We start from the raw sequence: 191530 nt of genomic DNA, 5'->3' as shown, positions 1-191530 counted from the left end.
AGGGTCGTAGGCATGCGCTATGACCTTGTCATCTTCGACAACGACGGTGTGCTCGTCGACAGCGAGCCCATTTCCAACCGGCTCCTCGCCGCGTACCTCACCGAGCTGGGGCATCCGACGACATACGAGGACTCAATCAGGGACTACATGGGCTCGGCGATGCACCGGATCCATGACCTGGTGCGGGAGCGGACCGGGCAGCTGCTGCCCGAGGACTTCGACGATGTCTTTCATACGCGTGTGTTCGCCGCGTTCGAGCGGGAGTTGAAGGCGGTGGTCGGTGTCGTGGACGTGCTCGAGAAGCTTGTGGGGGAGGAGGTGCCGTATTGCGTGGCCTCGTCCGGGAGTCATGAGCGGATTCGGGTGGGGCATCGGACGACGGGGCTGGAGCGGTTCTTCGAGGACGGGCGGATCTTCAGTTCGCAGGACGTGGGGCGGGGGAAGCCGGCGCCGGATCTGTTTCTGTACGCGGCCGAGCGGATGGGGGTGGCGCCGGAGCGGTGTGTGGTCGTCGAGGACAGCCCGCTGGGGGTGCGGGCCGCGGTGGCGGCGGGGATGGATGTGTACGGGTTCACCGCGATGACGCCTGCGGCGAAGCTGGCCGGGGCCACTCGACTCTTCGCCGACATGGGGGAGTTGGTCGACCTGCTCGTGTCTCCCGGTGAGCGCGGCATCGACTGAACTTGAACTGAACTTGAGGGAAATTCACCTTTGGCTGGATCTACCCACCAGTACGCCGGGGCCTTACGCTCGCCGCCATGACTGATGTGCTGCGGCGCGGTAGGGCCTCGTTGGCGTTCAGCTTCTTCGCCCAGGGCGTCGCCTTTGCGCTGCTCGTGACCCGGATTCCGGCCATCCAGGACCGGTACGGGGTCTCCGACGCGCTGCTGCCCGCGTTCCTCGCCGCGGTGCCGATCCTCGCGGGCGTCGGGAGTGTGGCGACCGAGCGGCTGGTGAGGCGGATACCGCCGAGCCGGTTGCTGCGGTGGTCCCAGCCCGTGGTGCTCCTGGCGCTGCTCGGAGTCGGGGCGGGGGAGCGGATGGTCGAGCTGGGTGTCGCGCTCGCCGCGTTCGGGTTGGCCGTGGGTGCGCTCGACGCCTCGATGAACATGCTCGGGGTGAGTCTGCAGCGGTCGTACGGGCGAAGCATCATGCTCAGCTTTCATGCGGTGTACAGCCTGGGCGGGATCATGGGGGCCTCGCTGGCCTGGGTGGGGGCGCACTGGGAGCTGGCGCTGTTCGTGTCGTATCTGCCGGTCGTCGTGGTGTTGTTGCCGGCCGTGCTGGTGGGGAGTCGGTGGTACGTCGATGGGGGGCGTGGGGGCGATGTCGTAGCGGAGGGAGCGGGTGGGAGTGGGCCTGTTGCCTTCACGATGCTGTTGCCGCTGTGTCTGGTGATGACCTTCGCCTATATCGGGGACTCGACCGTCTCCAACTGGAGCGCGAAGTATCTGCAGGACGTGCTGGGGAGTTCGGAGCAACTGGCGACCGTGCCTTACAACGTGTACATGGTGACCACGTTGCTCGGGCGGGCCATCGGGGACTTCGGGGTGCGGCGGTTCGGGGCTGTCGCGGTCGTGCGGATGGGGGCGCTGGTGGCGGCCGTCGGGTTCGCGGTGGTGGCCGGGGCGCCGGGGGCGTGGGTGGGGATGCTGGGATTCACGCTGCTCGGGCTGGGGTTGTGTGTGCTGGTGCCGCAGACGTTCGCGGCGGCCGGGCGGCTCGCTGCTGAGAAGTACGGGCCGGGGGGTTCGGATGCGGCCATTGCGCGGCTCAATGTGTTCAATTACGTGGGGTTTTTGATTGGTTCGCCCCTGGTGGGTGCGCTCGGTGATGCGTGGAACTATCGCGGGGCCATGCTTGTGCCGATGGTGTTGGTGCTGGTGACGCTTGTGTACGCCCGGTCGTTCGCCACTCAACCGGACCGATACGGTGACGGGCATGAGCGGCCGCGCACAGCTGATGTGGGACGAGGCAGTAACGGGCTATGACTTCGGGCGGGACCATCCGATGGATCCCGTCCGCTTGTCCCTGACCAGGAAGCTTGTCGATGCCTTCGGGCTGGACAAGGACGTGGACGTCGTCGCGGCGCAGCCGGCCGGGGAGTCGACGTTGCGGCTGGTGCATCGCGAGGACTACATCGAGGCCGTGAAGGCGGCCTCGGCGGATCCTGGGGCGGCGGACCAGTCGTACGGGCTCGGGACCCTGGATGATCCCGCGTTCGCGGGGATGCACGAGGTGTCGGCGCTCATCGCCGGGCAGTCGGTGGGGGCGGCGGAGGCCGTGTGGCGGGGCGAGGCGTTGCACGCGGTGAACTTCGCGGGTGGGCTGCACCATGCGATGCCGGGGGGCGCGTCGGGTTTCTGTATCTACAACGATGCCTCGCTGGCCATTGCCCGGTTGTTGGAGCTGGGGGCTGAGCGGGTCGCGTACATCGATGTGGATGTGCATCACGGGGACGGGGTGCAGGCGGCGTTCTGGGAGGACCCGCGGGTGCTGACGATTTCGTTGCACGAGCATCCGCGGACGTTGTTTCCGCAGACCGGGTGGCCGGAGGAGACCGGGGGCGAGTCCGCGGAGGGGACGGCTGTGAATGTCGCGTTGCCGGCTGGGACCGGTGATGCGGGGTGGGTGCGGGCGTTTCATGCCGTTGTGCCGGAGCTGATCGCTGATTTCCGGCCGCAGGTGTTGGTGACCCAGCACGGGGCTGACACGCACTTCGAGGATCCCCTCGCTCATCTCGCCGTGTCGTTGGACGCGCAGCGGGCCGTGCAGATGGCCTGTCACGACCTGGCGCATGAGTACGCCGACGGTAGGTGGGTTGCCCTGGGTGGGGGTGGATACGCCGTGGTGGAGGTCGTGCCGCGGTCGTGGACGCATCTGGTGGGTATTGCGGCGGGGCGGCCGATCGAACCCGAGACGATGATTCCTGAGGGGTGGCGGCAGGAGGTGTTCGCGCGTACGCGGCAGTTGGGGCCGGCTCGGATGACGGATGGGCGGTGGCCTGTTTCGTGGGGTGGCTGGGAGGCGGGGTACGACCCTGCGGACCGGTTGGATCAGGCGGTGCTGGCGACTCGGCGGGCGGTGTTTCCGTTGCGGGGGTTGTTGGCGTAGGTGGGGGGTGTGGGCGTCTGGGGTTTTCGCCCCCGCCGCCCCTACCCGTCCCATCCCCCAGGGGCGCTGCCCCTTCGACCCCGTTCCCTGGGGGCCTGCGGCCCCCAGACCCCCGCTGTCGGCCCTGAAGGGGCCTCGTCCTCAAACGCCGGACGGGCTGAGATTGCCGGGACCGGCGCCGGGAAGTGACCGTCGCCGGGTATGGGCAGTGACCGCCGCCCGGTGTGCGGCCCCAAGCGGGTGGGTGGGGCTCGGGATGGTGTCGTCTCGTTCTCGTATTAGCCGAACAGTGGCCGTATTAGTCCAACGGCGCGGTGTTTCCCCGTTCCCGCACCGCCGTTCCGTTCCGTCCGTCACCATCGCTCACGTGTTGAGTACCGGAGCCCTTCGCGCGCATCTCCTGGCCGCTCGGCTTGCCGGGATGGTGGCCACCTCTCGGGAGGAGAGTCTCAGGAGTTATCGGCTCTTCGCGGCTCGTGATCCTCGGGTGCTCATCGGGCTCGATCCGGTGCGGAACTGGGGGCAGCGGGATCTGATCGCGTTGATGGCGGACAGGTGTGGGGTTTCGGCCGATCCTGCATGTGTTTCGGGCCTTGACGTGATCGATCCGGAGCTGACTTTGACCGCTCTGGATGCCTTCGCCGACCGGCTCGGTGCTGCCGCCCAGCGTGGCGTGCCCGTGCTGCTGGGGACGGGGCACCCGCATCGACTGCTCGGCTTCTACGCCGCCTTGGCCGACGCGTTGTCGGCGGCGGGATGTGCCGTCCTCACCCCGGCGCATGGTCGCTGTGTCGACATAACGACCCGGTTCGGCCTACGCACGTACAACCTCGACTACGTACGAGGAGTCGCGTTGGTGCGGGAAGCCGGCGCTCCGAGCACCGGGCGTGAGACCGGCGCACACACGCACTCGCCGCTCCCGGTTCGTACCGCGCTCGCCGCTGCCGCGGAGGCCGGCGGGCCGTTGCCGGAGCTGGTGATCGGGGACCACGGTTGGGTCTGCGGGGCAGGTCAGCTGGGGTTTGAGGCCATTGGTCTTGCCGATACGAATGACCCCGCGCTCTTTGTGGGTCAGGCCGAGGGGGTCGTGTCCGCCGTCGTTCCACTTGATGACGCTGTGCGGTCTGATTACTACCGGCCGCTTACCCAGTACGTACTCAATCGAGCGTGTCTGTCCCAGTAGGCCGCCGATGGGTGCACCTCTTCCCCACTCGCATCACCCGCCCCTACATTGGGGAGTGAGCACGCAGCGACGAAGAGTCACCGGAAGGGGAAGCCGGTGGCCGTCGAGTGCGGAAGGTTCAGGTGTGTCATGGCTGCAGCTGGCGAGAGGCCTCTGAACGAGGTTCAGTTCCTTACCGTGGCGGAAGTCGCCTCGGTGATGCGAGTGTCGAAGATGACCGTGTACCGGCTGGTGCACAGCGGTCATCTGCCCGCGATCCGGGTGGGGCGGTCCTTCCGTGTCCCCGAGCAAGCGGTTCACGAGTACCTCCGCGAGAGTTATGTGGGGGTGGAAACCGCCTGACGGCAGTGGGCGAGGGGGATCCTCAGGGCTGTTCAGGAATCCCCTTCGCCCCCTCGATTACGACCTCAGCGCTCGGGCGGGTAGGCTAGCCCCTCGTAGGTCGTGTGGGCCCATGGCGCCCAAACACCGAGTGATGAGAAGTGAGCGAGGGTAGTCGTGGGCTCTGTTATCAAGAAGCGGCGCAAGCGGATGGCCAAGAAGAAGCACCGCAAGCTGCTCAAGCGCACGCGCGTTCAGCGTCGCAACAAGAAGTGAGCGGCGCCGCGTAAAGCGGCGGCGTGTTTGTGGCCCCCCACCGCACCTGGTGGGGGGCCACATCTGTATCGAGGCGCTGTGCGACGGGTCGGGCCCTGTGCGTATGCCCGGACGGACGCTTGACCCGTCTGGTCGTACGCACGGAAATCTCGTCACTTCATGCATTGGGCGGTCATCACAGCGCAACGTCAACCCGCTAAGTTGGCCGCAGACGGGGAACTCGGCAGGGTACGAGTGCGGGAAGGAAGGCGCTGATCTTGGGCAAGGTCGTGCTCGTCACCGGAGTGGCCCGTCAACTGGGGGGCCGTTTCGTACGACGGATCCAGCGGGACCCACAGGTGGACCGGGTGGTCGCCGTGGACGCGGTCCCGCCCGAGCATCATCTGGGCGGTGCCGACTTCATCCAGGCCGACATCCGGCAGCCCACCATCGCGCGGGTGCTGGCCGAGAGCGGCGCCGACACCGTCGTACACATGGACGTGACCGGAACCGCGCTCGGCAGCGGCAGCCGGACCGTGGTCAAGGAGACCAACGTCATCGGGACGATGCAGCTGCTCGGCGCCTGCCAGAAGTCCCCCACCGTGAAGCGGCTCGTGGTCAAGTCCAGTACGAATGTCTACGGCTCCGCGCCTCGCGACCCGGCCGTGTTCACCGAGACCACCCCGCCCAAGTCGCTGCCCAGCGGCGGCTTCGCCAAGGACACGGTGGAGGTCGAGGGGTATGTGCGCGGGTTCGCGCGGCGGCGGCCGGATGTCGCCGTGTGTGTGCTGCGGTTCGCCAACATCCTCGGGCCGAGCGCCGACACCCCCCTCGCCTCGTACTTCTCGCTGCCCGTTCTGCCGACCGTCTTCGGGTACGACCCGCGGCTGCAGTTCGTGCACGAGGACGACGTGATCGAGGTGCTGCGCATCGCCTCGCACGAGCCGGAGCGGGGCACGCTCAACAGCGGCACCTTCAACATCGCCGGCGACGGCGTCCTGCTGCTCTCGCAGTGCTCCCGGCGGCTGGGCCGACCCACCGTGCCCCTGCTGCTGCCCGCGGTCACCTGGGCGGGTTCCCTGGTGCGTACGCTGGGCATGTCGGACTTCTCACCGGAGCAGATCCGGCTGCTCACCCATGGCCGGGTCGTGTCGACGGTCCAGATGCGAGAGACGCTCGGATTCAAGCCGAAGTTCACGACGGCGGAGACCTTCGCGGAGTTCGCGCGCAGCCGCGGGCCCGGTCTGCTGCCGCCGGAGGCCCTTGCGGGGGCCGTCGACCGGATCGCCGCGCTGCCCGTCCTGGGCGGCGGTCACCCCCCGACGCAGAGCGCCAACTGAGGAGCGCATCAACGATGGCGGACGCCAAGGTCATTCCGTTCGACGACGACCGGTCCCGTGGGAGCGCCGTGCAGCGGCCGCCGCGGCGCCGGAGCGCGGGGAGCCGGCGCAAGAGCGGTGAATCCGCGCTGGTACGCGAGGTCCAGCCCCTCCCCGGACGGGCCTTCGCGCAGGATGATGTTCCCGTGACACGTGAGGAACAGCCGCCCCAGCGGCCCCAGGACGACGACGGCGGCCTGGAGCGGCGCATCGCGAGCGGCCTGTCCTTCCTGCGCCGCCGCCTCACCGGGGACTACGAGGTCGACGACTTCGGCTACGACGAGGAGCTCACCGACCAGGTCCTCATGTCCCTGCTGCGCCCGGTGTACGAGAAGTACTTCCGGGTCGAGGTGAAGGGTGTCGAGAACATCCCGACCGAGGGCGGCGCGCTGATCGTCGCCAACCACTCGGGCACGCTCCCGCTGGACGGCCTGATGATGCAGGTCGCCGTCCACGACCACCACCCGACGGGCCGGCACCTTCGCCTCCTCGCCGCCGACCTGGTCTTCATGCTGCCGGTGGTCAACGAACTCGCCCGCAAGCTCGGCCACACCCTGGCCTGCGCCGAGGACGCCGAGCGGCTGCTGGGGCAGGGCGAGTTGGTCGGCGTGATGCCGGAGGGCTTCAAGGGCATCGGCAAGCCCTTCAGCGAGCGTTACAAGCTCCAGCGCTTCGGCCGCGGCGGCTTCGTCTCCACGGCCCTGCGCCAGGGGGCCCCGATCATCCCCTGCTCGATCGTCGGAGCCGAGGAGATCTACCCGATGATCGGCAACGCGAAGACCCTCGCCCGCCTCCTGGGCTTCCCGTACTTCCCGCTCACGCCGACCTTCCCGTGGCTGGGCCCGCTCGGCGCGATCCCGCTGCCGACGAAGTGGACGATCCAGTTCGGCGAGCCGATTCCCACGGACGGCTATCCGCCGGAGGCCGCCGAGGACCCGATGCTGATGTTCAACCTGACCGACCAGGTCAGGGAGCAGATCCAGCACACGCTGTACAAGTTGTTGGTGCAGCGGCGGTCGGTCTTCTTCTGACAGAAGAAACGTTTGTATGAGTCGTACGACGAAGGGGGCGCCCTCTCAGGAGGGGCGCCCCCTTCGTCGTACGACTTGCTTCGCAGCGGCTAGTTCGCGCCCTCGCCGTCGATGCTCAGGCCGGGCAGGAGACCCGGGAGCAGGGGCGGAAGGGTGACGGCGGGCTCGGTGCTCGGGGTCGACGTGGACGGTGATGTACCGGTGCCGCTGGTGTCCTTCGGCGGGTCGAGCAGGCCGCCGGTGCTTCCGCCGAGCAGGCCCTCGCTCTCGCTGCCGGAGCCCTCGGCCGACTTGCTGGGGCTGCTGCTCCGGCTGCCGTCGGAGGAGCCGTGCCCGGTGCTGGGGCGGGCCGAGCGGTCGGAGCCGGACGTGCCGGTGGAGGTCGAGCCGGAACCGCCACGTCCCTTGCCGTCGCCGCCCTTCGCCGGGGCCTGCGGGAGGAGGGACTGCAGCGGGGCGACCTCTTCGTCTATGGCGTCGAACACCGACGACACCTGGTCACTGACGTCCCCGAGCTGAAGGGGAAGCCGCGCGCGAAGGGCGCCCCACACCTCGCGCTGGGAGCGCGAGAAGGCGGAGAGGGCCTGGATGGGGCCCAGGGACTTCGGGTCGCGCTGGTAGGCCTCGCGCAGCAGTCGATGACCCTCCGAGGCGTCGTGCCGCATGCCGGACAGGGCGCGGCGGATCTCGGCGACCGACTCGTGGTCGAGATGTCCGCCACGGCCGCGCTCCATCAGCCGTCTGGCCTCGCTCAGCCGGGTGGAGGCCTGGTCGAGATAGGTTCGCCCGCGCTCATCATCGCTGTCGGCCAGGATGTTGAGCTTGAAGTCCTCGATGCCGCGCTTGAGGCCGTAGAGGGAGTCCCCGGGCAGCGCCTCGGAACTGGCGGCGGCGACTCCGCCGAAGGCTCCCGCGGCGACACCGACGCTGAGCCCGCCCGCGGTGAGGCCCTTGGCCAGTCGCGAACGCGGCCGCAACTTCCCCAGCGGGGACGCCCGGTGAGCGCCCTGTGCCCGGTCCGAACGCTGCTCGGGCAGGGCGGGACCCGCCTCGCCGGCCGCGGTGCCCTCCTGGAGCATGGCCTCCATCGCGGCCACGAGCTGGGCCCGCTGGACGACCTTGACCTCGGGGTCGAATGTGGGCTTGGGCAGCTCGCCGAGACTCGCGGTGAGGGCCAACAGGCGCCCCTGCTCGGTCTGTTCCGCAGCAGCCGCTTCAGGTGCCGATCCATCGGGCTGCTCGGCCTGCTCGGCCGCCGAGCCCTGGTCGGTCAACTCCTCCAGGGCCTGGGCGAAGGCGTTCGCCCGCCGGTGTGCCGATACGTTCGCGATCACTGGCGGCACCTCCTCTCGTGATGACGGTCGACTCCCCAGGGGGTCCTGAGGGTTGCACGCCCTGACCGAATCCACACGATCGAGTGATCGAAGTCGGTCAGGGAGTGACCACAGGGAGCCTGCATCCCGCACAACGAGTGGCGCGGCACTTGGGTTACGGACTGCGGATGAACGGACCGCGAAGTCAACAGAGTGTCACCGATGGCGAGTTGGTGGTTGCGGAGCGTGCTGATGCGAGGAGGGCGGGGTTGGTCAGCGCGCGTCGTCCGGGAGGAGCCGGGCGAGGGTGCGGACGGCCCGGTACTGGAGGGTCTTGATGGCGCCCTCGTTCTTGCCCATGACGCGGGCCGTCTCGGCGACGGAGAGGCCCTGGAGGAAACGGAGGGTGACGCACTCCTGCTGCTGCGGGTTGAGCCGCCGTACGGCGTCGAGCAGGGCGGCGTTGGAGAGGGATTCGAGGACGGAGTCCTCGGGGGACCGCTCGACCTCGTTGGCGTCGAGCATCTCGCCGGTGGTCACCTCCAGCCGGAAGCGGCTGGACTTGAAGTGGTCGGCGACGAGGTTGCGGGCGATGGTGACGAGCCAGGCGCCGAAGTCCCGGCCCTGCCAGGTGAAGGTGCCGATGCGTCGGAGGGCCCGCAGAAAGGTCTCGCTCGTGAGGTCCTCGGCGGTGGCCTTACCTCCCACGCGGTAGTAGATGTATCGGTAGACGGTGTCGCTGTACTGGTCGTAGAGGCGTCCGAACGCGTCGGCCTCGCCGGCCTGTGCGCGTTCCACAAGATCCATCATTCGAGCGCTGTCGCTGTCCGCGGCCGGCCGCCGAGCGGTCGCCGCACCGGCCGAGCGCCCCCGTCTGCTGACGGTGGCGCTGCCGTCGGCGAGCGCGTAGCACGGGCCTACGGGCGCGGTGGTAACGGCGAGGGCGGGGACGGCGTACGCGGTGGGGACGAAGCCGCGCAACAGGTCTTGGACCGTTGCGCGCAGCGTAGCCAGGCCCGAGGCGTCAACCCCGACGTGTGGGTACACGGGACTCCCAGAGGCAGAGCTTCCATCACGTGCAGTGCGGGACCGTTCACCCGTCGTAGCGACGGAGGGGTACCGGTTTGCGTCTGAGGAGAATAACGCTTCGTGCAGGCACTGCTACGCCCAGTTGCTCAAATCACCGATTGCGTCTCTTCTGTAACCCTTTGGCGGCGGTTCAAGTGCCGCAGAGTGATCGCTTGTTGATCGAATGCGTCCGGGTTCGGGCTGACTCCAGCGCGTGTTGTGGTCGTGTGCAGCCAAGGGGACTGGACAGGGGGTTGTGCGGGTATGGGGTGCGGATTGGCTGTTCGGCCCGGGCGTGGTCTCGCCCCCGCCGCCCCTACCCGTCCCACCTCCAGGGGCTCCGCCCCTTCGACCCCGCCAGGGGGCTGCCGCCCCCTGGACCCCCGCTTCGGCCCTGAAGGGGCCTCGTCCTCAAACGCCGGACGGGCTGACCAATGCCGACCGGCGTCGATGGGGCGCGTACCCCCGCGGCGCCGCAGTCGCGTACGGCGGGAAGGGGACGTGTCGGAGGGTGTCCGCCCGCAGTGGCCGGCGTCAACACGCGGTAGCTCTTGGCCTAAGGGGGCCGCCGGTCCGAGGACGGACACCCCCCGGCGCGGCCCCGACCCGCAAACGCACCGCAGGCGCTACGCGTACCCCCACCGGACCCGCGCAGGCCGCCGCAGGCGTCGCATTACTACTACCTACTGCCTCTACTACCGCCGGCGGCGGTGCAGGGCGATCGCCGCGGCCGTCCCGCCGGCCACCGCCCCCACCCCGGCAGCCGCCGGGATGCCGACCTTCGCTGCCTTTCGGCCCGTGCGGTAGTCGCGTAGGCGCCAGTCCAGCTTGCGGGCGTGTTTGCGGAGCTTGGTGTCGGGGTTGATGGCGTAGGGGTGGCCGACGAGGGAGAGCATCGGGATGTCGTTGTGGGAGTCGCTGTAGGCGGCGCAGCGGGCCAGGTCCAGGCCCTCCGCGGCGGCCAGGGCGCGGACTGCCTCCGCTTTTGCCGGGCCGTGGAGTGGCTCGCCCACCAGCTTGCCCGTGTAGACGCCGTCCACCGACTCCGCGACCGTGCCGAGGGCACCGGTGAGGCCGAGGCGGCGGGCGATCACCTGGGCGATCTCCACGGGGGCGGCCGTCACCAGCCACACCTTCTGGCCCGCGTCCAGGTGCGCCTGCGCCAGCGCCCGCGTGCCCGGCCAGATGCGCTCGGCCATGTACTCGTCGTAGATCTCCTCGCCGATCGACATCAGTTCGGCGACCCGATGGCCCTTGACGATGGAGAGCGCGGAGTCCCGGGCGTCCTGCATGTGCTCCGGGTCCTCGACGCCCGCCAGCCTGAACCACGCCTGCTGCCAGGCGAACTTGGCCAGGTCGCGCGTCTCGAAGAACTTCCGCTTGTACAGGCCCCGGCCGAAGTGGAAGAGGGCGGCACCTTGCATCACGGTGTTGTCCAGGTCGAAGAACGCGGCGGCCTTCTCGTCGCCGAGTACCGGGAACTCCGGTTCCTCGTCGGAGACCGGAGGGGAGACCTCCGTCGCGTCCTGCGAGGACTTGCGCGCTGCCTCCGCCGAGGCCTCGCCAGCCAACACGCTCCGCGCGGTGGCGGAGCGCCTACGGGGAGTGAGCCATCCAAGAGCGGCCATGACCGTGAGCATAGCCAGTTTGTTCGGTGTAACCGGAGTCGAGAGGTTTGAAGGCTGTGAACTCTCCGCGACCGCGCCGTTAAAGAACCGGGGTCAAAGAACCGGGAAGGCCAGGTTCGCCCGGCTGTTCCGCCGGGACCCCGCCCGGCGCACGGCGCGCGAGAATGGCTGGCATGAGCCCCTTCTTCCGTCGCGGCGCGGCCAAGTCCCCCGAGGACCGGCTGGTCACGCTCATCCGCAAGCCCGGCTGTCATCTGTGTGATGACGCACAGATCGTCATCGAGAAGGTGTGTGGTGATCTCGGGGTCCCCTGGGAGGAGAAGGACATCACCCAGGACCCCCAACTCCACGACCGGTACTGGGAACAGATCCCCGTCGTCCTGGTCGACGGAGCCCAGCACACCTTCTGGCGCGTGAACGAGGACCGCCTCCGCAAAGCACTGACCGAGTAGTCCAACTCGTCGGGAAACTGGCTTAGGATCGACGGCGACTTGGTCTCGGGGGCGGGGATCGTTGAGGAGAGTGTGCGGTTTTGCCCCCAGGAGCAGAGGAACGGTGGTGCGTATGCGCCGGTTCCATACCCGTGCGCCAGGCGCGCGTGAGCCCGGTCACGTTGGGCGGGCAAATCGGACACCATCTTTGTGCACGCGTTCACAAAGACATAGCCTGCTTTCGACGGGGCGGTCTGGGTACGTGTGACCGCCTGCAGCCCCGCTCTACCCGCAGGAGCACCGTGGCAACTGGCCGAACACACCGACCGGCGACCCGTAGCCGAGGGATTCCCGAGGCCACCGTCGCCCGGCTTCCGCTGTACCTCCGAGCCCTCACGGCGCTGTCGGAGCGCTCGGTGCCCACGGTCTCCTCAGAGGAGCTCGCGGCCGCCGCGGGGGTCAACTCCGCGAAGCTGCGCAAGGACTTCTCCTACCTCGGGTCGTACGGCACCCGGGGCGTCGGCTACGACGTCGAGTATCTCGTCTATCAGATCTCCCGTGAGCTGGGGCTCACCCAGGACTGGCCGGTTGTCATCGTCGGTATCGGCAACCTCGGTGCCGCGCTCGCCAACTACGGCGGGTTCGCCTCCCGTGGCTTCCGGGTCGCGGCCCTCATCGACGCCGACGCGGCCATGGCCGGAAAGCCCGTCGCCGGCATTCCCGTGCAGCACACCGACGACCTTGAGAAGATCATCAAGGACAACGGGGTCTCCATCGGTGTCATCGCCACCCCGGCGGGTGCCGCCCAGCAGGTCTGCGACCGGCTCGTGGCCGCCGGGGTCACCTCCATCCTGAACTTCGCGCCGACCGTGCTGTCCGTCCCCGACGGCGTCGACGTGCGCAAGGTCGACCTCTCCATCGAACTGCAGATCCTCGCCTTCCACGAGCAGCGCAAGGCCGGCGAGGAGGCCGCCTCCGACGGTGCCGGACCGGCCGCCGTCACCCGCGAGGAGTCCGCCCGATCCGCCGACCAGGGGCCCGACGGGGACGTACCCGCCGTGATGCCGGCATGAGTCTCCTCGTCGTAGGGCTGAGCCACCGCAGCGCCCCGGTCAGCGTGCTGGAGCGCGCGGCGCTGAGCGCGGACGCCCAGATCAAGCTGCTGCAGGACACGGTCGCCGCCGAGCCGGCCGCCGAGGCCGCCGTGCTGGCCACCTGCAACCGCATCGAGCTGTACGCCGACGTGGACAAGTTCCACGCCGGTGTCGCCGAGCTGTCCACGCTGCTCGCCCAGCACAGCGGGGTGGGGCTGGAGGAGCTCACTCCCTATCTCTACGTCCACTACGAGGACCGGGCCGTCCACCACCTGTTCTCGGTGGCCTGCGGGCTCGACTCGATGGTCGTGGGTGAGGGACAGATCCTCGGGCAGATCAAGGACTCCCTGGCCAAGGCGCAGGAGCTGCACAGCGCCGGGCGGCTGCTGAACGATCTGTTCCAGCAGGCCCTGCGGGTCGGCAAGCGCGCCCACTCCGAGACCGGCATCGACCGCGCCGGACAGTCCCTGGTCACCTTCGGCTTGGAGCAGCTGGCCGTCGGGACGGACGCCCCGGCCTGGGCCCACGGAAAGAAGGCCCTGGTCATCGGCGCCGGGTCGATGTCCTCCCTGGCCGCCGCCACGCTCGCGCGGGCCGGTGTCGCCGAGATCGTCGTCGCCAACCGCACCTTCGACCGCGCCGAGCGCCTCGCCCAGATCCTGGCCGAAGCCGATGAGACGGACGTGTCCGCCCGCGCGGTACCGATGGAGTCGGTGCCGGTCGAGCTGACACGTGCCGATGTCGTCGTCTCCTGCACCGGAGCGACCGGGCTCGTCCTCACGGCCGAGGAGGTCGCGGCGGCGGTCGAGGGCCGTACCGGCCGCCCGGCCGCCCTCGGGGAGGCGGCGGGCAGCGGCCGTACGACGGCCCAGGCCCCGGCCGACAGGACGCGAGCCGACGCCACCGACGTACGGCAGACCCCGCTGCCGCCCACCAGCGTCGGCACCGAGGACAACTGCCCGCTGGACCTGACCGCCGTGCAGGGAGGCTTCTCCGTCATGGGGGAGGCCGCCGTCGCCGGTATGGACGCGGCCACGCTGGAGCAGCACGCGGCCTGGGCGGCGGGCAGTGCCGTCGACCGCCGGGAGGCCGCCCGGCGCAGCCCCGACGCCGACGCCGAGCTGATCACCGCGCTGGCCGCGACCGTGGCCACGGTGGGCCGTATCCCGGAGCGCCGCAAGCCCGAGCCGGCCGTCGAGACGCCCCGGCCCGCGCCGGTGCTCTCCCTGCTCGACCTGGCCATGCCGCGGGACATCGACGCGGCCGTGCACCGGCTGGCCGGGGTGCGGCTGGTGGACATCGAGTCGCTGGCGGAAGCTTCCGCCGACGCCCCGATGGCGGCCGACGTCGACCAGGTCCGCCGTATCGTCTCCGACGAGGTCGCGGCCTTCGGGGCGGCGCAGCGGGCCGCGCACATCACGCCGACCGTCGTCGCGCTGCGCACGATGGCCGCCGATGTCGTGGCGAGCGAGATCGCCCGGCTGGAGGGCCGCCTGCCGGGCCTCGACGACAAGCACCGCAGCGAGATCACGCAGACCGTGCGGCGTGTGGTCGACAAGCTGCTGCACGCGCCGACCGTCCGGGTCAAGCAGCTCGCGGCCGAGCCCGGCGGCGCCGGGTACGCGGACGCGCTGCGCACCCTGTTCGACCTCGACCAGGAGACGGTGGCCTCCGTCTCCCGGGCCGAGGACAGCACCGAGAAGAACCGAGGCCCACGATGACTCAGCAGCCACTACGGCTCGGCACCCGGCGCAGCAAGCTCGCCATGTCCCAGTCCGGGCAGGTCGCGGAGGCGGTGCGCCAGGTGACCGGGCGGCCCGTCGAGCTCGTCGAGATCACCACGTACGGCGATGTCTCCCGTGAGGCCCTCGCGCAGATCGGCGGCACGGGTGTGTTCGTGACCGCCCTGCGGGACGCGCTGATCCGGGGCGAGGTCGACTTCGCGGTGCACTCCCTGAAGGACCTGCCCACCACGCAGCCCGCGGAACTGGTCCTGGCGGCCGTTCCCCAGCGTGAGGACCCGCGCGATGTGATCGTCGCGCGGGACGCGCTGAAGTTCACCGACCTGCCGCGCGGGGCGCGCATCGGCACGGGTTCGCCGCGCCGGATGGCGCAGCTGAACGCGTACGCGCGCAGCCACGGGCTGGACATCGAGACCGTGCCGATCCGCGGGAACGTCGATACGCGGATCGGGTACGTGCGCGATGGCGAGCTGGATGCGGTGGTGCTGGCCGCGGCCGGGCTGAACCGCATCGGCCGCATCGACGAAGTGACCGACTTCCTGTCGGTCGACACCGTTTTGCCCGCCCCCGGCCAGGGGGCCCTGGCGATCGAGTGCACCGCGGACAACGCGGACCTGATCGCCGCGCTCGGAGAGCTCGACGACCCGTTCACGCGGGTCGCCGTGACTGCCGAGCGGTCACTGCTCGCCGCCCTGGAGGCCGGTTGCAGCGCCCCTGTGGGCGCGTTGGCCGACCTGTTGGCCGACGGGCAGATTGTCAAGGAAATGCGCCTGCGCGGCGTCGTCGGCACGACCGACGGCACCCGCACGGTGCAGCTGTCCACCACCGGTCCCGTGCCCGAGACGCACGACCAAGCGCTGGCGCTCGGTCGCGAACTCGCCACCGAGATGCTTGCCCAGGGCGCGGCCGGTCTGATGGGGGAGCGAGCACATTGAGCCCCACCACCCTTTCCGCCGGCCTCGAACACGGGCACGTCACCTTCCTCGGTGCCGGACCCGGAGATCCGGGACTGCTGACCCTGCGCGCCGTCGAGGCGCTGGCGAACGCGGACGTCCTCGTCGCCGAGCACGAGGTGCTCGACGTCGTACGGACGCACGCGCGGCCCGGCGTCGCGGTCGTGAACACGGAAGCCGGTCCTTCGCCGGACTCGCTTCCGGGCACGGGCGCGCCGCACCCGACGCTCGTTGACAGCACGTCAAAAAGCGCTGGGCTACCCGCGGTGCGGGATGCCGCACATCTTGTCATGGAGGCCGCGCGGGGCGGCAGGCGGGTCGTGCGTGCGGTGTCCGGGGACCCCGGGCTCGACGCGTACGCCGCCGAGGAGATGCTGGCGTGCGCCGCGGCGGGTGTGCCGTTCGAGGTCGTGCCGGGTGTGGCCGCGGCCGTGGGCGTGCCCGCGTATGCCGGGGTGCCGCTGCGGGACGCGCAGGGCACGGACGTGCGGTTCGTGGACGCGCGGACGGCTTCGGACCGCTGCTGGACCGAGGTCGGCGCGTCGGACGGGACCGTGGTCGTGTCGACGACGCTGGACTCCGTCGCCGCGGCCGCCGGTGAGCTGGTGTCCGCGGGCCGTAAGCCCGACACACCGCTGACGGTCACGGTCGCCGGTACGACCACCCGGCAGCGGACGTGGACCGCGACCCTGGGGACCATCGCCCAGACCCTGAAGCAGGCCAAGGTGCTGCCGTCGCCGGAGGGCGGCCGGCCGGTGATAGCCGTGGTCGGTGAGCGTTCCGCCCCTGCCCAGCGTGATCAGCTGGCGTGGTTCGAGTCCAAGCCGTTGTTCGGCTGGAAGGTGCTCGTGCCGCGGACCAAGGAGCAGGCGGCCTCGCTCTCCGACCAACTGCGGTCCTACGGTGCCGTGCCGCACGAGGTGCCGACGATCGCCGTGGAGCCGCCGCGCACACCGCAGCAGATGGAGCGGGCGGTCAAGGGCCTGGTGACGGGCCGCTACGAGTGGATCGCCTTCACCTCGGTGAACGCCGTCAAGGCGGTGCGGGAGAAGTTCGAGGAGTACGGGCTCGACGCCCGGGCCTTCGCGGGGATCAAGGTCGCCGCGGTGGGGGAGCAGACGGCGAAGGCGCTGATCGCGTTCGGTGTGAAGCCGGACCTGGTGCCGAGCGGGGAGCAGTCGGCGGCGGGTCTGCTGGAGGACTGGCCGCCCTACGACCCGGTGTTCGACCCCATCGACCGGGTGTTCCTGCCGCGGGCCGACATCGCCACGGAGACGCTGGTCGCCGGGCTGATCGAGCTCGGGTGGGAGGTCGACGACGTCACCGCCTACCGGACCGTGCGGGCGTCGCCGCCGCCGGCGGAGACGCGGGAGGCGATCAAGGGCGGTGGCTTCGACGCCGTGCTCTTCACGTCGTCGTCCACCGTGCGCAACCTGGTGGGTATCGCGGGCAAGCCGCACAACGTGACCGTGATCGCGTGCATCGGTCCCGCGACCGCCAAGACCGCCGAGGAGCACGGTCTGCGGGTGGACGTCATGGCGCCGGAGCCGTCCGTGCTCAAGCTGGCGGAGGCGCTGGCCGACTTCGGGCTGCGGCGGAGAGCCGCGGCTCTGGAGGCGGGGGATCCGGTTACTCGGCCGAGTGAGCGCAGGCCGGGGGCTCGGCGGCGTCGGGCGACCTGAGCACTGCCTGAGCGCGATGTGACGCGTGATCTGATGCGCGATCTGATGTGAAAGAGGGCCCGGCCCCCGGTGATCCGGGGCCGGGCCCTCTTTTTTCCTTCTCTCAGCCGGCAGGCGCCGACGACCAGGCCGGCCAGGAGGGCGCCGCCGAGGGAGTAGCGGACGCCGTTGTCCGGGGCGCCGGACGATCCAAACGACAGGGCCTAGGCGCCCAGGGGCACGGTGTGGCCGAAGCGGAGGAGGTTGGCCGGGTCGTAGGTCGACTTGTCGTGGCGCAGGCGGTCGTAGACCTCCGGGGTCCAGGCTCGGGCGCGGTCGGACTCGTCGCCCGGGGTGCCGTGGACGTTGACCATGGTGCGGCCCGTGCTGTAGGGGGCCATGGCCCGGTGCAGGGACGCCGTGGCCCGCTCTATGGCCTCGGCGGCCGGCGGGGCGGCCAGGACGCCCACTGTTTCGAGGAAGTAGTTGGCGTCCCGGGCGCAGATGGCGTCCTCCAGGCGGGCGGGGCGGGACAGGGCGCCGCCCAGGTGGCGGATCTCCACCAGCAGCAGGGGGCAGTCGGGGACCTCGGGGCCGACCTCGTCCAGGAACGCGCGGACGGCGTCGGGCGGCAGGTCGCGCATCAGGGCGCACGACTCGCGGCCCGGGAGCGGGTCCTGCGGCTCCATGTGGATGCGGTCCAGGGCCGCATACGGCATCTCCTCCACCGTGTCGACCGCCACCGGTGCCGCCGACCGGATCGGGGCCAGCAGGCGCTCTCCCTCGGCCGGGTCCCCGGGCCAGGCGATCGCGACGCGGGCCCAGAAGCCGCCGCGCAGGGGTTCGGGGATCTCCGGGATGGGCGGCAGCCGCAGCACGGTGAAGGCGCTGCACATCTCGTCCGGCACCGTCCGGGTCCAGTCGGCCCAGGCACGCAGCAGGGCCTCGGTGTGCTCGCCGGGGCAGTACACGCCGCCGCCGAGGATCGTGGACAGCGGGAGCAGCTCGCAGACCATGGACGTCACCACGCCCACGTTGCCCTTGCCGCCGCGCAGCGCCCAGAACAGCTCCGGCTCGTGTTCGGCGTCCGTCTCGCGCAGCGTCCCGTCGGGCGTGACCACCTGGAAGGAACGGACCAGGTCGGCCGCGTAGCCGTAGGCCCGCCCCAGGACGGGGAGTCCGCCGCCCAGCGTGTAGCCGACCGCGCCCCCGTCCGTGGACGTACCGGCGAGCGCGGCGAGGCCGTGCGGTGCCGCCGCGTCCAGGACATGCCGCCATCTCGCGCCGGCCGCGATGGTCGCGAGGCGTTCCTGCGGGCTGATCCGTACGTCGGTCATACGGGTCGTGCTGATCAGCAGGCCGTGGTCGATGGGGAAGTTCGCGCCGTGGCCGGTCGACTGGACCGCGACCGGGGTGCCGGTGGCCGACGCCCAGCGCAGGGCGGTCACGATGTCGTCGACGCCCGTCGCGCCCACCACCACGTCGGGGGTGTGCAAGGCGGCCAGGTTGAAGCCGGTGACCTCGTCGGCGTAGCCGTCCGCGCCGGGGCGCAGGACCGGGCCGTGGATCTCGGAGAGGGCGAAGAGGTCGGGGGTGTTGAGGTGATGGCTGGCGGTCATCGCGTCCTCCGCGGTGCGGGTACGGAGGGACGGCGGCGGCGAGGCGGGGAGGGCGGGGCCGTCGGGGTCCTTGCTCGGGGGATGTGGCGGGCGTTTCGGGCCCTTCACACCAGGATGGACCGGGCGGGTGGGGGTGTCATGCGGGCCACCGCGGCCGTACGGCCGTCCCGACGCCTCGTCGGCAAAGGTGCTGCCGGGGCGGGCGTAGCGTAGGTGGCATGACGACGTACGGATCCTTCCCCGGCACACGGCCGCGGCGTCTGCGGACCAGCCCCGCCATGCGGCGCATGGTCGCCGAGACCAGGCTGCACCCCGCCGACTTCATCCTCCCGGCCTTCGTGCGCGAGGGCGTCAGCGAGCCGGTGCCGATCGCCGCCATGCCGGGCGTGGTCCAGCACACGCGGGACAGCCTGAAGAAGGCGGCGCTGGAGGCCGTGCAGGCCGGTGTCTCCGGGATCATGCTCTTCGGGGTGCCCGAGGAGTCGAAGAAGGACGCCCTCGGCACGCCGGGGACCGATCCGGACGGGATCCTGCAGGTCGCCATCCGCGACGTGCGGGCCGAGGTCGGGGACGACCTGCTCGTCATGTCCGACCTGTGCCTCGACGAGACCGTCGACCACGGGCACTGCGGGGTGCTGGACGCGGAAGGGCGCGTCGACAACGACGCGACGCTGGAGCGGTACGCCGAGATGGCGCAGGTGCAGGCCGACGCCGGCGCCCATGTCGTGGGGCCCAGCGGGATGATGGACGGGCAGATCGGGGTCATCCGGGACGCGCTCGACCAGATCGGCCGGGAGGACGTCGCCATCCTCGCCTACACCGCCAAGTACGCCTCCGCCTTCTACGGGCCCTTCCGGGAGGCCGTGGCCTCGTCGTTGCAGGGCGACCGGAAGACCTACCAGCAGGACCCCGCCAACTTCCGGGAGTCCATGCGCGAGCTGGCCCTCGACCTGGAGGAGGGCGCCGACATGGTGATGGTCAAGCCGGCCGGGCCCTACCTCGACATTCTGGCGCGGGTCGCCGACGCGGTGGACGTGCCGGTCGCGGCCTACCAGATCTCCGGCGAGTACTCGATGGTCGAGGCCGCCGCCGAGAAGGGCTGGATCGACCGGGACCGGGCGATCCTGGAGACCCTGACGGGCATCAAGCGGGCCGGTGCGCGCAACATCCTCACCTACTGGGCGACGGAGGCGGCGCAGAAGCTGGGCCGGCAGTAACGCCCGCAGTAACGGGCGTACGAGGTCCCGGTCACGGTCGTTCGGACGCCGGTGGTGTGGCGGGGGCCGTGGCGGTGGGGCTGGTCGGTGTGGACGGGCCCTCGTCGCGCAGGCCCTTGCCGTCCTCGCAGGCGGTGAGGGTGAGCGTGGCGACCGCCACCAGCGTGGCGGCGAGCAACGCGGGCGCCGGCCGCAGACCGCTGACAGTCCCGCGCCTTTTCGGGGCGCTGCCGCGCGGCGGAGTCTGCCCGACCTGCTCAGTGGGGTGTGCGGACGCGGACATGGTGCGGCCCTCTCCGTGTGTGGGGGTTCGAGGTCGGGCCTCAGCCTGCGCGATCATCCGTCCCGGCCGCCACCTTCGACCGCGAATTCGGGACGCCCGAGCGATGGGACGACCGCTGACCTGCGGGGACGCCGTCCCCCGAAGGTTCGCTGTGGGACGCCGGCCGCGGTGAACTCCGGCGTCGGGCACCCTCAAAGTCGCCTCGGGAGCCAGGTCGTTGACCTCGGCATCGGGACGGGCGCGGCAAGGCCCGGCGGCCGGTCCGTATCGCGAAAAGCTGCTTGTAGACGGCACGTAGTTCTCTAGGCTGCCCGGCACGAGCCGTCGCGCTCGTCGCCGCAGTCGAAGGAGCCGTGTCATGACCGTCATCGAGCCCGCGCCCCACCACGCCCGAGCCGCCGTGCCCCCGCTGGCGGCGCGGACCAGGTCGGTCGGCGGCTCACCGGTACGGGACATCCTGGCCGTCACCGCCCGCCCCGAGGTCATCAACTTCGCGGGCGGGCTGCCGGCACCGGAGCTGTTCGACCGGGAGGGGATCGCCGCCGCCTTCCGCGACGTACTCGCCGAGACGCCGGCGCAGGCGCTGCAGTACTCCGTCACGGAGGGCGAGCCGGGTCTGCGCAGGGGGCTCGCCGCACGCATGGCGGCGCACGGCCTCGCGACGGACGCCGACGACCTCCTCGTCACCACCGGCTCCCAGCAGGGCCTGTCGCTCCTGGCCACCGCGCTGCTGGAGCCCGGCGACACGGTCCTCGTCGAAGACCCCTGCTATCTGGCGGCACTTCAGGCCTTCGGCCTCGCGGGAGCACGGGTCGTGGCCGTGCCGGGCGACGCGGACGGCGTGGATCCGCAGGCGCTGGAGGACCTGGTGGCACGGGAGCGGCCGAAGCTCCTCTACACCGTGCCCACCTTCCAGAACCCGACCGGCAGAACCCTGCCCGCCGAGCGCAGGGCGGCCGTCGCGCGGGTCGCCGCCCGGACCGGCGTGTGGATCGTCGAGGACGACCCGTACGGCGAACTCCGGTACGAGGGCGAACGCGTGCCCTGGATCGCCTCGTACCCCGGCGCGGAGGACCGTACGGCGCTGCTCGGCTCCTTCTCCAAGGTGATGGCACCGGGGATCCGGCTGGGCTGGCTGCGCGCGCCGGCTGCCCTGCGCCGCGCCTGCGTGGTCGCCAAACAGGCCGCCGACCTGCACACCCCGACCGTCAACCAGCTCGCCGCCGCCCGCTACCTGACCGGCCTCGACGCACACGTGGCCCGCGTCAGGGACGTCTACCGCGAACGCCGCGACGCCATGCTGGCGGGCCTGCCCGCGGCCCTTCCGCAGGGCTCGGCCTGGAACCGCCCCGAGGGCGGCATGTTCCTCTGGGCCCGCCTGCCGAAGGCGTACGACACGACGGCCCTGCTCCCGAAGGTGGTCCGGCACGACGTGGCCTACGTCCCCGGCGCCCCCTTCTACGCCGGTGAACCCGACCACTCGACCCTGCGCCTGTGCTTCGTGACGCAGACGCCCGAGGAGACCGGGGAGGGGCTCAGCAGGCTGGCGGAGGGACTGCGGGGGTGAGACCGGCCGGCGGAGGGACTGAGGGGGTGAGACCGGCCGGCGGCGCTGCATCGTGGGAGGGGGGGCTCACCTGGTCACCCTGCCGTCGAAGCACTCCTCCCCCTTGTCGCCCGCCGCGGGCCGGAAGCAGGCCCGTACGACGGTTCCGGGGGGCGCCGCGGTCATGGGGGTGTAGACGTAGGCCTCCGCGTCCACGTCGTCGTGGACCTTCGCGCTGCGGACGCGGCCGGCACGGCCGTCCGCCGTCATTTCGATCCGGTCGCCGACGCGCGTCCCCCACATCCGGGCCCAGCTCGTCCCGCACTCCTTGCTGTAACGCAGCTCCATCCAGGCACCGGAGGCGGTGCGGTGGGTGGCCAGGGTCGCGGGGGCGGCGGCGCACTTCATGTGCATCGGGCTCTTCCCCTCGCAGACCGCTCCCCGGCAGCCCGGACCGGTCGCCGACGCGGGCGGGGACAGCGACGACCGCGGTTCGCCGTCCCGGTGCGGCAGCAGCAGGGCCACCGCCGCCACGCCCCCGACGACCACGGCACACACCGACGCGAGCACCGCCACGACCGTCGCACCGCGGTGAACGGCACCCTCGTCCGGGGCGCTGCCGTCGGGCGCGGCCTCCTGCGGCGACGGTGACGGAGGAGGCGGAGGCGGAGGAGGGGGTGCGAGCGGGGCCGGGGCCGGGGAGCGCGGTCCCTCCTTCGCCCGCCCGCTCCACTGCGCCTCCGCGATCTCCCACAGGGCCAGACAGCGCCCCTCCGGCTCTCCGGCGAGGCGGCACAGCTCCTGCACCGCGTCGCGCGGTGGGAGCGTCCGGCCGCCCAGGTAGCGGTCCCAGGACGACTTGCTGAACGCGGTCTTCGCCGCGAGGCCGGCCAGGCTCAGCCCGGTGCGCCCCTTCAACTCCCGTAGCGTGGCCGCCAGTCGGGCCCGTTCCGGCGACGGCGCCGTCATCGCCGTAGGGCCTTCCAGGTGTGCGGTCCGATGACGCCGTCCACGACCAGCCCCGCCCGCTGCTGCGCCTGCCTGACCGCGCGTTCCGTCATCGGACCGAAGATGCCGTCGATGCCGCCCGGCGAGATGCCCGCCCGGCGCAGCAGACACTGTGCCTCGGCCACCTCCGGTCCCGCGTGGCCGTTGGCCAGGACGGCGTCCTGGGTGCGGCTGATGCCCGCGAACCAGCGGTCGTCGATCCGCTCGACACGGCAGGTGTACGCGGGCGCCGACCGTGGGGCCGACGCGGATGCCGAGGTGGCGGACGCGGCGACGGAAGCCGCCGGCCGGCCTGCCTCGCCGTCGCTCAGCCGTACGACGAGGAGGGCCGCCGTGGAGACGGCCAGCACCAGCGCCACGGCCCCGGCCACCAGCGCGACATGCGGCGGACGCCGGGGCGACCGCGTCCGGGGGGCGGCCTCGGCGCAGAGCATCTCCGGTTCCGCCGACGCCACTTGTGCCGCGGGCGCCCGCGCCTCGGCCGCGTCCGCCCGCCTGTTCCCCCACGCCTCCGCGGCCACCTCGTGCAGCGCCAGCAACCGGGTCGGATCCTCACCCCCGATCCGGGCCAGTGCCTCGACGGCCTCCCGGGGCGGCAGCGACCGGCCCCCCAGATACCGCTCCCACGACTTCGCGCTGTACCCCGTCCGCGCCGCCAGCTGACGCAGGCTCAGCCCGCTGTGATCCTTCAGGCGGCGCAGCCGCACCACCAACTGACGCACGCGCGGATCCAGTTCCGCGGGCAGCACTGCCCAACGCGACATGTTCCCCCCACTCGCGTTCATGGTCCGGGCGGGTGGTCCGTGGTCGGCGGTCCCCGCGCCCCGTCGCATTCTGCATCAGCATCCACGGACTCAAGCGGAAGCCGGTTCCCGCACCGGTACGGAATCGGCCAACGCCCGCCCCGGGCGTCCCGCCGTGACGTCCCGGCAGAGGGTGTTCTCGCAGGTCAGTGGGTGGGACGTCCCGCGATGACGTCACTTCCGCGGCAATCGTGGCGGGCGGTGCCGCCCGCACCGCAGTCTCGTTGCCGAGCCGGTCGGCACGGCCGGTTCAACCATGGCACGCATCGGAGGGGAAACAATGCGAGCTCTGACGAAGACAGTCGTCAGCGTCACCGCGGCCGTCGGGATCGCCGCCGGGAGCCTGGCGGTCGGGGGCACCGCCTTCGCGGACTCCGCACAGACCACGAAGCCGGCGGTGAGCGCCCAGGACATCTCCGTCCTCGCGGTGAACAACCTCGGCCTGAGCAGCCAGCAGGCCAAGAACACCCAGTGCTTCCTCCGGACGGCGCCCGCCCGCTACACCGGCGCCATCGACGGACTGCTGGGCACCAACAGCTGGAAGGCGATGCAGCGCTGGCTCGCGGAGTACTGGGACTACAACGACGACATCGACGGAATCGTCGGCCGCAACACGATCATGGCGCTCCAGCGGATGCTGAGGCACGGCTGGGACTACAACGACGACATCGACGGGATCGCCGGAACGAACACCAAGGCCGCCTTCAAGCGGTTCGCCAACGAGATGAGCGTCTTCTACCCCTGCTGAGCCGGACCGTCGCCCGGTGAGCCGAAGACCGCGGCCCGTCCTTCCACGGGGGAAGGACGGGCCGCACTCGTTCGTCCCGCAAGCGCCTCAGAGCCGCTCGGGCGTCCGGATGCCCAGCAGGGCCATGCCCTGGTGCAGGGTCCGCGCCGTCACCTCGCACAGGAACAGACGGTTCTCCACCTGCTCGGGCGTCTCGGCCTTCAGCACCGGGCACTTGTCGTAGAACGACGTGTACAGCGACGCCAGCTGATACAGGTACGCCGCCATCTTGTGCGGGGCGTACTCCGTCGCCGCCTCGGCCACCGCCTCCGCGAACGCGTCCACGTGCAGACCCAGGGCCCGCTCCGCCGCGTGCAGCTCCAGCTCCGGGTGCGCGGCCGGGCGTACGTCGCCGGCCTTGCGCAGGATCGACCGGATACGGGCGTACGCGTACTGGAGGTAGACCGACGTGTCGCCGTTCAGCGACACCATCTGGTCCAGGTCGAACTTGTAGTCCCGGTTCGCCGACGTCGACAGGTCCGCGTACTTCACCGCGCCGATGCCGACCTGGGCACCCCGCTCGGCGATCTCCTCCTCGGACAGGTCCTGCGCCTTCTCCCGTACGACGGCGGAGGCGCGGTCGATCGCCTCGTCCAGCAGGTCCACCAGCCGCACGGTCTCGCCCTCACGGGTCTTGAACGGCTTGCCGTCCTTGCCGAGGACCGTGCCGAAGGCCAGCTGGACCGCCTTCACGTCGTCGTTGAGCCAGCCGGCCCGCCGCGCGGTCTCGAAGACCATCCGGAAGTGCAGCGACTGACGGGCGTCGACCACGTACAGCAGGGTGTTCGCCTTCAGGTTGAAGACGCGGTCCCGGATCGCCGACAGGTCGGTCGCCGCATAGCCGTAGCCGCCGTCCGACTTCTGCACGATCAGCGGGACCGGGTTGCCGTCCGGGCCCTTGATGTCGTCGAAGAAGACACAGAGGGCGCCCTCGGAGCGGACCGCGACGCCCGACTCCTCCAGCAGGCGGCAGGTCTCCGCGAGCATGTCGTTGTAGCCGGACTCGCCGACGATGTCGGGGTCGCGGATCTCCATGTCCAGCTTCTCGAAGACGGAGAAGAAGTAGATCTTCGACTCGTCCACGAACTTCTGCCACATGGCGAGGGTGTGCGGATCGCCCGCCTGCAGGTCGACCACCCGGCGCCGGGCCCGCGTCTTGAACTCCTCGTCGGAGTCGAACAGCTTGCGCGCGGCCTTGTAGAGGCGGTCGAGATTCGACATCGCCTCCTCGCCGGAGACCTCGGACTCCTTGTGGTCCAGCTCGTGCGGGTGCTCGTCCAGGTACTGGATGAGCATGCCGAACTGGGTGCCCCAGTCGCCGATGTGGTGCCGGCGCACGACCGTCTCGCCGGTGAACTCCAGGAGCTGGACCACCGAGTCGCCGATCACCGCGGAGCGCAGGTGGCCGACGTGCATCTCCTTCGCCACGTTCGGCTGGGCGTAGTCGATCACGGTGGTGCCGGGGGTCTCGGCCTGCGGGACGCCCAGGCGGCCGTCCGTGTCCGCGGCCCGCGCGGCGAGGTTCTCGGTGATCGCCCGGTCGGTGACCGTGATGTTCAGGAAGCCGGGTCCGGAGACCTCGATGTCCTTGATCACATCGCCGGTGACCACCTGGGAGACGACCTGCGTCGCCAGCTCGCGGGGGTTCGCCTTGGCCTTCTTCGCGAGCGCCAGGATGCCGTTGGCCTGGAAGTCCGCCCGGTCGCTACGTCGCAGCAGCGGGTCCGAGTCGGCGGCCTCCGGCAGGGCAGCCGAGAGGGCGGACGCGAGGCGCTGGTTGACGTGAGCGGTGAGGGACGTGACCGAGGCCATAGGAATGGGTGCCGTTCTCCTCGTGGGGATGGATAGACCCGGTCAGTATCCCATGGGGGGTAAAGCGGTTTTTGCGGAGAGCTCGGGGTGCGGCTCTGAAAAGGCGTTTTCGCCGTTGCCGTCGGAGCTGGGACAATGGGGGCGCCAGCCGTTGACCGTACCGGCTGCCTCAGGAGAAAGAAGGACGTGCCGATCGTGGCTCAGAGCACCGAGACCACCGACTGGGTCTCCCGTTTCGCGGATGAGGTCATCGAGGAGTCGGAGCGTCGGGCCCCGGGCAAACCGGTCGTCGTCGCGTCCGGACTCTCCCCCTCCGGGCCCATCCACCTCGGCAACCTGCGCGAGGTCATGACACCGCACCTCGTCGCCGACGAGATCCGGCGGCGCGGCCACCAGGTCCGGCATCTGATCTCCTGGGACGACTACGACCGCTACCGCAAGGTGCCGGCCGGCGTCGCCGGGGTCGACGAGACCTGGGCCGAGCACATCGGCAAGCCGCTGACCTCGGTGCCCGCGCCGAAGGGCTCCGCGTACCCGAACTGGGCCGAGCACTTCAAGGCGGCGATGATCGAGTCGCTCGCCGAGCTGGGCGTGGAGTTCGACGGGATCAGCCAGACCGCGCAGTACACCTCGGGCGTGTACCGGGAGCAGATCCTGCACGCCATGAAGCACCGGCACGAGATCGACGCCGTTCTCGCGCAGTACCGCACCAAGCCGAAGGCCGGCGCCAAGAAGTCGCAGAAGCCCGTCGACGAGGCCGAGCTGGAGGCCGCCGAGGGCTCCGGCGCGGCGAGCGAGGACGACGGCAGCTACGGCTCCGCCGGGTACTTCCCGTACAAGCCCTACTGCGGCAACTGCGAGAAGGACCTCACCACCGTCACCTCGTACATCGACGACACCACCGAGCTGTCGTACACCTGCAACGCGTGCGGCTTCGCCGAGACCGTCCGGCTGGGCGAGTTCAACCGCGGCAAGCTGGTCTGGAAGGTCGACTGGCCCATGCGGTGGGCGTACGAGGGCGTCGTCTTCGAGCCCAGCGGTGTCGACCACTCGTCGCCGGGGTCCAGCTTCCAGGTGGGCGGGCAGATCGTCGGGATCTTCGGCGGCAAGCAGCCCATCGGGCCCATGTACGCCTTCGTCGGCATCAGCGGCATGGCCAAGATGTCGTCCTCGCGCGGTGGCGTGCCCACCCCGGCCGACGCGCTGAAGATCATGGAGCCGCAGCTCCTGCGCTGGCTGTACGCCCGCCGCAAGCCCAACCAGTCCTTCAAGATCGCCTTCGACCAGGAGATCCAGCGGCTCTACGACGAGTGGGACAAGCTGGACGCCAAGGTCGCCGACGGGTCGGCTCTTCCCGCCGACGTCGCCGCGCACTCCCGTGCCGTGCGGACGGCCGGCGGTGAGCTGCCGCGCACATCCCGGCCGCTGCCGTACCGGACGCTCGCCTCCGTCGCCGACATCACCGCCGGGCACCAGGACCAGGCGCTGCGGATCCTGTCCGAGCTGGACCCGGAGAACCCGCTGGGGGCGCTGGACGAGGCGCGTCCCCGGTACGACAAGGCCGAGGCGTGGATCAACACGCACGTGCCCGCCGACCAGCGGACCATCGTGCGCGACGAGCCCGACGCCGAGCTGCTGAAGTCCCTGGACGAGGCGTCCCAGCAGTCGCTGCGGCTGCTCCTCGACGGGCTGGAGTCGCACTGGTCGCTGGACGGGCTGACCCACCTCGTGTACGGCGTGCCCAAGGTGCAGGCCGGGTTCTCCGCGGACGCCACGCCCAAGGAGCTGCCCGCCGAGATCAAGACCGCCCAGCGGTCCTTCTTCGCGCTGCTGTACCACCTGCTGGTGGGGCGCGACACCGGGCCGCGCCTGCCCACGCTGCTGCTGGCGGTGGGGCAGGACCGGGTGCGGCGCCTGCTGGGCGAGTAGGCGCAACCGAGCCGTAAGAGAAGGGGGCCCTCCGGTGGAGGGCCCCTTCTTCATGTCAGGCGATGTGGTCCTCTTCCAGTTCCGCCGAGTGGCGCTTCTGGAAGCGTTCCACGAGGGTCTTCAGCGCGCCGGGGCTCAGCGACGTGCCGTACGTCGCCTGGATGTTGTCGCCGAGGACGCGGGGCGTGGGGTAGCTGCCGTCGATCGACTGACGGAAGACCTGGTAGTACTCCTCCTCCGTCGGCTCCGGGGGCTCCGGGGGGCCGCCGCCCTCACCGAGCCGGCGGGTGCGGTTGCCGGTCACCGGGATGGGGAAGGTGCCGGTCTCCTCCGGAGCGGGTTCCTGAGCGGGGGGCTCCTGATCGTACTGGTCCTGGTACTGCTCGGCCCGGAGCTGCTCCTGGTACCAGTCCTCGTAGTGTTCCTGGGGGTCGTACGAGGGGTTGTAGCCGCCGTGGTACTCGACCTGCTGCGGGTGGCGGGCGTGGAGCCAGGGGCTGTCGTCCGGCTGGGGCGCCTCGTCGGGCTGCCCGGCGCCGGGGTCGCCGTACAGCTCGCGGCGCTGCTCGGCGGGAGGTGCCGCGCGCTGCGGGACGGGCGTCGCCCAGGCGGCTCGACTGCCCGCGGCTACGGGGGCCGCATCAGCCGCCTCGGCCGGCGGCGCCGTGTCCAGTGCCTGCTTCGGTGCCGGAGGCAGCAGGGCCGGCTCTATCCCCGCCGCCGCCAGACCCGCCGGAGCGGTCTGCGCCAGGGGAACGCCGTAGCGCGCCAGACGCAGCGGCATCAGCGACTCCACCGGCGCCTTCCTGCGCCACGCACGGCCGAAGCGGGAACGCAGGCGGGCCTGGTACACCAGCCGCTCCTGCTCCAGCTTGATGACCTGCTCGTACGAGCGCAGCTCCCACAGCTTCATCCGGCGCCACAGCAGGAACGTGGGCAGCGGGGAGAGGAGCCAGCGGGTCAGGCGGACGCCCTCCATGTGCTTGTCGGCCGTGATGTCCGCGATCCGGCCGATCGCGTGGCGGGCCGCCTCCACCGCCACCACGAACAGGACCGGGATCACCGCGTGCATGCCCACACCCAGCGGGTCCGGCCAGGCCGCGGCGCCGTTGAAGGCGATCGTCGCCGCCGTCAGCAGCCAGGCCGTCTGACGCAGCAGCGGGAACGGGATACGGATCCACGTCAGCAGCAGATCCAGGGCCAGCAGTACGCAGATACCCGCGTCGATGCCGATCGGGAAGACGTAACTGAAGTTCCCGAAGCCCTTCTTGACGGCCAGCTCGCGGACGGCCGCGTACGAACCGGCGAAGCCGATGCCGGCGATGATCACGGCGCCGAACACGACCACGCCGATGAGAACGCGGTGCATCCGAGTCAGCTGCGGTGGCCCGGCCACTCGTACTCCCCTCCCCTTGCCTGTTGTTGCGCGCAACAGGGTGGCACATCCGTGCGGCGAACGGATTGCCGGTGTGGTCCGAGCCCGGTCCCCGAGGGGAGCCGGGCTCGGTCAGAGAGGGGGCCTGAGCTGCGAGTTGTGACTCAGCGGCGAGGCAGGTGTGACGGTCAGCTCTTCTTCGACGCTGACTTGGACGGGGAGCTGGACGCCTTCGAGGCGCTCGCCGAGGGAGCCTTCGTGGCCGACTTGGACGGAGTGCTGCTCGGCGTGCCCACCGCGCCGCTGCCGTTCTCCGCCGTCACCGCGGCCACCGCCTCCTTGACCGCCTTCTGCGCGAGCTTGTTCAGGGTGTCCGCGCTCGGCGTCTTCTCACCGGCCAGACCGGCGCCGTTGTAGTCGAGGGTGACGACGACGTTCTCGATCCGGGCCACGACCGTCTCCTGCTTGAAGGAGCCCTCCTTCTTCTTCAGGTCGTAGCGCACCGCCGTCGCCTCGTCACCCACCCCGGCGACCGGCTCCGACTTGGTGTTCTTCGCACCGGACACCGACCGGGCGGCCTGCAGCTGCGACTGGTAGTACTCCTGCGCCAGCTCCTCACCCGAGCCGCGTGTGACGTCCGAGTCGAAGCGCAGCAGGGAGACGTTGAGCCAGCGGAACTGCGAACCCTTCACGCCGTTGTTGTCCAGGCTGCTCCAGGAGCAGGAGCCACGCGTCGACGCGTCGTCCGACGAACCCTCCTTGCCGGACTTCGCCTTCGGGACCAGGTCCTCCAGCGTCTTCTTCGCCAGCACCTTGCACGGCTTGGGCAGCGACTTGTACACCGCCGCCTGCACCGTCGGCGACGGGCTGGCGGACGCCGACGCCGAGGCCGAGGCCTTCGCGCTGCTGTCGGCCGCCGCCGCGTCGTCCGAACCGGAGTCCGAGGAACAGCCCGCGGCGATCAGCATCACGGGGACGGCTGCCGCGCAGACAAGGACGCGGTGAAGGCCCTTCACCCGCTGCTCGCGCTGATCACGCCGGTCACGCTGCTGTCGCTCTGCTGCTCGCTGCATGGTTCCTTCACTCATGACTGACACTCGTGGTTCCTGCGGTCGGATCGGGGTCCGAGGGGCCACGGTACGCGGTGAAGAAGCTGTGTGGTCTCGTTTCGGTTACGTCGCACCCGGGTGTACGGGTGTGGTCCGGGGGCGCTACTCCGCCAGCGCGTCCGCCAGTTGCGCGGCCAGTTTCCGGGCCCTGTCCTGCATTTCCTCGCTGTCGGGGACCGTGCCGACGGTCGCCGGCTGCTCCTCGTACTCGATCCTCACGATCACGTTGGACGTGCGGAACACCACAGTCACCCTGCGCTGCTGCGCCGTCGAACCGGAGCCGCCGAGCTCGTCGTCGAGGAAGGCCTCGTCGCCGAGGTCGTCGAGGACGCGGGGCTGCAGCTCGGCCGGGGTCGCGCCGGCGGGGGAGGCGGACGCGGACGGGGAGGAGGACGAGGAGGAGGGGGCCGTGACCGGCGAGGCCGAGGCCGATGCGGACGGGGAGCCGCTCGGGGTGGCGGACGGGGTGTCCGCGCCCTCCTCGCCGCTGCCGGTGGTGCCGGAACTCGTCGGCTCGGGAAGGTCGGCAGCCTCCTGCTGGACCGCGAAGAGCCGCTCCGCCTCACTGTCGTCGCTGACCGCGCTGTCGTAGGACACCACGCGCTCGAAGTCGACGAAGAGATGGTCGGTGGCCTCGGCCGACTCGACCTTCCAACGGCAGCCGACCTTGCGGTCGGTGTCGTACGTCAGCGTCGGCGTGCCCTCGTACGCCTTCTCGCGCTGCTCCTCGTCCGGGAGCTCCTTGACGCCCGGCAGCAGCGAGTCGAGCGTCTCCTCACCGACCGCACCACACGGTTCGGGCAGCGTGCGGTACCGGCCGGGCTCGGCCACCGCGGTCGCCGTACCCGCGTCCCCCGGGTTGGAGTCGTCGGTCGCGCCGCCGCTGTCGGAGCTGCCCGTGCAGCCGGCCAGCAGCGCCGCGAGGAGCGCGGCGACGCCGGATACGTACGCCTTCCGCTGCACGGTCAGGCTCCTCTCGACGGTGGTGGGGTCGGTCCGCTGCCGGTCTTTCAGTGTCCCCGCTGGTTATTCGCTTGCCGCGCGGGGGCGCGCCCTGGAGACAATGTGTATCGCACGCACTGCCGTGGACGCCGGTCCGTTGTCCTTTTCATTGACCTTGGCGCCGGTTTTGCGATCTAAGTCTTTTGTTTGTTTTCCGGGGGATTGAGGACGTTATGTCGTACGTGGAGATGCCGGGCGCGAAGGTTCCCATCCGTATGTGGACCGACCCGGCGACGGTGGAGGACGTGGCCCTGCAGCAGCTGCGGAACGTCGCCACGCTGCCTTGGATCAAGGGCCTCGCCGTGATGCCGGACGTGCATTACGGGAAGGGGGCGACGGTCGGGTCCGTCATCGCGATGCAGGGGGCCGTGTGTCCTGCCGCGGTGGGCGTGGACATCGGGTGCGGGATGTCGGCGGTGAAGACGTCGCTGACGGCCAATGATCTGCCGGGGGATCTGTCGCGGCTGCGGTCGAAGATCGAGCAGGCCATTCCGGTGGGGCGGGGGATGCATGACGACCCCGTGGACCCGGGGCGGCTGCACGGGTTCGCCACCGCGGGGTGGGACGACTTCTGGGGGCGGTTCGACGGGATCGCGGACGCGGTCAAGTTCCGTCAGGAGCGGGCCGGAAAGCAGATGGGAACGCTGGGAAGCGGAAACCACTTTGTCGAGGTCTGCACGGATACGACCGGTTCTGTCTGGCTGATGCTGCACTCCGGTTCCCGCAACATCGGCAAGGAGCTGGCCGAGCACCACATCGGCGTGGCCCAGAAGCTCCCGCACAACCAGGGCCTGGTCGACCGTGACCTCGCCGTCTTCGTGGCGGACACGCCGCAGATGGCGGCGTACCGCAACGACCTGTTCTGGGCGCAGGAGTACGCCAAGTACAACCGCACGATCATGATGGCGCTCCTGAAGGACGTGATCCGCAAGGAGTTCAAGAAGGCGAAGCCGACCTTCGAGCCCGAGATCAGCGCGCACCACAACTACGTGGCCGAGGAGCGCTACGACGGTATGGACCTGCTCGTGACCCGCAAGGGCGCGATCCGGGCCGGCTCCGGCGAGTACGGGATCATCCCGGGCTCCATGGGCACGGGTTCGTTCATCGTGAAGGGCCTCGGGAACGCCAAGTCCTTCAACTCCGCCTCGCACGGCGCCGGTCGGCGGATGAGCCGGAACGCGGCGAAGCGGCGGTTCTCGACGAAGGACCTGGAGGAGCAGACCCGGGGCGTGGAGTGCCGTAAGGACTCCGGTGTCGTGGACGAGATCCCGGGCGCCTACAAGCCGATCGAGCAGGTCATCGACCAGCAGCGGGACCTCGTGGAGGTAGTGGCGAAGCTGAAGCAGGTCGTCTGTGTGAAGGGCTGACGCGCGAGGCGTCATCCTTCCAGCAGCGTGGCCCGGAGCGCCTTGCTCAGCGGCCGTGGGTCGAGGGACAGCGCCTCGGAGACATAGCCCTCGATCGAGCCGTAACGGTCCGTCAGAGCCGCGAGGAACAGGCGCATGACCGCTTCGGGTGCCCTGCCGAAGCCCGGCCAGGTGGGGGCGCGGCCGTTGTTGCGGGCCTTCCAGTCGGCGAGGAGGGCCGGGGCGGCGCGGTCCGTGAGGGTGAAGTCCTCGATGATCGTGGCCTCCGGCACCCTGAGCAGGCCGAGGACCAGGGCCGCCAGCAGGCCCGTGCGGTCCTTGCCCGAGGCGCAGTGGAAGGCCAGGGGGGTGTCCGACTCCGCCGCCTTGGCCACCAGTTCCAGTGCGCCGCGGATCTCCCGCGTGCCGTCCCGGGCCATCTCCAGGTAGCGCTCGGCCAGGTAGGGGCCGAGCTCAACGTCGGGGGCCAGGGCGGCCTGGTTGTAGGGGCGGTGCTCGATGCTGAGGTTGTGGTACGTGAAGGACGGGTGGTCCGGGACGCGGCCCTGGCCCTCGATCTCCCACGGGTAGCGCAGGTCGATGACCGTGCGGATGCCCAGGGAGAGGAAGCGGGACCAGTCCGGCGTGTCCTGCGTCAGCTTGCCCAGGGAGTCCGTGCGGTACAGGCGGCCGGGGCGGACGCGGTGGCCCTCCGCCGTCGTCCAGCCGCCCAGGTCGCGGAAGTTGTGCAGCGCCTCGAAACGTATGTGTCTGTCCACAGGGAGTGACCATAGGCGGTAACTCCCTTGCGGGCCCGGGGTTTTACTTCGGTGCGTGGGTCACCGCGTAGATCATCACGAACGCCACGATGTGGATGCCGAAGAGGAAGTAGCCGAGCCACCACCACATCTGGCGTTCGTCGTGCGGGTCCTTGTCGCCGCGCGTCACTGCAGCTCCCGGTGGACCTTCGTGTTGGACGCCTGGGCGCGCGGGCGCACGACCAGCAGGTCGATGTTGACGTGGCTGGGACGGGTGACCGCCCAGGTGATGGTGTCGGCGACGTCGTCGGCGGTGAGGGGCTCGGCCACCCCCGCGTAGACCTTCTCCGCCTTCTCCTGGTCGCCGGAGAAGCGGGTCAGGGCGAACTCGTCCGTCTTGACCATGCCCGGCGCGATCTCGATGACCCGGACCGGGCGGCCGACGATCTCCAGGCGCAGGGTCTCGGCGAGGACGTGGGCGCCGTGCTTGGCGGCGACGTAGCCCGCGCCGCCCTCGTAGGTGGCGTGGCCCGCCGTCGACGACACGACCACGATCGTGCCGTCGCCGCTCGCCTCCAGCTTGGGGAGCAGGGCCTGGGTGAGGTTCAGCGTGCCGATGACGTTCGTCTCGTACATCGTGCGCCAGTCGGCCGGGTCGCCGGTGGCCACCGGGTCGGCGCCGAGCGCGCCGCCCGCGTTGTTGACCAGGACCCCGATGGTCCGGAAGGCCGTGGCGAACTCGTCGACCGCGGCGCGGTCGGTGACGTCGAGCTGGTAGGCCGCCGCGGAGTGGCCGGCGGCGTTGATCTCCTCGGCCAGTGCCTCGATGCGGTCCTTGCGGCGGGCGGTCAGGACGACCCGGTAACCGGCCGCGGCGAGCTGCCGTGCCGTGGCGGCGCCGATACCGCTGCTCGCACCGGTGACGACGGCGATGCGGGAGGCGGCGGACGGGGCTGCGGTGGGCATGGGGTGCTCCTCGGACGTGGCGGTGCGTGGTCGGGCGCAAAGCTGTCCGGCCAGGATAGGCGGGCGGTGGGACAATGAGTTCGGTGATCCTCTGTTCTGGAGGTGGATCATGGGACAGGCACGTGAGGTCATGGACCGGCTCACGGACGCGCTGACCGCGCACCCCGATCTGAACGTCATAGGCGAGCTGTACGCCGAGGACGCGGTCGCCGTCACCCCCGACGAGGGGGAGATCCGCGGGCGCGACAACATCGTGGCGTACTGGCGGGAGATGACGGAGGCGGTTCCGGACGCCAGGTTCGAATCGCTGCACTCGTACGAGGTCGGTGACACGGCCATCGACGAAGGGATCTTCAGCGGGCGGAACACGGGGCCGCTGCATCTGCCCACCGGGGAGACCATCCCCGGGACGCAGAAGGAGATCAGGATCCGTGGGGTGGACATCGCCACCGTGCGGGACGGCCGGATCGTGGACTACAGGCTCTACTTCGACGAGATGGAGTTCCTGGGGCAGTTGGGGCTGCTGCCGCCTTCGTGAGGGCGGGCGCCCCGCTCAGTCGCCGCGCGGCGCGTACATGATCACCGCCATGCCGGCGAGGCAGATCAGCGCGCCCGTGACGTCCCAGCGGTCCGGGCGGTAGCCGTCCGCGACCATGCCCCAGGCCAGCGAACCGGCGACGAAGACACCGCCGTACGCGGCGAGGATGCGGCCGAACTCGGCGTCCGGCTGGAGTGTGGCGACGAAGCCGTAGGCGCCGAGGGCCATGACGCCCGCTCCGATCCACAGCCAGCCGCGGTGTTCGCGGACGCCCTGCCAGACCAGCCAGGCGCCGCCGATCTCGAAGAGCGCGGCGACGGCGAACAGGGCGGCGGAACGCAGGATGAGCATGCGGGCAGCTTCGCATGCCCGGGGTTCGGGCCTACGCGTCACCTGTTGGACGGCGCCTGTCGCCCGCCCCGCGTGGGATACATCCGTACGACCACGACGGCCACCGTGGAGTGAGGAGCGGGCGTATGCGCAGGGTTCCCAGGGTCCACAGGGTGCTCGCGGGCTGCGGTGCGGCCGTGGTGGCGGTCGGGGCGGCGGCTCCGGGCGCCTCGGCGGCGGGGGGCCCGGAGGCCGACCTCGCCTATCACGGCTCCGCGGCGCTGTCCGGCGGCCGGGTCGACCTGCTGCTCACGCCGCACAACCACGGGGCGAGCGCCGTGCCGGACTCGACGCTACGGCTGCGCTGGTCGGAGCCGCTGGCGGACCGGCAGGTGCTGCCGGAGGGGTGTGCGCGGGCGGCGGAGCGGACGGTGACGTGCCGGGTGGGGGCGCTGGAGGCGGACCGGGCCGGGGAGCCGGTCGGGCTTCAGGTACGGCTGCGGGGGGTGCCGTCCGAGGTGCTGCTGGAGCTCGACACGGTGGCGGGCGGTGGGGTGGAGGGCGGCGGCCGGGGGGACGGTCGGCAGCGGGTGCTCGTGCTGGACACGGGGGACACGTACTACTTCTGAGTTCCGGCCCTGCTTCTGAGTCCCTCTCTTCCGAGTCGCGTTCCTGCTTCCGATTCCCGTTCCCATGGCCGACGCCGGCCGTCGGCGTTCTCGGCGTCACGTCACCCCCTGCGCATACGCCGTGGGCGGTACCCCCACCGTCGCCGTGAAGTCCCGTACCAGGTGGGCCTGGTCGGCGTAGCCGAGGTCGGCTGCGAGGAGGGCCCAGTCGACGTCGCGGCGGGTGCCGGCGAGCTCCAGGGCCTCGTGGATGCGGTAGCGGAGGATGACCCACTTCGGGCTGACGCCGACGTATGCCGAGAAGAGCCGTTGCAGTGCCCGCACCGACAGGCCCGCGTCGCGGGCGAAGTCGCCGACGCGGCGCACGGTGCGGTCGGCGCGGATGCGCTGGACGAGGTCCATGGCGAGGTCGGCCTGCGGGTCGGGGACGCAGGGCTGGGAGAGGAGGAAGGTGTCGAGGGCGGCCACGCGGGCGTCGTCGGCGGCAGGGCTCACGACGGATCGGGCGGTGTCCGCGGTGGCCCGCGGGAAGACGTCCTGGGCGGGGAGGACACGGCCGGTCCAGTGGGACGCCGGTGCCTGCGGGGCGTACGGCCGGAAGCCGCCCGGCCGGAACTTCACCCCGCACACCCGGCCCCGTCCGGTCAGCTTCCTGGTGTACAGGCCGAGCGCGATGCCGGTGACCTCGCCGTAGGGCGGCACTGTCTCCTCGTCGGCCCCGTCCCACTGGAAGGTCAGGTTGACCGAGGGGTGCGGGACGATGTGGGAGGCGTAGGGCGCGGGCAGGTCCCAGTCGATGAGCCAGTACCACTCGACGTAGCGGCGCAGCGGCTCGGCGGGCTCGTGGCGGCGGAACCGGACGCGGCTGAGCAGCCCGGACGGGTCGACGATCCCGCGGGTGTCGTGGCGGGGTGCCTCCATGGCCGGATCGTATGTCGCGTTTCTTCAAGAAGGGCAGCCCCCGGCGTCCCTACGGTCGGGGTATGGAGACCAAGCACAGTGCAGTGAAGAGCCACACCCTGGGTGATCTTCTGGCCGTGGCGCGCGAGCGGGCGGTGCCGGTGGTGCGGGGCATCCCCGACGAGGCGCTCGCCGCTCCCACGCCGTGCGCCGACTACGACGTGAAGGCCCTGGTCAACCACCTCTTCCAGGTGGTCGTGGAGTTCCAGAAGCTGGCCGCCAAGGGGGAGTCGGACTTCTCCTCGACGCCCGACCGGGTCGGCGCGGGCCCGGACTGGCGTGAGCGGTTCGCGGACGAGACGGCGAGGCTCGTGGCGGCCTGGTCCGCGCCGGGCGCGGAGGAGGGCACGGCGGGGGCGTGGCAGATGCCCGCGCGGCTCGTCGGCTCGATGGCGCTGCTCGATCTGACGGTGCATGTGTGGGACCTGGCCCGGGCCACGGGGCAGCGGTACCGGCCGGACGAGGGGGCGGAGCCGGTGCTGGAGCAGCTCGCCGGCACGGTCGCCGAGCTGGCGCCGACGGCTCGGGCGACGGGGGTGTTCGGGGAACCGGTGCAGGTGGGCGAGGGCGCGTCGGCGTGGGAGAGGCTGTTGGCGCAGACCGGCAGGGATCCGTACTGGGGCCGTGCCGGAGGTGACGAAGTAGCGGAATAGTGCTGGGGTGTTCGCCGTTCTTCCGGTATAGTTGAATGCTAAACAACATGGAAGGTGGCGACCATGCAGTTCGGGATCTTCAGCGTCGGCGACATCACGCCGGACCCCACCACGGGGCGTGCGCCGACCGAGCGTGAGCGCATCAAGGCCATGGTCGCCATGGCGCTGAAGGCCGAGGAGGCCGGCCTCGACGTCTTCGCGACCGGCGAGCACCACAACCCGCCGTTCGTGTCGTCGTCGCCGACCACGATGCTCGGCTGGATCGCGGCCCGCACCGAGCGGCTGATCCTCTCCACCGCCACCACGCTGATCACCACCAACGACCCGGTGAAGATCGCCGAGGACTACGCGATGCTCCAGCACCTGGCCGACGGCCGGGTCGACCTGATGATGGGCCGCGGCAACACCGGCCCCGTCTACCCCTGGTTCGGCCAGGACATCCGCCAGGGCATCAACCTCGCCATCGAGAACTACGCCCTGCTGCACCGGCTGTGGCGCGAGGACGTCGTCGACTGGGAGGGCAAGTTCCGCACCCCGCTCCAGGGCTTCACCTCCACGCCCCGCCCGCTGGACGGCGTACCGCCGTTCGTCTGGCACGGCTCGATCCGCTCCCCGGAGATCGCCGAGCAGGCCGCGTACTACGGCGACGGCTTCTTCCACAACAACATCTTCTGGCCGGCCGACCACACCAAGCGGATGGTCGAGCTGTACCGGACCCGGTACGCGCACTACGGCCACGGCACCGCCGAGCAGGCCATCGTCGGGCTGGGCGGCCACGTCTTCATGCGCCGCAACTCCCAGGAGGCGGTGCGCGAGTTCCGGCCGTACTTCGACGTCGCGCCGGTGTACGGGCACGGGCCCTCGCTGGAGGACTTCATGGAGCAGACCCCGCTGACCGTCGGATCCCCGCAGCAGGTCATCGAGAAGACGCTGTCCTTCCGTGAGTACGCCGGTGACTACCAGCGCCAGCTGTTCCTGGTCGACCACGCCGGGCTGCCGCTGAAGACCGTGCTGGAGCAGATCGACCTGCTCGGCGAGGAGGTCGTCCCGGTGCTGCGCAAGGAGTTCGCGAACGGCCGTCCGGCCCAGGTGCCGCAGGCGCCGACGCACCAGTCCCTGCTCGCCGAGAGGAACGGGAAGAAGGTGACCGCCGCATGAAGCGCTCGTCGTCTTGTCCGCGGGGCTGAGCGTCCCGTCCTCCACCCGCCTGCCGGGTGACCGGCCGGCGGCCGCGGTCGGACGGGAGACCGCGGTGGACGTGGAGGTCGGGGAGGTCGGGGAGGTCGTGGAGCTGCGCGAGCTCGCCGTGGAGATCGCGCGGGGTGTACGCCGCCTTTCCAGGAGCGGCCGGCGGCGCTGCGCCGCGCTGGGTGAGAGGCCAGTAAGAAGGGGGCCCGGTGAGCCGCTCGTCACGTCGTAGGACTGCGAAGGCAGGCAGTATGAATGCGTGCCCCAGACTGTTCTCCTCGCCGAAGACGACCGCGCCATCCGCAACGCCCTGGAGCGCGCGCTGACCCTGGAGGGTTACCAGGTCACCGCGGTCGCCGACGGCGTCGAGGCGCTCGCGCAGGCCCATCGCACGCCGCCGGACGTGCTCGTGCTCGACGTGATGATGCCCGGCATCGACGGGCTGCAGGTCTGCCGGGTGCTGCGCGCCGAGGGCGACCGCACCCCGATCCTGATGCTGACCGCGCTCGTGGAGACCCAGGACCGGATCGCCGGCCTGGACGCCGGCGCCGACGACTACGTGGTGAAGCCCTTCGACGTCGAGGAGGTCTTCGCCCGGCTGCGCGCCCTGCTGCGCCGCACCAGCGAGACGCAGGGCGCCCCCGCCGACGTACCGAAGCAGGCCCCCGCGACGACGCGCGACCGGCTGATCGAGGCGGCCGGGCTGCGCATGGACCCGCAGGCGCGGCGGGCCTGGCGAGGCGCGCGCGAGCTGGAGCTGACGCGGACCGAGTTCGAGCTGCTGGAGCTGCTGGTCCGCAACGCCGGCATCGTCCTCGACCACTCCACCATCTACGACCGGATCTGGGGCTACGACTTCGGCCCCGGCTCCAAGAACCTCGCCGTCTACGTCGGCTATCTGCGCCGCAAGCTCGACGAGCCGGACGCGCCGCAGCTGATCCACACGGTGCGCGGGGTGGGTTACGTACTGCGGGAGGACTGAGTGGGCCCGGCCCGCCGTCGGCTCCGGCGGCTGCTGACCGGACGGCTGCTGACCGGACGACGGCGGACCGGACTCGTCTCGCTGCGCACCACCTTCGCCGTGTCCTTCGCGGCCGTCACCGCCGTGGTCACCGTCCTGGTCGGACTCCTGTCGTACACCGCCGCCGCCCGGCTGGTGCGGGTGGACCAGGAGTCGGTGTTCGGCGAGGTCGTACAGGATCTGCGGGGCGAGGTGCGGCAGCGGCCGATGACGCCGGAGGACTTCTCCTCCTCCGCGCCCGGGCACGATCTCGTACGGCCCGCCCGTACCGATGTGCAGGTGCTGGGCCCGAACGGCGCGGTCGTCGACCCGGGCCGTCCGGGGCTGCCGGTCACGGCCGCCGACCGGCGCATCGCGGCCGACGGGACCGCCGGACGCATGGTCCAGCACAAGGACGTCGACGTCGGCAGCGACGTCTACCGCGTCGCGACCGTCGCGCTCGGCGGCGGGCGCGGTGCCGTGCAGGTCGCGCAGGAGTTCAGCGACACCGAGGACCTGCTGCGGGCGCTGCAGCAGCGGACCCTGCTGCTGATGGCGGCGGTGGTGACGCTGGCGGGGCTGTTCGGCTGGTGGCTGGCCCGGCGCATCACCCGCCGCCTGGTCGTCCTCACCTCCGCCGCCGAGGACGTCGCCCGCACCCGGCGGCTCGGCATCCAGGTGCCGGTCACCGGCTACGACGAGGTCGGCCGCCTGGGCCGCGCCTTCGACCGCATGCTGGGCCGGCTGGCCCAGTCGGAGGAGGACCAGCGGCGCCTGGTGCAGGACGCGGGCCACGAACTGCGCACCCCGCTGACCTCCCTGCGGACGAACATCTCCCTGCTGCGCCGCATCGACGAGCTGCCGCCCGCCACCCGCGACGAACTCGTGGCCGACCTCGGCCAGGAGGCGCGCGAACTGACCGACCTGGTCAACGAGCTGGTCGACCTGGCGGCCGGGCAGTCCGACACCGAGCCGACCCAGCGGGTGGACCTGGCCGACATCGCCGAGGAGGTCGCTGGGCTCGCCCGGCGGCGTACCGGGCGGCGGATCGAGGTCCGCGCGAGCGGCGACACGTCGGCGGACGGACGGCCGGGGATGCTGCAGCGCGCGGTGACCAACCTCGTCGAGAACGCGGCCAAGTTCGACCGTGACGGCACGGCACCGATCGAGATCAACATCGCCGGCCCCGCTCGTCCGGGGACGGTGCGCGTCGAGGTCCTCGACCGGGGGCCGGGTATCGCCGAGGACGACCTGATCCGGGTCTTCGACCGCTTCTACCGCGCCGCCGACGCACGGTCGCTGCCGGGATCGGGCCTGGGGCTGTCGATCGTCCGGGAGGTGGCGCTGGCGCACGGGGGCGCGCCGTTCGCCTTCCGGCGGGACGGGGGAGGGGCCGTCATCGGATTCACGGTCGGGCGTTCCGCCTGAGCCACTCTGTCTGAGCCGCGGCGCCTGAGCCGCTCCGTCTGAGCCACTCCGCCTGATCCCCTCCGCCTGGGCTGCTTCGCCCGCGATCCGACCCGGGTATGGAGTGACCATCTGTGGGGGTCCCGCTCGCGGCGGCCCGTGGGCGTGGCGTGGCTGGGGGAGGAGCGGCATCGTGCTGAGTGACGTGGAGGGCGCCGTCCTGGCGGAGATCGACGAGGCCGGGATCGGCAGGATGCTGCTGGAGCTGATCTCGGTGCCGAGCGTGACCGGGAGCGCGGCGGAGTCGGAGCTGCAGCATCTGCTGGCGAGGCGGCTGGAGCGGCTCGGGCTGGACGTCGACCTGTGGTCCATGGACCTGGACGAACTCCGCGCGCATCCCGGGTTTCCGGGGGCTGAGGCCGAGCGGGAGGAGGCCTGGGGACTGGTGGGCGTGACGCCGGACGGCGGCGACGGCCCCACCTTCGTCCTCCAGGGCCATGTGGACGTCGTACCGCCCGGGGATCCGGCCTCCTGGCCCGGCGATCCGTTCGTGCCGAGGGTGAGCGGGGACGTGGTCCACGGCCGGGGTGCCTGTGACATGAAGGCCGGACTGGTGGCCCACCTCGCCGCGCTCGCGGCGATACGCGCCGCCGGCGTGCGACTGCGCGGGCGCGTCGGCGTGCACTTCGTCGTGGGGGAGGAGGACGGCGGCCTCGGCGCCTTCGGCACGCTGCGGCGCGGTCATCGGGGCGACGTCTGCGTCATCACCGAGCCGACGGGCGGTGCGCTGGTCACCGCCAACGCGGGTGCGCTGACCTTCCGGATCACCGTGCCCGGCAAGGCGGCGCACGGCAGCGCACGGGACCAGGGCGTGAGCGCGATCGACGCGTATGTGCCGCTGCACCGGGCCCTGTCCCGGCTGGAGGCCGAACGGAACCGGGACCCGCATCCGCTGATGGCCGGGCATCCCATCCCCTACGCCCTGTCGGTGGGGACCCTGCGGGCAGGGGACTGGGCGAGCAGCGTGCCGGACCTGCTGGTCGCGGAGGGGCGGCTGGGGGTGCGGCTGGGGGAGGACCCGGGAGAGGCGCGGGCGGCCTTCGAACGGTGTGTGGCGCGGGCGTGCGCCGAGGATCCCTGGCTGCGCGCCCATCCGGCGACCGTGACCTGGCCGGGCGGGCAGTTCGCCAGCGGGCGGCTGCCGGAGGGGCATCCGTTGCCGGGGGTGATGCGGGAGGCGTACGGGGATGTGACGGGCGCGGGTGCGGGCGGCCGACTGCCGGAGCAGGGGGCGCCGTACGGCAGTGATCTGCGGCTGTATGCCGGGGCGGGTATCGCGACGTTGCAGTTCGGGCCGGGGGACATACGGGTGGCGCACAGCGCGCGGGAGCGGGTGGCGGTCGCCGAAGTGGTGGACGTGGCCCGGACGTTGGCGGTGACCGTGCTGCGCACACTCGGCACGAGGTGAGGCGAGGGAGGGGCCGGGGTGGGGCCGGGGTGGGGCCGGGGTCTTCCGCGCCCCACGCCCTCAGCGCGAACTGTTGGCCGAGGCCGTCATCGCGGTCGAGTCTCTGCTGCTGATCTCCAAGCCGTACATGGAGCGCCGTTCGTACGCGACCTGCCGCAAGTTGTGGCCCGAGGTGGAGGTCGTGTGCGCTTCGGAGCCGCTGGAGTTGGACGACTGCATCAAGTCGATCGGCGACGAGAAGCTCGTCGTGGACATGCTGGTGGGCGATCCGCAGCGGGTGATCGAGTACCCGAAGCTCGGTTTCGCCGTCGAGCAGGAGGTGTCGGCGGATGTGTATGACGCCTACGAGCGACTTGTGCGGGCCGGGTTCGACAGCCGCCTCGCCACGGGCTGACGGCGACTCAGTCCCGAAGGTCTTTGACCATGACCGCGAACAGCGGTGAGTCGGCGAAAGGCTGCCGTTCGCCGACCTTTGAGTACCCCCACGACTCGTACAGCGCCTGCACTTTGGGGTGGTCCACGTCGACCAGGAGTACGGCGAGAGCTTCGGTGCGCTCCTTCAGCAGCGCTTCATGCAGTCGTTCGGAGACGCCCTGCTTGCGCCATTGGGGACGCACCATGACTTCAGACACCGAGTACGTGGAGGTGCGCCCGCCCCGAGGCTCGTATCCAGTGTCGCGCCACCATTCGCGGCCGGGCGTAGCTGGTGCGCCGTATGCGAAGCCAGTCGGCTCGTGTCCGTCGTACGCCACGACGCAGGTGAATCCCTCCGCACTCGACCAGTGGTCCACGAACCAGTCGAAGCGCTGGTTGAACGGGTCATCCATGGCGTCGGCATAGGCATCGGCGTGCACGTCGATGAGCATCTGCCGGAAGCCTTCGGGGAGATGTCCATGCTGGAAGTGACGCAGCTCGATCACATTCGGCTCCATTCGGCTCGCAGACGGTCTGCCCAGTCGCGCGCGCACGTGGTGGAAGGGGCCAGGGTGAACAGGTCCCGGTGGAAGTCGCCGATGAGGGTGCGCAGGCGGCCGGGGAGGGGAGTGCCGTCCATGATGGTGAAGACGCCGGTGGCGGTGGCTGTGGCCTGCTCGGTGTCTCCCTGGTGAAGTTGCGCGAGGGCGAGTTGGGCGGTCGCCAGCGCTCGGTTACGGCGGAAGGCGGACGGGATCCTGGCCAGGGCACGGTGCGCCATCGCCTCTGCGTGAGCGTGGCGGCCGCTGCGGTGGTTGACGATGGCGCCGAGGTGGTCGAGTTCGGCCTGGCTGTAGAAGGCTGTCCAGTGCGGGCGTTCGCGCTGGGGTGCCTTGGCGAGTGCCTCCTGGGCTGATCCAAGAGAGCGAAGGGCGGCGCGGCCGTCACCGAGCGCCGCGTAGGCGAGAGCTGCGCGAACGCGGCCCAGGGAATCGAAAAACGGGTCTGTGCGAGCGGACGACGAAGCCTGGGCGGCTTGCGCCGCCGCGAGAGCCTCCGGCCAGTTGCGGCGCTGCGCGGCGAAAATCGCCATGCTGACCCAAACGCTCATTTCCGTGGGCCCGTCCTGGGAGAGGCCGGCGTATGTGGCGGATTCGTTCAGATGCTTCTGCGCCTGGTCCAGGTCGCGAGCGTCGATGCAGGACCAGGCTGCTGCGTCGGTGTACTCCGCGGCCAGCGCGTACAAGGCCCGGCGGACCCGTTCGCTTGCATTTCGCTGCTGCAGTTCCAGCACACGGTCGCGGCCACGAAGAGCGGCCAATTCAAGGTTGGCGTGTCCGCCCTGATGCTGATCGGTGGTGACGAGAGCATTCATACCGGCTGCGACCCGAGCCACGTCCGACATGCCGACCGCACGGCGTTGGGCAACGACGGGAACGGCGGCGGCCGCGCTTCCGGTCGCTGAGGTGAGGAAAGTGCGACGCCGCACGGGGTCCTCCTGCGGGTGTTGCATGGTGCGTGGTGCGCTGAACCCTAAGTCCTCGACGGGACAACCGAACACCCGCTCCAGGGCTGCACACGTGCGTCCTATGGGGCGGCGGGAGGTCCCATTGAGGAGGTTGCGGATTGTGCGGTCGGAGACGTCACCGGGCCTGCCGGTGATCTCTGCCAGCGCAGCGTTCATCCGACCAGCCAATTCTTCCTGGGTGAGCCCGAGTTCCTCCATCCGGCTCTTGAGGATGGCGTTCGCTCCCATGGACCGACCGTAGCCCTGTGGTCACTGGCCGAACCAGCCCCGAGGTCACCAGAGCGTAAAGTCTTCCGGTTCGCGTAGGTGCTGCGGGGCGCGACTTTTCCTGTTCGCCGTCGGCCAAGGGCCGTTGACTCGGTACCAGCCGTTGAGCGGGCGAGATTCCCCTTCCTGCCTCTCGATGGCGTGGAGGAAAGCCCGCTCCTGCGCACCCTTCGCGGGGCGGGCGTCCCAGCCTCGGAGGGATGACCCCGTGACCATGACCGCCGCCAAGCCAACCGCGACTGGTGTTCCGGGCTACACCGAGACGGTGCCGTGCGAGCCGGAATCCGCGCGCCGCGCACGTCTGCTTGTCTCCGCGGCTCTGGACACCTGGGGCATAGGCGAGTTGGTCGAGGTGGGCACTCTGATCGTTTCGGAGCTGATCAGCAATGCCGTCAGCCACACGCCCTGTCGCTTGGTCCGTGTGGTGATTCGGCGCGAGACGGCCGAAGTGATTCGGATCGGCGTTGCCGACAACTGCCGAGACACCCCGGAACTGGGCTGTCCCGAAGGTGACTCCGAGGGCGGCCGTGGTCTGCTCCTGGTCGAGTCGCTGAGCTGGCGGTGGGGCTACGACCTGCATCGTTGGGGCAAGCTCGTCTGGGCAGAGCTGCGGGTGCCGGCCGCATGCTGATCTCGCGTATCTCCTTACGACTCCTGCCCTCGGAGGAACTGGTCGGCGACCCGTTCCCGGACGCGTGCGTGCAGCTTGCCTTCGGCCCGACGCGTCCGTCTGACGAGGTCGGCGCGGTTGCTGTCCCAGAGTCGGTCCGAATTACTCCCGCCTACCTTGTGTGGCTGCGAGTCGAGTCGGGACTGGCTCTCGGCGAGATCCGCGCGGAGATGCAGCGTGCCGAGATCGCGTGGCGGCAGCAGCTCAGCCGCTGGTACGACGACGGCCGACTGGCAGTCGAGGCCCGCGCACCGGACATCAGCCTCCTTCAACGGGTCCTGGACGGGCTGCGGAATCCCGGTCCGGTTTCGACGTAGGGCCCGGTGCCTCTTCTTCCCGGTGCCCCTGAGACTCCCGCACAAGCAGGATCGTGTTCCTCGATGCCGTGCGGGTGAGCAAGTCAGGCGAAGGACAGAACTTCTGACAGGAAGGAAGACCGTGTTCAACCACATGGATCGATTCCCCACGGGCAGCCCGCTGCCGCAGGGGCATCTGACGGCGGCCCCGTGGGGTCTCCGTCGCATCGCCCCGTACCCGCCCGTCGACGGCCCCGTCTACGCGACGGTGACGCTGGATCCGGAGACGCAGACCGCCCGGTACTTCGACACTTCCGGGGTGCCCACCATGTCCCCGGGCCACGGCACATCCTCCGGTACGAATCCCGCGACCGGCACCACGGGCCAGGGCGACCGCAACAGCGACTCCCCGGACAGCGACACGGGGACCCATGTGCCCTCAATGTGCCCCGGCCGCCTGACGGCCTCTCTCCGCACATGACGAGGGCGGGGTCGGAAACCCCGCCCGAAACCCCCGAAACCCCAGGTCAGGGCCAAACAAGGCAGTACGGCTGATGCCCCGCCTCATGCAACCGGTGCGAGAAGTCCTGCCACTCGTGCAGCAACTGGTACACATTGAACGCATCCCGGGGCCCACCCCGGTCCGGCACCGTCGACCAGATGAACGCCGCCGCGCCCACCGCTTCCTCTCCTATGCCGCGCAGCGGGTCCACGACCGTCATCGGCAGCTTGACCACGGCGTAGTCGGGGTGGAGAACCACGAGCTCCAGCGGCGGCACCTTGTGCAGGGGGACGCCCTCGATGCCCGTCAGGACCATCGCGGCCATCGTCTCCGGCTTGATCTTGGTGAACATGCCGTTCATGCCGAGCTCGTCGCCGCCGAGTTCCTCGGGACGCATCGAGATCGGGACGCGGGCCGCGGTCGCGCCGTCCGGCGCGCCGAAGTACTTGTACGTCACCCCCACCCGACCACCATTCCTGCTCGCCCTCAGCCGATCACTGTGACGGTCGGCCCGCTCTGACTCGTTCGGTACACCCGGCATATCCGGTACTACGTGTCCCTGGCGTGCTTCGTTCGAATCCTCCGCGTCGCGCCGGTGCCTTCCCCGCCGGGCACGTCGAGGACCCAGGTCATCAGTCCCCTCGCCCAGTCCGCCACCGCGATGCATATCTCCACCCGACTGCTTTTCTAGGAGGCGTGGCGCCCGCCGCGCAACCCGATCATCGTGTCAGTGACCTCCCCCACGGCCGCCCGCCGAAACGTGCGCTGAAACACCTGTCCGCAGGATCTTTTCAGTCCCCGATCATCACGCCCCGCATGAGCTGTGTGTATCACGCCCAGTCTCGCAGATCGCCGGGAGGTGACGGGGGCGAAGGGGAGCAGGGAGGGGGTGGGGAGAGGGCAGAGGGGAGCTGAGGGGCGGGGGAGACCGGGCTCCCGGGCGGTAGCGGCCCGCTGTCGTCGTCTCCCGCTGGCCTACCCTGAGGAGGTCACTGGCAACCGGAGTCCGAGATCATCGGAGAAGGTCAGAGAAGGTCGGAGTAGTCGCAGGTCATGAGCGAAGCGCCCTCTTCAGGAACGCCCTATCCATACGATGCGCCTGCCTCCCAGGTGCTGTTCGACCGTGCGGCCGCCGTCACGCCCGGCGGCGTGAACTCCCCCGTGCGCGCCTTCCGTGCCGTGGGCGGTACGCCCCGGTTCATGGTGTCCGGCACCGGTCCGTACCTGACGGACGCCGACGGGCGTGAGTACGTCGACCTCGTCTGCTCCTGGGGGCCCATGATCCTCGGGCACTCCCACCCGGGGGTCATCGCCGCCGTCCAGGACGCGGTCTCCCGCGGTACCTCCTTCGGTACGCCCGGTGAGGGCGAGGTCGCGCTCGCCGAGGAGATGGTCGACCGGATCGAACCGCTGGAGCAGGTGCGGCTCGTCTCCAGCGGCACCGAGGCGACCATGTCCGCCATCCGGCTCGCCCGCGGGTTCACCCAGCGGTCCAAGGTGATCAAGTTCGCCGGGTGTTATCACGGGCATGTCGATTCGCTGCTCGCCGCGGCCGGGTCCGGGGTCGCCACCTTCGCTCTTCCGGACACCCCTGGTGTCACCGGCGCCCAGGCCGGCGACACGATCGTCCTGCCCTACAACGACCTGGAGTCCGTCCACGAGGCCTTCCACCGCTACCCCGGGGAGATCGCCTGCGTCATCACCGAGGCCTCGCCCGGCAACATGGGCGTCGTCCCGCCGCTCCCCGGCTTCAACCAGGGGCTGAAGGACGCCTGCCGGGAGAACGGCGCCCTGTACATCTCCGACGAGGTCATGACCGGGTTCAGGACCAGCCGCGCCGGGTGGTACGGCGTCGACGGGGTGCGGCCCGACCTCATGACCTTCGGCAAGGTGATGGGGGGCGGCTTCCCGGCCGCGGCCTTCGGCGGTCGCGCCGATGTGATGGCCCACCTCGCGCCCGCCGGGCCCGTGTACCAGGCCGGCACCCTGTCCGGGAACCCGGTCGCCACCGCCGCCGGTCTCGCCCAGCTGCGGCTCCTCGACGAGGCCGCGTACGACAAGGTCAACGCCGTGTCGCAGGCCATCCAGTCCCTCGTCACCGAGGCCCTCACCAAGGAAGGCGTCGCGCACCGGCTGCAGAACGCCTCCAACATGTTCTCCGTCTTCTTCACGGACCGGGAGGTGCGCAACTACGAGGACGCCAAGCGGCAGGAGTCCTTCCGGTTCACCGCCTTCTTCCACTCGATGCTGGCGCAGGGCGTCTATCTGCCGCCCTCGTCCTTCGAGTCCTGGTTCGTGTCCACGGCCCACGACGAGCGGGCCGTCCAGCGCATCGCCGACGCCCTCCCGGCGGCGGCCCGAGCGGCGGCGGAGGCCACGGCGGCATGAGCGGCGGCAGCAGCAAGAGCGACAGCGACATCACCGTCGTCCACCTGATGCGGCACGGCGAGGTCGCCAACCCGGACGGCATCCTGTACGGCCGTCTCGCCGGGTATCACCTGTCGGACCTGGGCCGGCAGATGGCCGACCGGGTCGCCGAGCACCTGGCCTCCCGGGACATCACCTACGTGTGCGCCTCCCCGCTGGAGCGGGCGCAGGAGACCGCGACGCCGATCGCCAAGGCGCACGGCCTCGACCTCGCGACCGACGAGCGGCTCATCGAGGCCGACAACATCTTCCAGGGCAAGACCTTCGGCGTGGGGGACGGGGCGCTCAAGAAGCCGGAGAACTGGAAGCATCTCGTCAACCCCTTCAGGCCGTCCTGGGGTGAGCCGTACGTCGACCAGGTCATCCGCATGATGGGCGCGCTCGACTCGGCCAAGGACGCCGCGCGTGGGCACGAGGCCGTGCTGGTCAGTCATCAGCTGCCGATCTGGATCGTGCGCAGCTACGTCGAGAAGCGGCGGCTGTGGCACGACCCGCGCAAGCGGCAGTGCACGCTCGCGTCCCTGACGTCCTTCACCTACCAGGGGGACAGGATCGTGTCCGTCGGTTACAGCGAGCCGGCCATCGACCTCGTCCCGGCCCATCTGCGCGCCGGTGCCAAGCCGGTGAAGGGGAAGGACAAGGCCTTCGGGGCGTAAGGCACGAAGCGCTTTACGGCCTTTGTGGCGTTAGTCCTTCGTGGCGTTAGTCCTTCATGGCGTACGGCCTTCATGGCGTAGGGCCTTCGTGGCGTACGTCCTTCGTGGCGTAAGGCCAGGGACGTACGCCCTTCGTGGCCCAAGACACGTTCGTAACATTTGTTGCGAAACCTCCGTGATCGGGAGGAACCTCCCCGTTCGTCGCGCCCTCTGACTGGGTGACCACCAGCCAAACGCGACGGACGGGCCAGGAATGCGCAACTTCAGTCGAAGGGGACTTATCGGACTCGGCGTGGGTGCTGCCGCATCTGTCGGACTCGCGGGATGCGGCACCCTCACGTCGTCAGACGGGTCGAACCAGGGTGCGGGTTCCGATGGCGACGGAGGCAACAAGCCCGGCACCCACACCAACCGTGCCCGCCCCATCGGTGACGGCTCCACCTCCTACACCGGCAAGCAGCCGAACCAGCCGGCCAAGCCCGAGCCGCTGGAGCCGGGGCAGGAGCCGCCGCAGTTCGTCGTCTTCTCCTGGGACGGCGCCGGCGAGGTCGGCAACGGCCTCTTCCCGCGCTTCCTCGACCTCGCCAAGCAGCACGAGGCGCACATGACCTTCTTCCTCTCGGGGCTGTATCTGCTGCCCGAGTCGAAGAAGCGGCTCTACGAACCCCCGAACAACCCGCGCGGCGCCTCCGACATCGGCTACCTCACCGACGGTCACATCAAGGAGACCATCAAGAACGTCCGCCAGGCCTGGCTCGACGGTCATGAGATAGGCACCCACTTCAACGGTCACTTCTGCGCCGGCACCGGCACCGTGGGCAACTGGACGCCCAAGCAGTGGCGCAGCGAGATCGAGCAGGCCAAGTCGTTCGTGAAGGAGTGGCGGACCAACAGCGGGTGGACCGATCTGCCCTCCCTGCCCTTCGACTACGACAAGGAGCTCGTCGGCGGCCGCACCCCCTGCCTCCTCGGCCAGGACAACCTGCTGCCCACCGCCCGTGAGCTGGGCTGGCGTTACGACGCCTCGTCGCCGGGCGGGCGTCAGGTGTGGCCGACGAAGAAGCAGGGGCTGTGGGATCTGCCGTTGCAGCAGATACCTTTCCCCGGACGTTCGTTCGAGGTCCTGTCGATGGACTACAACATGCTCGCCAACCAGTCGATCAACTCCACGAAGGCGCCCAGTCACAACTATCCGGGCTGGCGGGAGCAGTCGGCGCAGGCGTACATCCAGGGCTTCAAGCGGGCATACGAGACAAACCGCGCACCCTTCTTCATAGGCAACCACTTCGAGCAGTGGAACGGCGGCATCTACATGGACGCCGTCGAGGAGGCCCTCAAGCACATCGCGCGGGAGAAGGAGAAGGGTGCCGACATCCGGCTCGTCTCGTTCCGGCAGTTCGTGGACTGGATGGATGTACAGAAGCCGGACATTCTCGACAAGTTGCGCACGCTGGAGGTCGGGCAGCAGCCCGTCGGTGGCTGGAAGACGTTTCTGAAGGGCAGCTCCGCGAGTTCCTCGGGTAGCTCCGCGAGTTCCTCGGGTACCTCCGCGACCTCGTAAAATGCCGCCTGAAATGCGGGTTTCCGCCCGCAAGGGGGGTGCGCAAGATCCCCAGAACGGGCATGCGAAACTTTTCACATGAGTGCCGCCCGTCGCGCCCGTAGCCGTGTCGCCCTGCTCGCCACCCTTGCCGCCGTCGCCACGCTGACCCTGTCCGCGTGCAGTTCGGGCGGTACGTCCGGCGGCGGGGGCGACACCAACTTCGTCACCGGCAACAACGGCATCGACACGGCCGCCAAGGGCAAGCGGGCCGCCGCGCCCGTGCTGTCCGGCGAGACCATTGACGGCAAGCAGCTCAGCACCGCCGACTACAAGGGCAAGATCCTCGTCATCAACGTATGGGGATCGTGGTGCCCGCCGTGCCGGGCCGAGGCGAAGAACTTCCAGACCGTCTACGAGGACCTCAAGGACCAGGGCGTCCAGTTCGTCGGCATCAACACGCGGGACACCAGCACCACCCCGGCGGTCGCCTTCGAGAAGGAGTTCGGGGTCACCTACCCGAGCCTGTACGACCCCACGGGCAAGCAGATGCTCCGCTTCAAGAAGGGCACGCTGAACCCGCAGCTGGTCCCCTCCACGCTCGTCATCGACCGGGAGGGCAAGATCGCGGTGCGTGCGCTCCAGCCGCTCGGCGAGGAGACGCTGCGCGACATGATCAAGCCCGTCCTCGCGGAGAAGTGACGTGAGCGCAGTGACCACGCTCGCCGCGTACAACGGCACCGTGATGAACGGTGCCCTGGTGCTCGCGCTGCCCATCGCCGTGCTCGGCGGACTCGTCTCCTTCTTCTCCCCCTGCGTCCTGCCGCTCGTCCCCGGCTACCTCTCCTACGTCACCGGAGTCAGCGGCACCGACCTGGCCGAGGCCAGGCGCGGCCGGATGGTCGCCGGTGCCTCCCTCTTCGTGCTCGGCTTCACCGCCGTGTTCGTCTCCGGCGGGGCGCTGTTCGGCTACTGGGGCTCGACCCTGCAGGAGAACAAGGAGGTCCTGAGCAAGATCCTGGGCGTGCTCATGGTCCTCATGGGTCTCTTCTTCATGGGCCTGATGCCCTGGCTCAGCCAGCGGGAGTTCCGCTTCCACACCAAGCCGGCCACCGGGCTCGTCGGCGCCCCGGTGCTGGGCGCGCTCTTCGGTATCGGCTGGGCGCCCTGTATCGGCCCGACCCTGTCCTCCGTGCAGACGCTCGCCTTCAACGAGGCCAGCGCCGGCCGCGGCGCCATACTCACCGTCGCCTACTGCCTGGGCCTCGGCCTCCCCTTCGTGCTCGCCGCAGTAGCCTTCCGCAAGGCGCTCGGCGCCTTCGCCTGGGTCAAGCGCCACTATGCCTGGGTGATGCGCATCGGCGGCACCATGATGATCGTGACCGGTGTGCTGCTGCTGACCGGCGCGTGGGACCGCATCGTGCAGGAGATGCAGGTCTGGTCCGACGGCTTCACTGTGGGGATCTGACTCGATGAGCGACACCAAGACCAGCGCGCCCGACAACACCCCGGGCCAGGCCGAGGACCAGGACCTGGGCGCCGCCGGCTCCCAGCTCTCCACCGCCCCCGCCGAGGACGCCCCCCATCTGCCCTCCCTCGGTGTCATCGGCTGGACCCGCTGGTTCTGGCGGCAGCTCACCTCGATGCGGGTCGCGCTGCTGCTGCTCCTGCTGCTGTCGCTCGGCGCGATCCCCGGCTCCCTCATCCCGCAGACCGGCATCGACGAGACGAAGGTCGCCCAGTTCCGCAAGGCGCACGAGACGCTCGCACCGATCTACGACAAGCTCGGTCTCTTCCACGTCTACAGCTCGGTGTGGTTCTCCGCGATCTACATCCTGCTGTTCGTCTCCCTCATCGGCTGTATCGTCCCGCGCACCTGGCAGTTCGTGGGCCAGCTCCGCGGCCGTCCGCCGGCCGCCCCGAGGCGCCTGACCCGGCTGCCCGCCTACACCACCTGGCGCACCGAGGCCGAGCCCGAGCAGGTCCGCGAGGCCGCGCTCGCCCTGCTGAAGAAGCGCCGCTTCCGCGCCTATCTCTCCGGTGACGCCGTCGCCGCCGAGAAGGGCTATCTGCGCGAGGTCGGCAACCTGGCCTTCCATATCGCGCTGATCGTGATGCTGATCGCCTTCGCCTGGGGCCAGCTGTTCAAGTCCGAAGGCAACAAGCTGGTCGTCGAGGGCGACGGCTTCTCCAACACCCTCACCCAGTACGACGACTTCAAGTCCGGCAGCCTCTTCACCCAGGACGACCTCGACCCCTTCAGCTTCACCCTGAAGGACTTCAAGGGCACCTACGAGCCGACCGGCCCCAACCGCGGCACCCCGCGCACCTACGAGGCCGACCTCAGCTACAGCGTGGGCGCCTACGGCAAGGACAAGAAGACCACCGTCAAGGTCAACGAGCCGCTGGAGATCGGCGACTCCAAGGTCTACCTCGTCAGCCACGGCTACGCCCCCGTGATCACGGTCCGCGACGGCAAGGGCAAGGTCGTCTACCGCGACGCCGTGCCCCTCCTCCCGCTCGACGGCAATGTCACCTCCACCGGTGCGATCAAGGTCATGGACGGCTACCGCAACGCCAAGGGCGAGCGGGAGCAGCTCGGCTTCCAGGCCTTCTTCCTGCCCACCTACGTGAAGGGCAACGAGGTCGCCTCGCAGTTCCCCGCGCTGCTGAACCCGGTGCTGAACCTGGAGGCCTACCACGGCGACCTCGGCGTGGACTCGGGCCTCCCGCAGAGCGTGTACCAGCTGGTCAAGAAGAACCTGAAGGGCTTCAAGGACGCCAAGGGCGCGCAGGTCAGGGAGAACCTCAAGCCCGGCGAGACCATGAAGCTCCCGAACGGGGCCGGCACGGTCACCTTCGAGAAGGGGATCAAGGAGTGGGCCGGCTTCCAGGTCGCCCGCCAGCCCGGCAGCGGCTGGGCGCTCGTCGGTTCCGTCGCCGCGATCTTCGGCCTCGCCGCCTCCCTCTTCATCCAGCGCCGCCGCGTCTGGGTGCGGGCCGCCACCGGTCCCGACGGCGTCACCGTCGTCGAGATGGCCGGCCTCGGCCGCAGCGAGTCCGCCAAGGTGCCCGAGGAACTCGGCGACCTCGCCGGGGTTCTGTACGAGCAGGCACCCGGCGCACCCGACCCCGACGACGACTCGCCGGGCGACAGCTCCGACGACACCGACACCCCCACCCCCGACCCCCAAGTCGCACCCGCCGAAGGGGCTGAGACGAAGTGACTCTCGCCGCCGCGACCGAGCTGGCCGCCGCCACCAACGAAAACCTCGCGAACATCAGCAACACGCTGATCTACTCGTCGATGGCCGTCTACACCCTGGCCTTCTTCGCGTACATCGCCGAATGGCTCTTCGGCAGCCGCAGCAAGGTCGGTCGTACGGCCGCCGCGCTCACCCCGGCGAAGGCCACGAAGGCCGAGGCGCCCCCCGTCACGGTGAAGAAGGGCGGCTCCACCGCCGTACTGGAGCGGCCGAAGGTCGTCGTGCGGTCCACGGCCGGTCAGCGGGACGTGCCGGACGGGCCCGGGGCGCACGGCGGGGACGAGCAGGGCGACCTCTACGGGCGTATCGCCATCTCCCTCACCGTCCTCGCCTTCCTGGTCGAGTTCGGCGGTGTGCTCACGCGGGCTCTGTCGGTGCAGCGGGCGCCGTGGGGCAACATGTACGAGTTCAACATCACCTTCTCCACGGTCGCCGTCGGTGTGTACCTCACGCTGCTCGCGCTGAAGAAGAACGTGCGCTGGCTCGGGCTGTTCCTGATCACCACGGTCCTCCTCGATCTCGGCCTCGCCGTCACTGTCTTGTACACCGCGAGCGACCAGTTGGTTCCCGCCCTTCACTCGTACTGGCTGTACATCCACGTCTCCACGGCCATCTTCTGCGGCGCGGTGTTCTACGTCGGCGCGGTCTCCACGCTGCTGTACCTCTTCAAGGACAGCTTCGAGAACAAGCTGGCGAACGGCGCCACCCCGGGCCGCTTCGCGAACTCCGTCCTCGACCGGCTGCCCGCCTCGGCGTCCCTGGACAAGTTCTCCTACCGCGTCAACGCCGCCGTCTTCCCGCTGTGGACCTTCACGATCATCGCGGGCGCCATCTGGGCCGGTGACGCATGGGGCCGTTACTGGGGCTGGGACCCCAAGGAGACCTGGTCCTTCATCACCTGGATCGCCTACGCCTGCTACCTGCACGCCCGCGCCACGGCAGGCTGGAAGGGCCGCAAGGCCGCCTACCTGGCCCTCATCGCCTTCGGCTGCTGGCTGTTCAACTACTACGGCGTCAACATCTTCGTCTCCGGCAAGCACTCCTACGCCGGGGTGTAGGCCGGTCCGAGTCCCCTACGGTGAAGGCCGGTTACTGTGACGTGGCTCACGGGAACCGGCCTTCGTCGTACGGACAGATAGACAGGCGTGGATACGAATCTGCGGGAACGCATCCGCGCGGGGGACCACGGCGCTTTCGGTGAGCTCTTCGACGCGTACGCACGCTCCGTCTACAACCACGCCTTCCGTCTCACGGGGGAGTGGAGCGTGGCCGAGGACGTCGTCTCGCTGACCTTCCTGGAAGCCTGGCGGCTGCGCGAGAGGCTCGACGAGGAGGGCGGCTCGCCGCGCCCCTGGCTGCTCGGCATCGCCACCAACGTCACGCGCAACACCCGTCGCGCCGCCCGCAGACATGCCGCCGCCATGGCCCGGGTGCCGCGTGACGAGACCGTGCGCGACTTCGCCGACGAGGTCGCCGAGCGCATCGACGACGCGGCGCAGCTGGCCGTCGTACGCACCGCTCTGGGCAGGCTGCGGCGGGCCGAGCGGGAGGTGCTGGCGCTGTGCGTGTGGTCGGGGCTGGACTACCGGGCGGCGGCTCAGGCGCTGGGCGTGCCGGTGGGGACCGTACGGTCACGGCTCTCACGGGCGCGGACAAAACTCGCGAAACATATGGAACTCCCCGGATCTCGCGGACAGATGAGAGGTGACCGCACCACCGCGGTCGGGCCCCTGAGGGAGGGAAGCCGATGAACCAGCTCCCGGAGCTGCCGGAGAGAGACCTTCCGCCGGGCCGTCACCGACTCCTCAAGGAGCACCTGATGACCGAGATCCGGCAGGAACCGTCCGAGGCCCCCGTGCGCAGGCGGTTTCTGCGCACGGCCCTGGTCGCGGGCGCCGTGGCGGCCGTCACCGCCGTCGTCGTCACGTTCACCGTCCCGTCCGGGCGGGGGGAGCGGGCCGCGGCGCCGGACCGGCCCGCCGCGACGAAGGGGGCCGTGGAGCCGGGCGGCGCCGCGGGGGAGGCCGCCCGGCTGCTGGAGGGCATCGCGCTCGCCGCCGAGCACGCGGAGGTGCCGGCCGGCATCCGTGACGACCAGTTCGTGTACATCAGGAGCAAGGTCGCCTGGACCAGCCAGTCGAACGACGAGCCCGCCAAGCTCGACCCGGTCCATGAGCGTGAGGTGTGGCTGTCGGTGGACGGCAGCCGCAAGGGCCTGCTGGACGAGCCCTACCGTGACCTCGACGACGTGCCGCTGGACAGGGAGGTCGCCGGTAATCCGTCCAACACCAACTACCGCCACCTGCAGACCCTCCCGACCGACCCCGGCAAGATGTACGCGTGGCTGAACAGCGTCAGCCAGGGCAGCAACAGCAAGGACGAGGCGAACTTCGTCCTCGTCGGTGACCTCGCCCGAGAGTCCCTGATGCCGCCCGCGCAGGCCGCCGCCCTGTACCGGGCCGCCGCCAGGATCTCCGGCGTCTTCGTGATCGACGACGCCGTGGACGCGGCCGGCCGGCACGGCGTGGCGGTCGCCCGGGTGGACCGCGGGCAGCGCTTCGAGCTGATCTTCGACAAGAAGACCAAGGAGTTCCTCGGGGAGCGGGCGGTGGCCGTCGAGGACCTCCCGTGGGGCTTCAAGAAGGGCGACGTCACCGCTCGCACCGCGATCCTGGAGCGCGCGGTCGTCGACAAGGCAGGTCAGCGGCCGTAAGGGGTGCACATCGCCCCCGGCGGGGTCAGGCTGGTGCTATGACCGGTTCCATCGAACAGGGCACCAGCCAGACCCACGGGAACACCCACATCCTGCACTTCCTGGTACGGCTTCCCCGGCCCATGGAGAAGGTCTGGCCGGCGTTCAGCACCCCGGAGGGGCTGGCGGCCTGGTGCACGCCCGCCGATGTCCTGGAACCCCGTCTCGGCGGGGCTGTCACCCTCCGTGACCTCGGCAGCGGGCGGGTCACCGCGTGGGACGTGGACCGGGTGGCCGAGTACCGGGTGGAGGGCGGCCGGATCCGCTTCCACCTGGAGCGGGACGGCGAGGAGGGCGCCGCGCTGCGCTTCACCCACGAGTTCCAGGGCGGGACGGAGTCCGAGCAGCGCTGGCGGGCCCGCTTCGAGAGGCTGATCGAGACACTGGAACAGGGCCACTGACGTGCGAAACGGTCGGGGCGCTTACGAAACCGTCGCCGCGATGACGTCCCGCAGCCGCTCCGCATACAGCCGCATGTTCTTGTGCGCGATGTCGGTGTCCGGGTGGCGGCAGGTGAACCAGAGCCCCTCGTGGAGCCGGTTGAACCACACGTACACCTTGTCGCCGTACGACACCCTGCCCAGTCCGTACACCTTCAGATCGGTCCACCGCGCGGAGCCGGGGACGCCCCGGGCGTCGAGGAACGAGACGACCGAGTACAGGTCGGGCGACGTCGGGCGGAAGTCGGAGCCGAGCAGGTCCAGGACCCGGGCGAGCGGGATGCGGGCCAGCGGCCTGTTGGCCCGCAGTTCGGCGCGCACGGCCTTCAGGGCGCTGGTGAGATCGGTTGCGGGCGTTACCGCGACCTCGATCGGCGCGGCGCCGACGAACCAGCCCACGGAGTCCGACCACTGGGAGTTGTCCCGGGTGTGGAACGGCACGACCGTGCGGTAGACGGGCTCTCCGCCGAGCTCGTGCACGACGAGGCTGGTGGCGGCCAGCACCCCGACCAGGCTTCCGCCGTAGGGCCGGCAGTACGCCTCGAACGCCGCGGCGGCATCGGCGTCCACGATCATCTCGCGCATGAGCTTCTGCGGGTGCAGGCCGGTGGATTCGATGCCGAGCTCGACGGGGAAGTTCGGCAGCTGTCCGTCGCAGCGGTTGATGAACTCCCGCCAGCGGGCGACGATCACATGGTCGTCGGCGATCCGGTCCGCCTCCTCCCTCTCGATCTCGCAGAAGTCGATGTAACTGCTGACCGGTGGCTCCGCCACCGGGCGGCCCTCGACGGCGGCCGTGTAGAGATCGTGGATCTCGGCGGGGATGCGCATGATCGAGTAGCCGTCGACATTGCTGTGATCGAAAGCCATGTACACGCTGGTGCAGTCGTCCCGGACGACTGCCGCGTAGATGAAGTTCGGCCAGCGCAGCGCGTACGCCGCGGCATCGAAGCGGTCCTCCAGGTACTGGACCAGCTCCGCCGCGTCGGGGAAGTCGCCGACCACCGCGCGCTGGAGCGACACGGTCTCGGCGTCGACCGTGAACCGGCGCATCTCTCCGCCGGTCCAGCGGAAGCCGCTGCGCAGCGTCTCGTGCCGGAGCGTCCACAGGCGCAGCGCGTTCTGCAGGGCGTCGAGATCGACCCGGCCCGGGATGTCGAACGCCGTGCCGAGCCAGGTCGGCAGGAACAGGCCGTCCGCACGCACGGAGTGGACCGTCCTGAGATGTGACTCCTGGACGTACGCGGGCGGCCTGGAGTCCTCCGGCAGCCCTGCGGCGGTCGCGACGGTGGCGGGACTGAGCGTCCATTCGACGAGTCGTCCGGGCCGGACCTCGCAGCGCTGGATGTCAGTCATTCGCACGGGCGGCTCCATTCGCGGCGGGGGACACACCCGAAAGGGTGGTATCTCGCCCAACGAGGCAACCCTTTCTCAGAAACGGTTCGCCGCGATCAGCCGACGGTGATCGAGTCCAGCTTCGCCCGCAGATACACATGCGAGTCGACCGGCTCGTACGCCACCCGCCCCACCGGAGCGGGGACGGACTCGACCAGCGTCCCGGGCGTGCACTCCCCGAAGTAGACGAGGCTCATCAGCTCCTCGGCGGGCGCGTCCGCGGGCGGCGGCAGTACCCGGTGCCGCCCGGACCGCCACCGGTCGCCGGTCCAACGGGCCATCAGATCGCCGATGTTGATGGTGAACGCCGCCGGATCGTACGGCGCGTCCTCCCAGCCGCCCGCGTCCGTGTAGACCTGCAAACCGCCCTTGCCCGCCTGCCGGTCGAGGATCGTCACCGTGCCGAAGTCGGTGTGCGGGCCGATGCGGAACTGGCCGGGCGCCGGTTCCCCGATCACCGCTGTCCCCGGATACCAGTTGATGTTGAAGCCGTACGTCGGGTGGTCCATGTGCCGGGTGAAGAAGTCGGGTTCGAGGCCGAGGGCCGCGCCGAGCAGGGAGAGGAGCCGGTTCTCCAGCTCAGCCATCCGTGCCAGGTACTCCTCGCACAGCGGCTTCAGTTCCGGCACCTGCGCCGGCCACACGTTCGGCGCGTACCACTCGGCGTTGACCACCGGGTCCTCGAAGGGCTCGTGCGTGGCGAAGGTCAGCGACTCCTTCAGGTCCGGCGGGGTCTCGGTGCCCTCCGCGTACGCGTTGGCCTCCGCGCCCGGCCCGAGCCAGCCGCGCCCGCCGACCTTCGCCTCGTACGTCTGCTTGACCTCGACGGGGAGCGTGAAGAAGGCGCGGGCGGCCGCGCGGATGCGGGCGCGCAGGGAGGGGTCCACGCCGTGCCCGGTGACCAGGAGGAATCCGGCCGTCTGGAGGGCCTCGTCGACGGTGCGGGCGATGGCCTCGCGGGCCTCGGCGCCGCCGTCCGGCCAGGGCCTCAGATCGATCGTGGGGATGCGGCAGGTGTGGCGTGCGCTGAGCTCGTGGGGATCACTCACCGATGTCCTCGTTCCACAGGTCGGGATGGTGCCTGATGAAGTTCCGCATCAGTTCGGCGCACTCGGGGTCGTCGAGGAGCACGATCTCGACCCCGTGCTCGGCCAGCCAGTCGTGCCCGCCGTGGAAGGTGACCGCCTCGCCGATCACCACCCGGGAGATGCCGAACTGCCGGACCAGGCCGGAGCAGTACCAGCAGGGCGAGAGCGTGGTCACCATGGTCGTTCCGCGATACGACCGCTGCCGCCCCGCCGCCCGGAAGGCGGCCGTCTCCGCGTGCATCGACGGATCGCCGTCCTGGACACGCCGGTTGCGGCCACGGCCCAGCAGCGTCCCGTCGGCCCCGTACAGTGCGGCGCCGACAGGGATGCCGCCCTCTTCGAGCCCGGCACGCGCCTGAGCGACGGCCGTGCCGAGCCAGGTACGGGCGGTCGCCGGATCCAGGAACTCCATGCCTCTCACTCTCCAGGTGGCGAAGCACGAGGGCAATGTCCGGACAGCACGCCACGGGCGGTCCGGCGCAGTCCACCGGTGTCAGCCAGTGACGCCCTCCACGTGCTCCAGGTAGTCGTGCAGGAGGCCCGCGGCCGACAGCATGGTGCGGGTGCGGGCCGTCAGTTGTTCGCCCCGGGCCGCGATCGCCGCGCGCAGGCTCGCGCTGCTGCCCTCACGTCGCAGGCCGTCCAGGACCGGGCGGATCTGGTCGAAGAGGTAGTGGCTGCGGCGCAGGGTGTGGATCAGGCGGGCGTCGCGCACGTCGGCCGGACGGTAGACGCGGTACCTGGTACCCCGCTCCCGTTCCGGGGTGATCAGCCCGGCCGCCTCCCACACCCGTAGCGCCGACGTCCGTACGCCGAGCAACGCGGCCACCTCGCCGATGCGCAGCCCGGCGGGGGGCAGTTCGGCCGGGGGTGCCTCGGTCAGGGTCTCCAGGGCCTCGCTCGTCGCCCGCAGTGCCGTCCGCTCCTCGTGCAGCGCGGCGTGCGCGGCGTCGACGAGGGCGAGCGCCGCCGGGACGTCACCGGTGTGCACGGCCCGCATGATCCCGGCCGCCGTCACCGGCCCGTACCCCCGCAGCAGCGCGCGGTACGTCAGCAGCGCCCGCCGGTGCGCGTCCGTGAAGGTCCGGTAGCCGGACGCGGTACGCGCGGCCGGGGGCAGGACGCCGGCCTCCTCGTAGTTGCGGACCTGCTGGGTCGAGATCCCGGCCAGGCGGGCCAGGTCGACCGGCCGCAGTCGTTCGTCGTCGTTCCTCACGGGACTTGAAGGTTACGCGACGCTCACGCCCAGATTGTCAGGGAGGAGCGCGGCCAAAGTCTCCACAAGCACTTCAATGAAAAACTTGAAGGCATGGAGGACTGCATCCGCATCACCGGCGCCCGTCTGCACAACCTCGACAACGTCACCCTCTCGATCCCCAAGAACAAGCTGGTCGTCATGACCGGCCTCTCCGGTTCCGGCAAGTCCACGCTCGCCTTCGACACCCTCCACCGGGAGGGCCAGCGGCAGTACATGGAGTCGCTGGGCATGGTCACCGGCCTCGTCAGCCGCCCCTCCGTGGAGTCGATCACCGGCCTGTCCCCTTCCATCAGCGTCGACCAGCACCTCACCAACCGCAGCCCCCGCTCCACGGTCGGCACGGTCACCGAGGTGTTCACCTACCTGCGGCTGCTGTGGTCGCGGATCGGGATACGTCCGTGTCCCGCATGCGGGAAGGGCGTCCCGCCCTCGCACGCCTACGAGTACGACGACGAGGACACGGAGGGCGAGCGGATCCCCTGCCCGCACTGCGCCACTCCCGTGCCCGAACTGGTGATGGGCTCCTTCTCCTTCAACAAGCCCGCCGGCGCCTGCCCCTCCTGCACCGGGCTCGGCGAGGTCATCCGGGCGGACGTACGGCGGCTGGTCGACGGCGGGCGCCCGGTCGCCGAGGGTGCCGTACTGGGCTGGCAGCCGAAGGTCACCGAGCGCAATGTGTCGCTGCTGCGGGCGGCGGCCCGGCACTACGGGTTCACCTTCGACGCGGAGCGGCCGCTGGACGAACTCACCGCCCAGGAACGCGACCTGCTCCTGTACGGCGTCGAGAGCCCGGAGTTCCGACGGCACTTCCCGGACACCGAGCCGCCCGCCACCGTCACCGCGGGCCGCTACGAGGGGGTGGTGACGGCTCTGCTGCGGCGCTACGCCGAACGCATCGAGGACACCGAGTACCGGGAGCGCACCGAGAAGCAGGTGCTGGTGAAGGAGGTCTGCGGGGAGTGCGGGGGTGCTCGGCTGCGGGCGGAGAGCCGGGCGGTGACCGTGCACGGCCTGACGATCGTCGAGGCCACGCGTCTGTCCCTCGACGAACTCGCCGCCTGGCTGGGCGGATTGCGGGACCGGGTCTCCGCGGACGAGTGGCTGTTCGTCGAGCCGGTCGTCGCCGATCTCGACGAGCGGGTGCGGCGGCTGGTCGACGTCGGCGTGGGCTATCTGACCCTGGAGCAACCGACGCCGAGCCTCTCCGCGGGGGAGGCACAGCGGCTGCGGCTGGCCGCGCTGCTGGGCTCGGGGCTCACGGGCGTGCTGTACGTCCTCGACGAGCCGACCATGGGACTCCACCCCGCCGACACCGTCCGCTTGGTCGGCGTGCTGCGCAGGCTGCGGGATCTGGGCAACACCGTGCTGGTGATCGAGCACGACCTGGACGTGCTGCGGGCGGCGGACCATGTGGTGGACGTCGGCCCGGGCGCGGGCCGGCACGGCGGCCGGATCGTGGCACAGGGGACGCCTGAGGAGGTGGCCAGGGCCGGGGCGGGGGCCGAGTGCCCGTCGACAGGGGCGGGCACCGGGGCCGTGGGCTCGGCGGCAGGGGCGGGCACCGGGGCCGTGGGCTCCGTGACCGGGGCGTATCTGTCGGGGCGGCTGGCGGCGCCCGCGTCGAAGGGGCGCGGAGACGCCGGGCGGGCGCTGGTGATTCGCGGGGCGCGTGCGCACAACCTCAAGGACCTCACCGTACGCATCCCGCTCGGCCGTCTGGTCACCCTCACCGGCCCGTCCGGGTCGGGCAAGTCGACCCTGGCGCTGGACATCCTGGGCCGGGCGGCGCGCAGACACTTCCACGGAGCGGGGGACCGTCCGGGCGAGCACGACGGGATCGACGGCTGGGAGCACCTGGGGAAGGTGGTGACCATCGACCAGGAGCCGATCAGCCGTCTGCCGCGCTCGAACGCGGCCACCTACTCGGAGGTGTTCACCCCGATCAGGGAGGCGTTCGCGGCCCGGTCCGCGGGGCGGCTGACCCCCGGCGCCTTCTCCTTCAACGTCCCCGGCGGCCGTTGCGAACGCTGCGAGGGCGCCGGCGTGCTCTCGGTCCACATGCACTTCCTGCCGCCGGTGGACGTGAGGTGCCCGGGCTGCCGCGGCCGGCGCTTCCGGCCGGAGGTGCTGTCGGTGCGCTACGACGGGCACGACATCGCCGAGGTGCTGGAGGCGACGGTCGACGAGGCCCTCACGGTGTTCGGGGACGCCCCGGCGATCACCGCCCGTCTGCGCCGCCTGTCCGACGTGGGCCTCGGCTACCTCCCGCTGGGCCAGCCCGCCACCACGCTCTCCGGGGGCGAGGCCCAACGCCTCAAGCTGGCGAAGGAACTGGGCCGCCGGGCGGCGGGCAGCACGCTCTACCTCCTGGACGAACCCACCACCGGCCTGCACTCCGCCGACACCGCCCGCCTCCTCGACGTACTCCAACGCCTCGTCGACGCCGGCCACTCGGTCGTCACCATCGAGCACAACCTCGACGTCGTGCACGCCTCGGACTGGCTGATCGACCTGGGGCCGCAGGGCGGGGCGGGCGGAGGGAGGGTGATGGCGGAGGGGACGCCCGAGGAGGTCGTGGGCGTCAGGGCCTGACCGAGGCCGAGCGCGCGGCTCACCCGCACGACCCCGCCGCATAGCTGCCCTCAGCCGCCGGACACCCGCAGCAGCAGCTTCCCGGTGCTCGTGCGGGCGCCCATCAGGCGGTGCGCCTCGGGCGCCTCCGCCAGGGGGAACTCCGCCGTGACCGGCAGTGCGACCGTGCCGTCCACCACGGTCGCGAAGGCGCGTTCGGCGAGCGCCCGCAGCGCGGCCGGGGCCGTCTGGGCCAGCGAGAGGATCGAGAAGCCGCTCACCGTCACCGCCCGCGGATACAGCTCGGGCTGCCCCACCCGCCACGGCTCGGCCGAGCTCGCGTTGCCGAAGGAGACCAGGCGCCCGAAGGGCGCGAGCGAGGCCAGGGAGGCCTGGAACGTCTCGCCGCCCACGGGATCCAGCGCCAGGTCGACCCCGCGGCCACCCGTGGCGGCGAGCACCGGCTTCTCGAAGTCGCCGACGAACACCTCGTCGTAACCGTGCTCATGGGCGTACGGCACCTTCGCCGCCGCCGACACCACGCCGTACACGGCGCCGGCGCCCGCCGCCTTCGCCAGCCGGCCGGCCACCGTGCCGATGCCGCCCGCCGCGCCCTGCACCAGCACCGTCTCGCCGGACCGGAGCCGTCCGACCGAGTGCACCAGGGCGTACGCCGTCGGCACCACCGTGGGCAGCGTGGCGGCCGTGCGCAGGTCGACGCCGGACGGTACGGGGAACACGGCCGCGGCGTCGGCGACGACCACCTCCGCGTACGCCCCGCTGCCGGTCAGCGCCGCCACCTCCTGCCCGGCATCCAGGTCCGTCACGCCCGCACCGACCGCCCGGACCCGCCCGGAGACCTCCAGGCCGGGGACGAACGGCAGCTTCGGCACCCGGTAGCCCTCCGCGCGGGCCTTGAGGTCGGCGAAGTTCACCCCGGCGTAGGCCACGTCGATGCTCACCTGGCCGGGGCCCGGCTCGGGGACCTGCGTCTCCACGACCTTCAGGACCTCGGGACCGCCGTACTCCTGCACCTCGACCGCGCGCATGGCGACAACACCTCTCCAGAGTGTTCAACAGGGATCGAACACTCGGGAGTGTATGGTTTTCGTCGAACACTCGGCAACCCGGTGACGGATCCCACCGGCGACAGGTCAGGGAGTACGGCGTGGTCCAGCGCACCGGCAGCAGCCATCGGGCCGCCCCCGAGCACACCCACCCGGACGACGTCCCCGTCCAGACCGCCCTCGCCGCGCTCGCCGACCCCGTACGCATAGCGCTGGTGAGGGAGTTGGCGTCCTCGGCCGACTGGTCCCGCAGCTGCGGCAGCTTCGACGTGCCCGTCGGCAAGGCCGCCCTCAGCCATCACTTCACCGTGCTGCGCGGAGCCGGTCTCGTGGAGCAGCGCGACGAGGGGCCCAGGCGGGTCAACCGGCTGCGGAAGGAAGAGTTCGACGCACGCTTCCCGGGGCTGCTGGGCCTGGTCCTGCGCGGCGACCAGTAGGGATCGAAGACGCCGATGGGCCCATCGGCAGGACGCCCCACTGGCGCGTGGACCAGGCACTTCGCCCGCTCCTACGGTCAGGGCATGACCTCGCAGAACAAGGGCACAGAAAACAAGGGCACGGCCCAGCTGACGGCAGCGATGGTGCTCTCCGGCACCCTCGGCGTCTTCGTCGTCGAGTCGGGCGCCTCGCCTTTCAACGTCGTCTTCTTCCGCGTCCTGTTCGGCGCCCTCGCGCTGGGCGGCTACGTCCTCGCCCGCGGATGGCTCCGCGACCACGGCTTCACGCCCCGCACGCTCTCCCTCGCCGTCCTGGGCGGGGTGTTCATCGTCTTCAACTGGGTCTTCCTCTTCCAGTCGTACGAGAACACGTCGATCTCCGTGGCCACGGTGGTCTACCACACCCAGCCGTTCTACGTGGTCCTGCTGGGTGCCCTCCTCTTCCGCGAGCGCCTCACCGCCGCCAAGGTCGGCTGGATCGCCGTCGCCTTCGCCGGACTGATCCTCGTCTCGGGGGTCACCCCCGGCGACCTCACGGGTGGCGGCGGCAGTTACGTCATCGGCCTCGGCCAAGCCCTCCTCGCCGCACTCCTCTACGGCCTGTCCACCGTCGTCACCAAGCGAGTCACGGGCGTACGCCCGCACCTCGTCGCCCTCGTCCAGGTCGTCGTCGGCATCCCGCTGCTGCTCCCCTTCGCCGACTTCGCCGCGATGAGCGGCACCGGCGCCGACTGGGGCTGGCTGGTCGGGCTCGGCGTCATCCACACCGGGCTGATGTACGTCCTGATGTACGCGGCGTACGCCAAGCTGCCCACCGCGAAGATCGCCGTGCTCGCCTTCGTCTACCCGGCGGTCGCGATGGTCATGGACTGGGCGGTGTACGGCCACCACATCGGCCTCGTCCAGGCCCTCGGTGTTCCGCTGATCGTGATGGCCAGTCTGAAGGTCACCCTTGCTCGGACACCAGCTTCCGCGCCTGCTCCACGAACAGCCGGACGTGGGCGGGAAGCCGCTTCCCGGACCGCCACGCCAGCTGCGTCCGAAGCGTGAAGGGCGGCTCCCAGAGCAGCCGTACGAGAGAGCCCTCCGCGAGTTCGGCGGCGACCGTCACCTCGGGCAGCAAGGAGATCCCGAGGCCGGCCGCCGCCGCGCGTTTGGTGGCCTCGATCGTGCCGAACTCCATGAAGTCCACCGTGTCCTCGACGGACTTGAGCTCACGCTCGAACAGGTCCCGGTAGGCGCAGCCGGGTTCGGTGGCCAGCAGGGACTGCCGTACGAGGTCGGCCGTGCCGAGCTCCTTGCCGGCCAGTGCGTGCCCGGGCGCCGCCACCAGCGCCAGCGGCTCCACCGCCAGCACCTCGCTCTCCAGACCCGCGTGCTCGGTCCCGGCCTCCATCAGGAAGCCCAGGTCGTACGTGCCCTGCCGCAGCGCCTGCCGGGTCTCGTCGCCGAGCGTCGGCCGCATGGACAGCCGGACCTTCGGATACCGGTGGTGGAACAACTCCAGCAGCGGCGGCAGCCGATAGGACGTCAGCGACTCCATGGTGCCCACGGTCAGGGTGCCGGCAGGTTCCTCCGCCCCGGCGACCGCGGCCCGCGCCTCGTCCGCCAGCTCCCGCATCTGCCGGGCGTACGGCAGCAGCCGTTCACCCGCCTCCGTCAGCCGGATGCGGCTGCCGAGCCGGTCGAACAGCTCGGTGCCGAGGGAGGACTCCAGGGCGCGGATCTGGCTGGTCACGCTGGACTGCGCGTACTTCAGCTCGGCCGCGGCCCGGGTGAAGCTCAGGACGCCGGCGACCTTCTCGAAGGTGGCGAGGAGCCGCAGCTCCATGTCAGGGCTCGTCCCGCTTGTTCCGGTCGTCCTTCTTCCAGTCGTCGTCCTCGTCCAGGGACTTCAGGAACTCGGGGTTGTCGTCGGGGGCGACCCACTGCTGACGCCGGCGGTCCCGCATGCCGGACCAGCCGTCGGCGGCCGGGCTGCGCCTCTTGCCCGCGATCAGCCAGGAGATGGAGCCGACGAGCGGGAACAGCAGGACGAGGATCGCCCACAGCGGCTTGGGCATGTGGCGGATGTCGTCTTCCTTCGTGCTGATGCAGTCGATGAACGCGTACACGCTCAACGCCAGTGGCACGAGGAACATCAGCACCCGGAGCATGGGCACTCTCCAGCGAAACGGTTGTCGGGGCCGGGGCGCGGCCCCCGGGTTCAGGGCCAGGGTAGCCGCTCGGGGATACTTGACCCCATGGCTTACGACGATCTTCGTTCCCTGCTCAGGGCACTGGAACGCGAAGGCGACCTCAAGCGCGTCAAAGCCGAGGTCGATCCGTATCTGGAGGTCGGGGAGATCGTCGACCGCGTGCAGAAGTCCGGCGGTCCCGCGCTGCTCTTCGAGAACGTGAAGGGGTCGTCGATGCCCCTCGCGATGAACGTCTTCGGGACGGACCGCCGCCTGCTGAAGGCGCTGGGCCTGAAGTCGTACGGCGAGATCTCCGACAAGATCGGCGGCCTGCTCAAGCCCGAGCTGCCGCACGGGTTCGTCGGGGTCCGCGAGGCCTTCGGGAAGCTCGGCGCCATGACGCACGTACCGCCGAAGAAGGTGAAGTCGGACCACGCGCCGGTGCAGGAGGTCGTGCTGCACGGCGACGAGGTGGACCTGGACCGGCTCCCGGCCCTGTTCACCTGGCCCAAGGACGGCGGCTCCTTCTTCAACCTGGGGCTCACGCACACCAAGGACCCGGAGAGCGGCGTACGGAACCTGGGTCTGTACCGCCTCCAGCGCCACGACAAGCGCACCATCGGCATGCACTGGCAGATCCACAAGGACAGCCGCAACCACTACCAGGTGGCGGCCAGGCGGGGCGAACGCCTCCCGGTCGCCATCGCCTTCGGCTGCCCGCCCGCCGTGACCTACGCCTCCACCGCCCCGCTCCCCGGCGACATCGACGAGTACCTCTTCGCGGGATTCATCGCGGGCAAGCGGATCGAGATGGTGGACTGCAAGACGGTTCCGCTCCAGGTCCCGGCGCAGGCGGAGGTCGTGCTGGAGGGCTGGCTGGAGCCCGGCGAGATGCTGCCGGAAGGTCCCTTCGGCGACCACACCGGCTTCTACACCCCGCAGGAGCCCTTCCCGGCCCTGAAGATCGACTGCGTGACGATGCGCCGCCGCCCCCTGCTCCAGTCGATCGTCGTCGGCCGGCCCCCGACGGAGGACGGCCCCCTGGGCCGGGCGACGGAACGCTTCTTCCTGCCCCTCCTCAAGATCATCGTCCCGGACATCGTCGACTATCACCTGCCGGAAGCGGGCGGCTTCCACAACTGCGCGATCGTCTCGATCGACAAGAAGTACCCCAAGCACGCGCAGAAGGTCATGCACGCGATCTGGGGCGCGCACATGATGTCCCTGACCAAGCTGATCGTGGTCGTCGACGCCGACTGCGACGTCCACGACCTGCACGAGGTCGCCTGGCGGGCGCTCGGCAACACCGACTACGCCCGTGACCTCACGGTCGTCGAAGGCCCCGTCGACCATCTCGACCACGCCTCCTACCAGCAGTTCTGGGGCGGCAAGGCGGGCATCGACGCGACGAAGAAGTGGCCCGAGGAGGGCTACACGCGCGACGGCGGCTGGCCCGACATGGTGGAGTCCGACCCGCGGACGGCGGCGAAGGTCGACCGCCGGTGGAAGGAGTACGGCCTGTGAGCAGCGCCTCCGCCGCCATTCCGCAGCCTGGACGTACGAAGGCGTTCCTGCGCCTGGTGATGATCGAGCACTCGGTGTTCGCGCTGCCGTTCGCGTACATCGCCGCGCTCACCGCGATGTTCCAGCTGGACAGGAACATCCACTGGGGCCGGCTGCTGCTGGTCACCGTCTGCATGGTGGGCCTGCGCACCTTCGCCATGGCGGTCAACCGGATCATCGACCGCGAGATCGACGCGCGGAACCCGCGGACCGCCCACCGCGAGCTGGTGACCGGCGCGATGTCGGTCCGCCACGCCTGGACGGGCGCCCTGATCGCCCTGGTGGTCTTCCTGGGCGCGGCGGCCCTGCTGAACCCCCTGTGCCTGGCCCTGGCCCCCATCGCGGTGATCCCGATGGTGGTCTACCCCTACGGCAAACGCTTCACGAACTTCCCCCAGGCCATCCTGGGCCTCGCCCAGGCGATGGGCCCGGTCGGCGGCTGGCTGGCGGTCACCGGCTCCTGGTCCTGGGACGCGGTGATCCTCGGCCTGGCGGTGGGCATCTGGATCGGCGGCTTCGACCTCATCTACGCCTGCCAGGACGTCGACACCGACCGCGAGACCGGCGTCATGTCGGTCCCGGCCCGCTTCGGCGTCCCGGCGGCGATCTGGGCGGCGCGGGTCTGTCACGCGGTGACGACGGGGCTGTTCGTCTGGTACGCGGTGGTCACGGACGCCGGCGCGTTCTTCTGGCTGGGCCTGCTCATCGTGGCCGGCGCGTTCCTCTACGAGCACTCGATCGTGCGCCCGCACGACCTGTCCCGGGTGAACCGGGCGTTCTTCAGCGTCAACGGGTTCATCGGGATTGCCCTGTTCGTGTGTGCGCTGCTCGATCTTCTGGTTCGAGGTCTGACCGTGTAACTACGGTGCGGCCTACCATCGAGGGCAGGACCTCAGGGAGGCCAGCGTGACCGTCTCGGGCATCGACCGCCTGCACTCGCAGCTCAGCAAGCTGGAGGACATGTTCCCCGGCTATCTGACGGAGATTGTCGAGGGCAGCATCGTGATGAACCCGGTCAGGCCGTTCCACGGCAGGACGATCCGGAAGGTGTCCACCGATCTGGAGGCGCAGCTTGCACCGGTGTGGGAACTGGTGAGCGATGTTGCGTTCCCCTTTGACGACGCCAATGAGTTCTGCCCGGACATCGCGGTCATCCCGGCCGAGGTGGAGGCCGAGAACCGTAGCTCGTACTCCCCTGATCTGATCGAGTTCGTGGCCGAAGTGGTCTCGCCGGAAAGCATCCGCCGCGACTACGAGATCAAGCCCCGCTGGTATGCCTCCCGAGCCATCGCCAACTACGTGATCCTCGACCCGCTGCGGGGCCACGCCGTCACCATGTGGAACCCCGGCCCCGACGGCTACCGAGGCCGTGACACCATCCCCTACGGCCCCGACCTGACCGTCGACTCCCCGCTCGGCAAGGTGACGATTCCCACCGGCCGTCTCCCCGTCGACGCCAAGGCGCCCCACCAGTCCTGAACAGACCCGGACCCACCGGTAGGCTCGTTTGCGTGAACGCAGGAGAAAAGCAGCGCGTGCCTTGGATCGTGGGGGTCTCCGGAGCATCCGGTACGCCGTACGCGGCTGCTGTGCTGCGTGCGCTGCTGGAGGCGGGGGAGAGCGTCGACCTGGTGGTCAGCCGGGCCTCGCGGCTCACCCTGCTCGACGAGACCGGGATCTCCTTCCGGGACGCGCACTGGCAGGACGACCTGCGCGCATGGCTGTCCCGGGGAGCCGACGGCAAGCCCGGCACCTTCGACGTCGACCTCGACGGCGTACGGCACTGGAGCGCGGGTGACCTCGCCGCCGGGCCGTCCTCGGGGTCGTACCCGGTGCGGGGCATGCTGATCGTGCCGGCCTCCACGGCCTGCGTGGCGGGTGTCGCGCTCGGTCTGTCGAAGGACCTGCTGCAGCGCGCGGCGAGCGTGACCCTCAAGGAGGGCCGCAAGCTGGTCGTGGCCGTACGGGAGACCCCGCTGAACGGCCAGACCCTGCGGCACCTGGTGACGCTGGACGACGCGGGCGCGACCGTGGTGCCCGCCTCGCCGGCCTTCTACGCGGGGGCGACGCACATCCAGGACCTGGTGGACTTCGTCGCCGGACGAGTCCTCGACGCGGCGGGCGTCGAGCACCGGCTCTACCGCCGCTGGAAGGGCGAACTCGGCGGCGCGGCCCGCACGACATGAACGCCCTGTGAGCAAGTCGCAGTACCTCTCATCACTTCGGGAACTCTTCAGCGGAAGGCTTCGAATCGCATGGACGCGGTGGACAGGCAGCTCATCCAGGCCCTGAGGGAGAACGGCCGGGCCTCCTACGCGGAGCTGGGACGCCTCGTCGGCCTGTCGGGACCCAGCGTCACCGACCGCATCAACCGGCTGGAGGCGGCCGGCGTAATCACCGGCTACCGCGCCACCGTCGACGCCGCCTCGCTCGGCCTCGGCGTCACCGCGCTGATCGGCATCTCGCTCTCCGACGCCACCGACCACGAGGACGTGGCGAACCGTCTGCGGGACCTGGGCGAGATCGAGGACTGCTGGTTCATCGCGGGCGACGACTCCTACATGCTCAAGGTGCGTGCGGCCGACGTGGACGGCCTGGAGAAGATCATCCGGCGGCTCAGCGGGACCACGGGCGTCTCCCGGACCCGTACGACGATCGTGCTCTCCACCAAGTGGGAGAACCGGGTCGGAGAACTGCCCGAAGAGGCATAGGCCCGTTTCAGGGCCGTATGGGGGCACCGCCCGCCCGAAGGGTGGGGGAGTACGGTTTACGCAGTCTGTCTGAGAGAGGTGTGGGGCATGGACGTCGGGCTCAAGCGCGAGCTGGAGCAGAAGGTCAGGGCCGGTGAGCGGCTGACCCGTGAGGACGGCATCGCGCTGTACGAGTCGGACGACCTGGCGTGGCTCGGCGGCCTCGCGCATGAGGTGCGCACCCGCAAGAACGGCGACGTCGTGCACTTCAACGTCAACCGGCACCTCAACATGACCAACGTGTGCACGGCCTCCTGCGCGTACTGCTCCTTCCAGCGCAAGCCGGGCGAGAAGGACGCGTACACGATGCGCATCGAGGAGGCCGTCAAGCTCGCCAAGGCGATGGAGAGCGAGAACCTCACCGAGCTGCACATCGTCAACGGCCTGCACCCGAACCTCCCGTGGCGCTACTACCCGCGCTCGCTGCGGGAGCTGAAGGCCGCCCTCCCGAACGTCTCGCTGAAGGCCTTCACGGCCACGGAGATCCACCACTTCGAGACGATCAGTGGTCTGTCGGCGTCCGAGATCCTCGACGAGCTCATCGACGCCGGGCTGGAGTCCCTCACCGGCGGCGGCGCGGAGATCTTCGACTGGGAGGTCCGGCAGCACATCGTGGACCACCGGACCCACTGGGAGGACTGGTCCCGGATCCACCGCCTGGCGCACGAGAAGGGTCTGAAGACCCCGTGCACCATGCTGTACGGCCACATCGAGGAGCCCCGCCACCGCGTCGACCATGTCCTGCGGCTGCGCGAGCTGCAGGACGAGACGAACGGCTTCCAGGTCTTCATCCCCCTGCGCTACCAGCACGACTTCGTCGACATGCAGGACGGCAAGGTCCGCAACCGCCTCCAGGCCAGGACCCAGATGGCGACCGGCGCCGAGGCCCTGAAGACCTTCGCGGTGTCGAGGCTGCTCTTCGACAACGTCCCGCACGTCAAGGTCTTCTGGGTGATGCACGGCGTCCAGACCGCGCAGCTGGCCCTCCAGCACGGCGCCGACGACATGGACGGCTCGGTCGTCGAGTACAAGATCACCCACGACGCGGACAACTACGGCACGCCGAACAAGCTGACCCGTGAGGACCTGCTGGACCTGATCCGGGACGCGGGCTTCCGTCCGGTGGAGCGGAACACCCGGTACGAGATCATCCGGGAGTACGACGGCCCCGACCCGTTGCGCCGGGAGTCGCCGCAGCCGATGCGGGTGTGATCTCACCCCGCGAACCGCGGTCGGGAACAGACCGGTCGACCCCTTTCGGTAGCCGCCCCGAACCAGGGGTACCCGTTCGGCATGGTGAGCACAAAGGCGCCGGAGGACGCCTACACCGCAGAGCCGTTCGTCCCTGACCGCGGCGGCCTCCCCGCCCTGCGGCGCGCCGCCGCCGACTGCCGTGGCTGCCCCCTGCATCGCGACGCCACCCAGACCGTGTTCGGCCAGGGCACCGCCGACGCCCGCGTCATGCTCGTCGGCGAGCAGCCCGGCGACCAGGAGGACCGCCAGGGCAAACCGTTCGTGGGCCCCGCCGGCCGGCTCCTGGACCGGGCGCTGGAGGAGGCCGGCATCGACCCCTCCGAGGCCTATGTCACGAACGCCGTGAAGCATTTCAAGTTCACGCAGGCCGAGCCCCGTAAACGCCGCATCCACAAGGCACCGTCCCTCCGGGAGATGACCGCGTGCGGCCCCTGGCTGGCCGCCGAACTGGCCGTCGTGGAGCCCGAGCTGATCGTGATCCTGGGCGCGACCGCGGGCAAGGCGCTGCTGGGCTCGTCGTTCCGGGTCGGCGAGGTGCGCGGGGCGCTACTGGAGCGTGAGATCCACGGGCGGCAGGAGAAGCTGGTGGCGACGGTCCATCCGTCGTCGGTCCTGCGGGCCCAGGACGACAAGGACCGGAAGGCGGCGTACGAGGGGCTGGTCTCGGACCTGAAAGTGGCGGCGCGCGCACTGTCGTAATGGTTACGATGGCGCAGTGTCCCTTACTTTCACTCTCGACCCCGCCGTCACTCCCGCCCTGCGTGACGGCCTCCTCGACCTGTGGACCGACGTCTCCAACGCGGGCGGAGCCGTCGGCTTCGTGCCCCCGGTGACGCGTGAGGCGGTCCGCCCGGCGCTGGTGAAGCACTTCGCGGCGATGGCCGAGGGGCAGACCCGGCTCCTCGTGGGCCACGACGAGGCCGGCGAGGTGGCCGCGACGGCCTTCTTCACCTTCAACACCCACCATCTGATGACCCACTGGGTGTGGCTGTACACCGTGATGGTGCACCCCCGGCACCAGGGCAAGGGCTACGGCCGCGATCTGCTCACGGCCGCCGAGCGGGCGGCCCGCGCCTTCGACGGCATCGACGCGATCCGGCTCAGCTGCCGAGGCGGCCTCGGGCTGGAGCGGTTCTACGGCTCCTGCGGCTACAAGGAGGTCGGCCGGATCCCGGACGCCATCCGGGTCGCGCCGGGCGACGACCGGGACGACGTGATCATGCTGCTGCCGCTCGACTGAGCCCCCCGGCGCCGTGCCGACCCCCCTGCAAGATCGGCCGGACCGCGTGCTTCACTGGACAGTGGCCCTTTTTGGAATCGGAAGAGTGGATTGAGATGCTCCGCTACACGCTGATGCGCCTCGGGATCTTCGCAGGCTGCCTCGTGGTCGTCTGGGGCCTCGTCTACTCCGGCCTCGCCCCGCGCGGCCTCGGCGACTCCAACGGCATGTGGATCATCCTGCTCGCCCTGGTGCTCTCGGCCCCGATCAGCTTCGTCGTCCTGCGCAAGGAACGCGACCGCGCGTCCGCCCGGATCGTCCAGCGCGTCGACCGGATGAAGGCCAACCTGGACGCCAACCGCAGCCAGGAGGACCTGGCCGACGACACCGCCCGGGCACAGGGGCAGACCTCCTAGTACCCCCTCCAGTACCCGATCTCTTCCGCGTCCCGGCAGCGCTACCACTGGGTAACCGTCCGGGGTGCCCCCCTTACCCTTGGCCGGGCCCATGGTGTGAGATTGGCCGAAATCACGCCAGGGAACCAAGATCCGCACTGGCACAGCAACGTAAGGGGGAACCGTGGCACGAGCGCGCGCGAAGCAGAGCGCACGACGCGTCGCCGAAGCCGTCGCCTCCGGCACCGATCCACGGACTGCCGCGCAGGAGGAACTGCAGCGGCAGATCGGCGGACGAGGAACCGGCGGCGAGGCCTACGACGCGCAGGGCCAGGGCATCGACCCGGCCGACTTCCCGGCCGCCCGGGAACAGGGCGGCTCCACCGCCACCGTCATGCGGCAGAAGACGGTGCCGCTGGACGAGGCCGGGGAGGCGCTCGGCAGAAGCGAGCAGGTGCGCGAGGGCGGTGAGGTGGTGCACGCCATCTGCCCGATGGTGATGCCCAAGGGCCGCTCGTTCGTCTCCATGCTGCCGGTGCTGACGCTGCTCGTGCTGGGCGCCGCCGGCACGGGAGTCGTGGGGGCGTCCGGTGCCGACCTCCTGACCAACCCGCTGTTCGGCGTGCACTACTGGGTCATCGCGGTGCTCGCCGTGGCCTTCGTGTGGTGGCGGCAGGGCATGGTCATGGTGCCGGAGGGCAGCCAGGCGCTGATCACCAAGTTCGGCAAGCTGGAGAAGGTCGTCGGCCCGGGCCGGGTCGTGCTGCTGAGCCCGTGGAAGCGGGTGTCGTACATCGTCAACACCACGCGCGAGTACCCGTTCAACGCGCCGGTGCGCGAGGCCCCCACCAAGGGCGGCGTGAAGGCGTCGATCGACCTGTTCATCCAGTTCCGGATCAGCGACCCCACCGAGTTCGTCTACACACTGGGCGCGGTGCGCGGCTTCGAGGAGAAGCTGAGCAACGCCGTCAGCGAGACGATCCGCACGCTCGTCTACGAGCAGGAGGCCGCCGGCATCTACGACATGGTCGGCGAGGACACCGGCCGGCTGCTGGAGCAGCTCAACCAGCAGTTCCGCCCGGCCGTCGAGCTCACCAACGCCAACATCACCCACGCCGAGCCCTCCGACCAGCGCTACCGCATGGACCTGGCGGCGCCCGAGATGGTGCGGGTGGCCAAGGAGGCGTACACGCACGAGTACGCGCTCCAGCTCCGCAAGGAGCAGGACGAGGGTGACCTCACCCGGGAACTCGCCTCCAGCCTGGAGACCCTCTCCGCGATCCAGGCCGACATCGCCCAGTACCAGGCGCAGATGGACACGGCCGTGGAGCGCGAGACCAACCGTGCCGAGGCCCTCGCCCGCCAGCGCTACGTCCAGGCCGAGTCGGAGGCGAAGGCCAACGCCGCCCTCCTGGAGGCGCAGGCCCTCGACATCCGCGCGGTGACCGCGGCGGAGGCGCCGGAGATCCTGGAGTACCGCTACCAGCAGCAGGTGCTGGACACCCTGGAGCAGGTCGCCGACCACCTGCCGCGCCTCGTGCGCATCGGCGGCACGGCGGACGCGGGGATCGACTTCCTGGAGCTGGCCCGCGAGTTGGTGGGCGAGCGCGGTACGGAACTGTTCAGCGACGAGGACATGGCCGCCGTACGGGGCCGGCTCACCGAGGTGTCCGAGCGGATCGCCGCGCGCGAGGCGGAGATCGGCGCGCTGCTGGCCGCCGAACGGCCCACGGTGCCGCAGGTCCCCGACCAGCCCGAGTCAACCGACAGCTCCGACAGCTCCGAGGAGGCCGCCCAGTGAGCAGCGCACGTTCCCACCGCCGGTCGGTCATCTCCGAGACCGTCGCCCCCTGGAGCGACATCGCGCGGCTGCTGCGCGGCGGCGAGGCCGACACCCTGATCCCGGTCATCATCCCCCGCCACCGGCGCCGGCTGTGGTGGATGCTGCCGCTGTGGCTCGGCGTCTACGCCCTTCTCATGGGCGTGATGCTGTCCCTGGGCGAGGCGGACGCCGACTCGGCCGCCGGGGACCTCGCCTACGGTGCCCTCGCCACCCTCTCCTACGTCGGCGGCGTCGTGCTGCTGCTGATCGGCGTGCTGTGGTGGTGGCGCTCCTCGATCGTGGAGATCGAGCAGGGCACCAACGGCGTGCTGACCCGCTACGGCGCCGTCACCCGCACCCTGGACGCCGGCCGCCACTATCTGTGGCACCCGTGGTCCCGGGTCGACTTCGTCGTCGACACCGCCACCGAAATCCCGTACTCGGCGCCCGTGATGGCCTGCCCCACGCAGGAGAACGTCCCTCTCCGCTCGATCGAGTTCTTCCTGAAGTTCCGCATCACCGACGCCGTACTGTTCGTCCGCACCATCGGCGCGGGCAACTTCGACCTGGTGCTCTCCAGCGCCGTACAGGACGCGATCCGGCAGCGGGCGCGGAAGATGCGCACCGAGCGGGCGTACGACCTGCGCGGCTCGGACGTGGCCGACATGCAGGAGCTGCTCAACCGTCAGCTGTCCGGCTACGGCGTGCGCATCACCGGCTCCAACATCCCGGACGTGCAGCTGCCGGCGCAGTACCAGCAGCACCTGGCCACCCGGGAGCGGGTCGCCAAGGAGCGCACGGCGTACGAGCAGGAGTGGGGCCTGATCCGCAAGCGCCGGATCGACCAGCTCGGCATGGACATCGAGCGCGCCAAGAAGGTGCGCGACGCCCGGATCGTCGAGGTAAAGGCCGCGCTGAACCGGGCCCGCGAAGAGGTCGCCCAGCTCCTTGAGGAGCAGGAGACCAACGCCCAGCGGGTGCGGTTCGAGATCGAGACGCGGGGCCGCAGCGGTCTGATCGCCGCCGAGAACGAGGCCCGCGCCCAGCGCGCCCTCGCCAAGGCCTACCGCGACAACCGCGCCGTCCTCCAGTACGAACTGGCCCGGCGCCGCCTGGAGGTGGGCGCGAAGCTCGCCGGGAAGGCCCCGCAGCCGGTGGTCGTACGGACCGACGGCACGAGCGCCGACACCTCGGCCCTGTCCACCCTCCTCACCGCGCAGCTGCTGCCCCGGCTGACGGCTCTGCCGTCCGTCGACAGCAGGGCGCTGACCGACCGGATCCCGCGGTTCGAGGACCACGGCAACGACGAGTAGCAGACAGCGGTTGCAGCGGGCCGGGTGGGATCGTCCCTCCCGGCCCGTACGCTAATCGGCATGGGTGCTGTGAAGACCAAGCGGATGCCGAGAGCCGTCCGTGAGCAGCAGATGCTGGACGCCGCCGTGCGGACCTTCGGCCAGCGGGGGTACATGGCCGCGTCGATGGACGAGATCGCCGAACTCGCGGGTGTCTCCAAGCCGTTGGTGTACCTCTACCTCAACTCCAAGGAAGACCTCTTCACCGCGTGCATCCGGCGCGAGGCGGCCGCGCTCACCGAGGCCGTCCGCGCGGGCGTCGACCCCGGCCTGCCCACCGACCGCCAACTGTGGGAAGGCCTGCGGGCGTTCTTCACGCACACCGCGCGCAACCCGGACGGCTGGTCCATCCTGCACCTCCAGGCCCGCACCCATGGCGAGCCGTTCGCCGCGGAGGTGGCGGCGATGCGCGCCGAGATCGTCGCGTTCGTCACGCAGCTGATCGTCGCCGCCGCCCGCGAGGCCCACCACGACCCCGACCTGGCCGAGAGCGAGGTCGCGGGCCTTGCCGAAGCCCTCGTCGGCGCCGCCGAGTCGCTCGCCGCCTGGGCCAACGCCACGCCGGGCGTCACGGCGAGACAGGCGGCGGCCACCTTGATGAACTTCGCCTGGTCGGGCCTGGGCAACCTCATGGACGGCCGGCCCTGGACACCGCCGGACGCACTCACGAGGTGAGCGGATAGACCTCCCCGGCCAGGTGGACGTGGTCCCCGCCGCGCAGTTCGAACCGCCCGCCCTCCGCCGCGTACGTCACCGTCCCCGGCAGCAGCACCGGCGCCCGGAACCGCGCTCGTACCAGCACGGCCTCCGGTGTGCCGTGCGCGGCGAGGCAGCGGGCCACCGTCCACATGCCGTGCGCGATGGCGCGTGGGAAGCCGAACAGGCGGGCGGTGAGCGGGTGGAGGTGGATGGGATTGCGGTCGCCGGAGGCGGCGCCGTAACGCCGCCCGACGTCGGCGCCGAGCCGCCAGTCGGCGACGGCCGGCAGGGGCTTGTGTTCCGGCTCGGGCGGTGCCGCCGTACGGCCGTCGGTGCGGTGCCGGGCCAGATACGTGCTCCTGGACTCCCATACGACCTGCTCCCCCGACCGCAGCGAGGTGACCACGCCCGCCTCGGTGCCCCTCCGATGGGGCGCCAGCTCGTCGACGTACACGGTGAGTTCGTACTCCCCGGTGGCCGTCAGCGTCGTGTACCGGGTGATCTCGATCGACGTGTGGACGAGTCCGAGCAGCGGCAGCGGAAAGTCCCGGCCGCTCATCAGCCGCATGGCGAGCGGAAAACCCAGCACATGCGGATACGTCACCGGCAGCGAGTCGTCGCCGGTCGGGAAGCCGCACACCCGCTCGTACGCGGCGAGCCGCGTCAAGTCGGCGCGGGCGCCGGGCAGTTGGAGCCGGGTGCGCGGGTAGTCGGCGTCCGGGCGGGGCCGCTTGAAGGGGGACAGGAGCGCGCCCCGCGCGAGCAGGGGGCCGAGGGCCGGAGGGCCGGCCAGCGTGGTGTGCATCACGCCCCCAGCAGGCTCTGGCCGCATACCCGTACGACCTGGCCGTTCACCGCGCCCGACCCCGGATGCGCGAGCCACGCCGTCGTCTCGGCCACATCGGCCGGCAGGCCCCCTTGCGCGAGGGAGTTCATCCGCCGCCCCGCCTCCCGGATGAACAGCGGGATCGCGGCGGTCATCTTCGTCTCGATGAAGCCGGGCGCGACCGCGTTGACCGTCACCCCGTGCTCGGCGAGCGCGCGCGGCGCGAGGGAGCGGACCAGACCGACGATGCCCGCCTTGCTCGCGCCGTAGTTGGTCTGCCCGGCGTTCCCCGCCAGCCCCGCGATGGACGCCGTCGCCACGATCCGGCCGCCCCGCCGCAGGCGACCGCTCGTCAAAAGCGCGTCTGTGGTGCGCAGCACGCTCGCGAGGTTGACGTCCAGCACCGAACTCCAGCGCTCGGCGGGCATGTTGACCAGCCGCCGGTCGCGGGTGATCCCGGCGTTGTGGACCAGGACGTCCAGCCCGTCGGGCAGGGCGGCCGCGATGCGTTCGCCCGCGTCGGGGGCGGTGATGTCGAGCCCGAGGGCGGTGCCGCCGAGCCGGTCGGCCACACGCCGCGCGTCCTGTTCGGCCTGCGGTACGTCGAGTACGACGACCCGGGCGCCGTCCCTGGCCAGCGTCTCGGCGACCGCCTCGCCGATGCCGCGCGCGGCGCCGGTGACGAGGGCGGTGCGGCCGGCGAGGGGGCGCTCCGGGTCGGCGGGCGGGGCGGTCTCGTCGCAGGGGCCGACTTCGATCACCTGGCCGCTGACGTACGCCGACTTGGGGGAGAGGAGGAAGCGCAGGGTCGACCCGGCCGCGCGCGCGTCCGTCAGACGTACCAGATTCACGGTCCGGCCTCGCCCGATCTCCTTGCCGAGCGAGCGTGTGAAGCCCTCCAGGGCCTGCTGGACGGCCGCCTGGTGGTGGTCGGCGGGGTCGAGGGGCGCGCCGAGGACGACGATCCGGCCGCTCTCGCCGACCGACCGCACCACGGGGTGCAGGGCCGCGTGCACCTCGGCGAGCGTCTCGACGTCCCGTACGCCGGAGGCGTCGAGCAGGACGGCGGCCGGCTGCTCGGCGGAGGCCGCCAGGTCCAGGCCCGCACCGGCGAGGTCGAGCTCCGACTTGCCCGCGGTGAGGAGGAGCCGGCCGCCCTCCAGCGCGGGCCGCTGTGGTGACCAGCGTTTCAGTGGCGCGGGCTGTGGCAACCCGAGGCGGCGGGTGAGGAAGCGGCCGGGTGCGGTGCCGGTGAAGGTCAGATAGCGGTCGGCCATGTCCCACTCCCAGTGTGCTCCGGTGCTGACTCCGGAGTAAGGTTACCCGAGGTAAGTCCTTGTGGGAGTGAGGAGTGGGTGGAGATGAGCTTGCTGAAAGCGCCGACGGTACGACGCGTCGCGATCATCGGCGGCACCCGCGTGCCGTTCGCCCGCTCCGACGGCCCGTACGCCACCGCCTCCAACCAGGACATGCTCACGGCCGTGGTGGACGGCCTGGTCGAGCGGTACGGCCTCGGCGACCCGGGCGCGGTCGGCGAGTTCGTCGCCGGGGCCGTCCTCAAGCACAGCCGGGACTTCAACCTCGCCCGCGAGACCGTCCTGGGCTCCGGGCTGGACGCCCGCACGCCCGCGTACGACATCCAGCAGGCCTGCGGCACCGGGCTCCAGGCCGTCATCGCCGCCGCCAACAAGATCGCGCTCGGCCAGACCGAGTCGGCGATCGCGGGCGGCGCGGACACGGCGAGCGACGCGCCCCTCGGCGTCAACGACGAACTGCGCCGCATCCTGCTCCAGGCCCGCCGGGCCAAGTCGCTCGGCGGCCGGCTCAAGGCGCTGACCGGCGTACGGCCGTCCCACCTGATCCCCGACATCCCCCGCAACGCCGAGCCCCGCACCCAGCTCTCCATGGGCGAGCACGCCGCCGTCACCGCCCGCGCCTGGGGCATCACCCGCGAGGCCCAGGACGAGCTGGCGGCGACGAGTCACCAGCGGCTGGCGGCGGCGTACGAACGAGGCTTCTTCCAGGACCTGGTCGTGCCCTTCCGGGGCCTGAGCCGCGACCAGAACCTGCGCCCGGGATCCACGCCGGAGAAACTCGCCGCGCTGAAGCCGGTGTTCGGCCTCGACCGGCCCGACCCAACGATGACGGCGGGCAACTCGACGCCGCTGACGGACGGGGCGGCGGTGGTGCTGCTGGCGAGCGAGGAATGGGCGCGGGCGCGGGGGCTGGAACCCCTGGCGTACCTCACCGCGTACGAGACGGCGGCCGTCGACTTCGTGCACGGCGATGTCGCGGGCGGCGAGGACGGGCTGCTGATGGCGCCGGCGTACGCCGTCCCGCGCATGCTGGAGCGTGCGGAACTCGCCCTCACCGACTTCGATTTCGTCGAGATCCATGAGGCCTTCGCCTCCCAGGTGCTGGCCACGCTGGCGGCTTGGGAGAAGCGGGGGCTCGCCCCCGTGGACCGGGCCCGGCTCAACGTGGCGGGTTCGTCGCTGGCCACCGGTCACCCCTTCGCGGCGACCGGCGCGCGGATCGTGGCGACGCTGGCCAAGTTGCTGGCGGAGAAGGGCGGTCCGGGGCGCGGACTGATCTCCGTCTGCGCGGCCGGCGGGCAGGGTGTGACGGCCGTTCTGGAGCGAGAGTAAGACGAAGGTGAGGGGAAGCTGAGGACCCCTCACATAACCCCCGACGTTGCACATACCCGGCCCGGGACCACCGCCGAACCCGCACAACCCCCACACGCGGGCGCCGTACGATCTCCTGCCTGACCAGCGGTAACCCTTCCGCAGGCCTCCGCAGGTGAACGCCATGGTGCGCGAGGCACGTACGTCATGCAGCAAGCAGTCTCATCGCTGCACGCCCGCCGCAGGAGCCGCCCGTGTCCAGCCCGCTTCCCTCCTTCGCCCCCTCGGCCGCCTTCGACGACGCCCCGGGGCCGACGTTGGTGCAGCCCGAGACGCGGCGGCTGGACGGCGCCGTACGGGAGGCGTACGTACCGCCGTTCGCGCCGCCCGTGACCCATGGGTCGCTCGCCGACCTGCCCTTCGACCACGCGAACGCGGCCCCGGCCGCGGTGGTCCTCAGCCGCAGGAGCGAGGACGGGCGGTGGACGGACGTGACGGCGGCGGAGTTCGCCGACCAGGTGCAGGCGGTGGCGAAGGGGCTGATCGCGGAAGGGCTGGTGCCGGGGGACCGGATCGCCGTCATGGCGCCCACCCGGTACGAGTGGACGCTCCTCGACTTCGCCGCGTGGGCGGCCGGCCTCGTCACGGTCCCCGTCTACCCCACCTCCTCCGTCTTCCAGACCCGCTGGATCCTCCAGGACTCGGGCGCCGTCGCCCTGTTCACGGAGACCGCCGCCCAGGCGGCCGCCCTCGGCCCCGAACTCGACCGCGTGCCCGACCTGCGCCACATGTGGGTGATGGAGAAGGGGCACGTGGAGCGGCTGGCGGAGCTGGGCGCGCAGCAGCCGGACGGCGAAGTGGCCGTACGGCGGGGCATGCTGGTGCCGGACACGCTGGCGACCCTGATCTACACCTCGGGTACGACCGGCCGCCCCAAGGGCTGCGCGCTGACGCACGGCAACTTCTTCGCGGAGGTCGACAACGCGATCGAGCTCCTCTACCCCGTCTTCAAGGCGAGGACGAACGAAGAGGCGTCGGTGCTGTTGTTCCTGCCGATGTCCCACGTCTTCGGCCGCATGGTGGCGGTGGCCTGCATCCGGGCCAGGGTCCGCCTCGGCCACGCGCCGAGCCTGAAGGCGGAGCATCTGCTGCCCGACCTGGCGGCGTTCCGCCCGACCTGTCTGCTGACGATCCCCTACATGCTGGAGAAGGTCTTCAACTCCGCCCGCGCCAAGGCCGAGGCGGGCGGCCGGGCGTCGTCCTTCGACCGCGCGGCGTCGGTGGCCGAGCGCTACGGCGAGGCGCTGGAGGCCCGGCAGGCGGGCACGGGCAGCGGCCCGAGCACGGCCCTGAAGACGGCCCGCGCCTTCTACGACCCGCTCGTCTACCGCCGTATCCGCAACGCCATGGGCGGCCGCGTGAAGTACGCGATCTGCGGCGGCTCACCGCTCGGCCGCCGGCTGGCCGCCTTCTTCGCCGGCGCGGGCATCGAGATCTACGAGGGCTACGGCCTGACGGAGACGACGGGCGCGGCCACGGTGACACCGCCCCTGAAGCCCCGCCTGGGCACGGTGGGCTGGCCCCTGCCCGGCACCCGCGTCCGTATCGCGGCGGACGGCGAGATCCTGGTCGCCGGCGACCAGGTGCTGCGCGGCTACTGGGACCCGGCCGCGGGCGGCGTCGTCCCGGCGGCGGCGGACGGCTGGCTGGCGACGGGAGACATCGGCGCCCTGGACGACGAGGGCTATCTGACGATCACCGGCCGCAAGAAGGAACTGCTGATCACGGCGGGCGGCAAGAGCGTGGCTCCCGCGCCCCTGGAGAACTGGCTCCGCTCGCACCCCCTGATCTCCCAGTGCATGGTCCTGGGCGACCGGCGGCCGTACGTCTCCGCGCTGATCACCCTGGACATGGACGGCGTCACCCACTGGCGCCGGATGAACGGCAAGCATCCGGTCCCCGCCGAACTCCTCGTGCAGGACGACGAGTTGCGGGCGATCCTGCAACGTGCCGTGGACGAGGCCAACAAGCTGGTCTCCCGGCCGGAGTCCATCCGCCGGTTCGCGATCCTGCCCACGGACTTCACGGAGGCGGCCGGCCATCTGACGCCGTCGATGAAGCTGCGGCGGGAGGCGGTGATGCGGGACTTCGCGGCGGAGGTGGAGGGGTTGTACGCGAAGCAGCGTGGCGGCCTCTGAGCCGCCTGGGCCGCAACCGCCTCCCAACCGAAGAAGGTGGGCAAGGACGAGTGGGTGCAGACCGGCTGGTACTGGGAGACCAGGACGCGGCAGGGCATCCAGGTGGTCGACCGCGTCGGACGGCGCCGCTGATCCCAGGTGCCGCTCAGGCCGAGTGGTTCGCGGTCTTCAGCGCCCGCTCCAGCAGCCGGTCGGCCAGGTCCGTGAAGGCGGTGCTCAGGGGCTTGTCCGTCGTGCGCTGGGCATAGGACTGGAACACCAGGGCGGCGGTGGCCTGGACGGCGGGGGAGACGTGCTGCGGGTCGACGAGGAGCCGTTGCTGGAGCTGCGGTGGCACGGGCCACTTCTTCGGCCAGGGCATCTTGGGCGGCTCGGGGCAGATGTCGTCCCCGACCTCCCGGACGACCTCGGCGGGCTTGCGCCCCGCCAGGCTGGCGGCGATCGTCGCCTCCGCCACCGCGACGGACATGTCCCGGACGGCGTGCCAGAGGGCGTCCTGCTGCAGCGGCGGCAGCGGCTGCGGGTTGAGCCCCACCTCGCCGGCCTCCGCCGCACGGACGCCCATGACCATCTCGTGGACGGGATGAGGCGGCACCCGCGGCTCGACCAGCGGCCACAGCCGCGGATTCAAGTGGGCCAGCATCCTCAGGACGTCAGCGGTCATCGCCGCGCGCTTGGCGGTTGCCATGACGGCTCCCTTCCTCGGGTCTCGGGCTGCGGGTGACTGCGTGAGACCGTATGGCGCGCTGGCACTGCCGTTCGGGCATTCACCCTTTTGAGGGCGCGGTCCCTGAGAACCGAGAGACTGTTCCCGTCGGCGGTGGTGATCGACGGTCTGGGTTCACTTTCTGGGCGCTGTTGCTCCTGACCCCGTGCTCGCCGATCGGCTCCCCTGACTTCGGGCCCCGTCTCCTGCGGCTCCCCGAGGAGATCCTGCGGAGGGGACAGCCGAGGGACAGCAAACGGTTGCCGTCTCGTTACGACAACCGCTTGACGTGACATGCCACGGACGCGTTGGCTACCGCCACCGGGTAGCAACGCCGCTCGTCCGCTCGGAAGGCACCAGTAGTGAACGCTCGTTCCCCCCGCACGTCGGCCATACGCCGTATCGGCATAGCCCTCGCCGCCTCCACCTCGGCCCTCTCGCTCACCGCGTGCGGTGTCGTCGACGGCATCGGGGGCGGTGACAGCTCCGCGTCACCGGAGAAGGGCGACGACATCACGGTGGGACTCCTCCTGCCCGACAAGGACACGGCACGCTTCGAGAAGTTCGACTACCCACTCATCAAGAAGGAAGTCGCCTCTCTCACCCACGACAAGGGCAAGGTCGTCTACGCCAACGCCGAGGCGAGCGTGGACAAGCAGAGTCAGCAGTTCCAGCAGATGATCGACGACCGGGTGGACGTGATCCTGGTGGACGCGCTGGACTCGAAGGCCATCGCCTCGGACGTGCAGAAGGCCAAGGACGCCGGCATTCCGGTCATCGCCTACGACCGGCTCGCCGAGGGTCCGATCGACGCGTACGTCTCCCACGACAACGAGCTCGTCGGCGAGGTGCAGGGCCGCGAACTCGTCGAGGCACTCGGCTCGCAGGCGGCCAACAGCAAGGTCGTCATGATGAACGGCGACCCCGGCGACCCGAACACGGCCCGGTTCAAGGAGGGCGCGCTCGACGAGTTGGAGGGCCAGGTCGACATCGTCAAGCGGTACGACACCGCCAAGTGGTCGCCCGAGGTGGCGAAGAAGAACATGGAGCGGGCGATCGCCTCCGTCGGGCTGAACAACATCGCCGCCGTCTACTCGGCGAACGACGGCATGGCGGGCGCGGTCATCGAGGCGCTCAAGGACGCGGGCGCCACCAGGATTCCGCCGGTGACCGGGCAGGACGCGAACCTGGACGCGATCCAGCGGATCGTCTCCGGCGAGCAGTACATGACCGTGTACAAGCCGTTTCTGACGGAGGCGGCCAACGCCGCGAAGATGGCCGTGTACAAGGTCCAGGGCCGCACGATCCAGTTCGACGCCCTGACCCAGGACTCGGTCGACAGCCCGACGCAGGACGACATCCCGGCGCAGCTGGTGCAGGTGGTCGCCGTCACGAAGGACAACATCAAGCAGACCGTGGTCCGGGACGGCGTCTACACCGTCAAGGAGATCTGCACCGCCGAGTACGCGGCGGACTGCGCGGCGATCGGCCTGAAGTAGCCGCCGGAGCGGTCGCCGGAGCGGTCAGCGCCGTGTGCCCCGGCGGTGGCTCTCCACCAGGTCCGCGAACGCCCGGGCCGGCGGGCTGAGCGCGTCCCAGCGGCGTACGGCCCAGCCGACGGGCAGTGGCCGCAGGGCGGGGAGCGGGATCAGGCGCAGCCCGCCGTCGCCGGGCACGGGCAGTCCGGGCAGCGCGGGCACGACCGCCCGCCCGACGCCCAGCTCGGCCAGGAGCAGCGCCGTGTCCCAGTCGGCGACGCTCGTGTCGTACGCGAGCCGCACACCCGACTCGGCGCAGGCGGCGTCCAGTTGAGCGGCCGAGGCGGAGTTGGGCGGCAGCCGGATCAGCCGTACGTCGCGCAGGTCGGCGCCGGCGTCGACGTACGGCCGCTGCGCCAGCGGATCGTCGGCCCGTACCGCCAGCACCCACGGCAGCTCCACCACCGGCCGCTGCTCGATGCCGCGCACCGGCGGGCCGAGGGTGATCCAGGCCAGGTCGAGCGTGCCGTCGGCCAGCGCGTCGAAGCTGCCGCGGCCCGAGCTCACCGTGCGGAACTCCAGGCTGACCCCGGGATGCCGCCGCCGGTACGCGACGACCGCCTCCGACATGAAGTGCCGTACGGTCGTCGCCCCCGTCGCCACCCGTACGTACCCGCTCTCGCCGTCGACGAGGTCCCGCAGCCGCCGTATCGCCAGGTCGAGCCCCGAGATGCCCTCGGCGGCGGCCGCCTCCAGCACGCGCCCGGCCTGCGTCGGTACGACCCCGCGCGGCTGCCGCTCCAGCAGCGCGACCCCGGTCTCCCGCTCCAGCCGCTTCACATGCTGACTCACCGCCGACTGCGTGCACCCCAGCTCCCGGGCCACCGAGCTGAGGCTCCCGGCCCGGCACACGGCCACGAACACCCGCAGGTCATCCAGAGTCACAACACCCAAGCTAACACTTGGAGTTGCGCACAAATCCCAAGGATTGACTGCACTCTGCCCGGTGTACGACGATCCTCAACGGGCCCGGGCGGCAACCCGCTCCACACCCTCGCCGGAGTCCGGACCAGGGCGGGGGCGGGAGCGGGTGCCGACCCAAGACGAAGCGCCGGCGCCGAAAGGACGGCACGTGTCGACTCCCACCGAGCGAGCAGAGTCCCTGCTGAGAGACCTGGGCGCCGAGACCGTCCCCCACCCCGGCGGCACCCTCCTCACCCATCTGCGCCGGGTGCGGTCCCGCCTCGCCGGCTGGAACGCCCGGCCCGCCCTCCAACTCGCCGGCCTGTGCCACGCGTTCTACGGCACCGACGGCTTCCCGACCGCCCTGCTGCCCCTCGACCGCCGTGGCGAGCTGGTGGAGGTGATCGGCGCGGAGGCGGAGTCGATCGTGTACTTCTACGGCGCCTGCGACCGCGAGGCCACCTACCCGAACCTCGCGGCCCGGGGATCCGACTTCCGCGACCGCTTCACGGGCCGCTCCCACACACCGGACCCGCGTCTGCGCCGCGACCTCGCCGAGCTCACCGCCGCCAACGAACTCGACCTCGCCGACCACGACCCCGCGTTCCGCGAACGGTACGGCGCCGACCTGCTCGCCCTGTTCCACCGCTTCCGGCCGGTCTTGAGCCAGGCGGCCTGGCAGGACTGTCTCGCCCTGGGCGGCACAGGACGGTCGGGCCCTGACGCGAGCCCTACGCCATGACCTTGCCGACGCCGCCCAGGGCGCGGGCGGCGCGTTGGTCGATCTGCCACAGCCGGCCCTCGCGGTTGCTGACGTAGATGTGGCCGTGGACGGTGTCCAGTGCGAGGCCCTCGCAGGTCCCGAGACCGGTGGCCACCACGCGCTGCGAGCCGTCGGCCAGGGAGACCTCGTACAGCCGCCCGTTCACATGGTCGATGGTGTAGGCGTGGCCGGCGCCGTCGAGCTCCACGCGAATGGTGCTCGCCCCGGGCAGGTCGGCCACGACGCGGTGGGTGCCGGAGGCCAGGTCGACCTCGTGCAGCTTGCCGCCGCCGTCCTTCCGGCCGACGTACGCCTTGCCCGTGCCGTCCAGTGCCACCGCGGAGACGCCGCCCCCCAGGTCGCCGGCGACCGTGTTCTTCTGGCCGGTCTCCAGGTCGACCGCGATCAGCTGCCCGTCGCTCCAGTTGGCGACATAGGCCTTGCCCGTGCCGTCCACCGCGACGCCGTACGCGCCCGGGACGCCGGCGACCTGGCGGGAGGAGCCGTTGGACAGGTCCACGGCGAGCAGGCGCGCACCGCCCCAGTCGGTGGTGTAGGCCGTGCCCGCCCCGGCCAGCTTCACATCGCCGATGTCGCCCAGGCCGCTCGCGACCACGCGCTGGGCGCCGGTGGCGAGATGTACCGCGAACAGCCGCTGGCCGCCCCGGTCGGCGACGTACGCCATCTTCTGGGCCGGGTCCACCGCGAGCCCCTCGGACGTCCCCAGATCCGTCGTGATCAGGGCGAAGCTCCTCCTGTTGCCGATGAGCTTCGCGAGATCCTCGGCCTTGGGCATGTCCTCGTCGCTGATGCTCACCTGCGGCGGGCCGGCCGCCTTCATGGTCGACGACGCCATCCGAGACGTCGAACCGGGATCCTCGGCGACCTGCCGCTGGGCGCCGGCCACGTCCTGGGCGTTCTGGAGCAGGGGCCCGAGGAAACCCATGACGTCGAACGCCCCATGGGCGGTCTGCCGCACCAGCCACGGGTCCCGCCCGCTTTCCAGGTCGCGCACCGCCTCCGACACGTTCCCGGCGCCAGGAGTGTCCTTGCCCAGTGCACCAGCGGACTTCTTTGCCGACTCGGACTCGTTGCCGCCGCTGTCGAAGATGTTCTTGAAAGACATGAGCTTTCCTCTCGAACTCGCCGGTGGACGTGGCGCCGCCTCTGCTAGAGCGGCTGTTTCTGGTTCTGGTAATCCAGCACTTCGGGCTGGAAGACCCGGTGCTCCCCGGTGCGGACGGCGACGATTTCGGCTTCGCCTTTCTGCATGAACCGTTTCCCTTCGTCCGCCAGGTCGAAAAGGCTGGAGTCGGTGACGGCATCGCCGATTTTCCAGGCGATCACCTGGGAGTACTCCTGGTCCTTGACGTGCACCGGCTGGGGGTAGTACAAGGCGACCCAGCCGCCGAAGGTGATGGGGATCTGGTAGTCGAACTTCCGCACCTGACGCCGGGTGGTGGCCATGACGTCCGCCCGGCTGCTGATTTCCAGGCTGACCGAGGACTGGTGTTTCCACTCGGTGGTCAGCGAACCACTGACGGAACCGGTGATCCCGAGCATCAGCTCTGCCCACAGTTCACCGGTGCCCGTGGCGGAACCCGTGGCCGTGGTCGTGCTCTTCGCCTCGGTCTGGGTCTCCGTGTTGACGCCCTGGTTGTCCTTGCTGTTGAGCAGGGTGACCTTCTGGTACTGGCTCATCTCCATGCTCTTCTGCAGCTGCTGCTGCAGTGACGCGATGGATTTCGCCCCGAAGGTGAGTTTCACCTCGCCCTGGAGCGACCAGCTGATCGTGTTCGAGATGGAGAACTCGACCGTGTCCGTCACCGTGACCTTGATGGGGTCGGTTCCGTTGATGTACGTCTGCTTGGAGATCAGGTCGGGAGGGGGCTGTTCGATGTCGCTCCGCTCTTCGATGAGCGGCACCCCCACATTCATATAGGCGCGCCATCCGCGCTGGTGTGCCGTCTCCTGCTCCTGCGGGAACTCGCCGTAGCGCACCTTGTTCAGTGAGAACCCGGTGGGGCTGATGGGGGTGCCCCCTCCCTCGGGGCTTCGCAGCAGCGCATTCCGTCGTTGATGCCGCTCCAGAATGGCAGCGGCTTTGGCGGCGATGTCGAGCTCCTCCTGATTTCGCGTGGTCAGCGGATGACGCATGAATACATCGCCGATATAGGCCGTGCCCACTTCGTTCTTTGCGCTGGCTTCGCCCATGGCTTTCAGATCTCCTTGCGTCGCAGAACTGAATGATTTGGGACAAGGTGAAAGTACGCTTCCGGAACTGGGTGAACACCAAGCCGAACTGGCCATATGGTGAAAACTGGACAGAGTTCGTTGATCGCGCGGGTGATCGTTTCCTCATGTACGTAACCGCTTGACGACGCTATGTAGTCGCCCCTATGGGTGGGTGCCCGGCCCGCCGCACTGCTGCGGTCCGTGTGCCGTCGTCTGGCCTCCGGGGCCAGGATTACGCGTGCTCCGCCGTGGCCGGCGGTACGGCGGGGCCGGCGGATGTGGCCGGAACCGCGGCCCTGTGGCCGTTCCGGTGGGATCGGGTCCGCTTCTTCCGGCTCGATCTGGCCCCAGCCGCATGTTCGACGCCGGTCCGCCGGGCCTGCCCGGCGCTGGCCGATCTCTCAACTCCCGTGCCTGCTCCTTGACTTCACAAGACTGCCGCGTCACATTCGCCTTTCTGACACATATTCAGAAACGCGGCGTCGTCCCTGTGGGAGCGGCCTCCTTGTCCACCAGCGTGACCCCTTCTCGAAGACACGTACTCGCCGCAGGCGCCGCGGGTACGGCCGCGGCCTTCGGCATGGTGGGCGCGGCCCCACAGGCGGCGTCGGCCGCCGACCTCCCGCTCCTCGGCACGTACGACGTCGTGGTCATCGGCTCCGGAGCCGCCGGCATGACCGCGGCCCTGACCGCCGCCCACCAGGGCCTGAGCTGCGTGGTGCTGGAGAGGCGCCCACCTTCGGCGGTTCCGCCGCCCGGTCGGGTGCGGGGATCTGGATTCCCAACAACCCGGTGATCCTGGCGGCGGGTGTGCCGGACACGCCCGCGAAGGCCGCCGCCTACCTCGCCGCCGTGGTCGGCCCGGACGTCCCCGTCGAGCGACAGCGGGCCTTTCTCGCCCACGGCCCGGCCATGCTGTCCTTCGTCATGGCCCACAGCCCCCTCCGCTTCCGCTGGATGGGGGGGGGTACAGCGACTACTACCCCGAGCTGCCCGGCGGCCTCCCGAACGGCCGCTCCGTCGAACCCGACCAGCTCGACGGCAACCTCCTCGGCGCCGAACTGGCCCGGCTGAACCCGCCGTACATGGACGTGCCCGCCGGCATGGTCGTCTTCGCGCCGACTACAAGTGGCTGGCCCTGGCCGCGGTGAACGCCAAGGGGGCCGCCGTGGCGGCGGAGTGCCTCGCGCGGGGCACGGCCGCGGCCCTGCGGGGCGAGAAGCCGCTGACCATGGGGCAGTCACTGGCGGCGGGGCTGCGGCTGGGGCTGCGGTCCGCCGGGGTGCCGGTGTGGCTCGGCACACCGCTCACCGATCTGCACGTCGAGAACGGCGCCGTGACCGGCGCGGTCGTCACCCGGGACGGCAGCCCCGCCCTGGTGCGCGCCCGCCGGGGCGTGATCGTCGGCTCGGGCGGCTTCGAGCACAACGCGGATGGGGGTCCCCCACGCCTTTGGGGCAGTGGGGGAGCGCGAGCGCTACCAGCGACAGCCCATCGGCACCGAGTGGACGGTGGGCGCGAAGGAGAACACCGGTGACGGCATCCTGGCCGGGCACCGGATCGGCGCCGCCCTCGGCCTCATGGACGACGCCTGGTGGGGCCCGGCGATCCCGCTCCCCGGCCGGCCGTACTTCTGCCTGGCCGAACGCACCCTCCCCGGCGGCCTGCTGATCAACGCGGCCGGCACCCGCTTCGTCAACGAGGCCGCTCCCTACAGCGACGTCGTCCACACCATGTACGACGTCAACGACACCAGCCCCGCCATCCCGTCCTGGCTGATCGTCGACCAGAACTACCGCAACCGGTACCTCTTCAAGGACGTCCTGCCGGCCCTGCCCTTCCCCGCCGACTGGTACGACTCGGGCGCCGCGTACAAGGCCTGGACCCTGGACGCGCTCGCGAGCTCGATCGGCGTCCCGCCCACGGCTCTGCGCACCACCGTGGGCCGCTTCAACTCCCAGGCACGGCAAGGCAAGGACCCCGACTTCCACCGGGGCGACAGCGCCTACGACCACTACTACACGGACCCGTCCGTCCTCCCGAACTCCTGCCTGGCGCCCCTGTGGCTGCCCCCGTACCACGCCTTCCGTATCGTCCCCGGCGACCTCGGCACCAAGGGCGGCCTGCGCACGGACGCCCGTGCCCGGGTGCTGCGGGAGGACGGCTCGGTGATCCGGGGCCTGTACGCCGCCGGCAACGCGAGCGAGGCGGTCATGGGCCACAGCTACGCGGGGGCGGGCTCGACGATCGGGCCGGCGATGACGTTCGGATATCTCGCGGCGCGGGACATCGCCGGGAGCCGGTAGGCGTTACGCGGGCTTCCGGGCGATCAGGAACGCCTGCGGTGACGTCTCGTCGAGCGCCGGGTCCGGTTCGCGGACCGTCCGGGAGAGGAGGGTGAGGCCGGCCGCCGTCAGCAGCTCGGCGATGTGCTCCGGCCGACGGCGTTGGAAGGTGAGCGAGACCGGGTGCCCGAAGGGCCGGTCGTGGTGCCGGTGTTCGTCGCCGGCCTGGAAGGCGACGAGCAGGGGCGCTCCAGGAGCCAGCACGCGGTGGAACTCGGCGAAGAGATCCGGGAGCCGCTCCACCGGGGTGTGGATGGAGGAGTAGAAGGACAGGGCACCGGCCAGAGCGCCGTCCGGGAGGTCCAGGTCCAGCATCGAACCCCGCTCGAAACGCAGCTCGGGGTTCTCGCGGCGGGCGATCGCGAGCATCGACTCCGACAGATCGACCCCGAACACGGACAGCCCCATCGACGCGAGGCGAGCGGTCGTCCGACCCGGACCGCAGCCCAGGTCGGCCACCGGGCCGTCTCCCTCGACGAGTTCGGCGAAGACGCTCAGCATCGCCCGCTCCACGGGCCGCTTGGCGAGCTCGTCCTGGAAGAGGGTCGCGTAGTCCTCGGCGATGGCGTCGTAGAAGGTCCGGGTGCGGTTCAGGAAGTCGGCTTCGGTCACGGCCAGGGACCCTATCGAAGGCGTCGGCTAGTCGTCCCTCTCCTTTCCCTTGACCGTCCGCATCGGGCCAACGCCGAGCGCGACGCCGAGGCCGGTGCCCAACGGCAGGCCCAGGGCGATCCCGAGCCCGAGGTTGTCGAAGACGGTCAGTCCGAGCACGACGCCGATGCTCGTACCGAGGGCGAGGCCGACCGAAATGCCTATCGCCAATGCGCTGTCGGCGGAAGTCCCGCCGCTGTCCCCGTGGTTGTTCTCATCACTGCTGGTCATCCGGCAATCTTCCCATCGGCTCCGCCTCACGCCACCCCCACCGCCCGCAGCACCGCCGTGGCCCCAGCGGCCCCCAGCACCACCACCACGAACGGCGCCCGCTGCCACGCCAACACGCCGCCGACCAGCACCCCGGCCGGCCGCGCCCACCCCGCGAAGCCGCCGTCCGCGGTCAGCGCACCCGTGGCCAGCAGAGCCACCAGCAGCACGATCGCGCCCGCCGACAGCAACTCCCGCACCCGTGACGAGAGCTCGACACGCCCGTGAAGCACCGGCCCGACCAGCCGGAAGGCATACGTCCCGACCGCCAGCGCCAGGATCATGGCCACGGTCGCACTCATGCCGTACGCCTTCCGCCGGTGCTGCCGTATCCGGCGAGCCCCGCCAGTGCCACCAGTACCGGTACGCCCGCCGGGACGGCCGGGGTCACCGCCAGGGCCAGCCCGGCGCCGAGCAGGGCCGAGCGTCGTACGGCCGGGTTTTCGCGCAGGGCGGGCAGGACCAGGGCGACGAGGACGGCGGGGAAGGCCGCGTCCAGACCGTAGGCGGCGGTGTCGCCGATCGCGTCGCCGGCCAGTGCCCCGGCCAGGACGCCGAGGTTCCATACGGCGAACAGGCCGAGCCCGGAGATCCAGAAGGCCGCCCGCCGGCGTGCCGGGTCGGGCTGGGCGAGGGCGAAGGCCACCGTCTCGTCGGTGACGAGGTGGGCGCCGAGCAGCCGGGTGAGCCGGCCGCGGCCGATGACGTCCGCCACGGCCAGGCTGAAGGCCGCCGTGCGGGTGTTGAGGAGCAGCCCGGTGGCCGCCGCGGCGAGCGGCCCGCCCCCGGCCAGCAGCACGCCGACCGCGCTGAACTGTGCCGAGCCCGCGTACACGATCAGCGACATCACCACCGGCACCCACAACGGGAGCCCGCCGGCCACCGCGATCGCGCCGAAGGAGACGCCGACGACACCGCTCGCCAGCCAGACCAGTGCGCTGTCGCGCACCAGAGGTGTCAGGGGTGTCATACGGGCCAGAGGTGCCATCATGGGTGTTCGGAGTAGCGAACGCATGTTTGCCAGAATGAACAGGCGGGCGGTCGTTCGTCAAGGCGAACGGGCGTACCGGTAGAACGAACAGGGGGAGTGGACCGCATGAGCGAGCCCCTCACGTGGATCGCCGCCTCGCTGAGGCGCGAGCGCGCCCGGGCCGGGCTGTCACTGTCCGAGCTGGCCAAACGGGCGGGCATCGCAAAGTCCACGCTGTCCCAGCTGGAGACGGGCGGCGGAAACCCCAGCGTGGAGACGCTGTGGGCGCTGGGGGTCGCGCTCGGCGTGCCGTTCAGCGCCCTGGTGGAGCCGCCGACCCCGGCCGTACAGGTGATCCGGGCGGGCGAGGGGCCCACGGTCGCGTCCGAGCGGGCGGACTACGGGGCGACCCTGCTCTCCGCCAGTCCGCCCGGCGCCCGCCGGGACATCTACCACCTGCGCGCGGAACCGGGCTCCGCCCGGGAGTCGGAGCCCCATATTCCGGGGAGCGTGGAGCATCTGATCGTCAGCACGGGGCGGCTGAAGGCGGGGCCGTCGGGCGAAGAGGTGGAGCTGGAGCCGGGGGACTACATGTCCTACCGCGGGGATGTGCCGCACTCGTACGAGGCGCTCGCGCCGGGGACGACGTTCGTGCTGGTCATGCAGCACGTGTGAGAGGTCTTGCGGGAAAGGCAGGAGCCCCGCCGCCCTACGGCGCGGGGCTCCTTGGGTACTGCTCTCAGGTCCGGATCAGAGACGGGATCGCCTCGGAGACGGGATCACTCAGACGGGCGTGACGTTCTCCGCCTGCGGGCCCTTCGGGCCCTGGGTCACGTCGAAGGAGACCGCCTGGTTCTCCTCCAGCGAACGGAAGCCGCTCGCATTGATCGCGGAGTAGTGGACGAAGACGTCGGGGCCGCCGCCCTCCTGGGCGATGAAGCCAAAGCCCTTTTCGGCGTTGAACCACTTAACGGTTCCGGTAGCCATAAGCCCTCCTTGGGCCCAAAGGGTTGCCCTGCTCCAGAACCTGCAAGTGTGAGAACAGCACTGCATTCCTCTGAAAACGACGAGAGCCCGCGGTCACATGCTCCGCAGGCTCTGTACTGCAAGGGAAACCAAACTGCAACTTGCGGCGAGCCTAGCACGCGGGCAGCCGAAAGCAATAGAGGTCAAGATCACGTCACTCGGACGTTTGAAGATCGAGAAGGGGTTGACCCCGGGGTCGGAGTCCGAAGCGTACCCCACGGGGTCTAGCCTCGCGATGTGGACAATTCTCGCACTCGGCCGCGCGTAGGCCACATCCAGTTCCTGAACTGCCTGCCCCTGTACTGGGGGCTCGCGAGAACGGGCACGCTCCTCGACTTCGAGCTGACCAAGGACACCCCGGAGAAGCTCAGCGAGCAGTTGGTGCGGGGCGACCTCGACATCGGGCCGATCACCCTCGTCGAGTTCCTGCGCAACGCCGACGACCTGATCGCCTTCCCCGACATCGCGGTCGGCTGCGACGGCCCGGTGATGTCCTGCGTGATCGTCTCGCAGGTCCCCCTGGAGCGGCTGGACGGCGCCCGGGTCGCCCTCGGCTCCACCTCCCGCACCTCGGTCCGCCTGGCCCAGCTGCTGCTCGCCGAGCGCTACGGCGTACGCCCCGACTACTACACCTGCCCGCCCGACCTCAGCCTGATGATGCAGGAGGCGGACGCGGCCGTACTCATCGGAGACGCGGCGCTGCGGGCAAACCTGCTCGACGGGCCGCGCTACGGCCTGGAGGTGCACGACCTCGGCCGGCTCTGGAAGGACTGGACGGGCCTGCCCTTCGTCTTCGCGGTCTGGGCGGCGCGCCGGGACTACCTGGAGCGCGAGCCGGTGATCACCCGCCAGGTCCACGAGGCCTTCCTCGCCTCCCGCAACCTCTCCCTGGAGGAGGTCGGCAAGGTCGCCGAGCAGGCGGCCCGCTGGGAGGCCTTCGACGAGCAGGTCCTGGAGCGGTACTTCACCACCCTCGACTTCCGCTTCGGCGGCCCGCAGCTGGAGGCGGTCGCGGAATTCGCGCGGCGCGTGGGGCCCACGACGGGGTTCCCGGCGGATGTGAAGGTGGATCTGCTGCAGCCCTGAGGGGCCGGGCGCTTGCGCACTAACCTGCTGAGAAGGCCTACGGGGGAGGGGTGGATGCCGATGCAGCCGCTCGGGGGTGACGAGCCCACGGCCGTCGGGCCGTACCGGCTGCTCGGCCGGCTCGGTTCCGGTGGCATGGGGCGGGTGTACCTGGGGCGCAGCGCGGGCGGTCGTACGGTCGCCGTCAAGATCGTGCATCCGCACTTCGCGCTGGACGAGGAGTTCCGCGCCCGTTTCCGCCGGGAGGTGGAGGCGGCGCGACGGGTGGGCGGCGCGTGGACGGCGCCCGTGCTGGACGCGGATCCGGAGGCGGCGGTGCCGTGGGTGGCCACCGCGTATGCGGCGGGTCCGTCCCTGGCGGCGGCGGTGACGGACGCGGGCGGTCCACTGCCGGCGCACACCGTACGAGTGCTGGGGGCGGGACTGGCCGAGGCGCTGGCGGCGGTGCACGAACTGGGGCTGGTGCACCGGGACGTGAAGCCGTCGAACGTGCTGCTGACGCTGGACGGCCCCCTGCTGATCGACTTCGGCATCGCGCGGGCCACGGACGGCACGGCCTCCTTGACCTCGACCGGCGTATCCGTCGGCTCACCCGGCTATATGTCGCCCGAGCAGATCGTGGGCAAGGGGGTCACCGGGGCGGCGGATGTCTTCTCGCTGGGTGCGGTGCTGGCGTACGCGGCGACCGGGGAGCCGCCGTTCTCCGGGGACTCGTCGGCGGCGCTGCTGTACAAGGTCGTGCACGAGGAGCCCGAACTCGGACCGCTGGACGGGGCGTTGCGGGAAGTGGTGGAGGCCTGCCTGGCCAAGGAGCCGGGCGCGCGGCCCACGCCGGGCGAGGTGGGGCGGCGGCTGGCTCCGGACGGGGCGGCCCGGTCGGTGGCGGCCGGGTGGCTGCCGGGGGCGCTGGTCGAGCAGGTCAGCCGTAGCGCTGTGCGGCTGCTGAACCTGGAGACGGCGGACGGCGTCTCCTCGGGGCCGGTGGCCTTCAGCCGGCAGGCGACGGTCGGGGAGTTCGGGCCGGCGCCGGTGATGCCGGGCACCGTGCCCGAGCCGCGCGACGCCCGACCTGACGATGCCCAGCCGAACGGGGCCCAGCCGAACGGGGCCCAGCCGAACGGGGCCCAGCCGAACGGGGCCCAGCCGAACGGGGCCCGACCGCACGAGGCCCGACCGCACGACGCGGCGCCCGCGTCCGGTGACCGTCCCGGCAAGCTCTCCCTCTCGGTCGCGGCGGCCTCGACGCCGGGGGAGGGAGGCCGCGGGCGGAGAGTGAGCTGCACGGTGGCGCTCGCGGTGGCGGGGGCGTTGGCGGCGGTGACCGTGGGGTCGGTGGTCGTGTTCGACGTGTTGCCGGGCACCAGCCGCGACGAAACGGGCGGCAGTGCCGACGCGTACTCCCCGGCGCCGAGCGCCTCCGCCCCGGGCGAGGGCAGCCCGCCCGACGCCGTACCGGCCCGCTACCTCGGCACCTGGGAGGGCAAGGCCGGCGCCCTGGACGGCGCGCTGCCGGCGGGCACGTTCCGGCTCACCGTGCACAAGGCCGCCGTGGGCGAGGAACTGGGCACGCTCCGGCAGACGGACCTGCTCGGCGGCGTCTGCAACGACGTACTGACCCTGAAGGAAGTGACGGCGAAGCAGCTCGTAGTGACGTCCGTGGGCAGGAAGACCAACCACGCCGGCTGCAACCCGAAGCCGCACACCGTCCGGATCACGCCGGTGGGTGACGACCTGGAGTACCGCTCGGAGAGCACGGCGGAGGGGAATCCCGAGGCACGGCTGTCGAAGGTCGAGTAGCCGAGAGAACCCCTGTGGCTACCCCTTGCCGGCCGTCTGAGCCCGGCCGCCCAGAACCCTGCGGACGATCCCCAGCACCCCCGCCACCAGCCCGAAGAACAGCCCGGCCGCCAGCACGCCCACGACCAGGCCCGACCCGAAGTCGCCGCCGAAGAGCGGGGGCAGGTCGTCCTCGGTGACGGGGTCCGTCACCGGGTACGGGTCCCCGGCGCTGTCGGGCTCGTCCGTGCGCGGGGCCTTGTCGAGGACGGTCATCAGGGCGTCGAGGCGTTCGCCCAGGCGGTGGTCGTCGGCCTCCTCGTCGCCCTCCGCGATGGATTCCGGCAGGTCGAGGAGGAGGTCCATGCTGTCCAGCCGCAGCCCGTGGTTGAAGACGTCGATGGAGCCGTACACCGGGTCGGCGACGACGTACACCCCGTCCTCGCCCAGCTTGTCGTGGACCGCCGCGGCGAACGCCTCCTCGTCGCCCTCGGACTCGTCCTCCGTCAGCTGCGGGACGAGCGAGACGAAGACCGGACCGCCGCCCTCCGAGCGCGTGAACTGCCCGATGCGGTCGTGGAGCCGGTCCAGCTGACCGGCACTCAGGACCCGAGGGCTCTCCGGGTCCTGGTACACCGCGTCCTGAGCCAGGCCTTCCGCCACCCGGTCGAGGCGGGCGTTGAGGTCGATCGCCCTGGGCGGGGGAGACCAGCTCGACCTGGTCTGGTCGAAGACGACGGAGGCGGTCACGGCGATCGCGGCGGCGGAGGCGACGGCCAGGGCCGGGACGATCCAGCGCAGGGCGCGGCTCGCCCTCACCTCCTTCCGCCAGGCGGCCCCGGTGGTCCCGGCGGCCCTCGGCAGGCGGTGCCACCAGCGCCGTACGTACGGAACCAGCACCAGGATCAGCAGCGGTACGCCGGTGAGCAGGACCCCGGTGAGGGTCGACTGGTCGGCGCGGTCGGACGGCCCGATGTACAGGGCCGCGGGCTCCTCGCCGTCGTCGTACTTCGCCCGCGCCGCCTCCGCCCGAGCCGCGGCCTTCGCATCACCCTGTGCGATGACCTCGACGAAGGTCTCGAAGCGGCGCAACGGGCCCGCGTCGTAGGGGACCTCGTAGAGGGCGACCGTCCAGGCGTCGTCGGCCGGGACGTCGACTCCGTGCGCCGCGGCGTCCACCACGTGTGACTCGTCGATGAGCACGTACAGCCCGTCCCGGCCGAGCCGCTTGTGCACCGCTGACAGCAGGCCCGGTTCCGTGGCGCTCGGGCCGGGGATGACGAGGACGTACGTCGGTACGCCGGTCCGCTCGGCCACCTCGGCGAAGGCGGGGGTCGTGGACTGCGGGACCTCGCGGGGGAGTTGGTCGGTGACGTGGACCGGGTTCGTGCGGAGGCGGTCGGCGAGGTAGGCGGCCTGGGTGGCGGTGGCGGTGGCGGTGGCGGTGCCGGTGGCCGCCCGGGCCGGGGTGGTGGCGGTTGCGAACAGGGCGGCCGAGGCGGCCAGGGCAAAGAGGGCGAGAAGAACGCGTCGGAAGCCGCCGCGTATGTCGAATGCCCTGCCTGTACGCACTGCTGCCGTCCCCCGTGTCGTGCCGAACTGCTTTGCTCCGGCACTCTACTGACTGCTCCGCCGGCGCCCTGAACTGCGGTTGGACAAGGGTGCTTTCATGCGATCCAGGGGTTCCGGTACGCCTTGAGGGGGACTGTCGTTCATGAGCACCACTGTGCTGATCCTCGCCGCCGCGCTCTGGGGTGCGGCGGCGGGGGCGCTGCTGCCTCGGGCCGCGTATCGGTTCTCCGCGCCGGAGGGGGAGGAGTGGCGGGCCCTGTGCCCGGGCGGGCACCCGGTGCGGGGATGGCTCGGGCGGGCGCGGTGCGGGCAATGCGCGGGCGGGCGGACGTACGGGCCCGGTACGGCCCGCACGGCCACCGCCACCGCCCTGGTCTGCGCCGCCCTCGCCGCCGCCACCGACACCCGGCCCGAGCTGGGCGTCTGGCTGCTGCTGGCGCCCGTCGGCGTACTGCTCACGGTCGTCGACCTCCGGGTGCGGCGGCTGCCCGACCCGCTGACCCTCCCGCTCGCGGGCGCCGCGCTCGCCCTGCTCGGCCTGGCCGCCCTCGTCCCCGAGCACGCCGGTGACTGGCCGACCGCCCTCTGGGCCGCGCTCGCGCTCGGCGCCGGGTACTTCGTGCTGTGGCTCGTCAACCCCGGCGGCATGGGCTTCGGCGATGTGAAGCTGGCCCTCGGGATGGGGGCGGTGCTCGGCTGGTACGGCTGGTCGACCGTCATGCTCGGCACCTTCGCCGGGTTCCTGTCCGGGGCGCTGTACGGCTGGACGCTGGTCCTCGTACGGCGGACCGGGCGCAGGACGGCCATTCCGTTCGGGCCGTTCCTGATCGGCGGGGCGTTCGCGGGGCTGCTGATCGGGGCGTACGCGGCCTGAGGTCCGCCCTGGAAAGGGCCTGGCGTAGGCTGGTTCGGTCCGTCCACAACCCTTGACGAAAGGGACGCCCCCGGTGACCGAGAAGGCCGACCTCCAGTCTGTGCTCGACCGTGCCGCAGCGGGCGGACGCATCACCCCAGAGGAAGCGCTCGACCTCTACCGCGACGCCCCGCTGCACGCGCTGGGCGCCGCCGCCGACGCCGTACGCCGGCGCAGGTACGCGGGCACCGAGCACATCGCGACGTACATCATCGAGCGCAACATCAACTACACGAACGTGTGCGTCACGGCGTGCAAGTTCTGCGCCTTCTACGCGCCGCCCAAGGACAAGGCCAAGGGCTGGACCCGTGACCTCGACGACATCCTGCGGCGCTGCGCCGAGACCGTCGAGCTCGGCGGCACCCAGATCATGTTCCAGGGCGGTCACCACCCGGACTACGGCGTCGAGTACTACGAGAAGCACTTCCGCGCCATCAAGGAGGCGTTCCCGCAGCTCGTCATCCACAGCCTGGGGGCGAGCGAGGTCGAGCACATGGCCCGGATCTCCGGTGTGTCGGTCGAGGAGGCCATCACGCGGATCCACGAGGCCGGCCTCGACTCCTTCGCGGGCGCCGGCGCCGAGCTGCTGCCGGAGCGGCCGCGCAAGGCCATCGCCCCGCTGAAGGAGAGCGGTGAGCGCTGGCTGGAGATCATGGAGACCGCGCACCGGCTGGGCGTGGAGTCGACGTCGACCATGCTGATGGGCACGGGCGAGACGAACGCCGAGCGGATCGAGCACCTGCGGATGATCCGTGACGTCCAGGACCGCACGGGCGGCTTCCGGGCCTTCATCCCGTACACCTACCAGCCCGAGAACAACCACCTGAAGGGCCGTACGCAGGCCACGATCTTCGAGTACCTGCGGATGATCGCCATCGCGCGGCTGTTCATGGACAACATCCAGCACATCCAGGGCTCCTGGCTGACCACCGGCAAGGAGATCGGCCAGCTGTCGCTCCACTACGGCGCCGACGACCTGGGCTCGATCATGCTGGAGGAGAACGTCGTCTCCTCGGCCGGCGCCAAGCACCGCTCCAACCGCATGGAGATCATCGACCTGATCCGCAAGGCGGGGCGTGTCCCGGCCCAGCGGTCGACGACGTACGAGCACCTCGTCGTGCACGACGACCCGGCGAACGACCCCGTCGACGAGCGGGTGGCGTCCCACATCTCCTCGACGGCGATCGAGGGCGGCACGGCGCACCCCGAGCTGAAGATCCTGGCGTCCAACTAGGGCTCCCGTGCTGACGATCCACGCCGACTCCAGGGGCCACGCGCTCGCCGTCAAGGGCGCGTGGATCGCCGAGGCAGGGACGTTGGCGGATCTGGTCGCCGCTCACCCGGGGGCGCGGGTGCGGGAGTGGCCCGGCATCCTGACGCCCGGCCTGATCAACCTCCACGGCAACGAGCTGCTGGAGGAGACGTACCACCCCGATCCGCGCGAGGCCGACGAGCTGGGCACCGAACCGCTCACCGGCGACGCGCTGGCGGCGCTCACCATGGACGACGCCCGCTGGGGCGCGAGCGCCCGGCGCGGGCTGCAGCGCATGCTGGCGCACGGCACGGTCCGGGTGGCCTGCGAGGAACTGCGCAACCGCGCGGTGCGGGATGCCGTGCACCGCTCGGCCCTGGCGATGGGCAGGCTCGGACGCCCTGGAGGGACCCCGGCGCTGGACCCGTACCGATCCGGTCTGCCGGTGGAGTTCGCCGAGCCGAGGGAGCGGCACTCCGCCGCCCGGTTCGCGGTGTTCGACGTGCAGGACGAGGCCGAGCTCGCGGAGCGGGGCGCGGGCACGTGTGTGGCGACAGTGGTGGATGGCCGGTTGGTCTACCGCCGACGGTGAGTGCGTGCCCCTTCCCGGCGTACCACGGAAACTCCCGAGCTCATCCCGAAAACGCCTCCGCGAACGCCCCGCTTTCTTGACGCACACCACTGCAATTGGTCAGAGAATTCCCTCCTGAGGAATCGTCCTCACACTGCCGGTCCCGGAACGTCGCCCACATGGACACCCACCCGATCGCTTTCTCGTCCGCGAACTCCCGCACCTGCGCCGCGTCATCAAGCGTGAACGTCTCGTTGTCGACGTCATTCACACCGAGCATCGAGGTCAATGCCATCGCCTTCCAGGCGGTGGCGTCCGACGTACCAAAGATCTCCTTCAGCTGCGCATGCGCGGCCTTCGCTGACGTGAGGGCATAGTCACCCATGTCCCCGGTGTACGACTCCCCGTAATTCATCGTCATGATGTTCACGCCGGAGACCTGCACGTCGTGCTGGTTGGCCGACTCCAGCAGCGCAACCCCGTCGTCGTCCAGCCCCGACGGCATCACCGGCAGCGTGAAGGAGACCTCAAGGTCATCGCGCTCCCGCTGCAGCAGCGCGATCGCCTCCGAACGCAGGTCCACCGAGTCGGAGTCGGCCAGCTCGTCGCCCTCGATGTCGAAGTCGGCCTGCGCGGAACCCGCCGCGTCCAGCGCCCTCCCGTAGGCCTGCGCCAGCTCATCCGCACTGTCGCAGCTCGCCGCCAGCTCCTTGCCGGAGGCGCCGCCGAAGGAGACCCGGACGGTGGCGCCGACAGGTCGTTGACGGGCAAGGGACCTTCGGGCCGCTTCGGCCGGGTCGGCATGCCGCTCGTCGTCGTCTTCCAGATCGTCACGCCGGTCTTCGCCCCGCTCATCGACGTGTTCACCGTCTACTCGATGATCTTCATCGACTTCACGGCGGCCCTGCTGGCGTGGCTGGCGGTGCTGGGCGTGCAGCTGCTGTGCGCGGCGTACGCCTTCCGCCTGGACCGCGAGCGGTACCGCTACCTGCTGATGATGCCGCTCCAGCAGCTCGCCTACCGGCAGGTGATGTACCTGGTCCTCATCCACTCCTGCATCACGGCCCTGACCGGCGGCCGCCTGCGCTGGCAGAAGCTGAAGCGGACGGGCGAGGTCGGGACGCCGGCGGGGGTGGGCTGATGGGGGCGCACAGCCTGTGATCCCCGGGGCGTGACCGCTACTTCGACACGCTCCGCGCGGTCGCGCTCATCCGCGTCGTCACCTACCACACCTTCGGCTGGGCCTGGGCGGGCATGGTCCTCCCCTCCATGGGGATCATGTTCGCCCTGGCCGGCACCCTGATGGCCAGGTCCCTGGAGCGCCCTGCGCTGACGGTGATCCGCGGCCGACTGCGCCGTCTCCTGCCGCCCTTCTGGTTCTGGGGCGTCTTCGTGGTCATGGCGATGCTGATCCACGACTGGATGCCGGGCCGGCAGATCGTCTACTGGATCGTGCCGCTCGGCGACCCGCCGGGCAACGCGTGGGGCGAGCAGGCCTGGGAGATCCTCTGGTACCTGCGGACGTACCTCTGGTTCGTCCTGCTGTCCCCGCTGCTGCTGAAGGTGTTCCGGCTGGCCCCGGTGCCGGTGCTGCTGCTGTCGCTGTCCCCGATCCTGGTCCTCCACTTCGCGTGGGAGCCCCCCAACAACCGCTTCGGCAGCGCGCTCACCGACCTGGCCACGTTCCTCTTCTGCTGGCTCCTCGGTTTCGCGCACCGCGACGGCGTGCTCCAGCGGCTGAAGCCGTTCGCGGTCGTCGCCCTCTCGCTCGCCGCGATCGGCTACGGCGGCTGGTACGCCTTCACCCGCCAGGCCGAGACCGGCTCCTACGACCTGGACGACATCCCCCTCGCCCAGGCGTGCTGGTCGGCGGGCTATGTGACGCTGCTGATGTACGCGAAGGAGTTCTGCGGGATCGACTTCGCCCGGCTGACCCGCTTCCGGCGCCTCGACCGCGTCGTCACGGTCTTCAACGCCCGCGCGGTGACGATCTACCTCTGGCACGAGATCGCCCTGATCCTCGCCGTTCCGCTGATCGACCGGTTCTGGGACGTGCCCGCGTTCGAGAGGTATCTGCCGCTGGAGAGCCAGTGGTTCATGTTCGGCATCGGCTGGATCCTGATCGCGGTCTTCGTCCTGCTGTGCGGCTGGGTGGAGGACGTGGCGGCGGAGAAGAAGCCGAGGCTGCTCCCGGGAGGCCGTGCTGCGACCTCGGGAGGCCGTGCTGCGACCTCCGGAGGCCGTACTGCCACAATGGGCCCGTGACCCGCGCATCCCTGGACAAGCAGCCGCACGAAGTCGCCTCGATGTTCGACAACGTGGCGGAACGGTACGACCTGACCAACGACGTGCTGTCGCTCGGCCAGGACCGCAGATGGCGCAAGGAGGTCGCCAAGGCCGTCGACGCCCGGCCCGCCCAGAAGGTCCTCGACCTGGCCGCCGGTACGGCGACCTCCTCGCTGCCCTTCGCCCAGACCGGCGCGTACGTCGTCCCCTGCGACTTCTCGCTCGGGATGCTCCAGGTCGGCAAGCGCAGGCACCCCTGGCTGCCGTTCACGGCGGGCGACGCGACGCGGCTGCCGTTCAAGGACGACACCTTCGACGCCGTGACGATCTCCTTCGGGCTGCGCAACGTGCAGGACTTCGACGCCGGCCTGCGTGAGATGTACCGGGTGACCAAGCCCGGCGGCCGGGTCGTGATCTGCGAGTTCTCGCACCCGACCTGGGCGCCCTTCCGCACCGTCTACACCGAGTACCTGATGCGCGCCCTGCCCCCGGTCGCCCGCGCGGTGTCCTCGAACCCCGACGCCTACGTCTACCTCGCCGAGTCCATCCGCGCCTGGCCCGACCAGCCGGCCCTCGCCGAACGCCTGCGCAGGGCCGGCTGGTCGAAGGTGGCCTGGCGGAACCTGACGGGCGGGGTGGTCGCCCTGCACCGGGGCTTCAAGCAGAGCTGAGCGTCAGGCCTCAAGCCGAGCTGACGACGGCGTACGGGTCCCCGGGCTCGTCGAGTTCGCGCCGCAGTCCGCCACCGGGCGGCCGCGGGAGGCGTGGCTCGCGGACGCCTCCGCCGCCCTCACCCTCGCCGAAGTCGAGCCAGACGTAGACCATCGAGTCCCGCGGCACCTCGGCACCGGCCTGGGGATACTGGCGTACGACGTAATCGACGACGGTGAGATGGAAGTCGGGCCGGTCCGGTGCGTTGAGGAGCAGGCCGTGCGACTTCGCTGCCTCGCGCGCGTCCATGGCCATGAGCCCGACGAACTTCGGTACGCGCACCTCGGGCTTTTTGGGTGTTATACGCACAGATGTCACCCCCAGCGGTACTGGCAGAGTAACCGCCAGGGGGTATGGCCCGGAAGCGTCAAGTACCTTTCTGTGACAGTCGGTTACGCAGGGTCACTGGTCTGGGTCCCGGCGGGCAGATCGAGCCGGTAACAGTGCCCCTTCTGCCGCGCGTCCGGTGTGGTGAACACCTCCGCGAGCCGCATCCCCAGTCGCCGCGTCACCGCGATCGACCGCTCGTTGCGGGCGTCGACCATCGCCACCACACCCGGCACCCCGGCCGCCCGCACCCGCTCCAGCGTCATCTGCGCGGCCGCGGTGACATAGCCCTTGCCCCAGTGCTCCCGCCCGAGCCGCCAGCCGATCTCGATCTCGCCCGTCGGGCCCCAGTCCCGCTCCCACGGCTGGGCTCCGGTGAAGCCGATGACCTGGTCGTTCTCGTCGAGCATGGTCCACAGGCAGAACCCCCGCTCGGCGTCGTGCCGGCGCTGGCGGGCGGTGAGTTCCTCGTAGGCGGACAGCTCCGCGGGCCTGCCGCCGTGGAACTCCATGACATCCGGGTGGGCGAAGACCCGGTGCCAGGCGATGGCGTCCTCGTCGGTGGGCACACGCAGCCGTACTACGGGGAGAGCTCGGTTCACAGGGCAGCCCTTCAGCCGGGTGATCAATTCTGCTGAATAGACTGCCGGTGTCCAGTGCCGGTCGGCACGCAGATTTCGAACCCGGGGAGATCCAGCCGTGACCGTCGTGACCGAGCCCCACTCCTCGCCTCTCTCCGAGAACACCGCCGATGTGATCGTCGTGGGCGCGGGGCCGGCCGGCTCCACCACGGCGTACCACCTGGCCAAGTCCGGCCTCGATGTACTCCTGCTGGAGAAGACCGAGTTCCCGCGGGAGAAGGTCTGCGGTGACGGCCTGACCCCGCGCGCGGTCAAACAGCTGGTGGCGATGGGCATCGACATCTCCGAGGAAGCCGGCTGGCTGCGCAACAAGGGCCTGCGGATCATCGGCGGCGGGGTGCGCCTCCAGCTGGACTGGCCGGATCTCGCCTCCTTCCCCGACTACGGCCTCGTCCGCAAGCGCGACGACTTCGACGAGCAACTCGCCCGCCAGGCACAGAAGGCCGGTGCCCGGCTGTACGAGCGCTGCAACGTCGGCGCCCCGATCATCGACGACCGCACCGGCCGCATCACCGGCGTCCACGCCAAGCTCGGCGAGGAGAAGCGCGAGGTCACCTTCCACGCCCCGCTGGTCGTCGCCGCCGACGGCAACTCCACCCGGCTCTCCCTGGCGATGGGCCTGCACCGCCGCGAGGACCGCCCGATGGGCGTCGCGGTCCGGACGTACTTCACCTCGCCCCGCCACGACGACGACTACCTGGAGTCCTGGCTGGAGCTGTGGGACCGCCGCGGGGCCGAGGACCGGCTGCTGCCGGGCTACGGCTGGATCTTCGGCATGGGCGACGGCACGTCCAACGTCGGCCTGGGTGTGCTCAACACCTCCGACTCCTTCAAGGAGCTGGACTGGCGCGAGGTGTTGAAGGCCTGGTGCGCCTCCATGCCGGAGGACTGGGGCTACACCCCGGACAACATGACCGGCCCGATCCGCGGCGCCGCGCTCCCCATGGCCTTCAACCGCCAACCGCACTACACCAAGGGCCTGCTGCTGGTCGGCGACGCCGGCGGCCTGGTGAACCCCTTCAACGGCGAGGGCATCGCCTACGCCATGGAGTCCGGCCAGATCGCCGCCGACGTCATCGTCCAGGCCCACGCCCGCGCGACCCCCGGCCAGCGCGAACTCGCCCTCCAGCGCTACCCGCAGGTCCTCAAGGACACCTACGGCGGCTACTACACGCTGGGCCGCGCCTTCGTGAAGCTCATCGGCAACCCGAAGGTCATGAAGATCGCGGCCCAGCGCGGCCTGACCCACCCGCTCCTGATGAAGTTCACCCTGAAGCTCCTGGCCAACCTCACCGACCCGACGGGCGGCGACGCGATGGACCGGATCATCAACGGGCTGAGCAAGGTGGCGCCGAAGGCGTGACCCGTGACTAGACCCTGCTGAGGGCCTCGATGTTGGCGGCCCGGCGCGCGAACACCTCGTCCCGCCGGTCCGCCACCTGCCGCAGCGCGTCCTTGCGCTCCCGGTTGGAGAGCCGGTCCAGGTAGACGCGCCCGTTGCAGTGGTCGGTCTCGTGCTCCAGGCAGCGGGCGAAGTACCCCGTGCCCTCGATGACCAGAGGCTCCCCGTCCTTGTCGAGCCCGCGCACCACCGCCCGGTCCGGGCGCGGTACGCCCATGACGGCCCCGGGCACGGACAGGCACCCTTCGCTCTCGTCGAGCAGACGGCGCCCGGCGGGGCCGAGGGTGTCCAGCACCGGGTTGACGATGTGCCCGACGTGCCGGACCCCCTTGTCGTCCGGGCAGTCGTACACGAACAGCCGCAGGTCGACGCCGACTTGGTTCGCCGCCAGCCCCGCCCCGTCGGCGATATACATGGTCAGGAACATGTCGTCGATCAGCGCGGCAAGATCGGGCCCGAACTCGGTGACATCCCGGCACGGCTTGTGCAGGACCTCCTCACCCACTTCGGTGATCCTGCGCACCGACCCGCGCCTGGCCTCGGGCGCGAGCGGCGGATACGAGTCGACGGGCCTGCCCTGCACGAACACGCTCGGCATAGGTGTCTCTCCTGTCTTGTGAGGATGCTGTGGCGGGCGGGAAACAGACTTCCGACCTCCGGGAGCTCTCCCTACCCTCCGTTACTCATGACAACAGAACACACGCAGGAGTCTCAGGGGAAGGTCGGCCACACCCGCAGACACTTCCTGGCCGGTGCCGGGGGAGTGGCCGGCGCCCTCGCCTTAGGGACCGCCGGCAGTGCGAGAGCCGCGGCCGGCAAACGCGTCGCCGTCCTCGGCGGTGGCGTCTCGGGCCTGAGCGCCGCCCACGAACTCGCCGAACGCGGCTACGCCGTCACCGTCTACGAGTACTACGACGCCCTCGGCGGCAAGGCCCGCTCGATGCCCGTCCCGGGGACGGGAGCCGGTGGCCGCGCGGACCTCCCCGCCGAGCACGGCTTCCGCTTCTTCCCCGGCTTCTACCGGAACCTGCCGGACACCATGCGCCGCATCCCCGTCCCCGGCAACGCGAACGGCGTCCACGACAACCTCGTCAGCGGCACCGAGGCCCTGTTCGCCCGCGCGGGCGGCCGTCCCGACCTGCACTTCCCGCTGCGCCGCGCCACCACCCCGCCCCGCCCCGGTGACCTCACCCTCAGCTGGCTCCGCGACCAGGTCCTCTCGGTGCTGGACCTCGGCACCCGCCTGCCCGCCCACGAGGTCGCGTACTTCGCCGACCGCCTCCTCGTCCACCTCACCAGCTGCGACGCCCGCCGCGAGGAGGTGTGGGAGAAGGTGGCGTGGTGGGACTTCATCCGCGCCGAGGAGATGAGCGAGGAGTACCGCACCGTCCTCGGCGTCGGTCAGACCCGCAACCTGGTCGCCACGCGCGCGGAGGTGGCGTCCACCCGAACCGTCGGCCGCGTCATCATCGAGGCCCTGCTCCTGTGGGGCCTGCTCGGCCGCGGCATGGACGGCGACGCCGACATCGACCGCATCCTCAACGCCCCCACCAGCGAAGCCTGGATCGACCCCTGGGAGGCCCACCTGCGCTCCCTCGGCGTGGATTTCGTCCTCGGCACCCAGGTCCGCGAGGTCCGCTACGACGGCGGCCGGGTGACCGGCGTCCGCGTATCGGCCCGCGACGGCGGCGACGAGCGCACGGTCACCGCCGACCACTACATCTCCGCCCTGCCGGTCGAGCACGCGCGCCTGACATGGGGCCGGGGGTTGCGGGCGGCCGACCCGCAGCTCGGGAAGTGCGACGCGCTGCAGACGGACTGGATGACCGGCGTGATGTTCTACCTGCGCACGCCCACACCCGTCGTGCACGGCCACATCAACTGCCTCGACTCACCGTGGTCGGTGACCGCCGTCGGCCAGGCCCAGTTCTGGGGTGGACGTGTCTTCCCCCGCGACTACGGCGACGGCCGCGCCCACGACTGCCTCTCCGCGATCATCTCGGAATGGGACAAGCCCGGCATCCTGTACGGCAAGACGGCCAAGGAGTGCACCAAGGAGGAGGTCGTCGCCGAACTCTGGGCCCAGCTGAAGGACGGCCTGAACGACGCCGGCAAGACCGTGCTCCGGGACGAGGACCGCCTCGGCTGGTTCATGGACCCGGCGGTGACGGGCCTGGGCGGCCCCGAACCGCGCAACCGCGAGCAGCTCCTCATCCACCCCACGGGCACCCTCTACAACCGCCCCACGGCCCACACGAGGGTCCCGAACTTCTTCCTCGCGGGCGACTACGTCCGCACGGATGTCGACCTCGCGACGATGGAGGGCGCCAACGAGTCCGCCCGACTGGCCGTCAACGCTCTGCTGAAAGCGGACGATTCGGACGCCGAGCGCTGCCGGATCTGGGAGCTGTACCGGCCCCCGGAGCTGGAGCCGCTGAAGCGCGTCGACGAGCTGCGCTACAAGCTGGGCCTGCCCAACACCTTCGACCTGGGCTGAGCCGTGAGGACCCGCGGGTGAGACGTAAGGGCCCGCGGGTGAGGCGTAGGGCCGCTGCCCCTGAGCGGCTGCGGCCCTTACGGTGATTCCTACGCCTCAGAGGACGCGCACCGCGCCCGACGCCGGGTACCCGGACAGGTCCTGGATGACGACGCCCTTGGACGGGTTGGCCGCGTCCAGGTACTGGCCGTTGCCGATGTAGACACCCACGTGGTACGCGGAGCCCTTCCCGCCCCAGTAGAGGATGTCGCCGACCTGGATCTGCGAGAGCGGGATGTCGGTGCCGACCATCGACTGGTCCTGCGAGACCCGCGGCAGGTCGACGCCGACCTGCTTGAACGCGGCCTGGACCAGGCTGGAGCAGTCCCATGCGTTGGGGCCGGTGGCGCCCATGACGTACGCGTCGCCCACCTGCGCCTTGAGGAAGGAGATGACCGTCGCGACGCTGCCGCTGGCGGGAGCGGACACGCTCGTGCTCGCGGAGGCGGACAGGGTGGCGCGCTCGGTGCTGCGCGAGGCGGCGGCCTCTGCGGCGGCCCTGCGGGCCTCCTCGGCCTTCTTCTTCGCCTCGGCCTTCTTCTTGGCCTCTGCGAGGTCCTTCTTGGCTTCCTTGGCCGCCGCGGCCGCGGCCGCGTCACGCTCGGCGTCGAGCTCGTAGTTGGCGGCTGCCAGCTGCGTGGCGTCCGCGGACTGGGCGAGCTGGTCCGCCAGGTCACCCGTGAGGGTGGGCAGTTCGATGGTCTGCGTCACCGGCTCGGCGGCGTTCGCCGTGGCCGACGCACCCGCCGCTGCCATGCTGAGGACGCCACCGGCAACTCCGGCGCGCATCGCGACGGTCGTCGACGCGGTGCGGCGGGGCTTCCGGTGGCTACGTATGTGAGCGGTGTGGGACATGAGAACAACGGGTACCAGGGGCTCCTCCATACCTTCAAGAAACGTGGGCTGCGCCACAATTGTTCAACCGGCGCCCCAAAATCCTGGCGCCGCGCCCTTTATTGACGCCGTAACGGACATTGTGGACGCCCGTCATCCGCCCGTGATCACGGTCTTTCATCATTAAGTCCGAATTGCCCACCGCTTACCACTTGTTGGGACCGGTGGCCAAGCCCGGTTCTCAGAGACCTCTCATTGATGTGGCGGAGGTCACGCAACGGTTACAGCGATGTGCGCGTCCCGTGCGCGGATCCCGCGGCGTGTCGCTCGTGAACGCGTGCACGCGTCCACATCCCCCTTCGGGCTCCCTCTGATGTGTGAATGCGCTCCTCTATCAAGGCGCCCCGTCCAGCACCAATTTGCATGCAAGGGAAGTCTCTTGATATTGAGACGCCCCCTCCGAGCTGCATGGACGAGCGGAAATGTCACCTCTGGTGATCACTCGAACGCTTCTCGTGCGAAGATCACCGCTCATCCGGCTTCATGATCCTTCGTCAGGTGGTGGAGATCACAAAGCTTGTGCAATACCCCGTGTCGCAGATCACAGAGCGGCGGGCATAAGATGCGAGGCAGTTGGGCTTGTGACCTGCTTCACATGTTCTCGATCTTCGCCGGGACCAGCGGGGCTCGTGGAACTGGTGAGGCGGCTGTGAGCCCAGTGCAACCGCCAGCAGTCAGTGCCGACTGAGAGGAGCGAGGAGCGGTGAACGCGTATGCGCCCATCCTCGTACTGGGAGCCCTCGGGGCAGGCTTTGCGATCTTCTCCGTGGTCATGGCCACGCTGATCGGTCCGAAGCGATACAACCGGGCCAAGCTCGAGGCCTACGAGTGCGGTATCGAGCCGACCCCCACGCCGGCCGGCGGCGGGCGCTTCCCGATCAAGTACTACCTGACGGCGATGCTCTTCATCATCTTCGATATCGAGATCGTCTTCCTCTACCCCTGGGCCGTCACCTTCGACGCCCTGGGGATTTTCGGGCTCGTGGAGATGTTGCTCTTCGTGCTCACCGTCTTCGTCGCGTACGCGTACGTATGGCGGCGCGGCGGCCTGGAATGGGACTGAGGGGCTTTTAACGACATGGGACTCGAAGAAAAGCTGCCGAGCGGATTCCTGCTGACCACCGTCGAGCAGGCCGCGGGCTGGGTGCGCAAGGCATCGGTCTTCCCGGCCACCTTCGGCCTCGCCTGCTGCGCCATCGAGATGATGACCACCGGCGCCGGCCGCTACGACCTGGCGCGCTTCGGCATGGAGGTCTTCCGCGGATCCCCGCGCCAGGCCGACCTCATGATCGTCGCCGGCCGGGTCAGCCAGAAGATGGCACCGGTGCTGCGGCAGGTCTACGACCAGATGCCGAACCCCAAGTGGGTGATCTCCATGGGGGTCTGCGCCTCCTCGGGCGGCATGTTCAACAACTACGCGATCGTCCAGGGCGTCGACCACATCGTCCCGGTCGACATCTATCTGCCCGGCTGCCCGCCGCGGCCCGAGATGCTGATGGACGCCATCCTCAAGCTCCACCAGAAGATCCAGACCTCCAAGCTCGGCGTGAACGCCGAGGAGGCGGCCCGTGAGGCGGAGGAGGCGGCGCTCAAGGCCCTGCCCACGATCGAGATGAAGGGGCTGCTGCAGTGAGCGACGCGAACGGCACCAACGGGGCGAACGGGTCCAACGGGGTCAACCCCGAGAAGGACCTCTCCGCCTCCAACCTCCCCGGCCAGCGCGGCCAGGGCGGCGAGGAGATCCGCGTCCAGCGCGGCATGTTCGGCGCCGACAACGGCGGCGACACCTCCGGCTACGGCGGCCTGGTCCGCTCGGTCCGGCTCCCGGGACCGGCGAGCCGCCCCTACGGAGGCTGGTTCGACGAGGTCGCCGACGAACTCGAAGGCGCGCTGGAGGAGCAGGGCCTCCTGCCCGACAACGCCATCGAGAAGACGGTCGTCGACCGCGGCGAACTCACCTTCCACATCGAACGCGAGCACCTGGTCCGCGTCGCCCGCACCCTGCGCGACGACCCGGCCCTGCGCTTCGAACTGTGCACCGGCGTCAGCGGCGTCCACTACCCGCACGACAAGGGCCGCGAGCTGCACGCCGTCTACCACCTGCGCTCGATCACCCACAACCGGCTGATCCGCCTCGAAGTCAGCGCCCCCGACGCTGACCCGCACATCCCGTCGCTCGTCTCCGTGTACCCGACCAACGACTGGCACGAGCGCGAGACGTACGACTTCTTCGGCATCGTCTTCGACGGTCACCCCGCCCTGACGCGGATCATGATGCCGGACGACTGGCAGGGCCACCCGCAGCGCAAGGACTACCCCCTCGGCGGCATCCCCGTCGAGTACAAGGGCGCCCAGATCCCGGCTCCGGACCAGCGGAGGTCGTACTCGTGAGCACGCAGTCAGCAGCCGCCCGCGAAACCACCGAGGGGACCGTCTACACGGTCACCGGTGGCGACTGGGACGAGGTCGTCGAGTCCGCGGCCCGTGCCGACGACGAACGCATCGTCGTCAACATGGGCCCCCAGCACCCCTCCACCCACGGAGTGCTGCGCCTGATCCTGGAGATCGAGGGCGAGACCGTCACCGAGGCCCGCTGCGGCATCGGCTATCTCCACACCGGCATCGAGAAGAACCTCGAGTACCGGACCTGGACGCAGGGCACTACGTTCGTGACGCGCATGGACTACCTGACGTCCTTCTTCAATGAGACCGCCTACTGTCTCGCCGTCGAGAAACTCCTCGGCATCGAGGACGACATCACCGAGCGAGCCAAGATCATCCGGGTGCTCCTGATGGAGCTGAACCGGATGTCCTCCCACCTGGTGTGCATCGCCACCGGCGGCATGGAGCTCGGCGCCACCACGATCATGATCTACGGATTCCGTGATCGTGAAATGATTCTCGACATCTACGAGCTCATCACGGGCCTGCGGATGAACCACGCGTACATCCGCCCCGGCGGACTCGCCCAGGACCTGCCGCCCGGCGCGGTGGACCAGATCCGCGAGTTCGTGAAGAAGATGAAGAAGAACCTTCCGGAGTACGACAAGCTCGCCACCGGGAACCCCATCTTCAAGGCCCGCATGCAGGACATCGGCTATCTCGACCTGGCCGGCTGCATGGCCCTCGGCGCCACCGGCCCGATCCTGCGCTCCACCGGCCTGCCGCACGACCTGCGCAAGGCCCAGCCGTACTGCGACTACGAGACGTACGACTTCGAGATCCCGACCGCCGACACCTGCGACTCCTACGGGCGCTTCCTGATCCGCCTGGAAGAGATGCGCCAGTCGCTGGGGATCATCGAGCAGTGCCTGGACCGGCTCCAGCCCGGCCCGGTCATGGTCGCCGACAAGAAGATCGCCTGGCCCGCCCAGCTCGCCCTGGGACCGGACGGACTGGGCAACTCCCTCGACCACATCAAGAAGATCATGGGCACCTCCATGGAGGCCCTGATCCACCACTTCAAGCTGGTCACCGAGGGCTTCCGCGTCCCGCCGGGACAGGCGTACGCGGCCGTCGAGTCGCCCAAGGGCGAGCTCGGCGTGCATGCCGTCTCCGACGGCGGCACCCGCCCCTACCGGGTCCACTTCCGTGACCCGTCCTTCACCAACCTGCAAGCCATGGCGGCGATGTGCGAGGGCGGCCAGGTCGCCGACGTCATCGTTGCCGTCGCGTCCATCGACCCCGTGATGGGAGGCGTCGACCGGTGACCACCAGTTCTTCGGAGCGGGGCGTCAGCCTGGGCATGCCCCAACTGCCCGCGCCCGGCTACCCGGACGACGTTCGAGAGCGGCTGGAGAGGGACGCGCGCGAAGTGATCGCCCGCTACCCGGACTCCAGGTCCGCCCTCCTGCCGTTGCTGCACCTCGTGCAGTCGGAGGAGGGCCACGTCACGCGCACCGGGATGCAGTTCTGCGCGGACGTGCTCGGCCTGACCACGGCCGAGGTCACCGCGGTCGCCACCTTCTACACCATGTACCGGCGCAAGCCGAGCGGTGACTACCAGGTGGGCGTCTGCACCAACACCCTCTGCGCGGTGATGGGCGGTGACGCGATCTTCGAGGAGCTCCAGGAGCACCTGGGCGTCGGCAACGGCGAGACCACCGACGACGGCAAGGTCACCCTGGAGCACATCGAGTGCAACGCGGCCTGCGACTTCGCGCCGGTCGTGATGGTCAACTGGGAGTTCTTCGACAACCAGACCCCGGCCAGCGCCAAGCGCCTCGTCGACGACCTGCGCGCGGGGCGGGACGTCGAGCCGACGCGCGGTGCGCGGCTGTGCACCTTCAAGGAGACCGCGCGGATCCTGGCCGGCTTCCCCGACGAGCGGCCCGGGGCCGTCGAGGAGAGCGGCAGTGCGGGACCGGCGTCGCTGGTGGGTCTCCGCCTGGCCAAGGGAGAGACCGCACCCGCGCGCGTGGTCCATCCGCGCGACGGCGGCCCGCACGACGAGCCGCAGGGCAGGACAGTGCACGAACCGTCGCCCACCGAGCACCTCAGTTCGCACGACGCGCCGCAGAAAACGTCCGCGTCCGACCCCGCCCACCCGGCAGGGCCTGTCGCCGAGGAGGGGGAGTGATGACGTTGGCACCCGAGCTGAAGGAAAACAGCCCCGAGAAGCTGCTCGCACCCGTGCTGTCGGCCTTCTGGGACGAGGACAGGTCCTGGACGCTGGACGTCTACCGAAGGCACGAAGGCTACGAGGGACTTCGCAAGGCGCTCGCCATGTCGCCGGACGATGTGATCGCGTACGTCAAGGAGTCCGGTCTGCGCGGGCGAGGCGGCGCGGGATTCCCGACGGGGATGAAATGGCAGTTCATTCCCCAGGGGGATGGAAAACCGCACTATCTAGTTGTCAACGCCGACGAATCGGAGCCCGGGACGTGCAAGGACATCCCGCTCCTCTTCGCGAACCCGCACAGCCTCATCGAGGGCATCGTCATCGCGTGTTATGCCATCAGGTCTTCGCATGCCTTCATCTATCTGCGTGGTGAAGTCGTCCCCGTTCTGCGGCGGTTGCACGAGGCCGTGCGCGAGGCCTACGCGGCCGGCTTCCTCGGCGAGAACATCCTCGGCAGTGGCCTCGATCTCCAACTCACCGTGCACGCGGGCGCGGGCGCGTACATCTGCGGTGAGGAGACCGCACTGCTCGACTCGCTCGAAGGCCGCCGTGGTCAACCGCGGCTCCGTCCCCCCTTCCCTGCTGTGGCAGGTCTCTACGCCTGCCCGACTGTTGTGAACAACGTCGAGTCGATCGCGTCGGTTCCCGCGATCCTGAATCGGGGCAAAGAGTGGTTCCGGTCGATGGGCAGCGAGAAGTCCCCGGGCTTCACGCTCTACTCGCTCAGCGGCCATGTCGCGAACCCCGGACAGTACGAGGCCCCGCTCGGGATCACGCTCCGCCAGCTCCTTGAAATGAGCGGCGGCATGCGCCCGGGCCATCGCCTGAAGTTCTGGACGCCGGGCGGCTCCTCGACGCCGATGTTCACCGACGAGCACCTCGACGTCCCTCTTGACTACGAAGGAGTGGGCGCCGCGGGTTCCATGCTCGGAACGAAGGCGCTCCAGTGCTTCGACGAGACGACCTGCGTCGTCCGTGCCGTCACCCGCTGGACCGAGTTCTACGCCCACGAGTCCTGCGGCAAGTGCACACCCTGCCGCGAAGGCACGTACTGGCTCGTGCAGCTGCTGCGCGACATCGAGGCCGGCAAGGGCGTCATGAGTGACCTCGACAAGCTGAACGACATCGCCGACAACATCAACGGCAAGTCCTTCTGCGCCCTCGGCGACGGTGCCGCCTCGCCGATCTTCTCCTCGCTGAAGTACTTCCGCGAGGAGTACGAGCAGCACATCACGGGCCGCGGCTGCCCCTTCGACCCGGCCAAGTCCACGGCCTGGGCCGACCACCGCACGGAGGTGAACGCATGACCGTGACCACGAGCGCTCCCTCCGGGGGCGGAGAGGCGGCCGTCCCGCCGGCAGATCTCGTCTCGCTGACCATCGACGGCGCCGAGATCAGCGTGCCCAAGGGCACTCTGGTCATCCGGGCCGCCGAGCAGCTCGGCATCGAGATCCCCCGCTTCTGCGACCACCCGCTCCTTGACCCGGCCGGCGCCTGTCGCCAGTGCATCGTCGAGGTCGAGGGCCAGCGCAAGCCGATGGCGTCCTGCACGATCACGTGCACGGACGGCATGGTCGTGAAGACGCACCTCACCTCGCCGGTCGCCGAGAAGGCCCAGAAGGGTGTGATGGAGCTCCTGCTCATCAACCACCCGCTGGACTGCCCGGTCTGCGACAAGGGCGGTGAGTGCCCGCTGCAGAACCAGGCCATGTCGCACGGGCACGCCGAGTCCCGCTTCGAGGGAAGGAAGCGGACCTACGAGAAGCCGGTCCCGATCTCGACACAGGTGCTGCTCGACCGCGAGCGGTGCGTGCTGTGCGCCCGCTGCACCCGGTTCTCCAACCAGGTGGCCGGCGACCCGATGATCGAGCTGGTCGAGCGGGGCGCGCTCCAGCAGGTCGGCACCGGTGAGGGCGACCCGTTCGAGTCGTACTTCTCCGGCAACACCATCCAGATCTGCCCGGTCGGCGCGCTCACCTCGGCGGCCTACCGGTTCCGCTCCCGCCCCTTCGACCTCGTCTCCTCGCCGTCGGTGTGCGAGCACTGCTCCGGCGGCTGCGCGACGCGCACGGACCACCGGCGCGGCAAGGTCATGCGGCGGCTCGCGGCCAACGACCCCGAGGTCAACGAGGAGTGGATCTGCGACAAGGGGCGCTTCGCGTTCCGGTACGCCCAGCAGCGCGACCGGCTTCAGACGCCGCTCGTGCGCAACGCCGAGGGCGAGCTCGAACCGGCCTCCTGGCCGGAGGCGCTGCAGATCGCGGCCCAGGGACTGCTCGCCTCACGCGGCCGGACCGGCGTGCTGACCGGCGGCCGTCTCACCATCGAGGACGCCTACGCGTACAGCAAGTTCGCGCGCGTGGCGCTCGACACCAACGACATCGACTTCCGCGCGCGCGTGCACAGCAGCGAGGAAGCCGACTTCCTGGCCGCCCAGGTCGCTGGCCACGGCCGCGACCTCGACGGTACGGGCGTCACGTACACCTCCCTGGAGAAGGCCCCGGCCGTCCTGCTGGCCGGGTTCGAGGCCGAGGAGGAGGCGCCCGGCATCTTCCTGCGGCTGCGCAAGGCCTGGCGCAAGCACGGCCAGAAGGTCTTCTCGCTCGCCACCCACGCCACGCGCGGTCTGGAGAAGGCAGGCGGCACGCTGCTGCCCGCCGCCCCCGGCACCGAGACCGAGTGGCTGGACGCGCTGGCGGGCGGGGCCGGCCTGGACGAGGCCGGAGCGGAGGCGGCCGAGGCACTGCGCACCGAGGGCGCGGTGATCGTGGTCGGCGAGCGGCTGGCCGCCGTTGCCGGTGGGCTCACCGCCGCCATGCGGGCCGCGTCCGCGACCGGCGCCGAGCTGGTGTGGATCCCGCGTCGGGCGGGGGAGCGCGGTGCCATCGAGGCCGGTGCGCTGCCGTCGCTGCTGCCGGGCGGACGCCCCGCGACCGACCCACGCGCGCGTGAGGAGGTCGCCGCCGTCTGGGGGCTGGCCGAACTCCCGCACCGTTACGGCCGCGACACCGGCCAGATCGTCGAGGCCGCCGCGACCGGCGAACTCCAGGCCCTGCTGGTCGCGGGCGTCGAGGTCGCCGACCTGCCGGACCCGGCACGCGCGCGTACGGCGCTCGCCGAAGCCGGCTTCGTGGTGTCGCTGGAGCTGCGGCCCGGCGAGGTCACCGAGCTCGCCGACGTCGTCCTCCCCGTCGCCGCGGTCGCCGAGAAGGCCGGCGCCTTCCTCAACTGGGAGGGCCGGGTGCGCTTCTTCGAGGCCGCGCTCAAGCCGGACCAGATGACCCGCCGCCTGGCCCCGACCGACGCGCGCGTGCTGCAGATGCTGGCCGACGCCATGGACGTACACCTGGGTCTGCCGGATCTGCGCACCACGCGCGCGGAGATCGACCGGCTCGGGGCCTGGGACGGATCACGAGCGACCGGACCTGTGGAGACCGCCAGCCAGCTGCCGCGGCCGGCCGCCGGAGAGGCCGTCCTGGCCGGACACCGGCTGCTGCTCGACCAGGGCGTCCTCCAGGAGGGCGACGAGGCGCTCGCCGGCACCCGGCACGCCGCCCACGCGCGTCTGTCGGCCGCCACGGCCGCCGAGGCCGGGCTGAAGGACGGCGACGTCCTCGCCGTGACCGGTCCCGCCGGGGTGGTCGAACTCCCGCTGCAGACCGCGGAGATGCCCGACCGGGTGGTGTGGCTTCCGCTGAACTCCGTGGGCGGTGGCGTCGCCTCCGACACCGGGGCGCTGCCCGGTTCACTCGTCCGTATCGGCCCGGCGACCCTCGCGACCGAGGCCCCCGAGGAGGTGGAGGCATGAGCCCGTTCCTCGCCGCTGAAGACCTCTCGATGTTCGGCCGCGACCCCTGGTGGCTGGTCGCCATCAAGGCGGTGTTCTGCTTCGCCTTCCTGATGGTGACCGTGCTGTTCTCCATCGTCTGGGAGCGCAAGGTCGTCGCCTGGATGCAGCTGCGCATCGGCCCCAACCGACACGGCCCCTGGGGCATGCTCCAGTCGCTCGCCGACGGCATCAAGCTGATGCTCAAGGAAGACGTCATCGTCAAACGCGCGGACAAGGTGGTCTACGTCCTCGCGCCGATCGTCGCGGCCATCCCGGCCTTCATGGCGATCGCGGTGATTCCCTTCGGCCCGGCCGGCAACGAGATCTCGATCTTCGGGCAGCGCACCACGATGCAGCTCACCGACCTGCCGATCGCGATGCTCTACATCCTCGCGGTCGCCTCGGTCGGCATCTACGGCATCGTGCTGGCGGGTTGGAGTTCCGGATCGACGTATCCGCTGCTCGGCGGCCTGCGGTCCTGCGCGCAGATGATCTCGTACGAGATCGCGATGGGCGCCGCCTTCGCCTCGGTGTTCCTGTACTCCGGTTCGATGTCGACGTCGGCGATCGTCGAGGCGCAGCAGGACCGTTGGTACATCGTCCTGCTGCCGGTCTCCTTCGTGATCTACATCGTGACGATGGTCGGCGAGACCAACCGTGCCCCCTTCGACATGCCGGAGTCCGAGGGCGACCTGGTCGGCGGCTTCAACACCGAGTACTCGTCGATCAAGTTCGCGATGTTCATGCTCGCCGAGTACGTGAACATGGTGACGGTCTCGGCCGTCTCGGTGACGCTCTTCCTGGGCGGCTGGCGGGCCCCGTATCCGATCAGCTCCTTCTGGGAGGGCGCGAACCAAGGCTGGTGGCCGTTGCTCTGGTTCGTGGTCAAGGTCCAGCTGCTGCTGTTCTTCTTCATCTGGCTGCGCGGCACGCTCCCGCGGGTCCGCTACGACCAGCTGATGAAGCTCGGCTGGAAGGTCCTGATCCCGGTCTCCGTGGTCTGGCTGATGCTCGTCGCGACCGTGCGGACTCTTCGGAACGAGAACTACGACTTCGCCGACATCGCCCTCTACGTCGGCGGCGGCGTCCTCGCGCTGCTGCTGCTCTCCTTCGTCGTGGACATGTTCCGCGAGCGGACGAAGGCGGCCGCGCAACCCGGCGAGGGACCCGCCGCGTTCGACGCGATGGCGGGCGGTTTCCCCGTACCGCCCCTGCCCGGACAGGAGCTTCCGCCGGTCCCGCGGCGCCGCCCGCGCCGTGAGCGGGAGCTGATTGTCAGTGGTGCGCCCGATACTCAGAGTGACGGATCTCTGGATGGAAAGGAGGCGTCCGATGGCTGAGGAGCCCAAGGAGACCAAGCCCGGTTTCCTGAACCCCGTGGCCGGCTTCGGCGTGACCTTCAAGGCCATGTTCAAGAAGCGGCTGACCGAGCAGTACCCGGAGCAGCAGAAGACCACCGCTCCGCGCTTCCACGGACGGCACCAGCTCAACCGCCATCCGGACGGCCTGGAGAAGTGCGTCGGCTGCGAGCTGTGCGCCTGGGCCTGCCCCGCCGACGCCATCTATGTGGAGGGCGCCGACAACACCGACGAGGAGCGCTACTCACCGGGCGAGCGCTACGGCCGCGTGTACCAGATCAACTACGCCCGCTGCATCCTGTGCGGCCTGTGCATCGAGGCGTGCCCCACGCGCGCGCTCACGATGACCAACGAGTTCGAGCTCGCCGACTCCAGCCGCGCCAACCTCATCTACACCAAGGAGCAGCTGCTCGCCGGGCTTGAGGACGGCATGGTCGACACGCCTCACGCCATCTACCCGGGGACCGACGAGCAGGACTACTACCGGGGTCTGGTGACGGAGGCCGCGCCCGGTACGACCCGGCAGGTCGCGGTGTCCCAGGGTGAGGTCCCGCAGGAGGCCGCCTCGACCTTCGGCGAGGAAGAACCGGCCTCGGAGAAGGTGATCGGCCGATGACCGAGCAGCTCGCCGCCTACTCCACCTCCACCGGAGAGGCCGTCCAGTTCTGGATCCTCGGCACCGTCGCCGTCATCGGCGCCCTGTGCACCGTCTTCATGAAGAAGGCCGTGCACAGCGCGCTCTGCCTCGCCGGGACCATGATCGTCCTGGCGGTGTTCTACCTTGCCAACGGCGCCTACTTCCTGGGCATCGTGCAGATCGTCGTCTACACCGGCGCGATCATGATGCTGTTCCTGTTCGTGGTGATGCTCGTCGGCGTCACGGCCGCGGACTCCCTGAGGGAAACCATCAAGGGCCAGCGGTGGCTGGCCCTCCTGTGTGGCCTCGGGTTCGGCATCCTGCTCGTCGGCGGCATCGGGAACGCCTCCCTGAAGGAGTTCAACGGCCTGGCCCAGGCCAATGCGAGCGGCAATGTGGAGGGCATCGCGACCCTCCTGTTCACCAAGTACGTCTTCGCCTTCGAGATCACCGGCGCCCTGCTGATCACGGCCGCCGTCGGCGCCATGGTGCTCACGCACCGCGAGCGCACCGAGCGCGCCAAGACCCAGCGCGAGCTGTCCGAACAGCGCATCCGCGAAGGCAAGCACATCCCGCCGCTGCCGGCGCCCGGCGTCTACGCCCGGCACAACGCAGTGGACATCGCGGGCCTGCTGCCCGACGGCACCCCGTCCGACCTCACGGTCAGCAAGACGCTGCGCGAGCGCGGCCAGATCCGGGACGTGTCCACCGAGGCGCTCAACGATCTGCGGGCACTGGAGCAGCGCGCGGAGGAGCGCTTGGAGCGGACCGCGATCGAGCCGGCGACCTTCAAGCGGCCCGAGGAGGCGTCCAAGTGAACCCGGTCAACTACCTCTATCTCGCGGCCCTGCTGTTCACGATCGGCGCCACAGGTGTGCTGATCAGGCGAAACGCGATCGTCGTGTTCATGTGCATCGAGCTCATGCTCAACGCCTGCAACCTCGCGCTCGTCGCCTTCTCCCGGATGCACGGCAATCTCGACGGCCAGATCATCGCCTTCTTCACGATGGTCGTCGCCGCCGCGGAGGTCGTCGTCGGGCTCGCGATCATCGTGTCGCTGTTCCGTTCCCGCCACTCGGCCTCGGTCGACGACGCCAGCCTGATGAAGCTCTGAGGGGTCGGAAGAATCGTGGAGAACCTGATTGCGCTGCTGGTCGCGGCGCCATTGCTCGGAGCGGTACTGCTGCTGTGCGGCGGCCGGCGCCTCGACGCCGTCGGCCAGTGGATCGGCACGCTCCTGTCGTTCGTCTCCTTCGTCTTCGGCGTGATCCTCTTCACCGATCTGCTGGGCAAGGACGCCGAACACCGGACCCTCACGCAGCACCTCTTCAGCTGGGTCCCGGTCGAGGGCTTCCAGGCGGACGTCGCCTTCCGCCTGGACCAGCTGTCGATGACGTTCGTGCTGCTGATCACCGGCGTCGGCTCGCTGATCCACCTGTACTCGGTCGGGTACATGGAGCACGACGAGCGGCGCCGGCGCTTCTTCGGCTATCTGAACCTGTTCCTCGCGGCGATGCTGCTGCTCGTCCTCGCCGACAACTACCTCCTGCTGTACGTCGGCTGGGAGGGCGTCGGTCTCGCCTCCTACCTGCTGATCGGTTTCTGGCAGCACAAGCCCAGCGCCGCCACCGCCGCGAAAAAGGCCTTCCTGGTCAACCGCGTCGGCGACATGGGCCTGTCGATCGCGATCATGCTGATGTTCCTCTGGTTCGGCACCTTCGCCTTCGGGCCGGTGCTCGGCACCCATGAGGAGGCGGGTCTGGCCGGTGCGGCCGGCGAGGACAAGCTCACCGCCATCGGCCTGATGCTGCTGCTCGCCGCCTGCGGCAAGTCCGCCCAGGTACCGCTGCAGTCCTGGCTCGGGGACGCGATGGAGGGCCCGACCCCGGTCTCGGCCCTCATCCACGCCGCCACGATGGTGACCGCGGGCGTCTACCTGATCGTCCGCTCCGGCGCCATCTTCAACGGCGCGCCGGACGCGCAGCTGGCGGTCACCGTGGTCGGTGCGGTCACGCTCCTCTTCGGTGCGATCGTCGGTTGCGCGAAGGACGACATCAAGAAGGCGCTGGCCGGCTCGACCATGTCGCAGATCGGCTACATGATCCTCGCCGCGGGCCTCGGCCCCATCGGCTACGTCTTCGCGATCATGCACCTGGTGACGCACGGCTTCTTCAAGGCCGGGCTCTTCCTCGGCGCCGGTTCCGTCATGCACGGCATGAACGACGAGGTCGACATGCGCAAGTACGGCGGCCTGCGCAAGTACATGCCGGTCACCTTCGTCACCTTCGGCCTCGGCTACCTCGCGATCATCGGCTTCCCCGGTCTGTCCGGCTTCTTCTCCAAGGACAAGATCATCGAGGCGGCGTTCGCCAAGGGCGGCACCGAGGGCTGGATCCTGGGCGGGTGCGCGCTGCTGGGCGCGGCCATCACGGCGTACTACATGACGCGCGTGATGCTGATGACGTTCTTCGGCGAGGAACGCTGGCGCCACGCCCCGACCCCGTCCCCGGCCGAGCCCAGCGTGGAGCCCGCCGCCGAGACGCGCGGCGAGCACGCGGAGCCGCACCCGCACGAGTCGCCCAAGGTCATGACGATCCCGATGATCGTGCTGGCCGTCGGGTCGGTGGCGGGCGGTGCGTTCTTCAGCATCGGCGACCGCTTCCTGCACTGGCTGGAGCCCATCACCGGGCACGACCACGGCCACGCGCCGATCAGCGCGATCACGGTCACGGCCGCGACCGTGGCGTGCATGGTCATCGGCGTCGCCATCGCCTACGCGCAGTACGGCCGCCGCCCGGTCCCGGTCCTCGCCCCGCGCGGCTCGCTTCTCACCCGGGCCGCCCGGCGCGACTTGCTGCAGGACGACTTCAACCACGTCGTCCTGGTACGCGGCGGCGAGCACCTCACGCGCTCCCTGGTGTACGTCGACCACACCCTGGTCGACGGCGTCGTCAACGGCACGGCGGCCTCGATGGGCGGCCTGTCCGCACGGATGCGCAGGCTGCAGAACGGCTTCGCGCGGTCGTACGCGGTCTCGATGTTCGGCGGTGCGGCGGTCCTCATCGCCGTGACCCTGCTGATGAGGGCGGTCTGATACCGATGTCCATTCCTCTGCTGACAGCGACGGCGGCGCTCCCGGCGATCGGGGCGATCGCCACGGCCGCCGTACCGGCCGCCCAGCGCACCGCCGCAAAGTGGCTGGCGCTGCTCTTCTCACTGGGCACACTCGCCCTCGCCGTCACCGTCCTGGTCCGCTTCGACCCGGACGGCGACCGCTACCAGCTCACCGAATCCCACGCCTGGATCAAGGACTTCGGGGTCCGGTACGAACTAGGCGTGGACGGCATCGCGGTGGCGCTGATCGCGCTGACGGCGCTGCTGATCCCGTTCATCGTCCTCGCGGGCTGGCACGACGCCGACCCGCTGGAGACCGGCAGCAGGCGCTGGCGGCCGACGCAGGGCTTCTTCGCCCTGATCCTGGCCGTCGAGGCGATGGTGATCCTCTCCTTCGAGGCCACCGACGTCTTCCTCTTCTACATCTTCTTCGAAGCCATGCTCATCCCGATGTACTTCCTCATCGGCGGCTTCGGGGACCGTGCCCACGAGCACGGCGAGAAGGTGGCCTCGACGCAACGGTCGTACGCGGCCGTGAAGTTCCTGCTCTACAACCTGGTCGGCGGCCTGATCATGCTGGCCGCGGTGATCGGCCTGTACGTGGTCGCCGGGAACTTCTCGCTCCAGGAGATCGTCGAGGCCCGCGCCAACGGCTCGCTGGACATGGCGACCAACACCGAGCGCTGGCTGTTCCTCGGCTTCTTCTTCGCCTTCGCGGTGAAGGCGCCGCTGTGGCCGCTGCACACCTGGCTGCCCAACGCCATGCAGGAGGCCACCGCGCCGGTCGCCGTGCTCATCACGGCGGTCGTCGACAAGGTGGGCACCTTCGCGATGCTCCGCTTCTGCCTCCAGCTGTTCCCGGAGGCGAGCCAGTGGGCGACGCCCGCCATCCTCGTCCTGGCGCTGATCAGCATCGTCTACGGTGCGCTGCTCGCGGTGGGCCAGCGGGACATGAAGCGCCTGATCGCGTACGCGTCGATCTCGCACTTCGGCTTCATCATCATGGGCATCTTCGCGATGACCAGCCAGGGCCAGTCCGGCGCGACCCTCTACATGGTCAACCACGGCATTTCCACGGCCGCGTTGATGCTGGTGGCCGGCTTCCTGATCTCCCGGCGCGGCTCGCGGCTCATCGCCGACTACGGCGGTGTCCAGAAGGTCGCGCCCGTGCTCGCCGGCACGTTCCTGATCGGCGGTCTGGCGACCCTGTCGCTGCCGGGACTGGCGCCCTTCGTCAGTGAGTTCCTGGTCCTGGTCGGCACGTTCACGCGCTACCCGGTGGTCGGCATCATCGCCACCTTCGGCATCGTGCTCGCCGCGCTCTACACCCTCGTCCTCTACCAGAGGACGATGACGGGCCCGGTGAAGCCGGAGGTCTCCGCGATGCCCGACCTCAGGGCGCGGGAACTCGTGGTCGTCGCCCCGCTGGTCGTACTGCTGATCTTCCTGGGTGTCTACCCGAAGCCCGTCACGGACATCGTCAACCCGGCGGTCAAGCAGACCATGTCCGACGTACAGAAGAAGGACCCCCAGCCCGAGGTGGAGGCCGCCAAGTGAGCGCATCAGCCGTCCACAGCCTGTGGACAACCGCGGCCGATCCGATCTCGAAGATCGACGCGCCGAAGATCGAGTACGGACAGTTGTCGCCCACCCTGATCGTCGTCGGTGCGGCGGTGGTTGGGGTGCTGATCGAGGCGGTCGTCCCGCGCAAGGCCCGCTACTACGCGCAGGTGTTCATCTCCGCCGTGGCGCTCATCGCCGCGTTCGCCGCGGTCGTGGCACTCGCGGCGGGCGGCTACGCCACGACCAAGTCGGGCATCGCCGCGATGGGCGCGATCGCCGTCGACGGACCTGCCCTCTTCCTGCAGGGCACGATCCTGCTGGCGGGGCTGGTCGGCCTGTTCACCTTCGCCGAGCGGCGCCTCGACCCGGCGGCGCACGGCAACCGGGTCGACTCCTTCGCCGCGCAGGCCGCGTCCGTGCCGGGCAGCGACAGTGAGAAGGCCGCGGTGAAGGCCGGGTTCACCACCACCGAGGTGTTCCCGCTGCTGATGTTCGCGGTCGCCGGCATGCTGGTCTTCCCGGCGGCCAACGACCTGCTGACGCTGTTCATCGCCCTGGAAGTCTTCTCGCTCCCGCTGTACCTGATGTGCGCCCTGGCCCGCCGCAAGCGGCTCATGTCGCAGGAGGCCGCGGTCAAGTACTTCCTGCTCGGAGCGTTCGCTTCCGCGTTCACCCTGTTCGGCATCGCGCTGCTGTACGGCTACTCCGGCTCCGTGTCGTACGCGACGATCGCGCAGGTCGTCGACGGCACGATCCCGGACATCACCCCGGCGCTCGCGGACACCATGGGCAACGACGCGCTGCTGCTCGTCGGCGCCGCGATGATCGTCATGGGCCTGCTGTTCAAGGTGGGCGCGGTCCCGTTCCACATGTGGACGCCGGACGTCTACCAGGGCGCGCCGACGCCGGTGACCGGGTTCATGGCGGCGGCGACGAAGGTGGCGGCGTTCGGTGCGCTGCTGCGTCTGCTCTACGTCGTCCTGCCCGGCCTGCGCTGGGACTGGCGGCCGGTCATGTGGGGCGTCGCGATCGTCACCATGCTGGGCGGCGCGATCGTCGCGATCACCCAGACCGACATCAAGCGGCTGCTGGCGTACTCGTCGATCGCGCACGCCGGTTTCATCCTCGCGGGTGTCATCGCGACCACGCCGTCCGGGGTGTCGTCCGTCCTCTTCTACCTGGGCGCGTACTCGTTCGTGACGATCGGGGCGTTCGCGGTGGTGACGCTGGTGCGGGACGCCGGCGGTGAGGCGACGCACCTGTCCAAGTGGGCAGGGCTCGGCCGCCGTTCACCGTTGGTGGCGGCCGTGTTCGCGGTGTTCCTGCTGGCCTTCGCGGGCATCCCGCTGACCTCCGGCTTCGCCGGGAAGTTCGCCGTGTTCAAGGCGGCGGCGGAGGGCGGGGCCGGCCCGCTGGTCGTGGTCGGTGTGATCTCGTCCGCGATCGCGGCGTTCTTCTACATCCGCGTCATCGTGCTGATGTTCTTCAGCGAGCCGAAGCCGGAGGGGCCGACGGTCGCCGTTCCGTCGCCGCTGACGATGACGGCGATCGGGGTCGGTGTGGCGGTCACGCTGGTGCTGGGTGTGGCTCCGCAGTACTTCCTGGATCTGGCGAGTCAGGCGGGAGTGTTCGTGCGCTGACGCGGTGCCCGGCTGTACGGCAGCGGCCCGGTTTCCCTCCGAGGGAGCCGGGCCGCTGTGACGTGCCGGGGCGGCTACTGGTCCTTGTCGCGGCGCGTCTTGATCTGAGTGAGGTCCAGGTCGATCGGAAAGGGAGCGTCCAGCTTCATTCGCTCACGGAAGATGCCCACGCTCGCGTACGCGCGGGTGGTGGGCTCCAGCTCAAAGGCGTGCACCGCCGCGCGGCCCTTCTCGTTCTCGACCCTCCAGTAGTGGGGGATCTTCGCGCGGGCGTACTTCAGCGGTTTGGTCTCGCGGTCCCGGGACACGGAGTCGGCCGAGACGACTTCGATGGCCAGGAGGACCGCCTCCGCCGGGAACCGCGTCTGCTCCGAGTCCTCCACGACGTCCCCGCTCACGACGATCACGTCCGGCTCCGGCCGGTTCTGCCGGTCGATGTCGATGGTGAACTCGCGGATGACCTCGAACTCCGCCGGGGCCAGGGACTGGAGCTGCCACTTGAAGAAATCAACCGCGCGCTCGTGAAAAAGGGTCTGCGGACTCACGAAGACCAGGCTCCCGTCGATCAGTTCCGTGTGCGGAGGTAGATTCGGGAGGCGGTCCAGGTCGTCGGCGGTCCAGCCGCCTTCCGGCGGGGTCGGCCAAGCGGGCGTGGACGCCTTCGGTGCGACGCTCATCAGTGCTCCCATGGGACGGAGTCTCGCCGGTCCACTCAGACTATCCGCCGGAAACGGGCAGGTCTGCCGCGAACGTGTGAACGACGGTCGCGTCCTTGACGCAGGGTTCGCGGAGCGGCCTGTGGATAACTCCGGGACTGTCGGTCGCGGCCCCTATCGTGGAGGCAGTGGTCGAGGGACGACGTACGGGGGACACGGCGATGGGTGCGACAGGCGGGATCAGCGAGATGCCAAGGGTGACCGAGTCGGCCGGGGCGGCCGACAGCGAGGCGCTGGCCGCGCTGCACCGGGTCTTCGGGTACGGGGCCTTCCGCGGGGAGCAGGAAGCCGTCATCGAGCATGTGGTGGCGGGCGGCGATGCCGTCGTGCTCATGCCCACCGGTGGCGGGAAGTCCCTGTGCTACCAGATTCCGTCCCTGGTCAGACCGGGTACCGGCATCGTCGTCTCGCCGCTCATCGCCCTCATGCAGGACCAGGTGGACGCGCTGCGGGCGCTCGGTGTGCGCGCCGGGTTCATGAACTCCACGCAGGACTTCGACGAGCGCCGGGTGGTGGAGGCCGAGTTCCTCGCGGGCGAGCTGGACCTGCTCTACCTGGCGCCGGAGCGGCTGCGACTCGACTCGACGCTGGACCTGCTCTCGCGAGGCAAGATCGCCGTCTTCGCGATCGACGAGGCGCACTGCGTGTCCCAGTGGGGCCACGACTTCCGGCCCGACTATCTGGCCCTGTCGCTGCTGGGCGAGCGCTGGCCGGACGTGCCGCGGATCGCGCTGACGGCGACGGCCACCCGCGCCACGCACCAGGAGATCACCCAGCGGCTGAACATGCCGACGGCCCGGCACTTCGTGGCGAGCTTCGACCGGCCCAACATCCAGTACCGGATCGTTCCGAAGGCGGACCCGAAGAAGCAGCTGCTGAGCTTTCTGCGAGAGGAGCACGCGGGCGACGCGGGCATCGTCTACTGCCTCTCGCGCAAGTCGGTGGAGGCGACGGCCGAGTTCCTGAGCCGGAACGGCATCGAGGCGGTGCCCTACCACGCGGGCCTGGACGCGGGCACGCGCGCGGCGCACCAGTCCCGGTTCCTGCGGGAGGACGGCCTGGTCGTCGTGGCGACCATCGCCTTCGGGATGGGTATCGACAAGCCCGACGTGCGGTTCGTCGCCCACCTCGACCTGCCCAAGTCGGTCGAGGGCTACTACCAGGAGACGGGCCGAGCCGGCCGCGACGGACTGCCGTCCACGGCCTGGATGGCCTACGGCCTCAACGACGTCATACAGCAGCGCAAGCTGATCCAGTCGGGCGAGGGCGACGAGGCGTTCCGGCGCCGGGCGGCCGCGCATCTGGACGCGATGCTGGCGCTGTGCGAGACGGCGCAGTGCCGACGCGGTCAGCTGCTCGCCTACTTCGGCCAGGACCCCGATCCGGTGGGCTGCGGCAACTGCGACACCTGCCTGACGCCGCCGGAGACCTGGGACGGCACGGTCGCGGCGCAGAAGGTGCTGTCGACCGTGGTGCGGCTGCAGCGGGAGCGCGGGCAGAAGTTCGGGGCGGTGCAGATCGTCGACATTCTGCTGGGGCGGCGCACCGGCAAGGTGATCCAGTTCGATCACGACCAGTTGTCCGTGTTCGGCATCGGCGAGGAGCTGAGCGAGGGCGAATGGCGCGGCGTCATCCGGCAGTTGCTCGCGCAGGGGCTGCTCGCCGTCGAGGGGGAGTACGGGACGCTCGTGCTGACGGAGGCCAGTGGCTCGGTGCTGCGGCGGGAGCGGGAGGTGCCGCTGCGCAAGGAGCCGAAGAAGCCGGTGACCTCACGGTCGGCGTCGGGGTCGGGTGCGGCGGGTTCCGCGCGCGGGGAGCGCAAGGCCAAGGCCGCGGTGGCCGAGTTGCCGGAGGAGCTGGTGCCGGCCTTCGAGGCGCTGCGGGCCTGGCGTGCCGAGCAGGCTCGGGAGCAGGGTGTCCCGGCCTATGTGATCTTCCATGACGCGACGTTGCGGGAGATCGTGACGGTGTGGCCCGAGTCGGTGCGGGAGCTCGGGGGCGTCGGCGGAGTGGGGGAGAAGAAACTGGCGACGTACGGGGCGGGGGTGTTGCAGGTGTTGGGCTCGTTGCGCGAGGCGCCCGGCGCTGAATCGGAGTCGACGGCGGCCGTCTCCGAGCCCGAGGGGGCAGGATCAGGCCCAGGGACGGACGGCTGGCCGGAGAGGGATGACTGGCCGGAGACGGACGAGGAGCCGGCGCCGGACGAGTGGGCCTAGGGACGGGAAAGCCGGTGGACAGCGCGCGGGTGGCCCCCTAGCGTTGCGCCGCACGCCCAAGATCGACGGAAGGAGGCGAGCGCCATGCGCACCACACCGTTCCCGCGCTCCCACTCCGTTGACCCGGCGTGCCTCGTCTGATTCCTGTTCGCCCGGGAGCGTCACCACCGTTCGTATCCCGGAGGAATCCATGACCGATCTGGTCATCCGTGCGCTCGACGAGCGTGACGCCCATCTCTTCGACACCCTGCCCGACCCCCTGCGCGCCGGGGAGACGCACCGGCAGGTCCGCTACCGGCCCGACTGGAAGCGGGTCGCCCTGCGCGACGGCCGTGTGGTCGCCCGGGCCGCATGGTGGGGTGGCCCCGACGACAGCGAGCCGCTTCTCGCCGAGTGGTTCGACGTCGCCGACGGCGAGGAGGCGGCCGGCGCCGAACTGCTGCGCACCGCCCCGTGGCGGGTCGGGCTGGAGATCAACCCGCCCGCCGGCTGGCGCGACGACCCCGTCCAGCGCGCGGCCGCCGAAGCCCGCTACGCCGCCGCCCGTGCGGCCGGCTTCACCCTCTTTGTCGAGCGGATCGTCTACCGTTGGACACCGCAGTGCACGCTGCCCGCCCGCCCCGGCCGTCTGGAGTTCGCCCCCGAACCCGACGACAAGGTCTTCCTCGACGCCCTGCGCCGCATCCACTCCGTCACTCTCGACGCCCATGCCCGCAAGGCCATCGCGGTGGGCGGGCTCGACCAGGCCGCCCAGGAGGCAGTCGACTTCTTCAACTGGTGCCCCTCGCCCCGCGAGTGGTGGCAGGTGGCCCGCACCCGGGAAGGAGAACTGGCGGGCATCCACATCCCGGCGCACAACCCGCAGGGGCCGTGCATCGGCTTCATCGGCGTCCTGCCCGAACACCGGGGCCACGGCTATGCCCACGACCTCCTCGCCGAGTGCACGCACTTCCTCGTGGAGCGGGGCGCCGAGTTCATCGCCGCCGCCACGGACCAGGCCAACGCACCCATGGCCGCGCACTTCGCCAAGGCGGGCTATCCCGCCGTACGCGAACGCACGCACTTCGACGCCCCGTGACAGTCCGGCCGGCCGTATGAGCGAACTGGGGTGAAGCAGGGCCCCACCGCCTTCAGCCCAACGCCGTCAAGCCCGGTGCGAACGCGATCAGTAGGGGCAGCAGGGGCACCAGCGCTGCCGCCGCCGTCGTGAGGGCCCGGTGTCTGCGGCCCAGGCGGGGTGGGGGCTGGAGGAGGCGGTCGACCCGTTCGCCGAGGAGGCGGTGGCTGGAGGCGCAGGACAGGACGCCTCGGTGCTGGTTCAGCTCGATCAGGGCCAGGGCCGTGGTCAGGTGGCCGCAGCGACGGGAGGCGGTGTCGTCGGCGGCGAGTTCCACCAGGCGGTGGGTCTGGTCGCAGAAGTGGGCGAACAGCGGGATGCGGGGGAAGCCGGTGGCGAGGGCGGTCGAGAGGTGGAGGAGCCAGTCGTGGCGGGCGCGGGCGTGGCCGCGTTCGTGGGTGAGGACGGCGTCGAGCTGGTGGCCGGTCAGCCGGTGCAGGGCGCCGGTGGTGACGATCAGCTGGGACGGGTTGCCGGGCATCCACCAGGCGTCCGGGTACTCGTCCTCCAGGACCAGCAGCGGACCGCGCGCTGCGGGCAGGCCGGCCGGCAGGTCGGGGGCACGTTCGCGCAGGTGGGCCCGGGCCTGACGGCGGCGTCGGCGCGCCTCGGCGAGTTCGCGGGCCAGCATCGCGGTCGTCCAGGCGGCACCGCAGGCCAGGAGCAGGGTCAGGGCGGTCGCCCAGGGCGGGGCGGACGAGAGGTCGTACGCCGCGGTCACCGCCGGCGGAGCGGGGGCGAAGAGCTGCGCGCGTACGGTGCCGAAGACGGCGGCGGCGCCCAGCGACAGGGCCGTCAGACAGCACAGCAGGACGGTCGCGACCAGGCACTGCCACACCCACAGCGCGACCACGGGTTCCCGCTCGGGCCACGCGGCCCGGGTCAGCGCACGCGGAACGGGCACGGCGGCCGTCAGGGCGACGATGCTCAACAGGAGCAGGCAGGCGGTCATGCCAGTGGCTCCGTATCCTGGGCTGGAGGGTGCGGGGGCGGCTGTGCTGTGCAGTGCTGTGCGGGGCGGTGGGCGATGAACACGTCACCCGCCGCCAGCCAGTATGACGGTGGCGGTCGCCGGAGTCAGCGGGAAAGAGCCGCCGAACTCGTCTCCGGGCGCCATGCCTACGCCGACACGGACATCATCCGGCTCCCCCCGGCCCCCGGCCCTCCCTGTCCCGCAGCGTCCGTACCGCCACCCCGCCTACCCTCGCAGCGCCGCCCGGACCGCCGCCTCCACCTCAGTGTCGTCCGCTCCCAGCGCACGGGCCTCCGCGGCGAACCGCCGGGCCAGTGCCACCAGTTCGGCCTGATCCGGTCGGTGGGCGCCCGCGGGGAGCGGGGCGACGCGGGTGCCCGCGCCTCGCCGCGTGCGGATCAGGGACGCTGCCTCCAGTTCGCGGTAGGCCCGTGCCACCGTTCCCGTGGCCAGCCCCAGGTCGGCGGCCAACTGCCGTACGGTCGGCAGACGTTCGCCCTCCGCGAGGCGGCCGGTGGAGATCAGGGCGGAGAGCTGGGAGCGGATCTGTTCGTACGGCGGGACCGGGCTGGTCGTGTCGACGCGCAGGCCGGCCCCGCTCATCGGCGGTCGGTCCCACCGGTGCCGGCCCGACGGCCCCGCCAGGCCGTCGCCCGCGGCGAGATGATCGTGAACAGGCACCACGGCGCTGTGAGCAGGGCGATCAGCCCCAGTGGCCACACCGTCCAGTTCCCCGCGACTCCCAGCGCGCCGTCGCACGTCGTGCTCATCAGCGCACCCGACACCATCGAGGCCACGCCGAACAGGGACGACGAGACCACCAGACCCCAGGCGGCGACGATCGCCAACGCCCGGTCCCGACGGGACTGTTCGTCGCCGGGGCGGGTCGCGATGCGCCGCAGGGACCAGCCGCAGGCGGCCGTGGCGAGGGCGAGGGAGGCCAGGATGGGAAGGCCGTAGTAGAGGCCGGGCCAGGGGCCGGCCGACTCGGTCACGCCCCGGCATGTCAGCGTGAGCGCGCGCCCCGCCCGGCCCAGGTCGTCCGGTGACGCCACCGTGGCCGCCGCCGTCAGCAGGACGACCAGTGCGGTCGCGAGGGCGAGCAGCAGGGCGGTCATGCGGGGCGGTACATAGTCGCGGACCCGGCGAGGAGTGAGTGCCGCAGTGCGTACCGCGCCCCGGCGCGGCGCGGTCAGGATGTCGCCGAGCAGCACTCCGGCCACCGCGCACAGGCCGAACACGACGATGGCGTAGAGAGTGCCCTCGCCGTTGTTCATGGGCAGCAGCCAGCGGGAGGCCAGCGCCCCGACGGCCAGGCCTGTCCAGCGGGCATAGCGGTCGACGGGTGCGCGGGATGCCGGCGCCGACGCGGACGCCGGCGCGGACGCCGAGGCGGATGTTCGTGAGCCGAGTTCGAGCATGACAGACACAGACCCCCGTGGAGATGACCCGTACGCCGACTTGGCCGTCGACGTGTACGCAGACGTGTGCGTACACATGTACATAGACCTGTACTCACCGCTTGTATCAAGCGGTGAGTACAAGATGCGGCCTCCCGGGGGCTTGTGTCAACTGCTTGATACAACCCGCCCGGTGACCTCCCCCAGCCCCACCCGGACCCCGCCGGGCCCCGGAGCCCAGGCGGACAGCGTCACCACGTCGCCGTCCTCCAGGAAGGTCCGCTTGCCGTCCGGGAGTTCGAGAGGGTCCCGGCCGTTCCACGTCAGCTCCAGCAGCGAGCCGCGCTCCCGTTCCGTCGGGCCGCTCACCGTGCCCGAGCCGTACAGGTCGCCGGTGCGGAGCGAGGCGCCGTTCACGGTCATGTGGGCGAGTTGCTGGGCGGCGGTCCAGTACATGGTCGAGAAGGGGGGCTCGGAGACCACGTGGCCGTTGATGGCCACGGAGATCCGCAGGTCGTAGCCGCCGGGTTCCGTTCCGGAGCCGGAGTCGTCCAGATACGGCAGCAGCGGGTGCGTGCGCTCCGGCGGTGCCACCCGGGCCTCGTCCAGGGCGTCCAGCGGGGTGATCCACGCCGACACCGACGTGGCGAAGGACTTGCCGAGGAAGGGGCCGAGGGGGACGTACTCCCAGGCCTGGATGTCGCGTGCCGACCAGTCGTTCAGCAGGCACAGCCCGAAGACGTGCTCCCGGAAGTCGCCCAGTGCCACCGGCTCGCCCATCCGCGACGGTACGCCGACCACGAAGCCGACCTCTGCCTCGATGTCCAGGCGGACCGACGGGCCGAAGACCGGCGCCGGATCAGCGGGGGCCTTGCGCTGCCCGGACGGACGTACGACGTCCGTGCCGGACACGACCACCGTGCCCGAGCGGCCGTGGTAACCGATCGGCAGATGCTTCCAGTTGGGGGTCAGGGAGTCCGCCGCGTCGGGGCGGAAGATCTGGCCGACGTTCCGGGCGTGGTTCTCGGAGGCGTAGAAGTCGACGTAGTCCGCGACCTCGAAGGGGAGGTGCAGGGTCACTGCGGACAGCGGATGGAAGAGGTCCGCGACGGCCTCCTGGTGCGCCGGCACCGTCACCCACGCCGTCAGGGCGCGCCGTACGTCCGACCAGGCGGTGCGGCCCGCGGCGAGCAGCGGGTTCAGGGAGCCCTGGGCGAGCAGCGGGGCGTACGGCGAGCCGAGCGCGTAGGCGGCCTTGCCCACATCGAGGACGTGGTCGCCGAGGCGGACGCCGACCCGGCGTGCGGGGTCCGAGCCGGGGAGGGAGAAGACGCCGTACGGAAGGTTGTGCGTGCCGAAGGGGTCGCCCTCGGGCAGATCGAAGGGGGGCATGGGGTGCTGCCTCACTCTCATACGCTCCGTATGCCATGTGGTCGGGCCACACGTTACGGGTGAGTCGCCGGTCTTGGGCAGTACGGAGGCCGCGTCGCCGAGTCGGCGAACGGGCAGGTCGTCGCACCTGGACGGCACAGGGCGGCCGGCCCTGGGGGACGAAGTCGCCGACCACTTCGACGAGAAGGAGCTGTCGGCGCTCGCGCGGGCACCACGTGGGGGTGAAATCACCACAGCCCGAGGGAAGTTGCGGGGACGCGGACTGAACGGGAACCGGAACAGGTGTCAACACATGTGAACACAGCAGCCGTCCGGTTCACGTCGAGTCGATGAGGCGTCCTGTCCGTATTCTCTGATCATGGCCGCACCCATCGCATATTCACTCATCGCCACTGACCTGGACGGAACGCTGCTCCGAGGCGACGACACGCTCTCCGACCGGTCCCTCGACGCGCTCGCGCAGGTGGCGGCGGCCGGAGCCCAGCACCTCGTCGTGACGGGACGGCCGGCGCCCAGAGTGCGGCCGCTCCTCGACGCCCTGGGCAGCAGGGGGCTTGCGGTGTGCGGGCAGGGCGCGCAGTTGTACGACGTCGGCGCGGACCGGCTGCTGTGGTCCGTCACCTTGGACCGGGAGCTCGCGGAGACCGCGCTCGGCAAGATCGAGGCCGAGGTCGGGCAGGTGTACGCGGCCGTCGACCAGGACGGCGTCGACGGGCTCACGCTCATCGAACCCGGGTACTTGATGCCCCACCCGACCCTGCCCGCCGTACGCGTCCAGCACCGCGACGACCTGTGGTGCGAGCCGATCAGCAAGGTGCTGCTGCGCCATCCCACCCTCTCCGACGACGAGTTGGCGGCGACGGCGCGCGCTGTGGTGGAGTCGCTCGCGACGGTCACCATGTCGGGGCCCGGCACCGTCGAACTCCAGCCATGCGGCATCACCAAGGCGACCGGTCTCGCGCTCGCCGCCGACCATCTCGGTCTCGGCGCGCACGAGACCATCGCCTTCGGTGACATGCCCAATGACATCCCCATGTTCGACTGGGCCGCCCGCGGTGTCGCGATGGCCAACGCCCATCCCGAACTCAAGGCGGTCGCCGACGAGATCACCCTCTCCAACGAGGACGACGGCATCGCCGTCGTCCTCGAGAGGCTCTTCGCGGGGAGTCTCGCGGATCTCGCCCAGTAGGGGCCGTCAGTAGGGGCCGTTCACGTTGTCGATCGAGCCGTAGCGCGCGGCCGCGTAGTTGCACGCGGCCGTGATGTTCGCGACCGGGTCGAAGGGGTCGTACAGCGTCCCCGGCACGTGGTAGGCCGCGAAGGTCGGGTCGATGACCTGGAGGAGGCCCTTGGACGGGGTGCCCGCGGCGGCGTTGGAGTCCCAGTTGTTGATGGCGGCCGGATTGCCCGACGACTCACGCATGACGTTGCGGTAAATGCCGTCGTACGACCCGGGAATTCCGTTCTGCGCCATGATGTCCAGCGCCTCGCGGATCCAGCCGTCGAGGTTGTTCGCGTACGTCTTGGCGGAGGCCTGGGTGGCGCGGGCGACGGACTGGGTGGACTTCTTGGCGGTCGTGGAGGCCTTGCTCGGCGTGCTCGCCTTCTTGGTCGTCCTGACCGTCAGCTCCAGGCCCGGGTGGATCAGCCGCGGGTCGTCACCGATGGTCTTGCGGTTGTCCTTGTAGAGCTGCCGCCAGCCGCCCGGTGTGTCGTACTTGTCCGCAATGTCATAGAGCGTATCGCCCTTGACCGTCTTGTACGTGATGGACTTGTCCTGCGCTGCGGCCTGCGCGGCGGAGGCGGGAGCCTGGGCCGGCTGTGCGGCGCTCGCGGTGGTCGCGCTCAGGAGCGGGAGGGCGAGTGCGGCGGTGCCGGTGCCGGCTGCGACGACGCGGCGGGTGAGCGGGTTGGTGCGGGGGCGGCGGTGTTTGCCTCGGGGCATGGCGCTGTTCCTCTCCGGCGCCTGCGAGGTGAGCTGTCGGGTTCGGGCGGGAGATGCCCGGCCGCGCCGCCGTACGACGGTGCGACTTCACCCCTAGCCGGCCCGGTGCGCCATCAAGGCGTCCGGTTCGGCGACTTACCTGGTTCCCCCGCTCCTGCCGTGCGGTGCTTCGGTCGTCGGATGGCTCGGGCGGCGGCAGGATTCGGCGTCCGCCCGACTCGGCGGGAACGTATGCGAGAGCACATGCCCGGAACAAGGGTCATGGCCACCGGGCACGCTGTTGACCATGGTTCGGCACGTATGTGTTGCTTGATCCTTTGCGGTTGCCAAGTTTCAACTGGCGTTCGGGGCAAGGGGGAATGCCGGTGCGGCGGGTTGGGTGGGCGAGCGGGGGTGCGTGACCCAATTCACTGGCATCCGCAAGTGCGGCAAATCGGGCAATGACTCCAACTCGCCGTTAATGGTCCGCCCGTTGAGTCCGTTTGTCCCAAGTGCTGTGGAAAAGTGGCTCTTCGTCCTTCATTCGGGCGGGGTGGATGCGGGCGGAACCTCACGCGTGGTGCGAGTCGTTGCCATGATGATCGTTCGTCGTTCGTAGTGCGTGGTTTGTGGTTCGCGGGGGTGGTGAGTCGTCTCGCGGGGATGGCGCGCGGGTGTGCGCGGGCGGGGCGTCTCGCGGGGGGCGTCTCGCGTGGAGTCTCTCGTGGCGTCGAGGGGCGCGTCGGGTGTGACCGTCGGCCCGCGTGTCCATGTCAACCTTGATCGTTGCGGCGGCGCGGCGCGGAGAGGGTGAGCGGGCCGCTGTCGGGTCTACGGCGACTTCCGGTCGGGGTGCGGGTCGGCGTGGACCTATAAATGGATAGATGTCCATCCTTATCAGGTGATCAAAAACATACCGGTCGTGATCCGATACCGCCCATGGTGGACGGGTGGGCGGCATCAGTGATCGAAACGTGACCGGATACGCTGACTTGAGTGATGGCAGCGACCTATCGACAAACCGTGTAAACCGCCAGTAGACACCAGCAGACAGGAGACCCCTCGTGACCGTCGTCGGGCCGTTCGGGCTGAGCGTGCGGGACCAGGCTCTGGAAGCCGATGTCCAGGCCGGATTGACGGCTGTCGAGGAGGGATTGCTCGAAGCCACCAAGAGTGAGGTCCCCTTCATCACCGAGGCCGCCCAGCATCTGGTGCGGGCGGGTGGAAAGCGGTTCCGGCCACTGCTCGTGATGCTCACCGCCCAGTTCGGGGACCCGTATGCGCCGGGCGTCGTGCCGTCGGCCGTGGTGGTGGAGCTGACCCATCTGGCGACGCTGTACCACGACGACGTGATGGACGAGGCGGCCGTGCGGCGCGGGGTGCCGAGCGCGAACACACGGTGGGGGAACTCCGTCGCCGTGCTGACGGGCGACTTCCTCTTCGCGCGTGCCTCGCACATCCTGGCCGACCTCGGCCCTGAGGCGGTGCGGGTGCAGGCCGAGGCGTTCGAGCGGCTGGTCACCGGGCAGATCCTGGAGACGGCGGGGCCGCAGGACGGGCGGGATCCCGTGGAGCACTACCTGGATGTGCTGAGCGGGAAGACCGGGTCGCTGGTGGCGGTGTCCTGCCGGTTCGGGGCGATGATGTCGGGCGCCGACGAGACGGTGGTCGATGTGCTGACCCAGTACGGGGAGCGGCTCGGGGTCGCCTTCCAGCTGGCGGATGACGTACTGGACATCGCCAGTGACTCCCATGAGTCCGGGAAGACGCCGGGGACGGATCTCCGGGAGGGGATTCCGACGCTGCCGGTGCTGCGGCTGCGGGAGCGGGCCGCGCGGCTCGGGCTGGCGGAGGACATCGCGTTGTGCGAGCTGCTGGACTCCGATCTGAGTGACGACGCGCGGCATGCGGAGGCGTTGGCCGCGCTGCGGGTGCATCCGGCGTTGGAGCAGGCGCGGCGGGACACGGTGCGGTACGCGGAGGATGCGCGGGCCGCGTTGGCTCCGTTGCCGGACCTCGATGCCAAGGCCGCGTTGATGGAGCTGTGCGACGCCGTGGTGCATCGGGCGGGCTAGTCTCACCGCCGCCGCTTTCCCCATCCGTCCCATCGTTCCCTGAAGGGGCGCTCTGCCCCTTGGCGACCGCAAGGGCCACAGCCTCGCCGGCACGGGCACGGGCACGGGCACCGGCACCGTGAAGGGTTCCGACCTCCTCAACGCCCGCAAGGCGGGCCCGAATTCGTTCTACGCCAACGTGTCGGCGCGCACGCCCGGCGGCGTCGTCTCCCCCCAACCCCTACGGGTCGGGGGAGGCCTGGCCTCCGCGTGTCATACCGCAGGTGTACGTGGAGTTGGCTCCGAAGGTTGACGAATCTCCTTGGCGGATTTGGTCAGATGGAAACCACGGAAATCACCACTCCTCACCGATTCGGGTGAGAATGGCGGCTCAGGGGTGGACGAGTGCGGGGTCGAAAGACTCGCGGGCGACGAACGAGACGGTCAGCCGCCGCCGACGACGGAGGTAAGGCACACATGGCACCGTACGCATCCGACGACAGTACGACCGCCGCCGGGGAGGTCGACGACCTGCGGTCCGGGCGGCGCAAGGCGGCGCGGTACATCGTCCCGGTCGCGGTCGTGGGGGTCGCGGCGGCGACCATCGGGCTCGTCCCGGCGATCGCCGACTCCGGCGACCCGGACCTGCCGGAGATCACCGCGCAGCAACTCATCGAGAAGATCGCCCAGTCGGACGTACAGCAGCTGTCCGGCACCTTCAAGATCACCACGGATCTTGGCCTGCCCGACCTCGGCGGGCTGGAGTCGAGCCTCACCTCCGGCGCCATGGGGTCGGGGTCCGGAGACGGATCGTCCGCCGATCCCACGGCCAAGCTCACCGAGCTGGCGTCCGGCACGCACACCCTGCGCGTCGCCGTCGACGGCCCGGACAGGCAGAAGCTCTCCCTGTTGGAGAACGCCTCCGAATACAGCCTCATCCACAACGGCAAGGACGTCTGGGGCTACGACAGCAAGTCGAACGAGGTCTTCCACGGCACCGCCGACGAGCAGCGGGCCGGGGAGGAGAAGACGCAAGAGGTTCCGGCCACGCCCAAGGACATGGCCGAAGAGGCGCTGAAGGCGGTCGACGACACCACGTCCGTCACCGTCGACGGCACCGCGCAGGTCGCCGGCCGGGACGCGTACCGGCTGCTGATCAAGCCGAAGCAGTCCGGGACCACGGTCGGCGCGATCACGGTGGCCGTGGACGCCAAGACCGGCATCCCGCTGAAGTTCACGCTGACCCCGTCGAGTGGCGGCGCGGCCGTGGTCGACGCGGGCTTCACCCAGGTCAGCTTCGCCAAGCCGGCCGCCTCCACCTTCGACTTCACCCCGCCCAAGGGCGCGAAGGTCACGGAGGAGGGCGAGCTGGAGGGCGCCGCCGAGGCCGAGGGGCACCGGGCGCCGAAGTCCGAGGGCGAGCTCCGCAAGGAACTCGACAAGGAACTCGACAAGGAACTCGACAAGGAACTCGGCGGCCGGAAGTCCGGGGACGAGCTCGGCAAGGCGGCCCATGGCGGCCCCGAGGTCATAGGCGAGGGCTGGAACTCCGTGGCCGTCTTCGACACCGGCGGCGAGGGTGTCCCCTCCGGCGCCGAGGTCGGTGGCGACATGGGCGGCTTCCTGGACTCCCTGGGCGACAAGGTCACCGGCAAGTTCGGCTCGGGCACGGTCTTCTCGACCCGCCTGATCAACGCCCTGATCACGGACGACGGCAAGGTCTACGTGGGTGCGGTCGACAAGGACACGCTCGTGAAGGCGGCCGACTCGGGGAAGTGACCCGCAACCCCAACCTCCCTACCCCAGCATGAGTCGAGGAGCCTGAGGAGCCGATGGAGGAACTGCCCGCCGCGGAAACCGACGAGGCCGATCACGCCGACCGGGTCACCCAGGACGATCAGGCCGACCCGGTCGCCCAGGCCCATCACGTCGACCCGGTCGCCCAAGCCGGCAGGGCCGACCATGTCGCCCGGGCCGATCGGACCGCCTCTGTCGTCCAGGGCGGCAGCGGCGCCGGCGTCGACACGGTGATCGCCACCCGCGCGCTCACCAAGCGCTACCGCGGCGGGCAGCTCGCCGTCGACGGTCTCGATCTGACCGTCCCGGCGGGCAGCGTCTTCGGCTTCCTCGGGCCGAACGGCTCCGGCAAGACCACCACCATCCGCATGCTGATGGGCCTCATCGAGCCCACCTCCGGCACCGCGCGGGTGCTCGGGCAGCCCATGCCCCGGGCCGCGCGCGCCGTACTGCCACAGGTGGGCGCGCTGATCGAGGGGCCCGCGCTGTACGGCTTCCTCTCCGGCCGTGACAACCTCATCCGCTACGACGCCGCCGACCCGACCGCCGATCCGCGCACCCGGCGCACCCGGGTCGCGGCGGCGCTGGACCGGGTGGGCCTGACGGCCGCCGCGGGCAAGAAGGCCAAGGCGTACTCCCTCGGCATGAAGCAGCGGCTGGGGCTCGCGGCCGCGCTGCTCCAGCCGCGCAGACTGCTCGTCCTGGACGAGCCGACCAATGGCCTCGACCCACAGGGCATGCGCGAAATACGGTCGCTGATCCGCGAGTTGGCGTCCGACGGTACGACCGTCTTCCTCTCCTCCCACCTCCTCGACGAGATCGAGCAGGTGTGCACGCACGCGGCGGTGATGGCGCAGGGCCGGCTGATCACCCAGGGCGCGGTCGGGGAGCTGGCGGCGGGGACGCGCGGCCGTCTCGTCGTGACCACGCCCGACACCGGAGACGCGGCCCGGGTGCTGAAGGAGCAGGGCGCGGGGGACGTCGTCATCACCGACGACCGGGTGACCGCCGAACCGCCGGACCGCGATCTGGCCGACGTCAACGCCGCGCTGGTGAACGCCGGAGTCCGCGTCCGCGGTTTCGGTGTCGAGCGAGCCTCTTTGGAGGACGCGTTCGTGGCGCTCACGGGGGAGGGGTTCGATGTCGCGGGCTGAGGCGGTCTCACCGACTGAGGTGATCTCGCAGCGTCAGGCAATCCGTGAACCCAGTCCGTTGTGGACCTTCGGTCTTCTCCGCAGCGAACTGCTCACGACCTTCCGGCGCTGGCGCACCCTCGCGCTGCTCGCCGTACTCGCGGCCGTGCCGATCCTGGTCGGGATCGCCGTGAAGATCGAGACGAGCGACGGGGCGTCGATGGGAGGGGGCGGCCCGCAGAGCGGCGGCCCGGCGTTCATCTCGCAGATCACCAACAACGGCCTGTTCCTGGTCTTCACCGCGCTGGCTGCGACGCTCCCCTTCTTCCTGCCGATGGCGATCGGCGTCATCGCGGGCGACGCGATAGCGGGCGAGGCGAACCAGGGGACCCTCCGCTATCTCCTGGTCGCTCCCGCCGGCCGCACCCGCCTGCTCCTCACCAAGTACGCGACCACGATGACCTTCTGCCTGGTGGCCACCCTCGTGGTGGCCGTCTCGGCACTCACGGTCGGGGCGTTGCTCTTCCCTCTCGGTGATCTGACGACCATCTCGGGCACCCGGATCAGCTTCGCGGAGGGGCTGGGCAGAGCCCTGCTGATCGCCCTGGTCGTCGCCGCGTCACTCACAGGTGTGGCGGCGCTCGGCCTGTTCGTCTCGACGCTGACCAACAGCGGCATCGCGGCGATGGCGACGACCGTCGGCCTGCTGATCACCGTCCAGATCCTCGACCAGATACCCCAACTCCACGCGATCCAGCCGTACTTCTTCTCCCACTACTGGCTGTCCTTCGCCGACCTCATGCGTGAGCCGGTCTACTGGGACGACCTGGTCAAGAACCTCGGCGTCCAGGCCCTCTACGCGGCGGTGTTCGGCTCGGCGGCATGGGCGCGGTTCACGGCGAAGGACATCACCGCCTAGCTCCTCGGCCGACCTCAGTCGGTCTCGTACGGGAAGCGCGCGAGGGGCGCCTCCTGTGCGAAGAACGTCTTCGCGCGGGCCAGGGCTTCGGTGTCGTTCAGTACGTCACCGGGCTTGCTGCCGTTGCCGAGCAGCACCCCGCCGAAGCGCATCCCCAGGTAGGCGGCCGAGTTGTTGAGCGTTCCGACCAGCGGGTCGGCGACCTCCCGCTCCTGGTGCGCGAGTGCGGTGACGCCCCACAGGGTGCGCCCGGCCATGGTCGCCCTGAAGTCGGCTCCGGGTGTGCGCAGCCAGCCCGACCAGTAGTCGAGGTAGCGCTTGACGTGGGCGGACACCGAGTACCAGTACAGCGGCGAGACGATCACGACATCGGTCGCCGCGAGCGTCGCGTCCAGCAGCAGGGCCGCGCTCCCCTCCGTCGGGCGCACATGGTCGCTGTCGTGCCGCAGGTCCTCGAAGTCGGGCAGCGGATGTGCGGCCAGGTCGATCCACTGCTGCTCGACACCCTCGGGCAGCTGCTCGGCGGCCCTGCGGGCCAGCAGTTCGGTGTTGCCGTCGCGGCGGCTGCTGCCGAGGACGAACAGGAAACGGCGGGTCATGAGGTGGTCCCCCAGTTGGTCGGCACAAGAAATAGCATGCGTATGCATTATATGTGCGCGCAACGAACTGTCCAGAGCAGCAGGTCCTCCCGGCCGCGCGGGGCGACCAGCTGGAGCCCCACCGGGCAGCCGTCGGGACCGAAGCCCACCGGAATGCTGATCGCCGGATGCCCGCTCAGATTGAACGCCCAGGTCAGGGCGGTGGAGTAGCGGTCTCCGGGGCCGTCGTGGCCATGCGGTGGGGTGGGTGCCGTGGGCGTGAGCAGCAGCTCGGCATCGGCGAAGAGGGCGTCCAGTCTGCGGTCGTTCTCCGCCCGGATGCGGTGGGCGGCCGTGGGATCGGCTCCGGGCGTGCGCAGGGCGAGCCAGGCGGAGGCCGGGTCTTCGAGGCGAAGGGGGATGCCTGGGCGCACAAGCCGTAGGGCACCGGCTTCCGCGAGCCGTACGGCTCCCGCATGGGCGACCGCCACGATGTCCGGGTCGGGATCGTCGAAACCGAGGTCGGCAGACCAGACGGCGACCGGAGGGGACGAGCCCGAGCCGGGTTCTTCCCCCGACATCACGCTCCAGTACGCCGAGACGTCCCCCACGGACCGCGCCAGCACCCCCGGCGCCATGAGCCCGGTCCGGTCGGTCGACGGCAACCGCCCGTTGCCGGCCTTGAGTCCGACGACCCCGCACCATGCCGCCGGAATCCGTACTGACCCCGCCCCGTCGCTGCCCGTCGCGAGCGGCACCAGCCCCGCGGCCACCGCGGCCGCGGACCCGGCCGAGGAGCCGCCCGGCGTACGGTCGTGCCGCCAGGGGTTGACGGTACGGCCGTGCCGGCCGCGCCCCCAGGTCTGCCAGGCGGTGCCCGGCCCCGGAACGGACGTCGCCCCCACCGCCACGCACCCCGCCGCGAGCAGCGGGCCCGCTGTGCGCAGCCCATGCCGGCCCTTGACCCCGATCGGCACCCCGGCCAACGGCAGCCGCTCGCCCGCGTCGACCCGCGCGTCCACCTCACCGGCCCGCCGAAGCGCCTCCTCGCCCCACACCTCGATGAAGGCGCACAGCACGGGGTCGGCTCGCTCGATCCGTTCGAGCGCCGCCGCGACGACGTCGACGGCCCGGAGAGCCCGCGAGCGTACGGCCGAGGCGATCTCCTCGGCGGACAGGGCGGCGGGGAAGGCGGTGGACAGGGCGGCGGGGAGGGGGCCGGGAATGGCACCGGGGCCCAGCCGGCTCTCTCCCCGGCTCAGCGAGAACGCCCCGTCAGCCGCGCCAGCGCAGCCGCCTCCCGAGGCGGCGGTCCGCTCGGATCGCCGAGCCGCCACGCGGGCACCCACGGCACCCGGTACACATCGACCGCGGACTCGATCGCCTTGACGTGCTCGGCGAGCAGCCGAGGCAGCCGCCCCGGCGCGTCCGCGACCAGCACGACGGCGTCGAGATCGAGCCCGCGCGGGGCCTCACCGCGCCGGAAGACCTCAAGGGCATGCCGGACGGCGGCCAGCCCGGCCGCATGTGTACGGGCGACGAGCAGGACCGACGCCGGATCGGCGGGCCCGGGCCAGGCGCGCCCGCAGTCATGGCCGCCGTAGACCGCGGCGAGGGTCGAGACACCCGCCCCGCCGTGCACGCCGACCCAGGAGAAGCGCCGGGGTGCGACGGCGGCAGGGGAGGGCGGCGGCTCCTCCGGTAGGGCCACCGGCCCGCGGATCCAGATCTCCGGACCGGGTGCCGGCCCTTGCTGCACGTGCATGTCAGTCCGCATGCCCGCACTCCTTCCTCGCCACGCCACCGATCTTCACGCTGGGCATGAGAATGCTGTGACGTGGCACAAGCTCCTGGAACGAGTCTGTGACGCCCCGGTGACGTCCGCGCCGCGCGCGGCCGGAGAGACTCGACAGTACGTGTACGACGTGTCCGACCTGGACGACCGGATCTTGACGCCGGGGAAGACGTCGGGGAAGCGAGTGAGGGAGCCGATGTCTCGACTCAGCCGCGCGATGAAGCGGGAACAGAAACGCGCCGCGGCCACGGCGGCCCCCGTGGCCGCGCCGATCGACGTGCGGGTCCCCGCCGTCGGTCCGGGCGCCGGCGGCGCGTCGATCGGCGGCGTACCGGTCACCGCGGCTCCCGGGGAGGAGATCCAGCACGCCGTGCTGACTCACCTCCAGCGCATCGCCCGTGCCGCCGGTCACCCCGTGCACGCCACGGTCCACGACGAGCGCATCGGTTACGTCGTCCCGCTGCGGGTGGACGCGGACGGCTCCAGCCGGTTCACCGCGGAACCCGTGCGCACGGCACCGCCGGCTCACCCGGCCGCACCACCCACGCCACCCACGCCACCCCCGCCGGGCATGGAGCCCGAGGGGGACAGGCCCACACATGTCCTACGGCCACTGCCGCGCCCGCAGCAGGACGCCTCGCCCACCTTCCGTATGCGCGCGCTGCCCGAGCCGGTGCCGGACGCCGTGCCCGGCACGGTCGCGCCGCCGCTGGGGGAGTTCGGGCCACCGCCACCCATGGACGCGCGGCCGCGGCAGGCCGCCGTACCGGGGGCCGGCCTACCGCAGGCCGACGTACCGCCGACCGAGAGGCCGCGAGTCGACGTACCGCGAGTCGACGTACCGCGAGCCGACATGCCGCAAGCCGACGTGCCGCACCTGGACCCCGACCCGAAGCCCGCCCCACCCCGCGGCTTCGACGCCGTGGCCGAAGCCGTCCTCGGTGACGCGCCGCCCGCCACGACCGCCGACGCCTCCCCCTTCACCGAACCGCTGACGCGGACCAACGAGGCCGTGAGGGCGGGGCGGACGGCACAGGCGGCGGAACTCGCGGAGCGGACCGTGGCGGAAGCGTGCGCGGTGCTGGGCCCGGAGCATCGCGAGGTGCTCCGGATGCGTGAACTCGGCGCGTACATCGCCTACTTGGCGGGCGATCCGGAGCGCGCCTTCACTCTCTCCCTCGACGTGGCCCGGGCGCACCACCGTACCCGGGACGCCGAGGCGGCGTACGGCAGCATCCAGGGCGCGGCCACCGCCTGGCGGGCCGTACGGGACCCTGGGCTGGGGCTTGACCTGGGCCGGGATCTGCTCGGTCTGTGGACCGAGCTCATGGCCGAGGGCGGTCCGGCCGCCGAGGACATCGAGGAGCTGGAGTCGGCCCGCGCCCGCATGGACCGCCTCGCCGCCCGAGCCGCCAAGTCGGCCGAACCGCCCGTCAGTTGATCACCAGATGAGGCCGTGACGCCGTGACGCCGTGACCCGGTGTCCGGTGCCCGGGGTCCGGTGAGCTACGCCGACAGCCCCCACACCGCGTAGGCGATGGCGTCGCTGTTCCGGTCGAGGGCGGTGTCGTTGATGTTGGACGTCGTGTCGCAGGACGAGTGGTAGCAGCGGTCGAAGGCCTGCCCCGACGTACCGCCCCACTTGGCCACCTGAGCGGCGGTCTTCGTACGGCTCGCGCCCGTGAACAGCCCGCCCACCGGCACGCCCGCGCTCTTGAACGGGGCGTGGTCGGAGCGGCCGTCGCCCTCGGTCTCGATCTCGGTCGGTACGCCGAGGCCGGCGTAGTAGTCCTTGAAGGTCTTCTCGATGGCGGGGTCGTCGTCGTAGACGAAGTAGCCGGGGTTGGGCGAGCCGATCATGTCGAAGTTCAGATAGCCGCGGATCTTCGCGCGGTTGGCGGCGGAGAGGTTGTTGACGTAGTAGCGGGAGCCGACCAGCCCCAGCTCCTCCGCGCCCCACCAGGCGAACCGCAGGTGCTTGGTGGGCTGGTAGCCGGCCCGCGACACGGCGAGGGCGGTCTCCAGGACCGCGGCCGAGCCGGAGCCGTTGTCGTTGATGCCGGCGCCGGAGGAGACGCTGTCCAGGTGCGAGCCGGCCATGAGGACCTGGTTGGTGTCGCCGCCGGGCCAGTCGGCGATCAGGTTGTAGCCGGTACGGCCGGAGGCCGTGAACTGCTGGATCGCCGTGGTGTATCCGGCGGCGTCCAGCTTGGCCTTCACATAGTCGAGGGAGGCCTTGTAGCCGGGGCGGCCGTGCGCGCGGTTGCCACCGTTGGCGGTGGCGATGGACTGCAGCTGGGTGAGGTGGGCCTTCACGCCGGACAGGGGTATGTCGGGTGCGGCCGCTGCCGAGGGCGCGGGCGCGGGCGCGGCGCCGGCCAGGGATCCGCCGGTGAGCAGCAGGGCCGCCGCGACGGCACCGGCCGCCAACGCGCGCGCGGAGACGGAGAGCTTCATGTGGGGGGCTCCGTGGTCCAGAGGGAACCCTGTGGGATGGCCACATGGGTTCCACAGTGAATGGGGTGCCTGGATGGTGGAGCTGAGCCTGACTCTCCGTCAAGAGTGCTATTCGGACAGGGTGTTCACATAGAGGAGCCGGTGTGGCTCACTGCACGCAGAACTCATTTCCCTCCGGATCCGCCATCACCACCCACTCCCCGCCCGGCTCCTTCGCCCGCCGCAGCACACTCGCCCCCAGCCTTTCCAGTCGCTCGACCTCGCCCTCGCGCTCCCCGGCCGTCGGGTGCAGATCGAGATGGAGCCGGTTCTTTCCGGTCTTCGCCTCCGGCACCCGCTGGAACAGCAGCCGCCGCCCCAGCCCGGTGCCGCTGTCCTGGTCGTACGGGTCGTCCGGATGCCGTACGGCCACCAGGTCCCGGAAGGCGAGGCGCGCGTGGAACTCGACGACGGCCTCCCGCGGCAGCGCGCCGAGCTCCAGCAGCCGCTCGATGAACGCGCTGTTGTCCTCGACCGCGTAGTGCAGCGCGGCGGCCCAGAAGTCGGCCTGGGACTGGGGGTTGGCGCAGTCGATGACGAGCTTCCAGTGCAGGGGGGTCGGGGTGGGTGCGGGGGTCTCGGTCGTCTGGGGCGTGTCGGCGGTCTCCGCCGTCTCCGCCGTCTCCGCCGTGTCCGCCGTGTCGGCCGTCTCGGCGGTCTCGGCGGTCTCGTTCGTCTCGGCGGTCTCGTTCGTCTCGGTCATGTAACCAGTTATATTGGTTACATGAGTGGGCGTGCAATGGAATCGCCGGACGGGCCGCCCGGCCTGACCCTGATCTCGTACGAGGGGAAGCCCTACCGTTTCGACCCGGGCGCGCTCTGCCTGGAGCTGCTGACGACGGGCGGCCCGGGTGCCTTCGCCCGCCACGAGGTGCTGCACGCACCCGCGGACCTGGCGGCCTGGGCCGCCCGCAGCCGGTTGCCGGACGGGCTGGAGCCGGCTGTGTCGGAAGAGGAGCTGGCCGAAGCGCGCGCCTTCCGTGACGCCCTCTTCCTGCTCACCGCCGACCGCGCCCACGGCCGCCCGCTCCGGCGTGACCACCTGGACGTCATCAACGCCGCCGCCGCGCGCCCCCCGCTGGTCGCCCGTATCGCACCCGACGGCACCCGCGCCTGGGCTCCCGGCGCCACGGCCGCCCAGCTCCTGTCGACGGTCGCCCGCGACGCGATCGACCTGTTCACCGGGCCGTACGCCGACCGCATCCGCGAGTGCGGCGCCCACGACTGCTACCTGCTGTTCGTCGACACCTCCCGCCCGGGCCGACGCCGTTGGTGCGCGATGGAGCACTGCGGAAACCGGGAGAAGGTCCGCACCCACCGGGCACGGGCGCGGAAGTCGGCCTCCCGCCCCACCGAGCCCAACTGACCCCGCACGCAACGCCTTCACCGCTCCGTCCCTCTTCTCGGGTGCCACCCCCCAACCGAGAAGGGACGCACCGTTGCGTACGCGTTCATATCGAGCACGCCGAACTCGGCCTGCCGAGCGGGCCGTTGTCGTCCTCGCCGCCGCCGGAACCCTGCTGGCACCGCCCGCCGCCTTCGCGGCCGACCAGCCTTCGACCGCCGCCGACCTGCGGGCCGACGTGAACCGGGACGGCCGGGTCGACGTCACGGGCGGCACCGACACCGCGGGCGAGGACGGCTGGAGCGTCGGCCGGGGCGCGGTGATGCTGCCCAACATCGATGACGACAGCGGCCGTTGTCCCGTCACCGGTCCCGGCGGCAGACCCCTGTCCGACGCCGCGCTGGCCCGCTGCAACGACGCCGCCGACACCAAGGTCAACGGCGCCCCCGACGCCGCCGACCTGGCCCGGGTGCGCTCGGTGCCGATGCCCCAGGTGCCGGCCGGGGCGGAGGGGCGTCTGACGCTCACGGCCGGTGCCAAGCACGCCCGGGTCTTCGTACGGCGAGGCAACGGCTGGGAGCCGGTCACGTCCCGGACCCGGCTGTCGCGCGCCGAGCTGCGAGCCGGTGTGGAGTTCGGGGTCGAGGCCAGGGACGTGATCCGGGACAGCGCCAAGTGGGACGGCCGGGCCCGGATCAAGCTGACGGTGACGTCCGGCGCCGGCACGACGACCGACCAGGTCACCCTGCGCGTGGCCCCGCTCCTCACCCACCACCATCTGCAGAACGCCCAGCAGTTGATGGTCACCAAGATCTCCGGCAACGACCAGTACGCCCGCCTCAACCGCGTCTTCCGCGAGGGCCTGGAGAAGGAGGCTCGCAAGGCCGGCATCACCAAGCCCCTGGTCAACTTCACCAAGTACGGCGACATCTGGGCGCAGGACTTCGTCGAGCCGGCGTACGTCGGCATGGCCGGGCCGGACGGCCGTATGCACTCGATGCGGGTGATGCTGCGCTCCGCCCAGCCGTACCGGGAGGCGGGCCGGGAGCTGTTCGAGAAGCTGCGCGGCCGGAACGTCGGCGTGGTGCAGGTGACGGGGGTCCGTGACTCGGAGGAGGAGACCCTCAACTCCACGGGCAACATGGAGACCATCCCGCCGTACGCGCACGGCGGCCGCTCCTTCCCGGCGGGCCGGGTGATCATGGGCGAGCGCAAGGACACCGGCTCCAAGCCGGCGAAGGCGATGCGCACCCTGCTGAAGTCCCAGGGCCTGCAGGACCCGCTGCTCCTCGACACGTCCTGGCTGCACGTCGGCCATGTCGACGAGTTCGTGCAGTTCCTGCCCGCCGACACTCCGCGGGGCTGGCGGATCGGCGTCGCGGACCCCGAGGCGGGCATACGGCTGCTGCGGGAGGCCGGGCAGGCGGGCCACGGCGCCACGAAGATGTTCTCGGTGCCGGGTGGCCCCCGCGAGACCATCGCCCAGGCCCTCGCCGACCGCTCCCTGCTCGCCGACAACGACCTGGCGGCGCGGCGCATCGAGGCGAACCTGGAGGTGCTCAAGCGCGAGACGGGCGTCACGGACGCGGAGATCGTACGGGTGCCGGCCCTGTACACCCGGGGTACGCAGGCACGGACCGCGGACGGCGACGGGAAGATGCCCCTGCCGAGGCTGACCCGCCTGGGCGCCGAACTCCCCGACGTGGCCCGCGACCACGGCCAGCAGCGTGACCTCAGGGCCGCCCCCGCCGTACAGACCAGCGCCTATGTCCCCGGCGCGGTCAACGGCATCGTCCTCAGCCGCGACCACTACCTGGCCCCGCGCCAGTGGGGGCCGGTCATCGACGGCAAGGACATCTTCACCCAGGCCGTCACGCGGGCGTACACGGGCGCGGGAATGAAGGTGGCGTACCTCGACGACTGGAACACGTACCACCTGGGGATGGGCGAGGTGCACTGCGGTACGAACACGCTGAGGGACGTGTCGGGGGCGTGGTGGAAGCGGTGACGCCGGCAGGAGGGCCGCCGTCACGTCAGCGGCAGCCGCCGGGCGTCCGCTGAACGGTCGGTCAGGCGTCCACCGCCGTGGACGCCGGGGCGTCGAGCCTCGGCGTCTCGGTCCGGGCGGCCCGCAGCTGCCGGGCCGCCCGCCACGCGTCCGTCGTCAGAAGACACAACGCCAGCCACACCAGCGCGAACCCGGCCCACCTCTCGGCCGGCATCGCCTCGTGGAAGTACAGGACGCCGAGCAGGAATTGGAAGACCGGCGCCAGGTACTGCAGCAGCCCCAGCGTGGACAGCGGCACGCGTATCGCCGCCGCGCCGAAGAACACCAGCGGCAGCGCGGTGACGGCGCCCGCCGCTGCGAGCAACGCCGCGTGCCCGAGCCCCTGAGTCGTGAACGTCGACTCCCCGCGGCCCGTGAGCCAGCCCAGATACGCCACCGCCGGCAGGAACTGGATCGCGGTCTCCGCGGCCAGCGACTCGACGCCGCCGAGGTTGACCTTCTTCTTCACCAGCCCGTACGTGGCGAAGGAGAAGGCGAGGACGAGCGAGATCCACGGGGGCCGGCCGTACCCGACGGTGAGCACGACCACCGCCGCGAAGCCGATCCCGACCGCCGCCCACTGCACGGGCCGCAGCCGCTCCTTGAGGAGCAGCACACCCATGGCGATGGTGACCAGCGGGTTGATGAAGTATCCGAGCGAGGCCTCGACCACATGGCCGGAGTTCACGGCCCAGATGTAGACGCCCCAGTTGACGGTGATCACAGCCGCGGCCACGGCGACCAGTGCCAGCCGCCGCGGCTGCCGTATCAGCTCACCCGCCCAGGCCCACCGCCGTACGACCACCAGCGCGGCCGCCACGAAGACGAGGGACCAGGCCATCCGGTGGGCGAGGATCTCGACCGACCCGGCGGGCTCCAGCAGGGGCCAGAAGAGCGGAAAGAGCCCCCAGATCCCGTACGCGGCGAAGCCGTTCAGCAGTCCTGTCCGCCGCTCACCGCTGGACTTCCCGCTCACGGCCCCTCCTTCATGCCCTTGCCCGGCCGCGCTCATACGACGGCCCGCACGAAGGTAACGCCGAATGCCCCCGCCTGTCATGCCCGTATCGCCATACGGTCATGACAGGCGGAGTGGGCCCCGTGGGGAAGGGGGATTCAGCCCTTGAGAGCGGCCGAGATCGCCTCGGCGAGCGGAGTGGTCGGGCGGCCGGCCAGGCGGGACAGGTCCCCGCTGTCGACGACCAGCTCGCCCTTCTCGATGGAGGCGTCCACACCGGCAAGGATCGCGGCGAACGGCTCGGGCATCCCCGCGCCGGTCAGGATGCCGGTGAAGGCCTCGACGGAGACCGCGTTGTTGGCGATCTCCCTGCCGGTCTGCCGGCTCAGCTCGGCGGCGTACTCGGCGAAGCTCCAGGCCACGTCGCCGCCCAGCTCGTACGTCTGGTTCTCGTGCCCCTCGCCGGTCAGTACGGCGACGGCGGCGGCCGCGTAGTCGGCGCGCGCGGCGGAGGAGAGACGGCCCTCGCCGGCAGCGTGGGTGACCGCGTTGTACTGGAGGACCAGGGCGAGGTTCTCGGTGTAGTTCTCGTGGTACCAGCCGTTGCGCAGCAGCGTGTGCGGCAGGCCCGACTCCAGGAGCACCTTCTCGGTGCCCCGGTGGTCGTCGGCGAGGGCGGCCGTCAGGCTGCCGGGGGCGCTGGTGTAGGCGAGCAGTGCGACACCGGCGGCCTTGGCGGCGTCGATGACGACCTGGTGCTGGCCGACGCGGTCGTTGCCGACCTCGCTGCCGGATATGAGCAGCACCTTGTCGCCGGCCGCGAACAGTCCGTCGAAGGTCTCTGGCGCGCTGTAGTCGGCGACGGCGATCTTCACGCCGCGCTCGGCGAGGTCGGCGGCCTTCTCGGGGGTGCGGACGACTGCGGTGACCTGGTCGGCCGGAACCTTCTCCAGCAGCTGCTCGATGACGTGGCGGCCCAGGTGTCCGGTGGCTCCGGTGACGACGATGCTCATGCGTAACTCCTTGTGGGGTGCGTTGGCACTAACCCTAGGAGGTGCGCTAACTGTTCGAAAGTACCCACTTTGAAGTAAGGTACTGGTGTGGCAGTAAGTACCGAGGCAGGCGCGAAGACGAGCACGTACGACACCGGCGAGGCGATGTGCCCGTACCGCATGGTCCTGGAGCACGTCACCAGCCGCTGGGGCGTCCTGGTCCTGATCGAGCTCCTGGAACGCCCCTACCGCTTCAGCGAACTGCGCCGGGCGATCGGCCGGGTCAGCGAGAAGATGCTGACCCAGACCCTCCAGACCCTGGAACGCGACGGCCTCGTCCACCGCGACGCCAAGCCGGTGATCCCCCCGAGGGTCGACTACTCCCTGACCGACCTGGGCCGCGAGGCGGCGGAACAGGTGCGGGGGCTGGCGATGTGGACCGAGCGGCGGATGGGGGAGGTGCAGAAGGCGCGGGAGACGTACGACGCGCGCCGGAGCGGATCCTGACGGAGGCGCCGGGGCGGAACCTGACCGTGTGCTCGTCCTGACGCTCCCCAACGCCAACGCCAAAGCAACCGCCAAGGCCAACGCCGACACCGACGCCGAGGGCCTGGGTGCCGTACGACACCCAGGCCCTCACTCGGTCGTCGAACCGCCGGTCAGCCCACCACCGTCCAGGTGTCCCCACCGGCCAGCAGCGCCGCCAGATCCCCCTTGCCGTTCTGCTCGATCGCCGCGTCCAGCTGGTCGGCCATCTGGGTGTCGTACACCGGACGGTCCACCGAGCGGAACACACCGATCGGGGTGTGGTGCAGGGTGTCCGGGTCGGCCAGGCGGGACAGCGCGAAGGCCGTGGTCGCGGACGCGGAGTGGGCGTCGTGGACCAGGACCTGCGCCTCGTTCTCCGGCGTCACAGTGACGACCTTCAGGTCGCCGGTCTGCGGATCGCGGACCACCCCGCGCGCACCGTCGGCGCCGAAGCGGATCGGCTGCCCGTGCTCCAGGCGGATCACCGCCTCCTCGGCCTGCTGCTTGTCCTTGAGGACATCGAAGGCGCCGTCGTTGAAGATGTTGCAGTTCTGGTAGATCTCGATCAGCGCCGTACCCCGGTGGGCAGCCGCCTCGCGCAGCACCTGCGTGAGGTGCTTGCGGTCGGAGTCCACCGTGCGCGCCACGAAGGACGCCTCCGCGCCGATCGCCAGCGACACCGGGTTGAAGGGCGCGTCCAGCGAGCCCATCGGCGTCGACTTGGTGATCTTGCCGACCTCGGAGGTGGGCGAGTACTGGCCCTTCGTCAGGCCGTAGATCCGGTTGTTGAACAGCAGGATCTTGAGGTTGACGTTACGGCGCAGGGCGTGGATCAGGTGGTTGCCGCCGATCGACAGCGCGTCACCGTCGCCCGTGACCACCCACACGCTCAGGTCCCGCCGCGACGTGGCGAGGCCCGTCGCGATCGCGGGCGCGCGGCCGTGGATGGAGTGCATGCCGTACGTGTTCATGTAGTACGGGAAGCGCGACGAACAGCCGATGCCAGAGACGAAGACGATGTTCTCCCTGGCCAGTCCCAGCTCCGGCATGAAGCCCTGGACCGCGGCCAGGATCGCGTAGTCACCGCAGCCGGGGCACCAGCGCACTTCCTGATCGGACTTGAAGTCCTTCATGGACTGGCGTGCCTCGGCCTTGGGGACGAGCGAGAGTGCCTCGATCGTGCCCGTGCCTTCCGTGGACGTCTCAGCCATCGATGGCCTCCTTGAGCGCCTTGGCGAGCTGTTCGGCCTTGAACGGCATGCCGTTGACCTGGTTGTACGAGTGGGCGTCCACCAGGTACTTCGCCCGGACCAGAGTGGCGAGCTGCCCGAGGTTCATCTCGGGGATCACCACCTTCTCGTAGCGTCCGAGTACCACGCCCAGGTTGCGCGGGAACGGGTTCAGGTGGCGCAGATGCGCCTGCGCGATGGACTCGCCGGCACTGCGCAGGCGGCGGACCGCGGCGGTGATCGGGCCGTACGTCGACCCCCAGCCCAGCACCAGCGTCTTCGCCTCGTGCGGGTCGTCGACCTCCAGGTCCGGCACCTCGATGCCGTCGATCTTGGCCTGGCGCGTGCGGACCATGAAGTCGTGGTTGGCCGGGGCGTAGGAGATGTTGCCCGTGCCGTCCTCCTTCTCGATGCCGCCGATGCGGTGCTCCAGGCCCGGCGTGCCCGGGATCGCCCATGGCCGGGCGAGGGTCTGCGGGTCCCGCTTGTACGGCCAGAAGACCTCGCTGCCGTCCTCCAGGGTGTGGTTCGGCCCCTGCGCGAACTGCACGGTCAGATCCGGCAGCTCGTCCAGCTCCGGGATCCGCCAGGGCTCGGAGCCGTTGGCCAGATAGCCGTCCGACAGCAGCATCACCGGCGTGCGGTACGTCAGCGCGATCCGCGCCGCCTCCAGGGCCGCGTCGAAGCAGTCGGCCGGGGTGCGCGGGGCGATCACCGGGACCGGCGCCTCGCCGTTGCGGCCGAACATCGCCTGCAACAGGTCCGCCTGCTCGGTCTTGGTCGGCAGACCGGTCGACGGGCCGCCGCGCTGGATGTCGACGATCAGCAGCGGCAGCTCCAGGGAGACCGCGAGCCCGATGGTCTCCGACTTCAGCGCCACACCGGGGCCGGAGGTCGTGGTCACCGCCAGCGAGCCGCCGAAGGCCGCGCCCAGCGCCGCGCCGATGCCGGCGATCTCGTCCTCGGCCTGGAACGTCCGTACGCCGAAGTTCTTGTGCTTGCTCAGCTCGTGCAGGATGTCCGAGGCCGGGGTGATCGGGTACGAGCCCAGGAACAGCGGCAGGTCCGCCTGGCGGGACGCGGCGACCAGTCCGTAGGACAGGGCGAGGTTCCCGGAGATGTTCCGGTAGGTGCCGACCGGGAAGGCCGTGGTGGCCGGGGCGATCTCGTAGGAGACGGCGAAGTCCTCGGTCGTCTCGCCGAAGTTCCAGCCCGCGCGGAAGGCGGCGATGTTGGCGGCCGCGATGTCGGGCTTCTTGGCGAACTTCGACTTCAGGAACTTCTCGGTGCCCTCGGTCGGGCGGTGGTACATCCAGCTCAGCAGGCCCAGCGCGAACATGTTCTTGCTGCGTTCGGCCTCCTTGCGGGTGAGGTCGAACTCCTTCAGCGCCTCGACGGTCAGTGTCGTCAACGGCACCGGGTGGAGGCTGTAACCGTCGAGCGACCCGTCGTCCAGCGGCGAGGTCTCGTAGCCCACCTTCTGCATCGCTCGTTTGGTGAACTCGTCCGTGTTGACGATGATCTCCGCGCCGCGCGGCAGATCGCCGATGTTCGCCTTCAGAGCGGCCGGGTTCATCGCGACCAGCACGTTCGGCGCGTCGCCCGGAGTCAGGATGTCGTGGTCGGCGAAGTGCAGCTGGAAGGAGGACACGCCCGGCAGGGTGCCGGCGGGGGCCCGGATCTCGGCCGGGAAGTTCGGCAGCGTCGACAGGTCGTTGCCGAAGGACGCCGTTTCCGAGGTGAAGCGGTCGCCGGTGAGCTGCATACCGTCGCCCGAGTCCCCCGCGAAACGAATGATCACCCGGTCCAGCCGGCGGACGTCCTTCGTCCCTGCCGGTTTGCGCTGCTCTCCCACGACGGCTTCGTCGGCCTGCTCCGCTGGGCTACTGACCTGGCTGGTCACTGAACTGGACCTCCCTCGAGGCGGCTGTCTGGGCATGGCCTTCCCGCAAGCCTTCCCAGGATCAACCCTACGTCCGCAAAGGTCGCCCTCCCGGGGCCATTCGCATGACGGACATGATTTTGAGACGCTTCGCCACCCTGACTTGTCATGATCTACACGCCCCCCGGCGCTTGCTAAAGACGCTCCCCGCTCGTTCCCTGGTTCTGGCCGTCAGGAGTTCAGATAGGTGAGGACCGCCAGAACACGTCGGTGATCCCCGTCGCTCTGCGACAGCCCGAGCTTCAGGAAGATGTTGCTGACGTGCTTCTCGACGGCTCCGTCGCTCACCACCAGCTGCCGGGCGATCGCCGAGTTGGTCCGCCCCTCGGCCATGAGCCCCAGGACCTCCCGCTCCCGCGGGGTGAGCCCCGCGAGCACGTCCTGCTTACGGCTGCGGCCCAGCAGCTGCGCGACCACCTCCGGGTCGAGGGCCGTGCCTCCTTCGGCCACCCGCACGACCGCGTCCACGAACTCCCGAACCTCCGCAACCCGGTCCTTGAGCAGATAGCCGACTCCGCGGCTGGACCCGGCCAGCAGCTCCGTGGCGTACCGCTCCTCCACGTACTGCGACAGTACGAGTACCCCAAGTCCCGGGTGTGCCTTCCGCAGCTGCACGGCCGCTCGCACCCCTTCGTCGGTGTGCGTCGGCGGCATCCGTACGTCCGCGACCACCACGTCCGGCAGCTCGCCCTGGGCATCCAGCTCTGTGATCGTCTTGATCAGCGCGTCGCCGTCTCCGACCCCCGCCACGACGTCATGCCCACGGTCGGTCAACAGCCGGGTGAGCCCCTCCCTGAGCAGCACCGAGTCCTCGGCGATGACCACCCGCACTCTGTCCCTCACGATCCTCGGCCCCCCGAACCTTGGCATTCGGCCGAGCGATCCCCGGCCCTGTCGTCCCTTGCGACCTCAGTATCCCGCGATCGGCTCTTCGTTACCGGGCCTGTGGATAACCTGCCCGCCCCTGTTGAAGTGCGCGGGCACTGAGGACGTGTTCCGGGGCGCATGTTCAGGGGGCGCTTACGGACAACGGGCGGTGCATGCGGGCAGCAGGACTCGCTGACAGCAAGGAAGTGCTTGCGGAGAGCCGAAGTGCGTGCGGACAGGAGGAAATGCTTGCGGGCAGCAGGAAATGCTTGCGGGCAGCAGTGAGTACTTGCGGCCAAGCGGAAATCCGGCCCCGAATCAACCGGAGCCGGATCCTCACCGCAGCGGGCCGAACGGCACACCCCGAATAGCGCAGCCCGAACTACACAGCCCCTACACCGTCCGCCAGGGCAGCTCCGCCGTGACCCGAGTAGGCCCCCCGACCGGTGAATCCACCACCAGAATCCCGTCCACCGCGTCCAACCGCTCCGCCAGCCCCGTCAGCCCCGACCCCCCGGAGACAGCGGCGCCCCCGATCCCGTTGTCCACCACCTGCAGCATCAGCCGGTTCTCCACCCGCCACACATCCACCGCCGCCCAGGTGGCCCGCGAGTGCTTGCTGATGTTCTGCAGGAGCTCCGACACCGTGAAGTACGCGATCCCCTCGATCGCCGGCACCGGCCGCTCCTCCAGATCGACCTGCACCTCCACCGGCACCGCGCACCGGGAGGCCACCGCCGACAGGGCCGCGTCCAGCCCCCGGTCGGTCAGGACCGCCGGATGGATGCCGCGCGCCAGATCCCGCAGCTCCTGCAGTGCCGTCTTCACCTCGCCGTGTGCCTCGTCCACCATGCGCGCTGCCGCCTGCGGGTCCTCCGCCAGCTTCTCCTTCGCCAGGCCCAGATCCATGGCCAGGGCAACCAGGCGGGCCTGCGCGCCGTCGTGCAGGTCGCGCTCTATGCGCCGCAGATCGGCGGCGGCCGTATCGACCACGACACCTCGGTCGGACTCCAGCTCCACCACACGCGTGGCCAGCCGGGACGGCCCGAGCAGGCCGTGCACCAGCAGCCGGTCCACCATCGTCAGCGCCCGCACGATCCAGGGCGTCGCCAACGTGAAGAGGAGCCCGACCAGCGCGGTGACCGTGATCTCGAAGGGGTTGTCGAGGTAGATGCGGTGGGTCTCGTCGCCGTAGAGCTGAAGGCCGTCCTGACCGGCCCACACCGGGAACACCCAGAACCACAGCGGATACGTCACCAACGCCCAGCCGTACGCCCAGACGTTCACGGCGACGACGAAGGAGAACACCGCCCACGGGAAGTGCAGGACCGCGTACAGCAGGCTCCGCCACGATGTCCCGCTCTTCAGTACGGCGCCCATCCACGCCATGAACCCGCTCCGGCGCATCCGCAGCGGCTCCGGGTCGGCGACCTCCAGGTGCAGCAGCGCACGCGCGCGTGCCCGTTCCATCGCGCCGAAGCCGCGGCAGCCGGCGAGGGCCGCCGCGAGCACCGGGATCCCCAGGAAGGTCACCAGCAGGCCCGCGCCCAGGGACACCATCGTGACGGCGTACACGAACAGCAGGATGCTGATCGGCAGGCCCAGCAGCACATACCCGAACTCGCGCCAGCTGCGTCCCTCGAACGGCGCCCGCAGCCCGGCCGGCAGCCGGTGCCGTCGCGAGCCGCCGCGCTCGGGAAAGCCGCTCGCGGGGCCGCGCTCGGGGAAACCGAGCCCGCTCCCGTAGCCCTGTCCGTACTCCGTGGCCATCGGCGTCGTCCGTTCTCCTCGTCCCGTCAGCCCCGCCGGGGCTGTGCCGTCGTACCTCCACCCTCCTCGACCGCAGGCCTGTGGACCATGGAGGCCGTCGGCGTCTCGAACGGGGGGTTTTCCCTACCCCTGCCCGGGGACGCGGTCCCGCCAGGGCAGCTCCGCCGTCACGGTCGTAGGGCCGCCCTGGGGTGACTCGACGACGAACAGGCCGTCCACGGCGTCCAGCCGGTCGGCCAGCCCCCGCAGGCCCGTACCGCCGTCGAGGCGCGCGCCGCCGCGGCCGTCGTCCCCCACCTGGATGAGCAGCCGGTCGTCGGACCGCCACACCTCGACCGACGCCGACTTCGCCCCGCTGTGCTTGCTGACGTTCTGCAGCAGCTCGGACACGGTGAAATAGGCGATGCCCTCGATGGCCGCGGCCGGTCTGGACATCAGGTCCACGGTCACCTTCACCGGCACCGTGCAGCGCGAGGCGACCGCCGACAGGGCGGCGTCCAGGCCGCGGTCCGTCAGGACGGCCGGATGGATGCCGCGCGCCAGGTCCCGCAGTTCCTGCAGCGCGAGCTTCACCTCGCCGTGCGCCTCCGCGACCATCGCGGCGGCCGAGTCGGGATCCTCCAGGAGCTTCTCCTTGGCCAGGCCCAGCCCCATGGCCAGGTTGACCAGGCGGGCCTGCGCCCCGTCGTGCAGGTCGCGCTCGATGCGGCGCAGATCGGCGGCGGCCGCGTCGACGACGACGCCCCGGTCCGACTCCAGCTCGGCGATACGGCGCTCCAGCTCGTCGGAGGGCGACAGCAGGCCGCGCACCATCGCCCGGTCCGCGTTGGCCAGGCCCCGCGCGATGAACGGCAGCACCGGCCACAGCACGAACAGCGAGACCAGCGTGACGACGAAGGTGAGGATGCCCCAGGGCAGGCGGATGAAGTCGTACAGGACCGTGCGCCAGCCGACCGGGTCCTTCAGTGCCAGCCACAGCTGCGGGAAGAAGCCGTTCTTGCCGCCCCGCAGCGGCAGTGGGCTCGGCTCGTCCACCCGCACCCCGAGCAGCGCACGCGCGCGTGCCCGCTCCAGCTTGCCCAGCTGACGGGCGCCCATCAGCCCGGCCGCGAGCACCGGGAACCCGATCACCGTCAGGGTCAGAAAGGCACCGGTGGACAGCACCGTCACGACGTAGACGAAGCCGAGCAGCGCCAACGGAAGGTTCGCCAGGAGGTGCGCGATCTCCTTCCAGGTGTGCCGGTCGTAGGCGAAACGGGCGGGCGGCAGCGGCGGCTGCTCGCTGTCGGACGGCCGGGCGGCGTCCGGCGAAGGGCTGGGGCGTTCGGTCATATGGGCTAGCGTGCCGCGCGGTGCGCCACCGCGCCATGAGGCGGACCGCCCGCCGTTACGGGGGGAAATCCCCACCCCGGGCGGCGTGAGCTCCACCTCGCTCGCATCTCGACGGGATCTCAAGGCGTGACGGGCTGCTTACGGTGTCTTTAGCAGGGCCTAGACTCCCGTGCGTACATATCGTCGAACAGCGGTGTTCACGAGATTACGAGTCGTAGGACGAGTCGCAGGACACTGGTCCCAGGACCTGTTCCTGGGTCATCGGTCACGAGGTCAGGGAGCGAGGGGCGGACGTGTCGGAACAGACCGTCGTCGCCGCGGCGGATGCGGATTACGTCGTCGTCTCGGCGGACTACTTCCAGTCCTACTCGGTCGTCGGGCTGCTCGCCGTCATCGGCGTGCTGTTCGTCGCCGTCGCCTTCGGCGCGGGCCGTCTGCTGCGCCCCGTGGTCCCCACCCCCGAGAAGCTCCTGACGTACGAGTGCGGCGTCGACCCCGTCGGCGAGGGCTGGGCCCACACCCAGGTCCGCTACTACGTCTACGCCTTCCTGTACGTGATCTTCGCGATCGACTCGATCTTCCTGTTCCCCTGGGCCACGGTCTTCGCCGACCCGGGCTACGGCGCGACCACGCTCGTCGAGATGTTCGTCTTCCTCGGCTTCCTGGCCGTGGGCCTGCTCTACGCATACAAGAAGGGCGTCCTGGCATGGACGTGACGCCAGACACCAACGGGCAGCCGGTTCTGTTGCCGGAGCCGAAGCGGCTGGGCGCGCTGGCCCGCCTGGCCCCCGAGCCGATGAAGGTGATCCTCAACTGGGGCCGCCGCTACTCGCTCTGGGTCTTCAACTTCGGCCTCGCCTGCTGCGCGATCGAGTTCATCGCCGCCTCGATGGCCCGCCACGACTTCATCCGGCTCGGCGTGATCCCCTTCGCGCCCGGCCCCCGGCAGGCCGACCTCATGGTCGTCTCCGGCACGGTGACGGACAAGATGGCCCCGGCCGTGAAGCGCCTGTACGAACAGATGCCCGAGCCGAAGTACGTCATCTCCTTCGGGGCCTGCTCGAACTGCGGCGGCCCGTACTGGGACTCGTACTCCGTCACCAAGGGCGTCGACCAGATCATCCCGGTGGACGTCTACGTCCCCGGCTGCCCGCCGCGCCCCGAGGCGCTGCTCCAGGGGATCCTGAAGCTGCAGGAGAAGATCGCCCGGGAGTCGCTGGGGGAGCGGTACGGCAGCGGGGCGGCGCGGCCTTCCGCGGCGGCGTTGCAGAGCGGGCTCGTGCAGGGTCCGGGTGCGCCGGGTGCCGGTGGCGGTGCCGGTGCCGGTGGCGGTGCGGGCACCGGTGTTGCGGGCACCGGCGGTGCGGGGGAGGCCGACCGATGACGACGATCGGCTGGCTGCCCGCCCCCGTGGAGGACCTCTTCGGCCCGGAGGCCACCGCTGAGGAGTCCTACGAGGTCCTGACGGTCGACGTGCTCCCGGCGTCCTGGATCGCGGCGCTGGAGGCGGCCCGCGACGAGCTGGGCTGTACCTACTTCGACTGGCTGAGCGCGGTTGACGAACCGGGCACGGGATTCCGCGTCGCGGCCCACGTCGCCGCCCTCTCTCCGGTACGGCGGCTGCTGGTCCGTACGACGGTCCCGCACGAGGCGCCGACGCTGCCCTCCGCGGTCGGCGTGTACGCGGGCGCGGCCTGGCACGAGCGCGAGACCCACGAGATGTTCGGCGTGGTGTTCGCCGACCACCCCGCCCTGGACCACCTGCTCCTGCCGGAGGGCTTCGAGGGCCACCCTCTGCGCAAGGACTTCGTCCTCGCGGCTCGCGTGGCCAAGGCCTGGCCCGGCGCGAAGGAACCGGGCGAGTCCGAACACGGGGGTCCGAAGCGCCGCCAGATGCTGCCCCCGGGCGTGCCCGACCCGAACGAGTGGGGCCCCCTTAAGGGCCAGCTCCCCCCTGCCCCGGCCCGTCCCGCCAGGGGCGCTGGGCGCGCGGCGGGGGAGCGTCCGGCCCGGGCGGCGGGCGAGCGGCCGGTGCGGCGGACACGTACGGCGGCCGAGGGCTCGGCGAGCCAGGCGGGCGCGCCTGCGGCCGGCGCCCCGGCGGCGGGCGCTCCGCGGCGCACGCGGACGGCAGCGGAAGGTTCGGAGAGCCAGCGGGCCGCGGCTTCGACGGCGGAGGGGGCCGTCAGCGGGACGGACGCCGTGGCAGCCGAGCCCGCGGCGGAGGCGGGCGCGTCTCCGGCGGCCACCGGCACGCCGCCGACCACGCTCGGCGCACCGGCAGCGCCACGGCGTGCGCGGAGCGCGAGCGGGGGTTCGGCGAGCCAGCGGGCTGGTTCCGACGCGGCTGCCGCAGCTGACGCGGCGTCGGCTGAAGCGGACGGCACAGCCGCACCGCCCTCGGCTCCCTCTGCCACGCCGAAGCCCCCCGCCGCGCCCCGCAGCCCGGACGCCCCCTGGCACCACGCCCGCCCGGCCTTCGAGGAACCGGAGCCCGAGCGCCGAGCTGAGCCGGAGCCGCAGACCGAGGCCAAGGCCGAGGCCGAGGCCGAGCCGGCGTCGGAGACCGTCGCGAAGCCCGCGACCTCCCCGGAGACCGACACGGCAGAACCCACCGACGCCACCGATGGCCCCACCGACCCCACCGACGACCGCACAGACCCCGCAGGAGGCACGCAGTGAACGACGCGCTCGACGTCACCCTGCGACTCCTGATCGTCTTCGTCGTCTTCCTCACGTTCCCCTTGATCATCGGCCAGACCGAGCACAAGGTGATGGCCCATATGCAGGGCCGTCTCGGCCCGATGTACGCGGGCGGCTTCCACGGCTGGGCCCAGCTCGTCGCGGACGGCGTGAAGTTCGCGCAGAAGGAGGACGTGGTTCCGGCGGGCGCGGACCGCCGTATCTTCCAGCTCGCCCCGGCCGTGGCCCTCCTCCCCTACCTGCTCGTCCTCCTCGCCATCCCCATCGGCCCGGGCGAGGGCGCGGTCGGCGAGGTCATCGACGCGGGCATCTTCTTCGTCCTCGCGGTCATGGGCGTCGGCGTCCTCGGCTCGCTCATGGCCGGCTGGGCCTCCGCCAACAAGTTCTCCCTCCTCGGCGGCCTGCGCACCGCCGCCCAGCTCCTCGCCTATGAACTCCCGATGCTGCTGGCCGCCGCCTCCGTCGCGATGGCCGCCGGCACCGTCTCCCTCCCTGGCATCCTCGACGCCTTCGAGTGGTGGTGGCTGCCCTGGCAGATCGTCGGCGCGATCGTCTTCTTCGTGGCGGGGCTGGCCGAACTGCAACGCCCGCCGTTCGACATGCCCGTCGCCGACTCGGAGATCATCTTCGGCGCCTACACCGAGTACACCGGCCTACGCTTCGCCCTCTTCCTCCTCGCCGAGTACGCCGGAATCGTCGTCCTGTGCGGCCTGACCACCGTCCTCTTCCTGGGCGGCTGGCACGGCCCCTTGGGCGCCGACGGCCTCGGCTGGGTCTGGACCCTGCTCAAGACCGCGGTCCTCGCCTTCATCGTGATCTGGCTCCGCGTCACCTACCCGCGGCTGCGCGAGGACCAGCTGCAGAAGCTGTCCTGGACCCTCCTCGTCCCCCTCTCCCTCGCCCAGATCGCCCTCACCGGCGTCGTCAAGGTGGTGATCCAGTAACCATGGCCCCCCTCCCCGGCAGTGGCCTGGCCAAGGGCCTGGCCGTCACCCTCCGCACGATGACGAAGAGGTCCGTCACCGCGCAGTACCCGGACACCCAGCCCGACCTCCCGCCCCGCACCCGCGGCGTGATCGGCCTGTTCGAGGAGAACTGCACGGTCTGCATGCTGTGCGCCCGCGAGTGCCCGGACTGGTGCATCTACATTGACTCCCACAAGGAGACGATCCCGGCGGCGACCCCCGGCGGCCGCGAACGCAGCCGCAACGTCCTCGACCGCTTCGCCATCGACTTCTCCCTGTGCATGTACTGCGGTATCTGCATCGAGGTCTGTCCTTTCGACGCCCTGTTCTGGTCCCCGGAGTTCGAGTACGCCGAGACCGACATCCACGACCTCACCCACGAACGCGACAAGCTCCGCGAGTGGATGTGGACCGTCCCGGCCCCGCCCGCCCTCGACCCCGGCGCGGAGGAACCGAAGGAGATCGCCGCCGCCCGCAAGGCCGCCGAGAAGCTCGCGGCCCAGCAACAGGCCGCAGCCGCCGAGCCCGCCGCCCCCGCAGCGACCGAGCCGCATGCGCGGGAACAGGCCCGTGCCGCCGAGCAGCCCACCCGGCCGGCGGGGGCGTCCAAGCAGCAGACCGACCAGCCGAGGCAGGAGGGCCGGGAATGACCCTCGCCGCAACCGCCGGTCTCCTCGCGGCGGGCCCGGCCCCCGTGGCCGCCACCGAAACCCACGGCTTCCTCTCCCCGACCGGCGTCGAGATCGCCTTCCTGCTCGTCGGTCTGGTCACCTTCGGCGCCGCCCTGGTCACCGTCACCACCCGGCAGCTGGTGCACGCCGCCCTGTGGCTGGTGGTCACGCTCGGCGGACTCGCCGTGGAGTACCTCCTGCTCACCGCCGAGTTCATCGCCTGGGTGCAGGTCCTCATCTACGTCGGTTCCGTCGTCGTCCTCCTCCTGTTCGGTCTGATGCTCACCAGGGCCCCCATCGGCCGCTCCCCGGACGCCGACTCCGGCAACCGCTGGGCCGCCCTCGCCGTGGCCGTCGCCGCCGCGGGCACCCTGATCTGGGTGGTCGTCGACGCCTTCCGCACGACGTGGATCGACCTCGACGGCCCCGCCGCCGGCTCCACCAAGGCCACCGGCGAGAGCCTCTTCCAGAACTGGGTCCTCCCCTTCGAGGCTCTCTCCGTCCTCCTCCTCGCCGCTCTGGTCGGCGCGATCGTCCTGTCCCGCAAAGCTAAGGCGGAGTCGGACTCTCCCTCAGTGAACTCCCGGCCGGTGACCGGGAGTTCCCCATCCGTCCCGGATTCCCGCAATCACCCGATCGGGCGAAATGGCTCGGCCGAGGGAACTGAGCCGTCCGAGCAGGAAGGCGCCCGCTGATGCACCTCGCCTATCCCGCCGTACTCTCCGCCCTCCTGTTCTGCACCGGCCTGTACGGCGTCCTCGCCCGCCGCAACGCGATCCTGGTCCTGATGTCGGTCGAGCTGATGCTCAACGCCGTCAACCTCAACCTGGTCGCCTTCGACGTCTGGCTCAGCAAGACCGCCGAGGAGACCCTGCACTCCGGCCAGGCCCTGACCCTGTTCACCATCACCATCGCCGCCGCCGAGATCGGCATCGGGCTGGCGATCGTCCTCGCTGTCTACCGCAACCGCGGCACCTCGGACATCGACAAGCTCCGCGACACCGCCGAGAGCCACGACACCGACGGCCCCGACCGCGACGCCCTCACGGCCCCGCAGGCCGAGAAGGCTGAGGCCACCGCGTGACCACGACCAACCTCGCCGTACTCGTCCCCCTCCTGCCGTTCCTCGGCGCCGCAGCGGGCCTGCTCCTGGGCCGCACGGCCCCCGGCTTCGTCCGCCCGCTCGCCGTCCTGCCGACGCTCGCGTCCCTCGTGCTCGCCACGGTGGTCGCCCTGCGCCAGGGCGGCGACCAGGCGATCGACGCCGCCACCGGACTCACCCCGACCGGCTCGGTCCCGATCGAGCTCGCCCTGCACATCGACGGCTTCGCCGCCCTCGTCGCCGTCCTGGTCGGCGTCGTCGCCACCTGTGTGCAGACCTACTCCACGGGCTACCTCCGCGAGGACCCGCGCTACCCCTCGTACGCCGCGCTCGTCTCCCTGTTCACCTCCGCGATGCTGCTCGTCGTCTACTCCGGCGACCTGATGGTGCTGCTGGTCGGCTGGGAGATCATGGGCATCTGCTCGTACTTTTTGGTCGGCCACTACTGGGAGACCCCGGAGGCCCGCGCCGCCTCCATCAAGGCCTTCCTGGTGACCAAGCTCGGTGACGTCCCCTTCCTCATCGGCCTGTTCGCGCTGGCCACCGATGCCGGGTCGTTCCGCATCACCAAGGTCCTCGGCACCGTCGCGAGCGGCGGCCTCGACCACCCGACGCTGATCGCCCTGCTGCTCCTCGCTGGCGTGGCGGGCAAGTCGGCGCAGTTCCCGCTGCACACCTGGCTCCCCGACGCGATGGCGGGCCCGACGCCCGTCTCCGCGCTGATCCACGCCGCGACGATGGTCGCCGCCGGTGTCTACTTCATCGCCCGTCTCCTCCCGGTCTTCGCGGCCTCCCAGGCCGCGATGATCGTCCTCGCCGTCATGGCCGCGGTCACGATGCTCGGCTCTGGTCTCGCCGCGCTCGCCCAGGACGACATCAAGCGCGTCCTCGCCTACTCGACGATCGGCCAGCTCGGCTACATGACCGGGGCTCTCGCCGTCGCCGACCGCGGCGCCGCCGTCTTCCACCTCCTGTCCCACGGCGCCTTCAAGGCGCTGCTGTTCCTCGCGGCCGGCGTGATCATCCACGCCGCCGGCACCAACTCGCTGGCCGCCATGTCCCGCATGGGCCACCTGCGCGCCCGCGTCCCCGACGCCTACTGGACGATGACCGTGGCGCTCCTCGCGCTCGCCGCGATCCCGCCGTTCAGCGGCTTCTTCTCCAAGGAGTCCGTCCTCGGCGCCGCCGAGCACGTGGCCACCGGCCACACCGAGCAGGCCCCCGGCGCCGCAGGCTGGACGGTCCTGATCGCAGGCCTGATCACCGCCCTGCTCACTGCCGCCTACGCAATGCGCCTGTGGCTGCTGGCCTTCCGCGGCCGGGGCGCCGACGCCCCCGACCACGGCAGGCAGCCGCTGACGATGACCGTGGTGCTGTGGATGCTCGCCGCCCCGTCCCTCGCCGTCGGCGCACTCGCCTACCGCGTGCTCCCCGACTGGTTCGACGGCCGCGACCTCACCCCGACCCTCACCACGTCCGTCCTCGGCACGGGCGTCGCCCTCATCGGCGGCATCGTCACCTACGCGGCCTGGCGGCACACCACGGCGCTCGCGGCCCGCGTCCCGCTGGGCGCGGTCGCGGCCCACCCCGAAGGCGACGCCGCCCAGGTCGAGGCCGAGGCCATCGCCAGTCACGCGCCCGTGTACGGGGGAGTGGCCTACGCGCCCGACCCGGCGGACCCCGGCCGGCTGCTGCTCGGCCCGCTGCACCGCCACGCGGCCGTCGGCTTCCACCTCGACGCGGTGTACCGGGCGTTGTTCGTGCGCCCCGTCCAGGCGGGCGCGAGCCTCGTCCGGTTCCTCGACCGCGAGGTCGTCGACACCTATGTACGCGGCGCGGGCGCCCTACCCCGCTGGCTCGGCATCGCCGTACGGCGCGCCCAGACCGGCAATGTGCAGACCTATGTGAGCGCGCTGCTCGCCGGCACCGTCGTCCTGGCGGTCGCCGCCGTCCTCGTCGCCACGGGAGCGTGAGCAGGCGTGATCGATATCAACGAGTCCGTGATGCAGTTCCTTCTGGCATTCGTCGTCGTCGGCCCGCTCCTCGGCGCGGCCGCAGCCCTCCTGCCCGCCCCGCCCGGACTGAAGGGGAAGTCGCCCGAGCAGGCCGTCCTGCGGCACGGCGTGACGGTCACCGGCGGGGTTCTCATCGCCGCGATCGTCCTGGCGCTCGGCTTCGACCACGACCAGCCGTCGAAGATGCAGGCCGGCACGGACATCAGCTGGATCCCCGCACTCGACGTGCGTATCCATCTCGGCATCGACGGCATTTCCCTCCCCCTTCTGGTCCTGACCGCGCTGCTGACCTTCCTCTGCGCGCTCTACTCGTACTTCAAGATGCCCGCGGGCCCGACCCCGAAGGCCTTCGTCGCACTCCTGCTCGTCCTGGAGTCCGGCACCCTCGCCACCTTCGCCGTCCTCGACCTGCTCCTGTTCTTCCTCGCCTTCGAGATGGTCCTCATCCCGATGTACTTCCTCATTGCCCGCTGGGGCGGCGAGGGCCGGGCCGAGGCCGCCTGGAAGTTCATCCTCTACACACTGCTCGGCTCCGTGGTCATGCTGCTCGGCCTGCTCCTGATCGGCATCAAGGCGGGCACGTTCGACATGGTGGCACTCGCCACTGACAACGGCCGGCCACTGACCACATCCGTGCAGGTCATCGCCGTTTTGGCGATCGGGATCGGGCTCGCGGTCAAGACCCCGATGTGGCCGCTGCACAGCTGGCTGCCCGACGCCCACACCGCCGCGCCGACCGTCGGCTCGGTCCTGCTGGCCGGCGTCCTGCTGAAGATGGGTACGTACGGGTTCGTCCGGATCCTCCTCCCCATCGCCCCCGACGGCTTCCGCACCTTCGCGCCGTACCTCGCCGCCTTCGCCGTCGTCGGGATCATCTACGGATCCCTGGCCTGCCTGGCCCTCGCCAAGCGGGGCGCGAAGGGCGACCTCAAGCGCCTCATCGCCTACTCCTCCGTCGGCCACATGGGCTTCGTGTTGCTCGGCATCGCGACGATGACCCCGACCGGCCTGAACGGCGCCCTGTTCGCGAACATCGCCCACGGCCTCATCACCGGCCTGCTCTTCTTCCTGGTCGGCGCGCTGAAGGACCGCACGGGCACGACCGACCTCGACACCCTCGCCGAGGAGACCGGCGCCGCGCTCTACGGCAAGGCGCCCCGCCTCGGCGGCCTGCTCGCCTTCGCCGCGGTCGCCTCCCTCGGGCTGCCGGGCCTCGCCGGGTTCTGGGGCGAGATGCTGGCGCTGTTCGGCGCGTTCGAGCCCGCCGCCGGACTCAGCCGCCCGGCCTTCCTCACCTTCATGGCCATCGGCGTCTTCGGCACCCTGCTCACCGCCGCGTACCTGCTCGTCGTGGTCCGCCGAGTCTGCATGGGCGCCGCACCGCAGGAAGCCCCGACCCTCGCCGACGTGCAGAGTTACGAGTTCGCGGCCTGGACCCCGCTCGTCGCCCTCACCGTCGTCGCCGGCCTGTGGCCCAAGACCCTCCTCGGCCTGACCGACCCGGCCGTCCAGCAGCTCCTCGCAGGAGGTCCCCGATGAGCCCCCTGGCCCAGCCCCTGGCCGAGTCGGTGGTCCAGTCCGTCGACTGGCTCGCCATCGCGCCGCCCACCATCGCGGCGGTCGTCGGACTCGTGGTCCTCGTCGCCGACCTGTTCGTCGCTGAGGGAAAGAAGGCCCTGCTCGGCTGGACGTCCGTGGTCGGCCTTGCCGCCTCCGCGCTTCTGCTGCTGCCCCTCCTGGACGGCGACCGCTCCACCTTCTGCCTCACCGGCGACCCCGGCGTCTGCAGTTACACCGCCGACCGCTTCACCCTCGTCATCCAGTTCCTGGTCCTCGGCGGAGCCCTCCTCGCGGCCCTCCTGTCGGTCACCGCCCTCAAGGACGCCGACAAGGAACTCCCCGAAGGGGAGTTCTGGTTCCTGCTGCTCTCCTCCGCCGCCGGAGCCGCCCTCCTGCCGGCCTCCCGGGACCTGGCGACCCTCATCGTCGCCCTCGAAGTCGCCTCCCTCCCCGCTTTCGCGCTGGTCGGCCTCCGCCACGGCGACCGCAAGTCCTCCGAGGCGGCCCTGAAGTTCTTCCTGTCCTCGGTCACCGCGACGGCGGTCAGCCTCATGGGCATCAGCTTCGTGTACGCCTCCACCGGCACCCTCTACCTCACCCAGATCGCCGAGCGCATCCAGGACGTCGACGGACAGCTCCAGACCCTCGTCCAGGCCGGCGTCGTCCTCACCCTCATCGGCTTCGCCTTCAAGACGGCCGCCGTGCCCTTCCACTTCTGGGTGCCGGACACCTACGTGGGGGCGCCCCTGCCGGTCGCCGCCTACCTGTCGGTCGTCGGCAAGGCGGTCGGCTTCACCGGCCTGATCCTCGTCACGGTCATCGCCCTCCCGGCGTACGCCGACGTCTGGGGCCCGGCCCTCGCGGCGCTGGCCGCCCTGACCATGACCGTCGGCAACGTCGGCGCCCTGCGCCAGCAGGCCACGCGCGCGTACAGCGCCGTACGGCTGCTCGCCTGGTCCTCCGTCGGCCAGGCCGGCTACCTCCTGGTGCCGATCGCCGCCGCCGCGTACTCCGACGACGCCGAGCGGTCCATCGGCTCCACCGTCGCCTACGCCCTGATGTACGCCGCCGTGAACCTCGGCGCCTTCGCGGTGGCCGCACTGGTCGGCCGTACGAAGACCCTCAACCGGATCAGCGACTACCGGGGCCTGTACGCGCGCAACCCGCTGTCCGCCCTGACTTTGGCGTTCTTCCTGCTCTGCCTCGCCGGACTCCCGCCGGGCATCATCGGCCTGTTCGCCAAGGTCACCGTCTTCTCCGCCGCCGTCGACGCGGGCCTCGGCTGGCTGGCCGTGGTCATGGCCGTGAACGTCGTGATCGCGCTGTTCTACTACCTCCAGTGGACGGCCCTGCTGTTCCGCGCCCCCGAGGGTGAACCCGTCAAGCACCTCGTCCCCGCGCCCGTGACGGCCACGCTGGCCCTCACCGGCGTCGTCGGCATCGCCCTGTCCGGAGCTCCCCAGCTGATCCTGCGCTTCGCCGACACCGGGCTCTTCTGAGCCTGCACGCATCCGGTACGCGCGCGTGGGGCACTCGCACCCCACGCGCGCGTGGCGTGTGCCGGCGCCTTCACCCGGACGGCCCACGCCCGCCGTCGAACGCACAAGGGAACCCGTGGCCCTCGCCTGGCGTTGACCAGTACGGAAGGGTCCACTGGACGTGACACCACGGCACCAGTGGCATCGGAGATCGACCAGCAAAGGGTTCCCCTGCCGCACCACTTGGAGGGCGTACCGTGCACCGCCGGCACAACGGGCTCAGGACCGCAGTACTCCTCGGGGGGCTGTCCGCACTCATCATCGTCATCGGCAGCCTCTTCGGCCGTATGGGGCTCGTCGTCGCGGTCCTGATCGCGCTCGGCACGAACGCGTACACGTACTGGAACAGCGACAAGCTGGCGCTACGGGCGATGCGTGCCCGGCCGGTCAGCGAGTTCGAGGCCCCGGGGCTGTACCGCATGGTCCGCGAGCTCTCCACCCAGGCACGCCAGCCCATGCCCCGTCTCTACATCTCCCCCACGGAGGCGCCGAACGCGTTCGCGACGGGCCGCAACCCGCGCAACGCCGCCGTGTGCTGCACCGAGGGCATCCTGCGCATCCTCGACGAGCGCGAACTGCGCGGCGTCATCGGCCACGAGCTCAGCCACGTCTACAACCGCGACATCCTCATCTCGTCGGTCGCCGGCGCCCTCGCCTCGGTGATCATGTTCCTGGTCAACTTCGCCTGGCTGATCCCGATCGGCCGGTCCGATGACGACGACGGCCCCGGCCTCTTCGGCATGCTGCTGATCATGATCCTGGGCCCGCTCGCCGCCACCCTCATCCAACTGGCCATCAGCCGCTCCAGGGAGTACGAAGCCGACGCGTCCGGCGCCCAGCTCACCGGCGACCCGCTCGCCCTCGCGAGCGCCCTGCGCAAGCTCGAACTGGGCACCAAGCAGCTCCCGCTGCCCCCCGAGCCGCGTATCGAGACCGCGAGCCACATGATGATCGCGAACCCCTTCCGCCCGGGGCAGGGATTCTCCAAGATGTTCTCGACCCACCCGCCGATGGCGGACCGTATCGCCCGACTCGAGAAAATGGCAGGACCCCACCAGTGAAGACCATCCTGAACGTCATATGGCTCGTCCTGAGCGGGTTCTGGTTGTTCCTCGGCTACCTGCTCGCGGGCGCGCTGCTGTGCATCACCATCATCGGCATCCCTTTCGGCATCGCGGCCTTCCGCATCGGTCTGTACGCCCTGTGGCCCTTCGGGTACACCACGGTCGAGCGACGCGACGCCGGCGCCCCTTCCTGTGTCGGCAACGTCCTGTGGCTGGTCCTGGCGGGCTGGTGGCTCGCCCTTGGCCACATCATCACCGGCCTCGCCCTGTGCATCACGATCATCGGCATCCCGTTCGGCATCGCCAACTTCAAGCTGATCCCCGTGTCGCTGTTCCCGCTGGGCCGCGAAATCGTCCCGACGGACCAGCCGTTCTCGTCGCGTTACTAGCGGAGCGGGGCGGGCACAGCCGTCGCGGGTTTTCCACAACCCGGCGGTTGTCCACAGGCCGGAGCGATTGTCAGTGGCGGCTTGCATCATGAACGCATGACCGAGATCGAGCAGTTGCTGACGAAGGTGGCGGAGAAGGCCCGTAACACCCGCCCCTGGGGCTGGACTTCTCTCCCCGAGCCCGTGGACGCGGCCACCCTGGCCCGCGCCGAGGCCGCCCTCGGCTTCGGCCTGCCCCCGCTGCTCGCCGACCTCTATCTGCGCATAGGAGACGGCGGATTCGGCCCGGAATACGGCCTGCTGCCGCTGCTCGACAGCCCTCCGGCCGGCGAGCCCGCCGCCGTCACCCAGTACCTCGCCAACCGCGAGAGCGCCCGCAAGGACCCCGACTGGCCCTGGCCTGAAGGCGTCCTGCCGATATCCCACTGGGGCTGCGCGATGTACGCGTGCGTGGACTGCCACAGCCCGCAGGCCACGGTCCTCCTCTTCGAACCGAACGCCGACGACGCCGACCAGGCGTGGTACGTCGACGCCCCGAGCCTCACGGACTGGCTGCGCGCCTGGATCGACGGCAGGGGCTGGTACGAGCAGATGAACGACGAGCTGGTGGTGACCCCTTGGGCCGACTTCCGCATACGCACCGAGGCGGCCCGGGCGTCCTGACGAGGCGCGAACCGGCGGTCCTCCCCGGCCGGCGATCGCTGAGTCTGAGCGGACCGACGACTCCCAGTGAACGGCCCGCCGCCCAGAGGCCGATTGCACCAAGGGACCCGTCTGCGGTCGAACGAGCCGACTTCTCCGAGAGGCCAACAGCCGACAAGCGGACCGACCTCGCCGAGAGGCCCCGTCGAGCGCGCCGCGACGGTCCCTGAACACAGCGGCTGTCTCGCGCCTTCGGCCGATGGACGGTTCGTCCACCTTCCTCCAGCCACACACGCGCGTACGCCGCCGGGCCTACCTCCCCCGCGCCCCGGACCGCTCCGCCATCCACCGCCGTACGCCGTAGGCGGCCACACCCAGCGCCAGCACACCCGCACCCACCACGACCGAGGTCTCCGGAAGCGAGAAAGCGAGGACCACGCACCCGACAAGCCCCACCGCAGGCACGACCCGCGCGGTCGGCGCCGAATCGAGAGTCCAGGCCGATGCGTTGGCCACCGCGTAGTACGCCAGCACACCGAAGGAGGAGAAGCCGATCGCGCCCCGCACGTCCACCGTGGCGGCCAGGACCGCCACCACCGCCCCCACGGCCAGTTCGGCCCGGTGCGGCACCTGGAAGCGAGGGTGCACGGCTGCGAGAGCGCCGGGCAGATGCCGGTCGCGAGCCATGGCCAGCGTCGTCCGCGAGACACCCAGGATCAGCGCGAGCAGCGAGCCCAACGCGGCCACGGCCGCGCCCACCCGCACCACGGGCGCCAGCTCCGGCACCCCCGCCGCCCGCACCGCGTCGGCCAGCGGAGCGCCCGAGTGCCTCAGACCATCTGCCCCCAGTACGGAAAGGACGGCCAGCGCCACACACGCGTACACCGCCAGCGCGATGCCCAGGGCCAGGGGGATCGCCCGGGGGATGGTGCGTGCCGGGTCCCGCACCTCCTCACCGAGGGTCGCGATCCGCGCGTAGCCGGCGAACGCGAAGAACAGCAGTCCCGCCGCTTGCAGTATCCCGCCCACGCCGTCCGAGGCCCCGATGTCCAAGCGCGCGGCATCGGACTCGCCGGACCCCAGACACACGACGACCACACATGCGAGGACAGCCAGGACCACCGCCACGATCGCCCGGGTCAGCCAGGCGGACTTCTGGACGCCGCCGTAGTTCACCGCGGTCAGCGCCACCACCGCGGCGACCGCCACCGCGTGCGCCTGCCCTGGCCAGACATAGGCGCCCACGGTGAGCGCCATCGCCGCACAGGAGGCCGTTTTGCCGACCACGAACGACCAGCCCGCCAGATATCCCCAGAACTCGCCGAGCCGCTCGCGCCCGTACACATACGTGCCGCCCGACGCCGGATACAGGGCGGCCAGCCGGGTCGAGGACGTGGCGTTGCAGTAGGCGACCACCGCTGCGAGGGCGAGCCCGAGCAGCAGACCCGTGCCGGCAGCGTGCGCGGCCGGGGCCAGGGTGGCGAAGATTCCGGCCCCGACCATGGAGCCGAGACCGATGATCACGGCGTCGCCGACACCGAGGGTGCGCCGTAGCTCTTGGGGAGATCCGGGCTGTGTCATGGGCCGAACACTAGCGAGCGCTGCAACCGCCGAGTGCAGCGGTGACGTCCTCATCATCAACAGGGCACGAACACCGCCCGACCAGGACAACAGCACAGCACAGCGCCGCAGTAGGCGTCATATCCGCGGCGTTCGGCGCACGAGCCACGAGCACAGCCTGCCCGGCTGTCCGGACGTAGATCACAGTGCCGGGACAGTGCAGGCACAGCGTGGAAGGGCAGGTTCACGGCATGAGCATCATCAGTTGGATCATTCTCGGACTGTTGGCCGGAGCCATCGCCAAGTTCCTGCTGCCGGGTCGAGACCCGGGCGGCTTCATCGGCACCACTGTCATCGGCGTCGCGGGCGCGTTCATCGGCGGCTGGATCTCGGCCCGTTGGCTGGACCACCCCATCAGCAAGGACTTCTACGACGGTGCCACCTGGGCCGCCGCGATCGGCGGCTCCCTCGTGCTCCTGATCGCCTACCGCCTCCTGTTCGGCCACTCGCGCGACTGAGCGAGGCGAGCACACCCCGGACCGCGGCCAGCAGGCGAGAAGGGTGGGCACCGCAAGGTGCCCACCCTTCTCGTACGACGTCGAAGCCGGAGCCGCAGCCGGCAACGGATCAGCGGCTCACCGGTAGTTCACGAACTGCATCGCGAAGTCGAAGTCCTTGCCCTTGAGCAGGGCGATGACGGCCTGCAGGTCGTCCCGGCTCTTCGAGCTGACCCGCAGCTCGTCACCCTGCACCTGGGCCTTCACGCCCTTCGGGCCCTCGTCACGAATGAGCTTCGCCACCTTCTTCGCGTTCTCCTGGGAGATGCCCTCCTGGATCGACGCGAAGATCTTGTACTGCTTGCCCGAGAGCTGGGGCTCGCCCGCGTCCAGGGCCTTGAGCGAGACCCCGCGCTTGATCAGCTTGGACTCGAAGACGTCGAGGACAGCCTTCACCCGGCCCTCGGAGTTCGCCTCCAAGAGGATCTTGTCGCCGGACCACGAGATCGAGGCACCCACGCCCTTGAAGTCGTAGCGCTGCGAGATCTCCTTGGCGGTCTGGTTGAGTGCGTTGTCGACCTCCTGCCGCTCGACCTTCGAGACGATGTCGAAACTGGAGTCGGCCATGTCCTGTGGCTCCTTGTATCGGGGTGCGTATGGGGTGCGTGTCGGCGGGCGTGGGGGGCGGCCGCCGAACCCGGGGCAGGCCCGGACCGCATCCGGACAAGCCTAGCCACCCCTCGTCCCCCGGGAGGCGATCAATCGGGTGGCGAAGCACCCCTCCGGATCGGGTATTGTTTACGTCGTTGCCAGGGAGCACCGCCGAAAAGCGGTTCGAACGGCAGCAACCCCGGCGGTGTGCCCGAGCGGCCAAAGGGAGCAGACTGTAAATCTGCCGGCTCAGCCTTCCTAGGTTCGAATCCTAGCGCCGCCACACTGGGGAAGACCCCCTCCGATCTGCGGAAACGCAGATCGGAGGGGGTCTCTTCGTTGTGGCTCGATCCTGATCAGTGTGCGTTCCCCAGATGTCCCGGGGAGGCGCAGATCCCGTCCCCTTCGCGCAGGCCAGCCTCGATCTGGAGGTTCGCGCGCTCCTGAGTTGGCGGCCAGCTTCTTCGCGCGGACGCGTGGCAGCACAGCCCAACGAGTGGCGTCCCCCGGGCGTGACCGGGGGACGCTAAAACTCCGCCCATCCGCTGCGGCGACAGGGCCGGTGGGGGCAGCCGCTTCTCCACGCTGGCGGTGGAGGCTGGGCCGAGGCGTCCTGACGCACGCGGCAACCCCCGTGTTGGGCTTCACGAAGGAGGACGTCGCTCACGATCTCAGACCAGCTCGGGCTGCGGTTCCGGCTGCCGTACTGGCGCGAGCCTGGGCTCCCAGAGTCTGGTTGTCCGGACGTAGCAGTGGATCACCGAGACCAATGCCAGAATGAGAAGCGGTCCGAACAGCCACGGATGTTCGGCCATCTCCACCGGTAGATAGCGATAAGACACCAAGAGCGCGGCAAAGACAGTCGTGCCGTAGGCGACCAACTGGATTCCCGACCGATCCCAGCCGCGTTCGAGCGAGCGGAGAGCCGCCTCGATCGTGAGCGCGAAAACCACGCCGGCAATGAGATCCACGCCGTAGTGGTAGCCGAATCCCAGCGTTGCGCCGAGGGTGGTGATCAACCAGAACGCGCCGGCGAATCGCAGAATCAGTGGGCCCTTGCGGGAATGAATGAATATCGCGGTAGCCCACGCTGTGTGCAGGCTGGGCATGCAGTTGCGGGGGGTGATCTCGTCGTAAAGCATGGGGTGCGGGTTATTGCTCGGTGGCGGGATGTCCGGCCACAGGTTGGCCATCGCCCAGTGCCCGCCGCCGGTACCGAAGGCGCCGGTGCCGTAGGCGAAGATCGGGCCGACCACCGGGAAGATCATGTAGATGCCCGGCCCGAGGAGGCCGATCACCAAGAAGGTGCGGACGAGATGGTGGCCCGGGAATCGCCGCTCGACGGCCACGTGGCGCAGCTGGTACAGCGCGAAGACGACCGCGGCCACCGCGAGCTGGACGTAGACCCAGTCGAGAACATGGGGGCCGACCGGACCGGTGGCCCTGACTATCCGGCCCACCACCCACGACGGGTTGCCCAGCGCGTGATCGGCGGTTGCCAGGTACTGGTCGAGCACCATCGGGCGGGTCTTCGACGTGATGAGGAGCCACGTATCGCCGGTCTTGCGGCCGGCCACCAGCAGCAGACCCAGCCCGACGCCCTTCAGCAGCAGGACCCGTTCCTGGCCCGTGCGGCGCGTGACCGCGATGAACGCACAGCCCAGAATCACCCACAAGGCACCGTTGCCGAAAGGGTGGCCCTCGGTCGTCTTCGCGTCGATCACCCACCGCACGAGCAAGAAGACGACGTCGATGCCGATCGCGGCGGCAATTGCTATGAACCGTTGCCGCCAGGTGAGCACCACCATCATCAACGCCATACTGGCGTACAACAGAAAGCCAGATTTAGGCGGGAATATAATCTCTTGCGCCTGGCTGGTGATGGGTCCTGGCAGGCCGTAGCGGCGAGCGGCGATCTCCAGCGCGATCAGGAATCCGAGGGTCACCACACCAGCCGCGGCCCACAATATCGCGCGCGGTTGACGCCATGTGGCGCTCTTAATTATGCAGTTTATTCGCGAAAGCACCCGCGATGCTCGAGGTATCAATTATCTGGCCGATTTGTTATTCTTTGGGTGGATGATCCGCCCTTTGTGCCGGATGGCACGGTTTTGCGGTGAAGGGCGGATGATGACAGTGATCGTTCATGAGTTCGAGCATGTTATCGGAGTAATGCGGGAGGATTTCATCGGTTAAGGGCTGACGCGAAGGTCGGTCGATGGCGGCGAGGACCCGGCGTCCGGGAATGGCCATGAGTGCTCTGCGCCCGGCGGGCGCCGCGGGGGCCGCAGTGTGAGAGGACTCACGCCGGACACCGGACGGGAGACCGGACACCGGACACCGGGCAGGACACCGGACACCGGGCAGGACACCGGACGGCGGACTACGGCCGTCCCGCGGCCGGCGCATCAAACCGTGCGCCTCGCCCGCCTCGGCGGCAGGCTGGCCCCATGGCAAGCGCGCAGCCGATCGTGATCTACCCGCCCGCAGAGGACGGCGGCAGGCGGGTCCGAGTCGACGATCGGTTCCTGGGCATCGCGTACGGGCTGCTGGACATCGTCGAGTTTCTGCGCCTCGCGGGACTGGAGGACGTCGACGACCTGTGGGTGCGGCAGTCCGGGCTGATCGAGTGGCGGGGCAGCGGCCCGGACGAGTGGGAGCAGTGAGCGGCGCGGGACGAGGCGTCCCGGCGTCAGTCAGCTACTGCTCGGGGTTCTCGCGTCCTGGCGTCCCGCCGGGGGCACACTGACGCCATGGCCACGCGTCGCAGAAACTGCCCCGAGTGCCGGCGTGAGATCGCAGTCGTCGCCGGTCGATTCGCACGGCATGACCCACCCGGCGCGCGCGGGAACGGCGAACTCGTCTCGTGTCCGGGATCGAGGCGGCAGGCCCAACTGGGGGCAGCCCAGCCCGCATTGGACGGTTATGTCGTGCCCGAGTTCCCCGGACAGCTGCCGCTGTTCTGACGGCGGCCCCTGCTCCGACAGCCCACCGAGCCTCCCGCGCGGCGGGAACCCCATGCGGGCCCATGTTCAGTTCCCCGCGACCGACTTCACCGCCACGGACACCGGGGTCGAGCCGCTGACCAGTTCGAGCGTCAGGCCGGCCGTCGCCGGGGTGTCGACCAGTTCGGCCAGTACGGCGGCCACATCGTCGCGTGGGACGGGGCCGCGGCCGGTGTGGGCTTCCAGGCGTACCAGGCCGTTCCCGGCGTCGTTCGTCAGCATGCCGGGGCGCAGGATCGTCCAGTCCAGGGCGTCCAGGCCGCGGACGTGTTCGTCGGCCTCGCCCTTGGCGCGCAGGTAGACGTCGAAGACCTCGTTGCCCTCGTGCTCCGGGTTCGCGCCCATCGAGGACACGATCAGGAAGCGCCGTACGCCCGCTCGCACCGCCGCGTCCGCGAACAGGACCGCCGCCCCCTTGTCCACCGTGTCCTTGCGGGCCGACCCGCTGCCCGGGCCCGCGCCGGCCGCGAAGACCGCCGCGTCGGCGCCCCGCAGACAGGCCGCGGCCTCCTCGACCGAGGCCGACTCCAGGTCCAGTACGACGGGTTCGGCGCCGGCCTCTCGCAGGTCGTCGCCCTGTTCGGCCTTGCGGATGATCCCCGCGACCTCGTAGCCGCGCGCGGCGAGCAGCTTCTCCAGCCGCAGCGCGATCTGACCATGACCACCAGCAATGACAATGCGCATGTTTCCGACCGTACGCCCGGACGGCCGCATCTGCCGCACGACTTCAGTCACGTCCCTGAGGGCGCAAACCCCACACGCACGCGCCGAGCGCACAAGCCGTCAGCGCCGGCCCCCCTCGCACACGCCGGCCTCCGGCGTACGCACTCCGGCGCCAAGCTCACGCCCAGCCCCCAAGCCCACGCCCACCCTCAGGCCCACGCCCACCCCCAAGCCCACGCTCACCCCCCGGGGCTCACGCCACCCCCTCAGGACAACTCCCCCCGCCCCTGCCGAGGCAGCCCCAACTCCGCCGCCACGGCCGAGTTGCAGTACTCCCGCACCGCGCTGGTCCGCGCCACCACGCGCCCCCGGTGCACCACGATGCGGCTGTACGCCAGCGACAGCGCCCCCGCCAGCCGGTCCCCGCGCACCGCCAGCAGCTCGGCCGGGAAGCCCGCCTCCACCCGCACCTCGGGCAGACCCAGCACCGCACGCGCCGACGCGCTCACGGCGTCGTACGCGTCCTCGGGGCGCAACCCGTGGCGCGAGGACAGCAGATAGGCGGCCTCCAGCGGGTCCCCGCGCCCCACCGGGTTCGACACGTCCCGCAGGGCGCCGCTCCCGGCGGCGACGCGCACGCCGGCGGCGCGCAGCAGTCGTACGGGCGCCGTGCCCCGGCGTTCCACACTCCCGCAGCCGCCCTGCGGCAGGCACACCACCGTCACCCCGGCCGCCGCGAGCTGGTCCGCGGTACGGGAGGCCACCTGGGCGGGCAGGCGCCCCAAACCGCCGCACGGGCCGAGGGTCACCCCGGGGCGCAGTCCGCCGGCCATCGCGGCCAGGCGGGCCAGGCGCGCCGGGTCGGTGGCGTCGGTGTGCAGGTCGACGGGGCACCCGTGCTCGGAGGCGACCTCCAGGACGGCCTCCACGTAACCCGTCGGATCCGGGTCCAGGTCCGGGCAGCCGCCGACCACCGACGCGCCCATCTTCACCGCGTCCCGCAGCATCGCCAGCCCGTCGGCCCCGGCCACACCGGTCAGCAGTCGCGGCATCGCCACCGTGGTCAACTCGGTGAGCCCGCGCAGCGAACGCCGTGCCTGCAGTACGGCGGTCAGGGCGCCCAGCCCCTGCACGTCGCCCACGCGCACGTGGGCCCGTAGCGCGGTCGCCCCGTGCCCGAGCTGGAGCAGGGCGGCCTCCGTGGCCCGGCGCTGGACGTCCTGGGTGTCGTACGAGACGGGCCCGCCCGCTTCGGCGGAGAGCGCGGTGTCGCCGTGGGCGTGCGGTTCGGCCGGGGCCGGCAGGAGCAGATAGCCGCCGAGGTCCACGCGCGCCCCGCACGCGCGCGTGCCCTCCGCCGCCAGGCTCCCGGCCGTACCGACCGCCTCGATGCGTCCGCCGCCCAGCCGTACGTCCACGGTCCGGCCGTCGGTCAGCCGCGCCCCGCACAGCAGCAGGGCGGCCGGGTCAGCCGGTCCGGACGAGCCCGACGAGGACGACGAGTGGGGCGGCTGGGGCTGGCTGTCGGGCATCGCGCTCCAGAGACTCAGGGCTGCGGGGACTGCGCTTGGGGGAGTGCGCCGGGCACGCAAGATCACGCAGAGTGAGTCGAGCCTAGGCTGGCGACCCGGCCCTGGCGCGCAGGAGCGGAATAGTCGTACCGGTGTGGTCCGCCGAACGGCAGCCTTGCCCGCGGTAACCGCAGTGGCCTGCGAGGCGGCTGAGCGGTCATCCGATCGGCCCCCGGCGGGTGCCGCGAAACGGATTTGGGTGAACGGCGGCCTAGCGTGTAATGTCTTCATCGCTCGCCCCAATAGCTCAGTCGGCAGAGCGTCTCCATGGTAAGGAGAAGGTCAACGGTTCGATTCCGTTTTGGGGCTCTGATGTGAGAGGTTCCCGTCGCAAGACGGGGCCCGATCGCATCGCAGCGGTGTAGCTCAGTCGGTAGAGCAAGCGGCTCATAATCGCTGTGTCACCGGTTCAAGTCCGGTCACCGCTACTGACAGTAGCCGATTGCGGGGTCGGTCCTTCGATCGGCTACTCTTTCTTGCGTTGAATTAGTCCACCCGTTCGTCTTAGGAGCACTCACGTGGCTGCCACCGACGTCCGCCCGAAGATCACGCTGGCCTGCGTGGAGTGCAAGGAGCGGAACTACATCACCAAGAAGAACCGGCGTAACAACCCGGATCGTCTTGAGATGAAGAAGCACTGCCCGCGTTGCAACGCGCACACCGCGCACCGCGAAACGCGATAAATCAGGCTCGTACACGAGGCCGCCCCCACTAACCGGGGGGCGGCCTCGCGTCGTTTCGGTCCCGGTTACCGCCCGGTTCCCAACCGGCCGCGGCAGACCGGGCCACCGCCGCAAGGCAGACCGGGTGACCGGCCGGCAGGTCACCCGGAGCAGACACCAGGCAGACATCAGGAGGTGCCGAGCCATGGCGCTCGACCAGTCCTTCGTGGGGCGGAGCTACCCGCCCACCGACCCCTATGAGGTGGGCCGGGAGAAGATCCGTGAGTTCGCGGATGCGGTGGGGGACACCAGCCCGGCGTACACGGACCCGGAGGCCGCCAAGGCGCTCGGCCACTCCGATGTGATCGCCCCGCCCACCTTCGTCTTCGCGATCACCTTCAAGGCCGCGGGACAGGTCGTCCAGGACCCCCAGCTGGGCCTGGACTACAGCCGGGTGGTGCACGGCGACCAGAAGTTCGCCTACACCCGCCCGGTGCGCGCCGGCGACCGGCTGACCGTCACCTCGACCATCGAGGCGATCAAGACCATGGCGGGCAACGAGATCCTGGACATCCGCGGCGAGGTCCACGACGAGGCGGGCGAACACGTGGTGACCGCCTGGACGAAGCTGGTGGCCCGCCCGGTGGACTCCGAAGAAGGGGAGGCGTGAGACCGATGACGGCGAAGATTGCGTACGGCGACGTCGAGGTCGGCACCGAACTGCCCGCCCAGACCTTCCCCGTGACCCGCGCCACGCTCGTCCAGTACGCGGGCGCCTCCGGCGACTTCAACCCGATCCACTGGAACGAGAAGTTCGCCAAGGAGGTCGGGCTGCCCGATGTCATCGCCCACGGCATGTTCACCATGGCCGAGGCGATCCGTGTGGTCACCGACTGGACCGGCGACCCGGGAGCGGTCGTCGAGTACGGCGTCCGCTTCACCAAGCCCGTCGTCGTACCGAACGACGACAAGGGCGCCACGATCGAGGTCAGCGGCAAGGTCGCGGCCAAGCTGGACGACAACAAGGTCCGCGTGGACCTGACCGTGACCAGCGACGAGCGCAAGGTGCTCGGGATGTCGCGGGCGGTCGTGCAGCTGGCGTAACGGCACGCGCGTGCCATGAGGTAAGGGGCGCTCGCCATGGCGGGCGCCCCTTACGCAGAGAGGCGCGTAGCCCCACCCACCCCGTCTCGTACTCTTGAGCCCGTGCAGCAACTCCACGACGCCCCCCTCGCCCCCCTCACCACCTTCCGCCTGGGTGGCCCCGCCACCCGCCTGGTCACCGCGACCACCGACGCCGAGGTGATCGACGTCGTGCGCGAGGCCGACGCCAGTGGGACCCCGCTGCTGCTCATCGGTGGTGGATCGAACCTGGTCATCGGCGACAAGGGCTTCGAGGGCACCGCACTGGTCATCGCCACCAAGGGCTTCGAACTGCACGGCACCACGCTCGAACTGGCCGCCGGCGAGGTGTGGACCGACGCGGTCAGCCGCACCGTCGAGGCCGGGCTCGCCGGAATCGAGTGCCTGGCCGGTATCCCCGGCTCCGCAGGCGCCACGCCGATCCAGAACGTCGGCGCCTACGGCCAGGAGGTCTCCTCCACGATCACCGAGGTCGTCGCGTACGACCGACAGGCAGGCCGGACCGTCGTCATCCCCAACGCCGACTGCGCCTTCTCCTACCGCCACAGCCGCTTCAAGGCCGACCCCGAGCGCCACGTCGTCCTGCGCGTCCGCTTCCAGCTGGAGGACGCCGACGGCCTCTCCGCCCCCCTCAAGTACGCCGAGACCGCCCGCGCCCTCGGCGTCGAACCCGGCGACCGCGTACCGCTGGCCGCCGCTCGCGAGACCGTGCTGAAGCTGCGCACCGGCAAGGGCATGGTCCTGGACCCGGAGGACCACGACACCTGGTCGGCCGGATCGTTCTTCACCAACCCGATCCTCACCGACGAGCAGTTCGCGGCCTTCCGCGCGCGCGTGACGGAACGCCTCGGGGACGGTGTGGAGCCGCCCGCGTACCCGGCGGGGGACGGGCACACCAAGACCTCCGCGGCCTGGCTGATCGACAAGGCGGGCTTCACCAAGGGATACGGCACCGGCCCCGCCCGCATCTCCACCAAGCACACCCTCGCCCTCACCAACCGCGGCGACGCGACCACGGAGGACCTGCTCACCCTGGCCCGCGAGGTCGTGGCGGGCGTCCGCGAGGCCTTCGGCATCACGCTGGTCAACGAGCCGGTCACGGTGGGTGTCAGCCTGTAGCGCCCGCCCCGGCCGAGCGAATCTCCGTTGCCTGCGGCCCGGTGTCATCGTCACGCTGGGGGCATGACCCACCCCGCCCCGAGAATCCCCGCATGCGCCTGAGACTGCGCGAGTTCCGGCCCAGGACCGGCCCGTACGAGCACCGGGTCGTCCAGCCCTGGCAGCCCCTGCGCCACACCTCCCTGCGCGCCCCCGACCCCATCGGTCTGCTGCTGGGTGACCATGACGGGCTGAACCGGCTCGCGGGGCTGTTCTCCTTCGCGGCCTACTCCCGGCACACCATCGTCCACGTGCCACTGCGCGACGGAATCCCGGTCGACGAGGGCTGGGGCGAGCCGGTCGACCTCGTACTGGCCCACGACACGGCCGGCCTGCGCCCCAGCGCATGGCCCGGACTGCGCCGGAAACTGCGCCAAGGCACACCGCTCACCGTCCGCACCGACGAGGCGCGCACCGCCCGGGACGCCGCGTCCTGTCGCGCGCGGTGGGCACGGGCGGACTTCCGGGACGAGCTGCGGCACAGCACCTACGCCCGCACGTTCTTCCTGTTCGGCAGCCGGGACATCTTCGCCGAGACCGCCACGGGATTCGCCCACGCGGCAGGCTGGGGGCCGCACCAGAAGGGCGTCGACAAGGGGCACTCGGCGCTCATGACGTCGCTCCCCTCACTGATCCAGCCGCCCGGCGGCGGACACCCCGTCGAGGTGCTGATCTGCTTCAAGCCCTATCCGCCCTACGCCCACTTCAAGCGGCCGGGCCGCTGAGCCAGTCGTCGACGCCCGCCAGCAGCTTCGCCTGCACGTCCGCCGGCGCCGCCGAGCCACGCACCGACTGCCGGGCCAGTTCCGCCAGCTCGGCGTCGGAGAAGCCGTGGTGGTGGCGGGCGATCTCGTACTGGGCCGCGAGCCGGGAGCCGAACAACAGCGGGTCGTCGGCGCCGAGCGCCATGGCCACCCCCGCGTCGAACAGCGTGCGCAACGGGACGTCCTCCGGCTTCTCGTACACGCCCAGCGCCACGTTCGACGCCGGGCACACCTCGCAGGTCACGCCCCGGTCGGCGAGCCGCTTCAGCAGCCGCGGGTCCTCCGCCGCCCGCACCCCGTGACCGATCCGGTGCGCGTGCAGGTCGTCCAGGCAGTCACGCACGGAGGACGGCCCGGTCAGCTCACCGCCGTGCGGGGCCGACAGCAGGCCGCCCTCGCGGGCGATGTGGAAGGCACGGTCGAAGTCCCGCGCCATGCCCCGCCGCTCGTCGTTCGACAACCCGAAGCCGACCACACCCCGGTCCACGTACCGCACCGCGAGACGCGCCAGAGTACGGGCTTCCAGGGGGTGCTTCATCCGGTTCGCGGCGACCAGGACGCGCATCCCGAGCCCCGTGTCCCGCGACGCCGTCTCCACCGCGTCCAGGATGATCTCCAGCGCCGGGATCAGACCGCCCAGCCGGGGCGCGTACGACGTCGGGTCGACCTGGATCTCCAGCCAGCCGGAGCCGTCCTTGACGTCCTCCTCCGCGGCCTCCCTGACCAGCCGCTGGATGTCCTCCGGCTGCCTGAGGCACGAGCGCGCCGCGTCGTACAGGCGCTGGAAGCGGAACCAGCCCCGCTCGTCCGTCGCCCGCAGCTTCGGCGACTCCCCGCTGGTCAGCGCGTCGGTCAGCGCCTCGGGCAGACGCACCCCGTACTTGTCGGCCAGTTCCAGCAGGGTCCCCGGCCGCATCGAGCCGGTGAAGTGCAGGTGCAGATGGGCTTTCGGCAGCTCAGAGACATCACGTACACGCTCCATCCCAGGATCCTGCCGTACGCCCGCGCCGTCCCGGTAGCGCTTTCCCCGAACGTGGTCTTGCTCGCACAAAGCGCCGGGGGGTCACCTCACGAAAGTTCGTGAGGTGACCCCCCGGTCCGGGGAAGCGGACGTCAGTCCCGCGCCTCCGCCAGCAGCTTCTGGATCCGGCTCACGCCCTCGACGAGGTCCTCGTCACCGAGCGCGTACGACAGCCGCAGATAGCCCGGCGTGCCGAAGGCCTCGCCCGGGACGACCGCGACCTCGGCCTCCTCCAGGATGAGCGCGGCCAGCTCGACCGAGTCCTGCGGGCGCTTGCCGCGGATCTCCTTGCCGATGAGGGCCTTCACCGAGGGGTAGGCGTAGAAGGCGCCCTCGGGCTCCGGGCAGACCACGCCGTCGATCTCGTTGAGCATCCGCACGATCGTCTTGCGGCGGCGGTCGAAGGCCTCGCGCATCTTCGCGACCGCGTCCAGGTCGCCCGAGACGGCGGCGAGCGCGGCCACCTGGGCGACGTTCGAGACGTTCGACGTGGCGTGCGACTGGAGGTTGGTCGCGGCCTTCACCACGTCCTTCGGGCCGATGATCCAGCCGACCCGCCAGCCCGTCATGGCGTACGTCTTGGCGACACCGTTGACCACGATGCACTTGTCGCGCAGCTCCGGCAGGACCGCGGGCAGCGACACGGACACCGCATCGCCGTAGACCAGGTGCTCGTAGATCTCGTCCGTCATCACCCACAGACCGTGCTCGACGGCCCAGCGGCCGATCGCCTCGGTCTCGGCCTCGCTGTAGACCGCGCCCGTCGGGTTGGACGGCGACACGAACAGGACGACCTTCGTCTTCTCCGTACGGGCCGCCTCCAGCTGCTCCACGGAGACGCGGTAGCCGGTCGTCTCGTCGGCGACCACCTCGACCGGGACACCGCCCGCGAGCCGGATCGACTCCGGGTACGTCGTCCAGTACGGGGCCGGGACGATGACCTCGTCACCCGGGTCGAGGATCGCGGCGAAGGCCTCGTAGATGGCCTGCTTGCCGCCGTTGGTGACCAGGATCTGCGAGACGTCGGGCTCGTAGCCGGAGTCGCGCAGCGTCTTCGCGGCGATCGCGGCCTTCAGCTCGGGCAGACCGCCGGCCGGGGTGTACCGGTGGTACTTGGGGTTCTTGCAGGCCTCGATGGCGGCCTCGACGATGTAGTCCGGGGTCGGGAAGTCGGGCTCGCCGGCGCCGAAGCCGATCACCGGCCGCCCGGCGGCCTTGAGGGCCTTGGCCTTGGCGTCCACGGCGAGGGTGGCGGACTCGGAGATCGCGCCGACTCGGGCGGAGACCCGGCGCTCGGTGGGTGGGGTTGCAGCGCTCATGGGGCCATCGTTTCAGACAGGAAACGCGCCCGGCACGCGGGTTTCACAGACTGAACATCAGCTGAACAGCCGTCCGGATCGGGCCCGCGGCCAGGGCGATCTTGCGCTGTCACATGGCTGATCCTCCGGCGATCTTCCGCGTACCAAGCCCCCATCGGCCACTTTCTGTTCGACGAGGCGCTTCGGACCACGTACACTCTCACCTCGTTGGCCTTCAGCAGCCCGCAGCCGCACGGTGCACACCGAGCACCCGTCCGGATGCGGTACGTTGGGGGACACACCAAAGGGTCGTAGCTCAATTGGTAGAGCACCGGTCTCCAAAACCGGCGGTTGGGGGTTCAAGTCCCTCCGGCCCTGCTACACACACCTTCGCCAGGATGTGTGCGCATGTACGTACAGCAATGCACCGCCGTGCGGCTCAGACCGGGCGCGGCACGGCCACGACCCGGAATCAGGTGAGGACGAGTGACGGACGCCGTGGGCTCCATCGACATGCCTGATGCCCAGGACGAGGCGCCGGAGTCCAAGAAGAAGACCCGAAAGGGTGGCAAGCGCGCCAAGAAGGGCCCGCTGAAGCGCCTCGCGCTCTTCTACCGCCAGATCGTCGCGGAACTCCGCAAGGTCGTCTGGCCGACGCGCAACCAGCTGACGACGTACACCACCGTGGTGATCATCTTCGTCGTCATCATGATCGGCCTGGTGACCGTGATTGACTATGGGCTCGACAACGCCGCCAAGTACGTCTTCGGCTGAGCCAAGAGCGAAGGGCGCCGCGGTTACCGGCGCCCCTTTTCGCATGTTCCACCCCTATGTATCCAGGAAGAAGCAGCCACCGTGTCTGACCAGAACCTGAACGACGCCGTCGAGCCGGACGAGTCCGTGGAAGACGAGCTCGACATCGTCGAGGGCGCGGACGAGGACCTGGACGAGGTCGAGGCTGCCGACGCCGAGGCCGGCGAGCCCGCCGAGGAAGCCGCGCTGCACGAAGAGGTCGACGAGGAAGAGGCCGCCGAGGAGGAGGCCGAGCCCGTCGACCCCGTCGCCGCGCTGCGCGAGGAGCTTCGCACCCTGCCCGGCGAGTGGTACGTCATCCACACCTACGCCGGTTACGAGAACCGCGTGAAGACCAACCTGGAGCAGCGCGCCGTCTCGCTGAACGTCGAGGACTACATCTTCCAGGCCGAGGTGCCGCAGGAAGAGGTCGTCCAGATCAAGAACGGCGACCGCAAGACGATCAAGCAGAACAAGCTGCCGGGTTACGTCCTGGTCCGCATGGACCTGACCAACGAGTCCTGGGGCGTCGTCCGCAACACCCCGGGCGTCACCGGCTTCGTGGGCAACGCCTACGACCCGTACCCGCTGACCCTGGACGAGATCGTCAAGATGCTCGCCCCGGAGGCCGAGGAGAAGGCCGCCCGCGAGGCCGCCGAGGCCGAGGGCAAGCCGGCTCCGGCCCGCAAGGTCGAGGTCCAGGTGCTGGACTTCGAGGTCGGCGACTCGGTCACCGTCACCGACGGCCCGTTCGCCACGCTGCAGGCCACGATCAACGAGATCAACGCCGACTCGAAGAAGGTCAAGGGCCTGGTGGAGATCTTCGGCCGCGAGACGCCGGTCGAGCTCTCCTTCGACCAGATCCAGAAGAACTAGTTCTTTCTGGATCCACCGCTTCCGCGCAGGTCAGGCGAACGCTCCAGCGGCCGCCTGACCTGCTCGGTTTTTGGCCGCGCATCTATACCCGTTATCGTTGTGCGGTATGCCTTCATCCGGGACGCGACCCGGGCGGGGGCACGCCTCAATCGAAAGGACCCGGAGAGTAATGCCTCCCAAGAAGAAGAAGGTCACGGGGCTCATCAAGCTCCAGATCCAGGCCGGTGCCGCCAACCCGGCCCCGCCGGTCGGCCCCGCGCTGGGTCAGCACGGCGTGAACATCATGGAGTTCTGCAAGGCCTACAACGCCGCGACCGAGTCGCAGCGCGGTTGGGTCATCCCGGTGGAGATCACGGTCTACGAGGACCGTTCCTTCACCTTCATCACCAAGACGCCGCCGGCCGCCAAGATGATCCTCAAGGCCGCGGGCATCGAGAAGGGCTCCGGCGAGCCGCACAAGACCAAGGTCGCCAAGATCACCGAGGCGCAGGTCCGCGAGATCGCCCAGACCAAGCTGCCCGACCTCAACGCCAACGACCTGGACGCCGCCGCGAAGATCATCGCCGGTACCGCGCGCTCCATGGGCGTCACGGTCGAGGGCTGACCTCAACCCCCGTACAACAAGCAGACACGTGGGAGGGCCTGCTCGGCCCGGACCACGACTCCTAAGAACCCACAGGAGCAGTAGTGAGCAAGCGCAGCAAGACTCTCCGCGCTGCGGACGCCAAGATCGACCGGGAGAAGCTCTACGCCCCGCTCGAGGCCGTCCGTCTCGCCAAGGAGACGTCCACGACCAAGTTCGACGGCACCGTCGAGGTCGCCTTCCGTCTGGGTGTCGACCCGCGTAAGGCCGACCAGATGGTCCGTGGCACCGTGAACCTTCCGCACGGCACCGGTAAGACCGCCCGGGTCCTGGTCTTCGCGACCGGCGACCGTGCCGAGGCCGCGCGTGCCGCGGGCGCCGACATCGTCGGTGCCGACGAGCTGATCGACGAGGTCTCGAAGGGCCGCCTGGACTTCGACGCCGTCGTCGCCACCCCGGACCTCATGGGCAAGGTCGGCCGCCTCGGCCGCGTCCTCGGCCCGCGTGGTCTGATGCCGAACCCGAAGACCGGCACCGTCACCCCCGACGTCGCCAAGGCCGTCACCGACATCAAGGGCGGCAAGATCGAGTTCCGCGTCGACAAGCACTCGAACCTGCACTT

At 70.5% G+C, this 191530-nt stretch carries 183 protein-coding genes, 4 tRNA genes, 5 pseudogenes and 1 riboswitch (1 of these 193 running past the window's edge); of the genes and pseudogenes, 124 read left to right on the top strand and 68 right to left on the bottom strand.

Annotated elements, in window-relative coordinates:
• Window positions 1–12 precede the first annotated feature (12 nt).
• The 8 genes from AQI70_RS20230 to AQI70_RS20200 all read left to right on the top strand — a co-directional run bounded on the left by AQI70_RS20230 (window position 13) and on the right by AQI70_RS20200 (window position 7283).
• Complete coding sequence (locus tag AQI70_RS20230) at window positions 13–681, top strand: HAD family hydrolase (protein WP_062151874.1); 669 nt, start codon at window positions 13–15, stop codon at window positions 679–681.
• Between the two features lie 77 nt (window positions 682–758).
• A complete protein-coding gene (locus tag AQI70_RS20225; protein ID WP_062151871.1) occupies window positions 759–1991 on the top strand; it encodes an MFS transporter in 1233 nt (410 codons plus the stop codon).
• Window positions 1942–3114: an acetoin utilization protein AcuC gene (locus AQI70_RS20220; protein ID WP_062152045.1), complete on the top strand. Its 1173-nt coding sequence runs from the start codon at window positions 1942–1944 to the stop codon at window positions 3112–3114. The genes AQI70_RS20225 and AQI70_RS20220 overlap by 50 nt, the downstream gene beginning before the upstream one ends.
• A 367-nt stretch (window positions 3115–3481) precedes the next feature.
• Window positions 3482–4297 (top strand): phosphatase, encoded by an 816-nt coding sequence (locus tag AQI70_RS20215; RefSeq protein WP_062151868.1) that lies wholly within the window; start codon window positions 3482–3484, stop codon window positions 4295–4297.
• Between the two features lie 129 nt (window positions 4298–4426).
• A complete protein-coding gene (locus tag AQI70_RS20210; protein ID WP_004984898.1) occupies window positions 4427–4639 on the top strand; it encodes a helix-turn-helix domain-containing protein in 213 nt (70 codons plus the stop codon).
• 156 nt (window positions 4640–4795) lie between these two features.
• Window positions 4796–4894, top strand: a complete 99-nt coding sequence (locus AQI70_RS37590) for a 30S ribosomal protein bS22 (protein ID WP_003948845.1) — start codon at window positions 4796–4798, stop codon at window positions 4892–4894.
• 257 nt (window positions 4895–5151) lie between these two features.
• Window positions 5152–6213: an NAD-dependent epimerase/dehydratase family protein gene (locus AQI70_RS20205; RefSeq protein ID WP_003999032.1), complete on the top strand. Its 1062-nt coding sequence runs from the start codon at window positions 5152–5154 to the stop codon at window positions 6211–6213.
• 14 nt (window positions 6214–6227) lie between these two features.
• Window positions 6228–7283, top strand: a complete 1056-nt coding sequence (locus AQI70_RS20200) for a 1-acyl-sn-glycerol-3-phosphate acyltransferase (RefSeq protein WP_062151865.1) — start codon at window positions 6228–6230, stop codon at window positions 7281–7283.
• Window positions 7284–7372: 89 nt separating this feature from the next.
• Here AQI70_RS20200 and AQI70_RS20195 read toward each other — a convergent pair whose 3' ends face one another.
• From AQI70_RS20195 to AQI70_RS20185, 3 genes are all read right to left on the bottom strand, one after another.
• Window positions 7373–8617, bottom strand: coding sequence for a DUF5667 domain-containing protein (locus tag AQI70_RS20195; RefSeq protein WP_062151863.1), 1245 nt, complete (start codon window positions 8615–8617; stop codon window positions 7373–7375).
• 252 nt (window positions 8618–8869) lie between these two features.
• Window positions 8870–9643, bottom strand: a complete 774-nt coding sequence (locus tag AQI70_RS20190) for an ECF subfamily RNA polymerase sigma factor, BldN family (protein WP_079051376.1) — start codon at window positions 9641–9643, stop codon at window positions 8870–8872.
• Between the two features lie 716 nt (window positions 9644–10359).
• Window positions 10360–11292 carry an HAD family hydrolase gene (locus AQI70_RS20185; protein ID WP_062152042.1) on the bottom strand — a complete coding sequence of 311 codons (933 nt, stop codon included), beginning with the start codon at window positions 11290–11292 and terminating at the stop codon, window positions 10360–10362.
• A 164-nt stretch (window positions 11293–11456) separates the two neighbouring features.
• Between AQI70_RS20185 and AQI70_RS20180 the strand changes: the two genes are divergently transcribed.
• The 5 genes from AQI70_RS20180 to AQI70_RS20160 all read left to right on the top strand — a co-directional run bounded on the left by AQI70_RS20180 (window position 11457) and on the right by AQI70_RS20160 (window position 17194).
• The gene (locus AQI70_RS20180) at window positions 11457–11744 is read left to right on the top strand and encodes a glutaredoxin family protein (protein ID WP_208607395.1); all 288 of its coding nucleotides are present in this window, start codon (window positions 11457–11459) and stop codon (window positions 11742–11744) included.
• A 281-nt stretch (window positions 11745–12025) separates the two neighbouring features.
• Entirely contained in the window at window positions 12026–12796 is a 771-nt protein-coding gene (locus AQI70_RS20175) for a redox-sensing transcriptional repressor Rex (RefSeq protein ID WP_062151857.1), read from the top strand.
• Window positions 12793–14538 (top strand): glutamyl-tRNA reductase, encoded by a 1746-nt coding sequence (locus tag AQI70_RS20170; protein ID WP_062151854.1) that lies wholly within the window; start codon window positions 12793–12795, stop codon window positions 14536–14538. The genes AQI70_RS20175 and AQI70_RS20170 overlap by 4 nt, the downstream gene beginning before the upstream one ends.
• Entirely contained in the window at window positions 14535–15494 is a 960-nt protein-coding gene (hemC, locus tag AQI70_RS20165; RefSeq protein WP_003999025.1) for a hydroxymethylbilane synthase, read from the top strand. The genes AQI70_RS20170 and hemC overlap by 4 nt, the downstream gene beginning before the upstream one ends.
• Complete coding sequence (locus AQI70_RS20160; protein WP_062151851.1) at window positions 15491–17194, top strand: bifunctional uroporphyrinogen-III C-methyltransferase/uroporphyrinogen-III synthase; 1704 nt, start codon at window positions 15491–15493, stop codon at window positions 17192–17194. Before hemC ends, AQI70_RS20160 begins: the two co-directional genes overlap by 4 nt.
• A gap of 203 nt (window positions 17195–17397) precedes the next feature.
• On the opposite strand, the gene AQI70_RS40680 is transcribed toward AQI70_RS20160, so the two are convergent.
• Window positions 17398–18792 carry an FAD-binding oxidoreductase gene (locus tag AQI70_RS40680; RefSeq protein WP_062152039.1) on the bottom strand — a complete coding sequence of 465 codons (1395 nt, stop codon included), beginning with the start codon at window positions 18790–18792 and terminating at the stop codon, window positions 17398–17400.
• A 218-nt stretch (window positions 18793–19010) separates the two neighbouring features.
• Here AQI70_RS40680 and hemB point away from each other — a divergent pair, with 218 nt between their 5' ends.
• Window positions 19011–20009: a porphobilinogen synthase gene (gene hemB / locus AQI70_RS20150; RefSeq protein ID WP_062151848.1), complete on the top strand. Its 999-nt coding sequence runs from the start codon at window positions 19011–19013 to the stop codon at window positions 20007–20009.
• 31 nt (window positions 20010–20040) lie between these two features.
• Here the strand turns inward: hemB and AQI70_RS38615 are convergent, their stop codons facing one another.
• On the bottom strand, window positions 20041–20292 hold the full coding sequence (locus AQI70_RS38615) for a hypothetical protein (protein ID WP_107117032.1): 252 nt from the start codon (window positions 20290–20292) through the stop codon (window positions 20041–20043).
• Between the two features lie 358 nt (window positions 20293–20650).
• Here AQI70_RS38615 and AQI70_RS20145 point away from each other — a divergent pair, with 358 nt between their 5' ends.
• Window positions 20651–21859: an aminotransferase-like domain-containing protein gene (locus AQI70_RS20145; RefSeq protein WP_062151845.1), complete on the top strand. Its 1209-nt coding sequence runs from the start codon at window positions 20651–20653 to the stop codon at window positions 21857–21859.
• A gap of 66 nt (window positions 21860–21925) precedes the next feature.
• On the opposite strand, the gene AQI70_RS20140 is transcribed toward AQI70_RS20145, so the two are convergent.
• Together AQI70_RS20140 and AQI70_RS20135 are read right to left on the bottom strand one after the other, a co-directional pair.
• Window positions 21926–22807, bottom strand: coding sequence for a helix-turn-helix domain-containing protein (locus tag AQI70_RS20140; RefSeq protein ID WP_062151842.1), 882 nt, complete (start codon window positions 22805–22807; stop codon window positions 21926–21928).
• Entirely contained in the window at window positions 22804–23610 is an 807-nt protein-coding gene (locus AQI70_RS20135) for a peptidoglycan-binding protein (RefSeq protein WP_062151839.1), read from the bottom strand. The genes AQI70_RS20140 and AQI70_RS20135 overlap by 4 nt, the downstream gene beginning before the upstream one ends.
• A 319-nt stretch (window positions 23611–23929) precedes the next feature.
• Between AQI70_RS20135 and AQI70_RS20130 the strand changes: the two genes are divergently transcribed.
• Window positions 23930–24397 carry a peptidoglycan-binding domain-containing protein gene (locus tag AQI70_RS20130; protein WP_062151837.1) on the top strand — a complete coding sequence of 156 codons (468 nt, stop codon included), beginning with the start codon at window positions 23930–23932 and terminating at the stop codon, window positions 24395–24397.
• Between the two features lie 87 nt (window positions 24398–24484).
• Here the strand turns inward: AQI70_RS20130 and argS are convergent, their stop codons facing one another.
• Window positions 24485–26248: an arginine--tRNA ligase gene (gene argS / locus AQI70_RS20125; protein ID WP_062151834.1), complete on the bottom strand. Its 1764-nt coding sequence runs from the start codon at window positions 26246–26248 to the stop codon at window positions 24485–24487.
• Window positions 26249–26434: 186 nt separating this feature from the next.
• Here argS and lysS point away from each other — a divergent pair, with 186 nt between their 5' ends.
• Window positions 26435–28177 (top strand): lysine--tRNA ligase, encoded by a 1743-nt coding sequence (gene lysS / locus AQI70_RS20120; RefSeq protein WP_062151832.1) that lies wholly within the window; start codon window positions 26435–26437, stop codon window positions 28175–28177.
• A gap of 55 nt (window positions 28178–28232) precedes the next feature.
• On the opposite strand, the gene AQI70_RS20115 is transcribed toward lysS, so the two are convergent.
• The 3 genes from AQI70_RS20115 to AQI70_RS20105 all read right to left on the bottom strand — a co-directional run bounded on the left by AQI70_RS20115 (window position 28233) and on the right by AQI70_RS20105 (window position 31624).
• Entirely contained in the window at window positions 28233–29546 is a 1314-nt protein-coding gene (locus tag AQI70_RS20115) for a DUF2637 domain-containing protein (protein ID WP_062151829.1), read from the bottom strand.
• A 194-nt stretch (window positions 29547–29740) separates the two neighbouring features.
• A complete protein-coding gene (locus AQI70_RS20110) occupies window positions 29741–30625 on the bottom strand; it encodes a DUF3558 family protein (RefSeq protein WP_079051375.1) in 885 nt (294 codons plus the stop codon).
• A 138-nt stretch (window positions 30626–30763) separates the two neighbouring features.
• Window positions 30764–31624 (bottom strand): hypothetical protein, encoded by an 861-nt coding sequence (locus AQI70_RS20105; protein WP_062151822.1) that lies wholly within the window; start codon window positions 31622–31624, stop codon window positions 30764–30766.
• A gap of 212 nt (window positions 31625–31836) precedes the next feature.
• Between AQI70_RS20105 and AQI70_RS20100 the strand changes: the two genes are divergently transcribed.
• Window positions 31837–33030, top strand: a complete 1194-nt coding sequence (locus tag AQI70_RS20100) for an RtcB family protein (RefSeq protein ID WP_062151819.1) — start codon at window positions 31837–31839, stop codon at window positions 33028–33030.
• A gap of 11 nt (window positions 33031–33041) precedes the next feature.
• On the opposite strand, the gene AQI70_RS20095 is transcribed toward AQI70_RS20100, so the two are convergent.
• The 3 genes from AQI70_RS20095 to AQI70_RS20090 are packed head-to-tail and all read right to left on the bottom strand — an operon-like array spanning window position 33042 to window position 34733.
• Window positions 33042–33788 carry a tyrosine-protein phosphatase gene (locus AQI70_RS20095; protein ID WP_062151816.1) on the bottom strand — a complete coding sequence of 249 codons (747 nt, stop codon included), beginning with the start codon at window positions 33786–33788 and terminating at the stop codon, window positions 33042–33044.
• Window positions 33789–33831: 43 nt separating this feature from the next.
• Window positions 33832–33957 (bottom strand): hypothetical protein, encoded by a 126-nt coding sequence (locus AQI70_RS40675; RefSeq protein ID WP_279616761.1) that lies wholly within the window; start codon window positions 33955–33957, stop codon window positions 33832–33834.
• Window positions 33954–34733, bottom strand: coding sequence for an SDR family NAD(P)-dependent oxidoreductase (locus AQI70_RS20090; RefSeq protein ID WP_062151813.1), 780 nt, complete (start codon window positions 34731–34733; stop codon window positions 33954–33956). The genes AQI70_RS40675 and AQI70_RS20090 overlap by 4 nt, the downstream gene beginning before the upstream one ends.
• Before the next feature lie 109 nt (window positions 34734–34842).
• On the opposite strand from AQI70_RS20090, the gene AQI70_RS20085 reads away from it, so the two are divergent.
• The gene (locus tag AQI70_RS20085; protein WP_003999006.1) at window positions 34843–35271 is read left to right on the top strand and encodes an ester cyclase; all 429 of its coding nucleotides are present in this window, start codon (window positions 34843–34845) and stop codon (window positions 35269–35271) included.
• A 15-nt stretch (window positions 35272–35286) separates the two neighbouring features.
• On the opposite strand, the gene AQI70_RS20080 is transcribed toward AQI70_RS20085, so the two are convergent.
• On the bottom strand, window positions 35287–35622 hold the full coding sequence (locus tag AQI70_RS20080) for a YnfA family protein (protein ID WP_062151810.1): 336 nt from the start codon (window positions 35620–35622) through the stop codon (window positions 35287–35289).
• A 125-nt stretch (window positions 35623–35747) separates the two neighbouring features.
• Here AQI70_RS20080 and AQI70_RS20075 point away from each other — a divergent pair, with 125 nt between their 5' ends.
• Complete coding sequence (locus AQI70_RS20075) at window positions 35748–36230, top strand: hypothetical protein (protein ID WP_062151807.1); 483 nt, start codon at window positions 35748–35750, stop codon at window positions 36228–36230.
• A 96-nt stretch (window positions 36231–36326) separates the two neighbouring features.
• Here the strand turns inward: AQI70_RS20075 and AQI70_RS20070 are convergent, their stop codons facing one another.
• Window positions 36327–37151: a helix-turn-helix domain-containing protein gene (locus tag AQI70_RS20070; protein WP_062151804.1), complete on the bottom strand. Its 825-nt coding sequence runs from the start codon at window positions 37149–37151 to the stop codon at window positions 36327–36329.
• A gap of 62 nt (window positions 37152–37213) precedes the next feature.
• On the opposite strand from AQI70_RS20070, the gene AQI70_RS20065 reads away from it, so the two are divergent.
• The 6 genes and pseudogenes from AQI70_RS20065 to AQI70_RS20035 all read left to right on the top strand — a co-directional run.
• The gene (locus tag AQI70_RS20065) at window positions 37214–37843 is read left to right on the top strand and encodes a TIGR03086 family metal-binding protein (RefSeq protein ID WP_062151801.1); all 630 of its coding nucleotides are present in this window, start codon (window positions 37214–37216) and stop codon (window positions 37841–37843) included.
• A gap of 63 nt (window positions 37844–37906) precedes the next feature.
• Window positions 37907–39001, top strand: coding sequence for an LLM class flavin-dependent oxidoreductase (locus AQI70_RS20060; protein WP_062151798.1), 1095 nt, complete (start codon window positions 37907–37909; stop codon window positions 38999–39001).
• Between the two features lie 289 nt (window positions 39002–39290).
• The gene (locus AQI70_RS20050; RefSeq protein ID WP_062151792.1) at window positions 39291–40013 is read left to right on the top strand and encodes a response regulator transcription factor; all 723 of its coding nucleotides are present in this window, start codon (window positions 39291–39293) and stop codon (window positions 40011–40013) included.
• On the top strand, window positions 40014–41459 hold the full coding sequence (locus AQI70_RS20045) for a HAMP domain-containing sensor histidine kinase (protein ID WP_425264622.1): 1446 nt from the start codon (window positions 40014–40016) through the stop codon (window positions 41457–41459). It begins immediately after the preceding gene.
• A 172-nt stretch (window positions 41460–41631) separates the two neighbouring features.
• The gene (locus tag AQI70_RS20040) at window positions 41632–42906 is read left to right on the top strand and encodes an ArgE/DapE family deacylase (RefSeq protein ID WP_062151789.1); all 1275 of its coding nucleotides are present in this window, start codon (window positions 41632–41634) and stop codon (window positions 42904–42906) included.
• Window positions 42907–42970: 64 nt separating this feature from the next.
• Window positions 42971–43300 (top strand): annotated as a pseudogene (locus tag AQI70_RS20035) (YdcF family protein); the annotation flags it as partial.
• Between the two features lie 7 nt (window positions 43301–43307).
• Here the strand turns inward: AQI70_RS20035 and AQI70_RS20030 are convergent.
• Entirely contained in the window at window positions 43308–43838 is a 531-nt protein-coding gene (locus AQI70_RS20030; RefSeq protein WP_062151786.1) for a GNAT family N-acetyltransferase, read from the bottom strand.
• Entirely contained in the window at window positions 43823–45076 is a 1254-nt protein-coding gene (locus AQI70_RS20025; protein ID WP_062151783.1) for a helix-turn-helix domain-containing protein, read from the bottom strand. The genes AQI70_RS20030 and AQI70_RS20025 overlap by 16 nt, the downstream gene beginning before the upstream one ends.
• 253 nt (window positions 45077–45329) lie before the next feature.
• On the opposite strand from AQI70_RS20025, the gene AQI70_RS20020 reads away from it, so the two are divergent.
• The 3 genes from AQI70_RS20020 to tgmA all read left to right on the top strand — a co-directional run bounded on the left by AQI70_RS20020 (window position 45330) and on the right by tgmA (window position 46562).
• Window positions 45330–45746 carry an ATP-binding protein gene (locus tag AQI70_RS20020; RefSeq protein ID WP_062151780.1) on the top strand — a complete coding sequence of 139 codons (417 nt, stop codon included), beginning with the start codon at window positions 45330–45332 and terminating at the stop codon, window positions 45744–45746.
• On the top strand, window positions 45740–46102 hold the full coding sequence (locus tag AQI70_RS20015) for a hypothetical protein (RefSeq protein ID WP_062151777.1): 363 nt from the start codon (window positions 45740–45742) through the stop codon (window positions 46100–46102). Before AQI70_RS20020 ends, AQI70_RS20015 begins: the two co-directional genes overlap by 7 nt.
• A 121-nt stretch (window positions 46103–46223) precedes the next feature.
• Entirely contained in the window at window positions 46224–46562 is a 339-nt protein-coding gene (gene tgmA, locus AQI70_RS20010; protein ID WP_062151774.1) for a putative ATP-grasp-modified RiPP, read from the top strand.
• Window positions 46563–46608: 46 nt separating this feature from the next.
• On the opposite strand, the gene AQI70_RS20005 is transcribed toward tgmA, so the two are convergent.
• Window positions 46609–47250, bottom strand: a complete 642-nt coding sequence (locus tag AQI70_RS20005; RefSeq protein ID WP_078504104.1) for a hypothetical protein — start codon at window positions 47248–47250, stop codon at window positions 46609–46611.
• A 386-nt stretch (window positions 47251–47636) separates the two neighbouring features.
• Here AQI70_RS20005 and hemL point away from each other — a divergent pair, with 386 nt between their 5' ends.
• The 10 genes from hemL to AQI70_RS19950 all read left to right on the top strand — a co-directional run bounded on the left by hemL (window position 47637) and on the right by AQI70_RS19950 (window position 57625).
• Window positions 47637–48971 carry a glutamate-1-semialdehyde 2,1-aminomutase gene (hemL, locus tag AQI70_RS19995; protein WP_062151771.1) on the top strand — a complete coding sequence of 445 codons (1335 nt, stop codon included), beginning with the start codon at window positions 47637–47639 and terminating at the stop codon, window positions 48969–48971.
• The gene (locus tag AQI70_RS19990) at window positions 48968–49666 is read left to right on the top strand and encodes a histidine phosphatase family protein (RefSeq protein ID WP_062151768.1); all 699 of its coding nucleotides are present in this window, start codon (window positions 48968–48970) and stop codon (window positions 49664–49666) included. Before hemL ends, AQI70_RS19990 begins: the two co-directional genes overlap by 4 nt.
• 253 nt (window positions 49667–49919) lie before the next feature.
• A complete protein-coding gene (locus AQI70_RS19985; RefSeq protein ID WP_062151765.1) occupies window positions 49920–51227 on the top strand; it encodes a polysaccharide deacetylase family protein in 1308 nt (435 codons plus the stop codon).
• A 78-nt stretch (window positions 51228–51305) separates the two neighbouring features.
• Entirely contained in the window at window positions 51306–51908 is a 603-nt protein-coding gene (locus AQI70_RS19980; RefSeq protein ID WP_062151762.1) for a TlpA family protein disulfide reductase, read from the top strand.
• 1 nt (window position 51909) lies between these two features.
• Window positions 51910–52674, top strand: coding sequence for a cytochrome c biogenesis CcdA family protein (locus AQI70_RS19975; protein ID WP_062151747.1), 765 nt, complete (start codon window positions 51910–51912; stop codon window positions 52672–52674).
• A gap of 4 nt (window positions 52675–52678) precedes the next feature.
• Window positions 52679–54433: a cytochrome c biogenesis protein ResB gene (resB, locus tag AQI70_RS19970; RefSeq protein ID WP_062151744.1), complete on the top strand. Its 1755-nt coding sequence runs from the start codon at window positions 52679–52681 to the stop codon at window positions 54431–54433.
• Window positions 54430–55530 (top strand): c-type cytochrome biogenesis protein CcsB, encoded by a 1101-nt coding sequence (gene ccsB / locus AQI70_RS19965; RefSeq protein WP_062151741.1) that lies wholly within the window; start codon window positions 54430–54432, stop codon window positions 55528–55530. The genes resB and ccsB overlap by 4 nt, the downstream gene beginning before the upstream one ends.
• A gap of 87 nt (window positions 55531–55617) precedes the next feature.
• Window positions 55618–56223: an RNA polymerase sigma factor gene (locus AQI70_RS19960; protein WP_244181727.1), complete on the top strand. Its 606-nt coding sequence runs from the start codon at window positions 55618–55620 to the stop codon at window positions 56221–56223.
• A complete protein-coding gene (locus AQI70_RS19955) occupies window positions 56220–57185 on the top strand; it encodes a CU044_5270 family protein (protein WP_062151738.1) in 966 nt (321 codons plus the stop codon). Before AQI70_RS19960 ends, AQI70_RS19955 begins: the two co-directional genes overlap by 4 nt.
• Window positions 57186–57223: 38 nt before the next feature.
• Window positions 57224–57625 (top strand): SRPBCC domain-containing protein, encoded by a 402-nt coding sequence (locus tag AQI70_RS19950; protein ID WP_062151735.1) that lies wholly within the window; start codon window positions 57224–57226, stop codon window positions 57623–57625.
• A gap of 21 nt (window positions 57626–57646) precedes the next feature.
• Here the strand turns inward: AQI70_RS19950 and AQI70_RS19945 are convergent, their stop codons facing one another.
• The 4 genes from AQI70_RS19945 to AQI70_RS19930 form a co-directional block, all read right to left on the bottom strand.
• Window positions 57647–59026, bottom strand: coding sequence for a condensation domain-containing protein (locus AQI70_RS19945; protein WP_062151733.1), 1380 nt, complete (start codon window positions 59024–59026; stop codon window positions 57647–57649).
• 89 nt (window positions 59027–59115) lie between these two features.
• Window positions 59116–60108 (bottom strand): isopenicillin N synthase family dioxygenase, encoded by a 993-nt coding sequence (locus AQI70_RS19940; RefSeq protein ID WP_062151730.1) that lies wholly within the window; start codon window positions 60106–60108, stop codon window positions 59116–59118.
• The gene (locus tag AQI70_RS19935) at window positions 60101–60559 is read right to left on the bottom strand and encodes a nucleoside deaminase (protein WP_062151726.1); all 459 of its coding nucleotides are present in this window, start codon (window positions 60557–60559) and stop codon (window positions 60101–60103) included. Before AQI70_RS19935 ends, AQI70_RS19940 begins: the two co-directional genes overlap by 8 nt.
• Window positions 60560–60640: 81 nt before the next feature.
• Window positions 60641–61363, bottom strand: coding sequence for a MerR family transcriptional regulator (locus tag AQI70_RS19930; protein WP_062151723.1), 723 nt, complete (start codon window positions 61361–61363; stop codon window positions 60641–60643).
• A 93-nt stretch (window positions 61364–61456) separates the two neighbouring features.
• Here AQI70_RS19930 and AQI70_RS19925 point away from each other — a divergent pair, with 93 nt between their 5' ends.
• Entirely contained in the window at window positions 61457–63997 is a 2541-nt protein-coding gene (locus tag AQI70_RS19925) for an excinuclease ABC subunit UvrA (protein WP_062151720.1), read from the top strand.
• A gap of 50 nt (window positions 63998–64047) precedes the next feature.
• On the opposite strand, the gene AQI70_RS19920 is transcribed toward AQI70_RS19925, so the two are convergent.
• A complete protein-coding gene (locus tag AQI70_RS19920) occupies window positions 64048–65025 on the bottom strand; it encodes a quinone oxidoreductase family protein (RefSeq protein ID WP_062151717.1) in 978 nt (325 codons plus the stop codon).
• Window positions 65026–65144: 119 nt separating this feature from the next.
• Between AQI70_RS19920 and AQI70_RS19915 the strand changes: the two genes are divergently transcribed.
• Both AQI70_RS19915 and AQI70_RS19910 read left to right on the top strand, forming a co-directional pair.
• Window positions 65145–65480 (top strand): ArsR/SmtB family transcription factor, encoded by a 336-nt coding sequence (locus tag AQI70_RS19915; RefSeq protein ID WP_062151714.1) that lies wholly within the window; start codon window positions 65145–65147, stop codon window positions 65478–65480.
• 84 nt (window positions 65481–65564) lie between these two features.
• Complete coding sequence (locus tag AQI70_RS19910; RefSeq protein WP_062151711.1) at window positions 65565–66530, top strand: DMT family transporter; 966 nt, start codon at window positions 65565–65567, stop codon at window positions 66528–66530.
• Here AQI70_RS19910 and AQI70_RS19905 read toward each other — a convergent pair.
• Both AQI70_RS19905 and AQI70_RS19900 read right to left on the bottom strand, forming a co-directional pair.
• Entirely contained in the window at window positions 66427–67311 is an 885-nt protein-coding gene (locus AQI70_RS19905; protein WP_062151708.1) for a LysR family transcriptional regulator, read from the bottom strand. The two genes, AQI70_RS19910 and AQI70_RS19905, sit on opposite strands and share 104 nt — an antisense overlap.
• Window position 67312: 1 nt before the next feature.
• The gene (locus AQI70_RS19900) at window positions 67313–67636 is read right to left on the bottom strand and encodes a PLD nuclease N-terminal domain-containing protein (protein ID WP_003998974.1); all 324 of its coding nucleotides are present in this window, start codon (window positions 67634–67636) and stop codon (window positions 67313–67315) included.
• A gap of 87 nt (window positions 67637–67723) precedes the next feature.
• On the opposite strand from AQI70_RS19900, the gene AQI70_RS19895 reads away from it, so the two are divergent.
• From AQI70_RS19895 to AQI70_RS19840, 12 genes are all read left to right on the top strand, one after another.
• Window positions 67724–69181, top strand: a complete 1458-nt coding sequence (locus tag AQI70_RS19895; RefSeq protein WP_062151704.1) for a menaquinone biosynthesis decarboxylase — start codon at window positions 67724–67726, stop codon at window positions 69179–69181.
• Window positions 69178–70080, top strand: coding sequence for a menaquinone biosynthesis prenyltransferase MqnP (gene mqnP / locus AQI70_RS19890; protein WP_062151701.1), 903 nt, complete (start codon window positions 69178–69180; stop codon window positions 70078–70080). The genes AQI70_RS19895 and mqnP overlap by 4 nt, the downstream gene beginning before the upstream one ends.
• A gap of 46 nt (window positions 70081–70126) precedes the next feature.
• Window positions 70127–70699 (top strand): Uma2 family endonuclease, encoded by a 573-nt coding sequence (locus tag AQI70_RS19885; RefSeq protein WP_062151698.1) that lies wholly within the window; start codon window positions 70127–70129, stop codon window positions 70697–70699.
• Window positions 70700–70755: 56 nt separating this feature from the next.
• Window positions 70756–71406 (top strand): UbiX family flavin prenyltransferase, encoded by a 651-nt coding sequence (locus tag AQI70_RS19880; protein WP_079051373.1) that lies wholly within the window; start codon window positions 70756–70758, stop codon window positions 71404–71406.
• Between the two features lie 69 nt (window positions 71407–71475).
• Entirely contained in the window at window positions 71476–71931 is a 456-nt protein-coding gene (locus AQI70_RS19875) for an Lrp/AsnC family transcriptional regulator (RefSeq protein ID WP_062151692.1), read from the top strand.
• An 87-nt stretch (window positions 71932–72018) separates the two neighbouring features.
• Window positions 72019–73182, top strand: coding sequence for an aminofutalosine synthase MqnE (gene mqnE, locus AQI70_RS19870; RefSeq protein ID WP_062151687.1), 1164 nt, complete (start codon window positions 72019–72021; stop codon window positions 73180–73182).
• Between the two features lie 81 nt (window positions 73183–73263).
• Window positions 73264–73923 carry a UdgX family uracil-DNA binding protein gene (locus AQI70_RS19865; RefSeq protein WP_107117030.1) on the top strand — a complete coding sequence of 220 codons (660 nt, stop codon included), beginning with the start codon at window positions 73264–73266 and terminating at the stop codon, window positions 73921–73923.
• A 16-nt stretch (window positions 73924–73939) separates the two neighbouring features.
• Window positions 73940–74464, top strand: coding sequence for a GNAT family N-acetyltransferase (locus tag AQI70_RS19860; RefSeq protein ID WP_062151685.1), 525 nt, complete (start codon window positions 73940–73942; stop codon window positions 74462–74464).
• A 95-nt stretch (window positions 74465–74559) separates the two neighbouring features.
• Window positions 74560–74859 (top strand): DUF4229 domain-containing protein, encoded by a 300-nt coding sequence (locus AQI70_RS19855; protein ID WP_062151682.1) that lies wholly within the window; start codon window positions 74560–74562, stop codon window positions 74857–74859.
• 163 nt (window positions 74860–75022) lie between these two features.
• A complete protein-coding gene (locus tag AQI70_RS19850; protein ID WP_062151679.1) occupies window positions 75023–76639 on the top strand; it encodes an SPFH domain-containing protein in 1617 nt (538 codons plus the stop codon).
• Complete coding sequence (locus AQI70_RS19845) at window positions 76636–77973, top strand: SPFH domain-containing protein (RefSeq protein ID WP_062151676.1); 1338 nt, start codon at window positions 76636–76638, stop codon at window positions 77971–77973. The genes AQI70_RS19850 and AQI70_RS19845 overlap by 4 nt, the downstream gene beginning before the upstream one ends.
• Before the next feature lie 60 nt (window positions 77974–78033).
• A complete protein-coding gene (locus AQI70_RS19840; protein ID WP_062151673.1) occupies window positions 78034–78687 on the top strand; it encodes a TetR/AcrR family transcriptional regulator in 654 nt (217 codons plus the stop codon).
• Here AQI70_RS19840 and AQI70_RS19835 read toward each other — a convergent pair.
• A complete protein-coding gene (locus tag AQI70_RS19835; protein WP_062151670.1) occupies window positions 78677–79516 on the bottom strand; it encodes a MaoC family dehydratase in 840 nt (279 codons plus the stop codon). The two genes, AQI70_RS19840 and AQI70_RS19835, sit on opposite strands and share 11 nt — an antisense overlap.
• Entirely contained in the window at window positions 79516–80814 is a 1299-nt protein-coding gene (locus AQI70_RS19830; protein ID WP_062151668.1) for a 3-oxoacyl-ACP reductase, read from the bottom strand. The genes AQI70_RS19835 and AQI70_RS19830 overlap by 1 nt, the downstream gene beginning before the upstream one ends.
• 84 nt (window positions 80815–80898) lie before the next feature.
• Here AQI70_RS19830 and AQI70_RS19825 point away from each other — a divergent pair, with 84 nt between their 5' ends.
• Both AQI70_RS19825 and AQI70_RS19820 read left to right on the top strand, forming a co-directional pair.
• Complete coding sequence (locus tag AQI70_RS19825; protein ID WP_062151665.1) at window positions 80899–82185, top strand: acetyl-CoA C-acetyltransferase; 1287 nt, start codon at window positions 80899–80901, stop codon at window positions 82183–82185.
• A gap of 233 nt (window positions 82186–82418) precedes the next feature.
• Window positions 82419–84362: an AMP-dependent synthetase/ligase gene (locus AQI70_RS19820; protein WP_062151662.1), complete on the top strand. Its 1944-nt coding sequence runs from the start codon at window positions 82419–82421 to the stop codon at window positions 84360–84362.
• A gap of 145 nt (window positions 84363–84507) precedes the next feature.
• Here the strand turns inward: AQI70_RS19820 and AQI70_RS19815 are convergent, their stop codons facing one another.
• Entirely contained in the window at window positions 84508–85050 is a 543-nt protein-coding gene (locus tag AQI70_RS19815; protein ID WP_062151659.1) for a hypothetical protein, read from the bottom strand.
• 380 nt (window positions 85051–85430) lie between these two features.
• Here AQI70_RS19815 and AQI70_RS19810 point away from each other — a divergent pair, with 380 nt between their 5' ends.
• Window positions 85431–86567, top strand: a complete 1137-nt coding sequence (locus tag AQI70_RS19810) for a sugar ABC transporter substrate-binding protein (RefSeq protein WP_079051372.1) — start codon at window positions 85431–85433, stop codon at window positions 86565–86567.
• A gap of 24 nt (window positions 86568–86591) precedes the next feature.
• Here AQI70_RS19810 and AQI70_RS19805 read toward each other — a convergent pair whose 3' ends face one another.
• On the bottom strand, window positions 86592–87491 hold the full coding sequence (locus AQI70_RS19805; protein ID WP_062151656.1) for a LysR family transcriptional regulator: 900 nt from the start codon (window positions 87489–87491) through the stop codon (window positions 86592–86594).
• 187 nt (window positions 87492–87678) lie between these two features.
• Between AQI70_RS19805 and AQI70_RS19800 the strand changes: the two genes are divergently transcribed.
• A complete protein-coding gene (locus AQI70_RS19800; protein WP_062151653.1) occupies window positions 87679–88251 on the top strand; it encodes a DUF6817 domain-containing protein in 573 nt (190 codons plus the stop codon).
• Here AQI70_RS19800 and AQI70_RS19795 read toward each other — a convergent pair.
• Together AQI70_RS19795 and AQI70_RS19790 are read right to left on the bottom strand one after the other, a co-directional pair.
• Window positions 88241–89398, bottom strand: a complete 1158-nt coding sequence (locus AQI70_RS19795) for an NHL repeat-containing protein (protein WP_062151650.1) — start codon at window positions 89396–89398, stop codon at window positions 88241–88243. The two genes, AQI70_RS19800 and AQI70_RS19795, sit on opposite strands and share 11 nt — an antisense overlap.
• A gap of 44 nt (window positions 89399–89442) precedes the next feature.
• Window positions 89443–90486 carry a hypothetical protein gene (locus AQI70_RS19790; RefSeq protein ID WP_062151647.1) on the bottom strand — a complete coding sequence of 348 codons (1044 nt, stop codon included), beginning with the start codon at window positions 90484–90486 and terminating at the stop codon, window positions 89443–89445.
• 601 nt (window positions 90487–91087) lie between these two features.
• Between AQI70_RS19790 and kstD the strand changes: the two are divergent.
• A pseudogene (gene kstD, locus AQI70_RS19785) lies at window positions 91088–92813 on the top strand (3-oxosteroid 1-dehydrogenase).
• Between the two features lie 3 nt (window positions 92814–92816).
• Here kstD and AQI70_RS19780 read toward each other — a convergent pair.
• Genes AQI70_RS19780 through AQI70_RS19765 form a run of 4 tightly spaced genes read right to left on the bottom strand, consistent with a single transcriptional unit; the run spans window position 92817 to window position 94764 of the window.
• Entirely contained in the window at window positions 92817–93464 is a 648-nt protein-coding gene (locus AQI70_RS19780; protein ID WP_062151644.1) for a class I SAM-dependent methyltransferase, read from the bottom strand.
• Window positions 93465–93491: 27 nt separating this feature from the next.
• Window positions 93492–93734, bottom strand: coding sequence for a hypothetical protein (locus tag AQI70_RS19775; RefSeq protein WP_062151642.1), 243 nt, complete (start codon window positions 93732–93734; stop codon window positions 93492–93494).
• Window positions 93735–93760: 26 nt separating this feature from the next.
• Window positions 93761–94075: an AzlD domain-containing protein gene (locus tag AQI70_RS19770; protein ID WP_062151638.1), complete on the bottom strand. Its 315-nt coding sequence runs from the start codon at window positions 94073–94075 to the stop codon at window positions 93761–93763.
• Complete coding sequence (locus AQI70_RS19765; RefSeq protein ID WP_107117029.1) at window positions 94072–94764, bottom strand: AzlC family ABC transporter permease; 693 nt, start codon at window positions 94762–94764, stop codon at window positions 94072–94074. Before AQI70_RS19765 ends, AQI70_RS19770 begins: the two co-directional genes overlap by 4 nt.
• 105 nt (window positions 94765–94869) lie before the next feature.
• Between AQI70_RS19765 and AQI70_RS19760 the strand changes: the two genes are divergently transcribed.
• A complete protein-coding gene (locus AQI70_RS19760) occupies window positions 94870–95418 on the top strand; it encodes a helix-turn-helix domain-containing protein (RefSeq protein WP_062152024.1) in 549 nt (182 codons plus the stop codon).
• A 108-nt stretch (window positions 95419–95526) separates the two neighbouring features.
• Here AQI70_RS19760 and AQI70_RS19755 read toward each other — a convergent pair whose 3' ends face one another.
• A complete protein-coding gene (locus AQI70_RS19755) occupies window positions 95527–95730 on the bottom strand; it encodes a cold-shock protein (RefSeq protein WP_003998944.1) in 204 nt (67 codons plus the stop codon).
• 276 nt (window positions 95731–96006) lie between these two features.
• Here AQI70_RS19755 and AQI70_RS19750 point away from each other — a divergent pair, with 276 nt between their 5' ends.
• Together AQI70_RS19750 and AQI70_RS19745 are read left to right on the top strand one after the other, a co-directional pair.
• Complete coding sequence (locus AQI70_RS19750; protein WP_062151632.1) at window positions 96007–96855, top strand: menaquinone biosynthetic enzyme MqnA/MqnD family protein; 849 nt, start codon at window positions 96007–96009, stop codon at window positions 96853–96855.
• Between the two features lie 60 nt (window positions 96856–96915).
• Entirely contained in the window at window positions 96916–98652 is a 1737-nt protein-coding gene (locus AQI70_RS19745; RefSeq protein ID WP_062152022.1) for a serine/threonine-protein kinase, read from the top strand.
• A gap of 18 nt (window positions 98653–98670) precedes the next feature.
• On the opposite strand, the gene AQI70_RS19740 is transcribed toward AQI70_RS19745, so the two are convergent.
• Window positions 98671–100203 (bottom strand): hypothetical protein, encoded by a 1533-nt coding sequence (locus tag AQI70_RS19740; RefSeq protein WP_062151629.1) that lies wholly within the window; start codon window positions 100201–100203, stop codon window positions 98671–98673.
• A 142-nt stretch (window positions 100204–100345) separates the two neighbouring features.
• Between AQI70_RS19740 and AQI70_RS19735 the strand changes: the two genes are divergently transcribed.
• The 3 genes from AQI70_RS19735 to AQI70_RS19725 all read left to right on the top strand — a co-directional run bounded on the left by AQI70_RS19735 (window position 100346) and on the right by AQI70_RS19725 (window position 102960).
• Complete coding sequence (locus tag AQI70_RS19735) at window positions 100346–101077, top strand: prepilin peptidase (RefSeq protein WP_062151627.1); 732 nt, start codon at window positions 100346–100348, stop codon at window positions 101075–101077.
• 73 nt (window positions 101078–101150) lie between these two features.
• Complete coding sequence (gene mqnC, locus AQI70_RS19730; RefSeq protein WP_062151619.1) at window positions 101151–102350, top strand: cyclic dehypoxanthinyl futalosine synthase; 1200 nt, start codon at window positions 101151–101153, stop codon at window positions 102348–102350.
• A 7-nt stretch (window positions 102351–102357) separates the two neighbouring features.
• Window positions 102358–102960, top strand: coding sequence for an amidohydrolase family protein (locus tag AQI70_RS19725; RefSeq protein WP_062151606.1), 603 nt, complete (start codon window positions 102358–102360; stop codon window positions 102958–102960).
• 40 nt (window positions 102961–103000) lie between these two features.
• Here the strand turns inward: AQI70_RS19725 and AQI70_RS19720 are convergent.
• Window positions 103001–103693 (bottom strand): annotated as a pseudogene (locus AQI70_RS19720) (chitinase); the annotation flags it as partial.
• On the opposite strand from AQI70_RS19720, the pseudogene AQI70_RS37585 reads away from it, so the two are divergent.
• From AQI70_RS37585 to AQI70_RS19710, 3 genes and pseudogenes are all read left to right on the top strand, one after another.
• Window positions 103694–104080: pseudogene (locus AQI70_RS37585) on the top strand (bi-functional transferase/deacetylase); the annotation flags it as partial. It lies immediately after the preceding pseudogene.
• A gap of 23 nt (window positions 104081–104103) precedes the next feature.
• Window positions 104104–105204, top strand: a pseudogene (locus AQI70_RS19715) (acyltransferase family protein); the annotation flags it as partial.
• Complete coding sequence (locus tag AQI70_RS19710; RefSeq protein WP_062151603.1) at window positions 105201–105896, top strand: demethylmenaquinone methyltransferase; 696 nt, start codon at window positions 105201–105203, stop codon at window positions 105894–105896. The pseudogene AQI70_RS19715 and the gene AQI70_RS19710, both read left to right, overlap by 4 nt.
• Before the next feature lie 10 nt (window positions 105897–105906).
• On the opposite strand, the gene AQI70_RS19705 is transcribed toward AQI70_RS19710, so the two are convergent.
• Window positions 105907–106218: a PASTA domain-containing protein gene (locus AQI70_RS19705; protein ID WP_079051369.1), complete on the bottom strand. Its 312-nt coding sequence runs from the start codon at window positions 106216–106218 to the stop codon at window positions 105907–105909.
• Window positions 106219–106328: 110 nt separating this feature from the next.
• On the bottom strand, window positions 106329–106892 hold the full coding sequence (locus AQI70_RS19700) for a GNAT family N-acetyltransferase (RefSeq protein ID WP_079051368.1): 564 nt from the start codon (window positions 106890–106892) through the stop codon (window positions 106329–106331).
• Between the two features lie 70 nt (window positions 106893–106962).
• Between AQI70_RS19700 and AQI70_RS19695 the strand changes: the two genes are divergently transcribed.
• The gene (locus AQI70_RS19695; RefSeq protein ID WP_062151596.1) at window positions 106963–108267 is read left to right on the top strand and encodes a geranylgeranyl reductase family protein; all 1305 of its coding nucleotides are present in this window, start codon (window positions 106963–106965) and stop codon (window positions 108265–108267) included.
• Window positions 108268–108274: 7 nt separating this feature from the next.
• On the opposite strand, the gene def is transcribed toward AQI70_RS19695, so the two are convergent.
• Complete coding sequence (gene def / locus AQI70_RS19690; protein ID WP_062151593.1) at window positions 108275–108904, bottom strand: peptide deformylase; 630 nt, start codon at window positions 108902–108904, stop codon at window positions 108275–108277.
• A gap of 87 nt (window positions 108905–108991) precedes the next feature.
• Here def and AQI70_RS19685 point away from each other — a divergent pair, with 87 nt between their 5' ends.
• Window positions 108992–110803 (top strand): hydroxysqualene dehydroxylase, encoded by a 1812-nt coding sequence (locus AQI70_RS19685; RefSeq protein ID WP_062151590.1) that lies wholly within the window; start codon window positions 108992–108994, stop codon window positions 110801–110803.
• A gap of 96 nt (window positions 110804–110899) precedes the next feature.
• Here AQI70_RS19685 and AQI70_RS19680 read toward each other — a convergent pair whose 3' ends face one another.
• The gene (locus AQI70_RS19680) at window positions 110900–111727 is read right to left on the bottom strand and encodes a C40 family peptidase (protein WP_062151587.1); all 828 of its coding nucleotides are present in this window, start codon (window positions 111725–111727) and stop codon (window positions 110900–110902) included.
• 712 nt (window positions 111728–112439) lie between these two features.
• Here AQI70_RS19680 and AQI70_RS19675 point away from each other — a divergent pair.
• The 14 genes from AQI70_RS19675 to nuoN are packed head-to-tail and all read left to right on the top strand — an operon-like array spanning window position 112440 to window position 128498.
• Window positions 112440–112799, top strand: coding sequence for an NADH-quinone oxidoreductase subunit A (locus AQI70_RS19675; RefSeq protein WP_003974383.1), 360 nt, complete (start codon window positions 112440–112442; stop codon window positions 112797–112799).
• A gap of 15 nt (window positions 112800–112814) precedes the next feature.
• Window positions 112815–113369 (top strand): NuoB/complex I 20 kDa subunit family protein, encoded by a 555-nt coding sequence (locus tag AQI70_RS19670; protein WP_062151585.1) that lies wholly within the window; start codon window positions 112815–112817, stop codon window positions 113367–113369.
• Window positions 113366–114127, top strand: a complete 762-nt coding sequence (locus AQI70_RS19665; RefSeq protein ID WP_062151580.1) for an NADH-quinone oxidoreductase subunit C — start codon at window positions 113366–113368, stop codon at window positions 114125–114127. Before AQI70_RS19670 ends, AQI70_RS19665 begins: the two co-directional genes overlap by 4 nt.
• Window positions 114124–115446, top strand: a complete 1323-nt coding sequence (locus tag AQI70_RS19660; RefSeq protein ID WP_062151577.1) for an NADH-quinone oxidoreductase subunit D — start codon at window positions 114124–114126, stop codon at window positions 115444–115446. The genes AQI70_RS19665 and AQI70_RS19660 overlap by 4 nt, the downstream gene beginning before the upstream one ends.
• Window positions 115443–116315: an NADH-quinone oxidoreductase subunit NuoE gene (gene nuoE, locus AQI70_RS19655; RefSeq protein ID WP_003998925.1), complete on the top strand. Its 873-nt coding sequence runs from the start codon at window positions 115443–115445 to the stop codon at window positions 116313–116315. Before AQI70_RS19660 ends, nuoE begins: the two co-directional genes overlap by 4 nt.
• A complete protein-coding gene (gene nuoF / locus AQI70_RS19650) occupies window positions 116315–117664 on the top strand; it encodes an NADH-quinone oxidoreductase subunit NuoF (protein ID WP_062151575.1) in 1350 nt (449 codons plus the stop codon). The genes nuoE and nuoF overlap by 1 nt, the downstream gene beginning before the upstream one ends.
• Complete coding sequence (locus AQI70_RS19645; RefSeq protein WP_062151572.1) at window positions 117661–120165, top strand: NADH-quinone oxidoreductase subunit G; 2505 nt, start codon at window positions 117661–117663, stop codon at window positions 120163–120165. The genes nuoF and AQI70_RS19645 overlap by 4 nt, the downstream gene beginning before the upstream one ends.
• A complete protein-coding gene (gene nuoH, locus AQI70_RS19640; protein ID WP_062151569.1) occupies window positions 120162–121526 on the top strand; it encodes an NADH-quinone oxidoreductase subunit NuoH in 1365 nt (454 codons plus the stop codon). The genes AQI70_RS19645 and nuoH overlap by 4 nt, the downstream gene beginning before the upstream one ends.
• Window positions 121519–122160 carry an NADH-quinone oxidoreductase subunit NuoI gene (gene nuoI, locus AQI70_RS19635; protein WP_062151566.1) on the top strand — a complete coding sequence of 214 codons (642 nt, stop codon included), beginning with the start codon at window positions 121519–121521 and terminating at the stop codon, window positions 122158–122160. The genes nuoH and nuoI overlap by 8 nt, the downstream gene beginning before the upstream one ends.
• On the top strand, window positions 122157–122999 hold the full coding sequence (locus AQI70_RS19630; RefSeq protein WP_062151563.1) for an NADH-quinone oxidoreductase subunit J: 843 nt from the start codon (window positions 122157–122159) through the stop codon (window positions 122997–122999). Before nuoI ends, AQI70_RS19630 begins: the two co-directional genes overlap by 4 nt.
• On the top strand, window positions 122996–123295 hold the full coding sequence (nuoK, locus tag AQI70_RS19625) for an NADH-quinone oxidoreductase subunit NuoK (RefSeq protein ID WP_019756142.1): 300 nt from the start codon (window positions 122996–122998) through the stop codon (window positions 123293–123295). The genes AQI70_RS19630 and nuoK (AQI70_RS19625) overlap by 4 nt, the downstream gene beginning before the upstream one ends.
• A gap of 15 nt (window positions 123296–123310) precedes the next feature.
• Window positions 123311–125275: an NADH-quinone oxidoreductase subunit L gene (gene nuoL / locus AQI70_RS19620; protein WP_062151560.1), complete on the top strand. Its 1965-nt coding sequence runs from the start codon at window positions 123311–123313 to the stop codon at window positions 125273–125275.
• Between the two features lie 5 nt (window positions 125276–125280).
• The gene (locus tag AQI70_RS19615) at window positions 125281–126852 is read left to right on the top strand and encodes an NADH-quinone oxidoreductase subunit M (RefSeq protein ID WP_062151557.1); all 1572 of its coding nucleotides are present in this window, start codon (window positions 125281–125283) and stop codon (window positions 126850–126852) included.
• Window positions 126849–128498, top strand: a complete 1650-nt coding sequence (gene nuoN, locus AQI70_RS19610) for an NADH-quinone oxidoreductase subunit NuoN (protein WP_062151554.1) — start codon at window positions 126849–126851, stop codon at window positions 128496–128498. The genes AQI70_RS19615 and nuoN overlap by 4 nt, the downstream gene beginning before the upstream one ends.
• Before the next feature lie 74 nt (window positions 128499–128572).
• Here nuoN and AQI70_RS19605 read toward each other — a convergent pair whose 3' ends face one another.
• Window positions 128573–129175 carry a Uma2 family endonuclease gene (locus tag AQI70_RS19605; protein WP_062151550.1) on the bottom strand — a complete coding sequence of 201 codons (603 nt, stop codon included), beginning with the start codon at window positions 129173–129175 and terminating at the stop codon, window positions 128573–128575.
• A gap of 200 nt (window positions 129176–129375) precedes the next feature.
• On the opposite strand from AQI70_RS19605, the gene recQ reads away from it, so the two are divergent.
• Both recQ and AQI70_RS19595 read left to right on the top strand, forming a co-directional pair.
• Window positions 129376–131430 (top strand): DNA helicase RecQ, encoded by a 2055-nt coding sequence (recQ, locus tag AQI70_RS19600; RefSeq protein WP_062151547.1) that lies wholly within the window; start codon window positions 129376–129378, stop codon window positions 131428–131430.
• Between the two features lie 190 nt (window positions 131431–131620).
• Entirely contained in the window at window positions 131621–132508 is an 888-nt protein-coding gene (locus AQI70_RS19595) for a GNAT family N-acetyltransferase (RefSeq protein ID WP_062151544.1), read from the top strand.
• A 52-nt stretch (window positions 132509–132560) separates the two neighbouring features.
• On the opposite strand, the gene AQI70_RS19590 is transcribed toward AQI70_RS19595, so the two are convergent.
• The 4 genes from AQI70_RS19590 to fahA all read right to left on the bottom strand — a co-directional run bounded on the left by AQI70_RS19590 (window position 132561) and on the right by fahA (window position 136312).
• Window positions 132561–133499, bottom strand: a complete 939-nt coding sequence (locus AQI70_RS19590) for a M56 family metallopeptidase (protein ID WP_062151541.1) — start codon at window positions 133497–133499, stop codon at window positions 132561–132563.
• A 246-nt stretch (window positions 133500–133745) separates the two neighbouring features.
• The gene (locus AQI70_RS19585; RefSeq protein WP_062151538.1) at window positions 133746–134123 is read right to left on the bottom strand and encodes a GntR family transcriptional regulator; all 378 of its coding nucleotides are present in this window, start codon (window positions 134121–134123) and stop codon (window positions 133746–133748) included.
• A complete protein-coding gene (locus AQI70_RS19580) occupies window positions 134120–134941 on the bottom strand; it encodes a hypothetical protein (RefSeq protein WP_062151535.1) in 822 nt (273 codons plus the stop codon). Before AQI70_RS19580 ends, AQI70_RS19585 begins: the two co-directional genes overlap by 4 nt.
• Window positions 134942–135088: 147 nt before the next feature.
• Window positions 135089–136312 carry a fumarylacetoacetase gene (fahA, locus tag AQI70_RS19575; RefSeq protein ID WP_062151532.1) on the bottom strand — a complete coding sequence of 408 codons (1224 nt, stop codon included), beginning with the start codon at window positions 136310–136312 and terminating at the stop codon, window positions 135089–135091.
• Between the two features lie 358 nt (window positions 136313–136670).
• Here fahA and AQI70_RS19570 point away from each other — a divergent pair, with 358 nt between their 5' ends.
• Entirely contained in the window at window positions 136671–137501 is an 831-nt protein-coding gene (locus AQI70_RS19570; protein ID WP_062151528.1) for an HAD family hydrolase, read from the top strand.
• A 6-nt stretch (window positions 137502–137507) separates the two neighbouring features.
• Here the strand turns inward: AQI70_RS19570 and AQI70_RS19565 are convergent, their stop codons facing one another.
• The gene (locus AQI70_RS19565; protein ID WP_062151525.1) at window positions 137508–138257 is read right to left on the bottom strand and encodes a LysM peptidoglycan-binding domain-containing protein; all 750 of its coding nucleotides are present in this window, start codon (window positions 138255–138257) and stop codon (window positions 137508–137510) included.
• 5 nt (window positions 138258–138262) lie between these two features.
• Window positions 138263–138442: riboswitch (cyclic di-AMP (ydaO/yuaA leader) on the bottom strand.
• Between the two features lie 858 nt (window positions 138443–139300).
• On the opposite strand from AQI70_RS19565, the gene AQI70_RS19560 reads away from it, so the two are divergent.
• From AQI70_RS19560 to AQI70_RS19545, 4 genes are all read left to right on the top strand, one after another.
• Window positions 139301–140311, top strand: coding sequence for a polyprenyl synthetase family protein (locus AQI70_RS19560; RefSeq protein ID WP_062151523.1), 1011 nt, complete (start codon window positions 139301–139303; stop codon window positions 140309–140311).
• Window positions 140312–140767: 456 nt separating this feature from the next.
• The gene (locus AQI70_RS19555; protein WP_062151520.1) at window positions 140768–142069 is read left to right on the top strand and encodes a LolA family protein; all 1302 of its coding nucleotides are present in this window, start codon (window positions 140768–140770) and stop codon (window positions 142067–142069) included.
• 53 nt (window positions 142070–142122) lie between these two features.
• Window positions 142123–143241: an ABC transporter ATP-binding protein gene (locus tag AQI70_RS19550; protein WP_062151517.1), complete on the top strand. Its 1119-nt coding sequence runs from the start codon at window positions 142123–142125 to the stop codon at window positions 143239–143241.
• Window positions 143228–144139, top strand: a complete 912-nt coding sequence (locus AQI70_RS19545; protein ID WP_062151514.1) for an ABC transporter permease — start codon at window positions 143228–143230, stop codon at window positions 144137–144139. The genes AQI70_RS19550 and AQI70_RS19545 overlap by 14 nt, the downstream gene beginning before the upstream one ends.
• Window positions 144140–144153: 14 nt before the next feature.
• On the opposite strand, the gene AQI70_RS19540 is transcribed toward AQI70_RS19545, so the two are convergent.
• The 3 genes from AQI70_RS19540 to AQI70_RS19530 are packed head-to-tail and all read right to left on the bottom strand — an operon-like array spanning window position 144154 to window position 146494.
• The gene (locus AQI70_RS19540; RefSeq protein ID WP_062151511.1) at window positions 144154–144738 is read right to left on the bottom strand and encodes a flavodoxin family protein; all 585 of its coding nucleotides are present in this window, start codon (window positions 144736–144738) and stop codon (window positions 144154–144156) included.
• Window positions 144739–144785: 47 nt separating this feature from the next.
• Complete coding sequence (locus AQI70_RS19535) at window positions 144786–145919, bottom strand: amidase (RefSeq protein ID WP_062152018.1); 1134 nt, start codon at window positions 145917–145919, stop codon at window positions 144786–144788.
• A gap of 56 nt (window positions 145920–145975) precedes the next feature.
• Window positions 145976–146494: a DUF6668 family protein gene (locus tag AQI70_RS19530; protein ID WP_062152016.1), complete on the bottom strand. Its 519-nt coding sequence runs from the start codon at window positions 146492–146494 to the stop codon at window positions 145976–145978.
• A 214-nt stretch (window positions 146495–146708) separates the two neighbouring features.
• On the opposite strand from AQI70_RS19530, the gene AQI70_RS19525 reads away from it, so the two are divergent.
• Window positions 146709–147953 carry a tetratricopeptide repeat protein gene (locus AQI70_RS19525; protein WP_062152013.1) on the top strand — a complete coding sequence of 415 codons (1245 nt, stop codon included), beginning with the start codon at window positions 146709–146711 and terminating at the stop codon, window positions 147951–147953.
• 65 nt (window positions 147954–148018) lie between these two features.
• Here the strand turns inward: AQI70_RS19525 and AQI70_RS19520 are convergent, their stop codons facing one another.
• Window positions 148019–148969, bottom strand: coding sequence for a M28 family metallopeptidase (locus AQI70_RS19520; protein ID WP_062151508.1), 951 nt, complete (start codon window positions 148967–148969; stop codon window positions 148019–148021).
• Window positions 148970–149117: 148 nt separating this feature from the next.
• The gene (locus tag AQI70_RS19515) at window positions 149118–149561 is read right to left on the bottom strand and encodes a VOC family protein (protein ID WP_062152010.1); all 444 of its coding nucleotides are present in this window, start codon (window positions 149559–149561) and stop codon (window positions 149118–149120) included.
• Window positions 149562–149732: 171 nt separating this feature from the next.
• Here AQI70_RS19515 and AQI70_RS19510 point away from each other — a divergent pair, with 171 nt between their 5' ends.
• Together AQI70_RS19510 and AQI70_RS19505 are read left to right on the top strand one after the other, a co-directional pair.
• On the top strand, window positions 149733–150374 hold the full coding sequence (locus tag AQI70_RS19510) for a CGNR zinc finger domain-containing protein (protein WP_208607393.1): 642 nt from the start codon (window positions 149733–149735) through the stop codon (window positions 150372–150374).
• Window positions 150375–150447: 73 nt separating this feature from the next.
• Window positions 150448–152361, top strand: coding sequence for a protein-arginine deiminase domain-containing protein (locus AQI70_RS19505; protein ID WP_062151507.1), 1914 nt, complete (start codon window positions 150448–150450; stop codon window positions 152359–152361).
• Between the two features lie 61 nt (window positions 152362–152422).
• Here AQI70_RS19505 and rarD read toward each other — a convergent pair whose 3' ends face one another.
• A complete protein-coding gene (rarD, locus tag AQI70_RS19500) occupies window positions 152423–153412 on the bottom strand; it encodes an EamA family transporter RarD (protein WP_251062469.1) in 990 nt (329 codons plus the stop codon).
• 101 nt (window positions 153413–153513) lie between these two features.
• A complete protein-coding gene (locus AQI70_RS19495) occupies window positions 153514–154368 on the bottom strand; it encodes an SDR family oxidoreductase (protein WP_062151501.1) in 855 nt (284 codons plus the stop codon).
• Window positions 154369–154512: 144 nt separating this feature from the next.
• On the opposite strand from AQI70_RS19495, the gene AQI70_RS19490 reads away from it, so the two are divergent.
• On the top strand, window positions 154513–154854 hold the full coding sequence (locus tag AQI70_RS19490; protein WP_107117042.1) for a winged helix-turn-helix transcriptional regulator: 342 nt from the start codon (window positions 154513–154515) through the stop codon (window positions 154852–154854).
• 152 nt (window positions 154855–155006) lie between these two features.
• Here the strand turns inward: AQI70_RS19490 and AQI70_RS19485 are convergent, their stop codons facing one another.
• The 5 genes from AQI70_RS19485 to AQI70_RS19465 all read right to left on the bottom strand — a co-directional run bounded on the left by AQI70_RS19485 (window position 155007) and on the right by AQI70_RS19465 (window position 162015).
• Window positions 155007–156086, bottom strand: coding sequence for a 2-oxoacid:ferredoxin oxidoreductase subunit beta (locus tag AQI70_RS19485; RefSeq protein ID WP_062151496.1), 1080 nt, complete (start codon window positions 156084–156086; stop codon window positions 155007–155009).
• Window positions 156079–158007 (bottom strand): 2-oxoacid:acceptor oxidoreductase subunit alpha, encoded by a 1929-nt coding sequence (locus tag AQI70_RS19480; protein WP_062151493.1) that lies wholly within the window; start codon window positions 158005–158007, stop codon window positions 156079–156081. The genes AQI70_RS19485 and AQI70_RS19480 overlap by 8 nt, the downstream gene beginning before the upstream one ends.
• 210 nt (window positions 158008–158217) lie before the next feature.
• Entirely contained in the window at window positions 158218–158916 is a 699-nt protein-coding gene (locus tag AQI70_RS19475) for a LuxR C-terminal-related transcriptional regulator (protein ID WP_279616760.1), read from the bottom strand.
• Window positions 158917–159306: 390 nt separating this feature from the next.
• Window positions 159307–160683: a sensor histidine kinase gene (locus AQI70_RS19470; RefSeq protein WP_062151489.1), complete on the bottom strand. Its 1377-nt coding sequence runs from the start codon at window positions 160681–160683 to the stop codon at window positions 159307–159309.
• Window positions 160684–160806: 123 nt separating this feature from the next.
• Window positions 160807–162015 carry a sensor histidine kinase gene (locus tag AQI70_RS19465; RefSeq protein WP_062151486.1) on the bottom strand — a complete coding sequence of 403 codons (1209 nt, stop codon included), beginning with the start codon at window positions 162013–162015 and terminating at the stop codon, window positions 160807–160809.
• 293 nt (window positions 162016–162308) lie between these two features.
• Here AQI70_RS19465 and AQI70_RS19460 point away from each other — a divergent pair, with 293 nt between their 5' ends.
• The 13 genes from AQI70_RS19460 to AQI70_RS19400 all read left to right on the top strand — a co-directional run bounded on the left by AQI70_RS19460 (window position 162309) and on the right by AQI70_RS19400 (window position 174685).
• Window positions 162309–162731 carry an NADH-quinone oxidoreductase subunit A gene (locus tag AQI70_RS19460; protein ID WP_003998885.1) on the top strand — a complete coding sequence of 141 codons (423 nt, stop codon included), beginning with the start codon at window positions 162309–162311 and terminating at the stop codon, window positions 162729–162731.
• Complete coding sequence (locus AQI70_RS19455; protein ID WP_062151483.1) at window positions 162722–163399, top strand: NADH-quinone oxidoreductase subunit B; 678 nt, start codon at window positions 162722–162724, stop codon at window positions 163397–163399. The genes AQI70_RS19460 and AQI70_RS19455 overlap by 10 nt, the downstream gene beginning before the upstream one ends.
• Complete coding sequence (locus AQI70_RS19450; protein ID WP_062151481.1) at window positions 163396–164697, top strand: NADH-quinone oxidoreductase subunit C; 1302 nt, start codon at window positions 163396–163398, stop codon at window positions 164695–164697. Before AQI70_RS19455 ends, AQI70_RS19450 begins: the two co-directional genes overlap by 4 nt.
• Window positions 164694–165662 carry a complex I subunit 1/NuoH family protein gene (locus AQI70_RS19445; protein ID WP_062151478.1) on the top strand — a complete coding sequence of 323 codons (969 nt, stop codon included), beginning with the start codon at window positions 164694–164696 and terminating at the stop codon, window positions 165660–165662. Before AQI70_RS19450 ends, AQI70_RS19445 begins: the two co-directional genes overlap by 4 nt.
• Window positions 165663–165664: 2 nt before the next feature.
• On the top strand, window positions 165665–166333 hold the full coding sequence (locus AQI70_RS19440; RefSeq protein WP_062151475.1) for a NuoI/complex I 23 kDa subunit family protein: 669 nt from the start codon (window positions 165665–165667) through the stop codon (window positions 166331–166333).
• On the top strand, window positions 166330–167049 hold the full coding sequence (locus AQI70_RS19435) for an NADH-quinone oxidoreductase subunit J family protein (protein WP_062151472.1): 720 nt from the start codon (window positions 166330–166332) through the stop codon (window positions 167047–167049). Before AQI70_RS19440 ends, AQI70_RS19435 begins: the two co-directional genes overlap by 4 nt.
• Complete coding sequence (gene nuoK / locus AQI70_RS19430; protein ID WP_062151469.1) at window positions 167049–167438, top strand: NADH-quinone oxidoreductase subunit NuoK; 390 nt, start codon at window positions 167049–167051, stop codon at window positions 167436–167438. The genes AQI70_RS19435 and nuoK (AQI70_RS19430) overlap by 1 nt, the downstream gene beginning before the upstream one ends.
• Window positions 167435–169429 (top strand): NADH-quinone oxidoreductase subunit 5 family protein, encoded by a 1995-nt coding sequence (locus AQI70_RS19425; protein ID WP_062151467.1) that lies wholly within the window; start codon window positions 167435–167437, stop codon window positions 169427–169429. The genes nuoK (AQI70_RS19430) and AQI70_RS19425 overlap by 4 nt, the downstream gene beginning before the upstream one ends.
• A 6-nt stretch (window positions 169430–169435) precedes the next feature.
• Window positions 169436–171010 (top strand): complex I subunit 4 family protein, encoded by a 1575-nt coding sequence (locus tag AQI70_RS19420; RefSeq protein ID WP_062151464.1) that lies wholly within the window; start codon window positions 169436–169438, stop codon window positions 171008–171010.
• Entirely contained in the window at window positions 171007–172530 is a 1524-nt protein-coding gene (locus AQI70_RS19415; protein WP_062151461.1) for an NADH-quinone oxidoreductase subunit N, read from the top strand. The genes AQI70_RS19420 and AQI70_RS19415 overlap by 4 nt, the downstream gene beginning before the upstream one ends.
• A gap of 236 nt (window positions 172531–172766) precedes the next feature.
• Entirely contained in the window at window positions 172767–173630 is an 864-nt protein-coding gene (htpX, locus tag AQI70_RS19410; RefSeq protein WP_062151457.1) for a zinc metalloprotease HtpX, read from the top strand.
• Window positions 173627–174022 carry a YccF domain-containing protein gene (locus AQI70_RS19405; RefSeq protein ID WP_062151455.1) on the top strand — a complete coding sequence of 132 codons (396 nt, stop codon included), beginning with the start codon at window positions 173627–173629 and terminating at the stop codon, window positions 174020–174022. The genes htpX and AQI70_RS19405 overlap by 4 nt, the downstream gene beginning before the upstream one ends.
• A 96-nt stretch (window positions 174023–174118) precedes the next feature.
• Entirely contained in the window at window positions 174119–174685 is a 567-nt protein-coding gene (locus AQI70_RS19400; protein ID WP_062151452.1) for an SMI1/KNR4 family protein, read from the top strand.
• A 291-nt stretch (window positions 174686–174976) separates the two neighbouring features.
• Here the strand turns inward: AQI70_RS19400 and AQI70_RS19395 are convergent, their stop codons facing one another.
• Window positions 174977–176245, bottom strand: a complete 1269-nt coding sequence (locus tag AQI70_RS19395) for an APC family permease (RefSeq protein WP_062151449.1) — start codon at window positions 176243–176245, stop codon at window positions 174977–174979.
• A 230-nt stretch (window positions 176246–176475) separates the two neighbouring features.
• Between AQI70_RS19395 and AQI70_RS19390 the strand changes: the two genes are divergently transcribed.
• The gene (locus AQI70_RS19390) at window positions 176476–176742 is read left to right on the top strand and encodes a GlsB/YeaQ/YmgE family stress response membrane protein (protein ID WP_003998872.1); all 267 of its coding nucleotides are present in this window, start codon (window positions 176476–176478) and stop codon (window positions 176740–176742) included.
• A gap of 117 nt (window positions 176743–176859) precedes the next feature.
• Here AQI70_RS19390 and AQI70_RS19385 read toward each other — a convergent pair whose 3' ends face one another.
• The gene (locus AQI70_RS19385) at window positions 176860–177348 is read right to left on the bottom strand and encodes a YajQ family cyclic di-GMP-binding protein (RefSeq protein WP_062151446.1); all 489 of its coding nucleotides are present in this window, start codon (window positions 177346–177348) and stop codon (window positions 176860–176862) included.
• 225 nt (window positions 177349–177573) lie between these two features.
• Between AQI70_RS19385 and AQI70_RS19380 the strand changes: the two genes are divergently transcribed.
• Window positions 177574–177655: transfer RNA gene (locus tag AQI70_RS19380), tRNA-Tyr, on the top strand.
• Window positions 177656–178043: 388 nt separating this feature from the next.
• Here AQI70_RS19380 and AQI70_RS19375 read toward each other — a convergent pair.
• Window positions 178044–179378, bottom strand: a complete 1335-nt coding sequence (locus tag AQI70_RS19375) for a phosphatase PAP2 family protein (RefSeq protein WP_208607404.1) — start codon at window positions 179376–179378, stop codon at window positions 178044–178046.
• A 444-nt stretch (window positions 179379–179822) separates the two neighbouring features.
• Between AQI70_RS19375 and AQI70_RS19370 the strand changes: the two genes are divergently transcribed.
• Together AQI70_RS19370 and AQI70_RS40225 are read left to right on the top strand one after the other, a co-directional pair.
• The gene (locus AQI70_RS19370) at window positions 179823–180038 is read left to right on the top strand and encodes a hypothetical protein (RefSeq protein ID WP_062151443.1); all 216 of its coding nucleotides are present in this window, start codon (window positions 179823–179825) and stop codon (window positions 180036–180038) included.
• An 87-nt stretch (window positions 180039–180125) separates the two neighbouring features.
• Window positions 180126–180338, top strand: a complete 213-nt coding sequence (locus AQI70_RS40225) for a hypothetical protein (RefSeq protein WP_079051366.1) — start codon at window positions 180126–180128, stop codon at window positions 180336–180338.
• A gap of 66 nt (window positions 180339–180404) precedes the next feature.
• Here the strand turns inward: AQI70_RS40225 and AQI70_RS19365 are convergent, their stop codons facing one another.
• Together AQI70_RS19365 and AQI70_RS19360 are read right to left on the bottom strand one after the other, a co-directional pair.
• Window positions 180405–181061 carry an SDR family oxidoreductase gene (locus tag AQI70_RS19365; RefSeq protein WP_062152002.1) on the bottom strand — a complete coding sequence of 219 codons (657 nt, stop codon included), beginning with the start codon at window positions 181059–181061 and terminating at the stop codon, window positions 180405–180407.
• 245 nt (window positions 181062–181306) lie between these two features.
• The gene (locus AQI70_RS19360) at window positions 181307–182572 is read right to left on the bottom strand and encodes an amidohydrolase family protein (RefSeq protein WP_062151440.1); all 1266 of its coding nucleotides are present in this window, start codon (window positions 182570–182572) and stop codon (window positions 181307–181309) included.
• A gap of 275 nt (window positions 182573–182847) precedes the next feature.
• On the opposite strand from AQI70_RS19360, the gene AQI70_RS19355 reads away from it, so the two are divergent.
• The 7 genes from AQI70_RS19355 to AQI70_RS19325 all read left to right on the top strand — a co-directional run bounded on the left by AQI70_RS19355 (window position 182848) and on the right by AQI70_RS19325 (window position 186299).
• Window positions 182848–182920 (top strand) — tRNA-Thr (locus AQI70_RS19355).
• A gap of 46 nt (window positions 182921–182966) precedes the next feature.
• Window positions 182967–183039, top strand: a tRNA-Met gene (locus AQI70_RS19350).
• Window positions 183040–183129: 90 nt separating this feature from the next.
• The gene (gene rpmG / locus AQI70_RS19345; protein WP_003948671.1) at window positions 183130–183294 is read left to right on the top strand and encodes a 50S ribosomal protein L33; all 165 of its coding nucleotides are present in this window, start codon (window positions 183130–183132) and stop codon (window positions 183292–183294) included.
• A 184-nt stretch (window positions 183295–183478) separates the two neighbouring features.
• Window positions 183479–183943 carry a MaoC family dehydratase N-terminal domain-containing protein gene (locus tag AQI70_RS19340; protein WP_062151437.1) on the top strand — a complete coding sequence of 155 codons (465 nt, stop codon included), beginning with the start codon at window positions 183479–183481 and terminating at the stop codon, window positions 183941–183943.
• 5 nt (window positions 183944–183948) lie between these two features.
• A complete protein-coding gene (locus tag AQI70_RS19335) occupies window positions 183949–184377 on the top strand; it encodes a MaoC family dehydratase (RefSeq protein WP_062151434.1) in 429 nt (142 codons plus the stop codon).
• 102 nt (window positions 184378–184479) lie between these two features.
• Window positions 184480–185535: a UDP-N-acetylmuramate dehydrogenase gene (locus AQI70_RS19330; protein WP_062151431.1), complete on the top strand. Its 1056-nt coding sequence runs from the start codon at window positions 184480–184482 to the stop codon at window positions 185533–185535.
• Between the two features lie 92 nt (window positions 185536–185627).
• Window positions 185628–186299, top strand: a complete 672-nt coding sequence (locus AQI70_RS19325; protein WP_062151417.1) for a hypothetical protein — start codon at window positions 185628–185630, stop codon at window positions 186297–186299.
• Here the strand turns inward: AQI70_RS19325 and AQI70_RS19320 are convergent.
• Both AQI70_RS19320 and AQI70_RS19315 read right to left on the bottom strand, forming a co-directional pair.
• A complete protein-coding gene (locus tag AQI70_RS19320) occupies window positions 186280–187320 on the bottom strand; it encodes an adenosine deaminase (protein ID WP_062151416.1) in 1041 nt (346 codons plus the stop codon). The two genes, AQI70_RS19325 and AQI70_RS19320, sit on opposite strands and share 20 nt — an antisense overlap.
• A 131-nt stretch (window positions 187321–187451) precedes the next feature.
• The gene (locus tag AQI70_RS19315; protein ID WP_031477886.1) at window positions 187452–188678 is read right to left on the bottom strand and encodes a pyridoxal phosphate-dependent aminotransferase; all 1227 of its coding nucleotides are present in this window, start codon (window positions 188676–188678) and stop codon (window positions 187452–187454) included.
• A gap of 284 nt (window positions 188679–188962) precedes the next feature.
• Between AQI70_RS19315 and AQI70_RS19310 the strand changes: the two genes are divergently transcribed.
• The 5 genes from AQI70_RS19310 to rplA form a co-directional block, all read left to right on the top strand.
• Window positions 188963–189035, top strand: a tRNA-Trp gene (locus AQI70_RS19310).
• Between the two features lie 108 nt (window positions 189036–189143).
• A complete protein-coding gene (gene secE, locus AQI70_RS19305; RefSeq protein ID WP_003998859.1) occupies window positions 189144–189431 on the top strand; it encodes a preprotein translocase subunit SecE in 288 nt (95 codons plus the stop codon).
• Between the two features lie 81 nt (window positions 189432–189512).
• Window positions 189513–190325, top strand: a complete 813-nt coding sequence (gene nusG / locus AQI70_RS19300) for a transcription termination/antitermination protein NusG (RefSeq protein WP_003998858.1) — start codon at window positions 189513–189515, stop codon at window positions 190323–190325.
• A 169-nt stretch (window positions 190326–190494) separates the two neighbouring features.
• Window positions 190495–190929 (top strand): 50S ribosomal protein L11, encoded by a 435-nt coding sequence (gene rplK, locus AQI70_RS19295; RefSeq protein ID WP_003998857.1) that lies wholly within the window; start codon window positions 190495–190497, stop codon window positions 190927–190929.
• A gap of 83 nt (window positions 190930–191012) precedes the next feature.
• Window positions 191013–191530: the 5' portion of a 50S ribosomal protein L1 gene (gene rplA / locus AQI70_RS19290; RefSeq protein WP_062151413.1), read on the top strand. Its footprint extends 208 nt past the window's final position; only the first 518 of its 726 coding nucleotides appear in the window; it begins with the start codon at window positions 191013–191015; its stop codon lies off the right edge, out of view.

This window comes from Streptomyces curacoi (assembly GCF_001513975.1).
Classification (GTDB): Bacteria; Actinomycetota; Actinomycetes; order Streptomycetales; family Streptomycetaceae; genus Streptomyces; species Streptomyces curacoi.
Note: the sequence above shows the minus strand (reverse complement) of the source record. Positions and strands in the feature narration are given on the sequence as shown.

Coding starts and splice junctions, on each gene's coding strand:
- AQI70_RS20230 (WP_062151874.1), top strand. CDS start 13: ATGCGCTATGACCTTGTCATCTTCGACAACGACGGTGTGCTCGTCGAC.
- AQI70_RS20225 (WP_062151871.1), top strand. CDS start 759: ATGACTGATGTGCTGCGGCGCGGTAGGGCCTCGTTGGCGTTCAGCTTC.
- AQI70_RS20220 (WP_062152045.1), top strand. CDS start 1,942: ATGAGCGGCCGCGCACAGCTGATGTGGGACGAGGCAGTAACGGGCTAT.
- AQI70_RS20210 (WP_004984898.1), top strand. CDS start 4,427: ATGGCTGCAGCTGGCGAGAGGCCTCTGAACGAGGTTCAGTTCCTTACC.
- AQI70_RS20200 (WP_062151865.1), top strand. CDS start 6,228: ATGGCGGACGCCAAGGTCATTCCGTTCGACGACGACCGGTCCCGTGGG.
- AQI70_RS20185 (WP_062152042.1), bottom strand. CDS start 11,292: ATGGCCGCTCTTGGATGGCTCACTCCCCGTAGGCGCTCCGCCACCGCG.
- AQI70_RS20180 (WP_208607395.1), top strand. CDS start 11,457: ATGGCTGGCATGAGCCCCTTCTTCCGTCGCGGCGCGGCCAAGTCCCCC.
- AQI70_RS20170 (WP_062151854.1), top strand. CDS start 12,793: ATGAGTCTCCTCGTCGTAGGGCTGAGCCACCGCAGCGCCCCGGTCAGC.
- hemC (WP_003999025.1), top strand. CDS start 14,535: ATGACTCAGCAGCCACTACGGCTCGGCACCCGGCGCAGCAAGCTCGCC.
- AQI70_RS40680 (WP_062152039.1), bottom strand. CDS start 18,792: ATGACCGCCAGCCATCACCTCAACACCCCCGACCTCTTCGCCCTCTCC.
- hemB (WP_062151848.1), top strand. CDS start 19,011: ATGACGACGTACGGATCCTTCCCCGGCACACGGCCGCGGCGTCTGCGG.
- AQI70_RS38615 (WP_107117032.1), bottom strand. CDS start 20,292: ATGTCCGCGTCCGCACACCCCACTGAGCAGGTCGGGCAGACTCCGCCG.
- AQI70_RS20145 (WP_062151845.1), top strand. CDS start 20,651: ATGACCGTCATCGAGCCCGCGCCCCACCACGCCCGAGCCGCCGTGCCC.
- AQI70_RS20140 (WP_062151842.1), bottom strand. CDS start 22,807: ATGACGGCGCCGTCGCCGGAACGGGCCCGACTGGCGGCCACGCTACGG.
- AQI70_RS20135 (WP_062151839.1), bottom strand. CDS start 23,610: ATGTCGCGTTGGGCAGTGCTGCCCGCGGAACTGGATCCGCGCGTGCGT.
- AQI70_RS20130 (WP_062151837.1), top strand. CDS start 23,930: ATGCGAGCTCTGACGAAGACAGTCGTCAGCGTCACCGCGGCCGTCGGG.
- argS (WP_062151834.1), bottom strand. CDS start 26,248: ATGGCCTCGGTCACGTCCCTCACCGCTCACGTCAACCAGCGCCTCGCG.
- AQI70_RS20115 (WP_062151829.1), bottom strand. CDS start 29,546: ATGCACCGCGTTCTCATCGGCGTGGTCGTGTTCGGCGCCGTGATCATC.
- AQI70_RS20110 (WP_079051375.1), bottom strand. CDS start 30,625: ATGCAGCGAGCAGCAGAGCGACAGCAGCGTGACCGGCGTGATCAGCGC.
- AQI70_RS20100 (WP_062151819.1), top strand. CDS start 31,837: ATGTCGTACGTGGAGATGCCGGGCGCGAAGGTTCCCATCCGTATGTGG.
- AQI70_RS20090 (WP_062151813.1), bottom strand. CDS start 34,733: ATGCCCACCGCAGCCCCGTCCGCCGCCTCCCGCATCGCCGTCGTCACC.
- AQI70_RS20085 (WP_003999006.1), top strand. CDS start 34,843: ATGGGACAGGCACGTGAGGTCATGGACCGGCTCACGGACGCGCTGACC.
- AQI70_RS20080 (WP_062151810.1), bottom strand. CDS start 35,622: ATGCTCATCCTGCGTTCCGCCGCCCTGTTCGCCGTCGCCGCGCTCTTC.
- AQI70_RS20075 (WP_062151807.1), top strand. CDS start 35,748: ATGCGCAGGGTTCCCAGGGTCCACAGGGTGCTCGCGGGCTGCGGTGCG.
- AQI70_RS20070 (WP_062151804.1), bottom strand. CDS start 37,151: ATGGAGGCACCCCGCCACGACACCCGCGGGATCGTCGACCCGTCCGGG.
- AQI70_RS20065 (WP_062151801.1), top strand. CDS start 37,214: ATGGAGACCAAGCACAGTGCAGTGAAGAGCCACACCCTGGGTGATCTT.
- AQI70_RS20060 (WP_062151798.1), top strand. CDS start 37,907: ATGCAGTTCGGGATCTTCAGCGTCGGCGACATCACGCCGGACCCCACC.
- AQI70_RS20030 (WP_062151786.1), bottom strand. CDS start 43,838: ATGGAGCCGAATGTGATCGAGCTGCGTCACTTCCAGCATGGACATCTC.
- AQI70_RS20025 (WP_062151783.1), bottom strand. CDS start 45,076: ATGGGAGCGAACGCCATCCTCAAGAGCCGGATGGAGGAACTCGGGCTC.
- AQI70_RS20020 (WP_062151780.1), top strand. CDS start 45,330: ATGACCGCCGCCAAGCCAACCGCGACTGGTGTTCCGGGCTACACCGAG.
- AQI70_RS20015 (WP_062151777.1), top strand. CDS start 45,740: ATGCTGATCTCGCGTATCTCCTTACGACTCCTGCCCTCGGAGGAACTG.
- AQI70_RS20005 (WP_078504104.1), bottom strand. CDS start 47,250: ATGCATCGCGGTGGCGGACTGGGCGAGGGGACTGATGACCTGGGTCCT.
- hemL (WP_062151771.1), top strand. CDS start 47,637: ATGAGCGAAGCGCCCTCTTCAGGAACGCCCTATCCATACGATGCGCCT.
- AQI70_RS19990 (WP_062151768.1), top strand. CDS start 48,968: ATGAGCGGCGGCAGCAGCAAGAGCGACAGCGACATCACCGTCGTCCAC.
- AQI70_RS19985 (WP_062151765.1), top strand. CDS start 49,920: ATGCGCAACTTCAGTCGAAGGGGACTTATCGGACTCGGCGTGGGTGCT.
- AQI70_RS19980 (WP_062151762.1), top strand. CDS start 51,306: ATGAGTGCCGCCCGTCGCGCCCGTAGCCGTGTCGCCCTGCTCGCCACC.
- resB (WP_062151744.1), top strand. CDS start 52,679: ATGAGCGACACCAAGACCAGCGCGCCCGACAACACCCCGGGCCAGGCC.
- AQI70_RS19955 (WP_062151738.1), top strand. CDS start 56,220: ATGAACCAGCTCCCGGAGCTGCCGGAGAGAGACCTTCCGCCGGGCCGT.
- AQI70_RS19950 (WP_062151735.1), top strand. CDS start 57,224: ATGACCGGTTCCATCGAACAGGGCACCAGCCAGACCCACGGGAACACC.
- AQI70_RS19935 (WP_062151726.1), bottom strand. CDS start 60,559: ATGGAGTTCCTGGATCCGGCGACCGCCCGTACCTGGCTCGGCACGGCC.
- AQI70_RS19925 (WP_062151720.1), top strand. CDS start 61,457: ATGGAGGACTGCATCCGCATCACCGGCGCCCGTCTGCACAACCTCGAC.
- AQI70_RS19920 (WP_062151717.1), bottom strand. CDS start 65,025: ATGCGCGCGGTCGAGGTGCAGGAGTACGGCGGTCCCGAGGTCCTGAAG.
- AQI70_RS19910 (WP_062151711.1), top strand. CDS start 65,565: ATGACCTCGCAGAACAAGGGCACAGAAAACAAGGGCACGGCCCAGCTG.
- AQI70_RS19905 (WP_062151708.1), bottom strand. CDS start 67,311: ATGGAGCTGCGGCTCCTCGCCACCTTCGAGAAGGTCGCCGGCGTCCTG.
- AQI70_RS19900 (WP_003998974.1), bottom strand. CDS start 67,636: ATGCTCCGGGTGCTGATGTTCCTCGTGCCACTGGCGTTGAGCGTGTAC.
- AQI70_RS19895 (WP_062151704.1), top strand. CDS start 67,724: ATGGCTTACGACGATCTTCGTTCCCTGCTCAGGGCACTGGAACGCGAA.
- AQI70_RS19875 (WP_062151692.1), top strand. CDS start 71,476: ATGGACGCGGTGGACAGGCAGCTCATCCAGGCCCTGAGGGAGAACGGC.
- mqnE (WP_062151687.1), top strand. CDS start 72,019: ATGGACGTCGGGCTCAAGCGCGAGCTGGAGCAGAAGGTCAGGGCCGGT.
- AQI70_RS19865 (WP_107117030.1), top strand. CDS start 73,264: ATGGTGAGCACAAAGGCGCCGGAGGACGCCTACACCGCAGAGCCGTTC.
- AQI70_RS19855 (WP_062151682.1), top strand. CDS start 74,560: ATGCTCCGCTACACGCTGATGCGCCTCGGGATCTTCGCAGGCTGCCTC.
- AQI70_RS19840 (WP_062151673.1), top strand. CDS start 78,034: ATGGGTGCTGTGAAGACCAAGCGGATGCCGAGAGCCGTCCGTGAGCAG.
- AQI70_RS19835 (WP_062151670.1), bottom strand. CDS start 79,516: ATGCACACCACGCTGGCCGGCCCTCCGGCCCTCGGCCCCCTGCTCGCG.
- AQI70_RS19830 (WP_062151668.1), bottom strand. CDS start 80,814: ATGGCCGACCGCTATCTGACCTTCACCGGCACCGCACCCGGCCGCTTC.
- AQI70_RS19825 (WP_062151665.1), top strand. CDS start 80,899: ATGAGCTTGCTGAAAGCGCCGACGGTACGACGCGTCGCGATCATCGGC.
- AQI70_RS19815 (WP_062151659.1), bottom strand. CDS start 85,050: ATGGCAACCGCCAAGCGCGCGGCGATGACCGCTGACGTCCTGAGGATG.
- AQI70_RS19795 (WP_062151650.1), bottom strand. CDS start 89,398: ATGTCTTTCAAGAACATCTTCGACAGCGGCGGCAACGAGTCCGAGTCG.
- AQI70_RS19790 (WP_062151647.1), bottom strand. CDS start 90,486: ATGGGCGAAGCCAGCGCAAAGAACGAAGTGGGCACGGCCTATATCGGC.
- AQI70_RS19775 (WP_062151642.1), bottom strand. CDS start 93,734: ATGACCAGCAGTGATGAGAACAACCACGGGGACAGCGGCGGGACTTCC.
- AQI70_RS19770 (WP_062151638.1), bottom strand. CDS start 94,075: ATGAGTGCGACCGTGGCCATGATCCTGGCGCTGGCGGTCGGGACGTAT.
- AQI70_RS19765 (WP_107117029.1), bottom strand. CDS start 94,764: ATGATGGCACCTCTGGCCCGTATGACACCCCTGACACCTCTGGTGCGC.
- AQI70_RS19760 (WP_062152024.1), top strand. CDS start 94,870: ATGAGCGAGCCCCTCACGTGGATCGCCGCCTCGCTGAGGCGCGAGCGC.
- AQI70_RS19755 (WP_003998944.1), bottom strand. CDS start 95,730: ATGGCTACCGGAACCGTTAAGTGGTTCAACGCCGAAAAGGGCTTTGGC.
- AQI70_RS19745 (WP_062152022.1), top strand. CDS start 96,916: ATGCAGCCGCTCGGGGGTGACGAGCCCACGGCCGTCGGGCCGTACCGG.
- AQI70_RS19735 (WP_062151627.1), top strand. CDS start 100,346: ATGAGCACCACTGTGCTGATCCTCGCCGCCGCGCTCTGGGGTGCGGCG.
- def (WP_062151593.1), bottom strand. CDS start 108,904: ATGCCGAGCGTGTTCGTGCAGGGCAGGCCCGTCGACTCGTATCCGCCG.
- AQI70_RS19685 (WP_062151590.1), top strand. CDS start 108,992: ATGACAACAGAACACACGCAGGAGTCTCAGGGGAAGGTCGGCCACACC.
- AQI70_RS19680 (WP_062151587.1), bottom strand. CDS start 111,727: ATGGAGGAGCCCCTGGTACCCGTTGTTCTCATGTCCCACACCGCTCAC.
- AQI70_RS19670 (WP_062151585.1), top strand. CDS start 112,815: ATGGGACTCGAAGAAAAGCTGCCGAGCGGATTCCTGCTGACCACCGTC.
- nuoF (WP_062151575.1), top strand. CDS start 116,315: ATGACGTTGGCACCCGAGCTGAAGGAAAACAGCCCCGAGAAGCTGCTC.
- AQI70_RS19645 (WP_062151572.1), top strand. CDS start 117,661: ATGACCGTGACCACGAGCGCTCCCTCCGGGGGCGGAGAGGCGGCCGTC.
- nuoH (WP_062151569.1), top strand. CDS start 120,162: ATGAGCCCGTTCCTCGCCGCTGAAGACCTCTCGATGTTCGGCCGCGAC.
- nuoI (WP_062151566.1), top strand. CDS start 121,519: ATGGCTGAGGAGCCCAAGGAGACCAAGCCCGGTTTCCTGAACCCCGTG.
- AQI70_RS19630 (WP_062151563.1), top strand. CDS start 122,157: ATGACCGAGCAGCTCGCCGCCTACTCCACCTCCACCGGAGAGGCCGTC.
- AQI70_RS19615 (WP_062151557.1), top strand. CDS start 125,281: ATGTCCATTCCTCTGCTGACAGCGACGGCGGCGCTCCCGGCGATCGGG.
- AQI70_RS19605 (WP_062151550.1), bottom strand. CDS start 129,175: ATGAGCGTCGCACCGAAGGCGTCCACGCCCGCTTGGCCGACCCCGCCG.
- recQ (WP_062151547.1), top strand. CDS start 129,376: ATGGGTGCGACAGGCGGGATCAGCGAGATGCCAAGGGTGACCGAGTCG.
- AQI70_RS19595 (WP_062151544.1), top strand. CDS start 131,621: ATGACCGATCTGGTCATCCGTGCGCTCGACGAGCGTGACGCCCATCTC.
- AQI70_RS19590 (WP_062151541.1), bottom strand. CDS start 133,499: ATGACCGCCTGCCTGCTCCTGTTGAGCATCGTCGCCCTGACGGCCGCC.
- AQI70_RS19585 (WP_062151538.1), bottom strand. CDS start 134,123: ATGAGCGGGGCCGGCCTGCGCGTCGACACGACCAGCCCGGTCCCGCCG.
- AQI70_RS19580 (WP_062151535.1), bottom strand. CDS start 134,941: ATGCTCGAACTCGGCTCACGAACATCCGCCTCGGCGTCCGCGCCGGCG.
- fahA (WP_062151532.1), bottom strand. CDS start 136,312: ATGCCCCCCTTCGATCTGCCCGAGGGCGACCCCTTCGGCACGCACAAC.
- AQI70_RS19570 (WP_062151528.1), top strand. CDS start 136,671: ATGGCCGCACCCATCGCATATTCACTCATCGCCACTGACCTGGACGGA.
- AQI70_RS19565 (WP_062151525.1), bottom strand. CDS start 138,257: ATGCCCCGAGGCAAACACCGCCGCCCCCGCACCAACCCGCTCACCCGC.
- AQI70_RS19555 (WP_062151520.1), top strand. CDS start 140,768: ATGGCACCGTACGCATCCGACGACAGTACGACCGCCGCCGGGGAGGTC.
- AQI70_RS19550 (WP_062151517.1), top strand. CDS start 142,123: ATGGAGGAACTGCCCGCCGCGGAAACCGACGAGGCCGATCACGCCGAC.
- AQI70_RS19545 (WP_062151514.1), top strand. CDS start 143,228: ATGTCGCGGGCTGAGGCGGTCTCACCGACTGAGGTGATCTCGCAGCGT.
- AQI70_RS19540 (WP_062151511.1), bottom strand. CDS start 144,738: ATGACCCGCCGTTTCCTGTTCGTCCTCGGCAGCAGCCGCCGCGACGGC.
- AQI70_RS19530 (WP_062152016.1), bottom strand. CDS start 146,494: ATGCGGACTGACATGCACGTGCAGCAAGGGCCGGCACCCGGTCCGGAG.
- AQI70_RS19525 (WP_062152013.1), top strand. CDS start 146,709: ATGTCTCGACTCAGCCGCGCGATGAAGCGGGAACAGAAACGCGCCGCG.
- AQI70_RS19520 (WP_062151508.1), bottom strand. CDS start 148,969: ATGAAGCTCTCCGTCTCCGCGCGCGCGTTGGCGGCCGGTGCCGTCGCG.
- AQI70_RS19510 (WP_208607393.1), top strand. CDS start 149,733: ATGAGTGGGCGTGCAATGGAATCGCCGGACGGGCCGCCCGGCCTGACC.
- rarD (WP_251062469.1), bottom strand. CDS start 153,412: ATGAGCGCGGCCGGGCAAGGGCATGAAGGAGGGGCCGTGAGCGGGAAG.
- AQI70_RS19495 (WP_062151501.1), bottom strand. CDS start 154,368: ATGAGCATCGTCGTCACCGGAGCCACCGGACACCTGGGCCGCCACGTC.
- AQI70_RS19490 (WP_107117042.1), top strand. CDS start 154,513: ATGTGCCCGTACCGCATGGTCCTGGAGCACGTCACCAGCCGCTGGGGC.
- AQI70_RS19485 (WP_062151496.1), bottom strand. CDS start 156,086: ATGGCTGAGACGTCCACGGAAGGCACGGGCACGATCGAGGCACTCTCG.
- AQI70_RS19475 (WP_279616760.1), bottom strand. CDS start 158,916: ATGCCAAGGTTCGGGGGGCCGAGGATCGTGAGGGACAGAGTGCGGGTG.
- AQI70_RS19470 (WP_062151489.1), bottom strand. CDS start 160,683: ATGGCCACGGAGTACGGACAGGGCTACGGGAGCGGGCTCGGTTTCCCC.
- AQI70_RS19465 (WP_062151486.1), bottom strand. CDS start 162,015: ATGACCGAACGCCCCAGCCCTTCGCCGGACGCCGCCCGGCCGTCCGAC.
- AQI70_RS19455 (WP_062151483.1), top strand. CDS start 162,722: ATGGACGTGACGCCAGACACCAACGGGCAGCCGGTTCTGTTGCCGGAG.
- AQI70_RS19450 (WP_062151481.1), top strand. CDS start 163,396: ATGACGACGATCGGCTGGCTGCCCGCCCCCGTGGAGGACCTCTTCGGC.
- AQI70_RS19440 (WP_062151475.1), top strand. CDS start 165,665: ATGGCCCCCCTCCCCGGCAGTGGCCTGGCCAAGGGCCTGGCCGTCACC.
- AQI70_RS19435 (WP_062151472.1), top strand. CDS start 166,330: ATGACCCTCGCCGCAACCGCCGGTCTCCTCGCGGCGGGCCCGGCCCCC.
- nuoK (WP_062151469.1), top strand. CDS start 167,049: ATGCACCTCGCCTATCCCGCCGTACTCTCCGCCCTCCTGTTCTGCACC.
- AQI70_RS19415 (WP_062151461.1), top strand. CDS start 171,007: ATGAGCCCCCTGGCCCAGCCCCTGGCCGAGTCGGTGGTCCAGTCCGTC.
- AQI70_RS19400 (WP_062151452.1), top strand. CDS start 174,119: ATGACCGAGATCGAGCAGTTGCTGACGAAGGTGGCGGAGAAGGCCCGT.
- AQI70_RS19395 (WP_062151449.1), bottom strand. CDS start 176,245: ATGACACAGCCCGGATCTCCCCAAGAGCTACGGCGCACCCTCGGTGTC.
- AQI70_RS19390 (WP_003998872.1), top strand. CDS start 176,476: ATGAGCATCATCAGTTGGATCATTCTCGGACTGTTGGCCGGAGCCATC.
- AQI70_RS19385 (WP_062151446.1), bottom strand. CDS start 177,348: ATGGCCGACTCCAGTTTCGACATCGTCTCGAAGGTCGAGCGGCAGGAG.
- AQI70_RS19370 (WP_062151443.1), top strand. CDS start 179,823: ATGGCAAGCGCGCAGCCGATCGTGATCTACCCGCCCGCAGAGGACGGC.
- AQI70_RS40225 (WP_079051366.1), top strand. CDS start 180,126: ATGGCCACGCGTCGCAGAAACTGCCCCGAGTGCCGGCGTGAGATCGCA.
- AQI70_RS19365 (WP_062152002.1), bottom strand. CDS start 181,061: ATGCGCATTGTCATTGCTGGTGGTCATGGTCAGATCGCGCTGCGGCTG.
- AQI70_RS19360 (WP_062151440.1), bottom strand. CDS start 182,572: ATGCCCGACAGCCAGCCCCAGCCGCCCCACTCGTCGTCCTCGTCGGGC.
- AQI70_RS19340 (WP_062151437.1), top strand. CDS start 183,479: ATGGCGCTCGACCAGTCCTTCGTGGGGCGGAGCTACCCGCCCACCGAC.
- AQI70_RS19335 (WP_062151434.1), top strand. CDS start 183,949: ATGACGGCGAAGATTGCGTACGGCGACGTCGAGGTCGGCACCGAACTG.
- AQI70_RS19325 (WP_062151417.1), top strand. CDS start 185,628: ATGCGCCTGAGACTGCGCGAGTTCCGGCCCAGGACCGGCCCGTACGAG.
- AQI70_RS19320 (WP_062151416.1), bottom strand. CDS start 187,320: ATGGAGCGTGTACGTGATGTCTCTGAGCTGCCGAAAGCCCATCTGCAC.
- AQI70_RS19315 (WP_031477886.1), bottom strand. CDS start 188,678: ATGAGCGCTGCAACCCCACCCACCGAGCGCCGGGTCTCCGCCCGAGTC.
- rplK (WP_003998857.1), top strand. CDS start 190,495: ATGCCTCCCAAGAAGAAGAAGGTCACGGGGCTCATCAAGCTCCAGATC.